This is a genomic window from Streptosporangium becharense, assembly GCF_014204985.1.
Lineage (GTDB): Bacteria > Actinomycetota > Actinomycetes > Streptosporangiales > Streptosporangiaceae > Streptosporangium > Streptosporangium becharense.
Genome location: NZ_JACHMP010000001.1, coordinates 6,711,144 through 6,941,829, shown reverse-complemented (window position 1 = coordinate 6,941,829; position 230,686 = coordinate 6,711,144). Strand labels below are relative to the sequence as shown.

189 protein-coding genes and 1 riboswitch (2 of these 190 only partly in view) are annotated in these 230,686 nt (G+C 71.9%); of the genes, 82 read left to right on the top strand and 107 right to left on the bottom strand.

Annotated features, from left to right (window positions below; genetic code table 11):
* Nucleotides 1–1,155: the 3' portion of a selenium-binding protein SBP56-related protein gene (locus tag F4562_RS30145; protein ID WP_184539900.1), read on the top strand. Its footprint begins 234 nt before the window's first position; the window shows 1,155 of its 1,389 coding nt (coding positions 235–1,389); its start codon lies off the left edge, out of view; it ends in the stop codon at nucleotides 1,153–1,155.
* Nucleotides 1,143–1,775: a hypothetical protein gene (locus F4562_RS30140; protein ID WP_221206656.1), complete on the top strand. Its 633-nt coding sequence runs from the start codon at nucleotides 1,143–1,145 to the stop codon at nucleotides 1,773–1,775. The genes F4562_RS30145 and F4562_RS30140 overlap by 13 nt, the downstream gene beginning before the upstream one ends.
* A 28-nt stretch (nucleotides 1,776–1,803) precedes the next feature.
* On the opposite strand, the gene F4562_RS30135 is transcribed toward F4562_RS30140, so the two are convergent.
* The 4 genes from F4562_RS30135 to F4562_RS30120 all read right to left on the bottom strand — a co-directional run bounded on the left by F4562_RS30135 (nucleotide 1,804) and on the right by F4562_RS30120 (nucleotide 9,373).
* Nucleotides 1,804–4,095: a glycoside hydrolase family 3 C-terminal domain-containing protein gene (locus tag F4562_RS30135; RefSeq protein WP_184539896.1), complete on the bottom strand. Its 2,292-nt coding sequence runs from the start codon at nucleotides 4,093–4,095 to the stop codon at nucleotides 1,804–1,806.
* 342 nt (nucleotides 4,096–4,437) lie between these two features.
* The gene (locus F4562_RS30130; RefSeq protein ID WP_184539894.1) at nucleotides 4,438–5,208 is read right to left on the bottom strand and encodes an SDR family NAD(P)-dependent oxidoreductase; all 771 of its coding nucleotides are present in this window, start codon (nucleotides 5,206–5,208) and stop codon (nucleotides 4,438–4,440) included.
* A 97-nt stretch (nucleotides 5,209–5,305) separates the two neighbouring features.
* The gene (locus F4562_RS30125; RefSeq protein ID WP_184539892.1) at nucleotides 5,306–8,053 is read right to left on the bottom strand and encodes a family 78 glycoside hydrolase catalytic domain; all 2,748 of its coding nucleotides are present in this window, start codon (nucleotides 8,051–8,053) and stop codon (nucleotides 5,306–5,308) included.
* A gap of 48 nt (nucleotides 8,054–8,101) precedes the next feature.
* Nucleotides 8,102–9,373 (bottom strand): MFS transporter, encoded by a 1,272-nt coding sequence (locus F4562_RS30120; RefSeq protein ID WP_184539890.1) that lies wholly within the window; start codon nucleotides 9,371–9,373, stop codon nucleotides 8,102–8,104.
* Between the two features lie 209 nt (nucleotides 9,374–9,582).
* On the opposite strand from F4562_RS30120, the gene F4562_RS36510 reads away from it, so the two are divergent.
* A complete protein-coding gene (locus tag F4562_RS36510; RefSeq protein ID WP_184539888.1) occupies nucleotides 9,583–10,617 on the top strand; it encodes a LacI family DNA-binding transcriptional regulator in 1,035 nt (344 codons plus the stop codon).
* A gap of 37 nt (nucleotides 10,618–10,654) precedes the next feature.
* Here the strand turns inward: F4562_RS36510 and F4562_RS30110 are convergent, their stop codons facing one another.
* The 4 genes from F4562_RS30110 to F4562_RS30095 all read right to left on the bottom strand — a co-directional run bounded on the left by F4562_RS30110 (nucleotide 10,655) and on the right by F4562_RS30095 (nucleotide 14,523).
* Nucleotides 10,655–11,545, bottom strand: coding sequence for a TauD/TfdA dioxygenase family protein (locus F4562_RS30110; RefSeq protein ID WP_184539886.1), 891 nt, complete (start codon nucleotides 11,543–11,545; stop codon nucleotides 10,655–10,657).
* A gap of 25 nt (nucleotides 11,546–11,570) precedes the next feature.
* Nucleotides 11,571–12,494 (bottom strand): ABC transporter ATP-binding protein, encoded by a 924-nt coding sequence (locus F4562_RS30105; protein WP_184539885.1) that lies wholly within the window; start codon nucleotides 12,492–12,494, stop codon nucleotides 11,571–11,573.
* Complete coding sequence (locus tag F4562_RS30100; RefSeq protein WP_184539883.1) at nucleotides 12,478–13,527, bottom strand: taurine ABC transporter substrate-binding protein; 1,050 nt, start codon at nucleotides 13,525–13,527, stop codon at nucleotides 12,478–12,480. The genes F4562_RS30105 and F4562_RS30100 overlap by 17 nt, the downstream gene beginning before the upstream one ends.
* A gap of 87 nt (nucleotides 13,528–13,614) precedes the next feature.
* Nucleotides 13,615–14,523 (bottom strand): ABC transporter permease, encoded by a 909-nt coding sequence (locus tag F4562_RS30095; RefSeq protein WP_311733888.1) that lies wholly within the window; start codon nucleotides 14,521–14,523, stop codon nucleotides 13,615–13,617.
* Nucleotides 14,524–14,984: 461 nt separating this feature from the next.
* Between F4562_RS30095 and F4562_RS30090 the strand changes: the two genes are divergently transcribed.
* Entirely contained in the window at nucleotides 14,985–16,496 is a 1,512-nt protein-coding gene (locus tag F4562_RS30090) for an alpha/beta hydrolase family protein (RefSeq protein ID WP_184539880.1), read from the top strand.
* A gap of 37 nt (nucleotides 16,497–16,533) precedes the next feature.
* Here the strand turns inward: F4562_RS30090 and F4562_RS30085 are convergent, their stop codons facing one another.
* The 4 genes from F4562_RS30085 to F4562_RS30070 form a co-directional block, all read right to left on the bottom strand.
* Entirely contained in the window at nucleotides 16,534–18,576 is a 2,043-nt protein-coding gene (locus F4562_RS30085; protein ID WP_311733887.1) for a beta-galactosidase, read from the bottom strand.
* A gap of 289 nt (nucleotides 18,577–18,865) precedes the next feature.
* Nucleotides 18,866–20,218: an ABC transporter substrate-binding protein gene (locus F4562_RS30080; protein WP_184539876.1), complete on the bottom strand. Its 1,353-nt coding sequence runs from the start codon at nucleotides 20,216–20,218 to the stop codon at nucleotides 18,866–18,868.
* Between the two features lie 64 nt (nucleotides 20,219–20,282).
* Nucleotides 20,283–21,224, bottom strand: a complete 942-nt coding sequence (locus F4562_RS30075) for a carbohydrate ABC transporter permease (protein WP_184539874.1) — start codon at nucleotides 21,222–21,224, stop codon at nucleotides 20,283–20,285.
* A 3-nt stretch (nucleotides 21,225–21,227) separates the two neighbouring features.
* Nucleotides 21,228–22,145: a carbohydrate ABC transporter permease gene (locus F4562_RS30070; protein WP_311733886.1), complete on the bottom strand. Its 918-nt coding sequence runs from the start codon at nucleotides 22,143–22,145 to the stop codon at nucleotides 21,228–21,230.
* 220 nt (nucleotides 22,146–22,365) lie between these two features.
* Between F4562_RS30070 and F4562_RS30065 the strand changes: the two genes are divergently transcribed.
* A complete protein-coding gene (locus F4562_RS30065; RefSeq protein ID WP_246473605.1) occupies nucleotides 22,366–23,490 on the top strand; it encodes a LacI family DNA-binding transcriptional regulator in 1,125 nt (374 codons plus the stop codon).
* Nucleotides 23,491–23,562: 72 nt separating this feature from the next.
* Here F4562_RS30065 and F4562_RS30060 read toward each other — a convergent pair whose 3' ends face one another.
* Complete coding sequence (locus F4562_RS30060) at nucleotides 23,563–24,513, bottom strand: glucosyl-3-phosphoglycerate synthase (RefSeq protein WP_184539872.1); 951 nt, start codon at nucleotides 24,511–24,513, stop codon at nucleotides 23,563–23,565.
* A 132-nt stretch (nucleotides 24,514–24,645) separates the two neighbouring features.
* On the opposite strand from F4562_RS30060, the gene F4562_RS30055 reads away from it, so the two are divergent.
* Nucleotides 24,646–26,619, top strand: coding sequence for a hypothetical protein (locus F4562_RS30055; RefSeq protein ID WP_184539871.1), 1,974 nt, complete (start codon nucleotides 24,646–24,648; stop codon nucleotides 26,617–26,619).
* Nucleotides 26,620–26,771: 152 nt separating this feature from the next.
* Here F4562_RS30055 and F4562_RS30050 read toward each other — a convergent pair whose 3' ends face one another.
* Complete coding sequence (locus F4562_RS30050) at nucleotides 26,772–28,241, bottom strand: helix-turn-helix transcriptional regulator (protein ID WP_246473604.1); 1,470 nt, start codon at nucleotides 28,239–28,241, stop codon at nucleotides 26,772–26,774.
* Between the two features lie 239 nt (nucleotides 28,242–28,480).
* Here F4562_RS30050 and aceA point away from each other — a divergent pair, with 239 nt between their 5' ends.
* Nucleotides 28,481–29,773 carry an isocitrate lyase gene (gene aceA / locus F4562_RS30045; RefSeq protein WP_184539869.1) on the top strand — a complete coding sequence of 431 codons (1,293 nt, stop codon included), beginning with the start codon at nucleotides 28,481–28,483 and terminating at the stop codon, nucleotides 29,771–29,773.
* A gap of 145 nt (nucleotides 29,774–29,918) precedes the next feature.
* On the opposite strand, the gene mihF is transcribed toward aceA, so the two are convergent.
* Complete coding sequence (gene mihF, locus F4562_RS30040) at nucleotides 29,919–30,227, bottom strand: integration host factor, actinobacterial type (protein WP_184539867.1); 309 nt, start codon at nucleotides 30,225–30,227, stop codon at nucleotides 29,919–29,921.
* Between the two features lie 178 nt (nucleotides 30,228–30,405).
* Between mihF and F4562_RS30035 the strand changes: the two genes are divergently transcribed.
* The 4 genes from F4562_RS30035 to F4562_RS30020 all read left to right on the top strand — a co-directional run bounded on the left by F4562_RS30035 (nucleotide 30,406) and on the right by F4562_RS30020 (nucleotide 33,232).
* Nucleotides 30,406–30,579, top strand: a complete 174-nt coding sequence (locus tag F4562_RS30035; RefSeq protein ID WP_184539865.1) for a hypothetical protein — start codon at nucleotides 30,406–30,408, stop codon at nucleotides 30,577–30,579.
* 556 nt (nucleotides 30,580–31,135) lie between these two features.
* Entirely contained in the window at nucleotides 31,136–31,468 is a 333-nt protein-coding gene (locus F4562_RS30030) for a PadR family transcriptional regulator (RefSeq protein WP_184539863.1), read from the top strand.
* Nucleotides 31,465–32,769: a tetratricopeptide repeat-containing protein gene (locus F4562_RS30025; RefSeq protein ID WP_184539861.1), complete on the top strand. Its 1,305-nt coding sequence runs from the start codon at nucleotides 31,465–31,467 to the stop codon at nucleotides 32,767–32,769. Before F4562_RS30030 ends, F4562_RS30025 begins: the two co-directional genes overlap by 4 nt.
* Before the next feature lie 175 nt (nucleotides 32,770–32,944).
* Nucleotides 32,945–33,232 (top strand): HU family DNA-binding protein, encoded by a 288-nt coding sequence (locus F4562_RS30020; RefSeq protein ID WP_184539859.1) that lies wholly within the window; start codon nucleotides 32,945–32,947, stop codon nucleotides 33,230–33,232.
* Nucleotides 33,233–33,475: 243 nt separating this feature from the next.
* On the opposite strand, the gene F4562_RS30015 is transcribed toward F4562_RS30020, so the two are convergent.
* Nucleotides 33,476–33,709, bottom strand: a complete 234-nt coding sequence (locus tag F4562_RS30015) for an ATP-binding cassette domain-containing protein (protein ID WP_246473603.1) — start codon at nucleotides 33,707–33,709, stop codon at nucleotides 33,476–33,478.
* 678 nt (nucleotides 33,710–34,387) lie between these two features.
* On the opposite strand from F4562_RS30015, the gene F4562_RS30010 reads away from it, so the two are divergent.
* Nucleotides 34,388–35,917, top strand: a complete 1,530-nt coding sequence (locus F4562_RS30010; RefSeq protein ID WP_184539857.1) for a hypothetical protein — start codon at nucleotides 34,388–34,390, stop codon at nucleotides 35,915–35,917.
* Between the two features lie 542 nt (nucleotides 35,918–36,459).
* Here F4562_RS30010 and F4562_RS30005 read toward each other — a convergent pair.
* The 3 genes from F4562_RS30005 to F4562_RS29995 all read right to left on the bottom strand — a co-directional run bounded on the left by F4562_RS30005 (nucleotide 36,460) and on the right by F4562_RS29995 (nucleotide 39,049).
* Nucleotides 36,460–36,618, bottom strand: coding sequence for a hypothetical protein (locus F4562_RS30005; protein WP_221206539.1), 159 nt, complete (start codon nucleotides 36,616–36,618; stop codon nucleotides 36,460–36,462).
* Nucleotides 36,619–36,749: 131 nt separating this feature from the next.
* Nucleotides 36,750–37,721 (bottom strand): serine/threonine-protein kinase, encoded by a 972-nt coding sequence (locus tag F4562_RS30000; protein WP_184539855.1) that lies wholly within the window; start codon nucleotides 37,719–37,721, stop codon nucleotides 36,750–36,752.
* Nucleotides 37,722–38,008: 287 nt separating this feature from the next.
* The gene (locus F4562_RS29995) at nucleotides 38,009–39,049 is read right to left on the bottom strand and encodes an alpha/beta hydrolase (protein ID WP_184539853.1); all 1,041 of its coding nucleotides are present in this window, start codon (nucleotides 39,047–39,049) and stop codon (nucleotides 38,009–38,011) included.
* Nucleotides 39,050–39,397: 348 nt separating this feature from the next.
* On the opposite strand from F4562_RS29995, the gene F4562_RS29990 reads away from it, so the two are divergent.
* The 5 genes from F4562_RS29990 (at nucleotide 39,398) to F4562_RS29970 (ending at nucleotide 45,073) form a co-directional block, all read left to right on the top strand.
* Nucleotides 39,398–40,168 carry an ABC transporter permease gene (locus F4562_RS29990; RefSeq protein WP_184540737.1) on the top strand — a complete coding sequence of 257 codons (771 nt, stop codon included), beginning with the start codon at nucleotides 39,398–39,400 and terminating at the stop codon, nucleotides 40,166–40,168.
* A 39-nt stretch (nucleotides 40,169–40,207) separates the two neighbouring features.
* Entirely contained in the window at nucleotides 40,208–40,996 is a 789-nt protein-coding gene (locus tag F4562_RS29985) for an ABC transporter permease (protein WP_184539851.1), read from the top strand.
* Nucleotides 40,997–40,999: 3 nt separating this feature from the next.
* A complete protein-coding gene (locus tag F4562_RS29980) occupies nucleotides 41,000–41,773 on the top strand; it encodes an ABC transporter ATP-binding protein (protein WP_184539849.1) in 774 nt (257 codons plus the stop codon).
* Between the two features lie 262 nt (nucleotides 41,774–42,035).
* Nucleotides 42,036–43,451, top strand: a complete 1,416-nt coding sequence (locus tag F4562_RS29975) for a leucine-rich repeat domain-containing protein (protein ID WP_184539847.1) — start codon at nucleotides 42,036–42,038, stop codon at nucleotides 43,449–43,451.
* Between the two features lie 374 nt (nucleotides 43,452–43,825).
* A complete protein-coding gene (locus F4562_RS29970; RefSeq protein ID WP_184539845.1) occupies nucleotides 43,826–45,073 on the top strand; it encodes a cytochrome P450 in 1,248 nt (415 codons plus the stop codon).
* A gap of 97 nt (nucleotides 45,074–45,170) precedes the next feature.
* On the opposite strand, the gene F4562_RS29965 is transcribed toward F4562_RS29970, so the two are convergent.
* The 4 genes from F4562_RS29965 to F4562_RS36030 are packed head-to-tail and all read right to left on the bottom strand — an operon-like array spanning nucleotide 45,171 to nucleotide 50,809.
* The gene (locus tag F4562_RS29965; RefSeq protein WP_184539843.1) at nucleotides 45,171–48,191 is read right to left on the bottom strand and encodes a thioester reductase domain-containing protein; all 3,021 of its coding nucleotides are present in this window, start codon (nucleotides 48,189–48,191) and stop codon (nucleotides 45,171–45,173) included.
* A gap of 4 nt (nucleotides 48,192–48,195) precedes the next feature.
* The gene (locus F4562_RS29960) at nucleotides 48,196–49,341 is read right to left on the bottom strand and encodes an 8-amino-7-oxononanoate synthase (protein ID WP_311733885.1); all 1,146 of its coding nucleotides are present in this window, start codon (nucleotides 49,339–49,341) and stop codon (nucleotides 48,196–48,198) included.
* Entirely contained in the window at nucleotides 49,338–50,492 is a 1,155-nt protein-coding gene (locus F4562_RS29955; RefSeq protein ID WP_221206538.1) for a beta-ketoacyl-[acyl-carrier-protein] synthase family protein, read from the bottom strand. The genes F4562_RS29960 and F4562_RS29955 overlap by 4 nt, the downstream gene beginning before the upstream one ends.
* Before the next feature lie 20 nt (nucleotides 50,493–50,512).
* Nucleotides 50,513–50,809 (bottom strand): acyl carrier protein, encoded by a 297-nt coding sequence (locus F4562_RS36030; protein WP_184539839.1) that lies wholly within the window; start codon nucleotides 50,807–50,809, stop codon nucleotides 50,513–50,515.
* A gap of 89 nt (nucleotides 50,810–50,898) precedes the next feature.
* Between F4562_RS36030 and F4562_RS29945 the strand changes: the two genes are divergently transcribed.
* The gene (locus tag F4562_RS29945) at nucleotides 50,899–52,191 is read left to right on the top strand and encodes an adenosylmethionine--8-amino-7-oxononanoate transaminase (RefSeq protein WP_184539837.1); all 1,293 of its coding nucleotides are present in this window, start codon (nucleotides 50,899–50,901) and stop codon (nucleotides 52,189–52,191) included.
* Nucleotides 52,192–52,219: 28 nt separating this feature from the next.
* Nucleotides 52,220–52,933: a dethiobiotin synthase gene (gene bioD, locus F4562_RS29940; RefSeq protein WP_184539835.1), complete on the top strand. Its 714-nt coding sequence runs from the start codon at nucleotides 52,220–52,222 to the stop codon at nucleotides 52,931–52,933.
* Between the two features lie 71 nt (nucleotides 52,934–53,004).
* Here bioD and F4562_RS29935 read toward each other — a convergent pair whose 3' ends face one another.
* Nucleotides 53,005–54,225 (bottom strand): MalY/PatB family protein, encoded by a 1,221-nt coding sequence (locus F4562_RS29935; protein ID WP_311733884.1) that lies wholly within the window; start codon nucleotides 54,223–54,225, stop codon nucleotides 53,005–53,007.
* Nucleotides 54,226–54,248: 23 nt separating this feature from the next.
* Here F4562_RS29935 and F4562_RS29930 point away from each other — a divergent pair, with 23 nt between their 5' ends.
* Entirely contained in the window at nucleotides 54,249–54,557 is a 309-nt protein-coding gene (locus F4562_RS29930) for a hypothetical protein (RefSeq protein WP_184539833.1), read from the top strand.
* A 167-nt stretch (nucleotides 54,558–54,724) separates the two neighbouring features.
* Nucleotides 54,725–55,636, top strand: a complete 912-nt coding sequence (locus F4562_RS29925; RefSeq protein ID WP_184539831.1) for a LysR family transcriptional regulator — start codon at nucleotides 54,725–54,727, stop codon at nucleotides 55,634–55,636.
* Nucleotides 55,637–55,664: 28 nt separating this feature from the next.
* On the opposite strand, the gene F4562_RS29920 is transcribed toward F4562_RS29925, so the two are convergent.
* From F4562_RS29920 to F4562_RS29900, 5 genes are all read right to left on the bottom strand, one after another.
* Nucleotides 55,665–56,510 carry a serine hydrolase gene (locus tag F4562_RS29920; RefSeq protein WP_184539829.1) on the bottom strand — a complete coding sequence of 282 codons (846 nt, stop codon included), beginning with the start codon at nucleotides 56,508–56,510 and terminating at the stop codon, nucleotides 55,665–55,667.
* Between the two features lie 206 nt (nucleotides 56,511–56,716).
* Nucleotides 56,717–58,321: an N-acyl-D-amino-acid deacylase family protein gene (locus F4562_RS29915; RefSeq protein WP_184539828.1), complete on the bottom strand. Its 1,605-nt coding sequence runs from the start codon at nucleotides 58,319–58,321 to the stop codon at nucleotides 56,717–56,719.
* Nucleotides 58,318–59,082, bottom strand: coding sequence for an amino acid ABC transporter ATP-binding protein (locus F4562_RS29910; protein WP_281402963.1), 765 nt, complete (start codon nucleotides 59,080–59,082; stop codon nucleotides 58,318–58,320). The genes F4562_RS29915 and F4562_RS29910 overlap by 4 nt, the downstream gene beginning before the upstream one ends.
* Nucleotides 59,079–60,002 carry an amino acid ABC transporter permease gene (locus F4562_RS29905; protein WP_311733883.1) on the bottom strand — a complete coding sequence of 308 codons (924 nt, stop codon included), beginning with the start codon at nucleotides 60,000–60,002 and terminating at the stop codon, nucleotides 59,079–59,081. The genes F4562_RS29910 and F4562_RS29905 overlap by 4 nt, the downstream gene beginning before the upstream one ends.
* A complete protein-coding gene (locus F4562_RS29900) occupies nucleotides 59,993–60,877 on the bottom strand; it encodes an ABC transporter substrate-binding protein (RefSeq protein ID WP_184539826.1) in 885 nt (294 codons plus the stop codon). Before F4562_RS29900 ends, F4562_RS29905 begins: the two co-directional genes overlap by 10 nt.
* Before the next feature lie 144 nt (nucleotides 60,878–61,021).
* On the opposite strand from F4562_RS29900, the gene lysA reads away from it, so the two are divergent.
* On the top strand, nucleotides 61,022–62,311 hold the full coding sequence (gene lysA / locus F4562_RS29895) for a diaminopimelate decarboxylase (RefSeq protein WP_184539824.1): 1,290 nt from the start codon (nucleotides 61,022–61,024) through the stop codon (nucleotides 62,309–62,311).
* Here lysA and F4562_RS29890 read toward each other — a convergent pair.
* On the bottom strand, nucleotides 62,302–62,457 hold the full coding sequence (locus F4562_RS29890; RefSeq protein ID WP_184539822.1) for a hypothetical protein: 156 nt from the start codon (nucleotides 62,455–62,457) through the stop codon (nucleotides 62,302–62,304). The two genes, lysA and F4562_RS29890, sit on opposite strands and share 10 nt — an antisense overlap.
* A gap of 28 nt (nucleotides 62,458–62,485) precedes the next feature.
* Here F4562_RS29890 and F4562_RS29885 point away from each other — a divergent pair, with 28 nt between their 5' ends.
* The 3 genes from F4562_RS29885 to F4562_RS29875 all read left to right on the top strand — a co-directional run bounded on the left by F4562_RS29885 (nucleotide 62,486) and on the right by F4562_RS29875 (nucleotide 64,416).
* A complete protein-coding gene (locus F4562_RS29885; RefSeq protein WP_184539820.1) occupies nucleotides 62,486–63,034 on the top strand; it encodes an MFS transporter in 549 nt (182 codons plus the stop codon).
* 201 nt (nucleotides 63,035–63,235) lie between these two features.
* Nucleotides 63,236–63,985: a YcnI family copper-binding membrane protein gene (locus F4562_RS29880; RefSeq protein ID WP_184539818.1), complete on the top strand. Its 750-nt coding sequence runs from the start codon at nucleotides 63,236–63,238 to the stop codon at nucleotides 63,983–63,985.
* A gap of 227 nt (nucleotides 63,986–64,212) precedes the next feature.
* The gene (locus F4562_RS29875; RefSeq protein WP_184539816.1) at nucleotides 64,213–64,416 is read left to right on the top strand and encodes a DUF3072 domain-containing protein; all 204 of its coding nucleotides are present in this window, start codon (nucleotides 64,213–64,215) and stop codon (nucleotides 64,414–64,416) included.
* Between the two features lie 69 nt (nucleotides 64,417–64,485).
* On the opposite strand, the gene F4562_RS29870 is transcribed toward F4562_RS29875, so the two are convergent.
* The 4 genes from F4562_RS29870 to F4562_RS29855 form a co-directional block, all read right to left on the bottom strand.
* Entirely contained in the window at nucleotides 64,486–64,752 is a 267-nt protein-coding gene (locus F4562_RS29870; RefSeq protein ID WP_184539814.1) for a hypothetical protein, read from the bottom strand.
* A 111-nt stretch (nucleotides 64,753–64,863) separates the two neighbouring features.
* Entirely contained in the window at nucleotides 64,864–65,805 is a 942-nt protein-coding gene (locus F4562_RS29865; protein WP_246473602.1) for a DUF2705 family protein, read from the bottom strand.
* Entirely contained in the window at nucleotides 65,792–66,832 is a 1,041-nt protein-coding gene (locus tag F4562_RS29860) for an ABC transporter ATP-binding protein (protein ID WP_311733882.1), read from the bottom strand. Before F4562_RS29860 ends, F4562_RS29865 begins: the two co-directional genes overlap by 14 nt.
* A 154-nt stretch (nucleotides 66,833–66,986) precedes the next feature.
* Entirely contained in the window at nucleotides 66,987–68,201 is a 1,215-nt protein-coding gene (locus tag F4562_RS29855; RefSeq protein ID WP_246473601.1) for a LolA family protein, read from the bottom strand.
* A gap of 195 nt (nucleotides 68,202–68,396) precedes the next feature.
* Here F4562_RS29855 and F4562_RS29850 point away from each other — a divergent pair, with 195 nt between their 5' ends.
* From F4562_RS29850 to F4562_RS29835, 4 genes are all read left to right on the top strand, one after another.
* Nucleotides 68,397–69,071, top strand: coding sequence for a response regulator transcription factor (locus tag F4562_RS29850; protein ID WP_184539810.1), 675 nt, complete (start codon nucleotides 68,397–68,399; stop codon nucleotides 69,069–69,071).
* Nucleotides 69,072–69,237: 166 nt separating this feature from the next.
* The gene (locus tag F4562_RS29845) at nucleotides 69,238–70,557 is read left to right on the top strand and encodes a sensor histidine kinase (protein ID WP_246473600.1); all 1,320 of its coding nucleotides are present in this window, start codon (nucleotides 69,238–69,240) and stop codon (nucleotides 70,555–70,557) included.
* 59 nt (nucleotides 70,558–70,616) lie between these two features.
* A complete protein-coding gene (locus tag F4562_RS29840) occupies nucleotides 70,617–71,258 on the top strand; it encodes a TetR/AcrR family transcriptional regulator (protein WP_184539807.1) in 642 nt (213 codons plus the stop codon).
* 116 nt (nucleotides 71,259–71,374) lie between these two features.
* Nucleotides 71,375–72,793 (top strand): pyridoxal phosphate-dependent decarboxylase family protein, encoded by a 1,419-nt coding sequence (locus F4562_RS29835; protein ID WP_184539805.1) that lies wholly within the window; start codon nucleotides 71,375–71,377, stop codon nucleotides 72,791–72,793.
* A gap of 275 nt (nucleotides 72,794–73,068) precedes the next feature.
* Here the strand turns inward: F4562_RS29835 and folP are convergent, their stop codons facing one another.
* Both folP and F4562_RS29825 read right to left on the bottom strand, forming a co-directional pair.
* Nucleotides 73,069–73,902, bottom strand: a complete 834-nt coding sequence (folP, locus tag F4562_RS29830; RefSeq protein ID WP_184539803.1) for a dihydropteroate synthase — start codon at nucleotides 73,900–73,902, stop codon at nucleotides 73,069–73,071.
* Nucleotides 73,903–73,998: 96 nt separating this feature from the next.
* On the bottom strand, nucleotides 73,999–74,868 hold the full coding sequence (locus F4562_RS29825; RefSeq protein WP_184539801.1) for a LysR family transcriptional regulator: 870 nt from the start codon (nucleotides 74,866–74,868) through the stop codon (nucleotides 73,999–74,001).
* A 1,615-nt stretch (nucleotides 74,869–76,483) separates the two neighbouring features.
* Between F4562_RS29825 and F4562_RS35420 the strand changes: the two genes are divergently transcribed.
* The gene (locus tag F4562_RS35420) at nucleotides 76,484–77,788 is read left to right on the top strand and encodes an LCP family protein (protein WP_311733881.1); all 1,305 of its coding nucleotides are present in this window, start codon (nucleotides 76,484–76,486) and stop codon (nucleotides 77,786–77,788) included.
* 178 nt (nucleotides 77,789–77,966) lie between these two features.
* On the opposite strand, the gene F4562_RS29815 is transcribed toward F4562_RS35420, so the two are convergent.
* Nucleotides 77,967–80,012 (bottom strand): spermine/spermidine synthase domain-containing protein, encoded by a 2,046-nt coding sequence (locus F4562_RS29815; protein WP_184539799.1) that lies wholly within the window; start codon nucleotides 80,010–80,012, stop codon nucleotides 77,967–77,969.
* A 171-nt stretch (nucleotides 80,013–80,183) separates the two neighbouring features.
* Here F4562_RS29815 and F4562_RS29810 point away from each other — a divergent pair, with 171 nt between their 5' ends.
* Nucleotides 80,184–81,542 (top strand): S8 family serine peptidase, encoded by a 1,359-nt coding sequence (locus tag F4562_RS29810; RefSeq protein ID WP_184539797.1) that lies wholly within the window; start codon nucleotides 80,184–80,186, stop codon nucleotides 81,540–81,542.
* A 268-nt stretch (nucleotides 81,543–81,810) separates the two neighbouring features.
* On the opposite strand, the gene F4562_RS29805 is transcribed toward F4562_RS29810, so the two are convergent.
* Nucleotides 81,811–82,554, bottom strand: coding sequence for an ABC transporter permease (locus F4562_RS29805; protein WP_311733880.1), 744 nt, complete (start codon nucleotides 82,552–82,554; stop codon nucleotides 81,811–81,813).
* On the bottom strand, nucleotides 82,551–83,300 hold the full coding sequence (locus tag F4562_RS29800; protein ID WP_184539795.1) for an ABC transporter ATP-binding protein: 750 nt from the start codon (nucleotides 83,298–83,300) through the stop codon (nucleotides 82,551–82,553). The genes F4562_RS29805 and F4562_RS29800 overlap by 4 nt, the downstream gene beginning before the upstream one ends.
* Before the next feature lie 74 nt (nucleotides 83,301–83,374).
* Between F4562_RS29800 and F4562_RS29795 the strand changes: the two genes are divergently transcribed.
* Nucleotides 83,375–84,025: a TetR/AcrR family transcriptional regulator gene (locus F4562_RS29795; RefSeq protein ID WP_184539793.1), complete on the top strand. Its 651-nt coding sequence runs from the start codon at nucleotides 83,375–83,377 to the stop codon at nucleotides 84,023–84,025.
* A 135-nt stretch (nucleotides 84,026–84,160) separates the two neighbouring features.
* Complete coding sequence (locus tag F4562_RS29790) at nucleotides 84,161–85,015, top strand: ion transporter (protein ID WP_184539791.1); 855 nt, start codon at nucleotides 84,161–84,163, stop codon at nucleotides 85,013–85,015.
* 6 nt (nucleotides 85,016–85,021) lie between these two features.
* Here F4562_RS29790 and rpsD read toward each other — a convergent pair whose 3' ends face one another.
* On the bottom strand, nucleotides 85,022–85,636 hold the full coding sequence (gene rpsD, locus F4562_RS29785) for a 30S ribosomal protein S4 (protein ID WP_184539789.1): 615 nt from the start codon (nucleotides 85,634–85,636) through the stop codon (nucleotides 85,022–85,024).
* An 87-nt stretch (nucleotides 85,637–85,723) separates the two neighbouring features.
* Here rpsD and F4562_RS29780 point away from each other — a divergent pair, with 87 nt between their 5' ends.
* The 4 genes from F4562_RS29780 to F4562_RS29765 all read left to right on the top strand — a co-directional run bounded on the left by F4562_RS29780 (nucleotide 85,724) and on the right by F4562_RS29765 (nucleotide 89,437).
* The gene (locus tag F4562_RS29780; protein ID WP_184539781.1) at nucleotides 85,724–86,449 is read left to right on the top strand and encodes a DUF2470 domain-containing protein; all 726 of its coding nucleotides are present in this window, start codon (nucleotides 85,724–85,726) and stop codon (nucleotides 86,447–86,449) included.
* A gap of 150 nt (nucleotides 86,450–86,599) precedes the next feature.
* Nucleotides 86,600–87,172, top strand: a complete 573-nt coding sequence (locus F4562_RS29775) for an MFS transporter (protein ID WP_184539779.1) — start codon at nucleotides 86,600–86,602, stop codon at nucleotides 87,170–87,172.
* 274 nt (nucleotides 87,173–87,446) lie between these two features.
* Nucleotides 87,447–88,049, top strand: coding sequence for a copper chaperone PCu(A)C (locus F4562_RS29770; protein ID WP_184539777.1), 603 nt, complete (start codon nucleotides 87,447–87,449; stop codon nucleotides 88,047–88,049).
* 17 nt (nucleotides 88,050–88,066) lie between these two features.
* On the top strand, nucleotides 88,067–89,437 hold the full coding sequence (locus F4562_RS29765) for a Dyp-type peroxidase (RefSeq protein WP_184539775.1): 1,371 nt from the start codon (nucleotides 88,067–88,069) through the stop codon (nucleotides 89,435–89,437).
* Nucleotides 89,438–89,534: 97 nt separating this feature from the next.
* On the opposite strand, the gene F4562_RS29760 is transcribed toward F4562_RS29765, so the two are convergent.
* Entirely contained in the window at nucleotides 89,535–90,488 is a 954-nt protein-coding gene (locus F4562_RS29760; protein ID WP_184539773.1) for a phosphotransferase family protein, read from the bottom strand.
* A 123-nt stretch (nucleotides 90,489–90,611) separates the two neighbouring features.
* Between F4562_RS29760 and F4562_RS29755 the strand changes: the two genes are divergently transcribed.
* On the top strand, nucleotides 90,612–90,806 hold the full coding sequence (locus F4562_RS29755) for a CsbD family protein (RefSeq protein WP_184539771.1): 195 nt from the start codon (nucleotides 90,612–90,614) through the stop codon (nucleotides 90,804–90,806).
* A 63-nt stretch (nucleotides 90,807–90,869) separates the two neighbouring features.
* Here F4562_RS29755 and F4562_RS29750 read toward each other — a convergent pair whose 3' ends face one another.
* Nucleotides 90,870–91,166 carry a hypothetical protein gene (locus F4562_RS29750; protein WP_184539769.1) on the bottom strand — a complete coding sequence of 99 codons (297 nt, stop codon included), beginning with the start codon at nucleotides 91,164–91,166 and terminating at the stop codon, nucleotides 90,870–90,872.
* A 95-nt stretch (nucleotides 91,167–91,261) separates the two neighbouring features.
* Between F4562_RS29750 and F4562_RS29745 the strand changes: the two genes are divergently transcribed.
* Together F4562_RS29745 and F4562_RS29740 are read left to right on the top strand one after the other, a co-directional pair.
* Nucleotides 91,262–91,627, top strand: a complete 366-nt coding sequence (locus F4562_RS29745) for a hypothetical protein (RefSeq protein WP_184539767.1) — start codon at nucleotides 91,262–91,264, stop codon at nucleotides 91,625–91,627.
* Between the two features lie 162 nt (nucleotides 91,628–91,789).
* Nucleotides 91,790–92,056: a hypothetical protein gene (locus F4562_RS29740; protein WP_184539765.1), complete on the top strand. Its 267-nt coding sequence runs from the start codon at nucleotides 91,790–91,792 to the stop codon at nucleotides 92,054–92,056.
* Nucleotides 92,057–92,171: 115 nt separating this feature from the next.
* On the opposite strand, the gene F4562_RS29735 is transcribed toward F4562_RS29740, so the two are convergent.
* Nucleotides 92,172–93,374, bottom strand: coding sequence for an ROK family transcriptional regulator (locus F4562_RS29735; protein ID WP_184539763.1), 1,203 nt, complete (start codon nucleotides 93,372–93,374; stop codon nucleotides 92,172–92,174).
* A 145-nt stretch (nucleotides 93,375–93,519) separates the two neighbouring features.
* Between F4562_RS29735 and zwf the strand changes: the two genes are divergently transcribed.
* The 4 genes from zwf (at nucleotide 93,520) to eda (ending at nucleotide 98,661) form a co-directional block, all read left to right on the top strand.
* The gene (gene zwf / locus F4562_RS29730) at nucleotides 93,520–94,995 is read left to right on the top strand and encodes a glucose-6-phosphate dehydrogenase (protein WP_184539760.1); all 1,476 of its coding nucleotides are present in this window, start codon (nucleotides 93,520–93,522) and stop codon (nucleotides 94,993–94,995) included.
* Nucleotides 94,996–95,177: 182 nt separating this feature from the next.
* On the top strand, nucleotides 95,178–97,100 hold the full coding sequence (gene edd / locus F4562_RS29725; RefSeq protein WP_311733879.1) for a phosphogluconate dehydratase: 1,923 nt from the start codon (nucleotides 95,178–95,180) through the stop codon (nucleotides 97,098–97,100).
* On the top strand, nucleotides 97,097–98,053 hold the full coding sequence (glk, locus tag F4562_RS29720) for a glucokinase (protein WP_184539758.1): 957 nt from the start codon (nucleotides 97,097–97,099) through the stop codon (nucleotides 98,051–98,053). Before edd ends, glk begins: the two co-directional genes overlap by 4 nt.
* Nucleotides 98,050–98,661 carry a bifunctional 4-hydroxy-2-oxoglutarate aldolase/2-dehydro-3-deoxy-phosphogluconate aldolase gene (gene eda, locus F4562_RS29715; RefSeq protein WP_184539756.1) on the top strand — a complete coding sequence of 204 codons (612 nt, stop codon included), beginning with the start codon at nucleotides 98,050–98,052 and terminating at the stop codon, nucleotides 98,659–98,661. Before glk ends, eda begins: the two co-directional genes overlap by 4 nt.
* 66 nt (nucleotides 98,662–98,727) lie before the next feature.
* Here the strand turns inward: eda and F4562_RS29710 are convergent, their stop codons facing one another.
* Nucleotides 98,728–100,002 carry a cytochrome P450 gene (locus tag F4562_RS29710; protein WP_184539754.1) on the bottom strand — a complete coding sequence of 425 codons (1,275 nt, stop codon included), beginning with the start codon at nucleotides 100,000–100,002 and terminating at the stop codon, nucleotides 98,728–98,730.
* Nucleotides 100,003–100,469: 467 nt separating this feature from the next.
* On the opposite strand from F4562_RS29710, the gene F4562_RS29705 reads away from it, so the two are divergent.
* Both F4562_RS29705 and F4562_RS29700 read left to right on the top strand, forming a co-directional pair.
* A complete protein-coding gene (locus F4562_RS29705) occupies nucleotides 100,470–101,135 on the top strand; it encodes an AAA family ATPase (RefSeq protein WP_246473599.1) in 666 nt (221 codons plus the stop codon).
* A 167-nt stretch (nucleotides 101,136–101,302) separates the two neighbouring features.
* Complete coding sequence (locus tag F4562_RS29700; protein ID WP_184539752.1) at nucleotides 101,303–101,629, top strand: cupin domain-containing protein; 327 nt, start codon at nucleotides 101,303–101,305, stop codon at nucleotides 101,627–101,629.
* A 90-nt stretch (nucleotides 101,630–101,719) separates the two neighbouring features.
* On the opposite strand, the gene F4562_RS29695 is transcribed toward F4562_RS29700, so the two are convergent.
* The 10 genes from F4562_RS29695 to F4562_RS29650 all read right to left on the bottom strand — a co-directional run bounded on the left by F4562_RS29695 (nucleotide 101,720) and on the right by F4562_RS29650 (nucleotide 111,120).
* On the bottom strand, nucleotides 101,720–102,568 hold the full coding sequence (locus F4562_RS29695) for an ABC transporter ATP-binding protein (RefSeq protein WP_221206536.1): 849 nt from the start codon (nucleotides 102,566–102,568) through the stop codon (nucleotides 101,720–101,722).
* 110 nt (nucleotides 102,569–102,678) lie between these two features.
* The gene (locus F4562_RS29690) at nucleotides 102,679–103,512 is read right to left on the bottom strand and encodes an ATP-binding cassette domain-containing protein (protein ID WP_184539748.1); all 834 of its coding nucleotides are present in this window, start codon (nucleotides 103,510–103,512) and stop codon (nucleotides 102,679–102,681) included.
* Nucleotides 103,509–104,423, bottom strand: coding sequence for an ABC transporter permease (locus F4562_RS29685; protein ID WP_221206534.1), 915 nt, complete (start codon nucleotides 104,421–104,423; stop codon nucleotides 103,509–103,511). The genes F4562_RS29690 and F4562_RS29685 overlap by 4 nt, the downstream gene beginning before the upstream one ends.
* Nucleotides 104,420–105,385, bottom strand: coding sequence for an ABC transporter permease (locus F4562_RS29680; protein ID WP_184539746.1), 966 nt, complete (start codon nucleotides 105,383–105,385; stop codon nucleotides 104,420–104,422). Before F4562_RS29680 ends, F4562_RS29685 begins: the two co-directional genes overlap by 4 nt.
* Before the next feature lie 94 nt (nucleotides 105,386–105,479).
* The gene (locus F4562_RS29675) at nucleotides 105,480–107,021 is read right to left on the bottom strand and encodes an ABC transporter substrate-binding protein (protein ID WP_184539744.1); all 1,542 of its coding nucleotides are present in this window, start codon (nucleotides 107,019–107,021) and stop codon (nucleotides 105,480–105,482) included.
* Between the two features lie 130 nt (nucleotides 107,022–107,151).
* Entirely contained in the window at nucleotides 107,152–107,889 is a 738-nt protein-coding gene (locus F4562_RS29670; protein ID WP_184539742.1) for a DUF1684 domain-containing protein, read from the bottom strand.
* Between the two features lie 308 nt (nucleotides 107,890–108,197).
* Nucleotides 108,198–108,863, bottom strand: a complete 666-nt coding sequence (locus F4562_RS29665) for a DUF6882 domain-containing protein (RefSeq protein ID WP_184539740.1) — start codon at nucleotides 108,861–108,863, stop codon at nucleotides 108,198–108,200.
* Between the two features lie 61 nt (nucleotides 108,864–108,924).
* The gene (locus tag F4562_RS29660; protein ID WP_184539738.1) at nucleotides 108,925–109,830 is read right to left on the bottom strand and encodes a LysR family transcriptional regulator; all 906 of its coding nucleotides are present in this window, start codon (nucleotides 109,828–109,830) and stop codon (nucleotides 108,925–108,927) included.
* Nucleotides 109,827–110,528, bottom strand: a complete 702-nt coding sequence (locus F4562_RS29655; RefSeq protein WP_184539736.1) for a CTP synthase C-terminal region-related (seleno)protein — start codon at nucleotides 110,526–110,528, stop codon at nucleotides 109,827–109,829. Before F4562_RS29655 ends, F4562_RS29660 begins: the two co-directional genes overlap by 4 nt.
* A gap of 139 nt (nucleotides 110,529–110,667) precedes the next feature.
* Complete coding sequence (locus F4562_RS29650) at nucleotides 110,668–111,120, bottom strand: Lrp/AsnC family transcriptional regulator (protein WP_184539734.1); 453 nt, start codon at nucleotides 111,118–111,120, stop codon at nucleotides 110,668–110,670.
* Between the two features lie 112 nt (nucleotides 111,121–111,232).
* On the opposite strand from F4562_RS29650, the gene F4562_RS29645 reads away from it, so the two are divergent.
* The gene (locus F4562_RS29645) at nucleotides 111,233–114,730 is read left to right on the top strand and encodes an indolepyruvate ferredoxin oxidoreductase family protein (RefSeq protein WP_184539732.1); all 3,498 of its coding nucleotides are present in this window, start codon (nucleotides 111,233–111,235) and stop codon (nucleotides 114,728–114,730) included.
* 114 nt (nucleotides 114,731–114,844) lie between these two features.
* Here F4562_RS29645 and F4562_RS29640 read toward each other — a convergent pair whose 3' ends face one another.
* A complete protein-coding gene (locus F4562_RS29640; RefSeq protein ID WP_184539730.1) occupies nucleotides 114,845–115,753 on the bottom strand; it encodes a carbohydrate kinase family protein in 909 nt (302 codons plus the stop codon).
* An 85-nt stretch (nucleotides 115,754–115,838) separates the two neighbouring features.
* Nucleotides 115,839–116,903: a LacI family DNA-binding transcriptional regulator gene (locus F4562_RS29635; protein WP_184539728.1), complete on the bottom strand. Its 1,065-nt coding sequence runs from the start codon at nucleotides 116,901–116,903 to the stop codon at nucleotides 115,839–115,841.
* Nucleotides 116,904–117,205: 302 nt separating this feature from the next.
* Here F4562_RS29635 and F4562_RS29630 point away from each other — a divergent pair, with 302 nt between their 5' ends.
* Nucleotides 117,206–118,495, top strand: coding sequence for an ABC transporter ATP-binding protein (locus tag F4562_RS29630; protein WP_184539726.1), 1,290 nt, complete (start codon nucleotides 117,206–117,208; stop codon nucleotides 118,493–118,495).
* Between the two features lie 136 nt (nucleotides 118,496–118,631).
* On the opposite strand, the gene F4562_RS29625 is transcribed toward F4562_RS29630, so the two are convergent.
* From F4562_RS29625 to F4562_RS29590, 8 genes are all read right to left on the bottom strand, one after another.
* A complete protein-coding gene (locus F4562_RS29625; protein ID WP_184539723.1) occupies nucleotides 118,632–119,411 on the bottom strand; it encodes a hypothetical protein in 780 nt (259 codons plus the stop codon).
* Between the two features lie 150 nt (nucleotides 119,412–119,561).
* Nucleotides 119,562–120,200, bottom strand: coding sequence for an ACT domain-containing protein (locus F4562_RS29620; protein WP_184539721.1), 639 nt, complete (start codon nucleotides 120,198–120,200; stop codon nucleotides 119,562–119,564).
* Between the two features lie 95 nt (nucleotides 120,201–120,295).
* The gene (locus tag F4562_RS29615) at nucleotides 120,296–121,663 is read right to left on the bottom strand and encodes a right-handed parallel beta-helix repeat-containing protein (protein ID WP_184539719.1); all 1,368 of its coding nucleotides are present in this window, start codon (nucleotides 121,661–121,663) and stop codon (nucleotides 120,296–120,298) included.
* A gap of 223 nt (nucleotides 121,664–121,886) precedes the next feature.
* Entirely contained in the window at nucleotides 121,887–122,939 is a 1,053-nt protein-coding gene (locus F4562_RS29610; RefSeq protein ID WP_184539717.1) for a LacI family DNA-binding transcriptional regulator, read from the bottom strand.
* Complete coding sequence (locus tag F4562_RS29605) at nucleotides 122,929–124,545, bottom strand: glycoside hydrolase family 13 protein (protein ID WP_184539715.1); 1,617 nt, start codon at nucleotides 124,543–124,545, stop codon at nucleotides 122,929–122,931. Before F4562_RS29605 ends, F4562_RS29610 begins: the two co-directional genes overlap by 11 nt.
* Nucleotides 124,546–124,595: 50 nt before the next feature.
* Nucleotides 124,596–125,492 carry a sugar ABC transporter permease gene (locus tag F4562_RS29600; protein ID WP_184539713.1) on the bottom strand — a complete coding sequence of 299 codons (897 nt, stop codon included), beginning with the start codon at nucleotides 125,490–125,492 and terminating at the stop codon, nucleotides 124,596–124,598.
* Nucleotides 125,489–126,499, bottom strand: a complete 1,011-nt coding sequence (locus tag F4562_RS29595) for a carbohydrate ABC transporter permease (protein ID WP_184539711.1) — start codon at nucleotides 126,497–126,499, stop codon at nucleotides 125,489–125,491. The genes F4562_RS29600 and F4562_RS29595 overlap by 4 nt, the downstream gene beginning before the upstream one ends.
* Before the next feature lie 3 nt (nucleotides 126,500–126,502).
* Entirely contained in the window at nucleotides 126,503–127,798 is a 1,296-nt protein-coding gene (locus F4562_RS29590) for an extracellular solute-binding protein (protein ID WP_184539709.1), read from the bottom strand.
* 431 nt (nucleotides 127,799–128,229) lie between these two features.
* Between F4562_RS29590 and pulA the strand changes: the two genes are divergently transcribed.
* Both pulA and F4562_RS29580 read left to right on the top strand, forming a co-directional pair.
* The gene (gene pulA, locus F4562_RS29585; RefSeq protein WP_311733878.1) at nucleotides 128,230–134,061 is read left to right on the top strand and encodes a pullulanase-type alpha-1,6-glucosidase; all 5,832 of its coding nucleotides are present in this window, start codon (nucleotides 128,230–128,232) and stop codon (nucleotides 134,059–134,061) included.
* 224 nt (nucleotides 134,062–134,285) lie between these two features.
* On the top strand, nucleotides 134,286–136,004 hold the full coding sequence (locus F4562_RS29580) for a carbohydrate-binding module family 20 domain-containing protein (protein WP_184539705.1): 1,719 nt from the start codon (nucleotides 134,286–134,288) through the stop codon (nucleotides 136,002–136,004).
* 196 nt (nucleotides 136,005–136,200) lie between these two features.
* On the opposite strand, the gene F4562_RS29575 is transcribed toward F4562_RS29580, so the two are convergent.
* Complete coding sequence (locus tag F4562_RS29575; protein ID WP_184539703.1) at nucleotides 136,201–138,711, bottom strand: serine/threonine-protein kinase; 2,511 nt, start codon at nucleotides 138,709–138,711, stop codon at nucleotides 136,201–136,203.
* A gap of 249 nt (nucleotides 138,712–138,960) precedes the next feature.
* A complete protein-coding gene (locus F4562_RS29570) occupies nucleotides 138,961–139,533 on the bottom strand; it encodes a putative glycolipid-binding domain-containing protein (RefSeq protein WP_184539701.1) in 573 nt (190 codons plus the stop codon).
* Between the two features lie 202 nt (nucleotides 139,534–139,735).
* On the opposite strand from F4562_RS29570, the gene F4562_RS29565 reads away from it, so the two are divergent.
* The 4 genes from F4562_RS29565 to F4562_RS29550 all read left to right on the top strand — a co-directional run bounded on the left by F4562_RS29565 (nucleotide 139,736) and on the right by F4562_RS29550 (nucleotide 145,312).
* Nucleotides 139,736–140,704: an alpha/beta hydrolase gene (locus F4562_RS29565; RefSeq protein WP_184539699.1), complete on the top strand. Its 969-nt coding sequence runs from the start codon at nucleotides 139,736–139,738 to the stop codon at nucleotides 140,702–140,704.
* Nucleotides 140,705–140,890: 186 nt separating this feature from the next.
* Nucleotides 140,891–142,948 carry an N-acetylneuraminate synthase family protein gene (locus F4562_RS29560; protein ID WP_184539696.1) on the top strand — a complete coding sequence of 686 codons (2,058 nt, stop codon included), beginning with the start codon at nucleotides 140,891–140,893 and terminating at the stop codon, nucleotides 142,946–142,948.
* A gap of 145 nt (nucleotides 142,949–143,093) precedes the next feature.
* The gene (locus F4562_RS29555) at nucleotides 143,094–144,023 is read left to right on the top strand and encodes a glycosyltransferase family 2 protein (RefSeq protein ID WP_184539694.1); all 930 of its coding nucleotides are present in this window, start codon (nucleotides 143,094–143,096) and stop codon (nucleotides 144,021–144,023) included.
* The gene (locus F4562_RS29550; protein ID WP_184539692.1) at nucleotides 144,020–145,312 is read left to right on the top strand and encodes an alpha-2,8-polysialyltransferase family protein; all 1,293 of its coding nucleotides are present in this window, start codon (nucleotides 144,020–144,022) and stop codon (nucleotides 145,310–145,312) included. Before F4562_RS29555 ends, F4562_RS29550 begins: the two co-directional genes overlap by 4 nt.
* A gap of 148 nt (nucleotides 145,313–145,460) precedes the next feature.
* Here the strand turns inward: F4562_RS29550 and F4562_RS29545 are convergent, their stop codons facing one another.
* Together F4562_RS29545 and F4562_RS29540 are read right to left on the bottom strand one after the other, a co-directional pair.
* Nucleotides 145,461–146,648, bottom strand: a complete 1,188-nt coding sequence (locus F4562_RS29545; RefSeq protein WP_311733877.1) for a DUF6716 putative glycosyltransferase — start codon at nucleotides 146,646–146,648, stop codon at nucleotides 145,461–145,463.
* Between the two features lie 11 nt (nucleotides 146,649–146,659).
* Nucleotides 146,660–147,676, bottom strand: coding sequence for a hypothetical protein (locus F4562_RS29540; protein WP_311733876.1), 1,017 nt, complete (start codon nucleotides 147,674–147,676; stop codon nucleotides 146,660–146,662).
* 155 nt (nucleotides 147,677–147,831) lie between these two features.
* Here F4562_RS29540 and F4562_RS29535 point away from each other — a divergent pair, with 155 nt between their 5' ends.
* The 3 genes from F4562_RS29535 (at nucleotide 147,832) to F4562_RS29525 (ending at nucleotide 150,776) form a co-directional block, all read left to right on the top strand.
* Complete coding sequence (locus tag F4562_RS29535) at nucleotides 147,832–148,716, top strand: oxidoreductase (protein WP_311733875.1); 885 nt, start codon at nucleotides 147,832–147,834, stop codon at nucleotides 148,714–148,716.
* A 15-nt stretch (nucleotides 148,717–148,731) separates the two neighbouring features.
* Nucleotides 148,732–149,310, top strand: a complete 579-nt coding sequence (locus F4562_RS29530; RefSeq protein WP_184539686.1) for a TetR/AcrR family transcriptional regulator — start codon at nucleotides 148,732–148,734, stop codon at nucleotides 149,308–149,310.
* Nucleotides 149,311–149,911: 601 nt separating this feature from the next.
* Nucleotides 149,912–150,053, top strand: a riboswitch (cyclic di-AMP (ydaO/yuaA leader).
* A gap of 18 nt (nucleotides 150,054–150,071) precedes the next feature.
* Nucleotides 150,072–150,776, top strand: coding sequence for a CHAP domain-containing protein (locus F4562_RS29525; protein ID WP_184539684.1), 705 nt, complete (start codon nucleotides 150,072–150,074; stop codon nucleotides 150,774–150,776).
* Between the two features lie 444 nt (nucleotides 150,777–151,220).
* Here F4562_RS29525 and panD read toward each other — a convergent pair whose 3' ends face one another.
* Nucleotides 151,221–151,664 (bottom strand): aspartate 1-decarboxylase, encoded by a 444-nt coding sequence (gene panD, locus F4562_RS29520; RefSeq protein WP_184539682.1) that lies wholly within the window; start codon nucleotides 151,662–151,664, stop codon nucleotides 151,221–151,223.
* An 802-nt stretch (nucleotides 151,665–152,466) separates the two neighbouring features.
* Here panD and F4562_RS29515 point away from each other — a divergent pair.
* From F4562_RS29515 to F4562_RS29485, 7 genes are all read left to right on the top strand, one after another.
* Entirely contained in the window at nucleotides 152,467–153,810 is a 1,344-nt protein-coding gene (locus tag F4562_RS29515) for an ABC transporter substrate-binding protein (RefSeq protein WP_184539680.1), read from the top strand.
* 83 nt (nucleotides 153,811–153,893) lie between these two features.
* A complete protein-coding gene (locus F4562_RS29510; protein ID WP_184539678.1) occupies nucleotides 153,894–154,871 on the top strand; it encodes a carbohydrate ABC transporter permease in 978 nt (325 codons plus the stop codon).
* A gap of 62 nt (nucleotides 154,872–154,933) precedes the next feature.
* Nucleotides 154,934–155,767, top strand: coding sequence for a carbohydrate ABC transporter permease (locus F4562_RS29505; RefSeq protein ID WP_311733874.1), 834 nt, complete (start codon nucleotides 154,934–154,936; stop codon nucleotides 155,765–155,767).
* Nucleotides 155,764–157,188, top strand: a complete 1,425-nt coding sequence (locus tag F4562_RS29500; RefSeq protein WP_184539676.1) for a GH1 family beta-glucosidase — start codon at nucleotides 155,764–155,766, stop codon at nucleotides 157,186–157,188. The genes F4562_RS29505 and F4562_RS29500 overlap by 4 nt, the downstream gene beginning before the upstream one ends.
* 35 nt (nucleotides 157,189–157,223) lie before the next feature.
* Nucleotides 157,224–158,231 carry a LacI family DNA-binding transcriptional regulator gene (locus F4562_RS29495; protein WP_184539674.1) on the top strand — a complete coding sequence of 336 codons (1,008 nt, stop codon included), beginning with the start codon at nucleotides 157,224–157,226 and terminating at the stop codon, nucleotides 158,229–158,231.
* An 84-nt stretch (nucleotides 158,232–158,315) separates the two neighbouring features.
* On the top strand, nucleotides 158,316–159,245 hold the full coding sequence (locus F4562_RS29490; protein WP_184539673.1) for an aldose 1-epimerase family protein: 930 nt from the start codon (nucleotides 158,316–158,318) through the stop codon (nucleotides 159,243–159,245).
* A gap of 30 nt (nucleotides 159,246–159,275) precedes the next feature.
* Entirely contained in the window at nucleotides 159,276–160,265 is a 990-nt protein-coding gene (locus F4562_RS29485) for a phosphotransferase family protein (RefSeq protein WP_184539670.1), read from the top strand.
* Between the two features lie 83 nt (nucleotides 160,266–160,348).
* Here F4562_RS29485 and F4562_RS36505 read toward each other — a convergent pair whose 3' ends face one another.
* The 7 genes from F4562_RS36505 to F4562_RS29450 form a co-directional block, all read right to left on the bottom strand.
* Nucleotides 160,349–161,884: an FGGY-family carbohydrate kinase gene (locus F4562_RS36505; RefSeq protein WP_184539668.1), complete on the bottom strand. Its 1,536-nt coding sequence runs from the start codon at nucleotides 161,882–161,884 to the stop codon at nucleotides 160,349–160,351.
* Entirely contained in the window at nucleotides 161,881–163,536 is a 1,656-nt protein-coding gene (locus F4562_RS29475) for a glycerol-3-phosphate dehydrogenase/oxidase (protein ID WP_184539666.1), read from the bottom strand. The genes F4562_RS36505 and F4562_RS29475 overlap by 4 nt, the downstream gene beginning before the upstream one ends.
* 84 nt (nucleotides 163,537–163,620) lie before the next feature.
* Nucleotides 163,621–164,499 carry a 3-hydroxy-5-phosphonooxypentane-2,4-dione thiolase gene (lsrF, locus tag F4562_RS29470; protein ID WP_184539664.1) on the bottom strand — a complete coding sequence of 293 codons (879 nt, stop codon included), beginning with the start codon at nucleotides 164,497–164,499 and terminating at the stop codon, nucleotides 163,621–163,623.
* On the bottom strand, nucleotides 164,492–165,508 hold the full coding sequence (locus tag F4562_RS29465) for an ABC transporter permease (protein WP_184539662.1): 1,017 nt from the start codon (nucleotides 165,506–165,508) through the stop codon (nucleotides 164,492–164,494). Before F4562_RS29465 ends, lsrF begins: the two co-directional genes overlap by 8 nt.
* 49 nt (nucleotides 165,509–165,557) lie before the next feature.
* Nucleotides 165,558–166,517 (bottom strand): ABC transporter permease, encoded by a 960-nt coding sequence (locus tag F4562_RS29460; RefSeq protein ID WP_184539660.1) that lies wholly within the window; start codon nucleotides 166,515–166,517, stop codon nucleotides 165,558–165,560.
* The gene (locus tag F4562_RS29455; RefSeq protein ID WP_246473598.1) at nucleotides 166,510–168,174 is read right to left on the bottom strand and encodes a sugar ABC transporter ATP-binding protein; all 1,665 of its coding nucleotides are present in this window, start codon (nucleotides 168,172–168,174) and stop codon (nucleotides 166,510–166,512) included. Before F4562_RS29455 ends, F4562_RS29460 begins: the two co-directional genes overlap by 8 nt.
* A gap of 25 nt (nucleotides 168,175–168,199) precedes the next feature.
* Nucleotides 168,200–169,378 (bottom strand): ABC transporter substrate-binding protein, encoded by a 1,179-nt coding sequence (locus tag F4562_RS29450; RefSeq protein ID WP_311733873.1) that lies wholly within the window; start codon nucleotides 169,376–169,378, stop codon nucleotides 168,200–168,202.
* Between the two features lie 229 nt (nucleotides 169,379–169,607).
* Between F4562_RS29450 and F4562_RS29445 the strand changes: the two genes are divergently transcribed.
* Nucleotides 169,608–170,345 (top strand): GntR family transcriptional regulator, encoded by a 738-nt coding sequence (locus F4562_RS29445; protein WP_184540722.1) that lies wholly within the window; start codon nucleotides 169,608–169,610, stop codon nucleotides 170,343–170,345.
* Nucleotides 170,346–170,430: 85 nt separating this feature from the next.
* Here the strand turns inward: F4562_RS29445 and F4562_RS29440 are convergent, their stop codons facing one another.
* The 4 genes from F4562_RS29440 to F4562_RS29425 all read right to left on the bottom strand — a co-directional run bounded on the left by F4562_RS29440 (nucleotide 170,431) and on the right by F4562_RS29425 (nucleotide 179,252).
* A complete protein-coding gene (locus F4562_RS29440) occupies nucleotides 170,431–170,853 on the bottom strand; it encodes a type II toxin-antitoxin system VapC family toxin (RefSeq protein WP_184539658.1) in 423 nt (140 codons plus the stop codon).
* Complete coding sequence (locus F4562_RS29435; RefSeq protein ID WP_184539656.1) at nucleotides 170,853–171,104, bottom strand: type II toxin-antitoxin system Phd/YefM family antitoxin; 252 nt, start codon at nucleotides 171,102–171,104, stop codon at nucleotides 170,853–170,855. The genes F4562_RS29440 and F4562_RS29435 overlap by 1 nt, the downstream gene beginning before the upstream one ends.
* Nucleotides 171,105–171,458: 354 nt before the next feature.
* Complete coding sequence (locus F4562_RS29430; protein ID WP_184854800.1) at nucleotides 171,459–177,893, bottom strand: PKD domain-containing protein; 6,435 nt, start codon at nucleotides 177,891–177,893, stop codon at nucleotides 171,459–171,461.
* 852 nt (nucleotides 177,894–178,745) lie between these two features.
* Nucleotides 178,746–179,252: a GNAT family N-acetyltransferase gene (locus F4562_RS29425; protein WP_184547916.1), complete on the bottom strand. Its 507-nt coding sequence runs from the start codon at nucleotides 179,250–179,252 to the stop codon at nucleotides 178,746–178,748.
* 222 nt (nucleotides 179,253–179,474) lie between these two features.
* Here F4562_RS29425 and F4562_RS29420 point away from each other — a divergent pair, with 222 nt between their 5' ends.
* Both F4562_RS29420 and F4562_RS29415 read left to right on the top strand, forming a co-directional pair.
* Nucleotides 179,475–180,692, top strand: a complete 1,218-nt coding sequence (locus F4562_RS29420; RefSeq protein ID WP_184547925.1) for an FAD-dependent oxidoreductase — start codon at nucleotides 179,475–179,477, stop codon at nucleotides 180,690–180,692.
* 65 nt (nucleotides 180,693–180,757) lie between these two features.
* Entirely contained in the window at nucleotides 180,758–182,089 is a 1,332-nt protein-coding gene (locus tag F4562_RS29415; protein ID WP_184547927.1) for a class II 3-deoxy-7-phosphoheptulonate synthase, read from the top strand.
* A 160-nt stretch (nucleotides 182,090–182,249) separates the two neighbouring features.
* Here the strand turns inward: F4562_RS29415 and F4562_RS29410 are convergent, their stop codons facing one another.
* From F4562_RS29410 to F4562_RS29395, 4 genes are all read right to left on the bottom strand, one after another.
* Complete coding sequence (locus tag F4562_RS29410) at nucleotides 182,250–183,536, bottom strand: MFS transporter (RefSeq protein WP_184547929.1); 1,287 nt, start codon at nucleotides 183,534–183,536, stop codon at nucleotides 182,250–182,252.
* Between the two features lie 115 nt (nucleotides 183,537–183,651).
* Entirely contained in the window at nucleotides 183,652–183,822 is a 171-nt protein-coding gene (locus F4562_RS29405) for a hypothetical protein (protein WP_184547931.1), read from the bottom strand.
* Nucleotides 183,823–183,919: 97 nt separating this feature from the next.
* The gene (gene trxA / locus F4562_RS29400; protein ID WP_184547933.1) at nucleotides 183,920–184,291 is read right to left on the bottom strand and encodes a thioredoxin; all 372 of its coding nucleotides are present in this window, start codon (nucleotides 184,289–184,291) and stop codon (nucleotides 183,920–183,922) included.
* Nucleotides 184,292–184,490: 199 nt separating this feature from the next.
* Nucleotides 184,491–186,881, bottom strand: coding sequence for an ExeM/NucH family extracellular endonuclease (locus tag F4562_RS29395; RefSeq protein ID WP_184547935.1), 2,391 nt, complete (start codon nucleotides 186,879–186,881; stop codon nucleotides 184,491–184,493).
* A 163-nt stretch (nucleotides 186,882–187,044) separates the two neighbouring features.
* On the opposite strand from F4562_RS29395, the gene F4562_RS29390 reads away from it, so the two are divergent.
* Together F4562_RS29390 and F4562_RS29385 are read left to right on the top strand one after the other, a co-directional pair.
* Nucleotides 187,045–188,103 carry a pentapeptide repeat-containing protein gene (locus F4562_RS29390; protein ID WP_184547937.1) on the top strand — a complete coding sequence of 353 codons (1,059 nt, stop codon included), beginning with the start codon at nucleotides 187,045–187,047 and terminating at the stop codon, nucleotides 188,101–188,103.
* Nucleotides 188,104–188,206: 103 nt separating this feature from the next.
* Nucleotides 188,207–188,896 carry a permease prefix domain 1-containing protein gene (locus F4562_RS29385; protein ID WP_184547939.1) on the top strand — a complete coding sequence of 230 codons (690 nt, stop codon included), beginning with the start codon at nucleotides 188,207–188,209 and terminating at the stop codon, nucleotides 188,894–188,896.
* On the opposite strand, the gene F4562_RS29380 is transcribed toward F4562_RS29385, so the two are convergent.
* Entirely contained in the window at nucleotides 188,886–189,248 is a 363-nt protein-coding gene (locus F4562_RS29380) for a PadR family transcriptional regulator (RefSeq protein ID WP_184547941.1), read from the bottom strand. The genes F4562_RS29385 and F4562_RS29380 overlap by 11 nt on opposite strands.
* A 292-nt stretch (nucleotides 189,249–189,540) precedes the next feature.
* On the opposite strand from F4562_RS29380, the gene F4562_RS29375 reads away from it, so the two are divergent.
* From F4562_RS29375 to cydC, 4 genes are read left to right on the top strand one after another with little or no spacing between them, the layout of a single operon-like run.
* Nucleotides 189,541–190,725: a cytochrome ubiquinol oxidase subunit I gene (locus tag F4562_RS29375; protein WP_184547943.1), complete on the top strand. Its 1,185-nt coding sequence runs from the start codon at nucleotides 189,541–189,543 to the stop codon at nucleotides 190,723–190,725.
* Nucleotides 190,726–190,736: 11 nt separating this feature from the next.
* Nucleotides 190,737–191,504: a cytochrome d ubiquinol oxidase subunit II gene (locus F4562_RS29370; RefSeq protein ID WP_184547945.1), complete on the top strand. Its 768-nt coding sequence runs from the start codon at nucleotides 190,737–190,739 to the stop codon at nucleotides 191,502–191,504.
* Nucleotides 191,505–191,523: 19 nt separating this feature from the next.
* The gene (gene cydD, locus F4562_RS29365) at nucleotides 191,524–193,326 is read left to right on the top strand and encodes a thiol reductant ABC exporter subunit CydD (RefSeq protein WP_184547947.1); all 1,803 of its coding nucleotides are present in this window, start codon (nucleotides 191,524–191,526) and stop codon (nucleotides 193,324–193,326) included.
* The gene (gene cydC, locus F4562_RS29360; RefSeq protein WP_246473597.1) at nucleotides 193,323–195,038 is read left to right on the top strand and encodes a thiol reductant ABC exporter subunit CydC; all 1,716 of its coding nucleotides are present in this window, start codon (nucleotides 193,323–193,325) and stop codon (nucleotides 195,036–195,038) included. Before cydD ends, cydC begins: the two co-directional genes overlap by 4 nt.
* Before the next feature lie 84 nt (nucleotides 195,039–195,122).
* Here the strand turns inward: cydC and F4562_RS29355 are convergent, their stop codons facing one another.
* Both F4562_RS29355 and F4562_RS29350 read right to left on the bottom strand, forming a co-directional pair.
* A complete protein-coding gene (locus tag F4562_RS29355; protein WP_446697322.1) occupies nucleotides 195,123–196,277 on the bottom strand; it encodes a S1C family serine protease in 1,155 nt (384 codons plus the stop codon).
* Between the two features lie 786 nt (nucleotides 196,278–197,063).
* Nucleotides 197,064–197,240: a YegP family protein gene (locus F4562_RS29350; protein WP_184547951.1), complete on the bottom strand. Its 177-nt coding sequence runs from the start codon at nucleotides 197,238–197,240 to the stop codon at nucleotides 197,064–197,066.
* 246 nt (nucleotides 197,241–197,486) lie between these two features.
* Here F4562_RS29350 and F4562_RS29345 point away from each other — a divergent pair, with 246 nt between their 5' ends.
* From F4562_RS29345 to F4562_RS29340, 3 genes are read left to right on the top strand one after another with little or no spacing between them, the layout of a single operon-like run.
* A complete protein-coding gene (locus F4562_RS29345) occupies nucleotides 197,487–197,636 on the top strand; it encodes a hypothetical protein (RefSeq protein ID WP_184547953.1) in 150 nt (49 codons plus the stop codon).
* A complete protein-coding gene (locus F4562_RS36025; protein WP_260316414.1) occupies nucleotides 197,633–197,764 on the top strand; it encodes a hypothetical protein in 132 nt (43 codons plus the stop codon). The genes F4562_RS29345 and F4562_RS36025 overlap by 4 nt, the downstream gene beginning before the upstream one ends.
* Nucleotides 197,761–197,940, top strand: a complete 180-nt coding sequence (locus tag F4562_RS29340) for a hypothetical protein (RefSeq protein WP_184547955.1) — start codon at nucleotides 197,761–197,763, stop codon at nucleotides 197,938–197,940. The genes F4562_RS36025 and F4562_RS29340 overlap by 4 nt, the downstream gene beginning before the upstream one ends.
* Before the next feature lie 150 nt (nucleotides 197,941–198,090).
* Here the strand turns inward: F4562_RS29340 and F4562_RS29335 are convergent, their stop codons facing one another.
* The 5 genes from F4562_RS29335 to F4562_RS29315 all read right to left on the bottom strand — a co-directional run bounded on the left by F4562_RS29335 (nucleotide 198,091) and on the right by F4562_RS29315 (nucleotide 203,425).
* Nucleotides 198,091–198,912 carry a DUF732 domain-containing protein gene (locus tag F4562_RS29335; RefSeq protein WP_184547957.1) on the bottom strand — a complete coding sequence of 274 codons (822 nt, stop codon included), beginning with the start codon at nucleotides 198,910–198,912 and terminating at the stop codon, nucleotides 198,091–198,093.
* A 205-nt stretch (nucleotides 198,913–199,117) separates the two neighbouring features.
* Entirely contained in the window at nucleotides 199,118–200,656 is a 1,539-nt protein-coding gene (locus F4562_RS29330; RefSeq protein ID WP_184547960.1) for an acyl-CoA synthetase, read from the bottom strand.
* Nucleotides 200,657–200,893: 237 nt separating this feature from the next.
* The gene (locus F4562_RS29325; protein WP_184547962.1) at nucleotides 200,894–201,733 is read right to left on the bottom strand and encodes a MetQ/NlpA family ABC transporter substrate-binding protein; all 840 of its coding nucleotides are present in this window, start codon (nucleotides 201,731–201,733) and stop codon (nucleotides 200,894–200,896) included.
* A gap of 73 nt (nucleotides 201,734–201,806) precedes the next feature.
* The gene (locus tag F4562_RS29320; protein WP_184547964.1) at nucleotides 201,807–202,463 is read right to left on the bottom strand and encodes a methionine ABC transporter permease; all 657 of its coding nucleotides are present in this window, start codon (nucleotides 202,461–202,463) and stop codon (nucleotides 201,807–201,809) included.
* Nucleotides 202,463–203,425, bottom strand: coding sequence for a methionine ABC transporter ATP-binding protein (locus F4562_RS29315; protein WP_184547966.1), 963 nt, complete (start codon nucleotides 203,423–203,425; stop codon nucleotides 202,463–202,465). The genes F4562_RS29320 and F4562_RS29315 overlap by 1 nt, the downstream gene beginning before the upstream one ends.
* 506 nt (nucleotides 203,426–203,931) lie before the next feature.
* On the opposite strand from F4562_RS29315, the gene F4562_RS29310 reads away from it, so the two are divergent.
* Nucleotides 203,932–205,428 carry a methyltransferase domain-containing protein gene (locus tag F4562_RS29310; RefSeq protein WP_184547968.1) on the top strand — a complete coding sequence of 499 codons (1,497 nt, stop codon included), beginning with the start codon at nucleotides 203,932–203,934 and terminating at the stop codon, nucleotides 205,426–205,428.
* Between the two features lie 161 nt (nucleotides 205,429–205,589).
* Here the strand turns inward: F4562_RS29310 and lon are convergent, their stop codons facing one another.
* Nucleotides 205,590–207,959 carry an endopeptidase La gene (lon, locus tag F4562_RS29305; protein ID WP_184547970.1) on the bottom strand — a complete coding sequence of 790 codons (2,370 nt, stop codon included), beginning with the start codon at nucleotides 207,957–207,959 and terminating at the stop codon, nucleotides 205,590–205,592.
* Between the two features lie 240 nt (nucleotides 207,960–208,199).
* Between lon and F4562_RS29300 the strand changes: the two genes are divergently transcribed.
* Both F4562_RS29300 and F4562_RS29295 read left to right on the top strand, forming a co-directional pair.
* Nucleotides 208,200–208,853: a biliverdin-producing heme oxygenase gene (locus F4562_RS29300; protein ID WP_184547971.1), complete on the top strand. Its 654-nt coding sequence runs from the start codon at nucleotides 208,200–208,202 to the stop codon at nucleotides 208,851–208,853.
* A 196-nt stretch (nucleotides 208,854–209,049) separates the two neighbouring features.
* Entirely contained in the window at nucleotides 209,050–209,652 is a 603-nt protein-coding gene (locus F4562_RS29295; protein WP_184547972.1) for a TetR/AcrR family transcriptional regulator, read from the top strand.
* Nucleotides 209,653–209,719: 67 nt separating this feature from the next.
* Here F4562_RS29295 and F4562_RS29290 read toward each other — a convergent pair whose 3' ends face one another.
* From F4562_RS29290 to F4562_RS35405, 7 genes are all read right to left on the bottom strand, one after another.
* Nucleotides 209,720–212,737, bottom strand: a complete 3,018-nt coding sequence (locus F4562_RS29290; RefSeq protein WP_184547973.1) for a poly(A) polymerase — start codon at nucleotides 212,735–212,737, stop codon at nucleotides 209,720–209,722.
* 2 nt (nucleotides 212,738–212,739) lie between these two features.
* Entirely contained in the window at nucleotides 212,740–214,635 is a 1,896-nt protein-coding gene (locus F4562_RS29285; protein ID WP_184547974.1) for an RNA ligase family protein, read from the bottom strand.
* Between the two features lie 140 nt (nucleotides 214,636–214,775).
* The gene (locus tag F4562_RS29280) at nucleotides 214,776–215,747 is read right to left on the bottom strand and encodes an STM4011 family radical SAM protein (RefSeq protein ID WP_246473594.1); all 972 of its coding nucleotides are present in this window, start codon (nucleotides 215,745–215,747) and stop codon (nucleotides 214,776–214,778) included.
* Nucleotides 215,744–217,093 carry an STM4012 family radical SAM protein gene (locus tag F4562_RS29275; protein ID WP_184548094.1) on the bottom strand — a complete coding sequence of 450 codons (1,350 nt, stop codon included), beginning with the start codon at nucleotides 217,091–217,093 and terminating at the stop codon, nucleotides 215,744–215,746. Before F4562_RS29275 ends, F4562_RS29280 begins: the two co-directional genes overlap by 4 nt.
* A gap of 233 nt (nucleotides 217,094–217,326) precedes the next feature.
* Nucleotides 217,327–218,133 (bottom strand): STM4013/SEN3800 family hydrolase, encoded by an 807-nt coding sequence (locus F4562_RS29270; RefSeq protein WP_184548096.1) that lies wholly within the window; start codon nucleotides 218,131–218,133, stop codon nucleotides 217,327–217,329.
* Nucleotide 218,134: 1 nt separating this feature from the next.
* Entirely contained in the window at nucleotides 218,135–219,379 is a 1,245-nt protein-coding gene (locus F4562_RS29265; protein ID WP_184547975.1) for an STM4014 family protein, read from the bottom strand.
* Entirely contained in the window at nucleotides 219,376–220,332 is a 957-nt protein-coding gene (locus F4562_RS35405) for an STM4015 family protein (protein WP_184547976.1), read from the bottom strand. Before F4562_RS35405 ends, F4562_RS29265 begins: the two co-directional genes overlap by 4 nt.
* A gap of 109 nt (nucleotides 220,333–220,441) precedes the next feature.
* Between F4562_RS35405 and F4562_RS29255 the strand changes: the two genes are divergently transcribed.
* The gene (locus tag F4562_RS29255) at nucleotides 220,442–221,914 is read left to right on the top strand and encodes an MFS transporter (protein ID WP_375782500.1); all 1,473 of its coding nucleotides are present in this window, start codon (nucleotides 220,442–220,444) and stop codon (nucleotides 221,912–221,914) included.
* A 77-nt stretch (nucleotides 221,915–221,991) separates the two neighbouring features.
* On the opposite strand, the gene F4562_RS29250 is transcribed toward F4562_RS29255, so the two are convergent.
* Nucleotides 221,992–223,221 (bottom strand): cytochrome P450, encoded by a 1,230-nt coding sequence (locus tag F4562_RS29250; RefSeq protein WP_184547978.1) that lies wholly within the window; start codon nucleotides 223,219–223,221, stop codon nucleotides 221,992–221,994.
* A gap of 95 nt (nucleotides 223,222–223,316) precedes the next feature.
* Between F4562_RS29250 and F4562_RS29245 the strand changes: the two genes are divergently transcribed.
* Entirely contained in the window at nucleotides 223,317–224,744 is a 1,428-nt protein-coding gene (locus tag F4562_RS29245; RefSeq protein ID WP_184547980.1) for an FG-GAP and VCBS repeat-containing protein, read from the top strand.
* Here F4562_RS29245 and F4562_RS29240 read toward each other — a convergent pair.
* From F4562_RS29240 to F4562_RS29230, 3 genes are all read right to left on the bottom strand, one after another.
* The gene (locus F4562_RS29240) at nucleotides 224,741–225,355 is read right to left on the bottom strand and encodes a hypothetical protein (RefSeq protein WP_184547982.1); all 615 of its coding nucleotides are present in this window, start codon (nucleotides 225,353–225,355) and stop codon (nucleotides 224,741–224,743) included. The genes F4562_RS29245 and F4562_RS29240 overlap by 4 nt on opposite strands.
* Nucleotides 225,356–225,397: 42 nt before the next feature.
* Nucleotides 225,398–226,939 (bottom strand): alkaline phosphatase D family protein, encoded by a 1,542-nt coding sequence (locus F4562_RS29235; protein WP_184547984.1) that lies wholly within the window; start codon nucleotides 226,937–226,939, stop codon nucleotides 225,398–225,400.
* 251 nt (nucleotides 226,940–227,190) lie between these two features.
* Nucleotides 227,191–228,030: a hypothetical protein gene (locus F4562_RS29230; RefSeq protein WP_184547986.1), complete on the bottom strand. Its 840-nt coding sequence runs from the start codon at nucleotides 228,028–228,030 to the stop codon at nucleotides 227,191–227,193.
* A 248-nt stretch (nucleotides 228,031–228,278) separates the two neighbouring features.
* On the opposite strand from F4562_RS29230, the gene arfB reads away from it, so the two are divergent.
* Complete coding sequence (gene arfB, locus F4562_RS29225; RefSeq protein ID WP_184547988.1) at nucleotides 228,279–228,701, top strand: alternative ribosome rescue aminoacyl-tRNA hydrolase ArfB; 423 nt, start codon at nucleotides 228,279–228,281, stop codon at nucleotides 228,699–228,701.
* A 283-nt stretch (nucleotides 228,702–228,984) separates the two neighbouring features.
* Here arfB and F4562_RS29220 read toward each other — a convergent pair whose 3' ends face one another.
* The 3 genes from F4562_RS29220 to F4562_RS29210 all read right to left on the bottom strand — a co-directional run.
* Nucleotides 228,985–229,776, bottom strand: coding sequence for an HAD-IIA family hydrolase (locus tag F4562_RS29220; RefSeq protein WP_184547990.1), 792 nt, complete (start codon nucleotides 229,774–229,776; stop codon nucleotides 228,985–228,987).
* A 157-nt stretch (nucleotides 229,777–229,933) separates the two neighbouring features.
* Complete coding sequence (locus tag F4562_RS29215; RefSeq protein WP_184547992.1) at nucleotides 229,934–230,365, bottom strand: nuclear transport factor 2 family protein; 432 nt, start codon at nucleotides 230,363–230,365, stop codon at nucleotides 229,934–229,936.
* A 24-nt stretch (nucleotides 230,366–230,389) separates the two neighbouring features.
* Nucleotides 230,390–230,686, bottom strand: partial view of a TIGR03619 family F420-dependent LLM class oxidoreductase gene (locus tag F4562_RS29210; protein WP_184547995.1) — the 3' portion only. Its footprint extends 603 nt past the window's final position; the window shows 297 of its 900 coding nt (coding positions 604–900); its start codon lies off the right edge, out of view; the stop codon is at nucleotides 230,390–230,392.

The following is a 230,686-nucleotide window of genomic DNA, read 5'->3' as shown; positions in this document are numbered from 1 at the left end:
AGCGCGCTGTGTCCCTCAGCCCCGCATCCCCACGTCGAGCGCCGCTACCTCGTCGTGCCGGGCCTGCGCTCCTCGCGCATCTACATCCTCGACACCAAGGACCGGGTCAGCCCCGAGATCGTGAAGGTGATCGAGCCGGAGGAGCTGGCCGCGCGGGCCGGGTACTCCCGGCCGCACACCGTGCACTGCGGGCCCGAGGGGATCTACGTCTCGGCGCTCGGCGGGGCGGACGGCCAGGAGGGGCCGGGCGGCATCGCGGTCCTCGACCACCGGTCGTTCGAGGTGCTCGGCCGCTGGGAGGCGGACCGGGGCCCGCAGTACCTCGCCTACGACTTCTGGTGGCACATCAACCACGACGTGCTGGTCAGCTCGGAGTGGGGGACCCCGTCCATGATCGAGGACGGGGTCGTGGGCGAACTGCTGCTCGGCCGCAAGTACGGTCACCGGCTGCACTTCTGGGACCTGCGCAAACGCCGCCACCTGCAGCAGGTCGACCTCGGCGACCAGTACCAGATGACACTGGAGCTGCGACCGGCCCACGACCCGACCCAGACCTACGGCTTCGCCGGCGTCGTCACCAGCGTCGAGGACCTGTCGGCCTCGGTGTGGACCTGGTTCCACGAGAACGGCCGCTGGCAGGCGCGCAAAGTGATCGACATCCCCGCCGAGCCCGCCGACGCGAAGGACCTGCCCGACGTGCTCAAGCCGTTCGGCGCGGTGCCGCCGCTGGTCACCGACATCGACCTGTCCGTGGACGACCAGCGCCTCTACGTCTCCTGCTGGGGGACGGGGGAGATCAAGCAGTACGACGTCAGCGACCCGTTCAAACCGGTCGAGCTGGCGTCGCTGCGGATCGGCGGGATCGTCCGCCGGGAATCGCACCCGGCCGCCGACGGCCCGCTGAGCGGCGGGCCCCAGATGGTCGAGGTGAGCCGGGACGGCGGACGCGTCTACGTCAGCAACTCCCTCTACGGGTCGTGGGACGACCAGTTCTACCCCGACGGGGTCGGCGCCTGGCTGGCCAAGATCGACACCGGCTCGTTCACCTTCGACGAGCGATTCCTGCCGAACGGCGACGACTTCCGGGGGCTGCGTCCCCACCAGGTCCGGTTGCAGGGTGGTGACGCCTCCTCCGACTCCTACTGCTACCCGTGACGATCGCGACGGTGCTCCTGCTCGGTGCCTTCCACGGCCTGAACCCGGCCATGGGCTGGCTCTTCGCGGTCGCCCGCGGCCTGCAGGAGCGCAGCAGGGACGTGCTGCTCGCGTCGCTGCCGGCGATCGCGGCCGGGCATCTGGCCTCGGTGGCGCTGGTGGCGCTGGTGGTCGGCGTCACCGGCTCCCTGACGACGGGCACGGTGGTGTCGGTCGCGGGGGGCGTGCTGCTGGTCGGGTTCGGCCTGTGGCGGCTGCTGTCGGACCGGCACTTCCGCTGGGTGGGCATGCGGCTGTCCCTGCCGCAGCTGGCCGCCTGGTCGTTCCTCATGTCCTCGGCGCACGGCGCGGGGTTGATGCTGATCCCGGTGTTCGCCGGCCTGCGCACGGCGGGCACCGGCCATGACGGGCACGCCGGGCACGTCGGGCACGCGCTCTCCGGAGGGCTGGGGGTCGCGGCGCTGCACACGCTGGCGATGTTCGCCGTCGCGGGCACGGTGGCGGTGATCGTCTACGAGGTGGCCGGGCTGACGGTGCTGCGCCGCGCCTGGTTCAACATGGACCGGATGTGGGCGGTCGCCCTCGTGGGAGCCGGCGTGTTCACGCTGTTCAACGCCTGAGCGGCCGGCACCGCCGGCCGCCCGCTCCTCACGAGGATCGCGTGGACCCGCTCAGTTCGATCATCTCCTCCAGGGTGTCGGCGCCGATGGCGACGCCGGGGAAGCCGAGGAACTGCCGCATCGGCATGGAGGCGACCATCTTGAGCATGTCGGCGTTCTCCTCGGCCTGCCGCCGCTCCTGTTCGTCCATCCCCTCGCGGAGGGACCGCGTGAGCGCGGGGCCGACCGCGGGGTGCGAGAACCAGTCGCCGACCGTGGAGTCGAGCGACAGGACCTTGGCGACGACCTCGCCGGTCAGGGTGACGGTCCGCTCGGCGACGACACGGGCGGCGTTCTCCCCGATCTGGACGGTGTACTCGCCGGGGGCGACCGTCCAGCGGCCCAGCTCGACGTCCCAGTAGGCGAAGGCGCGGCGGTCGAGGACGAGTTCGACGGTGCGGGCCTCACCGGGTTCGAGGAAGACCTTGGTGAAGGCGCGCAGCTCGCGCGCGGGCCGACGGACAGGGCCGGCGGTGGTGGCCACGTAGACCTGGACGACGTGCTTGCCCGCCCGGTCGCCGGTGTTGGTCACGGTGACCGACACGGCGGCGGTGTCGTCGCCGGTGGGGGTGACGGTGAGGTCGCCGGTGGCGAAGTCGGTGTAGGACAGGCCGTGGCCGAAGGGGTAACGGACCCGACGCCCGACGCTCTCGTAGTGGCGGTAGCCGACCATGACGCCCTCGCCGTAGCGCACGTGCCCCTGCTCTCCGGGGAAGGTGAGGTGGCAGGGGGTGTCCTGCAACCGCAGCGGGATCGTCTCGGCCAGGTGGCCGGAGGGGTTGACCACACCGAACAGCAGGTCGGCGATGGCGCCGCCGCCGGCCTGGCCGAGCAGCCAGCCCTCCAGGATCGCGTCCACGTCGTCGTGGAAGCCCTCCAGGGAGACCACGCCGCCGTTGGACAGCACCACGACGGTGCGCGGTGCGGCGGCGGCGACGGCGCGGATCACCTCGACCTGACCGGCGGGCAGGTCGAGGTGCTCGCGGTCGAACCCCTCGGAGTCCTCCTCCGATCCGGCGAAGACGATCGCGAGGTCGGCCCCGCGGGCGAGTTCCACGGCCTGCTCACGCAGGGCGTCCTCGCCGCCGGAACCGGCGCCGATGCCGATGCCGGAGCCGGAGCCGGAGCCGGAGCCGCCGATGGTGAAGCCGGGTGCGTAGGTGACGCTCTGCCCGCGGCTACCGGCGAGCACCCGGATCTCCTCCAGCGCGGTGTCCACGCGGGCGGGGTTGATGTGTGAGCTGCCGCCGCCCTGGAAACGCGGCTCGGCCGCGAACGCGCCGACGACCGCGATCCGCCGCACCCGCCCGGTGACGGGCAGGGTGTTCCGTTCGTTTCTCAACAGCACCGCGCAGTCGGCGGCCAGTTCCCGGGCCAGCGCGTGGTGGGCCTCGACGTCGAGTTCGCCGGTCTCCTCGACACGCCGTGCGGTCAGGGCCGCCACCCGGCGTACGGCCGCGTCCACGACCGCCTCGTCCAGGTCGCCGTCGCGTACCGCCCGTACGATCTCGGCGTCGGTGGCGCCGCCGCCGGGCATCTCCAGGTCCGTTCCGGCGGCCAGCGCGGCGACCCGGTCGTAGACCCCGCCCCAGTCGGAGACCACCGCCCCGTCGAATCCCCACTGTTCGCGCAGCACGTCGGTGAGCAGCCAGGAGTTCTGCGAGGCGGCGACACCGTTGATCTTGTTGTAGGAGGCCATCACCGTCGCCGGCCGCGCCTCGGTGACGACGCGCTCGAACGCCGGCAGGTAGATCTCGCGCAGGGTGCGCTCGTCGACGTCGGCGCTGACGCGCATCCGGTCGGTCTCCTGGTTGTTGGCCGCGAAGTGCTTCACCGACGCCCCGGGCCCCTCGGCCTGCATGGCCTTCACGTGCGCGGCGGCCAGCACGCCGCTGATCAGCGGATCCTCGGAGTAGTACTCGAAGTTGCGTCCGCACAGCGGGGAGCGCTTGATGTTCACCCCCGGCCCCAGCACCACGCTCACCCCGAACACGCGCGCCTCGCGGCCCACCGCGGCTCCCAGGCGGGCGGCCACCTCCACGTCCCAGCTGGAGCCCACCGCGACCGCGGGCGGGAAGCAGGTTGACGGCAGGCTCTCGTGGACGCCCAGGTGGTCCTCGCCCTCGCCCTCGCGCTGGCGGCGGATGCCGTGCGGGCCGTCGGTGAGGACGATCGACGGGATGCCGGCCTCCTCGACCGGCTTGGTGGTCCAGAAGTCCTGCCCGGACAGCAGGGACGCCTTCTGCTCCAGGCTCAGCTCGGTGGGGTCGGTCTGCGACATGTTCGGGTTCCTCACAGGGTCGGCGGACGGGTTCGGAGTGGTGGTGCGGCGGTGGAAGGGAGGGGAGGCGTGACGGCGGGCCTGCGGACACGCCTCCCCTCCGTGAATCCGGCGGCCCGGGTTACTAACACGTGTAACCGTCTGCGCGAGGACGGTAACACCGCAGTCGTACGGCGGCAACAGCGGGCCGGACGCGAGGCGGCACCCGGCGCGCTTCGCCCGCGCATCCGGTCATCGGACGCGCGGAGGACGGGCCGGGCACCTCGTTCCCCGGCGTTCCCCCGGCCGGCGACGACGGCGATCACCCGGTCGGCGACGACTACGGCGATCAGCCTGCCGTGTTCACTGGTGGGCGCCGCCGTCGACGCGGATCTCGGTGCCGGTGATGAACGAGCCGTCGTCGGAGACGAGCATGGCCACGACACCGGCGACCTTCTCCGGCCCCGGGATGCCGCCGGGCAGGGCGGGGGTGAGCTTGAGGAACAGGTCCCAGTCGGTGTCGGCGGGCACCAGGCCGCCGATGTTGTTGGTGATCCCGCTGCTGATCCCTCCCGGCACCACGTTCACCGCGCGCAGCCCCTGCTTGGCGTACTCCTGGGCGATGCTGTGGGTGAAGGAGAAGATGCCGCCCTTGCTGGCCGAGTAGGCGGCCATGAACGGGTGGGCGAAGAAGGCGGCGGTGGAGCTGAAGTTCACCACCACGCCCCTGCCGGTCTCCAGCAGGGCCGGCAGCGCGGCGCGGGTCATCAGGAAGGTGCCGGTCAGGTTGACGGCGATGACACGGTTCCACAGCTCCAGCGAGCAGTCGTGGGTGTGCGCGCCGCGCAGGATCGCCGCCGCGTTGACCAGCGCGTCCAGCCCGCCCAGCTCGGCGACCGCCGTGCTCACCACGGAGTTCACCGAACCCTCGTCGGCGATGTCCACGGCCGTGACGGTGAGCCGCTCGGCGACGCCCTGCTCCGTGGCCAGCACGAGGGTCTGCTCCAGCCCGTCCTCGGCGACGTCCGCGGCGACCACGCGGGCACCCTCGGCCAGCAGCCGCAGCGCGGTGGCCTGCCCGATGCCGGAGGCGGCTCCGGTGATCAGCACACGCCGGTCGGTCAGTCGCATCATGGGTGTCCTTCTTCCTTCTCTGGGGTCTTCACTTCTGGGTCTGGGACGTCCGGCATGGAGCGTCCGGTCCCGGGGCGTCCGCTTCGGGACATCCGGTTCAGGAGAGCCGGGCGAAGCCGGCCTCGATCTCGGCGGGCAGGTGGTCCCCGCCCGGGATCAGCGCGATCGCCTCACGGACGGTCATGTTCTGCTGGGCGGCCCCGAGCCCGCCCGCCACGTGTTCGGCGATCTCCGGCAGGTGCCGGACGATGACACCGGTGAGGACCCGCATGGCTCCCGGCCTGTCGGCGACCTCGGCCAGGCTGCTGTCCAGTGTGAGCGGCACGGCGACGGCCCGGTCCTCGGCGTACGGGACGCTCCAGCTGTGGGTGCCCGAGCCGACGGTGATGCGGTCACCGCCCGGCAGGGTCACCTGGGCGGTGGTGTTCGCCGGGACGACCGCCTCGACGGTGATCCGCCCGTCGTCGATCCGCCAGGAGGAGGCGGCGACGCCGTACGGGGTGCGCAGCCGGGCACTCGCGTGGGTCAGGCCGCCGCCGGGGCGGGGGGTGACGGTGAGGCTGCGGTAGCCGGGCTCGGCGGGTGCCAGCCCGGCGACGGTGCGGTGCAGCCAGTCGGCGATCGCGCCGAGCGCGTAGTGGTTGAAGGAGGTCATGCCGCTGGGATTGACGGTGCCGTCGGGCAGCAGGCTGTCCCAGCGCTCCCAGACCGTGGTGGCGCCCATGGTCACCGGGTACAGCCAGGACGGGCACTCACGCTGGAGCAGCAGGCGGTAGGCGGCCTCCAGGTGACCCGCCTCGGCCAGGGCGTCGCAGATCAGCGGGGTGCCGACGAACCCGGTGGCGACGGTGTAGCCGCTGCCGCGCACCAGCTCAACCAGGCGGGCCGCCGCGCGGCGGCGCCGGGCGGGGCCGGGCAGCAGGGCGAACTCCAGGGCCAGGGCGTAGGCGGTGGGCGAGTCGCTGAGCAACCGCCCCGACGCGGTGGTGTACTCCTCGGCGAACGCCCGGCGCACCTCGTCCGCCAGCGTCCGGTAGCGGGTCTCCTCCTCGGTGCGGCCCAGGACCGCCGCGGCCCGGGCGAGCAGGTCGGCCGAGCGGGCGAAGTAGGCGGTGGCCACGATCTCGGGGTAGGTGCGGGCCTGCTCGGGCCGGTTGGCGGGGGCGGTGGGGTCGAGCCAGTCGCCGAACTGGAAACCGCTGTTCCACAGGCGGTCCCGCCCGGCCAGGCCCGCCACGTGGTCGACCCAGCCGCGCATGCTCGCGAACTGCCGGTCCAGGATGCCTGCGTCGCCGTAACGGCGGTACAGCACCCACGGCACGATCACCGCGGCGTCGCCCCACGCCGCGGCGGCGCTGTCGCCGCCACTCGTCACGTTGGGCACGATGAACGGCACCACGCCGTCCTCGCCCTGCTCGGCCGCCAGATCGGCCAGCCAGGAGGTCAGGAATCCGGCGCTGTCGAACAGGAACGACGCGGTGGGTGCGAACACCTGCAGGTCACCGGTCCAGCCGAGGCGCTCGTCGCGTTGCGGACAGTCGGTGGGCACGTCCAGGAAGTTGCCGCGCATGCTCCACACGACGTTCTCGTGCAGGCGGTTCACCAGCGGGTCGGAGCAGTCGAACCAGCCGGTGCGCTCCAGGTCCGAATGGCACACCACGGCGACCACCTCCCGCACCGGCCCGCTGATCTCGGCGTAGCGGAACCCGTGGAAGGTGAAGCGCGGCTCCCAGGTCTCGTCGCCACCGCCGCGCAAGGTGTAGGTGTCGGTGGCCTTCGCCGTACGCAGCGGGGCCAGGCACAGCTCGCCGTCCTGGAGCACCTCGGCATGGCGCAGCACGACCTGCTCCCCGGCCTGCCCGCGCACGGTGACCCGCAACCGGCCGACCAGGTTCTGACCGAAGTCGACGATCATGGTGCCGAGCGGGGTCGTGCGCGTCTCGACGGGGGTCAGGACCTCGGTGCGGCGCACCGGCGGGCCGTCCGGGGCGACCAGGGTGGCCGGGTCGCGCTCCACGAGCTCGACCGGTGACCAGCCGGTGACGTCGTGGCCGGGCAGCGACCAGCCGGTGCGCTCCAGCCGCGCGTCGTGGGTCTCCCCGTCGTACAGGTCGGAGGAGACCAGCGGCCCGGACGCGGACCGCCAGGAGAGGTCGGTACCGGCCGTCTGCGTCGTCCCGTCGTCGTAGACGATCTCCAGCTGGGCCAGCCAGGCGAGCCGGTCGCCGTACAGGGCCCGCCTGCCCTCGAAACCGAGCCGGCCCCGGTACCAGCCGTCGCCCAGCGTGGCACCCAGGCAGTTGACGCCCTCACGCAGCAGGTGGGTCACGTCGAAGGTCTGGTAGCGCAGGCGGTGCCCGTAGGCGGTCCAGCCGGGGGCGAGCACCTGGTCGCCGACGACCTGCCCGTTCAGCTCCGCCTCGTAGACGCCGAGCGCGGTCGCGTACAGACGGGCCGCGCGTACCCCCGCGCGCACGTGGAACTCCCCGCGCACCAGGGAGCCCTCCCCGGGGCCGACGAACCGCGCCGACCAGTCGCCCACCTCCAGCAGGCCCGCCTCGGCACATGCCTCCTCACTCCACGGCGACCACCCGTCGGGCCCCTGCACCCGCACCCGCACCGCCACCCGCTCCCGGGAGGCCAGCGGCGCGAAGGGCCAGGCCACCAGCACCGACTCGGCGGAGTCGATGCGCACCCGCTCGCCGCGGGCCTCGACCTCGTACGCCGACTGCGTCCACCCGCCGCGGGCGGTCCGGGTGATCCATGACAGGCGGGGGCGTGCCGTCCCGGCACCCAGTGGTTCACGCAGGTGCTCGAAGCGAACATCGGTCACGTGTGTCGTCATCACGGTCTCCTCGAACAGGTTACTTACACGAGTTAGCAAGGATGGTGTTCACCGTATCCCCTTGATGGGGCGGACGCTCAGGCCGCCCGCGACCGCGACGCCGGCGGCGACCAGGAAGAGCAGGGGGTAGTTGGCGCCGCCGCCCACGGCCAGGACGAACGGGGCCACGACCGGCGCGGCCGACTGGGGCAGCGCTCCGGCGATGCCGAAGATGCTCATGTACTTGCCCGCCTCGGTCTCGCGGTTGGGCAGCACGTCGGCGACCACGGCCAGGTCCACCGCGCCGAACATCCCGGCGCCGAGCAGGATGAACTGCGAGCCGACCAGGACCGGGGCGAACGACGAGGCGAAGGCGATGATCACGAACCCGACGACGAAGAGGGCGACGGCCAGGTAGACGAACGGCTTGCGCCGCCGCAGCCGGTCCGACAGGTACCCGCTGGCGATCGCACCCACCGAGGTCATCAGCAGGCCGGCGCCGCCGGAGATCGCCAGCAGCCCGGTGACCTCGACCAGCTCGTAACCGAGGTGGTCGGTGAGGAAGTAGAGCTGGTAGGTCGACAGGAACATCAGGCTGAACTGGATGAGGAAACGCCCCAGCCAGGTCCAGGCGAAGTCGGGGTGGCGGCGGGGGTCGAACCCGAGGTCGCGCACCAGGCCGGCGAGATCGAGGGTGCCTCGCTCCGCCTCGGACAGGCGACGGTCCGGCATCACCACGACCAGCAGCAGCACCGTGGCGCAGGCCACCAGGGCGGGCACCAGGAACAGCGGCAGGGGCGAGCCGCCGGGCGCTCCCGCGAACTGGAACCCGGCGACACCGGCGATCTGCGCGGTGAACCCGAGCAGCCCGCCCACCACGCCGCGCTGCTCCTCGGGCACCTGGTCGGGCATGACCGCCATCAGCGGCGTCATGACGAAGCTCACGCCCACCTGTCCGACCACGTAGCCCAGCAGCACGCCGGGCACCGAGTCGAGGACGGCGGCGAGCACGGCCCCGATGACCAGCAGGGGCATGCCGGCCAGCATCCAGGGCCGGCGCCGCCCCAGCCGGGAGACGGTGTTGTCGCTGAGCAGGCCGACGATCGGGCCCGCGACGATGTTGACGAGCGTGCCGACCCCGATCACCAGGCCGAGGGCCACCTCCTTGCCGGTCGGGTCGATCTGCTGCAGGCGGATCGCGAGCGAGGCCAGCAGCGGGGTCATGACCGCCACGTACAGCCCGAGATAGGCCAGGACGTAGACGGCGATGAACCCGCCGCCGGCCCGTGGCGGCCGTTCGGGGGTGGCGACGGCCGGGGATCGGGGGGTGGTGTCGGACATCGCGATCTCCGTGATCAAATCGTTTTAACAAGGGTCCGGACCCGGCGGGGACGGATTTCGTCTACGGACTCGACAGCCGTGCGGCGACAGGGGACATCACGCGGGCACGGACGCACTAACACGTGTAACCTACTGGTGCGAGGACGTTAACATCGGTGTCGCATCACGGCAATAGGGTGCCGGGCGACGAAGACGAGCAAGGGGTGCGCGTGGCGGGGAAGAGACCTGCGCGGAGGGTCACCAGCACCGACGTGGCGCGGGAGACCGGCCTGTCGCGCGCCACCGTCAGCTTCGTGCTCAACGACACGCCCAACCAGTCCATCCCGCAGGCCACTCGCGAGCGCGTCCTGCAGGCCGCCGCCCGGCTCGGTTACACCCCCTACGCCCCCGCCCGCACGCTGCGCAGCGGCCGCAGCGACGTGGTCGTGCTCGTGCTGCCCGGCTGGCCCCAGGGCCCCGCCATGACCGAGTTCGTCGACCGCGCCGCCGGGGTGCTGACCGGCGCCGGACTCACCCTCGTCACCCACGTCCACTCCGGCGACCCGGGCATGCTGGCGAACCTGTGGGCGGCGCTCACCCCCGCCGCCGTGTTCGGCATGCGGCCGTTCACCTCCGAGGAGGCCGAGGGCATGCGCCGGGCGGGCGTCACCGCGGTCCTGCCCCCGCCGCAGTCACCGCCCGGGCACGACCTCGGCTCCAGCCTCTGGGTGCGGGGGATCGGCCGCGTCCAGGCCGAGCACCTGATCGCCAAAGGGCACACCCGCCTCGCCTACGCCCTCCCCGACGACCCCCGCCTGACCGACCTCGGCAGGGGACGTGCCGAGGGTGCCGCGCGGGCCTGCGCCGACGCCCGCCTGTCACCCCCCGTCGTCTCGGCGGTGCCCGCGGACACTTCGGCGGCGGCCGAGGTGCTGACGGCCTGGCGTGCCCTCCCCGCTCCCCCCACCGCCGTGTGCGCCTTCAACGACGAGGTCGCGCTGGCCCTGCTGTCCGGAATGCGCACCCTGGGGCTGGACGCCCCGGCCGACCTGGCCGTCGTCGGCGCCGACGACATCCTCGCCGCCCGCTTCGCCGTACCGTCCCTGACCACCGTCGCCATCGACAGCGGCGACCTGGGAGCCCGCATCGCCCACGCCCTGCTGCGCATCCTGGACGGTGATCCCGCGGACCCGGCCGCGTTCCCGGGCGTCGGCCCGATCCCCCTTCCGGAGAGCGTGCACGTGATCGAGCGGGACTCCGCCTGACACCGTTGCGGTCCGGCGGAGGCCGGGTCCGGCCGGTTCAGCCGTGCCGGTCGGAGCGGGGCGACGGCCGGGCGGGACCGACGGGACGGTCGCCGCGCAGCGTGATGCGGTGCATCACCCTGCGGGCCGTGCCGTAGTCGCGGTTGGCGTAGTGCGCGGTGCTGCGGTTGTCCCACATGGCGACGTCACCGACGCTCCAGCGGTGACGGATCGTGTGCTCGGGCTTGGTCAGGTGCGCGTAGAGGAGATCCAGGATCGCCCGGCTCTCCGCCTCCGACACCCCGGCGATGTGCGAGGTGAATCCGGGGTTGACGAAGATGCCCTTGCGGCCGGTCTCGGGGTGGACGCGGACGACGGGGTGCTCCACCGGGTCCAGCCGGGTGACGGCCTCGCCCTCCCAGAGGTTGCCCCGGCCGCCGCGGCGCTGGGCCAGGTAGTAGCCGAACTCCCGGGTGCCGTCGTGCACCGCGGTGAGCCGATCCACCAGGTCGCGTACCGGCGCGGACAGCGAGTCGTAGGCCAGCTGGCTGTCCGCCCAGCTCGTGTCGCCGCCGGTGGGGGGCAGGACGACGGCCCGCAGGATCGACCCGAGCGGCGGGCGGGGCATGAACGTGACGTCGGTGTGCCAGACGTCGGCGAAACCGTCGTCGGCGCCGTCGAGCGCGTAGATCTCGGGGTGCTCCTCGTCGAGGCCCTCGACGACGGGGTGGGACACGGTCAGCTCGCCGAGACGCCGGCCGAGCGCGACCTGGCTGTCCTCGTCGAGGTTCTGCCCGCCGAAGAACAGCACCTTCCGTTCGATCAGCGCCGCCCGCACCGCGGCCAGTTCGTCGTCGGTGGCCGTCGCCAGGTCCAGTCCTTCGACCTGGGCTCCGAAATGCGGGCCGAGCGGGTTCAGGGTCAGCCTGACAGCGGTCTGCGCGGTCATCTCGATCCTCCTCGTGGGTCGGGTCTCACTCCGCGGCGGCGCGTACGGCCTGGCCGACGGTGGTGCGGAAGGCGGCGTAGTCGGGAAGAGCGCGCAACTCGTCGGGTTCCGGCCCGGTGCGCGGCAGGGTGATGTCGAGGTCGAGGGCGATCCGGCCGGGCTGGCGGGTGAGCACGACGACGCGGGTGCCCAGGAACACGGCCTCCTCGACGCTGTGGGTGACGAACACGAAGGTGCGGCCGGTCTCGGCGCTCACCCGGCGCAGGTCCTCCTGGAGCCGTTCGCGGGTCAGCGCGTCCAGGGCGGCGAACGGCTCGTCGAGCAGCAGCAGCGGATCGTCACCCGCCATCGCCCGGGCGATGGCCACGCGCTGCTGCTGTCCTCCGGAGATCTGCCAGATCCGGCGGTCCGCCACGTCGTGCAGGCCCACCCGTTCCAGCAGGTGCGGCACCCGGCGGGCACGCTCCGTCCGGGGCACGCCCGCGTACCGCAGGGCCAGCTCGACGTTGCCGCCCACGGTCCTCCATGGGAAGAGCCGGGGCTGCTGGAAGACGATCCCGGCGCCCCTGCCGGGAACGGGTTCGGCGCCGCCGGTCCGCACGGTGCCGGAGGTGGGCCGTTCGAAACCCGCGATGAGGCGCAGCAGCGTGCTCTTGCCGCAGCCGGAGGCCCCGACGATCACGAGGAAGGATCCCCTCGGGACGGTCAGGGAGATCGGGCCCAGGACGGTCACGGCGTCGCCGCCCGCGCCGTAGACGTGTTCGACCTCCCGCACGTCGACGGCGGCCTCGCCCGCGGAGCCCCCACCGGGCCCGGCCGCGGTGGCCCCGACGCCCTCGCCGGGCCCGGCCGCGGCGATCCCGGCTTCTCTACCGGGCCCGGTCCCGATGGCCCCGACGCCCTCGCCGGGCCCGGTCGCGGTGGCCGCGAGGTCAGGAGGCGAGGACATCGGGCAGTCCCTTGTTGTAGACGGCCCGCTGGACCGTCGCGAGGTCGGGCACGGCGTCGATCTTCTGCTGGTCCTTGAGGAACTGCGCCGCGCTGACCAGGTTCTGCGCCAGGCCGCCGACCTTGCCCGGTGTGCCGAGCCACTCCGGTGAGGCCAGGTCCTCGGGCTTGAGGAAGACTCCCTGGCTGAGCTGCGCCTTGGCCTCGGCCTGGCCGAGGTTCAGCTCCGCACCCACCGCCTGCGCCGCCGCGTCGGGATCGTCGGCGATCAGGTCCAGTGCCCTGGCCTCGGCCTTACGCCAGGCGTCGACCGCCTCGGGGTGCGCCTCGACGAACGCGGTGGCCACCACGCCGAGGTCCAGGGTGGGCTTGCCGGCGGTCGCCAACTCGCGGCTGGTCAGGAGCACCTTGCCGGTCTTCTTGAGCTCGTCCAGGGTGGGCAGCCAGGTGTAGGCCGCGTCGATGTCGCCGCGCTGCCACGACGCCAGGATGTCCTGGGGCTCCAGGTCGACGAGCGTCACCTCGGACTCGGGAACGCCCGCGCGGTCCAGCGCGGCGAGCAGGCTGTAGTGCGCGGTGGAGGCGAAGGACGTGGCCACCTTCTTGCCCCGCAGGCCGGTCACCTCCGAGATGCCGGCGCCGTTCCTGACGACCAGGGCCTCGTTGTCACCGGCCACGTCCAGGACGAAGGCCACCTGGTACGGGATGTTCAGCGGCGCGGACAGGCCGCGCGCGACCGGGCTCGATCCGATGGTCGCGATGTCGACGCTTCCGGCGACGAAGGCGGTGTTGATGCTGGCGCCGGAGTCGAACTTGGTCCAGGTGATGGTGTAGTCGGCAAGCGCCTGCTCCAGCCAGCCCTTGTTCTTCACGACGAGGTCGCCGCTGGGGAACGCCTGGTAGGCGATGCGGATGGTCTTGCCGGCCGTGCTTTCGCCCCCCGCGGAGGCGGCGCCGTCGCCGCACCCGGTCAGGGCGAGGGCAACGGTGGCCAGGACGATCGGGAGCAGGTGTCTGAGGCGCGGTCGGGACATGGTGCGGTTTCCTTCTGAGCTGGGCGGTACGGGAGCCGGCGGGGACGGTGAGCGGGACATCGGATCGGGAGGGCGGATCGGGACGGCTCAGGCACGGCCCCGCCACGGGATGAGACGGCTCTCGGCGGCACGCAGCAGGCCGTCGATGAGCAGCCCGGAGACGCCAATGGCGAGCAGGCCGAGCACCACGACGTCCGTCTGCAGGTAGCGCTGCGCGTCGCGGACCATGCCGCCGATGCCCGGCACCCCGTTGACGGTCTCCGCGGCGACCACCGAGGAGTACGCGATCCCCACGGCCAGCCGGACGCCGGTGAAGATCTCCGGCAGCGCGCTGGGCAGCACCACGTCGGTGATCGTGCGCCATCGGGAGGCGCCCAGTGCCCGGACCGCCTCCACCAGTCCGGCCGGCGCGCCGTGCACCGCGGCGGCGGTGGCCACCGCGACCGGAGGCAGGGCGGCGATGGCGAGCAGCCACAGTTTGGGCGTCTCGTCGATGCCGAACCAGATGATGAGCAGGCTGAAGTACGCCAGCGGGGGAAGCGCCCGGACGAAGGTCACCACCGGTTCGGCCACCACGCGGATCCACGGCACGACGCCGAGCACGACACCCAGCACGAGCCCGGCGGCCACCCCCAGCGCCGAGCCGATGAGGATGCGGCGCAGGCTGATCCCCAGATGCTCGACGAGCAGATGGCCGCTGTAGCCGCGGACCCCGTCGTGGGTGGTGGACAGCAGCACCAACTGGTCCCAGACCGCGCGCGGCGCCGGTACGAACGACGGGTTGCCGGCCGCGACGGCGGCCAGTTGCCAGAGCCCGAGGAGCACGAGGACCGACAGCACCCGTACGGCGATCCGCCGGGACGCACGGGCGAGCCGGATCGTTCCGGGGACGGCGCGCGTCCCTCCGCCGGTCCGCGGGCCGGCGGACCCGGTGAGGGTGCCGGAGTCGCGCGGACCGGAATCCGGGAGGGCGGGGGCGGGGGTGGAAGAGGTCACGGCGGTCGCTCCGGGGGTAGCGCGATCGGTCCGGGCCGCCGGGACGCGGGCACGGATGACACGGGGAGGCGGGAGATCGGCCGCGGGCACCTCGCGGGTACGGGACCGACGTCAGGAGCGACAGGCCGAGCCGGTCATCCGGCACAGGTCGAGGTGGAGACGCCGGACCAGGCGCATGGTCATGGACACAGATAATTCCTACCAAAAAAGTAGGCAATAGGCAATCGGCGAACCGGCCGGTAACGGGAGACCCGACCCGCGCGGGAGACGGCGGCGGACCGGCGCGGGAGATGCGGCGAACCGGCCGGTCACAGGAGACGCGACCCGCGCGGGAGACGCGACGGACCGGCGCGGTACGACCCGGGTGGTACACGGCCTGCGGCGCGGTACGACCCCGGTCGCACCCGATTCCCTCCTCCCGGCGGATGGGTGGGCGCCGATCCTCCGGCGAGGATGGTCGAATGACTGAGACGATCGCGGGGCTCGGCGTTTCCCCCCTGGAGATCCCCGTCGTACTGGGTGCCGTGGTCCTGATACTGGCCCGCTGGTTCCCGGCCCGCGCTCGCGGGCCGATCACCCTCGCCGGGGTCGCGGCCGTCGTGCCGGCCGGGGCGGCGCTGCTCGTGCTCGGGGTGCGCTGGCAACTGGTGCCCGTCCTCGCGGGCGCCGCGATCGCGCTCCTATTCGCCGCTCCCCCGCTGCTGCGACGGCGTCCCGAAAGGCCCGCGCGGCGGGCTCCGTGGTGGGCGGCCCTGCCGGGATCGGCGGCATGCCTCGGCCTGGTCGCCGCGGGGGCGGCGGCGGCCTGGGCGTTCCCCCGGCCGGTGTTCCCCGAGCCGTCGGGCCCGTACGCGGTCGGCACCACGGTGACGCAGTGGACCGACCCGGACCGCCCCGAGACCGCCACTCCCGGCCCCGGCGACCGGCGCACGGTGGTGGTGCAGCTCTGGTACCCGGCGCGGAAGAGCCCCGCGAGCGTCGAGCGGGCCCGCTACCTCGGCCGCACCGAGCGGGAGGCGCGCGTCGTCTCCCGTGGCCTGGCCGACTACATGGGTGTGCCCGGGTTCCTGCTCGACGAGGTTCCGCGTGCCCGTACCCGTTCGGTGTCCGGCGCGGCCGTGGCCGACGGGGGCGGACGGTTCCCCCTGGTGTTGTTCTCCCCCGGCCTGGGAGGGGTGCGCACCCAGAGCACCGCCTGGGCGGAGGAACTGGCCAGCCGCGGCTACGTCGTCGCCGCCCTCGACCACCCCTACGACTCGGCCGCCGTCGTCCTCGCCGATGGCCGGACGGTCCGCACCCGGATCGCGGCCACCGGCGACCCGGCCGAGGACGCCAGGCGGGCGGCCAGCTGGACGGCGGTCCGGGCCGGCGACCTCAGCTTCGTCCTCACCCAGCTCGGCCGTCTCGACCGCGGCGAGATCCCGGGTTCACTGGCCGGACGCCTCGACATCCGCCGGGCCGCGGCGACCGGTCACTCCCTGGGCGGGGCCGCCGCCCTTCAGGCCGCCCGCCAGGATCCCCGGTTCGCGGCCGTCATCAACCTGGACGGCTTCCCCCGCGACCCCGCCCCGCAGCCGTTCCGCCAGCCGGCGCTCGCGCTCACCGCTCCCGTCGCCCCGGGCGAGAACCCCACCTACATCCCCCGCCTCACACAGGTTCTCAAGCTCAGCACCGCGGCGGGCTACCACCTCACCGTCCCCGGGTCGGCGCATCTCACCTTCACCGACGCGCCGCTCTACCTGCCGCCCGTCCCCGCCCTCGTCGGCTCGCCGGGCCGCACCGCTGGGCCGCGCCTCACCGCCGCGGCCACCGTCGCCTTCCTGGACGTCGCGCTCCGGGGCCGGCCCGGCGACCCGGCCGAGACCCTGCCGGCGTACGGGGACCTCACCGTCCACCGGCCGGCCGGCGGGCCGGTGCCCGGCACGACCGGCCGCCCGGACGCGGACACGGCGCGGTCCGGGACGCGTCCGTGATCGGAGCCCGGCGGGGTCTCACCTCGGCCGCCCGCCGCTACGGGCGGGGACGCCGGAGGATGCGGACCTGCCGGGGGGCCAGGGTCGCCTCCCGGGCCAGGGAAGGGCCGGCCAGGGGGTCCCCCGGCAGCGCGGAGAGGTTGACGTGCCCGTCGGTGCGGTTGATCAGGAACAGGTAGTCGTCCGTCCCGTCGGTGCGGACGGCCAGGTCGACCAGGCCCCGGGCCTCGAAGGGCAGCTCGGAGCGGACGCCGCTGACGTCCAGCAGGCGGGGAAGGACGACGGCCAGGCCGTCGGGACCGAGCCGGGTGGAGACGTAGGACGCCGACCCGGTCTCCGCGCGGCGCAGCGTGATGGCCGGGCGGCCCGCGTGGTCCCCGCTCTTGTAGGTGGCCAGAACCTCGGTCGCGGGGTCGGTCAGGTCGATCCGGTCGGTCCACAGGGTGCCGGTGACACCGAGGTCCAGGTCGACGGTGTCGCCGTCCAGCAGGGGGCCGAACTCCTGGATGCGGATGCCGAGCAGGTCGCGCAGGGCTCCCGGGTAGCCGCCGAGCAGCACGTGGTCGTTCTCGTCGACGACCCCCGAGAAGTAGGTGGTGACGAGGTGGCCCCCGGAGGCGACGTAGTCCTCCAGCCGCCGGGCGAGCGCGTCGGGCACGACGTGCAGGATCGGCGCCACGAGCAGGTCGTAGCCGGTGAAGTCATCGGTCTTGTCGATGACGTCGACGCGGACGCCCGCGGCCAGGAAGGCCGAGTACCAGTCGAGGGCCTCCTGCCGGTAGCGCAGGTGGGAGGTGGGCTGGGAGTCCAGTTCGCTGGCCCACCACGACTCCCAGTCGAACACGATCGCGGCGGAGGCGCGGAGCCGCCGGGTGCCCGCGATCGGCGCCAGCGCGGCCAGGGTGGCACCCAGGTCGGCCACCGACCGGAACACCTCGCTGTCCTCGCCCGCGTGCGGGACCATCGCCGAGTGGTACTTCTCGGCCCCGCCCGCGGACTGCCGCCACTGGAAGAAACAGACCGCGTCCGCGCCGTAGGCGACGTGGGTGAGGGAGTCGCGGACCATGCCGCCGGGCTTCTTGGCCAGGTTGATCGGCTGCCAGTTGACGGCGCTGGTGGAGTGCTCCATCAGGTACCAGGGCCGGCCTCCGGCCAGGGAACCGGTGAGGTTCGCCGAGAACGACAGCTCGTCCTGCGCCTGGGGACCGGTCAGCAGGTAGTGGTCGTTGGAGACGAAGTCGACCTCGGCGGCCCAGTCGGCGTAGTTCATGCCCTTGGTCTCGCCCATGACCATGAAGTTGGTGGTGACGGGGACGTCGGGCGTCAGCTCGCGAAGGATGTCCCGCTCGGCCCGCAGGTAGTCCTTGAGCGCGTCGGAGGAGAACCGCTTGAAGTCCAGTTGCTGGGTCGGGTTGGGGTAGGAGGCCGCCAGGCGCGGCGGCAGGATCTGAGCCCAGTCGCTGTAGTGCTGCGACCAGAACGTGGTCGCCCAGGCGCGGTTCAGCTGCTCCAGGGTGCCGTACCGGGACCGCAGCCACCGGCGGAAGGCGGCCGCGGCGTCGTCGGAGAAGTCGTAGACGTTGTGGCAGCCGAGTTCGTTGGAGACGTGCCAGGCGGTGAGGGCGGGGTGGTGGGCGTAGCGCTCGGCCAGTGCCCGGACAAGGCGCAGCGCGTGCTCACGGAACACCGGCGAGGTCGGCCGCCAGTGCTGCCGCGCGCCGGGCCACAGCGTGCGGCCGTGCTGGTCGACGGGGAGGATCTCCGGGTGCTTGGCCGTCAGCCACGGCGGTGGCGAGGCCGTCGCGGTGGCCAGGTCGACCGCGATGCCGTTGGCGTGCAGCAGGTCCATCGCGTCGTCGAGCCAGTCGAAATCCCAGACGTCCTCGCCGGGCTGGATCCGTGCCCACGAGAAGATCGCCAAAGAGACGATGTTCACTCCGGCCGCCCGCATCCCGCGCATGTCCTCATCCCAGACCTCGCGGGGCCACTGTTCGGGGTTGTAGTCGGCACCGAACGCCAGCCTCGCCCGTGCGGGGTCCGACGGCCAGCGCAGCCACCGGCGACCGTGATCAGCTTCCACAACGACTCCTGCCCTCAACATGGTGATGGTTACGTGAACACGCCGGGAGGCCGGCGTGCGGGTGATGGTCGGAACGACGTGCCGGACGCCTTCCGCGGGGGCCGGCCCCACGACGCCGGGACCGGACGCCCCTGGCCGCGGCGCGGGAAGGCGACGCCCACGCGGCGCGGAGGGGCGGTGCCCGCGCGCCGCGGCGGCGGCGGCCGTCCCGTCCGGGTGACGGGCCGCCGCCGGCCGGAGCGTCCCGCCGCCGCGCTCCCCGCGCGCGGCGGCGGCGCGTGCCGGGCCGCTACTGCTGGATGGTGAAGCCCTGCTCCTGGCCGTACTTGACGGAGGCGTCCTGCCAGGCCTTCAGCGCGTCCTGGAGGGGGGTCGCGGAGGTGTACGCCTTGCCGACGGTGTCGTTGAAGATGCTGTTGGCGTAGACCTGGAAGGGCAGGTAGGACCAGCCGCCGACGACCTGGCCGGCGGAGGCGGCGAGCACCTCGTTGGCCTTCTGGCCGTCGAAGTACGGGAACTCCTTGTTCAGGAACGCCGGGTCCTTCAGGTGGGCGGTGGTGGCGGGGAAGGCGCCGCCGTCGATGCGGGTCTGCACGCCCTGCTCGACGTTGGCGTACTTGATGAAGGCGTAGGCGAGGTTCTTGTTGGTGCCGGCCTCGGGGATCGCCAGGGAGCTGCCGCCGTTCTCGGCGGTGGCCTTGCCGCCGGCCTCCCACTGCGGCATGGGGGCGACCCGCCACTTGCCCGACGCGGCCTTGACCCCGGATTCGAGGTTGGCGGGCATCCACGCGCCGACGACCAGGGTCGCGATGGTGCCGTCGCCCAGGCCCTTGTACCAGGCGTCGGTCCAGCCGGTGACCGGCGACAGCAGCTTGCCGTCGATGAGCTTCTGCCAGGTCGCGGTGAACTTCTGCACGCCGGGGTCGGTGAAGTCGACGCCGACGGTGGTGCCGTTGACGGTGTAGGGCTTGCCGCCCGCCTGCCAGATCATGCTGGTGGTGAAGCCCGCGTCGCCGGTGTCGCTGGTGATGTAGGCCTTCGGGTCGGCCTTGTGGAGCTTCTCGGCGGCGGCGACGTACTCGTCCCAGGTGGTCGGGACCGCGATGTCGTGCTTGTCGAAGACCTCCTTGTTGTAGAACAGGGCCATCGGGCCGGAGTCCATGGGCAGGCCGTAGATGCCCTCGCCGGTGTGGACGGAGTTCCACGGGCCGGGCGTGAAGGTCGACGCCAGCTTGTCGGCGCCGAAGGCGTTCAGGTCGGCGAGCGACTTGCCGAGGGCGAACTGCGGCAGGGCGAAGTACTCCACCTGGGCGACGTCCGGCACCCCGGACCCGGCCTTGATGGCGTTCTGCAGGGCGGTGTACTGGTCGTTGCCGCTGCCGGCGTTGACGAGGTCGACCTTGACCTTCGGGTACTTGGCCTGGAAGTCGGCGACGACCTGCTTGAGGGTCGGCTCCCAGGCCCAGACCTTGATGGTGCCGCCGGTGTTCAGCGCGTTCTGGAGGTCGGCGTCGGACACGGTCGTCGCCGGCTTGGCGGCGCCGGAGTCGCCGGCGCCGCCGGAGGAGGAGCCGCACGCGGCGGTGAACGACATGGTCAGGGCCGCGCCCAGCACGAGGGCGTGACGACGGGTTATCGCCATGGGTGGTGCCTTTCTCGGTTCCTTGAGGGGGATGCGACGCGTCGCGTCGGGGCGCCGGTCACTGTCACTCCTTGACGCTTCCGGCGGCCAGGCCCGACTGCCAGTACCGCTGGAGCAGCAGGAACGCCGCGATCAGCGGGACGATGGTGAGCAGTGATCCGGTGATCACGAGGTTGAACACGGCCTCGCCTCCCGTGGTGGCGGCCTGCTGGTTCCAGGCCTTGAGGCCGATGGTGAGCGGGTACCAGTCGGGGTCCTTCAGCATGATCAGCGGCAGGAAGTAGTTGTTCCAGGTGCCGACCACGTTGAACAGCAGGACCGTGACGATGCCGGGTGCCAGCAACGGCAGGCTGATCCCGAAGAACGTCCGGAACTCACCCGCTCCGTCCACGCGCGCCGCCTCCAGGATCTCCCTGGGAACGGCGTCGGTGGCGAAGGTCCACATCAGGTAGAGGCCGAACGGGGAGACCAGCGTCGGGATGATGACCGCCCACGGGGTGTCGGTCAGGCCCAGGTTGGAGAACATCAGGAAGGTGGGGACGGCCAGCGCGGTGCCGGGCACCGCCACCGCGCCGATCACGACGGCGAACACCGCCTTCTTGCCGGGGAAGTCGAACTTCGCCAGCCCGTAACCGCCGAGCGTCGCCAGCATGGTCGCGCCGCCCGCGCCGGCGATCACGTACAGCAGGGTGTTCAGCAGCCAGCGGGCGAAGATCCCGTCGTTGTAGGCGAAGGTCGCGCCGATGTTGTCGAACAGGGCGAAGTCGTCGGCGAACCACAGGCCGAAGGAGTCCAGCAGCCCTTCCTGGGTCTTGGTCGCGTTGATCGCCAGCCACACCAGGGGAAGCAGTGTGTACACCAGCACGAGCCCGGTCAGGACGGTCAGCGTCGCGCTGCGCCGGCCGCGCGCCGACCGGCGGCGCCTGATCACCAGCGGGCCGTGTGAGGAGGCCGGCGCGCGCTTCGGGCCGGGCGTCCGGTCGGCGATGTGCGTTGTCGTGGCCATGGCTCAGACCGCCTTCCGCATGCCGCGCAGCTGGACCACGTAAGCGATGATCATTGTGATGACGCCCATGACGATGGCGACGGTCGCGGAGTAGTTGAACTGCTGCCCGGAGAAGGACAGCGAGTAGGCGTAGAGGTTCGGCGTGAAGTAGGTGGTCACCAGGTTCGGGTCCAGCGTCTTGAGGATGCTGGGCTCGTTGAACAGCTGGAAGCTGCCGATGATGGAGAAGATCGTCGCGATCACCAGTGCCCCGCGCAGCGCGGGGATCTTGACCGACCAGATGATCCGCAGCTGCCCGGCCCCGTCGATCTCGGCGGCCTCGTACAGCGAGGGGTTCACCACCCGCAGCGCCGAGTAGAGGATCAGCATGTTGTATCCCACGAACTCCCAGGTGACGATGTTGCCGATGGAGGCGAGGATCAGATCGGGTGACAGCGGGTCGGGCAGCGAGAGGCCGAACGCCTCGTTGATGTTCCCGACGAGGCCGAACTGGGTGCCGTACATGAAGCCCCACATCAGCGTCGCGACGACCGCGGGCACCGCGTAGGGCAGGAACACCGAGATCCGGAAGAACGCCGTCCCGTACAGCCGTCCGCTGTCGATCGCGAGCGCGAGCAGCAGCGCCAGGAACAGCATGACCGGCACCTGGACGACCAGGAAGATCGCCACCCGGCCGAACGACGACCAGAACTGGGGGTCCTGCAGGACCTTCAGGTAGTTGTCGGCGCCGACGAAGGCCGTCCCGCCGATCAGCTGGGTCCGGAACAGGCTCAGGTAGATCGAGTAGCCGATCGGGGCCAGGAAGATGAGCGCGAACACCGCCATGAACGGCCCGACGAACTGCCAGCCGATCCACGAGCGGCGCTTGGAGGTCGGTGGCCTTCCCAGGGCCTGAGCATGTGTATGACCTACCGAGACCACCGGCTCGCTCCTCTCAGCCGCATGCTAGCGACGACCCTTGTTTACGTAAACATCATCATCGGGCGGAATTCCTGGTCAGACGCCGGATGGGGTGGTGCCACGAAACACGAAGGAAATGTTTACGTAAACTTCCGTTGCGGTATGGTGGCACCCGTCACACCGGAGGTCAAGGGCCCCCCTCCTTGACCCCTCGGCGGATCCCACAGAGGATGCACCACGGATGGGGAAGCGATCAGGTGGGAGTGACACGGCGATGGACCTGGACGACCCGGCCCGGCAGATCCCGGTGCCGGTGGGCGGCGCGCAGCGCGGCGGCTCCGGCATCCCGGGCGGACGCCGCAAACAGCGGGTGTCCATGGCGGATGTGGCCAGGCTCGCGGGCGTCTCCTCCCAGACGGTCTCCAGGGTCGCCAACGGGTATCCCGGCGTGATCGGCACGACCCGTGAGCAGGTGCTCGCGGCCATGCGGGAGCTGGGCTACCGGCCCAACAGCGCGGCCCGGGCCCTGCGGTACGGGCAGTTCAACACGATCGGCGTGATCCTCTTCGGCCTGGCCTCGACCGGCAACAGCCGTACCGTGGAGGCGATCGCCACCTACGCCGCCGCCGAAGGGTACGCGATCACCCTGATCCCCATCGGCGTCCCGACCCAGGACAACATGCTGGGCGCCTTCACCCGGATGGGCGAGCTGGCCGTCGACGCCGTCATCGTCATCATGGAGGTCCACCTCCTCGACACCGGCACGGTGACGCTGCCCCCCGACGTCCACGTCGTCGTCGCCGACTCCGACGCCGGAGACCGCTACAGCGTCGTCGACACCGACCAGGCGGAGGGCACCCGCCTCGCCGTCACCCACCTCCTCGACCTCGGCCACCGGACCGTCTGGCATGTCACCGGCCCGCAGGGGTCCTTCGCCAGCCAGCGCCGTGCCCAGGCCTGGCACCGCGTCCTGCGGGAGGCCGGGCGGCCGGTCCCGCCGCCGCTGCACGGCGACTGGTCCGCCGAGTCGGGGCACGCCGCCGGGCTGGTCCTCGCCGACGAACCCGGCTGCACCGCGGTGTTCGCCGCCAACGACCAGATGGCCCTCGGTCTGCTCCGTGCCTTCTCCGAGCGGGGGCGAGCGGTCCCGGACGACATCAGCGTCGTCGGTTTCGACGACATCCCCGAGGCCGCCTGCTTCATCCCGCCGCTGACGACCGTCCACCAGGACTTCGCCGAGATCGGCCGACGCTGCGTCCAGGGCGTCCTGCGGCAGATCCGCGAAGGCGGCACCTCCCGTCCCGGCACCGAGTTCGTCCCCACACGTCTGGTGGTCCGCGACAGCACGGCGCCGCCGAACGGCTGAGCAGAGGCCGGCGACCGCTCCCCGGGGGCGGGCGGGGAGGCGCCGGCGTACGACCTCCGGATCCTGAGGCGGTCAGCTCCCGGGCCGGTAACCGGGGACGGTGACCATCGGGGGGCGTTCGGCGACGGCGACGTCGCGGACGGTCACCCGGTGGCCGGCGGCGTCGCGACGGAACTGCGCCAGGCTCGCGACAGGGGTGTGCAGGGCCACCATCTTGCCCTGGCGCTCCAGCCGGGACCAGGCCGCCTGCAGGATCTGGGCGGCCATCCCGCCGAGGGCCTCGGTCGACTGGTGGGAGTGCACGCGGCGGCCCAGATCGACCTGGGCGAGGGCGTCGAGCCCGACGAGGTCGAGCAGGTCGACCAGCATGGCGATCTCCACGCCGTACCCGGTGACGAACGGGATCCGCTCCAGCACGGACCTGCGTCCGGCGTACTCCCCGGCCAGGGGCTGGACGAAGCCCGCGAGCTGCGGCCAGTGCAGGTTGAGCAGGGGCCGGGCGACGAGCTCGGTGACCCGGCCGCCGCCGCCCTGCAGGTCCTGCAACGGCCGGTCGTAGCAGCCCTTGACGTAGGCCACGCCGGGGTCGGCGAGCAGCGGGCCGAGCAGCCCGGTCACGAAGGACGCGTCGAACTCACGCAGGTCGGCGTCGACGAAGACCAGCAGGTCGCCGGAGGTCGCGGCCAGGGACTTCCACAGCGCCTCCCCCTTGCCGTCCAGTGGTTTGAGATCGGGCAGGATCTCGTCCTGGGCGACCACCCGGGCACCGGCCCGCGCGGCACGCCCGGCGGTGTCGTCGACGGACCGGGAGTCGACGACCACGAGCTCGTCGACCAGGGGCACCGCCTCCACGAGCTCCCGGCGGATCGCGGTGACGATCTCACCGACCGTCTCCTGCTCGTCGCGGGCGGGGAGGACGACACTGACGGTCGTCTCCCCCTTGGCCGCCGCCAGTTCGGCCGCCGGCCAGTCGCCGGCGGATGAGGTGCGCCTGCGCAGCCATGCCTCGACCTCAGGCAGCACGGCTCACCTTTCCCATCACTTCGGCGCTTAGGGGTATCACCTTATGCGGCGCTGATTCTCCATGAGCACCGGCTCCCGTTCACCGCCGCACAAGTGGGAGGATCAGTCCAGACCGGAACGAGGGGAAACGATATGAACCCGGTAGCCGTGGTGCGGGCGGCACGCACGGTCCGTGACGAACTGGACGACCTGATGGGCCGTTCCGCGGGAGAGCTCCGCGGTCGCCTCGACCCGCTGCTGGCCGAGGCGGGCGACCGGCCGGCCGCGCAGCTGGCCGACTCGCTCGTCATGCTCATCGCCGAGTACGGCCCCGCGTGGGACCGGCTCGCCACCCTGCTCAGCCTGGAGCACGGGCTGACCGCCGAGCAGGTGATCCCCATGCTCGCCGAGCCGCGCAACGCCAAGGCTCCGGCGTCCCGGGACCACGGATTCGCCCGGGAGTCCGCTCCCGGCGGCACGGCTCCCGAATGGCCCGTCCCGGGAGAGTGGCCCGCCCCGGAAACCGGTACGGAGGCCGGCGCCGAGGCTGTGCCGGGAGGCGTGCCGGGAACCGGCCCCCAGGCCCACCCGGGGTCCGCGCTCTCCGAGTGGCCCGCCGCCGGAGCCACCGCGCCGCCGTCCGGGCCCGGCCACCTCCCGCCGCCCCAGGCCCCCGGCGCGTACGGGCCGCCGCCGGACGAGGCGGCCACCGCCATGTCCCGCGCGCCGGGCGCCGAACGCGGCCCCTCCATGCTGGACCGGCTCACCGGGGCCTTCCGCAAGCGCCGCAAGGAGAGCGCCGACGCCCCCACCGGGACCTTCCCCGCCGTGCGTTTGCCCGCCGACGGGCCGGAGTGGGAGGCGGCCCCGCTGATCGAGGCGCCCGGCGAGGTGGTCGGCGGCTGGGGGGTCGACATGGTCGTCGGCGTCGGCCCCGGGGAGGGCCTGGAGGAGGCGGTCCCGCGCGGGCCGGTCGAGCTGGACATCCAGCTCGTGGCCGAGGGCTTCGACGCGCCGGCGGGCTGGCGGGTCCGCCTGCTGGCCGACCAGGCGAACCCGTACCCGCGGGCCGCGGTCAGCCTGGTCGCCCTGCCGCACGAGGAGACCGAGACGGCCCGGCAGATCGAGGCGGTCTACACCGTACGCGGCCAGGTGGCCGGGTACGGGGTGCGCGCGATCACGGTGCTCGGCTCGCCCGGCAAGCTGAGCGGGGAGGAGGTCCCGGAACCGGTCTCCGGCACCCGGATCAACCCGGCCGCCCTGAGCGAACCGCCGGACGTCACGGCGGTCATCGTCCACGGTGACCGTCCGGGCCGGTTGTGGTGGACGTACCAGTCGCCGCACTTCGTCACCCCCGACCGGCCGGAGAGTTGCGACCTGGGCGAGCGGGCCTCGGAGTTCGGGCGGCGGCTGACCGCCGCGGGCGAGCTCTCCGAGGAGCTCGGACGGCGGGTCGCCATGCGGATCCCGCCGGGGTTCTGGGAGCTGCTGGACGCGGTGGCCGGCCGGGTCGCCCCGCGCCGGCCGAGCGTGCTGTTCCTCTCCCAGGAACCGCACGTCCCCTGGGAACTGGCCGTGCTGGAGCACTCCTACGACCCGGCGCTGCCCCGCTACCTGAACTGCCAGACGGTGACCGGCCGCTGGCCCGTCGGCGGCAGGCGTCCCGAGCTGCCGCCGCCCGCCTGGGCACGGGCCGACGGCATGGCGGTGGTGTACGGCGAGTCGCAGCCGCACCCGCTGGTGGGCGAGTACGGTGCGACGCAGGTCTCCCCCGCGCTCGGCGACGTGCTGGACATGCTGGCCGACGCGCCGGACGTGATCCACTTCACCGCCGGCGCGTCGGCGGCCGAGGCGCTCGGGCACGACCTGAAGGGGGCCCCGTTCGTCTTCCTGGAGGAGCCGGGCGACGCGCACGCGTTCCTGCTGGCGGGTGCCTGCGGGGTCGTGGCCCCGCTCTGGCCGAACGGCGGCGGCCTGGCGCAGGAGTTCTACCGGCGCTGCTTCGCCGGTGAGCCCCCGGCCGAGGTGCTGCGCTCGATGCGCGGGCAGGGGCACGGCGCCGCGGAGGCGTACCGCTTCTACGGCCATCCGTGGCTGACGCTGCGCCGGGCGGTGCCGCCGGTGTGACCTCCCGCCGCCGGACCCGGCCGTGCCACTGCGGGCCCGGCGGGTCCGCCGGCCCGGTGAGGCGGGCGGGCCCGCCGGTTCACCGGGCCGGTGAGGCGGGCGGGTCCGGCGGCGGGGTCCGGCGCAGTAGGGGGTCCGGTGAGGCGGGCGGGTCAGCTCCCGGAGTGGCGTTCCAGGAACGAGTAGACGTCGGCCTCGTCCACCCCGGGGAAGGACCCGGGCGGCAGCGCGGCGACGACGTGCGAGTTTCCCCAGGCCGACGGCCAGGCGTAGCCCTCCCAGCGCTGGGCCAGCTCGACGGGTGGGCGGCGACAGCAGTCACCGGTCGGGCAGGCCGATCTGGTGCGGTTCGTCGTCTCGCGTCCCCGGAACCAGCGCGACTCCCGGTACGGGACGCCGAGCGTGATGGCGAAGTCGCGTTCCCGCGACGGGTCGACGTGGGCGACGCAGAAGTAGGTGTCGGTGGGCGAGTCGGAGTACTGGTAGTAGACGGAGAACCGGTCGGGCGACAGGAAGACCTGACGCCCGGACCACTGCAGGCACATGCGCTGTCCCTCGATCGCCCCCTGCTCGTCGGCGGGGAAGACGATGCCGTCGTTCTCGTACGCCTTGTAGATGATGCCGCCGGCGTCGTTGCGGACGAAGTGGCAGGTCAGGTCAAGGAAGTGGGTCGCCAGGTTGGTGAAGCGGTGCGCGGCCATCTCGTAGGAGACGGCGAACACGTCGCGCAGGTCCTCCACGCTGAGCGCCCGGTCCTGTTTGGCCTCGCGCAGGTACGGCACCGCGGTGGTCTCGGGCACGAGGATGGCGGCGGCGAAGTAGTTGGCCTCGGTGCGCTGGCGCAGGAAGTCGGCGAAGTCACGGGGCTTGTGGTGACCGAGGGCGAGGTGGCCGAGCGTCTGCAGCAGGATCGTGCGCGGGGTGTGCATGCCGACCTGCTCGTGCTTGACGTAGATACGCCGGTTGCGTAGGTCGGTGATGGAGCGGACGGTGCGCGGCAGGTCCGGGACCGTCTGCACGGTGTAGCCGAAGTGGCTGACCAGCGCCTGGACGGTGCTCTGCGACAGCGCGCCGGCGCGGTAGCCGACCGCGGCGAGCGCCTTGGCCGCGGCCTGTTCGATCTCGGCGAAGTAGTTGCCCTGCTCGCGTTGCTTGCGGCGGAGTTCGGCGTTGGCGACGCGTGCCTCCTCGGGGGTGGCGGTCCCCTTGGCCTGGCGCGCGCGCAGCTCGCCGTAGAGACCCAGGATGTGCTCCAGCACGTCGTTGGGGACGCGCGCGGAGACCTTCAGCCTGGCCAGGCCGAGCCCGGCGTACAGCGGATCGCGCTGCGCCTCCTCCAGGGCCATCTCCAGCTGGGCCCGCCGGCTGGGGGCCTGGCGGCGCAGCAGTTCCTCGACCGGCACGTTGAGCGCGGCGGCCAGCGACTTCAGCAGCGACAGTTTCGGCTCGCGCTTGCCGTTCTCCAGCAGGGAGAGCTGGCTGGGCGCCCGGCCGACCCGCTCACCCAGGTCGGAGAGCGTCAGACCGCGTTGCTTGCGCAGATGCCTCAGTCGCTGGCCGAACGCGATGAGGTCGAGCTCCTGCGTCAAGGACAGCGGTTCTTCACCGACCAACGATGCCATACCACGATGCTAGACGAAATTTCTGCTGAAATTTCACCGTCCGCTCCCCTCCGCCAGGGACCGCCTCCGGATTGGTCTAGTCCATAGCGAAAACTCAGAAGTTCTTCTCAGTTGAATACCGGACAGTATTCGCCGATAGAGAAAAAACTTGATTCTTTCGTGAAAATTGGTCTTGTTTGCCGCTTTCGTCGGAGCGGACACTCGGAGCAAGGCACCCAGGGGACGAAAAGGAGTGAACAATGAATGATCGCCTCAAGGGAGCCGCAGACGAGCTGCGGCGCGAGTGGGACACCAACCCCCGCTGGAAGGACATCGAGCGGACCTACACGGCTGAGGACGTGGTTCGACTGCGAGGCTCCGTCCAGGAGGAGCACACTCTCGCCCGGCTCGGCGCCGAGCGGCTGTGGGGCCTGCTGAACACCGAGGACTACGTGCACGCCCTCGGCGCGCTGACCGGCAACCAGGCGGTGCAGCAGGTCAAGGCGGGGCTGAAGGCGATCTACCTGTCCGGCTGGCAGGTGGCCGCCGACGCCAACCTCGGCGGGCAGACCTACCCCGACCAGAGCCTCTACCCGGCCAACTCGGTCCCGGCCGTGGTGCGCCGCATCAACAACGCGTTGCTGCGCGCCGACCAGATCACCTGGTCGGAGGGGGACGAGGACGCACCCCACTGGCTCGCCCCCATCGTGGCCGACGCCGAGGCCGGCTTCGGCGGCGTGCTGAACGCCTTCGAGCTGATGAAGGGCATGATCGCCGCGGGTGCCGCCGGAGTGCACTGGGAGGACCAGCTCGCCTCAGAGAAGAAGTGCGGCCACCTGGGCGGCAAGGTGCTGATCCCGACCGGCCAGCACATCAAGACGCTGAACGCCGCCCGCCTGGCGGCGGACGTGCTGGACGTGCCGTCCCTGATCATCGCGCGGACCGACGCCCAGGCCGCGACGCTCCTGACCACCGACGTCGACCCCCGCGACCGGGCGTTCACCACCGGCGAGCGCACCGCCGAGGGCTTCTACCGGGTGCGCAACGGGGTGGACGCCTGCATCGCCCGCGGCCTCGCCTACGCCCCCTACTCCGACCTGCTGTGGATGGAGACCTCGACCCCGGACCTGGACGTGGCCCGCGAGTTCGCCGAGGCCGTCAAGGCCGAGCACCCCGACCAGATGCTGGCCTACAACTGCTCGCCCTCGTTCAACTGGAAGAAGCACCTGGACGACTCCACCATCGCCAAGTTCCAGCGCGAGCTCGGGCACATGGGGTACAAGTTCCAGTTCATCACCCTGGCGGGCTTCCACTCGCTGAACTACTCGATGTTCAACCTGGCCAAGGGGTACGCCGAGGACGGCATGACCTCCTACGTGGAACTGCAGGAGGCCGAGTTCGCCGCCGAGTCGCGCGGCTACACCGCCACCCGCCACCAGCGCGAGGTCGGCACCGGATACTTCGACCTGGTCAGCACGGCCGTCGCGCCGGACTCCTCCACCACGGCCCTGAAGGGGTCGACGGAGGAGGAGCAGTTCGCAGAGGCTCACTGACTCTCCGGACCGGGCTCGCCCGGAGGGCGTCCAGGGCATGGGACGGCTTCTCCGGACGGGCTCGACGGCCAGGTCGTCGCCAGAGGCCCCGCCACGTGGATCTCCCCCGGATCCATGAGGCGGGGCCTCGCCCGTCCGCCGGGCCTCAGCTGCCGACGGCCTCGATGAGCTTGCGACGCTGCTGCGCGCCGAGCCCGCCCAGACGGCGCGCCTCGTCCACGTCCGCCTGCGCCATCAGCTGGGCGGCCTTGACGGTGCCGATCCCGGGCAGGGCCCGCAGGGCCTGCGACACCTTGATGCGCTTGGCGACGTCGTCGTCACGGTCGAGCAGTTGCTCCAGGCTGAGCGCACCGGCCTTGACCTCGGAGAGGAGCTTGGCGCGGGCCGTACGGATCTCGGCGGCCTTCGCCAGAGCGGCCTGACGCTGTTCGGGGGTGAGCTTGGGCAATGCCATGTTCGTTTCTCCCTGGTGACTGGAATCCCTGCGTCCTGTTACCCGTGGCGACGTGGTTAATCATCCTGGGCCTGGTGGAAAGCCGGAAACCTGGGGTAAAGCAGGGGACACTCACCATGCATCACGATATGCCCGTTTAGTTACCCCGCTCTTACCCGGCTCTTCGTAGCCTCTGCTCATGGGTATCTGGAGAGGCCCTGAGGGCATCGAGGTCGAGGCGGTCGTGATGGCCGACCTGCTGTGCCTGCGGATCACCCGCCGCGTCGGCGGCCTGCGCTTCCTGGTCGCCTACTGCACGGACGTGCGCGAGGTGGGCGAACACGTCGACCTGGCCGAACTGGTCCCGGCCTGACGGCGCCCGCGCACCGGGCCGGGCCGAGGGCCGGCGGAAGAGCCAAGCCGAGAGCCGGCGGAAGAACCGGGTCGAGAGCCGGCGGAGGAACGGAGGACCCGGGCGGCCCCCCGCTCCGCGGAACAGCCCGGGGCGGCACCCCACCCTCTCCAGAGACGATCAAGGTTCGATCACGGATCCAGCTTGTTCGCGACCCCGTGTCAACGCGTGCGGCGGGTGGGGCGTCCGAGTACTCGGGAGGCCCGATGGAAGTTCTGTTCGGCCTCATCGACGACGATCTCCTCCTGGAGCTCATCCTCGTCGAGGCCCTTCACACCGAGGCGGAACGGCTGGCCGCCCAGCCCGACCGCTGAGGGGGGCGCCCGCCGGTCGAAGACCGCGGGCGCCCACCCGAGACCCCCACCCGAGACCCCCACCCGAGACCCCCACCCGAGACCCCCACCCGAGACCCCCACCCGAGACCCCCACCCGAGACCCTGGGCGGGCGGTGAGCATCGGGGAATCCGGGGCGGACGAGCCCTTGCACCCGTCTCCTCCCTATGTAAAAGTTTTACTCATGCCTCCACAGATCACCCTCGCGGTGGCGACGATCCTCGGGGCCTTCCTCGACGACCCCGGCAGGGACCGCTACGGCTACGACCTCATGAAGGAGACCGGCTTCCCCAGCGGGAAGATCTATCCGCTGCTGGCCCGGTTGCAGGGCGCCGGGTGGCTGACCGTGACGGAGGAGGACATCGACCCGGCGGTGGCGGGCCGCCCGGCCCGTCGCGGATACCGGCTGACCACCGAGGGTGTGCGCGTCGCCCGGCTGGAGCTCGCAAAGCTCAGTGAGCGGCTGCGACCGCCGCCCGGGCTGCGTACCCTGCGTCCCGAGAAGGGGCTGCGATGAGCCAGGTGCTGATGACGGGCGGCGTCGTCGTCGCCTTCCTCGGCCTGCTCGTCCTCGCCGCCCTGCAGGACCTGGTCAGCGAGGAGATCCGGGCGCGCCTGGAAAGGCTGCCCTTCGCGATCCTGCGGCTCGCCGCCCGCCGGCTGCCGGAGGAGTTGCACGCTGAGGTCTACGAGAAGCAGTGGCTGCCGGACCTGGAGTTCCAGCTCAGCGGGGAGACCGGAGCGGGGCCGATCACCCGGCTGGTCGCCGCCAACAGGTGGGCGTTGTCCATGCTCCTGCGGCGGGGCGGCGTACGGACCGCGCAGGAGCTGTACGCCTGCGATCCTGTCGGCATGCGGGGGTTCGAGGACATCCGCCAGCTGTCCCGGCGCCGCCGCAGACAGTTCGACGCGCTGACCGCGCGACTGGGCGAGCTGTGCCGTCTTCCGGCGGACGACTTCGACGACGACACCCTGGCGCGCCTCGCCTCCGCCGTCGCGATCGCCTGCGAGGCCCTCGTCAACGACCGGGCCGAGCGACTGGCCGTGACCCTCGCCGCCCCCCTCGCCGGCGGGCGACACCCGGTGGCCGGGCGGCTGGCCTCCGATCATCCGGCCATGCTGGGCGTACGCCGTTCACACGCCCACGCGCGGCTCCAGCTCGGCCATCCGCAGGCCGAGGGGCTGCTGCGTGAGCTGCACCGGGACGAGACCGCCCTCTTCGGCCGCGACGACCCGCGCACCTTCCCCACCCTGCAACTCCTGTGCTGGGCCGCGGCGCAGGCGGGACGGCACGAGGAGGCCGAAGCGGGACTGCGGGCCCTCGAAGCCCGCATCGCACGCCTGCCCGACCCCGACCTGTCCCTGCTCAGGCACATCCAGTGCAAACGCCACTGGGTGCAGAGCGAACTGGGCAGGAGGCACCGAGCGGCGGAGGGATATCGCGAGGTCATCGCGGACCGGTCGAGCGAGCTGGGCTTCAGCCACGGCGACACCCTGGACACCAGGCACAGCCTGGGCAAGATGCTCGTCCTGGACGGAGACGGGGCACAGGCCCTGGAAATTCTGCGTCCGGTGCTCACCGAACGGCGGCGGCTGCAGGGACGCCGACATCCCGACACCCTGGAGACGGCGAAATACCTCGCGCTGGCCCGCCTCACGGCCCACCCCGAGCCCGGCCCTGTCGCACGCCACCGCCTGCGGCGACGCCTTCACCGGATCCTCCGGACACAGATCCACGCGCAGGGCGCCGATCACCCCGCCGCCTGCGACACCCGGCGGTGGCTCACCCGGCTCACCGCCCCCGCGAAGAGATCATGAGACCCGCGCGCCCGGACAGACGGCCGGCGGAGCGGGCCACCGCACGGTCCTCCCCCGGTCGCGACGCCGTTGATCCTCCCCGTCAGGCAGTCGGTACCGTACCAGGGACGGTGCGTCGCCGTTACGCGTCTTCTCCCCGGGCCCGGGCCCGGGGTCTCCATCCTGGAGGAATTCGATGAACAAGCGCGAGCTGGTCGAGAAGGCCGCCGCCGAGGCTGGACTCACCCGGCGGCAGACCGCCGCGGCTCTCGACGCGATCCTGGGAACCATCCAGACGGCCGTGGCGGCCGAGGAGAAGGTCGCGATCCCCGGCTTCGGCTCCTTCGAGATCGTGCACAAGCCGGCCCGGACCGGACGGAACCCGCAGACCGGAGAGCCGCTGGAGATCGCCGAGACCTGGACCGCCAAGTTCAAGCCCAGCCCCGGGTTCATGGGGCTCATCCGCCAGCGCAAGAAGGACTGACCCCGGCGCGGGCACGGAAAGGACCGCGAACCTGTCCAACCGGGCCAGCCACCTGGATCGACACCGGCGCGGGCACGGAAAGGACCGGCCCCGGCCCACGAGGACGCTCTCCCCGCGGGCCGGTGCGCTCGGCGGCCCCCGCCGGACATCGCGGAGGCGTCAGGCCCACAGCGCCCGCGCGGACCAGCGGCCGTCGAGGCGTCAGACCCGCAGCGCCCGCGCGGACCAGCGGCCGTCGAGGCGTCAGACCCGCAGCGCCCGCGCGGACCAGCGGCCGTCGAGGTGGTCGACGCGCAGCGGGCGCCCGAAGCACTCCGACAGGTTCTCCGCGGTGAGGATCTCCGCCACCGGGCCGCCCGCCTGGATCCGCGCGTCGCGCATCAGCAGAGCGTGGGTCGTGATGGCCGGGACCTCCTCCAGGTGGTGGGTCACGGTGATCTTGGTCAGCGCCGGGCGGCTCTCCGCGAGACCCTCCACCGCGCTGATCAGATCCTCCCGGGCGGGCAGGTCGAGCCCGGCGAACGGCTCGTCTCAACAGGAGAGATCACCTTAACGGTGATCGACTTCGTGGCGGCTACGAGGGAAGGGTCACCGTCCATCACGGGGACCGCCCACATCAACTCGCCTGTCGCCTTGTCGCGAGCCGAAACCGGCTTTCCTTGATACTCGCCTCGAAATCGAGGACTTGGGATACTTCACCCACGACATAGCAGTCGTGGGGTAACACCAGATGATGAGAAACAGGGATCGGACCCTGCAAAATCAACAATGACCCCTTTCGCCGTTCCGGATAACTTGTACCCGACCAACGGCCGAAAGCTCCGCAAAGCCTCTCAAATTAAGCATTTACTAGGCACATCCTTAATCGGAAATAAGGACCGCCCACAAACCGGCCTATAGATATTCAAAGCGACTGAAACGCAATATAAGGGTATCCGTAAAGCCTCTGATCTGCACTGCTGCCACCACCTCCTTGAATGCTCTTGTCACGCTCCAAAACTGGCGTTTGGATCTAGGAGTGATCTTCTGCGGCGCATCCGCAGGCGGCGGGGCCCGGACGCGTCCCCCCATGTCGCCACCTGTCCTTCCCCGGCCCAGTCCTCTCGTACTGGCAGGCCAACAGCCTGCACCGTCCTCAAAGGAGGAGTCGCGACCGTGACCGCGCTGACCTACACCATCCTCACTGACCCAGCGCCCCTGGAGGCGTCAGCGGCCGGGAGGCAGTCCAAGTCCATAGGAACGGTGCACCTGGTCGTCACCAACACCGCAAGGAGGACAGACTGGTCCACGATCGAGGTGAAGGTACCCGTCGGCGACGGCGCCGGCGACCTCACCCCGAACATCCCGGAGATGAAGGGCACGTACACCGAGAACCAGTGGGGAGCCCAGGAGAGAACCCGGGAAGTGAATATCGAGCGGCAGCAGGGAACCAACGTCTTTAAAGTCACTCCCCAGACCGGTGGCACAGCCTCTTTCAGATTCGGCGACTACATGGTGCTGACGCTGGAGAACTTCACCGTCGCATCCACCGCCGGGCCGACCGTGCTGACGGTGAGGGAGAAGACCGAAGACGATGACGGGGAGCACACCCGCTACACATCAGTGGCGCTGGTGAAGACCGCTCCCAAGGAGATTCCCGCGCCGCGCGACTTCCGCCCGGACAAGGCGATGGTGGACGCCGGAGAAGACCTCACGCTGAGCTGGGAGGGCTCCGCCGACTTCACCTATGAGATCCGGTTCCCCGGCGGGCAGGCGGCCATCACCCCGGGCACGCGTACCTGGTCGCCGGCCGACGCCCCGAAGCGGGCCACCACCTACATCTTGGTCGCCACCGACCCCAGCACCCAGAAGCAGCACTTCCTCACCACGACCGTTCAGGTGCGCTATCCCGTCCTGGAAACACTCACCGCCACGACTGGCATCGACACCCCCTGGGTCCAGGGGACGGCGAACAAGGGGCGCGTCACCTTCACCGGCGCAGGGGTGGAGATCTCCAACGACTCCGGCGGGCAGGGGGCTGTGACGGCCGACAGGGCTGATCTCAATGGTGTGAACACCGAATGGGTGCAGGGCAGAAGCACCGACGACGGAAAGATCACCTTCCCCAAGGACGGGCTGAACATCCGCCAAGGAAGCGGAGCATGGGGAACCGTGCACGCCGACAAAGCCGACCTCAACGGCATCAACACCGAATGGGTACAAGGCAGAAGCACCGACGACGGAAAGATCACCTTCCCCAAGGACGGGCTGAACATCCGCCAAGGAAGCGGAGCATGGGGAACCGTGCACGCCGACAAAGCCGACCTCAACGGCATCAACACCGAATGGGTACAAGGCAGAAGCACCGACGACGGATGGATCAGCTTCCCCAAGGAAGGCCTGAACGTGCGCAAGGGGGCCGGACAGGACTGGGGAATCGTGTTTGCTGACAAGGCCGACGTGAACAGCGTGATCACCAACCAGGTCCAGGGGGCAGGCGAAGGTAAGGGGTACATCAAGTTCCTGGAAAAGGACAAGGGGGTGCGGATATTCGGTGGTGTGTCCGCCGGCTGGATACGGGGACTTAACGATGGCGAGGCATGGATCCGCTTCAATGAAAAGGGAATATGGGTGCTCAAGAACCAGAACGGCAAGCGTGAGAGCGCGAACGTGACTTGCTCCACGGTCAATGATCGGCCCGCATGATCACGGTGTAGTCAGCACTGTCGGCGAATACCAGGTCACACGCACTCATGCCGCAACCGGCGGCTTGCACTCGGCGATCGTCCAAGCATGCAAGCCCGAACGCTGACGCGCGGACGCAGCCAAGTGTCCGATCTCGTTTGATGCTTGACGCAATGGCGACCGCAGCGCATTGCCGAATTGTTCTTATAGAGATCGAGATGAACGCTACGCAAGAGTGACCATCCGTCTTGATCATTACTGCGGGAAGACTCGGTTAGAGAAGACGCCTCCGGCGGGGGCATTCCGGCTCCGGGGTAGGGCAAAGTGTGCAGCGCGCAGGTTTGATGGTGGCTGAGGTAGGGCCTGCTCATCCCGTCTGCCGTCGTCCCGGAACAAGCCGTAGCAGACCGGCACCAGGGCACCAAAGTCGGTCGTCCGGTAGGGCGCTCCACTTCGGCGCCCTGGCACCGACCCGCCACCCCTACGGGCGGGACGACGGCAGACGGGATGAGCAGGCCAGGGGAAAGATGTGCGGGTGCCCGCATGGCAGAGACCCAGAAGTGTCACAATCCAGCATCGGGCTTCCCGGCCCCGTTCGGGCCGAGCACCACCCAGTGCTCGCCGTACCCCACCCGCCAGTCGATATCGCCCAGCGGGGTCCGGCCCACCACCCGGACGCTGACGTCGCTCAGCTCCACCGCCCCGGGCACAGGCTCGCCCATCGATATCCCCCTCCGCGTCGATTCGCGGCGCTCACTCAACCGATGCGCCAAAAAATCCTGGCGAAACGGTTAAAAACGGCGTTCATTGCCGAAGGCTGGCCGTCCGTGCCCCCCGTGCCCCCTGCGTCCACCTACGCAGGCCCGCCGGGCACGAGCCGGTGCCGTCCGGGCCGCGGCGGATGCGGCACCGGCACCCAGATCCGCGCCAGCGCGCCGGCGACCGCCTCACGCCGGTCCCGCGGGGCACCCGCGCCGCCCACGGCCAGCAGCGCGCCGAGCAGGTCGGCGGCCCGGGGCCGGTCGGCCGGGTTCTTGGCCACGGACGCCTCGACCGCCGGACGCAGCGGCGCGGGCACCGAGGCCAGGCACGGCTGCTCCAGCAGGATCCTCCGGCTCAGCTCGTCATGCCCGCCACCGCCGAACGGATGGCGGCCGGTCGCCGCGTACGCGACCACGCAGCCCCAGGCGAAGACGTCCGAGGCGGGCAGTGCGAGCCCGCCGGTGAGGCGCTCCGGCGAGACCCAGCCGGGACTGCCCATCACCTGACCGGCCCGCGTGTGCGCGTCCACGCCGGTGACGTCCCTGGCGATACCGAGGTCGATCAGCCGGGGACCGGTGTCCGACAGCAGCACGTTGCCCGGCTTGAGGTCGCGGTGGACCAGCCCCGCCTCGTGCACCGCCACCAGTGCGGCGGCCATCCCGAGGGCGACCCCGTAGGTCAGGTCCGCGGGGAGCGGGCCCCAGGCGGCGACCACCCGCGACAACGCGGGCCCGGGAACATACTCCGAGACGAGATAGGGGCGGTCGCCGTCGACGCCGTCCTCCACCACCGCGGCCGTGCAGAACGGGACCACCCGCCGGGAGAACTCCACCTCCTCCGCGAAACGGGCACGAAGCACGGCGTCGTGGAGATGCTCCGGGTGGAGCGTCTTGAGCGCCGCCACCCCGCCCCGCGGATGCCCGGCCAGGTAGACCACACCCATGCCGCCGGCACCGAGGCGGCCGAGCAGCGGACGGCCTCCGATGGCGGCCGGGTCGCCCGCGGTCAGCGGTCGCACCCCGGGCGGCATGCCGTTCCCGGAACCGGTTCCCCCAGGCGCCATGTCGTCGGACCTCTCGTGTGCGAGCCGCGGCAAGCACACTGTGACCGGTTCGCGGGGATTTCACCCCTCACCTGCGCCAAGAGATATCGCGGGTAAGGCGAATGATGCCTCCAGGTAAGGCATGGGTGATGCGACACGGACCCGGTGAGGTCCCAGAGACGGCTGCGACCGGAGTGGAGGAAGCAGCCGGGCGGAGGGGACGGCCACAGGAGGGGGACGACGACCGGGGATGACGGAGAGGAAAAGAACAGCCGCGCAAGCGGAACCAGCCGGGAGGGCGGGGCGGCTCAGGCCGCCGCGGAGCCCGGCCGCGCGAGACCCGCTTCCTGCCCGGCCGCCGCGGCGGACGTCCCGTGGGCCGGCACCTCACGGACCGGCAGGTTCTGCGCCGCGGCCAGGAACCGGGCGATGTGCGGGTAGACCCGGCGGGCCTCGGGGACGACGTCCGCCAGGATCGCGAAGACGTGCGGCATCCGGGGCCACTCCTCATACGTGACCGGCACCCCGGCGGACCGTGCCTGCTCGGCGACCCGGCGGCCCTCGTCCCGGAGGACCTCGGTGGAGCCGGTGACGACCATCAGCGGCGGCAGGCCGGTGTAGTCGCCGAGCACCGGCGAGATCAGCGGGTCGTGGGGGTCGAGCCCGGCCGTCCAGCGGCGGGCGAGCCAGTCGACGCGACCGGCCGGGATCATCGGGTCCAGCAGGCGGTTGACCCGGCGAGGCGTGCCGGTGAGGTCGGCCCACGGCGACAGGCACACCGCGGCGGCGGGCAGCGGCACACCGCGGTCGCGGAGCGCCAGGAGAGTCGCCAGGGTGAGATGCCCGCCCGCGGAGTCGCCGGCGACGATGATGTCGGCCGGGTCGTAGCCGCATTCCAACAGGCCCTCGTAGGCGGCGATCGCGTCGTGCAGCGACTCGGCCAGCGTGTGCACCGGGCCCTGACGGTAGTCGACGGCCAGCACCGGCCGCCCGGCCGCGGCGGACAGCCGCCAGGTGATCGGCCGGTGGGTCGCCGGGGAGCAGGCGAAGTAGGCGCCGCCGTGGAAGTACAGCAGCACCTTGTCCTCGTCGAGGTCCTCCCCCGCGCGGACCCACTCACTGGGGCAGGGTCCGTCACCGTCCGGCGTCACGGTCACGTGGACGGGCAGGGGAAGCGGGACCCGCGCGGCCAGTGTGGCGATCCGGGAGGCCGCGGCGATCCCGGCACCGGTCCGGAGCAGCAGGCCGGAGATCGGTTTGAAGGTGCTGTGCATGATCATGCTGAGGGCCGCCGCCTGCCAGCTGAAGGGGTAGGCGGGACAGACGTCGATGTCGAGCTCGTCGTGCATGCGCACCTCCACCGGGGAGCATTCCCCGCAGAACATCCTTCTATCGGCGAGGGGATGTGTCGGGAGAATGACAGATACGTACCTCACCGCCCCATCCACTCCTTCGTCATGGCCGAACACTCCAGCCCCCGCTTCCCCGGAAACCAGGAGTCACGCCCGCCCCTTCCGCAGCCCGGACCGGACCAGAGCGATCCGGAGCGGATCCGACCACCCCGACCAGACCGGAGCGACCAGGCCGGACCGGCCGGGAACCGGTGACCGGAAAACTCGTTGCCCGGCCGGAGGACCACGAGGAATATAGGAGGGTTGTCCTGACCGGCTCTGGAGGCAGTCTTCTTCCCGCTCTACCTGCGTATCGCCCGGTACGGCTTCCGCCGGCATTCCTCCTACCGTGCCGCCGCCCTCGCCGGAGCGTTCACCAACACCGTCTTCGGGATCCTGCGCGCCTACATCCTGATCGCCCTCTGGCAGGCCCGCCCCGGCCTCGCCGGATACGACGTCGTCGACGCCGTGACCTTCTGCTTCCTCAGTCAGGCGTGCATCGGTCCCATGCAGGTCTTCGGCACCATGGAGCTGTCCGGCCGCGTCCGCAGCGGCGACGTCGCCGTCGACCTGGTCCGCCCGGCGTCCCTGCAGATGTGGAGCCTGGCCGACGACCTTGGCCGGGCCGCCTACCTCTTCCTGCTGCGCAGCCTGCCGCCGATGGCCCTCGGCGCCGCGCTGTTCGGCATCGTCACCCCGCCGACCCCCGCGGCCTGGCTGTTCTTCGCGGCCAGTTTCGTCCTCGCGGTGGTCGTCAGCTTCGGCTGGCGCTATCTGGTGGCGCTGTCGGCCTGCTGGGTGATCGACGACCGGGGCGTGCAGGCCCTCTCCCTGATCCTGACACTCTTCTTCAGCGGCATCACCCTGCCGCTGAACCTCTTCCCCGGCTGGTTCGGCGTCCTGGCCGACGCCCTGCCCTGGTCCGCGATGGTCCAGGTGCCCGCCGACGTCTACCTCGGCAAGCGCGACGGCCTCGAAGCGCTCGGCTTCCAAGCGGCCTGGGCGGCGGCGCTGCTGCTGCTGGGTGCGCTGGCCACCCGCGCCGCCCGCCGGAAGGTCGTGATCCAGGGTGGCTGACCACACGACCGCCGCGCGACGGACCGGAGGCGGTCGCCCGTGGTGAGGACCTACCTGCTGCTGGCCTGGACGTGGCTGCGGGCGTCCGCGCAGTACCGCGCGCAGTTCGCCATGATGATCCTGGGCTCCCTCGCGGTGAACGTCCTGGACGTGACGGCGATCCTGCTGATCTTCCAGCACACCGAGACGCTCGCCGGGTTCGGGCTGGCCGAGGTGATGTTCCTGTACGGCACCACGGAACTGGCCTTCGCCGTCTCCGACATGCTCTTCGGCAACGTCACGCGGCTCAGTGAGCAGATCAGGACCGGCGGGTTCGACACCATGCTGATCCGCCCGGCCGGCGCGTTCGTCCAGATGGCCGTCGACCGCTTCGGCGTGCAACGTCTGGGCCGCGTCACCCAGGCGATCGTGGTACTCGCCATCGCCCTGCCCCAGCTCGACGTCCCCTGGAGCAGGGCCTGGATGATCCCGTTGATGATCCTGTGCGGGATCGTCATCTTCACCTCGATCTTCACCCTCGGCGGTGCCCTGCAGTTCCTGCTCACCGACGCCCCCGAGGTGGCCAACGCCTTCACCTACGGTGGCAGCGCTCTGACGCAGTACCCGCTGAGCGTCTACGGTGCCGAACTCGTCCGAGGCGTGACCTTCGTGGTGCCGCTGGCGTTCGTGAACTGGCAGCCCGCGCTGTTCGTCCTGGATCGCGAGGACCCTTTCGGCCTGCCCCACTGGCTCAGGTTCGCCTCACCTCTGGCTGCGGTCGCCATCGCCGCCGTCGCCGCCCTCGCCTGGCGGACGGGTGTCCGCCGCTACCGCTCGACGGGGAGCTGAAAAATGATCGAACTCGACCGGGTCGGCCGCTCCTTCACCGTGGGCCGTCGCAGGACCGCGAAGACCGTGCACGCCGTACGGGACTTGTCGTTCACCGTGCACGCCGGGGAGTTCGTCGGCTACCTGGGCCCCAACGGCGCGGGCAAGTCGACCACCATCAAGATGATCACCGGCATCCTGGCGCCGACCTCGGGAAACCTGCGGGTGGCCGGGCTCGACCCGACACACCGCCGCGTGGAGTTGGCCCGCAGGATCGGGGTGGTCTTCGGCCAGCGCACCACCCTGTGGTGGGATCTCCCGCTGCGGGACAGTTTCGAACTGGTCCGACACCTGTACAAAGTAGATCAAAAGGATTTCCGGCGTCGGCTGGCCGAGCTGACAGACCTGCTCGGCCTCTCCGACTTCCTGACCACCCCGGTCCGCCAGCTCAGCCTCGGTCAGCGCATGCGGGGCGACGTCACCGCCGCCCTGCTGCACGACCCGGCCGTCCTGGTGCTGGACGAGCCGACCATCGGCCTGGACGTGGTCAGCAAGGCCGCCATGCGCGACTTCCTGCGCCGCCTCAACGCCGAGCACGGCACCACCGTCCTGCTGACCACCCACGACCTCGGCGACATCGAGAAACTCTGCCGCCGGGTCATGCTCATCGACCACGGCAGCCTCGCCTTCGACGGCACCCTCGACGAACTGCGCGCCACCGCCCCCGAGGAGGACTCCATCGAGGACGTCGTCGCCCGCCTGTACACCGGGGTCCAGCCACTGCCCGCAGAGGGGTGACCGGCCACCCCGGCAGGCCGGGACGGTGCCCGGCAACCGGCGGGCGACGAGCGACGAGCGGGGGCGGGTCCTCCGCCACGTGGCATGCCGATTTCTGGATCACAACGGAGTGTCCGCCCGTCCCAATGATCTACAACTCGTTTCCCAGCGCCGGTCAGTACCGTCCCCATCGGTCCCCCTGTGCGAGAAGACGCCGGAGACGCGTACCAGGACCGCACAGCGCAGAGGGCCCGGAACCGCAAGCGACGACGAGGGGAAGAACATGGCGGAGTCCGAGAGCGGTCAGGTGACCGCCGCCGCGCGGATCGACAGGTGCGTACGAGAGGGGGCGACCCGCCTCGACCTGTCCGGGCTCAGCCTGAAGACGCTGCCCGATCCGCTCGACGGCCTCATCCACCTGTCCGAGCTCGATCTGAGTGGCAACGAACTGGCCGCCCTGCCCGAGTCCCTCGGCGACCTCACCGGCCTCACGAAACTCGACCTGAGCGCCAACCGGCTGACCGAACTGCCCGGGTGGGTGGGGAACCTCACCGGCCTCACCACGCTCGATGTCAGCTACAACCGGCTGACCGCCCTCCCCCGGTCGTTGGGGAGCCTCACCGGACTCACCGGACTCGACGCGAGCTACAACCGGTTGACCACCCTGCCCGAATCGCTCGGCGACCTCGGCGACCTCACCGGACTCAACCTGGTCCAGAACCGGCTGACCACCCTGCCCGAGTCCCTCGGCGGCCTCCGCGACCTCACCGAGCTCCTTCTGTGGCACAACCAGCTGACCACCCTGCCCGAATCCCTGGGAGACCTCGGCGACCTCACCTACCTCCACCTGAGCCAGAACCGGCTGACCACCCTGCCCGAGTCCTTCGGCGGCCTCGGCAGCCTCGCCCGGCTCCAGCTGTCCCAGAACGAGCTGACCGCCCTGCCCGAGTCCTTCGGCGACCTCACCGATCTCACCTACCTCGACCTGGGGAGCAACGAACTGGCCACCCTGCCCGAGCGGTTGGGCGACCTCCACGGGCTGACCGAGCTCAACCTGTACGGCAACCGGCTGACCACCCTGCCCGAATGGCTGACGGAGCTCACCGGCCTCCGTCGTCTCGACCTGAGAGAGAACCGGCTGACCACCCTGCCCGAGCTCCTGGGAAACCTCGGCGACCTCACCTACCTCGGCCTGAGCCGGAACCGCTTGGTCACCGTGCCCGCGTCGCTGGGTGACCTCACGAACCTCGTCGAACTCGATCTGGACGCCAACCGGCTGACCGCCGTGCCCGGCTCCCTGGGCGGCCTCACCCACCTCCGCACCCTCCGCCTGGGGGAGAACCGGCTGACCGCCCTCCCCGGGTCCCTCGGCGACCTCACCGGCCTCCACACCCTCCAACTGGGCGGCAATGAGCTGGCCGCCCTGCCCGAATGGCTGGGCGACCTCCGCGATCTCACCTCCCTCGACCTGAGCTCCAGCCGGCTGACCGCCGTGCCCGGGTGGGTGAGAAACCTCGCCGAGCTCGCCTATCTCCATCTGAACCACAACCTGCTGACCACCCTGCCCGAGTGGCTGACGGAACTCACCGGCCTCCGCAGCCTCGACCTGCGGGAGAACCGGCTGACCGCCCTGCCGGAATCGATCGAGCTTCACCCCCTGCGCCGGAACCTCCGCCTGGACGGCAATCCACTGGATTAGTTATCCCGGGATCCGCCCGGCCCCGCGCCGCCACGGGGAAGTTCAGAGGGGAACGGCGGCCGACACCGATCGGAGCCGACCTTTCCGGTCGCCCCCCCAGAATGAAAAATCCTCACCGGAATTTCTCCACCCCGATGAACGGGTGCACGAATCCACTTTCCGGGTGAGCCTCTGATTCCGCATGGCCCGCAGAACGGATCAGGCCGATCCTCGTTTCCCTGCGGGAAGGAATACCGGATGAATCCTCCGGCGCCGGAGGCGTTTCTCCCCGGGGAGCGCGCACAAGCGCACCAGAGGCGACTTCCGTCGATCAGGGCCGACCAAGCGGCCCGTTCTTCGCCGCCGACGACATCTCACGTCGATAACATCGGAGAATGACTGCGTACCTCGAAGAGTTTGACGTCTTCGGTCATGACTTCGCCGTCGATCCCTACCCCACAATGGCGGCCCTCCGTGCGCACGCCCCGGTCCACCACGACCCGCGCACCGGCTTGTGGCTGCTCAGCGGCTACACCGACGTGAAGGCGGCGTTGCTGGATCCGGACACATTCCGGCCGGACAACGCGCTGGACGTTCTCGTCGACCTGGGGACGCCGGCCCTGCGCGTTCTCGCCCGCGCGGGTTTCAGACTTCCGCCGACGCTGGCCAACAACGGCACGGAAAGCCATTCCGGCCTACGAGGTCTGATCACCCGGATGTTCAGCACGTCGGCTGTGCGGGCGAACAGGCCGGTGATCGAACGCGTCGTCGCCCGGAATCTGGAGCGTGTCGAGACGGAACTCGCGGCCACCGGCGGCCATGAGCTGGTCGGCGGTTACGCGCGTGACGTGCCCTACCAGGTCATGTTCGAGATGCTCGATCTGGACGGCCTGGTGGACGTCGACACGGCCACCCTGGCGCGGTGGACGCAGGCATCGCTCGAACTGTTCTGGGGGCACCCGAGGCCCGAGCGGCAGGAGGGCCTCGCCCGGGAGGCGGCGGACTTCTACCGGTGGCTGACCGGGCTCGTCCGGCGCTCCGACCGGGAGGAGTCCGGCTTCTTCCGCGCTCTCAGCGCTCACCGCTGCCCCGGTGACAGGCCGCTCGACACGGCGGAGGAAGTGGCCCTGTGCTATTTCATGATCATCGCCGGGCAGGTGACCACCGGGCAGATGTTCGCCACCATGTTGTACCGGGCTCTGGCCGAAGAGGGACGGTGGGCGTCTTTCCGCCGGGAACCCCAGCTCATCGCGCCGTGGGTGGAGGAAGTGATCCGGCGGGACCCGCCGATCACCACCTGGCGCCGTGTCACCGGCCGCCCCGTCCGTGTCGGCGACGTCGAGCTGCCGTCGGGGGCGAAGGTGCTCCTCATGCTCTCCGGCACCGGATCGGACCCGGACGTCTTCCCGTCTCCCGAGGAGATCTGCCCACACCGCGTCAACCAGCGCCAGCATCTGGCCTTCGGGCTCGGCCGCCATCGATGCCCGGGTGCCGAACTGGCCCGGACGGAAGCCGAGATCATGCTCCGGATGACCTCGGCCCGGCTGCCCGGTCTCCGGCTGGCGGAGCCGGGCCCCCCGCCCATGCTCAGCGGTCTGCTGTCGTTCCGGTCCCCCGCCCGGGTCGTGGTGACCACGACGTGATCGGCTCTCCGTCCGATCCGGCGATCCGGAAACCCACCGCCGCGGGGCCCGGGACACCCCGCCTCACGGTGAGGCGGGGCACATCGGCGCGCCGCCGTCACCCCTGCCGGCCGGCGTCCTTTCCCGGGGGAGGAAGGAAACCGATGTCCACGAAGTAGGACAGGTAACGACCGAAGATCTTCGAGTCGATCCTCACCGGACGGATCCGCGTCCCACCGAGACCGGCGAGGGTGGCGTCCGCCGTGAACGTCACGCCGGGTCCTCCCGTGAGCGAACCCGCTCCCAGCTCACCGGTCTCCCCCGGGTGCAGGACGCTGAGCAGCGGGTAGGCGGCGTTGCCCGGATCCGCCCGGACGCCGTCGAGCCACTCCGCGGAGGTGACACCGGCCAGGTCGTAGCCGAAGTCACGGACGTACTCCAGCAGCCGGTTCATCTCCACGGGTTCCGCACCCACCAGATGGAAGGTCCGGCCGATCGCCCCCGGACGCGTCGTCAGGGCGACGATCGCCGCGCTCACGTAGTCCACGGGCACCAGGTCCACCGGTGACCGCAGATCCGCCGGGCAGCTGCCGAGCTGGACGCACGCCTTCATCACCCGCCACAGATAGTCGTCCGTCTGGCAGGCACCGGTCGCGGAGTGGCCGACGATCCGGCTGGGCCGATGGATCGTGACAGGGATCCCCGCCTCGGCCGCGTGGGCGACCAGGCGCTCGCCCACCCACTTGCTCTGGGCGTATCCCTGCCGGATGGCGGAGGGAGGGCCCGGCGGGTCCAGTTCCCCTATCGGCCGGCCCGGTCGCCCGGCCCCTTCGAACACCCCTATGGTGGACACGTAGTGCAGCGGAGCGCGTCCTGACATGTCCGCCAGCCGGATGATCTCTTTCGTCCCGTCGACGTTGGCCGCCCTGAGGCGTGAGTACGGATGGACGACGTTGACGACGGCGCCGCAGTGATAGATCGCGTCGACGCGGCGGGCCAGGTCGGCCCGGTCCTCCTCGGTCAGTCCCAGCCCGGCGTCGGCCAGATCTCCGCGTACCGGGACGATCCTGCGCTCGAACCCGTCCTGCCACAGGCCGTACCTGCGCAGCGCCTCCCGCAACCGCGTGAATGCCCCGGCGTCGTCCTCCGCCCGCACCAGACAGCGGACGTCGGCTCGGGTGGAGGTCAGCAGTTCCCCGAGCAGGAACGCACCGAGGAAACCCGTGCCGCCGGTCAGCAGCACCTCTCGCGGGTCACTGGGATCCTCCGGCGCGACGAAGCCGAGGAGCCCTTCCAGCGGAGCCGCGTCCGCCGCCGGATCGGCCGTCACCGGGTCGACCACGGCCGGTTCCGTGCCACCCCGCTGGAGGGAGCGCAGCAGCGCCGCCACGTCGGCCACCCGGGGTGACTCGAACAGCGCCTTCATCGGCACGTCGACCCCGAACGCGTGACGGAATCGCTGGACGAGCCGGGTCGCCGTGAGTGAGTTGCCGCCCAGCGTGAAGAAGTCGTCACCGGGATCGACCCGGTCGAGGCCGAGGACCTGAGCGCAGAGGTCGGCCACCGCGCCGTCACAAGCGCCGGACACGGTCTCCGGCACGGAGGCCACCCGGTCGGGGGACGCCTCCAGGATGGCCTCGAACCGCTCGCGGAGCGTGCGTTTGAGCACCTTCCCCATCGAGTTGAGCGGGATCTCCGGCACGAAGGCGTAGTGGGCCGGTGCTTTGAACTCGCCCAGCCCGTCCACGACCCACCGGTGGAGCTGCCTGCCGGTGACCATGCCCCGGGGGACCACCGCCGCCGCGATCCGCTCGCCGAACCGCGCGTCCGCGACCCCGAAGACGGCCACGTCGGCCACGCCCTCATGGGTTCTCAGCACGGACTCGATCTGCAACGCGGACACGTTGAGCCCGCCCACGTCGATGAGGTCGCTCGACCGCCCCGCCAGGTGCAGGGCCCCCGTGGTGTCGAGAAGACCCACGTCGCCCATGCGGACCCAGCCGTCGCGGAACACCGTCGCCGACGCGGCGCCGTCGGGGCCGTAGTAGTCGCGCAGCGGTCTGCGCGGGGTTCGCAGGTAGACGTCGCCGACGACGTTCGGCGGGCATCGTCCGCCCGTCTCGTCGCGGACCTCCACCTCGGTGTCCTCGTTTGGGTACCCGACGCAGATCATGCCGGGATGGTCCTCGGGCCGGTGAACCGGCCCGGCCGGAGGCGACCCCGCCGGCGGATAGTGCAGGTTGGTCGCCGCGATGCCCGCCTCGCTGGAGGAGTACGAGTTGATGACGACCGCGTTCCCGAACGTGGCGCGCACGGATTCCACCAGGGCCGCCTCGGTGGGGGCGGCGGTCATGACGACGCTCCTCACCGCCTTCGCGGCCTCCGTCCCGGCCAGCTCCGGCAGGTCGCGTATGAGCGCGCGCATCTGCGACGGCGCCAGCATCAGATCACGCGGGCGGTGGGCGTTCAGGGACCGCAGGAATCCCCCCGCGTCGAGCCTCGCGCTCCTGATGACCGGCCCCCTGGTCAGTGCGAAGATCGTGAAGAGCACGCCCGCCGCGGTGTCGAAGGGGAAGGAGTGGATGATGCCCTCGCTGCCGAACCCGGGCCGCCAGTCGAGGAAGTAGGCGAGGTTCTCGTGGTCGCACCGGACGGCGCGCGGCCAGCCCGTCGTGCCTGACGTGTAGACCAGGCATCCTCGTTGCGGGCCGGTGGACGGCCTCTCCCCCGACGTCTCCCCCGGCGGCCCCTCCAGCGCCTTCGCGAACTCCAGGATCCGCGCACCGGCGTCACGCCCGGGGAGGGAGAGCCCCGGACCCACGATGAGCCGCGCGACGGAGTACTTCTCGACGATGGCGGCGACCTCGTGCGGATGGAACCGGCTGGACAGGGGCAGGGCGAGACCGCCCGCGCGCATGATCCCCAGGAGCCCGACGGCCGCGTCGATCCAGTCGCGGTCGTCGAACCACATGGCCACCGGGCCGTCGGAGAGCACCCCCCTTGACAGGGCCCGCGCGATCCGCGAGGCCCGGTCGTCCCAGTCGGCGTACGTCAGCGACCGTCCGTCCTGATCCACGATCGCGACGGCGTCTCCTCTGTCCGCGGCCGAAGCGGCGAGCGTCTCGGGGATCGTCGGCATCACGTCATCCTCCGGCGGGTCGGGCGGCGAGGATCACCTCGACGGCGCGCTCGACGTCGGCGTCCGTCAGGTCCGCTCTGGCGGTCAGGCGGAGCCGGGAGAACCGGTCGGGCACGGAGGGCGGGCGGAAGCAGCTCACCGCCACCCCCTGCGACCGGCACGCGTCCGCCCAGGCCACCGCCGCCTCGGCGGACGGAGCCAGAACGGACACCACGGCGCCTTCCGGCGGTGAGACGGTGAGCCCGGCCTCCCGCAGCCGGGTGTGCAGTCCGGCGGCCACCCGGCGCGTGCGCGCGGGGAGATCCGGCCGGTCGCGTAGTACCCGCAGGGCGGTCAGCGCTCCCGCCACCGGGGCCGGCGCGAGACCGGTGTCGAAGAGGAAGCTCCGCGCGGTGTTCATGACATGGTCGATCACCCGGCGCGGGCCGAGGACGGCCCCGCCCTGCGACCCCAACGCCTTGGAGAGGGTGAGGGTCCACACGACGTCGGGAGCGCCCGCCAGCCCCGCCGCCGCCACGGCCCCTTCTCCCCTCTCCCCCACGACTCCGATGCCGTGCGCGTCGTCGACGAGGAGCGCGGCGTTGTGACGGCGGCACGCCTCCAGGGTCGCCGGCAGGTCCGCGAGGTCGCCGTCGACCGAGAAGACCGACTCGGTGACCGCGTGGACACGGGCCGACCGGGTGTCCGCCAGCGCCTTCTCCACCGCCTGGGGACTGTTGTGAGCGACGGTCTGGACCTGTGCCCCCGCCAGCTTGTACCCGTCGATGAGCGAGGCGTGGTTGCCCGCGTCGACGACGAGGAGCGTACCCGGACGGCTGAGCGCAGTGATCATTCCCAGGTTGGCGAGATATCCGGAGGAGAACACCAGAGCCGCTTCCGCCCCGCAGAAGTCCGCCAGTTCCTCCTCCAGTTCCCGGTGCAGCACGGTGGTGCCGCTGACCAGGCGGGCGGCCGTCGCGCCGCTGCCCCAGACCAGCGCGGCCTCGGCTGCGGCCCCGGTCACCTCCGGATGGCGGGCCAGGCCGAGATAGTCGTTGCCGGCCAGGTCGACGAGGGCCGAGCGGGCGGGCCGTACGAGCATGCGACGGGTCAGGCCCGCGCGGTCACGGCGGCGCGCGCTGACGTCGATCCAGTCGAACACACCGGTCACGGCTCTCCTCCGGGCCCCAGGACCAGGCAACCGTTGTGCCCGCCGAAACCGAAGGAGTTGGACAGGGCAGGCCCGGGGGCCCACGCGCGACCGCTCCCCGTGACCACGTCCAGGGACATCTCCGGGTCGACCTTCTCCAGGCCGATGGTGGGCGGGATGACGCGGTGGCGCATCGACAGGAGCACCGCAACCGCCTCGAGCGCGCCGCCGGCGCCGAAGGCGTGACCGGTCGCTCCCTTGGTGGAGGTCACCGGCGGGGTCTCCGGCCCGAAGACGGCGGACACGGCTCTGGCCTCCGCCGCGTCGTTGAGCAGCGTCCCCGTCCCGTGGGCGTTGATCTGGCGGACCGCCGCCGGCTCGACCCCGGCGTCCCGCAGCGCGAGCCGCATGCATTCCGCCGCTCCCGCCCCGTCGGACCGGGGAGCCGTGATGTCATGCGCGTCAGCCGTGCTGCCGAGCCCCATGACCTCGCCGTAGATACGCGCTCCCCTGGCTGTGGCGGCGTCCCGTTCCTCGAGCACCAGCAGTGCGGCACCCTCGGCGATGACAAAGCCGTCGCGTTCCCCGTCGAAGGGACGCAGCCGCCGGGTGGACGACAGCGCGCGCATGTTGGTGAAGCCGGCGACGACCAGCGGAGTGGCCGCGGCCTCCGTGCCTCCGGCGAGCATCAGATCGCACTCGCCGTTCGCGATCAGCTTCGCCGCCCGGCCGATCGCGTGGGTGGCGGCCGCGCAGGCGGTCTGTATCGTCTCGCAGGGACCGCGCCAGCCGTTGCGCATGGACACGGCCGCGGGTGCGGCGTTCGGCATGAACATCGGCACGAAGTGGGGGGAGACCCGCCGCTCCCCGCGTTCCCGCAGCGCGACGGCCTGCCGTTCGACCGTCGCCATTCCGGCCAGCGCGGTGGCCACCAGCACCCCGGAGCGCGTGGGATCGGACACCGGACGCCCGGCGTCGCGCAGCGCCAGATCCGCCGCCGCGACCGCGAACTGGGTGAACCGGTCGAGCACCCGCGTTTCGCGCGGGCCCAGCCACGGAGCCGGGTCCCAGTCCGCCATCGTCCGGTGACCGGGTGGCGGCGGGGTGAACAGGGAACGCCAGAAGACCTCATGTCCGTCGCCGTCGGCCGTCACCACGCCCAGACCGGTCACGGCGACCCTCCGCGCCGCGTTCACGACAGCTTGACGACGAGCCTGTGGACGTCTCCGATCGTGCGCACGTCCGCGACCTCCTCGTCGGGCACCTTGATGTCGAAAGCCTCCTCCAGCGCCATGAGGAGCTCGACCCGGATGAGGCTCGTGGCGTGCAGATCGTCGAAGAGGTCGGCCTCGGGCGTCACCTGTTCGGGTGCCACGAGCAACACTTCTGAGGCACATTTTTGGATTGTCCGAAATACGTCATTCACCGCGTCAGCCCTCCATGCCGCCGGAAACAGGAAGTCCTCCAGGGATCGAATATAGTTCCCCATTCCTTGACCGGCGGCGCGGACGGCTGTTTCCAGTTGAATTCGGATCGGGCGGATTTAAAATATCCGCGTCGTACCGTAGCCTCCTGACCATGTCCCCTGACGAGCTGACAGCCCTCGACCTGGCCCATGTCTGGCACCCGTACGCGCCGATGCCGGGCCGGCAGCGGCCGTTGGTCGTGGAATCCGCCTCGGGCGTACGACTCAGACTGGCCGAGGAGATCGAAGGCGTCAGTGAAGTGGTGGACGGGATGTCCTCGTGGTGGGCGGCCATTCACGGATATCGTCACCCCGTCCTCGACGAGGCGGTGCGCGACCAGCTCGGCCGGATGAGCCATGTCATGTTCGGCGGCCTGACGCACGAGCCCGCCGTACGACTCGCGACCACCCTGGTGGAGATGACACCCGCTCCCCTCCGGCACGTCTTCCTCTGCGACTCCGGCTCGGTGTCGGTGGAGGTCGCGGTCAAGATGTGCCTGCAGTACTGGCGGTCCCTGGGCCGTCCGGAGAAGCGGAAGCTGGCCACCTGGCGCGGGGGGTACCACGGCGACACCTTCATGCCGATGAGCGTCTGCGATCCCGAGGGGGGCATGCACAGTCTCTGGACGGGAGTCCTGACGCCCCAGGTGTTCGCCGACCGGCCGCCCGCGGGGTTCGACGCGGGCGTCGATCCCGTCTACGCCCGGCATCTGACCGAAGTGATCGAGAGGCACGCCGGCGAGCTGGCGGCGGTGATCGTGGAGCCGGTCGTGCAGGGTGCGGGTGGCATGCGTTTCCATGACCCGGGATACCTGCGGGTTCTCCGTGAGGTGAGCCGCGCCAACGACGTCCTGCTGGTCTTCGACGAGATCGCCACCGGATTCGGCAGAACGGGAGCGCTCTTCGCGGCCGACCACGCGGGGGTCGATCCCGACGTCATGTGCGTCGGCAAAGGACTGACGGGCGGGTACATGTCGATGGCGGCCGCCCTGTGCACCCACGAGATCGCCGACGGCATCGGCCGCGGGGAGTTCCCTGTCCTCGCCCACGGCCCGACCTTCATGGGCAACCCGCTCGCCTCGGCCGTCGCCTGCGCCTCCCTCGGCCTGCTCCTCCGCGGCGGATGGGAGCAGGACGTCAAGCGGATCGAGACCGGGTTGACCCTGGGGCTGTCACCCGCGCGAGACCTCCCCGGGGTCGCCGACGTCCGGGTCCTGGGAGCCATCGGCGTCGTGCAACTCGACCACCGGGTGGACATGGAAGCCGCCACCCGCGCGGCGCTGCGTGAGGGGGTCTGGATCCGGCCGTTCCGCGACATGATCTACACCATGCCCCCCTACGTCACCGACGACGAAGACCTGGCCAGGATCTGCTCGGCGATCCTGGCGGCTGCCCGCGCATCCTGATCGCACTCGAGAAGCAGGTGGGAACGGTATGGGAATCATGGTGGTGACCGGGACCGGCACCGATGTGGGGAAGACGGTGGCCACGGCGGCCATCGCCGCGCTGGAGGTCGCCGCCGGCCGCCGCGTGGCCGTGCTGAAGCCCGTGCAGACCGGGGTGGACGGCGACGCGCCGGGCGACGTCGCCGAGGTTCTGCGTCTCGTCGGCGACGTCGCCCACCGGGAGTTGCTCAGGCTTCCCGAGCCGCTGGCGCCCAACACCGCCGCGCGCCGGGCGGGTCGCCCGGCGCCGCGGCTGGACGACATGGTGAACGAGGTCAGGAGGCTCGAAGCCACCCATGACCTGGTCCTCGTCGAAGGCGCCGGCGGGGTTCTCGCCTGGTTCGACGATTTCGGCACCACTCTCGCCGACCTCATCGCGGCCCTCGGCGCGCCTGCGGTCGTGGTCACCGCCCCCGGCCTGGGAACGCTCAACGCCACCGCCCTCACGGCGGAGGCTCTCAGGCGTCGCGACCTCCCCTGCCTCGGGATGATCATCGGAAGCTGGCCGGTGGAGCCGGATCTGGCCATGCGGTGCAACCTGAGCGACCTCCCGGTGGTCTCGGGCCTGCCTCTGCTGGGCGTGCTGCCCGAGGGGATGGGGAGGCTGTCGAGGCCGGAGTTCCTCGCCTCCGCCCGGAGGGGACTGGCCCCCGAACTCCGGGGCGACTTCAGAGCTGACGATCTCATCGCGGCGGTCGGCTGATCCCGCCGGTGAGCGCTCGTCGCGGGCCTCCGGTCCCGGCGGGCGCTCCCGCGTGGCGGGCACGGCTCCGGTCATCCCGGGGGCGACGCCTCCGCTATGCGGGTCAGCACCTCCCGGAGGTTGGACGGGCTGGTCGCGAAGTTGAGCCGGGCGAACGCGGAGGTGTCGACGGCGGTCTCCTGGGAGAAGTCGGCCCCCTCGGTGAGCTTGACCCTCGCCAGGCGTTCGAGGTGTCCGGCGGGTGCGTCGGTCCCGTACGGGCTGCCGGTGAAGTCGAGCCAGCTCAGGTAGGTCCCCTGCGGGGAGTGGTAGCGCGGCTCCCACGGCAGGGCCCTCACCCACTCCTCGATCATGAGCCGGTTGCCCTCCAAGGTCCGCAAGAGGGCTTCCAGCCAGGCGTCGGACCGGCGCCAGGCGGCGACGGTGGCGACCCGGCCGAGGATGCCGGGGGTGCCGAAGTAGTCGAGCGGGGCCCGGGCCAGCGCGTCCCGGACCCGGTCCGGCCCGATGTGCGCGACGGCGCAGCGGAGCCCAGCGATGTTGAACGCCTTGGTCGCCGAGGTCGTGGTGATCGTCCGGGCGGCGGTGGCCGGCCCCAGCGAGGCGAAGGGGACGTGCCGATGCGGGGCGAACACCAGGTCGGCGTGGATCTCGTCGGCCAGCACCACCAGGTCCAGTTCCCCGGCGACCTCGGCGAGGGAGACGAGCTCGCCACGAGTGAGGACACGGCCGGTCGGGTTGTGCGGGTTGACGAGCACGAGCATGCGGCAGCCCTGCTCCCGCAGGCGCCCGGCGAGCCCGTCGGCCGAGAAGCCCCAGCCCGCCTCCTGCCGGACCATCGGCAGCGGCACGATCCGCCGGCCGGAACGGGCGATGCTCGCGAGGAACGGCGGGTAGGAGGGGACGTGGATCGCGACACCGTCACCCGGTTCGGTCGCGTACTCGACCATCACCTGGAGGATCTGCAGGACGTCGGCGAACACGCGCGTCCGGCCGGGGTCCGGCCGCCACCCGTGACGCCCGGCCATCCGTTCCTCGAACGCCTCGACCACGGGGTCCTCTCCGGGCCAGTACGGGTACCCGAAGTCCTCGCGTTCGGCCATCCGGATGACGCTCTCGCGCACCGCGGGCGGGATGCCGAAATCCATGTCGGCGACCCAGGCCCCGATGGTGCCGGGGGCGAGCGAGCCCCACTTGACGCCGTGTCCGGAGCGCAGACGCTCGACGTCGATGGTCGCGAACGGGTCGGCTGCCGCGGAGGCGGCGGACGGCTGGGAGGGCTCTCGGCTCACCGGCGCGCTCCGATCCGCTCGACGTGCTCGGCATCCTCAGCGCGCTCGGTGCGGACGGCGTGTTCGGCCTGCCCAGTACGTTCGGCGCGGACGGCGCATTTCGTGCGGACGGCGTGCCTGATGCGAGCGGCGCCGATGCCGGTCATCCCGGCCTGAGCCCGGTCGGTGTGGTGGAGGTGGTCGTCATCGGTGATCAATCCGGCTCCAGGGTCGTCGGATCCACGTCCCCCGACAAGCGGGTGACGCCACACTGCGCGCTCGGAACGTCGCCTGTCAAGATCGTGAAACGGGCTTCGTCTTCGTCAGCGGCAACCGCCGGCGATGCGGCATGAGGAGCGCGGAAACAGTGTCACGGCGGCGAGCCACCGCCCGGCGGCCGAACGCCGTCCCGGCAGCCCGTGCACCACCCCGGCCGCCCCCGCGACGCCCCGCCCCGGGGCCCGTCCCGCGGCCGTGACCGGCGGGGAGGCGGCCCCGGTCCGGACGGATACTGTTAACCGTGCTGAGCAGCCACCGCCTCCGGGTTCTCCTGGAGGTCTTCCGTACGGGGAGCATCGCGGGAGCCGCGCGAACTCTGCGGCTCTCGCCGTCCGCCGTGTCCCACCAGCTCTCCAAGCTGGAGGAGGAGGCCGGCGTGGGCCTGGTCGAGCGGGGTGCGCAGAGCCTGCGGCTGACCGGTGCCGGGCGGCGGCTGGCGACCCGCGCGCAGGAGGTGCTCGACATCATCGAGGCCGCGGAGAAGGACCTGCTGGCGCAGGCCAGGGCGGACGCCGGTCAGCTGCGGATCGGGTTCTTCGCCTCTGCGGGCTACCGGCTGCTGCCGCTGGCGCTGTCCACCTTCACCGCGCGGCACCCCGCCGTGGAACTCGACCTGGTGCTCGGCCAGCCCCACGAGCTGCTGCCCGACCTGGAGCGCGGCGCGCTCGACGTGCTGGTGGTCTTCGAGCACGCGCTCGACCCGTGGAAGCCGCCGGAGGGAGTGGAGATCACCCATCTCTTCGACGAACCACATCTGCTGGTCGTACCACCGGGCCACCCGGCGGGCCAGCGGCAGCGGGTACGCCTGGCCGACCTGGCCGACGAGCCGTGGATCACCACCTACGGCACCGGCACCCCGGTCTCGGTGCTGGAGCGGGCGAGCGCGCTGGAGGGGTTCAACCCGATGATCCGCTGCCGCAGCGACCACTACGAGGTGACGCTCGGCCTGGTACGCGCCGGACTGGGGGTGGCCCTGGTGCCCAGCCTCGGCGCGCAGGGGGCCTCGGGCATCCAGGTGTGCCGCCTGGACGGGCCCCGGCTCTACCGCAGGATCGGCGCGGCCGTCCGGCCCACCAACCCCAACCCGGCGCTGCGCTCCTTCATCGCCTACCTGCGCGACGCCTCGACCCAGATACGCAACGCCCTGCGCTGAACCGGGCGCCCGTCCATGCCCGGACGCCTCAGCGGGTGCCGGGGCCGCCCGCCGGGGGAAGGCCGGTCTGGGGAAGACCGGCCGAGGGGAGGCCCCCCGAGGGGAGGGCGGCCGGGGGCAGGCCGGTCAGGCGGCCGATCTCCAGGCCGGCCCGGCGGACGGCCGTCACCAGCGCGTGCTCGCTTCCGGCGGGCCCGTTGGCCAGCACGGCGTAGCCGATCCGCCGCTCCGGGCCGATCATCACGCCCACGTCGGCCCGCACTCCGGTGTCGGTGCCGGTCTTGTGCGCCACCCAGACCCTCCCCTCGGGGGCCGCCCTGGGCGCCTCACGTTCCTCGGGGTCGTGCGGCAACAGGGCGGGGACCAAGCCCCGGTCGGTGTTGCGGGCCATCCAGTCCAGCAGGATCCGGGTCCACTCCCGCCGCCCGTCGAGCCCGGCGGCGAACCGGGCGAGCTCGCCCGCCGTACCCACGGCGAAGGCGGGCGGGTGCGACGGCAGCCGCCGGTCACGGATCCGGTCGAGGATCCGCGTCCGGACGAGGCCCAGCCCGGCGGCGTCCTCGGCCACCCGGTCCAGGCCGATCCGGCGCAGCAGCGCGTTGGTGGCGGTGTTGTCGCTGACCGACGCGGTCAGCACGGCGAGGTCCCGGATCGTCCAACGGAGTCCGGACAGGGCGCCGAGGAGCCCGGAACCGCCGCAGCGGTCGTCGTCGCGGAGTTCGACGACCTCGGCGGGGTCCAGTTCCCCCGCGGCGATCCCCCTGGCGACCGAGGCCAGCAGGAGCAGCTTGCCGGTGCTGGCGAGGACCAGCTCGGCGTCCTCGTCCCGGGAGATCATCCCCGGCACCGAGACGGCCACCGTGATGGAACCCATGCGCTCTTCCCCCTCTCCCCGGCAGTCCGGACCTCCGTGACCGCCCCGGTTCCCGTGTTCGTCCCGGCCGCGCTCGTTCCGGGCCCGCTCGTCTTGGCCGTGCTCGTCCCCGGCGTGGGCTTCCCCGGTGTCATCCTCCCTGATGTGGTCTTCCCGGCCCCGGGAACCGCGACCGTCCCGGTGCCCGGTGGTCCCGTGCCGTCCGCTCATGCGCGCAGCACCGTCCCCGGCCGGGCGCCCGTCTCCGCACCGTCGCGGACCACGGTCTCGCCCGCGACGACGACCGAGTGGATCCCCGCCGGCGGGAGGAGCGGGGCGGCGAAGGTCGCGCCGTCGGCGACCGCGGCGGGGTCGAGGACGACCAGGTCGGCGTGGGCGCCGTCGCTGAGCACGCCGCGGCCCGTCAGCCCGAACCTGTCGGCGGCCATGCCGGTCATCTTGTGCACCGCCGTCGGCAGGTCGAGCAGGCCCAGCTCCCGGACGTAGTGGCCGAGCACGCGCGCGAACGTCCCCGCCCAGCGTGGGTGGGGGCGGCCTCCCGGTTTGGGCACCCCGTCGGAGGCGATCATCGAGTACGGCGCGGCCAGCACCCGCCGCACGTCGTCCTCGACCATGGAGTGGCTGATGATGGTGACCTCGCCCTGTTCGGCGAGGAGCATGTCGGCGGCCGTGTCGAGGGGGTCCTGCCCGCGCGCGGCGGCCAGCTCGGCGATCGTGCTCCCCTCCGTCTCGGGGTGGCGCGGCGCGCAGGCGACCGAGATGCGGTCCCAGCCGCCGTTGCCGACGGTGTTCTCCCAGCCGGGCACGCCCTCGGCGATGGCCCTGCGCATCCGGTCACGCTCGCCGGGGTCGGCCAGCCGCGCCGTCAGCGCGGCGATCCCGCCGTCGGCGGCCCACGGGGGGAACATCGCGGCCAGCACGGTGCTGCCCGCGGTGTAGGGGTAGACGTCGCAGGTGAGGTCCATTCCCTCCGCGCGCAGTGCGGCGATCCTGGGCAGGGTGCGCTCGGTGCGTCCCCAGGCGTGCCTGCCGGCGGTCTTGTGGTGGGAGACGTGCAGTGCGGCGCCGCTCCGCCGGGCGATCTCCACGGCCTCCTCCAGCGCCTCCTCCACGCGCGACATCTCGTCGCGCAGGTGGGTGACGTACGGTTTGCCGTGCCGGGCGGCGACGGCGGCGAGCGCGACCACCTCGTCCGTGCCCGCGTACGTGCCGGGGGTGTAGATCAGTCCGGTCGACAGCCCGGCGGCCCCCTCCGCGAGGGCCCGGTCCAGTAGCGCGCACATGGCGTCCAGCTCGGCGGGGGTGGCCGGCCGGTCGACCGGGCCCATCACCCCGCTGCGCAGCGTACCGTGCCCGACCAGCGAGGCCAGGTGGTTGGCCCGGGGCACGGCGGCGTGCGCGGCGGCGAACCCGGCGAAGCCCTCGTAGACTCCGACGTCGCCGCCGAAGTGGACGCGGGCCTCGGCGCGCATCGCGTCCAGCCGCTCCGGCCGCGCCGGGAAGAGGCTGGAGCCGCAGTTGCCGCAGATCTCGGTGGTGACGCCCTGCAGGACGGCGGCCCGGACCATGTCGCGGCCGAGTTCTCCGGCGATCAGGGCGACCCCGTCGGAGTGGGTGTGCACGTCGATGAAGCCGGGGGTGACGACGAGGCCGGTGACGTCCTCGGTCCGCGCGGAGTGCGCGGGCTCTCCCGGGGGCAGCAGGGCCAGGCGCCCGGCCAGGACTCCGACGTCGGCGTGCCGGGCGGCGTCCGGGGACGCCGTCCCGTCGATCACCAGGCCGCCGCGGAGCAGCAGGTCGAAGCGGGTCACAGCACCTGCCCCAGGAAGGCGCGGAAACGCTCGTGGCGGGGGGCGGCGAGCACCTCGCGGGGGTGGCCCTGCTCGACGATCACTCCTCCGTCGATGAAGACCAGGTTGTCGCCGACCTCGCGTGCGAAGCCCATCTCGTGGGTCACCACCATCATCGTCATGCCGCTGGCGGCCAGGTCCCGCATGACCGCGAGCACCTCCTGGACGAGTTCGGGGTCGAGAGCGCTGGTCGGTTCGTCGAACAGCATCAGCTTGGGATCCATGGCCAGGCTGCGGGCGATCGCCACGCGTTGCTGCTGGCCTCCGGAGAGCTGGGCGGGGTAGTGGCCGGCGCGGTCGGCGAGGCCCACCCGCTCCAGCAGTTCCAGTGCCCGTTTCCTGGCTCGGGCCGCCGGGACGCCCTTGACGACGACCGGGCCCTCCATGACGTTCTCCAGGGCGGTGCGGTGCGGGAACAGGTGGAAGCGCTGGAAGACCATGCCGATGTCCTGCCGCTGGCGGCAGAGCTGGGCCGGGCTGAGGTGGTGGAGCCGGTCGCCCTGCTCGGCGTAGCCGATGAGGTCCCCGTCGACCCAGATGCGGCCCGAGTCGATGGTCTCCAGCCGGTTGACGCAGCGCAGCAGCGTCGACTTGCCCGACCCGGAGGGGCCGACGACGCAGACCACGCCGCCTTCGGGCACGTCCAGGCTGATGCCCTTGAGCACCTCGACCGATCCGAAGCACTTGCGGACCGAGCGGATCCGCACCATGGGCTCGGTCATCGGACGCCCCTCCCACCGAACGGCCGCAGGTTGCGGCGGACCCTGGCCGGCAGCGCGTGGTGGCCGCGCTCGAACCGCTTCTCGATGAAGTGCTGGGCGACGCTCGCGATGGTGGTGAGCACGATGTACCAGACGGACGCGACGATCAGCAGCGCGATGACCTCGAAGTTGCCGAGATAGATGCGCTGCGCCACGGTCAGCAGCTCGGCCCCGGCGATGACCGAGACCATCGAGGTGGTCTTCAGCATGGAGATGAACTGGTTGCCGGTGGGCGGGATGATCACGCGCATGGCCTGGGGGAGCACCACCCTGCGGAGCACCTGCCGGTGCGACATGCCGAGCGACTCGGCCGCCTCGCGCTGGCCCGGGTCGACCGAACGGATGCCGGCCCGGACGATCTCCGCCATGTAGGCGCCCTCGTTGATGGCCAGGCCCAGCAGCGCGGCGGTGAACGGGGTGATCAGCTCGTTGGCCTGCCACTCCACGAGCTTGGGGCCGTCGAACGGGATGCCGATGCCGAAGCTGGGGAACACCAGCCCGATGTTGAACCAGAAGATGAGCTGGACCAGCAGCGGGGTGCCGCGGAAGAACCAGGTGTAGAGCGCGGCGGTCCCCCGCAGGACGGGACTGTCGGACAGCTGCATCACCGCGGTGACGATCCCCAGGGCCAGGCCGATGGCCATCGACAGCACGGTGAGCTGGATCGTCACCCACAGGCCGCCCATGATCCTGCCGTCGCCCAGGTACTCGACGATGACGTCCCAGTGCAGGTTCTCGTTGACGATGATCGTGTAGGCCAGCCAGACCAGGGCGAACCCGGCGAGCAGCGCGGCGGCCCACCGGCCCGGCCGGGGCGGCCGGACCGCGTCGATCGGCAGTTCCGGGGCCTCGACGGCCCCGGGGGTCTTGGTCACTTCCACGGCTTGGTGTTCACCGTGACCTCGGACACCGCGTTGGCGCTCACGCCGTACTTCTCCAGGATCGCCTTGTAGCCGCCGTCGGCCAGCAGCTCCTGCATGGCCTTGGCCACGGCGTCGCGGAGCCCGGTGTTGCGCCGGTCGATCGCGATGCCCCAGGGGCCGGCGTCGTACTGCTCGGGCAGCACGTCGTACTTGCCGGTCTCCTTGGCGTACATGGCGGCGACCGGGGAGTCGACGATGGTGGCGACGGCGCGGCCGGAGTCGATGCTCAGCAGGCCGGTGGGGGCGTCCTCGCTCTGGAGGATCTTCATCTTCTCGGTGCACTTCTCGTCCTGGCGCTGCCCGATCGCGAGGTTCGAGCTGCCCTTGGCCAGCACGACGGCGCGCCCGCACAGGTCCTCGAGGTTCTTGACGCCCTCGGGGTTGCCCTTCTTGACCATGACGGCGCCGCCGGCGTTGAAGTAGTCGACGAAGTCGACGGCGGCGCGGCGCTCCTCGGTGTCGCTCATCGAGGACATGACCACGTCCCAGCGGCCGGCCTGCAGGCCGGGGAGCAGGCCGTCGAAGGCGGCGTTGGTGACCTTGACCTTCAGGCCGAGTCGCTCGGCGATGGCGGCGGCGAGGTCGGGGTCCACGCCGGTGAGCTCCTGGGTGCCCGGCTTGTACATCTCCATCGGCGGGTAGCCCTCCGAGGTCGCCATCCGGAGCTCGCCCGTCTTGCGCACGGCTTCGGGCACCAGGTCCTTGGCGGTCTTCCCGGCCGCCGCCGCGGCTCCCGCGCTCGTGTCGTTCTCCGAGGAGGAGCGCCCGCAGCCGGCGGCGAAAGCGGAGACGACCAGCGCCGCAGCAATGACCGATTGAAGCCTCTTTGTCATGTTGTCTCCCGTTTTGCGAGGGGGTGAACTCATCGTGACGGCGGTAGGTAACGGCCCCAACACAGGTGAACGCTTGCGACTCTGAGCATCGAAAACCTCGATCCTCAGACCGGACAAAACCCTCAAAGCCCTACCTTCGTCCCCATGAGCCTGGTGATCGAGAACGGCTGGCCACGGAGCGCGGCATGGACGGGCGGGGAACGCGGGGAACTGCGTCTCGGCGGGATCGGCGTGCGGGAGCTCGCCGCGGAGTTCGGCACCCCCGTGTACGTGCTCGACGAGGAGGAGTTCCTCGCCCGTTGCGCACTGTGGCGGGAGGCGCTCCCCGACGGGGAGGTGCACTACGGCGGCAAGGCGTTCCTCTGCCCGGAGGTGGTGCGCTGGCTCGATTCGGCCGGGCTCTGCCTGGACGTGTGCACCGGCGGTGAGCTGGCGGTGGCCGTGGCCGGCGGGATGGACCCCGCGCGGGTGGTCTTCCACGGCAACAACAAGTCCGCGGCCGAACTGCGCCGTGCCGTCGCCCTGGGCGTCGGCTGCGTCGTCGTCGACTCCTTCACCGAGATCGAGCGGCTGACCACCCTGGCGGAAGAGGCCGGGATACGGCAGCGCGTGATGATCCGGGTGACCCCCGGGGTGTCGGCGCACACCCACGAGTTCATCGCCACCGGCGGCGACGACTCCAAGTTCGGGTTCTCCCTCAACGCCGGGCTGGCCGCCGAGGCGGTACGCCGGGTGCTGGCCGCCCCCGCCCTGGAACTGGCCGGCCTGCACTCCCACATCGGCTCGCAGATCACCGACCTCGGCGGCTTCGCGCTGGCCGCCCGCCGGATGTCGGCCTTCCTGCTCGACTCCGAGCGCGAGCACGGCGTGACGATCCCCAAGCTCGACCTCGGCGGCGGCCTGGGCATCGTCCACCGGCCCGGCGACCCGGTCCCGCCGAGCCCCGCCGAGGTGGTCGCGGCGCTGCGCGAGGCCGTGCCCGCCCGCGTACGCCTCGCCGTCGAGCCGGGCCGCTCGATCGCCGGGCCCACGACCGTCGCCCTCTACGAGGTGGGCACCGTCAAGGACATCCCCGGTGTCGGCCGCTACGTCAGCGTCGACGGCGGCATGAGCGACAACCCCCGTCCCGCGATGTACGGCGCCGCCTACACCGCGGTCGTCGCCTCGCGCGCCTCGCAGGCCCCGCCGCGCGAGGCCACCGTGGTGGGCAGGCACTGTGAGAGCGGCGACGTGCTCGTCCGCGACCTGCCGCTGCCCGCCGACGTACGCCCCGGCGACCTGCTGGCCGTCCCGGCCTCCGGCGCCTACCAGCGGTCGATGGCGAGCAACTACAACCACGTGACCAGACCGCCGGTGATCGCCGTCCGCGACGGCTCGGCCAGGGTGATCGTGCGCCGCGAGACCGAGGACGACCTGCTCCGGCTCTACACCTGACCCCTCCGGCGGCGCCCGTCCCACAGCGCGAGCCACCGCCCGCCCCACAGCGCGAACCGCCGCCCGTCCCACAGCGCGAACCGCCGCCCGTCCCACAGCGCGAGCCGCCGACCGCCCCGTGGTGTGAAGTGCACAGCGGCGGTCACCGCGCGGGCGTGAGAGCATGGGGCCACCATGCGTGCCCGCCTCCCGCTACGCCTCGTGCGGGCGGCCGTCTTCTCGGCCGTCTGCGTGGCGCTCGCCGTCCTCGGCCACACGGCCGCGGGAGGCTCCGGGCCGGTGCCGTGGGCGGTGGCCATCGGCGGGTCGGCGGTGGCCGCGGCGGCCGTGCTGCTCGCCGGACGCGAGCGCTCCACGGCGACGATCAGCACCGGCCTGTCAGCCCTGCAGTTGCTGCTGCACGAACTGTTCGCGCTCGGCGATCCGGCGGGCACGTCCCTGGCCCCGCACCCGCACGTCAAAGGGCTGGGCGAGAGCGTGGGCATGCTCGCCGCGCACCTCACCGCGACTCTGATCACCGGCTGGTGGCTGTCACGGGGCGAGGACGCGCTGTGGTCGCTGCTCCGTTCGGCGGGACGCCGGCTGCTGGCGGTGCTGTCGCCGCCGCGGCCCCCGTCCGCACCCGCCCCGTCCGTGCTCCGCCCGGCCTCGGCGCCGCTTCCGGCGGGCACGGTCCTGCGGCACTCCGTCAGCCGGCGCGGCCCTCCACTCCGCACCGCCTGACCTGTCCCGTTCCCGGCGTCCTGGGCCGTTTCTGACGTCCTGCCCCATTCCGGCACCCCAATCTGTCTCCGGCGTTCCGATCCGCCGGCCGAAGATCTCGGCGTCCGGCCTGTCGGCCCGATGACGTGCCGATATCCCGGCATTCTGGCCTCACGACGTCCCGACGTATCAACGTACCGACGTACCGAAGTGGAGAACCCCATGTCGTTTTCGCGTGCCTGCCGCGGTCTGGCGGTTGTCACCGCCGGTGCCGCAGCCCTCACCGTGGGTCTCGCGCTGCCCGCCCTCGCGCACGTGACCGTCAACCCCGCGAGCGCCGAGCAGGGAGGCTTCTCCAAGGTCGCCTTCCGCGTGCCGAACGAGCGGGACGACGCCTCGACCACCAAACTGGAGGTCGCCCTCCCCCTGGACCACCCGCTGGCCTTCGTCTCGGTCAAACCGGTGCCGGGCTGGAAGATCAAGGTGGTCGAGGGCAAGCTCCCCAAGCCGGTCAAGACCGAGTACGGGGAGATCACCGAGGCCGTCACGAAGATCACCTGGTCGGGAGGCAGGATCGAACCCGGCCAGTTCCAGGAGTTCGAGGTGTCACTGGGGATGCTGCCCACCGACACCGACCACCTCGTCTTCCCCGCCACCCAGACCTACAGCGGCGGCGAGGTCGTCAAGTGGGCCGACGAGCCCAGGGCCGACGGCTCGGAACCCGAGCGCCCGGCCCCGGTGCTCAGGCTCACCCCCGCCACGGCGTCGGGTGAGGGCCACGGCGCGGCCACCACCACGGCGCCCGCCACCACGGCCCCGTCGGTCTCCGCGGTTCCCGCCGCCGCGAACGCGGCGGACGCCTCGGACGGCACCGCCCGCCTGCTGGGCGGCGCCGGTCTGGCGGTGGGGCTCGTCGGGACCGCGCTCGGCGTGTTCGGCCTGCGCCGCGGCGGCCGGTCCTCCGCCTCCTGACCCGCTGGGCACCGCGAAGCGGGCGGGTGCCGCCGCGGAGCCGGAACCACGACGGTCACCCGCGACGGCGTCGCCGCCCGCCGGACCCGCTCCAAGAGCGCCACCGGCGGGCAGACCGGGAACCACCTCCGCAGGAAGCCCGGGTGGACGCCCGCCCGCTCGGGCAGCGGAGGAATACAGCGCGGATTCACCGGGTAGGGCGAACGGAAGTTCGAAAGGGGAGCATCATGGACCGAGGACCGGTGGAGAAGGATCCCGAGGAGTGGGCGACGGGGGACGAGCCGATGACCGCACCCCAGGAGTCGTACCTGCGCACACTCGCCAGGGAGGCCGGGCGTGACGTTCCGGAGGGGCTCAGCAAGGCCGAGGCGTCCAAGCTGATCGACGAGCTCCAGGGCAGGAGCGAGCGTCTCAACCAGGGAGACGGGTGAGCGCGACCGGGTGAGCCCGCGGCGCGGGCGGGACCCGTGGTGGCCGGAGACGGTCCGGGGCGGGTCCCGTCACTCGAAGTCGTCGGGGTTGAGCTCCTTGGTCCGTTCGTAGACCTCGTCGCTCACCTCGTCCGCCCCGGTGTCGTCGCCCCGGTCGTCACCGGCAACGGAACCGGGGGTGACGCCGGGAGCGGAGCTGGGAGTGGCGCCGGGCGTGACGCCTGCGGGGCGCAGTGAGTTCTTCTCCTCGGCGGGCGTCAGCGGTGTGCCGCTCGCCTCCTCGCCGCCCCCGCGCTCGACGGGCCGCTCCCCCTCGTCCCCGAGTCGCTCGCTCATGGCTCTCCCCCCGGGCCCGTGTCACGGTCGAGAGCACGCTTACCCGCCCTGACCTGCTATTACACCTGAAGAGGCGCTTGCGGGCCGCGGCGGCCCGAATGCGACGGCGGCTCAGGAGGTGATGTCCTTGCCGGTGAACCGGGCCCAGGCGACGGATCCGAAGACGACGACGTAGGCGCCGAAGACCAGCAGGCCGTCCGCCATCTCGTCGACGGCGACCGGGGCACGCAGAACCCCGTCGAAGTGGCTCCACCAGGTGGTGAGCAGGTAGGGCTGGATCGCGGCGAGCTGCGGGATGGCACCGAGGACCTGCGCCACGATGACGACGACCACGGTCGAGGCGATGGCGCCGATGGAGACCTCGGTGAACGTCGACAGGGCCAGTGCGACGGCCGCCAGAGCCGCCATCCCCGCGGTGACGTAGAGGACGACGACGCCGATGCGCAGCACGCCCTCGGCGAAGGGAACCGTGACGCCCGACAGCAGGGTGATCGGGCCCGCGGGGAAGAGCACCAGGCCGGTCAGGAGCCCGGAGAGCGCCACCGCGGTGACGGCGGCCAGGCAGAAGACGACCGCGTTGACATATTTGACGGCCAGCAGGCGGGTCCGGCCCGCGGGCACCGCGAGCAGGTAACGCAGGGTGCCCAGGCCCGCCTCTCCGGCGACGGAGTCACCCGCGACCACCGCGACGACGACCGGCAGCAGCAACTGCACGAGGATCGAGAGCGCGGCGAAGGTCAGGAACAGCCCGTTCCCGGTGACCTGCTGCAGGATCGCCGTCCCCCTGCCGGGCCCGCTCTCCTCGGGGCTGCCGAACACCCGCAGCGCGACGCCGACCAGCACCGGGATCACCACGAGGAGGCCCAGCATCGCGGCGTTCCTGGGCCGCCGGAAGGTCAGGCCCGCCTCCGAGCCGAGCAGCCGCAGCCATGCCCGGACGGCGGGCACGGTGTTCCCGACGGTGTTCCCAGCGGTGTTCCCGACGCTGTTCCCGGTGGACAGGGCTTCTCTCCCGCCGACCATCGGCGTCTGTCTTCCGCTAACCGTCGACATCGAAGCCCTCCCCGGTCAACCCGACGAACACGTCCTCGAGGCTCGGCCGCTGCACCGCCAGGCCGCGGACGGCGACGCCTCCGGTGACCAGGGCGGCGCAGATCCTTTCCGGGGCCTCGGTGGCCAGGCCCGCGCCGACCTCGCCGTCACCGACGCGGATCTCCGGCAGGCCGAGGCCGGCGAGCACCGCCACGGCCTCGGCGGTGTCGGGGGTCTCCACCCGGATCCTGACCGCCTCCGCGGCCCGGAGGTCGGCGATGGGCCCCTGGGCGACCAGCAGGCCGGCCCGCATGACGGCGACGTGTGAGCACATCTGCTCCACCTCGGCCAGCAGGTGGGAGGAGACGAACACGGTCGTCCCGTCGGCGGCGATCTCCTTGACCAGGGCCCGCACCTCGCGGGTGCCCTGCGGATCCAGGCCGTTGGTCGGCTCGTCGAGGATCAGCAGTTGCCTCGGGACGAGCAGCGCCGCGGCGATGGCCAGCCGCTGGCGCATGCCCAGTGAGTACGCCCGGTAGCGCTTGCGGGCCGCAGCGGACAGCCCCACCCGTTCCAGGGCGAGCCCGATCCTGGCCGAGGCGGTGCGCGGGTCAGCCGACCGGTCGGCCGCGTCATAGCGGCGCAGGTTCGCCTCACCCGACAGGTAGGGGTAGAAGGCGGGCCCCTCGACCAGGGCTCCCACCTTCGACAGCACGGTGCCGGCCCCGCCGGGCATCGGCGTGCCGAGCACCCGGCAGGTGCCCGAGGTGGGCGTGACCAGGCCGAGCAGCATGCGTATGGTCGTGGTCTTGCCTGAGCCGTTGGGGCCGAGGAAGCCGAAGACGGCTCCGGCGGGCACGGCCAGGTCGAGGGCGTCCACGGCCACCTGGCCGCCCGCGAATCGTTTGGTCAGGCCGTCGGTGACGATCGAGAGGTCCTCATCGGCGCCGGTCCTGCCTGTCATCGGTCTCTCGGCGGTCAGCACGGCTCCCCCTCCCGGTCCGTCGTCCGGGACCTCACCGGTCCTGGTGTTCTGGGCGATCGGCACGTCTCTCCCACTGCTCGTCGGCTCATCATGTTCATCGACGCCTCCGTCCCCGGGCGGGGTGTCCCGGCCCCGGGGGCGGGCCCGCGCGGGCGGGAAGGCGGGGCGGTCCGGGAGGGCCGGGAGGGCACCGTCGCGGGCCCTCCCGGCGTCCGGCTCACTTCTGACCGGCGGCCTCGGTCAGCTTCTCCGGGGTGACCGCGCCGACCAGCAGGCGGCCGTCGTCGGTCAGCAACGCCGACACCAGCTTGGTCTGGATGACCCTGCCGCTGCCCCAGGGGCCGCTGACCTGCCTGGCGGACTTCAGGACGCTCTCGACGAGCGCACCGGCGTCCTCGCCGGCCGGCCGGCCGTTCTCCGGGGCACCGCCCTTGAGGTCCTGTCCGGAGACGGGGAGCACCGCGACCGTGGTCCAGCCGTCGCCGACGGTCTTGACGCCGCCCTTGCGGGACCCGTCCCTGAGATCTCCGTCCTCGACCCCGTCCCCGGGCCGTCCCGCCCCGGCCGGCCCGGGGCCCGCGCCGTCACCGTGGCCGATCCCGCGCTCCTCGAAGAAACCGGCGAGCGGCTTCTCCTCCACCTTGGCGCCCGCGGGCGGGGTGAAGGCGAAGTTGCCGGCGGCGGGCGGGGAGAACGTGACGGAGGTGAAGCCGACCTCGAAGGCGGGCTCGGTCGCGCTCCTGGCGTAGACCTGGACCCGCAGCGGGACGAGGGTCTCGCCGTCGAGGGCCAGCCTGACCTCCTTGACCAGCGACGACGCGTCCTTGGGTGCGAGGGTGAGCTGGTATGCCGGGCGGTCGGCGACCCGCTCGGCGTTGGTCACGCCGACCACGGTGTCGGCCTCGGCCGCCTGGAGCACCTTCCGCGCCAGTTGCTGCGGCGTGGTCGCCGGCAGGGTCTCCTCGGGTCCGGGCCCGCCGCGGCTCCCGGGGTGGGCGTCGGCGTGGGCGCCCGCGTCGACCTTGACCCGGGTGGCCGTGTTGGCCCCGCTCTCCCACAGCCACACCTGGTCGCCGTTGACGATCAGGTCGGTCTCGCTCATCCGGCCGGGCAGCGCCAGGCGGATCCTGCCCTGCCCGCCGTACCAGACCTTGAGCTCGTGGGAGCCCGCCAGGAGCGTGGCGGGCGAGGCGCCGCCCGTGCCGCCCGGCAGCTCCGGAAGCCCCGGCAGGCCCAGGGATGCGGTCTGCATGACCGTGCCCGACATGGGCCTCACCCCGGACTGGGCGGCGCGGGCGGCGTCGGCCAGCAACTGCTCGGCGGTGCGCTCCGGCAGCGCGGGGTCCCCCTGGACGGCGGCGATGACCGGCCCCGCGCCGACCGCCCCGGCGACCACCGCGAACGCGGCGACCGGCACGGCCCACCTCACCATGCGGCCCCGTCTCTTCTCCTGTGACATCTCACTGCTCCACGGTATGTCGTCGATCACTGTCGACCGTCAGACTGCGTGACCGTTCCTGTGCCGAAGCTGAGACAGACTGAGAGGGCTCACAGGGTTCTCAGCCGGCTCTCAGGCCGGCCGGTCGAGAATGCCGGGAACGAGATCGCCGACGGGGAAGGGGTGGGGATGCGAGTTCTCGTCGTGGAGGACGAACGGCGGATGGCCGCGGCCCTCCAGCGCGGGTTGCAGGCCGAGGGGTTCGCCGTCGACCTCGCGCACGACGGGGAGGACGGCCTGCACCAGGCCCGCCACGGTGAGTACGACGTGGTGGTCCTGGACATCATGCTGCCCAGGATCTCCGGCTACAACGTGTGCAAGCAGTTGCGCGCCGAGGAGAACTGGGTGCCGATCCTGATGCTGTCGGCCAAGGACGGCGAGTACGACATGGCCGACGGGCTCGACCTGGGTGCGGACGACTACCTGACCAAACCGTTCTCCTACGTCGTGCTGGTGGCCAGACTGCGGGCGCTGCTGCGGCGCGGCGCGAACCGGCGACCGGCCGTGCTGCGGGCCGGAGACCTGGCGCTCGACCCGGCGCGGCGGCGGGTGAGCAGGGGCCAGACGCCGGTGGAGCTGACCCCGAGGGAGTTCTCCCTGCTGGAGTACCTGCTCCGCCACCCCGACGAGGTGGTCTCCAAGTCGGAGATCCTGGAGCACGTCTGGGACACCTTCGACACCGACCCCAACGTGGTCGAGGTGTACGTCGGCTACCTGCGCCGCAAGATCGACGTGCCGTTCTCCCGGAACGCGCTGCAGACGGTGCGGGGAGCGGGCTACCGGCTGGCCGGCGATGGCGGCTGACCCGGTGCGGGACCGGACGCCCCCGCGGCGGGAGCCGGCACCCGGCTCGTCCCCGGGCCGGAAACCGCCGGACCGGACACCCGGCTCGTCCCCGCCCCCGCCCCCGGCTCCGCAGGGAAGGCGGCGCACGATCGGCTGGTGGCGGCGCAAGAGCCTGCGTTTCCGGTTGACCGCGGCGGCCTCGGCGGTGCTCGCGGTGGCGCTGGCGGTCTCCTCGTACGCGATGATCGGCGTGCTCGGCAGGGCGTTGCTGACCACGATCGACGACTCGATCCGCCAGCGGGCCAGGAGCACGGTCTCCCTCGCCGACGCCGGCCGGCTGCCGGACGAGCTGAGCTCCCCCGACGGTGTCCTGCTGCAGGTGGTCGACGCCACGGGGCGGATCACCCACGCCACCGCCGGCACCGACAGGCTGGTGCCGCTGCTGGACGCGCGGCAGCGGGCCACCGCGATCCGCAGGGGCGAGGCGCGTTTCGTGGACGGCAGGCCGTACGGCATCCCGCACGTGCTGCGCGTCCGGGTGCTCAGCGCCGACGGGGGGCGGGCGGTGATCGCCGCGCGCTCCTTCAGCGAGGTGCAGACCAGCATCGCCACGGCCGGTCACGTGCTGCTCGTCGGCACACCGCTGCTGCTGGTGCTGCTCGCCGGGGCCAGCTGGCTGATCATCGGTAGGACCCTGCGGCCGATCGCCGCGCTGCGCCGGGGGGCCGACGAGATCACCGACACCGCCCGCTCCCGCCGCCTGCCGGTCCCCGAGGCGCGCGACGAGGTGCACAGCCTGGCCACCACGCTCAACGACATGCTGGCCCGCCTGGAGAAGGCCGACAACCGGCAGCGGGCCCTGGTCTCCGACGCGGCGCACGAGCTGCGCAGCCCGCTGGCGAGCATCCGGCTCCAACTGGAGGTGGCGCTGGGGCACCCCGAGGGGCAGGAATGGAGGGAGACCGCCGAAGGCGTGCTGGAGGACACCATGCGCCTGTCCCGCCTGGCGGAGGACCTGCTGGCGCTGGCCCGGCTGGACGAGCGAGGCGGCGCGCTGGCCCGGCGGGAGCCCGTGGAGCTGGACCGGCTCGTGCCGCAGAGCGTGGAACGGTACGGCGAGGCCGTCACCGTCGACCTCACCGCCGGTCCCGGCGGGGAGGCGATCACGGTCACCGGGGACGCGCTGGCTCTGGGGCGGGTGCTGGTCAACCTGGTCGACAACGCGCTGCGGTACGCCTCGGCGCCGGTGGCCGTCGAACTGCGGGCCGAGGGGGCCGACGCGGTGCTGACCGTCACCGACGACGGGCCCGGCATCCCGGAGCCCGACCGGGAGCGGGTGTTCGACCGCTTCACCCGGCTGGACAGCGCCCGCAGCCGCGACGAGGGCGGCGCCGGGCTGGGCCTGGCGATCGTGCGCGAGACGGTCCACGCCCACGGGGGTGCGGTGCACCTGGAGGACGCCTCCCCCGGCCTGCGGGCGGTCGTACGGCTTCCGCTATCTTGACCGCTCTTTGTCAATCAGGTGCTTGGCCGGGCACTCCGGCCCCCCCTAACGTCGCAGTCATGACTTCCGGCGACGGCGACCGGCGCGAGACGATACTCCGGGTCGCGACCCGGCTGTTCGCCGCGCTGGGGTACGACGCGACGACCACCAGTCAGATCGTCGAGGCGACCGGGCTGAGCGCCGACGCCCTGCGGGAGGAGTTCGGCAGCCGGCGGGAGCTGTACCTGGCGGTGATGGAACGCGCCTACCTGGCGGAGCGGGCGTCGCTGGAGGCGGCACTGCGGGGAGGGTCCGCGGCGACTCCGGAGCAGACGGCGCTGATGGTGCACCGGATCGTCGACCACTACATCGACTTCTGCCTCGCCTGGCCCGAGGTGCCCGCGCTCTGGCTGCACCGGTGGCTCTCCGACGCCAGCGACCTCACCTCCGTGGAACGCGACTACGTCCGGCCGCTGCTCGAAATGGGCGGCGACGCCGTCGGACCCGCGGTGTCCGCCGGGCACATCGCCCCAGACGCGGACCTGGACCTGCTGTTCGCGGCGATGATCTGGTGCGTGCACGGCTTCATGCTCGGCGGGGTGCTCGGCGCGGACGACAGGCGCCACGGCGCCGACGACCCCGAGATGCTGCGGCGGTTCCGCGGCTGGCTGCACCGGACGCTCCACCGCGCCGCGGGCCTGCCCGGTCCGCCTCCTTCCTGACCTCGCGCCGGCGCCGTCCCGCCGGGCCGGGGTGATCTGTGTGATCCTGGCAGCCCCGGTGGTCACCGGGACACGCCTTCCCGGCTCCCCACGAGCCGTACCCCCCGAGGAGACCGATGAGCCTGCCCGACAAGGGCCGCAGCGCCGAGGAACTGCTGGCCGAGATCGCCCGGTTGCGGCGGGACGACCTGCCGGTGCGCGGGGGCAAGGTGACCGCGTACGTCTACGACACCGGGCGGCCGGAGGTCCACGAGGCCGCCGCGGCGGCGTACTTCGAGATGCTGGAGGTCAACACCCTCGACCCGACGGCCTTCCCCAGTGTCGTGGAGATGGAGAAGCAGGTCGTCGGCGCGGTCGCCGAGCTGCTGGGCGGCGGCCACGGCATCTTCACCAGCGGCGGCACCGAGTCGATCATGCTGGCCGTGAAGGCGGCGCGGGACACCCGGCGGGTGCCGGGGCGGCCCCGGATGGCGGTCCCGGTCACCGCGCACCCGGCCTTCCACAAGGCCGCGCACTATCTCGGGGTCGAGGTGGACCCGGTCGCGGTGGACCCGGTGACGTTCCGGGCCTCACCGCAGGCGGTCGAGGCCGCGATCACCGGGGAGACCGTGCTGGTGGTCGCCTCGGCCCCGTCGTACCCCCAGGGCGTGGTCGATCCGGTCGCCGAGATCGCCGGGATCGCCGCCGCGCGCGGGGTGCCGTGCCACGTGGACGCGTGCGTGGGCGGGTGGCTCCTGCCGTGGCTGCGTGAGGCCGGAGCGGCGGTCCCGCCGTTCGACCTGTCGGTGCCCGGGGTGACCTCCCTCTCGTGCGACCTGCACAAGTTCGGCTACTCGCCCAAGGGTGCGTCGGTGGTGCTGTTCGCCGACCCGGCGCTGCGGCGCGGGGCCTACTTCGCGTCGGCGTCCTGGCCGGGCTACACGGTGATCAACGCCACCGTGCAGAGCTCGAAGTCCGCCGGGCCGCTGGGCGGCGCGTGGGCCACCCTTCAGGCCCTGGGCCGGGAGGGTTACCTGGAGCTCGGCCGCGCCACCCTGGCGGCCTCCCGCAGACTCCGGGAGGGGATCGGGGCGATCGAGGGCCTGCGGGTGCTCGGGGATCCCGAGTCGGCGCTGGTCGCCTTCGGCTCGGACGAGCTCGACGTCTTCGTGCTGTCGGACGAGGCCAGGAAGCGCGGCTGGTTCCTGCAGCCGCAGCTCTCCTACGCGGGCATCCCGGCCAACATCCACGTCACGGTGACGGGGGTCACCCTGCGGGGGGTCGAGGCGATGCTGGCGGTGATCGAGGAGTCGGCGCGGGCCGCGCGTGAGCGGGGGCCGGCGCGACTGCCCGAGGGGCTGGTGGAACTGGTGGCCGGCCTGGATCTGGACGCGCTGGACGACGCCGCCTTCGCCGAGCTGGCGGCCTCCGTCGGAGTGGACTTCGGCGGTTCGGGCCGGCCGGAGATGGCCGTGGTCAACGCGGTCCTGGACGCCCTTCCGGGGAGCAAGCGGGAGGAGATCCTGACCCGGTTCCTGTCGGTGATCTATTCGTGAACGCACCGCCCCCCCACTCTGTAACAGAAAAATTTACTCCAGTCAGGATCTTGCGGTAAGCATCGCGCTGACCGACGATGGTGACTCCGGCCACCGTCCGGGGCCCATCGGAGCGCCGGAGCGGTTCCAGCCGGAAGGTCCACGAGCATGGCCTGAATCTCCACCGGCCACGCGGCGGGCATCACGCCGCAGGACCTTGCGAAGAGCGAGGCGCGCCCCCGCCTCGCGACCCGGGCCACCCGTTTCCCCCGCGGGTGGCCCGGCCGGTCTCCGGGTCAGCGGCGCAGCGCACCGATGACCGCCAGCGCGGTGCGGGCGGAGGCGGCGTCGTGCACCCGGAAGACCCTCGCCCCCTGCCACGCGGAGATCGCGAGGGTCGCCATGGTCCCGGCGTGACGTTCGTCGACGGGCAGGCCACCGAGGGTCTCGCCGACGAAGTCCTTGTTGGAGACCGCGACGAGCACCGGCCAGCCGGTGTCCACCAGTTCGTCCAGGCGGCGGCCGATCTCCAGGGAGTGCCGGGTGTTCTTGCCGAAGTCGTGCGCGGGGTCGATGAGGATCGACTCCCTGGGCACGCCCGCCGCGGCGGCGCGCTCGGCCAGGGCCACGGTGTATCCGACCACGTCGGCGACCACGTCGGCGTAGGCGATGCGATGCGGGCGGGTGCGCGGGGCGACGCGGCCGGCATGCGCGCAGACCAGCCCGATGCCGTGTTTCGCGGCGACGCCGGCCAGCTCGGGGTCGACTCCGCCCCAGGTGTCGTTGAGCAGGTCCGCACCCGCCTGGGCGACGACCTCGCCGACCTCGGCACGCCAGGTGTCGACACTGATGACGAGCTCGGGGTGGCGCCGCCTGACCGCGGCCACCAGGTCGGCCACCCTGCGGATCTCCTCCGCCGGATCGACCTCGGCTCCGGGGCCCGCCTTGACACCGCCGATGTCGACGATGTCGGCTCCCGCGGCGACCGCCGCGTCCACCGCCTCCAGGGCCGCGGGGAAACCGTATGTCCTGCCCCGATCGAAGAAGGAGTCGGGGGTGCGGTTGACCACCGCCATGATCGCGAATTCGCCGGGCCGGAACTCACGGCCACGCAGGCGCAAGATAGTCATCGAAACCGAGCCTATCGCCCGGCTTCGGAGAGGACGGCGCTCCCACCTGCGCCGCCTCTGGGGGAATTGAGAGAACACGGACGACCCACGGCGTCCTTACGCGGCCGACCCACCTTCGGCCACGGACAGGAACTCCTGGGCCGAGGCGGGCAGCCGCCGCCGCGCGTGCACGAGGGCGATCACCCGGCGGACCGAGGGGTCGAGGGTGCGGACCACGAGCCCGGCCCGGACGGCCTGGTCGGCCGCCCCCCGGTACCAGAGCATCGAGGCCGTGCCCGAACGGACCGTTCCCAGCCAGTTGCCGCGCTCGTCGATGTGGCTCACCACCACGGGGGCCACCCCGTGCTTGGCGAAGAGCGCGTCGAACTCCCTGCGCCTGGCGCTGTCGGGACTCGGCAGTGTCAGGCGCATGCCGTTGAGTCTCCGCATCGGCACCGGGTCGGGCAGGTCCACTCCGGGCGGGGAGATCAGGACGATCTCCTGCCGCTCCAGCGGATGGCTGACCAGGTCGGCGGGGACGGGCAGGTCCGTCAGGCCGAGGTCGGCCCGATGGTCCCTGATGGCGCTGACCACACCGTCCCGGCCGTCGCAGCGGACGATGTGGACGCGCACCCCGGGATGCTCGGCGGCGTAGGCGGGAAGGAGGCGTCCGGCCAGCCCCGGTTCGAGACTGGGCGTCGAGGCGATGCGGAGCTCCGCCTCGGAGGTGTGGCCGTGCGTGGACAGGGCCTCGATCTCGCGAACCGCGTCGAGGGCCTCCCTGGCCAGCTTGACCACCCGGCGTCCCTGCGCGGTGACGACGACCCCGCGTCCGGAGCGGGCGAACAGCGTCATCCCGAGTTCCCGTTCCAGGTCCCTGATGGCACGGGAAAGCGCAGGCTGGGCGATGTAGAGCGACCTGGCCGCGTCGGTCATGGTGCGATGCTCCGCCGTCGCGACCACATAGCGGAGCTGCTGCAGATTCATGGTTTTGAAGCTAGGTCACGGCACCCGGTCCGGTCCCGGACATCGCGGAGATCACCTTGGATGATTTCGGAATGTAATCGAACGCGGCTACATCCGTGACGGCTGATAAATCAGTATGCTTACGCCCCAAATCCCACAATAGTCCGGACCCATCTGCCGCACTGGACACTCAGCCCGACAGGGGACGGTGTGCCACAAAAAGGACAACAGCACCTGTCGTCCCACCTGCCCCACCCACCACACCGCCGGCCGCCACGCCTCCGCCGGCACGACCACGCGGGGGAAAGCCGACGGCACGACCACGCGAGGGGAAGCCGACAGGACGACCACGTGGGAAAAGCCGCCGGCACGACCGCCCGAGGAAAGCCGCCGGGACGATCACCGGGACGGCCACACCGGTGTTCGGCGCACCGCGCCGCCCCCTCCCCCGGACCGGCGACCGGCCTCCCTCCCCGGCCGTCGCCTCGGGGCCCCCTCCACGGTCACGGCCGCACCCGGAGCTCTCCGCACACCCCGCATCCGTGACGCCGTAGCTTAAGTAGTCATTCACCCTGGATTGGTCATCTGTCCGCCATGTTCCTGTATGGGGACTAGAATCCTGCCAATTCCGTGGAATCGGGGAACCATGGCCATTTTGCCTGGTGGACCGGGATATACATAGTTAGGAAGCGGTGTAACGATGCGCCTTGGGCAAGACTCGGGGGATCTCGCCGGCGAAGGCGGGAAACGGCGCCCCCGGCGACGCAGCGGGGGCCGCGGCCCCAGTGGCGCGTCCGGCCCCGCGGGTCCGCCCGGCCCTGTGAACACCCCCGCCCCCACCCCCGGCGGCGACCCCGGCCAGGCAGGACCACCCGGCGCTCCCCCCGGCGCAGGCTCGAACGGCGCTCCGCACCCGGCGGCGGCCTCGAGCACCCCCGGTGCGGACGCCGTCCCACCCTCTGGAGCCCCCCGGGCTTCCGCAACCTCCCAAGCTTCCGGAGCTTCCGGAGCTTCCGGAGCTTCCGGAGCTCCCGGAACCGCCGGGTCCGCCGAGGCCCCGGGAGCTTCCGGGCCTTCCGCGGCCTCAGCGCCTTCCGCACCTTCCGCATCCTCCAGGGCCTCAGCGGCTTCCGGGCCCGCGGGGGGCCGAGCCGTCCAGGACCCCGGAACACCCGGCGGGCCCGCCACACCACGCCCGGGCGACACCGCTGCGGCAGGAGCATCGGGTGCGGCCCTCCCCCAGGAGGCGCACGGGAAGCGCGACACGGGTGAAAGGCAGACGACCGGCGAGAACCGGGAGGCGGTTCCGCCGGGAGCGCGCCCCGAACCGGCCGCGAACCCCTCCGCCTCCCCGGCCGGCCGCCCCGCCAAGCCCTCCGGCCGCCCTGCCGGCCGCCCCGCCAAGGGTGGCCCCCGGTTCGCCAAGCCGCTGACGCCCGCCGCACTCATCGGCTGGACCGCGCTGTCGGCGATCCTGCCCGGCTCGGCGCACCTGCGGGCGGGACAGCGCCGCGTCGGCTACATCCTGCTCGGCGTCTTCGGCCTGCTGCTGGCCTCGGCGGCGGTCGCCGGGTTCATCCTCAGCGACCCGGACAACACCGGTTTCGTCGCCCGGGACAGCACGCTCACGACCGCCGTGGCCCTCGCCGTCGTCGGCGGGGTCGCCTGGTTCCTGCTGATGCTCTTCTCCTACATCTCCCTGCGGCCGGAGCGGCTCAACGGCAGGGGCCAGATCGTCTCGGGCATCGTGGTGGGCGTGCTGTGCGTGTCGGTGCTGGCGCCGTTCGCGCTGACCGCGAGCACCGTGCTGACCCTCAAGGAGACGGCCAACAGCATCTTCGGGAGCACGGCGGACGATCCCACCGCGGCCCCGATCAAGCATGAGGACCCCTGGGGCGGACGCAAGCGGGTGAACTTCCTGCTCGTCGGCGGCGACGGCGCCGGGAACCGGGAAGGCGTCCGGACCGACAGCATGACCGTGGCCAGCGTGGACGTCATGACCGGCAACACAGCCATGTTCAGCATCCCCCGCAACCTCCAGCACGTCCACTTCCCGGCCGGCACCCAGCTCGCCAAGCGGTTCCCCAGCGGCTTCATGCGCGAGCTGCCCAACGGCGGCCTGCTCAACGAGGTGTGGCAGTACGCCGAGGACCACCCCGAGGTCGTACCGGGCAAGAAGGACGGGCAGCGCGGCCCCCGGGCGCTGATGGACGCCCTCGGCCACACACTCGGTTTCAAGATCGACTATTACGCCCTGGTCAACATGTACGGCTTCGCCCACCTGGTGGACGCCATCGGCGGCCTGAAGATCAAGGTGGAGCGCGACATCCCGTGGGGCGGTCTCTACGGCACCGCGGGCACCATCAAGGCCGGCTACCGGACCCTCAGCGGTGAGGAGGCGCTCTGGTACGGGCGATCGCGCGTCGGCAGCGACGACTTCTCCCGGATGGCCCGTCAGCGCTGCGTCATCGGCGCCTTCGCCCAGCAGGCCACCCCCGCGGTCGTGCTCACCAACTTCGCCAAGATCGCAAATGTGGCGAAGAAGACAGCCAAGACCGACATCCCGCGTGAGCTGCTGGAGCACATCGCCGAGCTGGGCCTGCGCGTCAAGGACGCCAGGATCGTCAGCCTCCAGTTCGTGCCGCCGGAGTTCTACACCGGCTCGCCCGACTGGCAGAAGATCCGCACCGCGGCCGCCAGGACGGTGCGCCAGTCGATGCAGTCCCCCCGTCGCGCGCAGGCCGCCCCGGCCTCCCCCGGCGCGAGCGGCACGAGCCCCGCCCCCTCCGCGAGCGGCACGGGGACCTCCCCCTCCGCGAGCGGCCCCGCGACCACCACTCCCACGCCCACCGCCACGAGGACGACGGCGGCCAAGCCGAGCCAGACCCCCACCCAGAACGGCAAGAACGCGCAGACGCTCGACGAGATCTGCGGTTTCTGACCCGGGACACATGTGGCCCGCCCTCCTTCCGCACATCGGAAGAAGGGCGGGCCACCGCTTTTCCACCCGGGCCATCCGGACCACCGGACCACCGGAGACGGCCGAGGGCGACCGGGGTATCGCAACCATCGCGACCACCAGGCGGGGTGTACCGGCACCGCCCGGCCGCCGGAGCCGCTCACCCGGCCCGCGCGGTCCTGGGCAGCAGCGCGAAGGCCCCGAGGTAGACCACCCCCGCGACGACCAGCAGCGCCTGGTAGCCGACGACCAGCGCCAGGTACTCCAGGCAGCCTCCCACCATCGCACCCAGCAGGTTGGCGCCGAAGGCGACCGTGCCGTCCGCGGAGCCGGCGAAGCGCTTGGCGAACACCACGTTGGCCGCGAAGATCGGCAGGAACGCCACGACCACGGCGACCACCGCGCGCACCGGCAGCGGCAGGCCCAGCAGCCAGGAGTTCGGCACCAGCCAGGCCAGCAGCAGCCCGGCCAGCAGCACGCCGTACATCACCGGCAGGGAAGGGACCCGGAAGCGGCGGGTCACCTCCACGGCGGCGAGCACCGCGACCAGGACCCCGGCGAACACGATCGCGTTGACCACCCAGGTGGTGCCGAACAGCAGCGCGAACCCGGTGACGCTCTTGGTCTCCAGCAGCAGGAACGCCACCCCGAGCAGGAATAGGTCGGCGTAGGGACGCATCCGGGCGTAGGGGCCGGCCACCGCGCGGACGGCGAGCATGCTCACGATGAGGATCAGGCCGAGGGTGAGGAGGTAGATCTGCGGGATCGTCCGGTCCTTCAGGTAGAGGAAGGGCCGGTCGTCACCGGCCGGCGGCGGGGTGTCGGCGGTCGCCCCGGCCCACTCGCCGCCGCACCGCTGCGCGTCCGGGGTCAGCCCCGCGGTGATGACCGCCTGCTGGCCGGTCTCGCTGACGATGTCGACGCACGGCCTGTGGCCGAAGGCGGACTGGACGGTGGAGGCGAGCCGGTCGACCAGCCAGCCCTCACGGTAGTAGTTGTACATCGAGAAGGAGCCGCCGGGTTTGAGGTGCTCGCGGGCCGCCTCCATCGCCTGCGACGTGAACAGGTAGCTCTCCAGTCGCAGCGAGCTCGCGCCGGAGACCAGGGTGAGCGAGTCGGGCAGCGCGAAGAGGATCAGGTCGTACCTGCCGGAGGTGCGCTCCAGGAAGGCGCGGCCGTCGGTGACGTGGGTGGTGACCCGGGGGTCGTCGTAGGGCCGGTCCGGGTGGTGCCTGCGGCCGAGTTCGAGCAGCTTGGGGTCGATCTCCACGGCGTCGACGTGCCTTGCTCCCTTGGACAGCGCGATCGACACGTCGGTGCCGCTGCCCGCACCCACGATCAGCACGTCGTCGAGCCTGCCCGTGGCGGAGCGCTCGTACGGCAGGGCGTACTGGCGTTCCCACTCCAGGCGGCTGCGCGCCGGGGTCGCCTGCTGGTGCGGGATGCCGTTGACGTCGATGTTCATCAGCGGCACGTCGTTCCAGTGACCGCGCACGTAGGTCACCTTGTAGTACGGCGACCACAACGCCCCGGCGGTCAGCGTCTCGACGGCGAGCGCCCCGACGACGACCAGCGAGGGCAACAGCAGCGCGACGCGGGCCCAGGGCCTGCGGGGCCACAGCAGCACCGCGTAGGCGAGCGCCGCGATCCCGCCCCACACCACCGGCGGCGCGCTGAGGAACGACAGGGCGGTGAACAGCGCGATCCCGGTCAGGCTGCCGATCAGGTCGTAGCGGTAGGCCTCCAGCCGGTCGAGTTCGGGGAAGCACCGCCCGACCAGTTCGGCCGGGCCCATCAGCACGACCGCCGCCGCGACGAAGATCACCGGCAGGATGAGCCAGGGGGGCGGCCCGCTGGCGCTCAGGCTCGTCCAGTACAGGACGCCCTCGGTCTGGCGGTCCACGGTGACCGGGAACAGCAGGACCACCAGCACCAACGCGGCCAGCACGATCGGCGAATAGTACGGCTGCCGGGTGGTGCGTCCGACCCGGAGGAACCCGAGTCCGATCCCGAGGAAGGAACCGAGCAGGACGAAATTCGTGAAATAACTCAGATGGACGATGTTCGATCCGGTCCACCGGATCAGCGCCAGCTCCAGGAAGAGCATGAAGCCACTGGCCACGACCAGCCGTGGCCGGGTGCTCAGCCAGTGCCCGTGCCGGGATGCGGAGTGCGGTGTCGGCGTCGTCTCGGCCGCTGTGGTCATGCCCTCCAACGCTAGTGACCGGCATTCCCCCAGGGAAGGAAATCCACGCCCGCGATTTGTGGATTCTGCGAGTTATGCGTCCCGATTGGAGATGGATTCGACCGGTGGCGTGATCAGCGGCAATGCAGGAATGTGGTGAGGTTGGCTCCCCCTCACCGCCGGTGGTGCACCATGCGAGTCCTGCTCCAGCTCCGCCCCTCACCCGACGTCGTCGCCGCCGTGGCCGACCCCGCGGTCACCACCGCGGCGGCCGACGTGGCCGACACGCTTCCCGGGGTCGTCCTCGACCCCTCGTTCGCTCCGGTCGTCGTGCCCAGGCCCGTGCCCGGCGGCGGGGGCGACCCCCTCTCCCTGCACCAGCCGCTGACGTTCTCCATGGCCGCGGGGGACGCCTCGGTGCTGGTCCGCGGGGAGATCTCCGACGACGAGATCTCCACCCGGGTCAGCCTGCTGCCGGCGTTCCGTCCCGACGTCGTGGGGGTCTTCGCCGACCCGGTGATCGGGCCGAACCTCACCTGCGGCGGCGACCCCCCGGTGGGCGACTGGCACGACGTGGAGCGGCTGCTGCGGGTCGCCGAGCTGGCCGAGGAGGGCCTGGACGGCTCGGGCGTCGCCGTCGCCGTGCTCGACACCGGCATCAACGCGCGGCACGTCACCCGGCGGCTCGACCGCGAGGTGAGCCTCGACGCGGGGCGGAGCTGGAGTCCGGCGGGGGTGAACGGCGGGCCGGGCGAGTTCACCGTCGACCACGGCACGATGTGCGCCTTCGACGCGCTGATCGCCGCCCCGCGCGCCTCGTTGATCGACGTCCCGGTGCTGCTCTCCCGGCGGCCGGGCGGTTCGGCCCTCGACGGCCTGCTGTCGGACGCCATCGCCGCCTTCGCCCACCTGCGCACCGTCCTGGAGGGGCAGCCCGCCGGATCACGCTCCCTGGTGATCAGCAACAGCTGGGGCTCCTTCTCCCCGCTCTGGGACTTCCCCGTCGGCCACCCGGGCAACTACTCCGACAACCCGGCCCACCCGTTCAACCTGATCATCTCCAGCCTCGACCGGGCCGGCGCCGACGTGCTGTTCGCCGCCGGCAACTGCGGTCGCGAGTGCCGCGACGGCCGGTGCGCCTACCCGGACCGGCCGATCGCGGGCGCCAACTCCCACCCGGACGCCCTCTCGGTCGGCGGCGTCGACGTCCGCGGCGACCGGGTCGGCTACTCCTCCCAGGGGCCGGGCCGCCTGACCGCCCGCAAGCCCGACCTCTGCTGCTACACCCACTTCGCGGGCTCCGGGGCCTTCGGTGACGGCGAGCCCGACTCGGGCACCTCGGCCGCCTGCCCGGTCGCCGCCGGCGTGGTGGCGGCGGTGCGCACCCTCTGGCCCTCCTCCCGGCTCTCGCCCGCCCAGCTGCGCACCCTGCTACGCCGTACCGCCGACGACCGCAGCGACGTCGGGTTCGACGACGACTACGGGTACGGCGTCCTCGACACGCGCGGCCTGATCGCCTCGTTGCGCCGCCGTGCCAGGCGCGTAGCGTGAGGTCATGCTTCTGGTCAGCGTACGACTCCCGGCCCGGGCGACACTCGCCGACGCGATGCGCCGCCTGGGCCTGGCCCAGGACGAGGTCGACACCGCCTACGGCCTGGTGTCCGTCGATCCCGACCTGGGCCTGTACGTCCTGCGGGTGAGCAACACCGCCGCCCGGCGCGTCGGCGCGGAGGCGGACGGGGACGGGAGCGTCCACTCCGACCCGGGGATCGAGCCCTACGGCCCGCCGCGGACGGACGCACCCCCGGAACGCGGCGTGTCAGGCGTTCGCGCGGTTGAAGACGCGGGTTCCCACGACGACGCAGGCCACCGCCAGGACCACGGACACCGCGGCGCCGGTCGCGACGGTCCCGGTGACGTAGTGTCCGGCGAAGAGCTCACGCAGGGCTTCGAGCACGTGGCGGAACGGGGTGGCCAGGGAGAGCGCGTCCAGCCAGCCCGGGGCCATGGACATCGGCAGGAAGGCCCCGGAGAGCAGGATCAGCGGGATGACCGCCGTGCTCATGACCGGGGCGAACGCGTCGGGGTTCATGGTGAGCGCGATCGCGTTGGACAGCGCCGCCAGGCCGACACCGAGCAGGATCATCAGGACGAGCCCGACCAGCACGCCGGGTACCGCCGCCCGCAGGCCGAAGGCGTACCCCACCGCGACCAGCACGAGTGACTGGAGCAGCAGGACGACGGAGCCGGCCAGCACCCTGCCGAGCAGCAGGGCCACCCGGCGCGCCGGGGTGACGCGCAGCCGTTCCAGCACCCCCGACCTGGCGTCGAAGACGATGCCGAACCCGGCCAGGCCCGCGCTGAGCAGTGCCACCTGGATCAGCAGTCCGGGGATCAGGGTCTCCCAGGTGCCGATGGTGGCGAACAGCGGGCCGAACAGCACCAGGTAGAGCATCGGCTGCAGGACGCCGAAGACGATCCCCGCCCTCTGCCGCAGGGAGATCCGGACGTCGTGCCGGAAGATCAACCAGGTGTCGCGGATGACGTTCATCCGGTCGTTCACCGTCCCTCGTTCTCGGCGTCGTCCCGCAGGGAGCGACCGGTGATGGAAAGGAAGGCGTCGTCGAGGGTGCCGGTGCCGCCCTTGAGCTCGGCCGGGGTGCCCTCGGCGACGATCACGCCGTGGTCGATGACGAGCAGGCGGTCGGCCAGCGCGTCCGCCTCGTCGAGATAGTGCGTGGTCAGGAAGACCGTCAGGCCGTCCTCGTCGCGCAGCCTCCGGATGTGCGTCCAGAGGTCGGCCCGACTCCGCGGGTCGAGACCGGTGGTGGGCTCGTCGAGGAAGAGCAGCGACGGGCCGTGGACCAGCCCGAAGGCCAGGTCGAAACGGCGGCGCTGACCTCCGGAGAGCGCACCGCCGGGCCGGTTCTCCAGGCCGGTCAGGGAGAGCGAGCCGAGGATCGCCGCGACCCGCTCACGCGCCTCGGCCTGACGCATGCCGTACAACATGGCGTGCAGTTCCAGCTCCTCCCCCACCGGATTGGCCGGGCCGATTCCACCGCCCTGTGAGACGTAGCCGATCCGTCGTCGTACGTTCCGCGGATCGGTGATCAGGTCGTGCCCGGCGACCGTGGCACTGCCCCCGCTGGGGGTCAGCAGGGTGGTCAGCATCCGCATGGTGGTCGTCTTCCCCGCCCCGTTGGGGCCGAGGAATCCCACGATCTCTCCCTTCTCCACCGTCATGTCGACACCCCTGACGGCCTCGACACCACCCGGGAAGGTCTTGCTCAGTGCCGATGCTTTGATCATTGTGCACCTCCATTTTTAGGTTAACACTATTTTTAGAGTCACATCAAAAATTGCTCGGCACCTAGAATGAGGCCATGAGCGAGGGCCTGCGCGAGCGTAAGAAGCGGGAGACCCGGCGACGCATCTCCGACGTCGCGACGGGGCTGTTCCTCGCCCGAGGGTTCGACAACGTGACGGTGGCGGAGGTCGCCAGGGTCGCCGACGTCTCGGTCAACACGGTCTTCAACTACTTCGCCACCAAGGAGGATCTGCTCCTCGACCGCGCACCCGAGGTCGAGGACACGCTGGCCCGGGTGGTGCGGGACCGCAAGCCGGGCGAGAGCGTGCTACAGGCGGTACGCCGCGACTTCCTGGACGCCCTGGACACCGGCCACCACCGCTACGGCTTCCACGAGGGCGGCGGAGACTTCATCCGGATGGTCGAGGCCAGCCCGACGCTGGTCGCCCGGACCCGGCAGATGGCCGAGGCCCGGGAGCGGAGACTCGCCCAGGCCATCGCCGAGGAACTGGACGCCGACCCCGACGATCTCACCCCCGCCCTCGTGGCGGCGCAGATCGACGCGACCCTGCGGACCCTGGTCGGCGAGGCCGTACGGCACATGCTCGCGGGCGAAATCGTCGGCGCCATCACCCCGCGTCTGCGACGGCAGGCCGAACACGCTTTCGACCTGCTGGAATCGGGGATCGGGGGATACCGCGTCCGGCGGGAGGACACACCTGGGTGAACCCGGGTGACCCGGGCGGGGTGAGCAGCGAGCGGTCCGGGCTTCCCGATCGATCACCGCAAGGCCCTGTTTTCCGGGCATCCGTTAAGATCGGGCGCTGTACTCGGCCGCCGACACCCAGGAGCCCCCGTGCCGGTGCGCGAACGTCTTCGCGCCGCCCTGGAGACCCCCCGTTTCCAGCACCTCATCATCGCCGTCATCGTGATCAACTCCGTGACGCTGGGGCTGGAGACCTCGGCGACGGCCGTCGCACGGTACGGAACGGCGCTCACGGTCGTCGACCACCTCGCGCTCGCCGTCTTCGTCGTCGAACTGTGCGCCAAGGTCTACGCCTACGGCTGGCGGTTCTTCCGCAACCCGTGGAACCTGTTCGACACCGCGATCGTCACGGTCTCGCTGCTGCCCACGGCGGGCGGCCTGTCGGTGCTGCGCACCCTGCGGATCCTGCGGACGCTGCGGCTGATCTCGGTGGTGCCGAGCCTGCGCAGGGTGGTCACCGCCCTGCTCGCCGCCGTACCGGGGATGACGTCGATCGTGCTGTTGCTGAGCCTGGTGCTCTACGTCGCGGCGGTGATGGGCACGAAGCTCTACCACGAGACGGCGCCGAAGTACTTCGGGGACCTGCCCACCTCGCTGTTCACACTGTTCCAGATGATGACCGGTGACGCCTGGTCCGACATCACCCGCGAGGTGATGACCCGGCACCCGTGGGCCTGGGTGTTCTTCGTGCTCTTCATGCTGGTGTGCACCTTCGTGGTGCTGAACCTGTTCATCGCGGTGGTCGTCAGCGCGATGGAGGAGGAGCACGCCGAGGAGTCCGTGCATGCCACCGAGGAGCTGGGGGCCGTGCTCCTGGCCGAGCTGGCCGAGCTGCGGGCCGAGGTGCGGGAGCTGCGCGACCGGGTCCCCGCGGCGCAGAACGGGCCCGCGGCACGGAACGGGCCCGCGACGCAGAACGGGCCCGCCGCCCGGCGGGCGGCGGGCCGGTAGGACGGCTCAGCGGGAGTAGAACTCCACCACGAGCTGCTCGTCCACGGGGACGACGACCTGCTCGCGCAGCGGGCGGTTGACCAGGGTGAACCGGAGCTCACCGTGGTTGACGTCGATGTAGGGGGCGACCCGGTCGTCGGCGTAGACGCCTTCGGAGGCCGCGACGAACGGCTGCATGCGGCGCGACTTCTCACGCACCGCGATGACCTGTCCGGGCTTGACCAGGTAGCTGGGGATGTCGACCTTCCGGCCGTCCACGGTGATGTGGCCGTGGGTGACGTACTGGCGGGCCGCGTAGATCGACGGGGCCAGGCCGGCGCGCAGGACGAGCGAGGCGAGCCTCGACTCCAGCAGCACCACCAGCTCGGCGCCGGAACGGCCGCTGCTGCGCACCGCCAGGTCCCAGTAGCGGCCCATCTGGCGCTCGGACACGTCGTAGTACCAGCGCAGCTTCTGCTTCTCCATCAACCGGAGCCCGTAGTCGCCGGTCTGGCGGCGGTTCGTCTTGCGCCCGTGCTCGCCCGGCGGGTAGGGCCGCTCCTCGAAGTAGCGGACGGCCTTGCGGGTCAGCGGGACGCCCGCCCGGCGAGAGAGCCGAACCTTGGGTCCGGTGTAGCGCATCATCACTCCTGTGTGATTAGGTCTACCTTAGTTAGGTAAGACTTACCTTAGCTGTAGAAGACGTCCGATCTCAAGGAGAGCCGGTTCATGCAGCCCGTCGTCGCCCCGCCCGTCCCGGAGCGGGTTCGTACGCTCGCCGCCGCGGCGGCCCCCACCCACGTCTCGCTCGCCGGTTCCGACCGGCCCGCGATGCCGGCGAGGGGCGGCGTGGACGGCGCAGGCCGCCCGGTGCTGCTCGTGCTGCCGGACGAGCCGCTGTACGACATGCGGGACGAGCCGGTGGTGACCGTCGACCTCACCTCGAACCGCCTGCTGGGGGAGCGCGAACTGTCGCGGGGCCTGCTCAAGGTGCAGGGATGGCTGCAGGCCGTGCCGGAGCGCGAGGCGCGGGAGACGGCGGTGGCCATCGCGGAGCGGTGCCCGGACGAGGCCCTGTTCACCGCGCTGGAGAGCACCGGCGGGGCCCGGCTCCTCCGCGTCGACATCGGCCAGGTGGTTCACATCACCGCCACCGAGTCGGGCATCCTGGACGCCGAGGAGTATCTCGACGCCGCCCCCGACCCGTTGCTGGGGGAGGCCGAGCGCATGCTGCACCACGTCAACAACGCCCACCGTGAGCAACTGAGGAGGGCGGTGGGCTTCCTGCTCTCCGCTCCCGCGCCTGACGCCTGGCTGTGGGAGCTCGACCGCTTCGGGGCGACGATCCGCTGCGACATCGACGACCCGACGCTCGTCCGCCTGCCCTGGCCCACCCCGGCCGGCGACGTCGCGACCCTGGAACACGCCCTGCACTGCCTGCTCTGCCACCGCTGACCCCGGCACGCCGCCGCCCCCGCCACGCCGCCGACCCCGCCATGGCGCCGGTTCGCCACGCAGACCGGGACGATCCGCCCCCCGCGCGGAGGAGCTTGATCACACTCCGGCGGGAGGGGCGACCACACGATGTGTGATGATTGCCGCATCATGTTCGTCACGTCGTCCTTCCGCCTTGCCCGCGCCTCGGCGTTCGCCGCGGTGTGCTCGGGGCTGGGAGTGGTCGCGCACGTGTTCGCCGGTGGCACGGTCACGGCGGCGAGCGCGGCGGGCGGGCTGGCACTGGCGTTCGGGATCGCCCTTCCGGTGACCGGCCGCGAGCGTGGCGTGCGGACGATCCTCTCGCTGCTCGGCGGCGGGCAGGCGGCCCTGCACATGCTGTTCGCCGTGACCTGCCCGGTGGTGGGCCACGCCGGCGCGGCACATCCGCACTCCGGCCTGCTGGCCGACGTCGCGATGCTGACCATGCACGGCTGGGCCGTGGTGTTGACCGCCCTGTGGCTCGCCCGGGGCGAAGCCCTGCTCTGGTCCCTGCTGCGGCGCCTCGGCGCGCGGCTCGGCCCGGTGCTCCTCGGCGAACCGTGCCCCGCCGGGGCACCCCTGCTGCCCCCTTCCCAGGGCGGGCCGGGCCTTCCCCGGCTGTCCGCGCTCCGCCATGTGCTGCACCGGCGCGGCCCTCCCCCGCGGCGTCCCGTCTTCCTCTCTCTGGTCCCCGGCCTCTGACGGCCGGCCACGACCGTCCGGCGTGACCGGGTCTGTCGTGTGCCCGCGCCCGTCTCCACCGGCGACCACGCCGGTCGTACGCTCCGCCGTCCGACGGCCGTCTGACGGCCGTTCGACGGCCGTCCGAGCGACCCGGCGCCCTGTGGCCCAGAGGCTCCCGCACCCGCGGACCGGTTCCGTCCGGTGGCGGGGTCCCGCATGACTTACCCGACGCTTCCGCGTGCCCGTCGAGCACCGCTCCCGGCCGCGGCACCGTACATCGAAAGGCTTTTTCATGATTGTTCGTCGTGTTCTCCGCACCGGTCTGCTGGCCGCGCTCACCAGCGTGTCCCTGGTGGCCTGCGGCGCCCAGGAGAGCGGGCAGTCCACCGCGCGACAGGAACCGCAGGTGACCGCCTCCGCCCCCGCGACCGCCCCCGTGTCCGGCCCGGCGGCCGCCGGCGCGGTCCTGTCGGTGGTGGACCCGTGGGTGAAGACCACCAAGAAGGGGATGACCGCGGCTTTCGGCACCCTGGTCAACAACACCGACGCCGAGGTGACGGTCGTCTCCGGCAGCACGCCGCTGTCACCGAAGGTCGAACTGCACGAGGTGGTCGAGTCCGGCGGAAAGATGGTCATGCAGCCGAAGCAGAGCGGCTTCGTGATCCCCGCCCGGGGCACGCACCGGCTCCAGCCGGGCGGCGACCACATCATGCTGATGGGCGTCACCGAGGAGGTGAAGCCCGGCGCGCAGGTCGCCTTCACCCTCACCCTCAAGGACGGCAAGACCCTGGAGTTCACCGCCGTCGGCAAGGACTTCGCCGGCGGCAAGGAGGACTACCAGCCCGGCCACGGCACGGGCGGTGAGAACGAGGGCGGCCACGAGGGCAACGGCTGAGCGGGGAGGAGAACCTGATGCAGGAATCCCCCACCGGGAGCCTCCCCGGCCGGGAGGCCCCCAGGCCGGAGGGCACCGGGCCGGAGGCCCCCAGGCCGGAGGGCACCGGGCCGGAGGGCACCGCCCGGCGACCCCGGCTCAGCAGACGCGGCCTGCTCACCGGAGGAGCCCTCACCGCCGTCGGTGCCCTGGCGGCGTGCGCTCCGGAGAAGGACGCCTCCAGGCTTCCCGCACCGGGTGCCGCCGCCGCACGGCAGGTCACCGGCGAAGGATCCCCGGGGCAGGGGACGGGCCGGGCGACCGCGGTGCCCGGCGGCGTCGCGACCGAGCCCTTCCACGGTGCCCACCAGGCGGGAATCGCCACGGCACCGCAGACCTACGGGATCTTCGTCGGCCTGGATCTGCTGCCGGACACCGATCGTGAGGCGATCACCCGGATGATGCGGCTGCTCACCGACGACGCCCTGCGGCTGACCGAGGGCAGGCCCGCCCTGGCCGACACCGAGCCCGAGCTGGCCGACCTGCCCTCCCGGCTGACGGTCACCTTCGGCTTCGGTCCCGGCCTCTTCACCGCGGCCGGGCTGGAGGACCACCGCCCGGAGTCGGTGGCCCCGCTGCCCTCCTTCAAGATTGACAAGCTCAGGAAGGAGTGGAGCGGCGGTGACCTGCTGTTGCAGATCTGCGCCGACGACGCCCTGACCCTCTCCCACGCCCTGCGGATGACGGTCAAGGACGCCCGCTCGTTCGCGAAGGTGCGCTGGACCCAGCGGGGGTTCCGGCGCAGCCCGCAGACCCAGGACCCGGGGCTGACCCAGCGCAACGTGATGGGTCAGCTCGACGGGACCGTCAACCCCAAGCCGGGCACACCCGACTTCGACCGGGCGGTGTGGGTGAGCGACGGGCCCGAGTGGCTGCGCGGCGGCACCACACTGGTGCTGCGGCGCATCCGGGCGGAGATGGAGACCTGGGACGCCGTCGACACCGTCGGCAAGGAGTTCACCGTGGGCCGCCGGCTGGACACCGGCGCTCCGCTCACCGGGCAGCGGGAGCACGACGAGGCCGACTTCGGCAAGCTCAACGCGACCGGTTTCCCGGTGATCTCCGAGCAGGCCCACATCCGCCGGGCCCACGTCACCGACCCGGGGATGCGGATCTTCCGCCGCCCCTACAACTACGACGAAGGGCTCACCGAGCAGGGACACTCCGACTCCGGGCTGCTGTTCGCCTCCTACCAGGCGGACATCGCCCGGCAGTTCATCCCCATCCAGAAGAGGCTGGCCGAGGCGGACCTGCTCAACGAGTGGACGACGCCGATCGGCTCGGCGGTCTTCGCCATCCCGCCGGGCTGTTCGGCCGGCGGGTGGATCGGGGAGACCCTGCTGTCCTGAGCTGTCCTGCCCCCTCTTCCTCGACCCGCCCGCCGCCAGGACCGTCCCCGGACACCCGGGCACCGGCGGCGGGCGGGCTGAGACCCGGCCGGTACGCCTACCTCGTTTCCGCCGCCTGAGCTTCCGCCCTCGCTTCCTCCCCCGCCTCCGCCGCGAGCCTGGCGCGGAGCGTGCCGAGCGCGTCGTCCACCAGTTCCGGTTCCCCCTCCCGAAGGCCGAACAGCACGTCCAGCGCCGGATCGGCCAGGCTCCAGAAACCGAGCTTGCGCGCCAGCAGGCCGGTGAACGGCAGACCCCGCCGGGCCTGCACCCGCCGAACGAACCCGGACCCGGCCTCGGCCCACAGGTAGGACAGGTCGTAGTCGGGATCGCCGATCTCGGCGTCGCCGAAGTCGATGAGCCCGGTGATCTCGTCCCCGGTGACCAGCAGATGGTCCAGGCTCACGTCGCCGTGTGTCAGCGTGGGACGGTAGGCGAAGTTGGCGTCGTCCTCCAGATAGCCCTCCCAGGCGTCGAGCAACGCCCGTCCCTCCCCCGGCGTCAGCTTCGGGAGCACCTCCTCGCGGATCGACGACAGGTCGGCGGCGAAGTCGTCCCGCAGGTCCCACGTCGGCATCCCGAGCTTCCCGGCCTTCTCCACCGGGAAGGCGTGGACGGCGTCGAGCGTCCGGGCGACCTGCTCGACCGGCCCCGGCAGGTCGAGCAGCCCCCGCGCGTGCCACTGCCCGGGGGAGAGCACCTTGCCGGGGACCAGGGCGTAGCCGCAGAACGAACCGGGCCCGAGCGGGTTGGGTGCGGTGAACAGGAACCGGGGGATGGGGAGGTCGAGGACGAGCTCGGGCAGCAGCCGGGCCTCCCGCTCGATGCTCTCGGCACCGTCGTCGTTCTTCGGCAGCCGCAGCACGATCGACCCGTCCAGGAGCACGGTCACGTTGTCCAGACCGGCTCCCAGCGGCCGGAGCGGGGCGTCCCGCAGTCCGGGCAGCACGCCGCCGAGCGCGCTGCGCACCCTCGGCTCCCAGTCTTCCGGCAGTGAGACTCTCCTGATCATCGCTCCACGCTATCGGCCACGGCGCCGCACCGCTCCCGGCCTGGAGGGCACACGTTTACGCCCCACCCTGAGGGCAGGGACATCCCTGGATGGCAAAACTTCACAAAAGGGAGGAAGCCTACGATGGGTGCCGAGGACAAGATTGCCAACAAGGCCGAGGAACTCGGCGGCAAGGTCAAGGAAGGCGCCGGTCGCGCCACCGACGACGAGCGCCTCGAGGCGGAGGGCCGCAACGACCAGGCCAAGAGCCACCTCAAGCAGGCCGGCGAGAAGCTCAAGGACAGCGCCGAGAAGGTCAAGGACGCCTTCAAGAGCTGACGCGGGCCGTCACGCGGCGGGGTCCCGGCACGCCGGAACCCCGCCCCGGGCCCACCGGAACCCTCACGAGGCGGGGCCGACCTCCGGTTGGGCGGTACCGGACTCCTCACCCTCGGTGGCCTGGTCGGCGGTGCCGGCGGCGCCGGCGCGTTCCTCGTCCGGGGTGCGGCGGGCGTCCTCCGGGTCGGCCGGGAGCGGCCGTTCCGGGAAGGAGGTGTCGGCCCCCGAGCGCTCGGCCACCACGCGGGTCTCACCGTCGACGCCGCGCGGTCCGGCGGGCGGCTGATCCGTCTCCGGGGTGTCCTGCTCCGGGGTGTCCTGCCGGGTCGTCTCTTCGTTCGCATCACGCTTGTCGGTCATGCCGCTCCCCTCCCCCGGCGACCTCCGAATATGTCGCCCGGCAGGAATGGAGCCGGACGACCGGGTAGGGGACGGTCGACGAAGGGAGTGAGATCATGACGGTGACCCGATTCCAGGACCTGCCACTCGCCGACGCCGACAGGACCTGGGACAGCGGCGAGGCCGACAAACGCGTCCGCTCGTGGGCCGGTGCCGAGGAGGAGCCCAACGCCCGCTACCGCGAGGCCCACGTCTGGTACGACGGTGACGCCCCGGGCGACTTCGGGTCGTACAAGCTCCCGATCGCCGATGTGATCGGGGGCGAGCTCAAGGTCGTGCCGCACGCCGTGCGGGCCGCCGGCGGGGTCATGCAGGGAGCCCGGGGCGGGGTCGACGTGCCGGCCGAGGAGGTCGCCCGCATCAAGTCCCACCTGGCCAAGTACTACGCCAAGATGGGCGAGACCGCTCCCTGGGACCGTTGAGCGCCGCGTTTCGCGTTCCACGTCGACCCGGTGCGGCGCATCCCGATGCGACCGTGACGGCCTCCGGCATCGAAGGACTGGTGGACGCACTCGGCGAGCCCGAGGGCACATGACAGCGAGGCATCCGGGTACGGGATGCGTCTTGATCGAGGAGAGGGGAACATGACTACTCCTGAGGGACAGCAACCAGAGGAAACCTCCGCCGACGGCAGGGCCATGGTGCCTGCGACGCCGCGCGACGTGGTTCACATCCGTCTCGGCTCGTTCGTGCTGGTCGCGCTGATCGGCATCAGCGTGATCGGCTTCGTGTCGGGCCTCACCTGGCTGCTCGCCGTGACCGCCGTCCTGGCGGTGGTGGTGGTCGTCGACATGGTTCTGGCGATGCGCCGGCAGAGCCGTGCCCGCGGCGGGATGCCGGAGGCCGGCTGACCACCCGCCCGGGAGGGGATGCGGCCGGTGCGCTTCGGGTGCCCGGCCCGCCCTTCGGACGTGGGAGCGGGCGGTCGTCCACCGCCCGTGGGAGGGAGAAAGCCCGGTCCGCCTTTCAGAGGTGAGTGCGGGCGGTCCGGGGCGGGTGGGTGCCGGGGGAGTCGATCGCCTCGGGTGACAGGATGTGGTCCAGGACCATGTGCGCGCAGCCGGTGATCCCGGCGCCGGGGCCGAGGCGGCTGCGCTCGATGCGCAGGTTGCGGGTCGACAGCGCGGTCGAGCGGCGGTGGACGACCTCGCGGACCCCCGAGACGAGCGGCTGGAAGGTCTCGGCGACGTCGCCGCCGAGGACCACCACCGAGGGATTGAGCAGGTTGACCGAGGTGGCCACGACCTCGCCGAGCATCCGGGCCGCGTTGCGCACCACGGTCATGGTCTCGGCGTCGCCGGCCCGGACCAGGCTCACCACGTCGGCCAGGGTTTTGACCTCGTGGCCCCGGGCTCGCAGGTCGCGCAGGATCGCGGTGCCGCTGGCGACGGAGTCGACGCAGTCGACGTTGCCGCAGCGGCACAGCACTCCCCCGCCGTCGCGCACCGGGATGTGGCCGATCTCCCCCGCGGCCCCCAGCGCGCCGCGCAGGATCTCGCCGCCCGCGATGATGCCGGAGCCGATCCGGGTGGAGACCTTGATGAACAGCAGGTCGTCGGCTTCGCCCGCGTAGACCGCGCGGTGCTCGCCGATCGCGATGACGTTCACGTCGTTGTCGAGGAAGACCGGCCCGGGGAAACGGCCGGCGATGATCGGCGGGATGGCCACGCCGGTCCAGTTGGCCATGATGCGGGCACTCTCGGTGCGGCCGGCGGCGAACTCCACCGTCGCGGGGACGCCCATGCCGACCCCGCGCACCAGGGAGACGGGCCGCTCGCCCAGCAGGTCGTCCCAGGTGTCCATCACCAGGGGGAGGACGATGTCGGGCCCCTCCTCCACGTCGATGTCCAGGGCCGCGCGGGCCAGCGGCTCCCCGGCGAGGTCGCAGACCGCGATCTGTGCCCGGCTGGCGCCGAGGGAGGCGACCAGCACCACGCCCCCGGCCGCGTTGAAGCGCAGCCGGGTCGGCGGGCGCCCGCCGGTGGAGGGGCCGTCGCTGTCTTCCACGACGAGCTCGCGGTCGAGCAGCTCGGTGACGCGGAGGGAGACGGCGGGACGGGACAGGCCGGTCACCCGCCCGATGTCCGCGCGCGTGACGGCCTCACCGGTGCGGATGAGGCGGAGCACCTCACCGCTGGTGGCGAGCGCGGCAGCGGGACGTCGAGGCATCGGTCAAGTGAATCACATCTGCTTAGGGAATGAAAAGTTCGAACTTTCTCAGTACGAATTACAAAACTCCGCTTGTGTAGAGCGCAACATCTGGCTAGTGTCCGATCTATCCCCAATTCCGGTCGACCCCATGGAGAGTTCCCCCATGTCCGAGACCCCGCAGCCCGCCGACCTGATCGTCTTCGGCGGCACAGGCGACCTCTCCATGCGGAAACTCCTCCCCGCGCTCTACCACGCGGACCGGGACGGGCTCCTGGCCCCCGAGACCCGGATCATCGCGATGTCCCGCGGCGGGCTCGACGACGACGACTTCCGCGGCAAGGTGGACGCGGAGGTGCGCGGCTTCGTCCCGGTCGACGACCCCGGAGTGTGGCGGCGCTTCGTCGGCCGCCTGCACCACGTGACCATCGACATCGGCGGCCAGGACCCGACGGGCTGGAGGCGGCTGGCCGGCCTGCTCGCCGGGCACGAGCAGCGGGACCGGGTGTTCTACCTCGCCAGCCCGCCCATGACGTTCGGCCCGTTCTGCCGCGAGGTGAACCGCGCGGGCCTGGTCACCCCCGCCTCACGGGTGGTGCTGGAGAAGCCCCTCGGCCGCGACCTGGCCAGTGCCCAGGGCATCAACGACGAGGTCGGCGCGATCTTCCACGAACGGCAGATCTACCGCATCGACCACTACCTGGGTAAGGAGACGGTCCAGAACCTGCTCGTGCTCCGGTTCGCCAACGCGTTCCTGGAGCCGATCTGGAACTCCCTGTGGATCGACCACGTCCAGATCACCGTCGCCGAGACCGTCGGCACGCCCGGCCGCCGCGGCTACTACGACCACGCGGGCGCGCTGCGCGACATGGTGCAGAACCACCTGCTCCAGCTGCTGTGCCTGGTGGCCATGGAGCCGCCGTCCCGCAACGACCGCGAGTCCATCCGCGACGAGAAGGTCAAGATCCTGGAGGCGCTGCGGCCCATCACCGGCACCGAGGTCGACCGCTTCACCGTCCGCGGCCAGTACACGGCCGGCGAGTCCGGCGGCGTGCCGGTCCCCGGCTACCTCGACGAACCCGACAGCACCGCACCCACCGAGGAGTCGCACCGGGTGGAGACCTTCGCCGCGATCCGGGCCGAGGTGAAGAACTGGCGCTGGGCCGGCGTGCCGTTCTACCTGCGCACCGGCAAGCGCATGCCCGACCGGCGCTCGGAGATCGTGGTGCAGTTCAAGGACGTGCCCCACTCGATCTTCCCGGGAAGCGCACCCAACCGCCTGGTGCTCCGGCTCCAGCCGAGCGAGGGCATCCAGCTGCACATCATGGCCAAGGAGCCGGGGGCGGGCGAGGTGGCGCTCAAGCCGGTCCCGCTCGGCCTGAGCTTCGCCGAGACCTTCACCGGCCGGGTGCCCGACGCCTACGAGCGGCTGCTCCTCGACGTCCTGGCCGGCAACCCGACCCTGTTCATGCGCCGGGACGAGGTCGAGGCCGCGTGGCGGTGGATCGACCCGATCCGCAGCGAGTGGGACGCGCAGACCATGCCGCCCGAGCCGTACCCCGCGGGGACCTCGGGGCCGGCCGGCGCGCTGGACCTCGTCACCCGCAGCGGCCGCTGCTGGCACGAGGAGGGCACGGCGTGAGCGGCCGGACCGGCGGCGGCCCTGTTCCCGCGTCCGGCGGGGGACGCGGAAGCGACCGCGCGGACCGCGGCGAGCACACCGGCGGCACCTGCGACGCGGCCCGGACCGGCCGGGCAGACCATACCGACGGCGCCGCCCGAGACGGGCACGCCGACCGAACCGACGAGTACCGAGGAGGCCGGGTGCACCCCGTGATCCAAGAGGTGACCGACCGCCTGATCGAGCGCAGCCGCCCCAGCCGCGCCGCCTACCTGGCCCGGCTGCGCGCCGAGGCGGAGGCGGCCCGGCTGCGCGGCCCGGCCAGGTCCAGCCTGGGCTGCGCCAACCTCGCCCACGGCTTCGCCGCCGCGAGCGAGACCGACAAGATCGACCTGCGCGGCACGGTCAAGCCGGGCGTGGCGATCGTGTCGAGCTACAACGACATGCTGTCGGCGCACCAGCCGTACGAGACCTACCCGGCGATCCTGAAGGCGGCGGTCCGCAAGGCCGGCGGCGTCGCCCAGTTCGCCGGCGGCGTGCCCGCGATGTGCGACGGCATCACCCAGGGCCGGGCCGGCATGGAGCTGTCGCTCTACAGCCGGGAGGTCATCGCGATGGCCACCGCGATCGCGCTCTCGCACGACATGTTCGACGCGTCCCTGATGCTCGGCGTCTGCGACAAGATCGTCCCGGGTCTGCTGATCGGCGCGCTGCACTTCGGCCACCTGCCCGCAGTGTTCGTCCCGGCCGGGCCGATGGGCTCGGGCCTGCCCAACAAGGTCAAGGCCCGCACGCGGCAGCTGTTCGCCGAGGGCAAGGTCGGCAAGGACGAGCTGCTGGACGCCGAGGCCAAGTCCTACCACTCCCCCGGCACCTGCACCTTCTACGGCACCGCCAACTCCAACCAGGTCATGATCGAGGTCATGGGCCTGCACCTGCCCGGCGCGACGTTCGTCAACCCGCGGACCGAGCTGCGCGAGGCACTGACGCGGGCCGCGGGCCGGCGGGCGGTCGAGCTGACCGTGCACGGCGAGGAGTACACCCCCGTGGGCGAGGTCGTCGACGAGAAGGCGATCGTCAACGCGTGCGTGGCGCTGCTGGCCACCGGTGGTTCGACCAACCACACCATGCACATCGTCGCCATCGCGGCGGCGGCCGGCATCGAGCTGCTCTGGGACGACCTGGCCGCGCTGTCGGACGCGGTCCCGCTGCTGACCCGCATGTACCCCAACGGCCAGGCCGACGTGAACCACTTCCAGGCCGCGGGCGGCATGCAGGTGCTCATCGGGGAACTGCTCGACGCCGGGCTGCTCCACGGTGACGTGCTGACGGTCGCCGGACGCGGGCTCGACCACTACCGTTCGGCCGCCACCCTCAAGGACGGCGAGCTGATCTGGGAGGAGCGCACCGAGGGCAGCGGTGACCCGGACGTGCTTCGCCCGGTCTCCGACCCGTTCTCCGCCGACGGCGGCATCCACATGCTCGACGGCAACCTGGGCCGCGCGGTCAGCAAGGTCTCCGCGGTCAAGCAGGAGCACCTGGTCATCGAGGCGCCGGCGAAGGTCTTCGACGACCAGCTGGAGCTGCTGCGCGCCTTCGAGACGGGCGAGCTGGACGGGCAGGACTTCGTGGCGGTCATCCGCTACCAGGGCCCCAGCGCCAACGGCATGCCCGAGCTGCACAAGCTCACCCCGCCGATGGCGGTGCTCCTGGACCGCGGGCAGCGGGTGGCGATCGTCACCGACGGCCGCATGTCCGGCGCCTCCGGCAAGGTTCCCGCCGCCATCCACCTGTCGCCCGAGGCCGCCGACGGCGGCCCGATCGCGCTGGTCCGGGACGGCGATCCGATCCGTCTCGACGCCGCCGCCGGCACGCTGGAGCTGCTGGTCCCGGCCGAGGAGCTGGCCGCCCGCACCCCGCAAGGCGCGCCGCTCACCGACGCGCAGTGGGTGGGCACCGGCCGCGAGCTGTTCGGCGCCTTCCGCCGCGCGGCGGGCCCGGCCGAGCGCGGCGCGAGCGTCTTCGCCCTCAACGGCCGCGCCGAGAGCCTCGCGGCCGCCGCGGGGCAGGGCCGCACGGCCGCTCCGGGACACAGCCCCGCGGGTTCCGCCGGGGGCAGCCGGTGAGCCTTCCCTGGCTCGTCGCCGACGTCGGCGGCACCAACGCCCGGTTCGGTCTGGTCACCGAGCCGGGCGGACACCCGGAGTCGGTGGCCGTGCTCGCCGGCGCCGACCACGGCGGCCTGCCCGAGGCCGTGGCCGCCTACCTGGCGGACCACGCGGGCGGAGTGCTGCCCGGGGCGGCGTGCATCGCGATCGCGGGGCCCGTCGAGGGCGACCGCTACCACCTGACGAACGCCGGCTGGACCGGGTCGGCGCGCGAGCTGGGCATCCCGAACGTGTGGCTGCTCAACGACTTCGAGGCCCTGGCCGCCTCCCTGCCCCACCTGGGCGGCGGTGACCTGGTCGCGCTGGGCGGTCCCGAGCCCTCGCGCGGCGTCAAGGCCGTGCTCGGCCCGGGGACCGGCCTCGGCGTGGGCGGCCTGGTACCGGCCGGGGACGACTGGGTGCCGCTGCCCTGCGAGGGCGGGCACGTGACGATGCCCGTCCGCGACGAACTGGACCGGGAGATCCTCCGGGCCCTGCGCGCCGACGGGCTGGAGTACCCGGTGGCCGAGCACCTGCTGTCCGGGCCCGGGCTGTCGCGTCTGCACCGTGCGCTGGCGCTGGTACGCGGCGTGGACGCGCCGCGGTTGCCGGCCGCGGACGTCGTGGCCAGGATGGACGACTCGCTGTGCGCGGAGACCGTCGAGGTCTTCTGCGGCATGCTCGGCACCTTCGCCGGGAACGTCGCGCTGACCCTGGGGGCCCGCGGCGGGGTCTACGTGGGCGGCGGGGTGCTGCCGCGTATCGTGGACCGGGTCGCCGCCAGTGGTTTCCGCCGCCGGTTCGAGGCGTCCCCCACCCTGCACGACTACCTCGCCGACATCCCCACACTGCTGATCGTGGCCGCCCAGCCCGCCCTGACCGGCGCCGCGGCGTGGCTGGACCGGCGTCTCGCCACCATGGAGTACACATGAGCCTGCTCGACATCGCCCCGGTCGTCCCGGTCGTCGTCATCGACGACCTGGAGACCGCCGTCCCCCTGGCGCGTGCCCTGGTCACGGGCGGCCTGCCCGTCATCGAGGTGACCCTGCGCACCCCCGTCGGCCTGGAGGCCATCCGGCGCATCGCCGCCGAGGTCCCCGACGCGGTCATCGGGGCGGGCACCGTGCGCACCCCGCAGGACGTGGCCGCCTCCGTGGAAGCCGGGTCGAAGTTCCTGGTCAGCCCGGGGAGCACCCCGGCCCTGGTCGACGCCTTCGAGGCGAGCGGCGTGCCGTTCCTGGCCGGTGTGGCGACCGCGTCGGAGGTCATGGCGCTGGCCGAGCGCGGAGTGACCGAGATGAAGTTCTTCCCGGCCGAGCCCGCCGGCGGCCTGGCCTACCTCAAGGCGCTGGGCGGCCCGCTCCCGCAGGTCCGGTTCTGCCCGACGGGCGGCATCAGGCTCGCGACGGCCCCCGACTACCTGGCGCTGCCGAACGTCGGCTGCGTGGGCGGGACCTGGCTCACCCCGGCCGACGCGCTGGCCTCCGGCGACTACGCCCGCATCGAGAAGCTCGCCGCCGAGGCGGCCGCGCTGCGCTGACCCGCCGCCGCGTCGCGTCACGCCCGTGCGACACGGCGGCCGGGACCGCCCCGCACGGCCCCGCGGTCAGGACCGTGCGGCGCCGGGCTCAAGCCGGGCGGCGGGGCGTCCGGTCGTGGCGGGACGCGCGGCGCTCAGCACGAAGCCGCTGGCGGGGCGGGCCGGAACGCGCCGCAGCGAGATGGACAGGTCCTGCTCGGGGACGTCGTAGTCCAGCCCGGCCAGCTTCGGGATCAAGGTCCGCAGCAGGCTGACGGTGATGGCCTCGCCGGGGCACCGGTGACCGGTGCCCGGATCGCCGCCGCCCTGCGGGATCAGGTCGAACACGCCGATGTCCCGGCCGACGAACCGCTCCGGGTCGAAGGTGTAGGGGTTCTCCCAGAGTCCGGGGTCGTGGTTCTGGCCGTAGACGTCGAGCAGGACGAGCGCGCCGGCGGGGATCGGCTCGCCGCGCCAGGAGAGGTCCCGGACCGCCCTGCCTCCGACGAACGGCGCGAACGGGTAGAAACGCCGCACCTCATGGGTGAACGCCTCGGCGAACGCGGTGTCGCCGTCCCGCAGCGTCGCGCGATGGCGGGGCCAGCGGTGCAGGGCGTGCGCGGCGAACGTGACGAACCAGGTCACGGCCACGGTCGGGCGGATGACGTTGAGCAGTTCCACCGCCGCCACCCGGGGGTCGAGGAGTTCGCCGTCGGCGTCCCGGTGGCGGGCGGCCACGCGGAGGGGGGAGCCGGGCGGCGCAGCGACGGTGCCCTCCCGCACGTCCTCCACCAGGCGGCCCAGCCACGCCTCGCGGCGCGCGCGGGCCCGCCGCGCCCGCCAGTGCCGCGGCCCGAGAGTGGCGAACCCGTCCACCATGGCCACCAGGTCGGCGGCGAGGTCCGGCACGTCGTCCTCGTCCAGCGGGATCCCCGCCCACGGGCAGACCGCCCGGGTCAGGATCCTGGCGGTCTCGTCGAAGAGCACGACCCGGTGCCCGCCGCTCCACGACGCCGCGGCTTTGTCCCAGGCCGCGGCGGTGGCGTCCACGAGGGCGGCGATGCCCGCGTCGGTCATGAGGGAGGTGAACATGGCCTTGCGCACGCGGTGGGCGGTTCCGTCCAGGGTGTGCACCGCCCCGTCGCCGAACAGGGTGCTCTTCACCGGGCCTGGCAGCGCCGTACTCCGCTCGACGTGGTCCTCGTCGTAGAAGAAGCGCGCCGCGTCCGGCCCGCACAGGGCCACGGCGCGCTGCCCCATCACCCGGGTGCGCACCACCTCCTTCGGGGTGCGCCGCCGCCGGGCGGGCAGCCAGCCGTAACCTTCGAGCAGCAGGAGAAAAGTGTTGTCGAGATCGGGCATGTCGCCCCTCTCCCCCCGTGCCTGCGGGTGAAACCGTGTCCCCGGTGAAACCGGGGGCTCACGCCCCGGCGGGCACGCCCTCACGCACGGCGTCCCGGCGGATCGGCGCCTCCGTGTCCCGTCCCGGCCGGGCGGTGCCGAGCGGCGGGGACGAGACGTCGCGCGCCGCTCGGCGACCGGGGACGTCCTCCAGGTCTCGTCGCTGCTACCCCCGGCCGGATCGCCAAGGGCGAGTTGAAGACCGCGCATCCGCCCTCCCATCGCGCGCCGTGGTCCTTTAGCCTGGGACAGGACGAGGGGAGTACTTCCCAAGAACCGCTCCGGTCAGTACGGGCGCCCCATGGCGTCCCCGGACGGTCGCCCGCAGCACACGGGTGAAGGAGACCTCGAATGGCCGAGCGCATTCGAGGAGTCCCATGCCCGCCAGCCGAAGCGGATCCCCTGCCAGCCGGAAGGCCTCGCACCTCATGACGAGACAGTCCCCCCGTCCCGCCGAGGCGCGTGAGGCGACCGCGCCGACCCCGCCTCCCTCCCGCGCTCATGCCCTCGCCGCCGAGGACCTGCGTTACCCGGCCGGGTCGCTGGTGCTCCTCGCCGGCCTGCCTGGCGCGGGCAAGAGCACCCTGCTCGACCGGCTGTACGGGCTGCGCGGCGACGAGAAGGAGCCGGTGCGCGCGGACGGGGCATGGGTGATCGACTCCCGGCAGGCCCGTAACTGGTGGGCGCCTCACCTGCGGGTCCTGCCGCCCCGCATCCGCATCCCGTTCGTGTACGCCACCCACGTGTGGCGGATCTCGCGCGTCCTGCTGGGCGGCGGGCACGGCACCGTCGCGCACACCAGGGGCACCTGGCCGCACATCCTGTACGGCTTCGCCTGGCTGGCCAGGCGGGCGGGCGGCGAGGTCCACCTGATCCTGCTCGACGTGGATCCGGAGGTGGCCCGGGAGGGGCAGGTCGCCCGCGGCCGGGTCGTCACCGACGCCACCTTCGCCCGGCACTGCCGCCGCTGGCGGTCGATCGTCGGCCGCGCTCGCGACGGTGCCCTCCCCCCGGCCGCGGGTGTGACGGTCCTGGACCGCCCGGGAGCCGACCGGTTGCGCGCCATCCGTTTCGACGAGCGGCGGGCCGCCTGAACCGGCGCGGGCAGCCGGCCATCGTGGGGGAGGCGAGAAAGAAGATCACTCTAGGAGCGGTAGCCACGGGCCGGGCGGGGTAGGCGCGGGGCGGGCGGCTTTACCCGCGCCTGGCACTGTCCCCCGCACACCCGGGGCAGGTCTCACAGGAAGCAGGAGGAGCACCGATGACCGACGTACTGGCCCTCGCCGAGGAACATCTGGCTCTGGCCAAGGGGAACCCGCACGGCCGCAGCACCCACACCTACGTCAACGAGGGGCTGCTGCGCCAGGCGCTCATCGCCCTCACCGCGGGGACGGCCCTCGGCGACCACGACGCCCCGCCGGCCGCGAGCCTGCACGTGCTCTCCGGGCGGGTACGGCTCATCGACGACGAAAAAAGCCTGGAACTGCGCACGGGGCACGCCGCCCCCATCCCGCAGCGGCGCCACTCGCTGGAGGCCGACGAGGACTCCGTGGTCATCCTCACCAGCGTCGTCAACGTCCCCGACTGATCCCGGCCCGTCAGGTGGCGCGCTCGCCGGACCCCCGGGGCTTGGAGGAGACCGGGGAGGAGCACAGGCGGGCACGGCGGCGGGCCGATGTCAGGGGCGGGTGGGCAGCCTCGGGACGCTGTCGATCAGGCGGCGGGTGTAGGGGTGGCGTGGGGAGCCGAGCACGGCCGCGGTCTCACCCTGCTCCACGACCCGCCCGCGTTCCAGGACCGCCGTGTACTGGCAGAGCAGCGCGACCACGGCCAGGTCGTGGGAGACCATCACGACGGTGAGGCCGTGGCTGTCGCGCAGCTCGGCCAGCAGGTCGATGACCCGGACGCGGGTGGAGACGTCCAGCGCGCTGACGGGTTCGTCGGCGAGCAGCACCCGGGGCTCGCACACGATGGCCCGCGCGATGGCGATGCGCTGGCGCTGGCCGCCGGAGAACTCGTGCGGATAGCGGTGCGCGGCGTCGGGCGGCAGCCCGACGGACTCCAGCGCGGTGGCGACGCGGAGTTCGGCGAGCGCCGCGCCGCTCCGGCCCCGGGGCACCACGCCCAGCGAGCGCAGCGGTTCGGCGACGATCCTGCCGACCCGCTGCCGGGGGTCGAGCGAGGAGTACGGGTCCTGGAACACCATCTGCACGCTGCGCCGGAACGCCCGCATCCGGACGCGGTCACGCGGGGAGAGCGGCGCCCCGTCGAAGAGGACGCGACCCGACGTGGGCGTGGCCAGGCCGAGCAGGAGCCGGAGCAGCGTCGTCTTGCCCGCGCCGGACTCGCCGACCAGCGCCGTGCTGCGTCCGGCGAGCACCTGGACCGAGATGTCGGAGAGCACGGGGGTGCCGCCCCGGTAGGCGAAGCCCGCTTCGCGCGCCTCCAGGATCGGTGGAACCGCGGCGTCCGGGATGGGCGAAGCCGCCGCGTCCCGGGCCGGCGGGGCCGCGCCGTCTTTCGTCACACGGTCCGTCGTGCCGGACGCCGACTGTGCCTCCGTGCCGGCTCCAGACGCCGACTGTGCCTCCGTGCCGGGTTCGGGCGGGGGCACCGCCCCGCCGGGGGTGGGCCGGGTCATCGGGTCGTCCAATCCAGTGCGTCGTCGAGCTCGCGGGCGCCGGCCACCAGCGAGCGGGTGTACGGGTGCTCCGGCGCGTTCACGACCTCCAGGACGGTTCCCGACTCGACGGCCCGGCCGTCCTTGAGGACGAGCACCCGGTCGGTGATGCCGGAGACGACCGCGAGGTCGTGGCTGATGAACAGCAGGGCCATGCCGCGGGCCGAGACCAGGCCGTCCAGCAGCGCGAGCACCTCGGCCTGGACGGTCACGTCCAGGGCCGTGGTCGGCTCGTCGGCGATGAGCAGCGCGGGTTCGCAGGCCAGGGCCATGGCGATGGCGACGCGCTGACGCTGGCCGCCGGAGATCTCGTGCGGGTACGCCCGCGCGATGCGCTCGGGTTCGGGCAGCCTGACCTCCGTCAGGGCGGCGGTGACGGCGGCGCGCAGGGCCGCGCCGCGCAGGCCACGCCGGCGCCTGATGGGCTCGGCGAGCTGGCGGCCGACCCTCATGAGCGGGTCGAGTGCCGTCAGCGGCTCCTGGAAGACCACCGACGCGACCCGGCCGCGGATCTTCCGCAGGTGCCGCTCGGCCGCGCCGACGACCTCCGTCCGGCCCGTCCCGGGCGTGTCCAGTGTGATGCTTCCGGAGGCGGTCATCCCGGGCGGGAGCAGTCCCATGATCGCCAGAGCGGTCAGCGACTTGCCCGATCCGGACTCGCCGATGAGGCCGAGCCTGGAGGAGGACGGGATGCCGAAGGTGAGGCCGGAGACGAGGTCGCGGCCGTCCGCGGAGCGGATGCCGAGTCCCGTGACGTCGAGCAGGGTCTCCGTGGCGCCGGGTGGGGTCATCGCGTCCTCCGCCGGGTGGGGTCGGCCACGTCGCGCAGGCCGTCGGCGATCAGGTTCACGCCGACGACGAGCATGACCAGCAGCACGCCGGGCGCGACGGCGCCGACCGGCGCGGTGAGCACGGTCGTCTGGGCCTCCTGGAGCATCCTGCCCCACGAGGCGTTCGGCGGGGGCGGCCCCAGCCCCAGGTAGGACAGGGACGCCTCCGCCAGCACCGCGAGGCCGAGCTGCAACGCCAGGTTGACCAGCAGGGTCGGCCAGATGTTGGGCAGGACGTGCTCGGTCACCACCCGCGGCCAGGAGGTCCCCGAGGTGCGGGCGGCCGTGATGTAGTCCTGCGCCAGCACCCGTTTGACGAGCACGCGGGTCAGCCTGGCCACGACGGCGGACATGCCGAGGCCGATCGCGACGACCGCCGACCACAGCGACGCCGACTGCACCGCGACGACCAGCATCGCCAGCAGCAGGGTCGGGAAGGCGATGAGGATGTCGAGCAGCGCCGCGACGGTGTCGTCGAGCCACCTGGTGGCGAAGCCCGCCGCCAGGCCGCCGAGCACGCCGAGCACCCCGCCGAGCAGGACCGAGCCGATCCCCACCGTCAGCGCGATCCTCGCACCGATCATGAGCTGGGTGAGCAGGTCCCGGCCGAGCTTGTCGGTGCCCAGCGGGTGGGCCGCACCCGGCGGCATGAGCCGGTCGCCGGAGGTGTCGTCGGGGGCGTACGGGAGCCAGACGAGCGAGACGACGGCGATGGCGACGACCAGGCCGGCGAGCACGCAGCCGGCCACCAGGGTGACGGACCGGCGTGACCGGGCGACACGCCGCGCGGATGCCCCGGCCGGTGCTTTGGGCGACGTCTCCACCGACGCCTCGGCCGGGGTTGCGACCGGCTGCCCGGATGGGGTCTTCACCGCCTGCCTCCCGTCGCGGAGCCGCGCAGCCGCGGGTCGATGAGCCGCTGGACGAGGTCGGCGGCGAAGCCGATCAGCAGCACCGCGAACGTGCTGACGAACAGGATGCCCTGGATGACCGGGTAGTCGTGCTGGGCGATCCCCTTGACCAGCATCCCGCCGAGGCCGGGCAGGACGAAGACGCTCTCGACCACGACGGCGCCGAGGAAGGTGGTGGCCAGCTCGATGCCGAGGATCGACACGACGGGCACGGCCGCGTTGCGCAGGCCGTGCCGCCACATCGCCCCGGTGAAGGAGGAGCCGAGCGCCCGGAACGTCCGCAGGTAGTCGCTGCCCAGCACGTCGACGGTGGCGGAGCGGACGTAGCGGATGAGCGAGGCGGACATGACGAGGGCCACGGTGACGACGGGCAGGGCCAGCGAGGTCAGGGCCGCGACCGGGTCGGCCCAGTCGTCCCGGGGGAACCCTCCGGCGGGCAGCACGCGCAACTGGAGCGCGAAGACGGTGATCAGCAGCATGCCCACCCAGAAGACCGGCACCGCGATGCCCAGCTGAGAGAACCCGCTGAGCAGGGACCCGTACCAGGTGTGCGCGCGGTGCGCGGCGACGAAACCGACCGGGACGGCGACGACGACCGCCAGCGTGAAGGACAGCAGCGTGAGCGGGACGGTCACGACCAGGCGGGCGGCGATCTCCGGGCCGACCGGGAGGGTGCTGACGAAGGACTCGCCGAGGTCGAGGCTCGCCATCTGGCCGACCCAGGTGGCGAACTGCTCCGGCAGCGGGCGGTCCGAGCCGATCCGGTGCCGGGCGGCCTCGATCTGCTCGGGGGTGGCGCCCACCGAGAGCAGCGCGTTGGCAGGGTCGCCGGGCAGCAGCCGCAGCAGCAGGAACAGCACGACGCAGGCGAGGAGGAGCGAGACGACGAGGAACGCCGCCCGCCGCAACAGGTAAGTGATCATAGGAGACCAGACGGGTCGCCGGCGGCCGGACGCCCCGGCCCGGCCCGTCGCGTGAGGCGGCGGGCCGGGCCGGGGCGTGCGGCCGATCCGGGGGTCAGCCCTTCTTGATGGCGTAGGCGGGGAACTGCGAGTTGAGGCCGTTGACCGGGTAGCCGGACAGCTTCGAGGAGGCCACTACGATCTGCGGGTAGAGGTAGAGCCAGTCGCTGGCGGCGTCCTCGGCGATCTGCCGGTTGGCCTTCTTGAGCAGCTCGGTCTGCTGCTCGGCGGTGTCCGAGCGCTCGGCCTCGGCCACGAGCTTGGTCACCTCGGGGTTGTCGTAGCCCCAGTAGAAGTCGGGGTTGCCGTACCAGACCACGTCGCGGTCGTTGACGTGCTCCTGGAGCGTCGCGCTGAAGTCGCGGTTCTTGAACACCTTGGTGTACCACTCGTCGGCGGTGATGACGTTGATCGTGACGTTGACGCCGATCTTGGCCAGCTCGCCCTTGATGAACGTGGCGACGGTGGGGTGCGGGTCGTAGTTGGGGGTGTCGAGGGTGAACTCGAACCCGCCGGCGAGGCCCGCCTCGGCGAGCTGCTTCTTGGCCAGCTCCACGTCGTAGGGGTCGACCGCGGTCAGGTCCTCGTACCACGGGTCGGTCGGCGGGACCATGGAGCCGATGAGCGTGCCGTAGTCGCCCCAGATGGAGTTGAGCAGCTTGCGGTCGTCGATGGCGGAGCTGACGGCCTTGCGGACGAGCTTGTTGTCGAACGGCTTGACCCGGTCGTTGAAGGCCAGCAGGAGCTTGGTCGTGGACTGGCCGTCGTTGACCTTGTAGGCCGGGTTGTTCGCGAACTGCTCCAGCGCGTCCGGGCTCTGCTCGCTGGTGACGACGTCCACCGCGTCGGTGAGCAGCGCGTTGTTGAGCGCGGTCGCCGAGGTGAAGTAGTGGAACACCACGCCCTTGTTGGTCGGGGCGGTGCCCCAGTAGCCGTCGAAGGGCACCAGGCTCAGCGTGGAGCCGCGCTTCCACTCGCCGAGCTTGTAGGGGCCGGTTCCGTCCTCGGACTTCGCGAGGTCCTTCGCGGCGTCGTTGACGACCCAGATGTAGCTGAGGTTGTAGACGAACGAGATCGACTTGTCGGACAGCTTCACGGCGACCGTGCGGTCGTCCGGGGTCTCGACGCTCTTGATCACGGACAGGCTGCTCTTGCGGGCCGACTGCGAGTCCTTCGCGGTGACCTTCTCGATGCTGTACTTCACGTCGGCGGCGGTGAGGGGGTCGCCCGAGTGGAACTTCACGCCGTCACGCAGCGTGAAGGTGTAGGTCAGGCCGTCGGAGCTGACCTCGTGTTTCTCGGCGAGCAGGTTCTCGACCTTGCCGTCGTCGGTCAGCCGGAACAGGCCCTCGTAGACGTTGCCGTTGAACGCCTCGGTCACGCCCTGTCCGCCGCCGCCGGTGTTGTCGAGGTTCTGCGGCTCGTAGAGCGAGCCGATCTCGATCGTCGCGTTCGGGTCGAACGCGCCCGCCGGCGCGGCGCTCGCCGAGCCGCCCCCGGAGGCGCTCCCCCCGGAACCGGAGCCGGAGCCGCAGCCCGCCAGGGCCAGCGCGGCCGCGAGGGCGGCTCCGATGAGCGAGGTCGTCGTCCTTTTCACTGTCTCTCCTGAGGTGTGGCCGTACGGCCGGGTGGAACGGGCGGGCCGGGGCTCGCCGGGGGTGGGACCGCTCGGTGCGCCGGTGCGTACCGGGTGCGTCGCGGTGTGGCGCGGTGTGGCGCGGTGCGTCTCAGTGCACCTGGTAGCCGTCGCGGAAGACGGGCAGCTTCTCGCCCGCCTCGACCGGCACGTGCAGGCGGTTCTGCGGCGGTGGCAGCGGACAGTTGTAGTGCACGGAGAACCCGCAGGGCGGGACGAAGGCGCGGTTGAAGTCGAGCACGACCCGCTCCTCGCCGGCCGGGCGCCGCACCAGCAGGAACCGGCCGGCGCCGTAGGTGGTCACGCCGTTGGTCGGGTCGGCGAAGACCAGCAGGAGCGACCCGCCGTCGTCGAACGCGCTCAGCGTGTACGAGACGCCGCCCAGGGAGACGGCGAGGTCGCCGGGAACGACGAGGTCGCGGGTGGCGCCGCCGTCGCGGATGTGCTCGAACGGGAAGACCCGCGACTCGGAGACCGGGGTGAAGACGGCCTCGGTCACCCAGCGGGGGTCGAAGGGGAAGGCGTCGACGGTGGTGAAGTGCCGGATCGCCGGGGAGGCGGCGTCCCATTGGCGGATGCCGTGCTGCACCTGGCCGGTGACGAGGTCACGCCGCTCCAGCCTGGTGACCGTCACCCCGTCCGGCCGCCCGGTCGGCGTGTCCTCGGCCGTGTCCTCAGCGGGGGCCTCCTCGCCCGGGGCCGACCAGCGGGTCTCGACGAGCGCGAGGTTTCCCGTGGGTGCGGTGAGGGAGGTGAGGCGGGACGCACGCCAGGCGTCCCAGCCTGCGCGGGCGGACTCGACGACGTGCGCGGGGGCCGTTGCGGACATGGTTTCGGACAGCTCACTTCGTTCGGGCGGGCCTGGGGCTCACCGGGGTGTTCGACGCATACGTCACCGTCTGTGGGAGTTCCTCCACTTGGGCGACTTATCTGGTAATCCTACAAAAATAGTAGGATTTTTCCAATTTCGGACACCACGGGCTGTCATACGGCCCACCCGTGACGACCGGATCCCGGCGGACGGCGCGCGGACGGCCACGCGCCGCAGCGACCGCGCAGGGCCGGGCAGGACCGGGCAGAGGCAGGCGGGGCCGGGCAGGGGCGGGCGGGGCCGGGAGGGAACGCCTCCCCCCGGTCTCAGCCGGCCTGGATCGTGGCGCGGATGTCGCCGATCCGCCCCTGGCCGTCGAACTCCACCCGCAGCTCCGACCCGCCGGGGTGCCGCCCCGCGATGGCCGCCGCCGCCGTCTCGACCTGCCAGCCCTGCTGGGTCAGGAAGCTGCCGACCAGTGTTCGATGATCGAGCTCGCACATCCCGATGGCGTGGGACAGGACGGCGACGGCGCGTTCCGGCGGCACGGGCGCCAGCACCGAGTCCGGCACGGCCTCCACGAGCAGGAACACCGCCCCGCCCTGGTGGGACCCGCGGTAGTAACAACGCCCGGTCAGCCCCGCCGACAGCAGGGCGAGAAGGTGCCCGTCGGCCGAGTCGAGCGGCACCTGCGCCTCGGTCAGCTCCGGGATGCGGTGCTGCAGCCCGTACTCCCGCAGCCAGGTGGCGGCGCGCAGCAGAGCAGGCGGGAGGTTGCTCCGCGTGTTCGCCCAGGCCCAGAGCCAGGTCTGCTCAGCGTCGCTTTCCGTGCCCAGGAGCTGGATCGGAAACCTGAGGTCGTCGCCGAACGTGATCGTCCCGGTGTTCACGTCCACGGCCCAGCCCAGGTGGCCGGTCAGCTCGCCGAAGGCGATCTGACGCGCCAGGGAGGAGGCGATGCACCGTGACAGGTGTTGCTGCAGGTTGTTCAACGAACACGCCTTTTCTGCGGTGGGAAGGTGTCGCGATGCGGTTCGCACTCGCGCGCCGATCCTAGGAACGGCCACCGACAGAACCGGCGACGCAGCGGTACGCCGGGGGCACCTCGCGCAGAGCCAGCTCGGTGAAAGCGGCGGCCATGGGCAGCGCCGCACCGTCCCCCGGGAGACCGAGCATGATGGTGCGCGTCTCCTCCGGCTCAAGCGGTATCGCGCAGATCCCCGTGGTCTGCGCCGGAAGGGCCAGCTCAGGGATGATCGACACGCCGAGCTCCTCGGCGACCATGGCGAGGATGCTGCCGGTCTCGCGGACGCGGTAGTGACAGCGCAGGGTCGCCCCCGCTCGTCGTACAACCTCCATGATCAGCGGCTCACAGCCGCCCGCGGACATGATGAAGGGGTGACGGGCCACGTCGGCCACGGTGACGGCGGGTCGGGAGCTCAGCCGGTGGGCGGCCGGGAAGACGGCGAGCATGCGGTCACGGGAGAACGGGGTGACGGTCAGGTGGGGGGCGGTGGTGGTGATGGTGGCGACGTCGACCGCGCCGGTCTGGAGCCAGTCCAGGACCTCGGGGTCGGATCCCTCCAGCACGGTGAGGGTAACGCGGGGATGCGCGGCGGTGAAGGCGCGCAGGACGGACGGGAGCAGGTGCGCGTTGGCGCTGGGGATGACGCCGATGCGCAGGCGGCCGCCCGACTGGCTGCGGGCGACCGCCACCTCCTGGTCGAGAGCCTCCAGCTGGGTCAGGATGAGCGCGGCCCGCCGGCTCACGGTACGGCCGGCGGGGGTCAGGGTCACCCCCTGGTTGCCCCGGATGAACAGGGGCAGACCGAGCTCGCGTTCCAGCAGGCGCAGGGCGTGGCTCACCGCTGACTGGGTGGTGGCGAGTTCCTCGGCCGCCCGGGTCATGTTGCCGGTGCGCGCCACCGCCTGCAGGATCCGGAGCTGGGTGAACGTCATGCCTTCAGCGCCGCCCTCAGGAAGCCGGTGATCAGCGGGTGCGGCCCGGCGCTCGACGAGCGGGCCTGCGGGAGGAAGAGCGTGGCCAGGTAGAAGGGGTGGCCGGGCACTTGCAGGATGCGGGCCTCGCCGTCGGCGTCGGTGCCGATCACCCGCAGGCCGCCGTCGTGGAGGGTCCGCTGGTGGTCGGGGTTGAGCCCGAAGTTGCAGTAGTACTCCTCCTCGACCTTCTCCTCACCGTACAGGGCGGCGGCCGTCGAGCCTGGTACGAGCATGACCGGCATGGTCTTCCCCACCAGGGAGCACGCGAGCCTGGAGACGAACAACCGCGAGGCGTAGGGGTCGTACTCAGCGTGCTGCGCGTCGGTGAAACCCAGCACGTTGCGGGCGTACTCGATGACGATGTGCTGGTAGCCGCCGCACGTGCCCAGGGTCGGGATCCCGTGCTCACGGCCGTGGCGCATCGCACGCAACGCCCCTGACAGGCTGCGGTAGGGGCTGCCGGGGGCGCACCACAGTGCGTCGGCCGACCGGACGGCCGACAGGTCGGTCTCCAGGGGAGGGGTCGGCAGCCAGCGGATGTCCACCTCCACCCCCAGGTGCCCGGCGGAGTGGCGCAGGGCGTCGTTCGTGGTCAGGTAGGAGGCGGACGTCTCATCGGAATCGCCGATGACGGCGACGGTCAGGGGTCGGTGCATGGGGTCAACTATCGATGACCACGGTCAGGAGTGCCAATGCTGGACGGCGCGTACGGCATGAGTGAATCCTCATACCTGGAAGCGGGCGCCATCGGGCGGCAACCGGCCGACCATGCGGAAACCGGGCGGTGCCTGCGGCTCAGAGCGGGAGGACGCCCCCGGGCTTGAGGGCCTTCATCGCGATCTGCGAGGTCAGCTTGTCGAGACCGGGCAGGCGACCCAGCTTCTCCAGGCAGAGCTGGCTGTAGGCGTCCATGTCGGGGACCGCCACCCGCAGCACGTAGTCGGGACGGCCGAACATGCGCAGGCACTCCACCACGTCGTCGATCTCCATGACGGCGGCCTCGAAAGCGGTGACCGTCTCGGCGTCCTGGCCCTCCAGCTCGACGTAGGCGACCACCTGGAAGCCCCGCCCGACGGCGACCGGGTCGATCACCGCACGGTAGCCGGTGATCACCCCGGACTCCTCAAGGTTGCGGACCCGGCGCAGACAGGGCGACGGCGTGAGCCGGACCCGCTCGGCCAGCTCCAGGTTGCTCAGCCTGCCCTCGGCCTGCAGAAAGCTCAGAATTGCGCGATCCGTCACATCCATGGCATCTGATGCTAACCCCCGGCACATCCCTACGAAAGATTGACATCGAATTCCGTTCTCTGTGACATAACCTTTCGGCAATCGCAGGAGTCCGACAGACGGGACCACGCTAATGACGATCTCCGCCGATGCCGGTGAGGTCTCCCCCGACGACCGCTACCTGCTGGAACAAGGCCGGGTGTTCATGAACGGCACCCAGGTGCTCGTCCGCGTGATCCTCGACCAGATGCGCGCCGACCGCGCCGCCGGGTTCGACACCGGCGCGATGGTCTCGGGCTACCCCGGCTCCCCCCTCGGCGGCTTCGACCAGGAGCTGGCCCGCTCCCGCGCGTTCGCCGAGCCGCTCGACGTCGTGCACCGCCCCGGCCAGAACGAGGAGCTCGGCGCCACCGCGGTGTGGGGCAGCCAGCTCGTGCCCACCCTGCCCGACCCGCGCAAGGCGGGCGTGCTGGGCGTCTGGTACGGCAAGGCGCCCGGCGTGGACCGCGCGGCCGACGCGTTCCGGCACGGCAACTTCGTCGGCGCCCATCCCCTGGGGGGCCTGATCGCCTTCTGCGGTGACGATCCGACCTGCAAGTCCTCCACACTCCCCTCGGCGACCGAGAGCTCGCTCGCCGCCCTGGGCATGCCGGTGATCCACCCCGGCAGCGTCCAGGAGCTGCTCGACCTGGGCCGCCACGCGATAGCGGCGTCCCGGGCCAGCGGCCTGTGGGTCGCGGTGAAGGCCGTCTCCAACGTCGTGGACGCCACCGGCACCGTGGACGTCGGGCATGGCCGGATCACTCCGGTCATGCCCGTCGTCGAGCACCAGGGCAGGCCCTACCGGCACGTGCCCGACGGCACGCTGCTCACCCCCTGGTCGCTGGAGATGGAGCGCACGCTCACCGGCCCCCGCCTGGAGCTGGCCCGCGCGTACGCCCGGGAGAACGAGCTCAACCGGATCACCGCCGACCCCCGCGACGCCTGGCTGGGCATCGTCGCCTCCGGCACCGCGTACTACGACGTCCGGGAGGGCCTGCGCAGGCTCGGCGTGACCCCGGAGGAGCTGGGCATCCGGCTGCTGAAGATCGGCATGCTCTGGCCGCTGGACCCGGAGATCGTACGGACCTTCGCCCGGGGGCTGACGGAGATCCTCGTGGTCGAGGAGAAGGGCCCGCTGCTGGAGACCCTGGTCAAGGACGTGCTGTACGGCACGGCCGACGCACCCCGCGTCCTGGGCAAGCTCGACGAGAACGACGCGCCGCTGATCCCGCGGCACGGAGCGGTCGACGCCGACCTGGCCGCCAAGGCCGTCGCCTTCCGGCTGCGCCGCCGGGGAATCGGCGAGCGCGTGGAGAAAGGGCTGGCCACCGTCTCTCGCCCGGCGCCGCTGAAACTGATCACGGCCAGCCGCACCCCGTTCTTCTGCTCGGGCTGCCCGCACAACCGCTCCACCGCCGTCCCGGACGGTGCGGTGGTGGGGGCCGGGATCGGCTGTCACACGATGGTGGTGCTCAACCGCGAGGGCAAGGGCACGCTGGCCGGCCTGACCCAGATGGGCGGCGAGGGTGCGCAGTGGATCGGCCAGGCGCCGTTCACCGGCACCCCGCACATCTTCCAGAACCTGGGCGACGGCACCTTCCACCACAGCGGCTCGCTCGCGGTCAGGGCCGCGGTCGGCGCGGGCGTCAACATCACCTACAAGATCCTCTACAACAGCGCGGTCGCGATGACCGGCGGCCAGACGATCACCCCGGCCCTGTCGGTGGCCGACCTGACCCGCTGGCTGGAGACCGAGGGGGTCCGCCGGGTCATCGTCACCACCGACGAGCCCGAGCGCTACCGGGGGGTCGCGCTGGCGCCGATCGCCGAGGTCCGCGACCGGTCGGCGCTGCAGGACGCCCAGCGTGAGCTGGCGGCGACCCCGGGCGTGACCGTGCTGGTCCACGACCAGCAGTGCGCTGCCGAGAAGCGGCGGCTGCGCAAGAAGGGCACGCTGCCCGACCCGGTCAGACGGGTGGCGATCAATCAGCGGGTCTGCGAGGGCTGCGGCGACTGCGCGCGCAAGTCCGAGTGCCTGTCGGTGCTGCCGGTGGAGACCGAGTTCGGCCGCAAGACCGAGATCCACCAGTCGTCGTGCAACAAGGACTACTCCTGCGTCGACGGCGACTGCCCGTCCTTCGTCACCGTCGTGCCCGCCGGGAAGGGGACCGCCGGGAAACGTCCCCCGGTGCCGGCCCCGCCGCGGATGCCCGTACCCGGTCTGCCCACCGGGGAGACCTCGATCCGGCTGGTCGGCATCGGCGGCACGGGCGTGGTGTCGGTGGCGCAGATCCTGGGCACCGCCGCGATGCTCGACGGCAAGCGGTCCCGCGGCCTCGACCAGACCGGGCTGGCGCAGAAGGGCGGCACGGTCGTCTCCGACATCCTGATCTTCGAGGGCGACGGCGACCGCACCACGCCGAGCGGCGCCGCCGGCGTGGACGCCTACCTCGCACTCGACCTGATCGGCGCCACCGACCCCAAGCACCTGGCCGCCGCCGACCGCGACCGGACCGTCGCCGTGGTCTCCACCAGCCTGGTGCCGACCGGTTCGATGGTGCTCGACCCGGCCACGCACCTGACCGACCCCGCCTCCCCGGTCGGCGCGCTGGAGGCGCGGACCCGGCGCGAGCTGAACGTCTACCTCGACGCCGAGCGGGTGGCCCAGGCGTTGTTCGGCGACCACATGCCGGCCAACACGATCGTCGTCGGGGCCGCCTGGCAGCGGGGGCTCATCCCGATCCGCCTGGAGTCGATCGAGCGGGCGATCCGCGCGGGCGGCGGCCGGGCGGCGGAGCGGACCATCGCCGCCTTCCACTGGGGCCGCGCCGTCGTCTCCGACCCGGAGGCCGTGGCGCGCGCGACCCGGCCCGCGGTCCCGGTCCCGCCGCCGGTGGCCCGGGAGGCGGCACGCCTGGTCGACGCGCTCGCCGAGCCCGGCACCGAACTGCACCGCATCCTGTCGGCCCGGGTGCCCGACCTGGCCGCGTACCAGAACCCGCGCTACGCGGTCCGCTACGCCCACGCGGTCCGCGCGGTGCTCGACCGGGAGCGGGAGGCGCTCGGCGCGGAGGGCTGGGAACCGGCCGGGAGCTTCCCGGTCACCGAGGCCTACGCCCGGCAGCTGCACCGCCTGATGGCCTACAAGGACGAGTACGAGGTGGCGCGGCTCCACCTCGACCCGGCCGAGCGGGCGAGGATCGCAGCCGAGTTCGGCCCCGGCGCCCGTATCTCCTACAACCTGCACCCGCCGGCGCTGCGTGCCCTCGGCATGAAGCGCAAGCTCCGCCTGGGGCCCTGGTTCGACCCCGCCTTCCACCTGCTGTACGGCATGCGCGGGCTGCGCGGCACCCGGCTGGACCCGTTCGGCCTGGGCCGGGTGCGCAGGACCGAGCGGGAGCTGGCCGAGGAGTACACCCGTGATCTCCATCGTGCCCTCGCGTTCCTGGATCGGGGCACCGCGGAGCGGGTCCGGGAGCTGGCCGAGCTGCCCGACGTCGTCCGCGGCTACGAGGACGTGAAGCTGCGCGGCGTGGCCGCCTACCGCGAGCGGGCCGCCGAACTGCTCGGCGACCTGCGGCGCGGGTAGGGGCCCGGGTCCCGCCGCGGAGGCGGGGGACGGCGTCCCCGCGGGGACGCCCCTCCCGCCCCGGCCGCGGACTGCCGGACGCGGGCGGCCCCTCCCCCGCGGGTTCCCGGCCCGCTACCGGGTGGGTTCCCGGGGCTCACCCGCCCGGTCGAGCAGGGTCGCCTCGTCGATCGGGTTCTCGTGGGTGCCGGCCGACGTGCAGGCGTGGGCCCCCGCCACCGTCCCCAGCCGGACCGACTCGTCGAGGATGCGTCCGGAGAGCAGGCCGTACAGGACGCCGGAGACGAACGCGTCTCCGGCACCGTTGCTGTCGACCACCGGGCCGGGCAGAGGCGCGGCGGGGAAGGACCTCGGCCCGGCCGCGTCGAGCACGTGGCAGCCCGCCGCGCCGTCCGTGCAGACCACGGCACCGGCCCGGCCGCGGGACAGGATGTCGCGCATGACCTCCTCGCGGCGCGCGCCGAGGGCGGATGCCGAGAGGAAGACCAGGTCGGAGGAGTAGGCGTAGTCGTGGTGGAAGTCGTCCTCACCGTCCCAGTCGTGCAGGTCGGTGGAGACGAACCGGCCGTCGAGGTCGGGGTAGACGTGCCGGGAGAAACCGGTGAGGGACACGTGGACGTGCCGGGCGTCGCGCACCGCCTCCAGGTACAGCTCCCGGGGCAGCCGTTCCCCCTCGGCGGCGCGCGGGTCGAACAGGGAGGTGCGGCGCCCGTCGGGGCCGACGAGCAGGACGCTGCGCCGGGTGCCCTGCGGGGCGAGCGCCCAGCCGGTGTCGATGCCGCCGCCCTCGAAGCGGGCCCGGATGAACCGGCCCTGCGGGTCGTCGCCGATCAGGTCGACCAGCTTGACCCTCAGTCCCAGCGCGTGGCACCCCAGGGCCACTCCGCTGCCGGTGTTGCCGATCCGGTCGATCACCGGAGGAACGGCGTAGGTGTCGGCGTAGGGCAGGGGCAGCGAGGGGACGTAGACGGTGGTGTCGACCCCGGTACCGCCGATGACGACGACGTCATGGCCAGGTTTCATCGGATTTCCTTGAACGTGGGCCCCGGGCTCCGGCCGCGGGGGGAGGTCGGGCGGCCGTGACCGTGTCGCCGGCGGCCCCGGCGGGTCAGCGGTTCACGAGGGGGCCGGAGCCGGTCGAGCGGCGCACCACCAGTTCGGGCTGGAACATCAGCTCCACGTGCTTGTTCCGGACGCCGTTGATCTCCTCCAGGAGGGTGGCCACGGCGGCCGAGGCCATCGCGCCGATGGGCTTGCGCACGGTGGTCAGCGGCGGATCGGTGAACGCGATCAACGGCGAGTCGTCGAACCCCACCACCGACACATCCCCCGGCACCGACAACCCCCGATCCCGGCACGCCCGGATCGCCCCCAACGCCATCAGATCCGACGCGCACACGATCCCCGTACACCCCCGCTCCAGCAACTGCGCCGCCGCCGCCTGACCACCCTCCACCGAGAACAGCGAATGCGAGACCAACCCCTCCACCTCCACCGCCCCCAGCAACTGCGCCATCGCCTGCCGATACCCCTCGATCTTCCGGATCACCGGCACGAACCGCCGCGGCCCCACCGCCAGCCCGATCCGCTCATGCCCCAGATCCACCAGATGCTGCACCGCCAACCGCGCCGCCGCCCGATCGTCCGGCGAGACGAACGGTGCGTCGACGTGGGGGGTGTAGCCGTCGAGCAGGACGATCGGCAGCCCGCGCTCGGTCAGGCGTATGTAACGGTCCATCTTCGCCGTGGTGTCGGCGTGCAGGCCGGAGACGAAGATGATGCCGTTCACCCCGCGCTCCATCAGCAGTTCGGTGAACTCGTCCTCGGGGGCTCCGCCTGGCAGCTGGGTGCAGAGCACCGGGGTGTAGCCGTGCTGGGTGAGCGCCTTCTCGATGGCCTGGGCGAACGCCGGGAAGATCGGGTTGTCCAGCTCCGGGGTGACCAGGCCGATCAGCCCGTTGCTGCGCTGACGCAGCCGCTGCGGGCGTTCGTACCCCATCAGGTCGAGTGCCGCCAGCACCGCCTGCCTGGTCGACGGCGAGACGCTGGGCTTGCCGTTGAGCACCCGGCTGACCGTGGCCTCACTGACCCCCGCCTGCGCGGCGACGTCGGCCAGCCTGATCCCGGTTCCGTCGGGTCGGGAGCGTGCGGTCTCCGTGAGTTCACCGTCCATCAGAAGCCACCCCACCACGCGACCGGATCACACGCAAGTCGATCGGCACGCACAGCCGACGCCCTCGCGTGAATTCATTTTCAAAAGCTTTCGCAAACTGTAACATCTCGCGCTCAGCGCGATCCCGCGCGGGAAAGGCCCTCCGGCCGCGGGCCGTACCCGGCCGACCTGACCGAAAAGTAACCGGCGGATGTGCATTTTCTAACGGCATCTATGGACACGCAGGCAAAGGTCGCGATGTACTACCTCATCAATCACACGGCTGGATCCGGGCGCCGGAGCCCGGGGGGAACGAGCGCGCCATGAGTACCGTCGTCCTCGACAACGTGAGCAAGGTTTACCCGGGCGGGTACCTCGCGGTTGACCGCATGAACCTGCGCACCGGAAACGGTGAGCTTCTCGTCCTGCTGGGCCCCTCCGGGTGCGGCAAGTCCACCCTGCTCCGGATGATCGCGGGGCTGGAGGAGGTCACCGACGGCGACCTGTGGCTGGGCGGGACACTCGCCAACGACCTGGCTCCCCGCGACCGCGACGTCGCCATGGTCTTCCAGAACGGCGCGCTCTACCCGCACCGGACGGTACGCGGCAACATCGCCTTCCCACTGGAGATCGCCAAGGCCGACCCGGCGATGGTGCGGCAACGGGTGACCGAGCTGTCGAAGGCCCTGCACATCGACGAGATGCTCGAACGCCGTCCCGGAACGCTCTCCGGCGGCCAGCGCCAGCGGGTCGCGATGGGCCGCGCGATCGTCCGCCAGCCCTCGCTCTTCCTGATGGACGAGCCGCTGTCCAACCTGGACGCGGGCATGCGCACCGAGCTGCGCATGGAGATCTCCGCGCTGGTCCGCTCCCTCGGGGTGACCACGATCTACGTGACGCACGATCAGGTGGAAGCCCTGACCATGGCCGACCGGATCGCCATCATGAACCGCGGGGTCCTGCAGGACCTCGGCACCCCGGGCCAGGTGTACAACGACCCGGCGACCGCCTTCACCGCGGCCTTCCTCAGCTCCCAGCAGCTCAACCTGCTCGCGGCCACCGTGCGCGCTCCGCAGAACCAGTTCATCCTGCTCGACTTCGGCCCGCACCAGATCATGATCCCCTGGACCGATCCCAGGGCGTACGCCATCTCCAAGCACGTCGGCCAGCAGATCATCGTCGGCCTCCGCCCCGACTGCCTGGCCCCGGTCCCCGACACCTTCGAGGGGCCGACCTTCCTCGGCCGTGTCCGGGCCCTGGAGTATCACGGCCACGAGTGGCTCGCCTACGTCGAGAGCGGGCTGACCGCCGTGGCGGTGCCCGAGCCGCCCGACCCCCGGCGCGCCGCCCGCGCGGGCTCCTCCACTCTCAACGGCGGCCGGGCCCGTTCCGTGCTGCGCCGCCTGATCCCCGGCTACGGGGCCGGCGACACCGGTGACCCGCACCAGGAGCAGGAGCAGGTCGGCGGCAGCCACCGCCGGGCCGACCTCATCGTCCGCCTCGGCGCCCGTCCCGTCTGGCGGGCCGGCGATCCGGCGCGGGTCGGCGTCGACGCCGGCCGCCTGATGCTCTTCACCATGGACGGCTCCCGGGTCGACCCGCCGCAGCGCTGACCCCGTCTCCTGCGTACTCCATGTGACGCACCGAGCCCGAGCGGCACCAGGCGGATCTCGGGCGGCGCTGACCCCGTCTGCGGCGTACCCGATGCGGCCCAGGGTTCTTCCGGTGCCTCCCCGGCCGTCCGGCCGGTCAGGACAGGCGCATGGTCCGGCCGATCCGGTCGAAGAGCCGCTGCCGGTCCTCGCTGTCGGTACTGAGCGTGATGATGCAGGTCCTGCCCGAGGAAGGGAGGTAGTACTGCGTGCCGCGGATGTCGACACCGCCGGCCGGGAAGGTGTAGACGATCCGCGCCGCCTCCGCCGAGCCGAGCCTGACCGTGTCGGCTTCGGTGACCTTGGCGTTGAGCTGCTCCAGTTGTTCCTTGGTCTCCCTGATCAGCTGGTCCATCGCCGGCGCCTGGACTGGCTGGCAGAAGCCGTTGAGGTTGGTCGCGAAGCCGTTGGGCGACGTCTTGACCGACTCGGAGTCGGTCGCCCAGATGCCCTTGTTGTCGATGAGGGTCTGCAGGCTCCGCCTCGCCTGTTCCGCCGCGTCACCGGTCAGGCCGCTGCGCTTCAGGCCCTCCTCCAGGTTCTCCTTGCTCAGGTCGAGCGCGACCCACTTCTGCGGGACGGCGACGGTGAGGCCGTTCTCCACGCCGCCGATCCGCTTGAACCCTTCGGGCACCGGGGCCGGCTCGGGGGTGGGCGAGACCGTTCCGCCGGGGGTGGGCGAGGCCGTTCCCCCGGGAGGGGGTGGCGTCCCCTCGGGCTCACCGGTGGCGGGCGGCTGGGTCGGGTCCACCGCGGCCGGTCGGGGGCCGGCGGCCTCCGTCGCGGTGGCCGCCCGCCCACCGCTTCCCGAGAAGGCGGTGAGCGCCAGGCACAGGCCCAGTAGCCCCGTGGCCGCGACATGGTGGCGGTCAGGCATCGAGCTGCCCCCCTCACGGGCCGGTGAAAGCCCGATACCGATATGACCTGTGGTGCCCGTCGGGGGGACGATCTCTAATACGGAGACATGCGCTGCCACCGTATCAACGCGTTCAATACCCAATTTCGGTTATACCGGAAACGCCATACTTCAAGAGATACGGCCGATAATCGAGATGATTTCCAGGACCCGCCCGGCACGGTCCAGTTCGGCGCGGTGGAAGGGCGGCCCCTGATTCCTGGCCAGGATCAGGTGCAGACCCGTCCCGGGCACGGGCAGGCTCATCAGTTGCTGCCCGCCCGAGCTGAGAGCGGCGGGACGCAGGGGCGTGAGATCGGCCGCCTTCACCCCGGCCAGGCCGCCCGTCTCGTCGAGGACCTGCGGGGCCTGCCAGCTGTGGTGCGTCAGCTCACCGCGCTCGGCGCACATGACCACCGCCCACTCGGCGCTCACCAGGTCCGGCATCGCGTCCACGAGGGTGGCGAGGGCCCTGCCGGGCTCTCCCGCGACATGCCGCAACAGGTCGTAGTCCGGCGCGGCACCGGGGATCTCACGGGTGGGCCAGACCCCCTCGACGCGCATCCCGGGAATCACCGAGAGACGGTCCCTGACCGTCTCGGCGTCGGTCGTCCCCGGCCAGGAGACGGTGAAGTCGTCCACCGCACGCCCCGCCTCACGTTCCAGGACCGTCACCTGGAGGATGTCCGCCCCCAGCGTGCCGAGCACCCGGGCCGCCTGGCCCAGGGCACCGGGCCGGTCGGGGAAGGAGACCCGTAGCCGCAACATCATCGCCGATCACCTCACTCTGGGCATCACAGTGCCGTAGCCAGGTTTCAGCGAGGTTCCGGGGCGATGTCCAGGATAAATCCCGCGACGGGAAAAAGTCAGTGCTGGTAGGCACCCGCGGTGGGAGCCTCGGGCAGCGCCGTCCCCGCTGCGTCGCGGGCCAGCGCGGCACCGCCGTACCAGTCCGGGCCCAGCCTGAAGCCGCGGCCGATGGCCGGGGAGCCCGGACGCAGGCGCAGGTCGTCCCGGCCGCGGAACCGGGGGTCGGCCATGACCGACCGGGGCCCCAGCGTGAACTTGCGGGAGCGGCCCCGGTAGACGCTGCCGCCCTCGTCCGCGCCTTTGCCGTCCTCGAAGCCGACCTGTCCGCCGACCACGATGACGTTGTTGCGCAGCTTGAGGATGCCGGGTGCGCAGCCGTCGTGGCAGACCCAGCCGCTGGTGTCGCGTCCGGGCAGGTGGACCGAGTTGTGCACCGCGACGGTGCCCTTGACCGGTCCGACGGCGTGACGGGCGCCGCGGGTGACGAGGAAGGAGCCGCGCTCGCGCGAGGAGGTCACCACGTTGTGCGCGAAGACGTTGCCCGTGGCGGTCTTGCCCTTGCGTGCTCCCAGCTCGACGAAGGTCAGGTTGTCCTTGGAGACGTTGTGCGTGACCCGGTTGCGGTCGCCGTTGAAGACCTCGACGGCGGCGCCGTCGAAACCGTAGTCCTTGCTCGGCGCGTAACTACCGGTGATCACGTTTCCGGTGATCAGGTTGTCGTCGCCGTTGAGCAGCACGCCGAAGGCGCCCGAGTCGTCGTCGCCGCCCTCGTCGTTGACGCTCATCCGGTTGTTGCCGGCCAGGACGCTGTTCCTGACGACGTTGTGGGCGCCGATGATGTGGACCCCGGTGACGTTGCGGTCGGCGCGGACCCGGTCGAGCTCGTTGCGGTTGCCGCCCACCTCGAAACCGGCCCACAGGCAGTCGCGGGCGTGCACGCCCGTCACCCGTACGTAGGATCCGGAGATGACGACGCAGGCGGTCTCCCTGCCGCTGATCTTCGGAGCGGCACCCTTGCCGTACGGCTCGACGGTGATGGGAGCCGCGGCGGTGCCCTTGCCGGACAGGGTCAGCGTGCCGGGCCAGCTTCCGCCGCGCTTGAGCCGCACCGTGTCGCCGGGACGCAGTTCGGTGGCGTTGACCTGGTCCAGGCTGCGCCAGGGGGCCGTCTCCGAGGTGCCCGCCGCGGCGTCGTCACCCGCGCGGGAGTCGACGTAGTAGACGGTGCCGGCCGTGCCGGCCCTGCCCGCCCCGGTGCCGGCCGTGCTCACCGGGCCCACCGCAGTGGCCGCCACTGTGCCCGCCACTGTGCCCGCAGCGGTGCCCGCCGCAGTGGCGGCGATCGGTGCCGGAACGGCGACGAGCCCGCAGCCCGCCACGAAGGCACCGAGCACCGGCCCGGCCCAACGCCTCGTCGAATCCATCGTGTCGCGCTCCATCACACCGTGACCGCCGATTACTCAGCGCAGATCCTCGCACAACGGTCACGGCAACGGCGATTCCGTGGACGGAGACACAGCAAGCCGTTACGTTCCCTCTACCCGCGCCTCCGCCGGCGGGTGCCGGCCACCGGAAAACGCGCCGTCCGGCCCCCGGGGTGACCGGAGAACGGGATGACGGAGGGAGCGGGCAGGGGGAGGACCCGGGTCAGCGGAGGACCTTGGGGCCGGAGCCCGTCGAACCCCGCACGATGAACTCGGGCTGGAAGATCAGTTCGGAGTGCCGGCCGGGGGTGCCCGCGACGGCCTCCAGGAGGGTGTGCACCGCGGCGGTCACCATCGACTGGACCGGCTGACGCACGGTGGTCAGCGGCGGATCGGTGAACGCGATCAACGGCGAGTCGTCGAACCCCACCACCGACACATCCCCCGGCACCGACAACCCCCGATCCCGGCACGCCCGGATCGCCCCCAACGCCATCAGATCCGACGCGCACACGATCCCCGTACACCCCCGCTCCAGCAACTGCGCCGCCGCCGCCTGACCACCCTCCACCGAGAACAGCGAATGCGAGACCAACCCCTCCACCTCCACCGCCCCCAGCAACTGCGCCATCGCCTGCCGATACCCCTCGATCTTCCGGATCACCGGCACGAACCGCCGCGGCCCCACCGCCAGCCCGATCCGCTCATGCCCCAGATCCACCAGATGCTGCACCGCCAACCGCGCCGCCGCCCGATCGTCCGGCGAGATGAAGGTCGCCGGCACGTCGGCCGCGTGCCCGTTGAGCAGGACGATCGGCACTCCCTGCCCGATGAGCTGGGTGTAGCGGTCCGAGCGGGCCGTGGTGTCGGCGTGCAGGCCGGAGACGAAGATGATGCCGCTCACTCCGCGCTCCACGAGGATCTCGATGAACTCGTCCTCGACCGCGCCGCCGGGCAGCTGGGTGCAGAGCACCGGGGTGTAGCCGTGCTGGGTGAGGGTCTTCTCGAACGCCTGGGCGAACGCCGGGAAGATCGGGTTGTCCAGCTCCGGGGTGACCAGGCCGATCAGCCCGTTGCTGCGCTGACGCAGCCGCTGCGGACGCTCGTACCCCATCAGGTCGAGTGCCGCCAGCACGGACCGGCGGGTGACGGCGGAGACGCCCGGCTTGCCGTTGAGCACCCGGCTGACCGTGGCCTCGCTGACCCCCGCCTGCGCGGCGATGTCGGTCAGCCGGGCGGTGCCGTTGCCGAACGTGCCGGCACCGCTATGCGTCATCGCGCCGCCACCAGACCGCCGAGTCGGGGGCGAGGCGCGCGAGGCCGCCCTCGACGACCGGCGGGACGCTGGCGAGCAGGACCCGGCCCTGGGCGGGCAGCTCGACCGGCTCGCCGGTGAGGTTGACCGTGCAGGCGAAACCGCCGTCGCGGGCGAAGGCGAGCGTTCCCTCGGGGGAGTCGAGCCAGACCGGCGGGGCGTCGCCGAAGGAACGCAGCTCCCGCCGGATCCGCAGCGCGTCACGGTAGAGGTTCAGCGTCGAGCGGGGGTCGCCGAGCTGGGCCTCGACGCTCAGCGGGCCCCAGGACTCGGGCATGGGCAGCCACGTTCCCTCGACACCCGGCAGGCTGAAGCCGAAGTGCGGCTCGCCGTCGGCCCACGGGATGGGCACCCGGCAGCCGTCGCGGCCGTCGTCGGGGTTGCGCAGCCGCTGCGGGTCGAGCAGGAACTCCTCGGGCAGGTCGAGGACCTCGGGGAGGCCGAGCTCCTCGCCCTGGTAGATGTACGCCGAGCCGGGCAGGCCCAGCGTCAGCAGCATGGCGGCGCGGGCACGGCGCAGGCCGGCCTCGCCGTGCCCGTAGCGGGTGACGTGCCGCTTGACGTCGTGGTTGGACAGCACCCAGGTGGTGGGGGCACCGACCAGCCCGGCCGTGGCGAGCGACTCGTCGATCACCGCGCGGAACCGGGCGGCGTCCCACGGGGCGGTGAGGAAGTGGAAGTTGAACGCCTGGTGCAGCTCGTCCGGCCGGATGTAGTTGGCCAGTCGCAGCGCGGACGGCGCCCATGCCTCGGCGACGCCGATCCGCTCGCCCGGGTAGGAGTCGAGCAGCCTGCGCCAGGCACGGTGGATCTCGTGCACGCCGTCCTGGTCGAAGAACGGCACCACCTCGGCGCCGATCATCCGGACCTGGTCGGGATGGCCGACGTCGGGCAACCCCGGCGCCTTGACCATGCCGTGGGCCACGTCGATGCGGAAGCCGTCCACGCCCAGGTCGAGCCAGAACCGCAGGATCGACTCGAACTCCGCATGGATCTCGGGGTTGTCCCAGTTCAGGTCGGGCTGTTCGGCGGCGAACAGGTGCAGGTACCACTCGCCGTCCGGCAGGCGCGTCCAGGCGGAGCCGCCGAAGACCGACTCCCAGTCGTTGGGCGGCAGTTCCCCGCCGGGGCCCTTGCCCGGCCGGAAGATGTAGCGCTCCCGCGCGGGGTCGCCGGGCGCCGCGGCGAGCGCCTCCTGGAACCAGGCGTGCCGGTCGGAGGTGTGGTTGGGCACCACGTCCACGATGATCCGCAGGCCGTGCCGGTGGGCCTCGTCGATCAGGGCCCTGGCGTCGGCGAGCGACCCGAAGATCGGATCGACGTCCCGGTAGTCCGCCACGTCGTAGCCGAAGTCGGCCATCGGCGAGGTGAAGAACGGGGTGAGCCAGAGCGCGTCCACCCCGAGGTCCGCCAGGTACGGCAGCCGGCTGCGCACGCCGAGCAGGTCGCCGATCCCGTCACCGTTGCCGTCGGCGAAGCTGCGCACGTAGACCTGGTAGATCACCGCGTCGCGCCACCATCGGGTGGCGGTCGCGGCCTCGTGGACTGGGTGGGCAAGCTCGGTCATATTAAATCCCCCGTCAGGTGACATATCAGGACGTGGATGGCACGGTGGTGTTACGACTTCGTGGCACCGGCGGTGAGGCCGGTCACCAGATGACGCTGTACGAGCAGGAAGACGATCGCCGCGGGCACCGCGATCAGCACCGCCGACGCGGTGAGCAGACCCCAGTCCGACCAGTGCTGCCCCACGAACTGCTGCAGCCCGACGCCGAGGGTGCGCTTCTCCTCCTGCGACATGAAGACCGTGGCGTAGGCCACCTCTCCCCAGGCCGTCATGAAGGAGTAGAAGGCGGTGACCGCCAGGCTCGGCCGGGCCAGCGGCAGGATGAGCCGCCAGAATGTGCCGAACGGGGTGAGGCCGTCGACCAGCCCCGCCTGGTCGATCTCCCGCGGGATGGAGTCGAAGTAGCTCTTCATCATCCACGCGCAGAACGGCACGGCCACGGTCATGTAGGCGATGACCAGGCCGGGGACCTGGTTGAGCAGCCCGAGGCCCGCCATCAGGTTGTACAGCGGGACGATCAGGATGGCCACCGGGAACATCTGGGTGATCAGCAGCATCCACATCACCCCGCGGTACCCGGGGAAGCGGAAACGGCTGATGGCGTAGCCGGTCGTGGACGCCAGGAACACGCCGAGGACCGTGGTCAGCCCGGCGACGATCACCGAGTTGAGCAGCCAGGTCGGGAACTGCGTCCCGGTGAGCACCCGGACGTAGTTGTCGAGCGAGGGCTGGTTGAACAGCTCCAGCTCGCTGGAGAGCCAGCCGTCGCGCGGCTTGAGCGAGGTCAGGACCAGCCAGATGATCGGGAACACCGAGATGCCGACCGCGAGCAGCAGGGTGCCGTGCAGCAGGATCGAGGCGCTGACGCCGCGCTCCCCGCGGCGGCGGGCACGCCGGCCGGTCGGGGCGGGGACGGCCGGACGGGTGCCTGCGGTGACGGAGCTCACCAGACCTCCCCTTGCTTGCGCAGCGAACGGCGGTAGACCACGGCCAGCACCACGAGGAGCAGCAGGATGATCACTCCCCAGGCCGCGGAGTTGGAGTAGTTGCGGACGCTGGTGAACGCCTCACGGAACGCGTAGGTGACCAGGATCTCGGTGGAGCTGCCCGGCCCGCCGCCGGTGATGAGGTAGATGACGGGGAACATGTTGAAGGTCCAGATCGTGCCCAGCAGCACGACGGTGCTCGACACGGTGCGCAGCCCGGGGAGCGTGATGAAGCGGAAGCGCTGCCACGGCGTCGCGCCGTCGACCTCGGCCGCCTCGTAGAGCTCACCGGGGATCGACTGGAGCCCGCCGAGCACGGCGACCATCATGAACGGCACGCCCATCCAGACGTTCACCGCGATGACCGCGACCTTCGCCAGCGTCGGGTCGTCGAGCCAGCCGACCGGGCCCAGGCCGGCGGCCCTGAGCATCGCGTTGATCACGCCGAAGTCGCTGTTGTACAGGTAACGCCAGATGAACGCCGAGACGAACCCGGGGATCGCCCACGGCAGGATCAGCAGCAGCCGGTAAGCCGAGCGGAAGGCGACCCTGCGGTTGAGCATCAGGGCCAGTCCCAGCCCGAGGCCGTAGTGGAGCGCGACGCAGGCGACGGTCCACACGACCGTCCAGGTCAGCTTCTCCCAGAACAGGCCGCTGGTGAGGATCCCGACATAGTTCTCAAGCCCCACGAACTCATACGTCGAGGGGATGACGTTGACGCCGATCGTGCGGCCGATGTTGGCCTCGGTGGCGTCGGTCAGGGAGAGGTAGACGCCCCGGGCGAGCGGCCAGCCGATCAGCAGGGCGGTCACCAGGACCACCGGGGCGACCATGGCCCAGGCGTACCAGTGCCGGCTCGCCGCCCGCCGGAACGGGCCGGGCTCCCGGCCGCCCCGACCGCGGGCGCTCTCGGCGCCCGCGGTCAGGTCCCTGGTCGTGCCGCTCGCACGTCCAGTCGAGAGCGCCACAGGTCAGCTCCAGTCCTTGAAGATGCCGCGGTACTTCTCGTCGACCGTCTTGAGCATCTCCTCGGGGGTCGTCTTGCCGCCGACCAGGGCCTGGTAGCCCTCCAGCAGCGGCTGGAAGAGCTGGCCGCCCTCGGGGATCCACGGCCGCGCGGTGGCGGTGTCCATGATCGGCTTGAAGACGGCGACGTCCTTGTTGCCCTGCACGTCCGGGTTGTCATAGGCGGAGGCGCGGGTCGGCAGGAGGCTGATCTCCTTGGCGACCTTGGCCTGCGACTCGGGGGTGCTCATGAAGCGGACGAACTCGGTGGCGGCCGGGATGTTCTTGGAACCGGCGTAGATGGCGAGGTTCCAGCCGCCGGTGGGGGCGCCGGCCTTGACCGAGCCCGCGGGGACGGGAGCGATGCCCAGGTTCTCCTTGTCCTTGAACTCCTTGCCCTGGTAGACCTCCGCCAGCGCCCACGGGCCGTTGTAGATCATCGCGGCCTTGCCGTCCTTGAGGGCGGTCATCGCGTTGGCGTAGCTGTCCTGGATGGCGGGCTTGGGGGCGGCGCCGGAGGTGACCAGGTCGGCGACCGTGGCCATGGCCTTCACGTTGGCCGGGGAGTTCACGGTGATCTTCTTGTTCTGCACGTCGAGGAGATCGCCACCCTCGCCGTACATGAACGGCAGCAGGAAGTAGGAGTCGACGTTCAGCGCGAGCCCGTTGACGCCGGTCTTCTTCTTGACGTCCAGCGCGACCTGCTTGAGCTCCTCGACCGTGGTCGGGGCCTTCTCGTGCCCGGCCTCCTTCAGGAGCCTCTTGTTGTACAGCAGCGCGAGGGTGTCGGTGACCTGCGGGACGGCGTAGGCCTTGCCGTTGTACTTGGTGCTGCTCAGCGGGCCGGGCAGGAAGTCGGACTCGTTCTCCACCGCGCGGGAGCCGTCCAGCGGCTGCAGATATCCCAGGGAGGCGAACTGGGAGGTCCAGGCGACCTCGGAACGGATCACGTCCGGGGCCCCCGTACCCGCCTGCGCCGCCGTCTGGAACTGGTTCTGCGCCTGGTCGGAGGGGACGTTGACGTACTTGACCTTGATGTTCGGGTACTTCGCCTCGAAGTCCTTGATGAGCGCCTGGAACGTCGGGCCCTCACTGTCGGGACGGACGGTGTCCCACCAGGTGATCTCACCACTGATCTTCGACGGGTCCGCGGGGGCGGCCTGGGAGGGTGCAGCCGCCGTTCCGCCGTCGCCGCCACCGCAGGCGGAGACCGCCAGGGCGAGGGCCGCGACGATCGTCACGGCTGAGAAGGCTCGCCGCATGTTCTCTCCTCAATGTTCAAGGGAACCGGCCCGGACGGCGGGGGCCGTCCGGGCCGGTGTGGAGTACGCCGGACGTTACGCCCACGTGAACGCGGTTGGAAGAAGTTTCTGCAAGAGTCTGCAAAGTTGTTACATAGCTACCCCAAAACGGCCAGCAGGGCAATCGCGACGTGCAGCACACCCTCCGAAGTCATCGCAGGCCACGCGATATACGGCCACCTCCGCCCACGTTCGGTCGCACGCCGACACCCTTTGCGGACGTACCGGAACAGCAGTGATTCAGAAAGTTGCGGCAAGGCATTGCATAGAGGATGTCCAGTGAGTAACTTCCGGGCAACGCCCCCGAAACAACCCTCCGTGGAGGCCCCCCAGTGGTCTGGCCACTCCCCCCACGGCGTGCGAGATCGTCCCTCCTGCCGGGCGTCGCCCTCGTGACGACCCTGTCCGCGACCATCCTCGCCGCCACCCCCCTCCCCACCGCCGCCCTCGCCTCCGGATCCCCCGCCGCCCCGTTACCCGTGTCACAGAACGACGGCCCACTGTTACCGGTGGCCGGACCCGTCGTCTCCCCGCCGAACCGCTCGGCCGGACCCGTCGTCTCCCCGCTGAGCCGTTCGGCTGAGCCGTCCGATCGCGACCTGGCCCGCGACGCGCTCCGCACCGCCCTGAGCCGCGAGCGCTTCTACTTCGCCATGACCGACCGGTTCGCCAACGGCGACCCCGGCAACGACCGGGGCGGCCTGTCCGGCGACCGGCTCACCACCGGCTTCGACCCCACCCACAAGGGCTTCTACCAGGGCGGTGACCTGGCCGGCCTGATCGGGAAGCTCGACTACGTCAAGAACCTGGGCAGCACCGCGATCTGGATCACGCCCGCGTTCGAGAACCGTCCGGTGCAGGGCACCGGCGCGAACGCCTCGGCCGGATACCACGGCTACTGGATCACCGACTTCACCAGGATCGACCCGCACCTCGGCACGAACGCCGAGATGAGGAAGCTCGTGCGCGAGGCGCACCGGCGGGGGATGAAGGTCTTCTTCGACGTCATCACCAACCACACCGCCGACGTCATCGGCTACCGGGAGCAGGGCCGCTCCTACCGGTCCAAGGGCGCCTACCCGTACGTGGACGTCCGCGGCGTGCCGTTCGACGACCGCGACCACGCGGGCGGGGAGACCTTTCCGAAGGTCGGCACCGGTTCCTTCCCCTACACGCCGGTGACGTCCGGGAACGTCAAGACCCCCTCCTGGCTGAACGACCCCACGATGTACCACAACCGGGGCGACTCCACCTTCAGCGGGGAGAACGACCAGTACGGTGACTTCTTCGGCCTCGACGACCTGTGGACCGAACGGCCCGAGGTCGTCAAGGGCATGATCGACATCTACCGGACGTGGGTCCGCGACACGGGGATCGACGGTTTCCGGATCGACACCGCCAAGCACGTCAACATGGAGTTCTGGGAGAGGTTCTCCCCCGCCCTGCGCGGATACGCGGCCGGACTCGGCAACAAGCGGTTCTTCATGTTCGGTGAGGTCTACTCCGGCGACCCCGCGTTCACCAGCCGCTACTCCACCCGCGGCGGGATGGACGCCACCCTCGACTTCCCCTTCCAGGAGGCCGCCCGCTCCTTCAGCGGCGGCACGGCGGCCGCGGACCGGCTGGCCCGGCTGTTCGCCGGGGACGACCACCACACCGACGCCGACGGCAACGCCTCGTCACTGCCGACCTTCCTCGGCAACCACGACATGGGCCGGATCGGCCGCTTCATCGCCCAGGACAACCCCGGCGCCCCCGACGCCGAACTGCTGCGCAGGGACCTGCTCGCGCACGAGCTCATGTTCCTCAGCCGCGGCCAGCCCGTCGTCTACTACGGAGACGAGCAGGGCTACACCGGGAAGGGCGGCGACCAGGACGCCCGCGCGCCGATGTTCGCCTCCAGGACCGACAGCTACCTGAGCGACGATCTGATCGGCACCACCGCCACCCATGCCCAGGACAACTTCGTCCCCGGCCACCCGATCTACCAGGGCATCGCGGCACTGGCGAGACTCCGCGACGCCCACCCGGCCCTGGCCGACGGCGCGCAGATCGAACGGCTGGCGCGGGGCGGCGTCTACGCCTTCTCCAGGATCGGCGCCGCCGAGCAGGTCGAGTACGTCGTGGCGGTCAACAACGCCGAGCGGGCGGAGACCGTGAGCGTGCCGACGTTCTCGGCGGGCACCGCCTTCACGAGGGTGTACGGCGAGGCCGCCGCGTCCGCGACGACCGGAGCCGACGCGAAACTGGCCGTGACCGTCCCCGCCCTGTCGGCGGTGGTCTACCGGGCGTCGGCGAAGCTCGCCGCCCCGGCGGCGGCCCCGGCCGTCTCGGTCGCGCTGCCCGGAGCCGAGATCAGGGGCACCGAGGAGGACCGCCGGATCCCGGTCACTGCGACCGTGCCCGGCACCGGTTTCGACCAGGTGACCTTCGCCGCCCGGACCGGTGACGGGCGGTGGAAGGTGCTCGGCACCGACGACGCACCCACCGTCGCCGGCCAGGACGGCGACTCCCCGGGCTCCCGGGTGTTCCGGGTCTTCCACGACCTACGGGGCGTCCCCGCCGGCACGAAGATCACCTACAAGGCGGTGGTGAAGGACTCCGCCGGACGCCTCGCCTCGGCGACCGCCACCGCGACCGTCGGAGCCGACCCCGCCCCCGAGGAGCCCGGTGCCGTCAAACGCGACTGGCTGGTCGTGCACTACCAGCGTGACGACTACGCCGGCTGGGGACTGCACGTCTGGGGCGACGTGGAGAACCCCACCGAATGGGACAAGCCCCTCCCCCTCACCGGGGAGGACGCCTACGGCCGGTTCGCGTGGATCAAGCTCAAGCCCGGCGCGGCCGACGTCAGGATCATCGCCCACAAGGGCGACGAGAAGGACGGCGGCGAGCGGATCGTCAACCCCACCAGGACCGGCGAGGTCTGGCTGGCCGAGGGCGGCGCGACGACCCACGCCTCCCGGGCCGCCGCCCAGGGCTACGCGACCGTCCGCTACAGCCGCCCGGACAAGGCGTACGACGGCTGGGGGCTGCACCTGTGGGGCGACGGGCTCGCCGACGGGGTGCCCACCGAGTGGGCCACGCCGCGACCGCCGGACGGCGTCGACGCCGCCGGCGCGTTCTGGAAGGTCCCGCTGAAGAACGCCTCGGTGCCGGTGAACCTCATCGTCCACAAGGGCGACACCAAGGACCCGGGCCCTGACCAGTCCTTCACCCCCGCCTTCCAGCCGGAGGCGCACGTCGTCTCGGGCGCGGCGAAGGTCCACCCGACCCGGGCCGCGGCCGAGAACGTGGCGATCGTGCGTTACCACCGCCCGGACGGGAACTACGACGGCTGGGGACTGCACCTGTGGGGCGACGTGGCCCAGCCGACGGAATGGGCCACCCCGCTCCGGCCCGCGGGCGAGGACGCCTTCGGGGCGTACTTCCGCGTCCCCCTGAAGGAGGACGCCAAGACCGTGAGCTACATCATCCACCGGGGCGACGAGAAGGACCTGCCCGACGACCAGGCGCTCGACCTGACGACCGCGGGTCACGAGATCTGGCGGATCGCGGCCACCGCGGGCCACCTGCTGCCCCAGCCCGCGGCACGCGGCGCGGACGCCGACCTGTCGAAGTCCGCCGCGCACTGGATCGACCGCGCCACGGTCGCCTGGAAGGTCGAGACGTCCCCCTCGCGGGCGTACTCGCTGGCCTTCTCCGCCAAGGGTGACATCGCCTACGCCCGCGGCGACCTGACCGGCACCTTCAAGGTCATCCGCCTGCTGCCCGGCGAGCTCACCGCGGCGCAGAAGGCGAAGTGGCCGCACCTGGCCGGGCACGCCGCGTTCACCGTCGACCCGCGCGACACCCGCCTCGTCCGCGAGGCGCTGCGCGGCCAGATCGTGGCCGTCGAGCGCGACGCCTCCGGGACGCTGCTCACCGCGACCGGCGTGCAGTCGCCCGGCGTGCTCGACGACGTCCACGCCGGGGCGGTGACCGCCGAGCTCGGCCCGTCCTGGCACGGCGGCCCCCGGCTGTCGCTCTGGGCGCCGACCGCGCGCACGGTGGAGCTGGCGCTCTACCGCGACCCGTCCGGCGGGAACCGCACCGTCCACGCGATGCGGCGCGACGACGAGACCGGCGTCTGGTCGGTACGCGGCCGGCCGGACTGGAAGGGGCGTTACTACACCTACCTGGTGACGGTCTACTCCCCCGCCGCGGGCGAGATCGTCACCAACGAGGTGACCGACCCCTACAGCCTGTCGCTGGCCGCCGGCTCGGGCCGCAGCCACCTGGTCGACCTGTCCGACCGGGAACTGCGGCCGGACGGCTGGTCGTCGCAGGCCAAGCCCCGGGCGGTCCCCCAGGAGAAGGCGTCGGTCTACGAACTGCACGTGCGCGACTTCTCCGCCTCCGACGCGACCGTCCCGGCCGGACGGCGCGGCACGTACGCGGCGTTCACCGGCGACTCCGCGGGGATGAAGGAGCTGCGCGCGCTCGCCCGGGACGGGCTGACCCACGTGCACCTGCTGCCCGTCTTCGACATCGCGACCGTCCCCGAGCGCAGGGAGGACCGCGCCGAACCCGGCTGCGACCTGGCCTCGATGCCCGCCGACTCCGAGCGGCAGCAGGAGTGCGTGGCGCGGACCGCCGCCCGCGACTCCTTCAACTGGGGCTACGACCCGCTGCACTACACCGTGCCCGAGGGCTCCTACGCCTCCGACCCGGAGGGCTCCGCCCGGATCAGGGAGTTCCGCGGCATGGTCGGCGCGCTGAACGGGGCCGGGCTGCGGGTGGTGATGGACGTGGTCTACAACCACACCCACGCCGCCGGGCAGGACCCGACCTCGGTGCTCGACCGGATCGTGCCCGGCTACTATCACCGGCTGCTCGACGACGGCGCCGTGGCCACCTCCACCTGCTGCGCCAACACCGCGCCCGAGCACGCGATGATGGGCCGGCTCGTCGTCGACTCCGTCGTCACCTGGGCGAAGCAGTACAGGATCGACGGCTTCCGGTTCGACCTGATGGGCCACCACCCCAAGGCCAACATGCTCGCGGTCCGCCAGGCCCTCGACGCCCTCACCCCCGCCCGGGACGGCGTCGACGGAAAGTCGATCATCCTGTACGGGGAGGGCTGGAACTTCGGCGAGGTCGCCGACGGCGCCCGCTTCGAGCAGGCCACCCAGGCCAACATGGCCGGCACCGGGATCGGCACCTTCAGCGACCGGCTGCGCGACGCGGTGCGCGGCGGCAGCCCGTTCGACGCCGACCCCCGCATCCAGGGCTTCGGCTCCGGGCTGGCCGGGGCGCCCAACGGGTCGCCGGCCAACGGCACGGCCGAGGAGCAGCGGGCCCGCCTGCTCGGCTACCAGGACCTGATCAAGCTGGGGCTCGCCGGCAACCTCCGCGACTACACCTTCACCGCCTCCGACGGCAGACGGGTCAAGGGCTCGGAGGTGAGCTACAACGGCTCGCCCGCCGGGTACGCCGCCGCACCCGGCGAGGTCGTCACCTACGTCGACGCCCACGACAACGAGACACTGTTCGACGCGCTGGCCTACAAGCTGCCGCAGGCCACGACCATGGCCGACCGGGTACGCATGCAGTCGCTCTCGCTGGCCACGGCCGTGCTGGCGCAGGGCACCTCGTTCGTGCACGCCGGCAGCGAGCGGCTGCGCTCCAAGTCGCTCGACCGCAACTCCTACGACTCCGGGGACTGGTTCAACCGGCTGTTGTGGGACTGCTCGGCGGGCAACGGCTTCGGCGCCGGGCTTCCCCCCAAGGCCGACAACGAGGACAAGTGGCCGTACGCCAGGCCGCTGCTCGCCGACCCGGCGCTGCGGCCGGACTGCGCGGCGATCGGCGCCGCGCGGGCCCGCTTCGGCGAACTGCTCGCGATCCGCTCCTCCTCACCGGTCTTCGGCCTCGGCTCCCTCACCGAGGTGCAGAAGCGCCTGACCTTCCCGGCCGCCGGCGCCGCGGAGACCCCCGGTGTCGTCACCATGCACCTGGACTCCTCGGGCATCGACCCCCGCTGGAAGTCGGTCACCGTCGTCCTCAACGCGACCCCCGAGGCTCAGCGGCAGACCGTCGCCGCGCTGAAGGGAACCCGGGCGGCACTCCATCCCGTCCAGGCGACCGGCGACGACGCGGTCGTGAAACAGTCGACCTTCGACCCCGCGACCGGCACCCTGACGGTCCCCGCCCGCACGGTCGCCGTGTTCGTCCAGCCCTAGACACGGGCCCGTCCGGCGGCACCCTCCAGCGGCGCCGTCCGGTCGGCCCATCTGAAGGTCCGCCCGGTCGGCCCGTCCGGTCGGCCCGTCGCGTGCGGTCCACGGGGCCCGCGCGGGAGGCCGCGAGCGGTCCCGGGCAAGACCTTTCGCATGCCGTCGGGCCGGGTGTTGCAGCACCCGGCCCGACCAGGGAACCCGTCCATCGATCCTGGAGGCCCCCACCCATGAGACCCTACAAACTCATCGTCGCGACGGTGTTGAGCACCCTGGCGGGTGCCGCCGTCGCCGTACCCGCCGTGCTGGGCACCCCCGCCCAGGCCGCGCCGCCCCACCCCGGCCCGATCGTCAAGCTGTGGAACTGGAACTGGAACTCCGTCGCCAGGGAGTGCACCGACGTGCTCGGCCCGGCCGGGTACGGCGCGGTCCAGGTCTCCCCGCCGACCGACTCGATGTCCAAGGGCGGCTCGGTCTGGTGGGACGTCTACCAGCCCGCCCGCTACACCCTCACCAGCAAGTTCGGCGACGAGAACGCCTTCAGGAACATGGTGAAGGCCTGCCACGACGCGGGCGTCAAGGTGCACGTCGACGCGGTCATCAACCACATGACCGGGCAGGGCAGCACCAGCTACGGCGGCTACACCTTCGGCAAGTACGACTACCCCGGGCTCTACTCCTCCGGCGACTTCCACTCCCCCACCTGCACGATCAACGACTCCGACTACGTCAACGACGGCTGGCGGGTGCAGAACTGCGAACTGCTCGGCCTGTCCGACCTCAACACCGGCTCCGAGTACGTCCGCGACCAGATCGCCGGATACCTCAACAGGCTGACCGACCTCGGCGTGGACGGCTTCCGCGTCGACGCCGCCAAGCACATCCACCCCGGTGACCTGGCGGCGATCAGGTCGAAGCTGAAGGGCTCGCCGTACATCCACCAGGAGGTCATCCAGGGCAAGGACGAGGCGGTCCAGCCCGGCCAGTACACCGGCGTCGGCGACGTGCACGAGTTCGTGTACGGACGCAAGCTGAAGGAGCAGTTCACCGGCCAGATCAAGTGGCTTTCGAGCTTCGGCCAGAGCTGGGGCCTGTCGGTGCCCAGTGACAAGGCCGTCGTCTTCGTCGACAACCACGACACCGAGCGCAACGGCTCCACGCTCAACTACAAGTACGGCGACGCCTACAGACTGGCCAACGTCTTCATGCTCGCCTGGCCGTACGGCACCCCGCGGGTCTACTCCGGGTTCACCTGGAACGACAAGGAGGCCGGCCCGCCGTCCGCAGGGGGCGGCTTCGTCACCGACGCCGACTGCGGCAACGGCCGGTGGACCTGCTTCCACCGGCAGATGACCGGCATGGTCGGCTTCAACCGCGCCGTCGCGGGCACCCCGGTCGGCAACTGGTACGACAACGGCAACAACCTGATCGCCTTCAGTCGCGGCGGCAAGGGCTGGGTCGCGATCAACAATGAGGGCGGCAGCGTCACCCGCACCTTCGCCACCGGCCTGCCCGCCGGAACCTACGCCAACGTCGCCGGCGGCGGTTCGGTGACCGTCGGCGCGAACGGCTCGGCGTCGGTGACCGTCCCCGCCAGAGGCGCGATCGCCATCCACACCGGGGCCGGGCCCGGCCCCACCCCGACGGTGAACCCGGGCAAGGTCGCCACCTCCTTCAACGCCACTGTGACGACCTACTACGGCCAGAACGTCTTCGTCGTGGGCAACGTCGCCGAACTGGGCGGCTGGGACCCGGCCAAGGCGGTGGCGCTGTCGTCGACCGGCTACCCGGTCTGGAAGGCCACGGCCGCTCTCCCGGCGAACACCAGGATCGAGTACAAGTACATCAAGAAGAACCCGGACGGTTCGGTGACCTGGGAGAGCGACCCCAACCGCTCCTTCACCACCCCCTCCGGCGGCACCACCACCCGTGACGACACCTGGCGCTGATCCCGCCGACCCCGCCGACCGGCGCGGTCACCCGACCGCGCCGGTCCGGCGCACCGATCACCGTGCCGATCACCATGCCGGTCCCCGTACCGGCCCTTGAGCCGGTCGCACCGGTCCTGCCGGTCGGCGGGCCGGTCACCGTGCCCGTGGGCCGGCCACCGTGCCCCGTGCTCCCGCCCTACGGGCCGGCCCCGGATCAGCCCAGGCGCCAGATCCGGACGGTGTCGTCGCCACCACCGGTGATCGCGACGGGACGCCCCCCGCGCTCGGCCACCGCGGTCGCGAAGACGTTGTGGTCGTGCCCCTTGAACGGCTTCCCCGTCGGCTTGCCGGTGTCGAGGTCGTACACCCGGGCGTCGGAGTCGTTGCTGCCCGAGACGACGACCGTCAGCGACCCCACCCGGCCCACGGCCAGGGAGTAGATCCAGCTGCTGTGGTCGCGGATCGGCGGGCGGGCCTCGTTGCCCCCCTTGGCCTCGTCGATGTAGATCTCCTGCTCGCCTCCGGCGGACAGCACCACGAGCCTGCCGTCCAGCTCGGCCGTGGTCACGGCGGAGATGTAGCCGGTCTGGTTGCGGATCATCTCGCCCTCGGCGCCCACGCGCAGCGGCTGACGGTACACGATGCCGTCCTGCCCGCCGGTGAAGGCGACCGGCTCGCCGTCGTGGACGGCGGTGGCCAGCCCGAACACCGCTCCGGCGGAGACCTTGCGGGCCTTGCCGACGGCTTTACCGGTCCTCAGGTTCCACACGCGCACGTACCCGTCGTCCCCGCCGGTCGCCACGACGGGCTCGCCGTCGAGGACGGCCACGTCGAGCGAGAAGACCCCGGCGCCGGTACGGATGGGATCGCCCACGGCCTTGCGGGCGGCGAGGTCCCACACGCGTATGGTCCCGTCGTCGCCGCCGGAGATCGCGATCGCGACGCCGTTCAGCTCGGTGACCGCGATCGAGCGGACCCAGTTGGTGTGACCGGTGAGCGTGGCCAGCGGCTTCCCGCTCTCCAGGTCCCACAGCCGGACGGTGCGGTCGTAGGCGCCCGAGACGATGACGGACCGCCCGTCGACCTGGGCGACCTTCACCGCCGCCACCTCGTCGCGGTGTCCGCGCAGTGGATCGCCGACCGGCGCGCTCTTCCAGTCTCCGGTGACGGCTGTGGGCGTGGCGGCCGGGGTGGGTGGGGTGGTGTTTCCCGGGGTCGGCGACTCGTCCGGGGACGGGGAGTCGCCGGACGCCGGGGAGTCGCCGGACGCCTGTGAGGCACCGGTCCCCGGGGGGTCGCCGGCGTCCGGGGTGCCGGTCAGCGCGGCGGGCGGGGGCCCTTCCGTACCGGCCAGCAACGGCGAGAACGCGAAGGCGCCGGCGGCGACCGTGACGGCGGAGACCGCCGCGGCGGCCCCGATCCACCACGCACGCGTCCTGCCCCCGCCCCGCGCGGTCACAGCCGTGTCATGGGGCCGTCGCCCGGCCGGGAAGGTGGAGTCGTCCGGCCCCGGTGAGAAGCCCGGCATGCCGCTCCCCCTCGGATCCGTCCCTCCCGGGTCGGCGCCCCTGGGGAAGGTGGAGGTCCCCGGGACGGGCGGGAAGGTGGAGGCCGCCGGACCTGTGGGGAAGGCCGGGGATCCGTGACCCGCCGGACCGGACGGGAGGCCCGGGACGTGGTGACCCGCCGGACCGGATGGGAGGCCCGGGGCGGCGGCGTGGCTGCGCTGCCCGTACCAGGTCGCGGTGTCCGGCGCGGACGGAGGCGCCGGGGACGACGGGGTCCCGGCGGACGCCGCGGCGTGCGGGAGGGCGGGATACGCGGGCCCGGAGTCGCGGGGCCGCCCGGCGTCGGGTGCCCATACCCTCTCGGGTGCCCGCCCGGTCCCGGGCTGGTGGAAGGGGCTGGGAACGGAGGGGGCGGACTGACCGATCAGCCGGAACATCAGTTCGGACGCCGTCGGCCGGGCGGCGGCGTCCTTGGCGAGGCAGTCGCGCAACAGCGGCACGAGGCTCGCCGGCACCCCCGACAGGTCGGGCTCGGCGGTGAGGACGCGGTTCAGCACCGCCGGGATGGTGTCGTCGCCGAACGCGGGCCTGCCGGTGGCGGCGAACACCATCGTCACGGCCCAGCTGAAGATGTCGGAGGGGGCGGCGGCGGGCTCGCCGTGGATCTGCTCGGGCGACATGTAGGTCGGTGTCCCGACGATGGCGCTGGTGTTGGCGGTCGCGGCGTCCAGGTCCTTGGAGATGCCGAAGTCGATCACGCGCGGCCCGCCGGAGCCGAGCAGCACGTTGGCCGGCTTGAAATCGCGGTGCACGATGCCGGCCTGGTGGATCGCGACGAGCGCGGTGACCGTGCTGATCGCGATGCGTTGCAGGGTGGTCCCGTCGCGCGGCCCCTCGGTCTCGACGGCCTGCTGCAACGACGGCCCGTCGATGAACTCGCTGACCACGTAGAGGTGGCCGCCGCTCTCCCCCGCGTCGAGCACCCGGGCGGTGCAGAACTCGGCGATCTGCCGGGCGACGGCGATCTCCCGTTCGAAGCGCTGCCGCGCGGCCGGGTCGGCGGCGAACCTCGGGTGCAGGATCTTGACGGCGACGCGCTCGCCCTCCGGGGCACGGCCGAGGTAGACCGTGCCCTGCCCGCCCTCACCGAGCCTGGCGTCAAGCGTGTACGGGCCGAGGCGAGCCGGGTCGCTCGGCCGCAGGGCCGTACCGGGCATGGTGTTCCTCCCGAGTCGTGGTCGCGTGGGCCGGCGGGCGGCGCACGCGACCACCGTATGCCGGAAGGGAAGCCGACCGGATCCCCCTGGCGGGTGACCCAGGGTCCCCCGGAGATCCCCTGCCCTCCTGCCCTCCGGGACCCCAGGCAGGAGACTGCCATCATCCCGGGATTGCGACAAATCGGGCGAACGCTCCGACTTGGGTGTGTGTCCCCCCTGAACGCCCCGCCACCGGCGGCCGGCCGCCGGTCACATGCGAACCAGCTTCGCCAGGCCCGGGTAGTCGACCACGATCCCGTCGTCGTCCAGGGTGAGGTCGGCCGCGGAGCCCTCGCTCTCGAAGCGGACCGCGTTGGGGCCGAGGTGGGCGTACCGCCGGGGATGGCGGACCACGTGCAGGTGGGGCACCTGGACGAACGCCATGACGAAGTCCATCCGCCCCTCGCGGGCGGCGAGGTCGTGGCGGAGCACCGGCATGGTGTCCGTCAGCGGCGAGAACTCCAGGTCGCAGTCGAGGGCGTCGTTCAGGACGCCCATGTCCCCGCCGGGGAAGGGCCCCTCCAGGTGCCCGTCGGCCTTGGTCTCGCACGACCAGGCGCCGTGGGCGGACCGGCGCAGGTCGATCGCCCGCTGCCAGCCCGCGCCGTGGACCCGTACGGAGAGCAGCTCGGTCATGTATCCGGGGAAGGTCCGCAGGGTGTACTCCAGCCGGTAGGGCACCGGGTCCGTCCCGATCGCCACGCCGACCGCGGCGAGATCGGCGGAGAGCTCCACCTCCGCGTACTCGGCTCCCCCGTCCTTCATCCATACGAGCCCACGCATCGCCGTTCCCCCCGTCGTCCTGCCCGGCCGCGAGACGGCCGGACGCCCGCCCACGAGGCAGCCGATGGCACCGGCGTACCCCGGTATGCCCGGACGGCACCTCCCCGCACGGGTAATCGGTTTCCCATCTCTTGCGGTCCGCCTCGGCCCCCTCCCGGCATGTGAGCTTCCAGTGATCACTGTGACGGGAGAGAATCGTCCTGTGAAACGCACCCTCGTACGCCTGGGAGTCCTGCTGCTGTCCGCTCTCGCGGTGACAGCGGTACTGCTGGCGTTGCTGACGCCGTTCACCGCCGACGACACCGGCGGGTACGGGGCGACGGCGACGGAGATCCCCGACTTCCGGGTGAACAGGCTGGGTGAGCGCGACCACGAGCTCACCGTCGACTCCGCCGCTCTCGGCCGCGACGGCATGGTCCGGGTCCTGCTGCCCGCGGGCTGGAAGCCGGGCTCGGGCCCGTGGCCGGTGCTCTACCTGCTCAACGGCTGCTGCCAGGCCGAGTACGACAGCTGGATCACCGACGGCGAGGCCGCGCGGCTCACCGCCGGGTACCGTGCGCTGGTGGTCGTCCCCGAGGGCGGCGCCGTCGGCTTCTACTCCGACTGGCGTGACGGGCCGGGCTGGGAGACCTTCCACCTGATCGAGATCCGGCAGATCCTGGAGAGCGAGTACGGCGCGGGCGAACGCCGGGCGGTGGCCGGACTGTCCATGGGCGGGTTCGGCGCGATGTCGTACGCCGCCCGTCACCCGGGCATGTTCCAGGCCGCGGCCTCCTTCTCCGGAGTGCTGGACACCCGCGACGGCGAGACCGTCAGCCGGCTCCTCGAACGCCACGGTGAGAGTCCCGCCAAGCTCTGGGGCGCCCCCCGGGATCCCGCCTGGGCGGCGCACAACCCCGCCGACCTGACCGGCAGCCTGCGCGGGGTGCGGCTCTTCGTCTCCAGCGGCGACGGCTCCCCCGGCCCGCTGGACGTCCCGGCCGCCGCGCGGGACGACGGTGAGGCCACCCTGTTCCGCCAGACCCGCACCTTCACCGAGCGTGCCCTGGCGAACGGTGTCGAGGTGACGGCCGACCTCTACGGCCCCGGCACCCACACCTGGCCCTACTGGCGTCGCGGCCTCGAACGCGCGCTGCCCATGCTCATGGGTTCCATCGGCGCCGCCCCCTGAAAGGCTCGCCGGGGAACCATTTGAAAGGGACCTGAAGGATCATTAGTGGGCGATCCGTAAGGACGGAAAGTTCAGACGGGCGACTCTGCACGTTCAGCTCAGGCACCCCTGGTCGGTCACCCCCGTGGCTAGGTTCCAGAGACACCCCAGCTCAGGGGCGTACATCAGATGTCTTGAGGAGCCACCTTGCGAGTCCTGGCCGTTGTCCCCGCCCGCGGAGGTTCGGTGGGCGTCCCGCTGAAGAACCTGGCCGCGGTGGGCGGCAGTCCCCTGGTCGCCCGTGCGGTGAGGGCCTGCGTACGAGCCGAGCTGATCGACGAGGTCGTGGTCAGCACCGACCACGCGGAGATCGCCGAGGTGGCCCGCGCCGCGGGTGCGACCGTGATCGACCGGCCGGCGGAGCTGAGCGGTGCGACCGCGTCCAGCGAATCAGCCGTGCTGCACGTGCTCGACCACCTGAACGACACGCCGGACATCGTGGTCCTCGTCCAGTGCACCAGCGCGTTCATCGACCCGGCCGACCTCGACGGCGCGATCGTCAAGGTCATGGACGGCGGCGCCGACGTGGTGTTCTCCGGCCTGGAGACGCACGAGTTCCTGTGGAGCGCCGACGGCGCCGGCGTCAACCACGACCCGTCCCACCGTCCGCGCCGCCAGGACCGCGAGCCGCACTTCCGCGAGACCGGCGCGTTCTACGTCATGCGGGCCGCGGGGCTGCGCGAGCACGGCCACCGCTTCTTCGGCGCGGTCGCCGTGCAGCCGGTGTCGCCGCGCCACGCCATCGAGGTCGACACCCCCGAGGACCTGCAGATCGTCCGGGCCCTGGCACCGTTCGTGGACGAGCCCGAGCCCATCGACGTCGACGCGGTGATCACCGACTTCGACGGGGTGCACACCGACGACCGGGCCTACGTCGACCAGGACGGCCGCGAGATGGTCGCGGTCAGCCGCGCCGACGGCATGGGCATCGCGCTGCTGCGCCGGTCGGGCGTCAAGCTGATGATCATGTCTACCGAGCACAACCCGGTGGTCGCCGCCCGTGCCCGCAAGCTCGGTGTGCCCGTCCTGCAGGGCCTGACCGACAAGCGGACCGTGCTGCGCGACTGGCTGGCCATCGAGGGGCTCGACCCGGCCCGCGTCGCCTACGTCGGCAACGACGTCAACGACCTGGGCCCGATGAGCGACGTCGGCTGGCCCGTCACCGTCCCCGACGCCCACCCCAGGGTCCGCGCCGCCGCCAGGACCGTGCTCAGCCGGCCCGGCGGGGCGGGTGCCGTGCGGGAGCTGTGCGACCGCGTCCTCGCGGCCCGCCCCGTGAACGAGGCCGCTCCCGTGCCCGCCCCCCGCGCCGAGCTGCGGATCACCCCGGTCGCCAAGCCCGTCCAGATCGGCGACACGCTGGTCGGCGCCGGGCAGCCGGTGTACGTGATCGGCGAGATCGGCATCAACCACAACGGCGACCTGGACATCGCGCGCAGGCTGATCGACGTGGCCGCCGACGCGGGCTGCCAGGCCGTCAAGTTCCAGAAGCGCACCCCGGAGATCTGCGTGCCGCTGGAGCAGCGCGACCAGATCCGGCAGACGCCGTGGGGCGAGATGACCTACATGGAGTACAAGATCAGGACCGAGTTCGGCCTGGACGAGTACACCCAGATCGCCAAGTACTGCGCGGAGCGGGGACTGCACTGGTTCGCCTCGCCCTGGGACGTGCCCTCGGTGGAGTTCCTCGAGGCCATGGACGTGGTGACCCACAAGGTCGCCTCCGCCAGCGTGACCGACCTGGAGCTGCTCCGCGCGCTCGCCGAGACCGGCAAGCCGATCATCCTGTCCACCGGCATGTCGACCCTGGAGGAGATCGACCGGGCAGTGGAGATCCTCGGCACCTCCAAGCTCGTGCTGATGCACGCCACCTCCACCTACCCGCTCCCCCCGGAGGAGGCCAACCTCCGCACGATCATCACCCTCCAGGAGCGGTACGGGGTGCCGGTCGGCTACTCGGGCCACGAGCGCGGCCTGCAGATCTCACTGGCCGCGGTGACCCTCGGCGCGGTGACCGTGGAGCGGCACATCACGCTCGACCGCACCATGTGGGGCTCCGACCACGCCGCCTCCCTGGAACCGTCCGGCCTGGAACACCTGGTCCGCGACATCCGCATCATCGAGACGGCCCTCGGCGACGGGGTCAAGCGGGTCTTCCCCGGCGAGGAGGCCCCCAAGTCCCGCCTGCGCCGAGTGACTGTGTGAATGGCTGTGCTCGATGGCGACGCTGCGCGTCGCGGTTCGGACGCTGTGACCCGGCTCCTTCGCTCCTCAGTCCAGTCGCCGGCGCGTCCTCACGGGCGCTTCGCGGTGACGCTGGCCGGTCTTTCCGTATTGTCGTGAGGAAAATTTGATCAAGTTGTCCGTCGTCGTTCCGGTGCGGGACGCCGAGCTCTACATCTCCGACGCGCTGACGTCACTGGTCAGGAACGCGCGCAGGGACTTCGAGTTCATCGTGGTGGACGACGGATCGGTGGACGCCACCGGGCAGATCATCGAGGACTTCCGCGATGACCTGCCCGGTCTCGTCGTGCTGCGCAACGAGACGCCGGTCGGGCTCGCCGACGCCCGCAACCTCGGGCTCTCGCTGGCCTCCGGCCGTTATCTGACGTTCATGGACGGTGACGACTGGCTCGCGCCCGGATACCTCGCCGATCTGCTCGGGGCGATCGAACGGCTCAGCTGCGACTTCGTCCGGGTGGACCACGTGCAGGCGGAGGGCCGCCGGCGGGTGATCCACCGGGCACCGCTCGCCATCCGCGACACGGTGCTGAAACCGCGCGACCACATCCTTCCCGCCCGGTCGAAGACCATGGTCGACTACCCGTACGCCTGGGCCGGGGTCTACCACCGCGACCTCGGCGACCTGCTGACCTTCCCCGGACACCTGCACACCGCCGAGGACCGGCCGTGGATCTGGCGGCTGCACCGTCAGGCGGCGTCGTTCGCGGTCGTCTCGCTCGCCGGGCTGTTCTACCGGCGGATGGTGGCGGGCTCGCTGACCCAGATCGGCGACGCCCGGCAACTGCACTTCTTCGACGCCTTCGACCTGGTCTTCGCCGATCTGGAGGAGGAGTTCACCCCCAAGGCGGTGCGCATGTTCTGCGCGCTGCTGGCCCACCACCTGGAGCTGCGCGACCGGTTCTCCCCCGAGCTGCGCACCAGGTTCGAGGAACGCGGCGCCGCGGCCCTGCGGCGGCTCCCCGCGGACGTGCTCGCCGAGACCCGGCTGGACCCGGAACGCGACGAGATCCTGCGGAGACTTCTGGAGGCCCGATGACGCAGCTGTTCTACGCCTCGACCCTGTTCGGCGCGATGACCCTGGCGGCGGCGATCGACGAGGGCCGTTTCGGGCCGCGCGACGGACGCCGCATCCTGATCGTCTCCAACAACGCGGCCATCCCGGAGATCACCCCGTCGCTGGACGAGACCCCCGGTTTCGCCGCGCTGCGTCCGCGTTTCGACGAGGTCCGCTCCTGGAACGAGATCGTGGCGCCGCTGCACCCGTCGGACTGGAAGGCGCGGGTCATCGAGGTGCCGATGCTCGGCCGGCTGCTGCGCGCGTACCTGTCCCTCGACGAGAGGCCGAGCGAGCTGGTCGTCGAGTCCATCGCGGTGCCCCCGGCCAGGACCCTCGCCGGGCTGGTCAAGGACTGTCCGATCTCGGTGTACTCCGACGGTCTGATGAGCTACGGGCCCACCCGCGACCCGCTCCCGGCGGAGATCTCCGGCAGGATCGGCCGGCTCCTCCATCTGGACCTGGTGCCCGGCCTGACGCCGCTGCTGCTGTCGGAGTACGGCGTGCCCGCCGAGACCGTCCCGGACCGGGCGTTCCTGGACGTGCTCGGCACGGTCGGGGTGGACGCCGGGGGGCTGCCGGCCGGGCAGCCGATGATCCTCGGCCAGTACCTGTCGGCGCTCGACATCGTCACCCCCGAGGAGGAGGCCGAGCTCCACGCCGGCATGCTGCGCGGCCTGGCCGCCCGGGGGTTCGGCGCCGCGCTGTTCAAGCCGCACCCGGCCGCGGGGCGCCGCCACGCCCAGCAGCTCCGTGAGACGGCGCACGAGCTGGGGGTGGAGCTGACCGTGGTGGCCGAGACGGTGCCCGCCGAGTCGTGCTTCGCGGCGCTGCGGCCCGCGCTGGTGGTCGGCTGCTTCTCCACCGCCCTGGTGACCGCCCGGCGGTACTTCGACCTGCCGGTGGCGACCGTGGGCGGCGAACTGGTGCTGGACCGGCTGACCCCGTACGAGAACAGCAACCGGATCCCGGCCACGATCACCGACGCGACGCTGCCGCGCCTTTCGGCGGACGGGTCGCTGGAGGATCCCCCGCCGGTGGACCTCGCGGCCCTGGTCGGCGCGGTCGGCTACTGCATGCAGAGCCAGGTGTATCCGCGGCTGCGCGAGACCGCCGCCGCGTACGTGGACGGGCACGGCCCGGCCCGTTACTTCAAACGCCAGCGCCTGGCCGCCCTGGAACTGCCGGGCACGCCGGCCGGTGCCGCGTCCGCCCGGGAGGTGAGCCCGCTGGGCAGGCTGCGCCGCCGCCTGTCGCGGGCGTTGTCCTGACGGACGCGGCAGGCGGGGCCCGCCCCGGCATCTTCGACCCGCTGCTGCGCGTTGTCCGACGGACGCGGCAGGCAGCCCACGCCCTGTCCTCCCGGACCGCCGGACGGTGCGGGTCAGCCGGGGGACCGGCGGGGCCGCACCGTCCGGGTCAGCCGAGAACCTTCAGGTAGCGGCGCATCCGGCGCTTGGCCCGGTATCCGACGCGTAGCACCTTCGGCGGCACCTCCACGCGTAGGCGGGCCCGGCGGCGGGCGGCGGCGAACTCGGGGCCGTCGAGCAGGGAGCGGGCCGGGACGAGCCGTCCCGAACGGGCCTGCCCGACGAGGGAGACCAGCCGCGAGATCCAGTCGCTCTCGTCGTCGGGGTGGAAGTAGTTCGCCTTGCACCACGCCTCGTCGGGGGTGAGGAACCGTCCCCGGGCGAGGTCGTCCAGCGTGCCGAGCAGGCCGCTGCCCTCGAAGACCAGGTTGATCATCTCGGCGCCGACCCCGAAGTCCGACAGCACCAGCAGCGGCACCCGCTGGGCGATGGCCTCCAGGGCGGCGGTCGAGCTGACGGTGACGAACCCCGCCGCGTGCGCCAGATGCTCGTGCATCGGCCCCACCGCGAAGCGCACGGCGCCGGGATCGACCCGGCCGTCCGCCGCGAGCCGCTGCCACAGGCGCTGGTAGTGGTAGCGCTCGTTGTGCGTCTGGCGCTCGGTGTCGAGCGCGCGGAGCTTGACCACCACGTCGAGGTCGGGCCGCTCGCCGGCCAGTTCGGCCAGGGTGAGCAGGATCCGCTCCCGCTCCTCCCTGCGGCGGGGCACCTTGGCCTGGGTGGCGAAGACCACCCGGTTCCGCGGCCCGGTGACGGGGACCTCGTCGCGGGTGTGCAGGAACGGCAGCCGGGCCAGCCCGACCTCTCCGCCGCCGCCCAGCCGCCGGCCCGCCGCGGAGAACTCCTCGACCTCCCGCCCGCTGTGCAGCACGAACAGTTCGCATCCGCTGCGGAACAGCCACGCCTTCTCGGTGGCGGGGACGGAGATGCCGGGCAGCCCGGAGACGAACACCGGCCTGGGCCGCAGCCCGGAGAGCACCTCGCCGACCAGCACGTCCACCACGGGCCCGGTGCACGCGACCAGCACCGCGTCGGGCCGGAACCGTTCGGCGACCCGGCGCAGCCCGCGGGCCGAGAGCACCGGCGGGTCGGCCGCGGAGCCGGCGACGGCGGCGTGGATCTGGGCCTCCGACGGGACGATGGGCGTGCGGATCACCGCCAGTTCCGTGTCGCAACCGGAAGGCAGGTCCCGCAGCAGGCAGGCCGCCCACTTCAGGTACGAATCAGAGTCGGCCACGGCCAGGACCTTCAACCGGTAACTCCAGTGTCGTGATGGGCGAACATCGAAAGGTGGGAGCGGAGCGAAGGCGCCGCCTCGGTGGTCCACCACTCGTCCGGCACGTCCACCGTCTCCACGGCGACGCCGCGGGCCGACAGCAGCACCCGCAGGGAGGTGACCGCGGTGGACGGCAGGCTCAGCACCCGCTGTTCGGCGGCCAGCCCGCGCAGGGTCATCTCGGCCGGCATCCCGCCGTCGTAGACGGTGATCCCGGGTTGTTCCCCGACCCGGACGAGGTCGTCGGGGTCCTCCCGGCGGTGCGGGAAGTAGGCCACCGGCCCGGCGGACCCCAGCCCGGCGAGCCAGGTGAAGTAGTGGTCCCGATGGATCAGACCGTTGCGGACCAGCGAGGTGCCGAGCACGACGGTGCGCTCCGCCGGGCGTGGCCCGCGCAGGGGTTGTGAGCGCAGCCACGCGAAGTCGTGGGTGACCAGCTCGGCCCCCCTGTCCCGGACGGCGCGGGCGAGTTCCTCGGGGACGGGCAGCGCCGTGAAGATCGACAGTCGTCCGGCGCGGGCCGCGGCACGCAGCCTGAACCCGGCGGCCACGCCGAGGAGCGTCCTGAGCCGGCCGGATCGCCCCCGGGCCCGCAGCAGAGGCGTGCCCGCCGGGGCGGTGAGCAACTCCAGGAGCCTGATGGTGGCCAGCCCGTCGTCGACGATCACGGTCCGCCCGGGGAAGGCCGTCAGCCAGCGCGCCTGGACCTTGCCGGAGAAGGCGTCGCCCACCGCCCAGGTGGCGCCCCGGCGGGGGCGGGGCACGTCCGGCTCGGGGGCGGTGAGCTCCAGGCCGGGCGGCAGGTCGAGGTGGTCGAGTTCGCGGCCCGTCACGGCCAGCGGGCGCAGCCTGGCCCGGGGCACGAGACGGGTGCGAGGGCCGAGCAACCCCGCGTGGTGTGCCTCCACCGCGCAGAGCATCTGCAGCGGGGACTCCACCCATGCGACGGCCGAACCCTGCTCCCGCGCGTGGTCTCGACCGTCTTCCACGCCGGGCGATGACCCGTTCACGACCGCCTCAACGTAACCCGGCGGGCTTACGCCCCCGGGAACTGCGGGTGAACAGCCGACCACGCCCGCTTGCGTCCTCTTGGGACGCCCTTTACCGTAGTGTACGGAACCGTTTCGTACACCACAGGGAGCACATGATGTGGACCCCCGGCGACATCCCCGACCTGACCGGCTCCACCGCGGTCGTCACCGGCGCCACCAGTGGCATCGGCCTGCCGACGACGCTGGAGCTGGCCCGCCACGGCGCCAGGGTCATCCTGACCGCGCGAGACCCGCAGCGGGGCCGGGCGGCGCTCCAGGCGATCCGGTCGGCGGTCCCGGAGGCGACGGTCGAGGTCGGTGAGCTCGACCTGGCCGATCTGCGGTCGGTGCGCGCGTTCGCGGCGACCGTCGAGGAGCCACTGGACCTGCTGGTCAACAACGCCGGAATAGGCATGACCCCCCGGCGGACCACCGCCGACGGGTTCGAGGCCCAGTTCGGCACCAACCACCTGGGCCACTTCGCGCTGACCGGGCTGCTCCTGCCCCGCCTGCTCGCCCGCCCGGGAGCGCGGGTGGTCACGGTCTCCAGCGACGCGCACGCCCTGGGCACGATCGACTTCGACGACCTGGGGCTGAAGCGCCGGTACAACCGGTTCTCCGCCTACGGACGTTCCAAGCTGGCCAACCTGCTGTTCGCCACGGAGCTGCAGCGCCGCGCCACCGCCGCCGGGGTGGACCTGCTCAGCCTGGCGAGCCATCCGGGTGCGACGGCCACCGGGATCGCGAAGCTGGGCGTCCTCACCCGCCCCGCCGGTGTCCTGATGCGCCTGGTGATGCGGTCACCCGCCGAGGGTGCCGTGCCCTCCCTCTACGCCGCGACCTCTCCCGAGGTGAAGGGCGGCGAATTCGTCGGCCCCGGCCTGAAGGAGATGCGCCGCTCGCCGAAGGCGCTGGACGCGGCCCTGGCCGCGCGGCTGTGGGAGACGTCGGAGGAGCTGACCGGCGTACGATTCGAGGTGGCCCGACAGCACTCGTGATCCACCGGAGGCACCTTGCGTCTCGACCCCCTGCGGGAGCGGGCGATCCTCGACGCGACCTCGGAGCTGCTGTCCGAGGTCGGATACGACCGGATGTCCGTCGACCAGATCGCCAGGCGCGCCAGCGCCAGCAAGGCGACGATCTACCGTCGCTGGCCGGGCAAGGAGGCCCTGGTCGTCGACCTGGTCTGCAACCACCTGCAGGTCGACGCCCCGGCCCCGCCCGACACCGGGACGATGCGCGGTGACCTGATCGAGGCCGTGACCGGTTTCTGCCGGACCCTGGAACAGAAGCACTCCCTGATCTTCGGCCTCTTCCCGGCCCTGCTCAACTCTCCCGAGCTGGCCGCCGCCCTGCGCGACCACGTGCCCAGGGCCGACATCACCGGGACCACGCCGCTGCTCGACCGCGCCAGGGAGCGCGGCGAGCTGTCCGGCCGCGTCGATCCGGCGGAGATCAAGAAGATCACCGAAGCGACGGTGTGGTATCGCCTGTTCTTCACCGGCGACCCGCTCGACCGGACGTTCGTCGAGGAGACGGTCGACCGGATCCTACTTCCGCTCATCCGCGCCTGGTCGGCCGCCGGGACCTGAGGCGCACCAGGCGGCGCGAGCGCACCGCCGGGTGCCCTCGGCCGAGAGCGGAGCATCCCGTCCGGAGGTACCCGGACCGAGAGCGGAGCATCCCCGGTGCCCCCGGACCGAGAGCGGCCCTCCGGTGAGGGCGGATCGCCATGACCGTCCCATGGGTTTCATGGTGCGGCACGTACCATCGCCATACTTTTTACCATCGAAATGGTGTTCGAACAATCAGCGATCATGGAAGGGGTGTCCGGAAACGGCCCGGCAGGGTCGCCCACACCCTTCCACGAAGATCGTCCGGCGGGCACGGAACACCTGGATCCCCGTCGCCGCAGGGGTTTCCGGCCACGACGCCCTGACCACCCGGGCCGCCGGACACGACGACTCCGACGCCGGATCGCCCCTTCGGGACCCCTCCTCCGTACCCGGCGACGCCCCGTTCTACCCCCCGTTTTCGGACGTACTACCAAGCGACGGCAATGTGTCGTGTTTGTAATCCTCTGTCCGAATCACGTACCTTCGTCCTGTTCATGACGAACGCCTAGGTCTTCCGAGGCCTGAGCATTGCCGTCACATTGCCCGACCGCGTTCCGCCCGGACGATCCCGTCCCGGTGAGCGCGGCCGCCGAATCCGCGACACCCGTCGCGGAACCGGGGAACCACGTTCCAGGGGTGAATCAGCGCTCGTACGCGCTGTAGGGCACTTCCCAGCCCGAACCCGTCAGCTAACCCGGTAGGCGGAATGGAAGCGAAGCAAGGAGCTGAACCCCCGCATGGCCAAGCAGTACCCCACCCCCAACGCCCCCCGCCTCACCAAGCTGGTCCTCGGCGTGTCCGTCGCCGTCGTGAGCGGCATCACCGCCCCCGCGGCGCTCGCCGACAGCCACTCCCCCGTCGCCGCCCCTCCGGCGGAGTCCGTCAGCACCGCCAAGAACGCGCCCGTCGCGAAGACCCCCCTGGAGATCCAGGCGGAGAAGCTGCCCAAGGTGTCGGCCGGCCAGGTCCTGGAGCTGGCCTCCAAGCAGATCGGCGTCCGCGAGAACGCGCAGGGCGGCGGGACCAAGTTCCACAGCTGGTACATGGCCTCCCAGCGCGCCCGTGAGACCGTCGCCCGCGACGGCGGCAACGTCCGCGCCTACGCCAACGCCCCCTGGTGCGCGATGTTCGTCTCCTGGGTCGGCGAGCAGGCCGGCATCCGGCCCACCATGGGCTGGGACGCCTACACCGTCACCCACGCCAAGTGGTTCAAGGCCAACAAGCACTGGGGCCAGGCCGCCAAGCCCGGCGCCGTGGTCTACTTCGACTGGAACGGCAGCAAGGACATCAGCGCGATCGACCACGTCGGCTTCGTGAAGAAGGACAACGGCGACGGCACGATCACCACGATCGAGGGCAACACCGGCGAGGGCCGCGTCGAGCAGCGCGTCCGTCCCAAGTCCCAGGTCGTCGGCTACGGCTACCCGGTCTACGCCGGATGACCCGTCCGCTCCACCCGGCGCGACACGGGCCGTGCACACACCGCCGGCCCCCGGCATGACACGAACCGCCGGCCCGCCCGCATGACACGGGCCACGCGTTCGCCATCGCCCCACCCGGCGCATCCGGTGCCGCGCGGACCGCTCGCAGCCGGTCCGCCCGTCGCATCCGGTGAACCGCAGGCCACCCGCGTGTTCCGCCCGGCGTAGCCGGTGCCGCACGGGCCGGCCCACCGTGCTCCACCTGATATGAACCGGGTACGGCATGATCCGTTCCCCTCCGCACCCGGTGAACCCCCACGGCCTGCCCCGCTCCCGCGGCGGCGACGCCGGCCTCGCCCGGCACGGCGCGCGACCCGCGCCGTCCGGCGCACCGCCGGATCACAGCGCCCGGGGGCGCCGCTCGACCGAGCGGCGCCCCCGGGCGCTGTCGCGCGTGGGCCGTGGTCACAGCCGTCGGGCGGGTTCCTCCACGGGCTCGTCCCCGCGGGCCAGCCCGGACGCCTCGGGCACGTCGGGCACGCGGGCCGGGTCGGAGCCGACGTCGACGGGACGGTTGTCCCGGTCGACGAACACGATCTTCGGCTTGAGGTCGCGGGCCTCGTCGTCGGTGACGAGCCGGTAGGCGATGATGATCACCAGGTCGCCGGGCGAGATGAGCCTGGCCGCCGCGCCGTTGATCCCCACGATCCCACTGCCCCGTTCCCCCTCGATGACGTAGGTGCTGAGGCGGTTGCCGTTGTCGATGTCGACGACGTCCACCTTCTCGCCCGGCAGGAGGTCCGCCGCGTCGATCAGGTCTCGGTCCAGGGTGAGTGAGCCGACGTAGTGCAGGTCCGCCTGGGTCACCGTGGCACGGTGGATCTTGCTCTGCAGCATGGTGCGGTACACGTGGTGTCCTTCGCGATCGGGGAAACGGATCGGGCGGTGGTCGGAGTGAGCCGCGGGTGACGGTCGCGCTCGGCCGGGACGTTCCGCGTGCGCGACGGACGGACGTCTCCGTCGGCGGATCGCCGGTGAACGATGTCCGTCGAAGCCGCCCCGGGATGGGACGCCGATCGGAGAGTGCGCCACACCCCTCCGGAAAGGCATTCAACCGAGCCACGTCATGACGCTGCCCGGACGGTCGGCGGCGAATCGGAGACCGAAGGCATGACGACCGATGTGATCATATTCCACGGCCGTCACGACGGGCCGCCGGACGTGACCGGCCATACCCTTCTGCGGTCCTCCAGCGGCCCGAGGGCCGTCCGACGGCCACCCGCCATCGGCGGAGAGCGGCACCCCCGGTTCACCGGCGCTCAGATCGGACCACGCGGTTCACCGAGGCCGAGCCGGACGCCGACGACCGGACCGGACCACGTGGTTCCCCCACGCCTCAGGGGTGATCCGCGCGGCTCACCCGCACCCGTGAACCCCGAAATGCCCTGACTGTGCGTGCATGTGATGGGAGCGCTCCCAAGTCACCATATGGGGCGTATATCCCCTAATTCGCCGACCATCCCTTCAAACCGAGCCAGATGTAACGGTTGAGTTTCGGCATATTGACGCCTTGGTTGCCGATCGTCCACGCTTCGTGGGAGCGCTCCCAAAGCACATTGAGTACACCGCACCGTGGACGACACGTCATTCGGGGACCGGTCCGCGGTGTCACCTCCCACTGATTCGGGCGACCACCTGAGAGGGGTCCGGAATGTTGAACAGCAAGCGGCAGGGCAGGCTCGCCGCGGTCGCGGTCATGGCGGTGACCGCCCTGGCCATCACCTCGTGCGGCTCCGGCGAGCCCGCCGGTTCCACCGCGAGCGGCGGCGCCGCGGCCGAGCCGGTGACCATCACCGTGCACACCTTCGGCGGTGGTGAGAACTTCGGCTACGACAAGGCCGTGGAGAAGTGGAACGCCGAGCACCCCAACATCCAGGTCAAGTACCAGAACCTGACCGACCGTTTCGAGGACGTCTACCTGCCCCAGCTGCTGCAGAAGCTGCAGGCGGGCAGCGGCGCCGCGGACATCGTCGGCATCGACGAGGGTGCCATGGGCCTGATGAAGGCGCGGTCCCAGTTCTTCGCCGACCTGTCGCAGTACGGCCTGGAGAGCCGCAAGGCGGACTTCCCCGCGGCCAAGTGGGAGAACGGCCTCAACAAGGACGGCAAGCTCTTCGCGCTCGGCACCGACATCGGCGGCATGACCATGTGCTACCGCACGGACCTGTTCGAGAAGGCCGGTCTGCCGACCGACCGCGAGGAGGTCGGCAAGCTCTGGCCCGACTGGAACGCCTTCATGGAGACCGGCAAGAAGTTCCAGGCCGCCAACAAGGGCAAGGACGACCCCAAGTTCATCGACGGGCCGAACACCCTCTACAACGTGCTCCTGTCGCAGGAGGCGCCGAAGAACGGCAACATCTCCTACTTCGACAAGTCGAACCAGCTCGTCATCGGCACCAACCCGGCGATCAAGACGGCCTTCGACACGGTGAAGTCCTTCAGCGAGGCGGGCCTGACCGCCAAGCTCGCCTCCTTCACCCCGGAGTGGAACGCGGCGATCAAGAAGGGCGGCTTCGCCACCATGGGCTGTCCGGCGTGGATGCTCGGCGTGGTCTCCGGCGCGGCGGGTGACGAGAACAAGGGCAAGTGGGACGTGGCCGCGGTGCCCGGCGGCGCCGGCAACTGGGGCGGCTCCTACCTGGCCGTTCCCAAGCAGAGCAAGCACCCCAAGGAGGCCGCCGAGGTCCTGAACTACCTCACCGGCAAGGAGGGCCACGTGCTGGCCTTCCAGGAGGCCGCGGCCTTCCCCAGCTCCATCCCCGCCCAGCAGGACCCCGCGGTCGCGGAGCTGAAGAACGAGTTCTTCAACGACGCCCCGACCGGCCAGATCTTCGGCGCCTCGGTCAAGGACCTGCTCCCCGTCTTCCTGGGTGAGAAGCACGCCCAGGTGAAGACCGCAGCGGAGAAGGTTCTCGAGGGCATGGACAAGGGCTCCATCCCCTACGGCGAGGCCTGGACGAAGTTCGTCGAGGCCGGCACCAAGGCGGCGGGCTGATCCCCGTCCCGATCCGCACGGGCCCGGCGACGGCTGTTCCGCCGCCGGGCCCGTCGCCTGCCCCCTCGCTGAAAGGCTGACCGATGTCCCTGAAAGTCGACGCACCCGCCCCCGCGCGGCGGCCCGGTCCCCACCCGCCCGGACCCGCGAAGCCCGCGCGGAGCGGCGGTGGGCTCGCCAGGTTCGACCTGCGGGCGACCCCCTACTTCCTCGTCTCGCCGTACTTCCTGCTCTTCACGCTCTTCGGGGTCTTCCCGCTGGGCTACACCCTGTGGGTCTCCCTGCACGACTGGGAGCTGGGCGGGGACAAGACCTTCCTCGGGCTCGACAACTACATCGAGCTGATCGCCGACGAGGCCTTCTGGAACTCGGTGATCAACACAGTCGGGATCTTCGTCATGTCGACGATCCCGCAGCTCGTCCTGGCGCTCATGCTCGCCAACGCCCTCAACAAGCGCATCCGGGGACGGCTGTTCTTCCGCCTGGGCATCCTGCTTCCCCTGGTGACCTCGGTCGTCGCGGTCGCCGTGGTCTTCACCCAGCTCTACGCGCGCGACTACGGCATGGCCAACTGGTTCCTGGGCCTGTTCGGCGTCGACCGGATCGAATGGCAGAACCAGAGCTGGACCGCCTGGATCGCCATCTCCACGATGATCGACTGGCGCTGGACCGGCTACAACGCGATCATCCTGCTGGCCGCCATGCAGACGATCCCCAAGGACCTCTACGAGGCCGCCTCCCTCGACGGCGCCTCGGCCCGGCGGCAGTTCTGGCAGATCACCGTCCCGATGCTGCGTCCCACGCTGATCTTCGTGGTGTTCATCTCCACCATCGGCGGCCTGACCCTGTACGCCGAACCCGTCATGTTCGAGGGCAACCCGACACTCGCCGGAGGTGCCACCGGCCAGTACCAGACGGTCGCGATGTTCATCGTCAAGGAGGGGTTCCGGGACTTCGACATGGGTTACGCCTCGGCGGCGGCCTGGCTGCTGTTCGCGCTTATCCTCATCGGCACCCTGATCAACTACTCCTTCACCCGCCGGATCGGGGGCAACAAGTGACGGCGATCAAGACGGGCCCGCGCCCGGTGGCCCGGCGCCGCCCGGCCGGGCGGTCCGCGTCCGTGAACCGCATCTGGGACGCCGGCCCGCTGACGAAGGCGGTCCTCGCCTTCGCGCTCGTGCTGTCGGCCTTCCCGATCTACTACATGTTCATCATGGCCACGCGGACCAACAGCGAGGCCATCGAGACCCCGCCGCCGCTGCTGCCCGGCGGCCACCTCGGTGAGAACGTCCAGCGGCTGCTGGCCGCCGAGGACGCCCACTTCGCCACCGGCCTGATCAACTCGATCATCGTGTCGACCACGGTGACGGTCTCGGTGGTGCTCGTCTCCACCCTGGCGGGCTTCGCCTTCGCCAAGCTGAGGTTCCGCGGCAGCAAGATCCTGCTGGGCCTGATCCTGGTGACCATGATGGTCCCGCTCCAGCAGATGGGCATCGTCCCGCTCTACGAGATGATGGTGACCCTCGGCTGGACCGGCCAGATCCAGGCGGTGATCCTGCCCTTCCTGGTCAACGGGTTCGGGGTCTTCATGATGACCCAGTACACCACCCAGGCGGTGCCGGACGAGCTCATCGAGGCGGGCCGCGTCGACGGCGCCTCGACCATGCGCATCTACGCCAGCGTCGTGCTGCCCGCGGTGCGTCCCGGCATGGCGGTGCTCGCCCTGCTGACCTTCATGCAGAACTGGAACGAGTTCATGTGGCCGTCGATCGTGCTGGACCCGGCCAATCCGGTGGTCCAGACGTCGATCGCCGCGCTCAACCAGGCCCACGGAACCGACTACGTCATGCTCTTCACCGGCACGGCCGCCTCGGTCCTCCCCCTGTTCATCGTTTTCATCGTGTTCGGCCGTCAGATCGTCGGCGGACTCATGGAAGGTGCGGTCAAGGCGTGACGACGCAGGATACGCAGATTCAGACCCCGGACCTGGTCTTCCCGACGAACTTCGTCTGGGGTGCGGCCACCTCCGCCTACCAGATCGAGGGGGCCGTCGCCGAGGACGGCCGCGGCGTGTCCATCTGGGACACGTTCGTCCGGCAGCCCGGCCGGGTGGTCAACGGCGAGAACGCCGACGTGGCCATCGACCACTACCACCGCTACCGCGACGACGTGCGGCTGATGGGCGAGCTGGGCCTGGGCGCCTACCGCTTCTCCGTCTCCTGGCCCCGCATCCAGCCCGACGGCGGCGGCGCGGTCAACACCAGGGGGCTGGACTTCTACGACCGCCTGGTCGACGAGCTGCTCGCGCACGGCGTCGACCCGTGGGTGACCCTCTACCACTGGGACCTGCCGCAGGCGCTCCAGGACGCGGGCGGCTGGCCGTCACGCGAGACGTCGAAGCGCTTCGCCGACTACGCGGCGATCGTGCACGCGGCGCTGGGCGACCGGGTCCGCAACGTCAGCACGGTCAACGAGCCCTGGTGCGCGGCCTTCCTCGGCTACGCGTCGGGTGAGCACGCCCCGGGCCTGCGCGACCCCGCCCAGGCCGTGCAGGCGGCGCACAACCTCCTGCTGGCGCACGGCCTGGCCACGCAGGCGATCCGGGCCCAGCGCGCCGACACCAGGATCGGCGGCTGCGTCAACCTCTACGCGATCTCGGCCCAGAGCGGTTCCGAGGCCGACCTGGACGCCGCGCGCCGCATCGACGGCCTGCAGAACCGGTTCTTCCTGGACGCCCTGCTGAAGGGCGCCTACCCGGCCGACGTCCTGGTGGACCTCGGGCGGTTCGCCGGGTTCGTTCAGGACGGCGACATGGAGATCATCTCGACGCCGCTGGACATGCTGCTGATCAACTACTACAGCCGCTTCACCGTCTCGGGCACCCCCGGCGGGGCCGCCTCGGCCGCGGCGGCGCCGACCGACAGCGGGTCGCCCTGGGTCGGCAGCGAGCACGTGTCGTTCGTCGAGGGCGGCCGGCCCGTGACGGCGATGGGCTGGGAGATCGACGACGCGGGGCTGCTGGAGATCCTGCACCGGCTGGCCGCCGACTACCCGCGGATCCCGCTGGTCATCTCCGAGAACGGCGCGGCCTTCGACGACGTCGTGGGCGCCGACGGCGTCGTGCACGACCGTGACCGCCTGGACTACATCGAGGCCCACCTGCGCACCTGCCACGCGGCGATCGAGGCCGGCGTGCCGCTGGAGGGCTACTTCGCCTGGTCGCTGATGGACAACTTCGAGTGGGCGTGGGGGTACGGCAAGCGGTTCGGCCTGGTCCACGTCGACTACGAGACCCAGACCAGAGTTCCCAAGGAGAGCGCTCTCTGGTATGCCGGGACCATCAGGCGTGGCGGCCTGAGCGGTCCGGCAGAATAAGGACCGGCGTAATCCATCGATGGGGGCTAACGCACATGAACGGCGACCGTCGTCCGACGCTTGAGGCGGTCGCGGCCCTGGCCGGTGTCGGCCGCGGCACGGTGTCGCGGGTCATCAACGGCTCGCCCAAGGTGAGCGAGAAGGCCCGCGACGCCGTGATGAACGCGATCGATGAGCTGGGGTACGTCCCCAACAGGGCGGCACGCGCGCTGGTCACCCGGCGCACCGACACCGTCGCCCTGGTCGTCTCCGAGTCCGAGCTGCGCGTCTTCGACGAGCCCTACTTCGCCGGGACCATCCGCGGCATCGGCTCCGCCCTGTCCGAGACCGGCCTGCAGCTCATCCTCGCGATGGCCCAGTCCCCGCAGGAGCACGAGCGGCTGGAGCACTACCTGACCGGGCAGCACGTCGACGGCGTGCTGCTCATCTCCCTGCACGGCGCCGACCCGCTGCCGGGGCGGCTGGAGGCGATGGGCGTGCCGACCGTCATCGGCGGACGCCCCGTCGGCCCGGCCCCCTACAGCTACGTCGACGTGGACAACCGCGCCGGGGCCCGGCAGGCGGTCAAATACCTGCTGGGCCGGGGCCGGCGGCGGATCGCCACCATCGCCGGGCCGCAGGACATGGGGGTGGGCGTCGACCGGCTCGCGGGCTACCGCGACGCGCTGCTCGCGACGGGGCTCACCGAGATCGTCGCCTACGGCGACTTCAGCGAGGAGAGCGGCATGGTCGCCATGCGCGAACTCCTGGCGCGCACCCCCGGCCTGGACGCCGTCTTCACCGCCTCCGACCCCATGGCCCTGGGGGCGATGCGGATCCTCCGGGAGGAGGGCAGGACCGTGCCCGGCGACGTCGCGGTGATCGGCTTCGACGACTCGCCGGCGGGCGCCCACTCCTCCCCCGCGCTCACCACCGTGCACCAGCCCACCGAGGCGATGGGCCGCCAGATGGCCCACCTCCTCGTCGCCCGCATCAACGGCGAGCACCTGGAGCAGCCCGTGGTGATACTGGACACCCACCTGGTCGAGCGGGAGTCCGCCTGACCGGTTCCCCGGCGGCCGGAGCCTTCCGCCCCGGCCGGGGGCGGCCCCCCGCCCTCCCCCCGTCCCCTCACCGAAAGGACACCCGTGTCCCGGCAGTTCACCCTCCGCAACGGCACCATGCACGCCGAGATCACCACGCGGGCCGCGGCCCTGCGCGTGCTCCGGCACGGTGAGCGCGACCTGGTGACCAGCTGGCCCGCGGACGAGCCGATCCCCTACTACAGCGGGACCCTGCTCGCCCCGTGGCCCAACCGGATCGCCGGCGCCGCCTACACCTTCGGCGGACGGACCCACCGGTTGCCGGTGAACGAGCCGGATCGTGGCAACGCCCTGCACGGGCTGGTCGCCGACGTCGAGTGGCGGGCGGTGGACCGGTCACCGGCCGAGGACGGGGACGGGGACGCGGACGGACACCGGGACGGGCGGGGACACGACTCCGTGCGGCTGACGCACACCGTCGAGCCCTCCCCCGGCTACCCCTTCACCCTCGACCTGACCGTCCTGTACTCCCTGGCCCCCGACGGGCTGACCACCACACTGACCGCCGAGAACACCGGGGACCTGCCCGCCCCCTACGGCTGCGGGCCGCACCCGTGGCTGCTCCCGGGCGACGTCGAGGGCTATGAGCTGCACGTACCGGCGGAGAAGGTGCTGCTCGTCGACGACAGGCTGCTGCCCGCCTCGCTGGAGGACGTCGCCGGCACCCCGTACGACTTCACCGGCCCGCGCGCGGTCGGCGCCACCGCGGTCGACCACGCCTTCACCGGGTTGCGGCCCGACGCCGACGGGCTGGTCCGGGTGCGGGTGACCGGCCCCGGCGGCGGAGTCGAGGTGCGCTGGGACCCCGCCGCGCTGCCCTGGGTGCAGGTGTGCACCGGCTCGGCCCTGGCCCACTCCGGCCTGGCGGTGGAGCCGATGACCTGCCCGCCGGACGCCTTCAACTCCGGCACCGACCTGATCGTGCTCCAGCCGGGCGACAAGGTCGAGTCGTCCTGGACGATCGCCGCCGTCTGACCCGGCCCACCGACGATCACCAGGAGGAGCATGGACAGCAGGACCAAGCGCGCGCTCGAACCCGGCGAGCTCGACGCGCTGACGCGGCGTGCCCTGGGCACCGGGGTCGCGGCGTCCACGGAACTGACCGACGGGTTCGCCAACGCCGTCTGGCGGCTGCGGCTGCTCGACGGGCGGGAGGTGGTGCTGAAGCTGTCACCGCCGCCGGAGCTCGAACAGCTGCGGTACGAGCGCGACCTGCTGCGCACCGAGGCCATGGTCTACGGGCTGGCGGGCCCCGCCGGGGTGCCGGTGCCCGAGCTGCTGTGGGCCGGGTTCGACGATCCGGTGCTGGGCGGCGACTACCTGGTGCTGTCGGCGCTCGACGGGGTGCCGTGGAACCAGGCCCGGGTGGACGAGGCGGACGGGCACGCCCTCCGCCGGGAGCTCGGCGGCCACCTGGCCCGGTTGAACGCGGTCACCGGCGACGTGTACGGCTACCCGCACGCGGGTCTGACCGGCGCCACCTGGCGGGCCGCCTTCCTGACGATGGTCGGGGCGGTCCTGGCCGACGCGGACCGGTACGCCCTGACGCTGCCCCGGCCGCCGGCGGAGATCTCCGCGGTGGTCGAGGCGAGCGCGGGCGTCCTGGACGAGGTCACGGTGCCGCGCCTGGTCCACTTCGACGCCTGGCCGGGCAATGTCTTCCTGACCCGCGGCGCGAGCCCGCGCGTCCAGGCGATCATCGACCACGAGCGGGCGTTCTGGGGCGACCCGCTGGCCGACTTCGTCACCCCGACGATCTTCGGCGAGCTGAACGAGGACGATGAGATCGTCGCCGGGTACCGCGAGGCGGGCGGCATCGTGGAGTTCACCCCGTCGGCCCGCGCCAGGATCGCCCTGTACCGCCTCTACCTCTCCCTGATCATGCTGGTGGAGCACGGGCCCCGCCAGTACCCGCAGGAGCACTACGCCTTCATCCGCGACCTCTGCGCCGCCGACCTGGCGAAGGCTCTCGACCTGCTCTCCGCCGCGTCCTGACCGCCCCGCCCGGTGTCCGCCCGTCATCGGGCGGACCCCGGGCGGGGCCGGCGCGACGGTCGTGCGTCCCGACGGCTCCGGTGTCACCCGTCCGTGCCGGGACCGCTGGTGCGGTACCGCTCGATCTCCGACCACGCCGACGCCATGCCGGCCAGGCACCGGTCGAAGGTCTCGGAGTGCCGGAGGTAGGCGGCCCGGTCCGGGCCGGGCCGCACGCACAGGTCGTCCTCGTCGCTCACCGACCAGGGCCGGACGTCGTGGCCGAGCGCGGCGGGCAGCAGTGAGGCGACCCCGCGCGCACCCAGCTCGGTGGTGAGCTGGCGGCGGACCGGGCGGCCCAGCACGTCGGCGAAGATCTGTGCCCAGACCTCCGAGCGGGCGCCGCCGCCGGCCAGCCGCCAGGGGCGGTCCCCGATGTCGGCCCCGCTGGCCAGGACCCGGTCGAGCTGGACCCGGTGGTACTGGGCGACGCCCTCGATGACCGCGCGGGTGAGGTGCCCGCGCCGGTGCATGCCGCAGATGCCGAGGAAGGTCCCCGACGCGGCGGGGTGTTCGGGGGCTCCGTTGACGAAGGGCAGGAACATCAGGCCGTCCGCACCCGGGGGCACGCCGGCCGCCTCCCGCAGCAGGTCCGCCGCGGGAACACCGCCGGCCTGGGCGTGCGGCACCGCCGTGGACGCCAGCCATTCGAGGTTGGCGGCCGACGTCGGCGCGACCTCCATGGCCAGCATCGTGGCGGCGTCGGGCATCAGCGCGCTCAGCGTGACCTCCGGCGCCGGGGTGCGGGCGGGCACCACGACCCCGTTGATGGCCCACGTCCCGACGATGATCGTCACGTCTCCGGGGTCCCGTCCCCCGGCGCCGAGCGTCGCCGCCACGCAGTCCATGCACCCCGCGATCACCGGCAGCCCCTCGGGAAGGCCGGTGATCGCCGCGACCCGGGCGGTCAGCCCGCCGACCACGTCGCCGGACCGCCGCAGCGGGGGGAACCGGTCGAGGTCCGCGGCCGGCAGTCCCACCAGTTCCAGCGCCGTCGCGCTGTAGGAACGGGTGTCCAGCGCCACCAGGCCGAAGGCGCTGGCGTCGCTGAGATCGGCGCTCGCGACGCCGGTGAGCTGCGAGGTGACCCAGTCCTTGCAGGACAGGGCCCACCGGGTGGCCCGGTAGGCCTCCGGCTCGGTGTCGTGCAGCCAGCGCAGGAGCACCGCGGGCTGGGCCGCCCACGGGATGGAGCCGGTCTCCTCGGCCAGCCGCCGGGCCTGCTCCGCCGGGATGGCGTCCACGATGTGCTGGGCCCGGCTGTCCGACGACGCGATGGCGGGCCCGACCGGCCGCAGCGAGGCGTCGACCGGGTACAGGCCGTTGCCGTGGGCCGCCACGCCGATGCCGGCCGGCGTGTAGCCGTCGGCGGCCAGCTTCCCGGCGAGCTCGCCGAGCAGCGAGACGACCGTGTCGGCCAGGGCGGGCATGTCGACGTCGTGCCGGTGCGCGGTCACGCTGGTCCGGGGTGTGCGCGCGTGGACGACGCCGAGCTCCCGTCCCTCGCTGTCGAAGGCCGCGGCCTTGGAGGCCGTGAGGCCGATGTCGACGCCGATGTAACACGTGCTCGGGGCTGTCACGAGGCCCTCCTGTCACTGCCGGGGGGTGTCGCCGAGGCGGCGAGGATCCGGGGCCGGAAGCGCCGCAGCTCGGCTTCGTAGCCGGCGAGCTCGGCACGGGCCCGCCCGGCGTCCCAGCCGGCGTGGCGCACCGCGACGTCCGCGCAGGCCGCCGCCGCGTCCAGGCCCATGTCGGCGCCGAGACCGACAAGCATACGTCGCAGCAGTATGTCACCCAATGTGACGGCCCCCTCCTCGCGTACCGCCACGACCACTTCGGCGGCGATCGCGCCGGTCTCCTCGTGCACGACCTCGGCGAGCTCGGGGTCGGCGACGGCGAGGTCGAGAACCCTGCGTGCCCGTACACCGTAGACGTCGAGGAGCCGGCGCGACTGCGCGGCGGTGAGCGGCGAGGAGCGCATGAAGTCCTCGGCGAAGGCCGGCCAGTCGGCGGTGTCGGCGCCCGGGAACGCCCGGGAACGGGTGAGGCACCGCCGCGGCCCGCGTCCGAGCAGCCGCAGCACCTCGTCGGTGACGTCCTCGGCGAGCGCGCGGTGGGTCGTCAGCTTGCCGCCGACCACCGTGAGCAGCCCCGCGTGGGCGGGGGCGTGGCTGTGCACCGTGTGCCCGCGACTGATCTTGGCGTTGTCCGACACCCCCTCGGTGTAGGGCAGGGGGCGGATGCCGGCCACGCTGTACAGCACGTCGCCGGGGGTGAGGCCGGCGCCGGGGAAGATCCGGTTGGTCTCGGTGAGCAGGTAGTCGATCTCGGCGTCGCTGGCGACGACCTCGTCGAGGTCGCCCTCGTAGGTCAGGTCGGTGCTTCCCAGCACGTACCGGCCGGCCCAGGGGAAGACGAAGATCGGCCGGTGGTCGGCCGCGGCCTCGAAGAAGATGCAGGTGTCGGGTGCTCCGGGGAACGGGTCGACGACGACGTGGCTGCCCTTGGTGCCGCCGTTGAGGCGCCGGCTGGCCACCTGCCCGTCGAGGATCCTGTCGATCCACGGGCCGGCCGCGTTCACCGTCATGGCGGCCCGGATCTCCGCCGGCTCGCCGGACCGGTTGTCCTCGATCCGTATCCCGGCGACGCGGCCGCCCTCGGTCAGCAACCCGGTGACCGTCGTGTGGGTGAGCACCCGCGCGCCGAGCCGCCGGGCGTCGAGGAACAGCTCCACGCAGAGCCGTTCGGCCCACGGCACCTGCGCGTCGCGGAACAGCACCGCCCCGCGGAGCCCGCGGGTCGACAGGGCGGGCCACCGCCGGGCCACCGCGCGGGCGGGCAGGCCGCGGCTGCGTCCCCGCTGCCGGCCCGCGGCCAGCACGTCGAACGCCACCAGGCCGAGGCGGATCAGCGGGCCGGGCCTGCTGTCGCCCGCGTAGAAGGGGATGAGCATCGGGTAGTCGTGGACGAGGTGCGGGGCGTTGCGGAAGAGAAGGTGCCGCTCGCGGATGGATTCCCGCACGAGCTTGAAGTCGTAGCGTTCGAGATACTTCAGGCCGCCGTGGATCAGGCGGCTCGACGTGCTCGACGTGCCCGAGCCGAGGTCGGCTCGGTCGACGACGACGACGCGCAGCCCGCGGGCGGCGGCGTCCCGGGCGATGGCGAGCCCGTTGACGCCGGCTCCGATGACGGCGAGGTCGACGTCCTCGGGGCCGGCTTGGTGGTGCGGCATGGGAGCTCCCGGAGGTGGCGGGGGCGGGCCCGGCGGTCTCGCGCCGGAACCCGCCCCCTTCGGAGGAGGGGTCAGGACGCTGCGTTACCGGCCGAGGCTCTCCCGGAAGAGCTCGTGGGCCTCCTCGGGCTTGGCGCCGTCGTGCACGACGGCGCGGACCGCCGCGAGCATGCCGGCCGGGCTCTCGCTCTGGAAGATGTTGCGGCCCATGTCGACGCCGGCGGCCCCCTCCTGGATGGAGCGGTAGGCCATCGTCAGGGCGTCCAGCTCGGGCAGTTTCTTCCCGCCCGCGACGATGATCGGCACCGGGCAGCTCGCGGTGACGGTCTCGAAGCCCTCCTCGACGTAGTACGTCTTGACGATGTGCGCACCCATCTCCGCGCTGATCCGGGTGGCCAGGCGGAAGTACCGGGCGTCGCGGACCATGTCCTTGCCGACCGCGGTGACGCCGAGCACGGCGACGCCGTGCCGCTGACCCGCGTCGACGAGGGCGGCCAGGTTCGCCACCGACCGCGACTCGTGCTCTCCGCCGATGAACACCTGGATGGCCAGGGCCGCGGCGTTGAGCCGCAGGGCGTCCTCGATGTCGAGGGCGATGTGCTCGTCCGACAGCTCGCGCAGGATGCTCGGGCCGCCGCTGGCGCGCAGGACGATCCCGGCGCCGCTGTGCGGGGGGATGCTCGTGCGCAGCGCACCCCGGGTCATCATGATCGCGTCTGCGGCGGGCACCAGCGGGGCGATGTTGACGTCCAGGCGTTCGAGCCCGGCCATCGGCCCGACGAAGTATCCGTGGTCGAACGCCAGCATGACGGTCCGGCCGGTGTCCGGCCTGAAGATGCGCGAGAGGCGGTTCTGCAGGCCCCAGTCCTGCGCGTGGGCGCCCTTGACGTGGAAGCCTCCGGCCGTCACGGCCGGGGCCGCCCCGAAGTCGCGGGCGTCGAGCAGACCGTCGGTGTCAGCCATGGGTGTCGTCTCCTGAGGTTGTGATGGTCGCGGCCGCCGGACGCGGCCGTCGTCTGAAGAGGGGGGGCGTGTCGGCGGCGCGACCACCCCCACCGGCGAGGAAGAGGACCAGGAGCACCAGACCGCCCTTGAGGAGGTTCTGCGCCGCGGTGCTCCAGCCCACGAGGTTGACCAGGCCGTCGAGCAGGATGAAGAAGAGCGCCGCACCCCAGACGCCGACGGGCACGGCCCGCCCGCCGGAGATGAGCGTCCCGCCGATGACGACCACGGCCACCGAGTCGAGCAGGTAGCGGGTGCCCAGGTCCGCGGAGGGTGCGATGTAGGCGGCCAGCAGCGAGCCGGTCAGGCCGGCCAGCGCGCCGCTCGCCAGGTACGTCGTCGCGATGATCCTGGCGACGGGGACGCCGGCGCGCTCGGCGGCCCGGCGGTTCTGCCCGACCGCGATCAGCGACCGACCGTAGACCGTGCGCCGCAGCACCGCGATGACCAGCGCGGTCACGGCCGCGACGGCCACCGCGAGGAGCGGCACGCCCGCCGGTCGCACGTTGAGCAGCTGCCGCAGCCCCGGATCCGGCACGGCGGCGAAGCCGTCGGCCAGCGAGAGCGTGGCCGAGGAGGCGACGAGCCCGGCAGCCAGCGTGGCGATGATCGGCGGGACGGACAGGCCGAGGATCGCCACGGTGCTGACCGCGGCGACGGCGAGGCCCACGCCGACGCCCGCGGCGACTCCCGCGACCGCCGAGCCGGTGGACGCGGCCGCCGCGACCGAGACGAACCCGGCGAGGGAGATCACCGGCGCGACGGAGACGTCGATGTTGCCGGGCCCCGCGGTGATGACGAGCATCTGGCCGAGCCCGACGACGACCAGGTAGGGCGCCAGCGAGAGGGCGAGGGAGACCGTCTGGCCGCCGCCCTGACCGGAGATGGCCAGGATGGTCAGCCAGACGAGCACCGCCGCGACGAAGCTCCAGAGCCACGGACGCGTGCCGAGCGCACGGATGTTGTTCATCGAATCTCCTTGAGCGTGGAGAACGTCGCCTTCGGGCGTGCCGGGGAGGTCACCGCAGCACCTTCCCGACCACCACGCGGCCGGCGAGCACGGCCAGGACGATCACGCCCTGGACGGCCGACTGCATGTTGGTGGGCACGTCGAGCAGGCTGAGGACCACGCTGACCAGGCCGAGGGTCACGCCGCCGATCGCCACCCCCCAGGGCACGGCGCCGCCGCCCTGGAAGGACCCGCCGCCGAGGATCACCGCCGCCACCGTCATGAGGGTGTAACCGGAGGCCGACGACACGTCCCCGCCGCCGGTCTGGGAGGCCAGGACGAGACCGGACAGCACGCCGAGCGCGCCGGCGGTGGCGTAGGCGGCGGCGCGGGCCGCCAGCGGACGCAGCCCGGCGCGCTCCAGCGCCACCGGGTTGCTGCCCAGGCCGCGCATCCGGACGCCGGCGGTGCTGCGCACGGTCAGGAGGTAGACCAGCGCGGCGACGAGGAGGATCGGCAGCAGCGGTGCCGGGAACCCCTCCGGCTGCCACGCGCCGAAGGACGCCAGCCACTGCGGGGTCGTCCCGCCGGGGGTCGGCAGGATGAACATGCCCAGGCCGAGCCAGACGAATGACGCGCCGAGCGTGGCGATGAGCGACGGCACCCGGCGCAGGTGGACGAGGGTGCCGAGGACGGCGTATGCGGCGACGAGCCCGAGGAGGATCAGGCCGCCGACGAGCGGGGACGACACCAGGCTGGTCGCCGAGACCACGGTGACCAGGCCGACGAAGTTGCCGATTCCCAGGTCGATGTCGCCGACCGACATCAGCGTCATCTGGGCCTGGGCCGCGATGACCAGGGGAACGGTCGCCGACAGGACCAGCGAGAGGCCGGCCACGGTCAGGACGTCCGACTGCAGCGACGCGCAGACGATGATCATGGCGACCATGGCGGCGGCGCTGACCACGGCCGGGGCGGTCCGGCGCATCCGTGCCCGGCTCGGCAGGGCGGGGGCGAGAAGTTCAGCCACGGCTCGGCACCCCGTCCCGCCGACCCGGCGTCCCGCCGTCACGACCGGCTGTCCCGTCGTCACGACCGGACGCCCCGCCGTCACGACCGGCTGTCCCGCCCTCATGACCGGACGCCTCGTCGGCCTCGGCGAACGAGACGGCGATGATCCGTTCCTCGGAGATCTCCTCGCCGGTGAGCTCGGCCACCACCCGCCCGGCGCGCAGGACGTAGACCCGGTCGCAGTGGACCATCTCCGCGTTCTCGCTGGAATACCAGACGACGCTCCGGCCCCGCGCCGCCTCCTGGCGGATGAGCTGGTAGAGGTCGGTCTTGGTGTGCACGTCGACGCCCCGGAAGGGGTCGTCGAGCAGGACGAGGTCGGCGGCGGAGGCGAACGCGCGGGCGACGATGACCTTCTGCTGGTTGCCGCCGCTGAGCTCGGTCATCGCCGCGTCCGGGCCGCCCCGGATCGCCAGGCGCTCGACCCAGTCCCGCACCGCCGCGCGCTCCTGCGCGGGGCGGCGCACACCCCGGCGGGCGATCCCCCGCATCGCGGTCACGATGAGGTTCTCCGCGACGCTCCACAGCGGCAGGACCCCGGAGCGCTGCCGGTCGCCCGGCACGTACGCGCGGGTGCCGTGCACGCTGGTGTCGCGCCGCGCGGGCCGCCACAGGCGTTCGAGCACCTCCTGCTGGCCCTGACCCGCCAGCCCGGCCAGGCCGACGACCTCACCGGCGCCGACCCGTACGGAGACCTCGCGCAGCCCGGGACCGGTGGCCCCGCGCAGCTCCGCCATCACCGGGCGGTCGCCGGAGGCGCCCGCGGCGGCCACGGCCCGCTCGTCCCCGGTCCGCTCGGCGACCTGGGCGCCCATCAGGGTGAGCACGTCGTGCTCGCCCAGCCCGGCCGCGGGACGTTCGGCGATGACGGCCCCGTCCCGCAGGACGGCGACGCGGTCGGCCACCGAGAGGACCTCGCGGATGCGGTGCGAGATGAGCAGGACGGCGACCCCGCGGGCGGTGAGGTCGCGGACGTAGGCGTACAGCGAGCGCGCCGCGTCCGGCCCGAGGGACTCGGTGGGCTCGTCGAGGATCAGCAGGTCGAGCCGGTCGCACAGGCTGGCCCGGACGATCTCCACCATCTGGCGCTGGGCGAGGGAGAGGTCCTCGATCCTGTCGCGGGCCGTCACGCCGTGCCCGGGGAACATCTCGTCGAGCCGGCGCCGCGCGGCGTCACCGGCCGCCCGCCGCCACCTCAGCCGCGGCAGGCTACGGCGCGAGGACACCCAGATGTTCTCCGCGACCGTGAGGTCGGGGCAGAGCGACGTCTCCTGGTAGGCCATCCGCACCCCGCGGAACGCCTCGGCCCGCGGCCCGGTCCCGTCGGGCACCTCCTGACCGCGGACCGCGACCGTGCCCTCGTCGCAGGCTTCGAGTCCGGCGAGGACACGCATCAGGGTGCTCTTGCCGGCGCCGTTGTGGCCGACGAGGCCGAGCACCTCGCCGGCGCCGACCTCCAGGTCCACCCCGGTGAGCGCGCGGGTGCGCCCGTACGTCTTGGTCACGCCCCTCGCGGTGACGACGGGCCGCCGCTCCGGGGCTCCCCGGCCCGTCCCCCGCGGGGCGGCGGAGGGGCCGGGGGTGAAGTTGTCGACGTGCATCACGAGATCTCCCATGTGCTTCTCCCGGTGCTTCTCCCGGTCAGCCGGCGGCCGTCGGGATCGGCGGACGGACCGGCTCGCCACCGGTCTGCACGGCCTTCACCTGCTGACGGAACAGCTCACGCGTCCAGGGCCAGGCGGCGTACTCGTCGGGCTTGAGCGCTCCGGCCCACGCGTCGCGGTCCTTCTGCTCGATGAGGACGATCGGGAAGGTCATGCGCTTGGGGATGTCGCGCTTCTCCAGCAGGTCGAGCGCCTCCCACAGCGCGGCGACCGACTGCCCGGGGTCGGACATGACGGCCACCGAGCCGTTGTCGATCTTGTTGTCCTTCCAGTAGTTCAGCGCGCGGCCGTTGGTCTCGAACGTCACGGCGGGCACGGGCTTGCCCGCCGTGGCGAACGCCTGGGCGACGCCGTATCCGTCTCCGCAGCCGATGACCCCGTCGATCTTCGACACGCTGGAGAGCACGCCGAGCACGGCCTTCTGGGCAGTGGCGCCGTCGCACATCCCCGTCACCGTGGCGGCGGTCTTCACGCCGGGGTACTCGCCGAGGATCTTCTTGGTGGTGTCGAACATCTCGGCCTCGGGCTGCGAGCCGACGACGCCCCGGCTGACGATGACATCGCCCTTGCCGCCGATGCCCTCCAGCAGCGGCTTGGCGGCGTGCGTGGCCCAGTCGACGAAACTGTTCTGCAGCACGTAGGCGCACTCGGAGTCGATCGCGGAGTCGAAGACCACGACGGTGACTCCGGCGGAGCACGCCTGCTGGATGACCGGCTTGAGCGCGGTGGGCGAGGCCGGGTCGATGAGCAGGGCGTCCGGCTTCTGGAGCAGGAGGCTCTTGATCTGGGCGACCTGTTCCGTCGCCGAGTTCTCCCCCGGCGCGTTGACGACCTTGTACTTGCTGATCAGGCCGTCGGCCTGGGCCTGCTTGGCGGCCGCCTCGAACTTGGCGATCATCGTCTGGCGCCAGCCGTTGCCGATGAAGCCGTTGCTCAGGGCGATGAACGGCTTGTCTCCGCTCGACTCCTTGGCGCTGGTGTCGGCTCCGGAGCCGCCGGAGCCGCAGCCCGCGGCCAGGACCGCGAGGGCGGTCAGCGACGCCGCGGAGGCCGCACGCCAGGGCCGGGATGTGGGACGGGTACGCATCATGGTCTCCAGGAAGAGAGAGCAGGTCCGCCGGAGCGGTGGGAGCAGGGCCGCGAACTCATCGCTCACAGGCGGCGGGGCGGCGTAGTCATTACAGGCCTGTAGTGACAGGTACGCTAAGTCGGCGTTACCTGAGTGTCAAGGGTCACTGTCTTTGGGTAACAAACCAGTTATATGGCGGGTGATCTCCACGACGGGTCTGGCAACCTGTCACTACAAGGTTGCTATCCTGTAGTGACAGGTCTGCTCGCATGGCATGCTTTTCTCGACGCTGCCGTCCAAGGAGGTTCCCGTGACGATGACGTATCCGCGCCTCAACCGCGACGGGGCCGAACCGTTGTGGATGCAGATGATGCGGGCGTTACGCACGCAGATCGAAAGTGGCGAGCTGGGCCCGGACCAGCCGCTGCCGTCCGAGGCCGACCTCAGCGACATGTTCGGCGTCTCCCGCACCGTCGTCAGGGAGGCCCTGCGCGAGCTCGTGCAGCAGAAGCTGATCTATAAGGTCAAGGGACGCGGCGCCTTCGTCTCACCGCGCAAGACCGAGGTACGGTTCATCGGCTCGATGTCCGGCTCCGCCGACGACCTGCGGGAGTCGGGCCGCCGGGTGACGACCCAGACCATCGGTCAGTCGCTCGGCGAGGCCGACGAACGCGAGGCCGCCCTGCTGCGGATCCCCCAGGGGGAACAGGTCGTCAGGCTGCGCAGGCTCCGCCGCGTCGACGGGCGGCCGTGGCTGCTCGTCGACACCGCCCTGCCCGCGCGCCTGGTGCCGGGCCTGGAGCGCGCCGTGCTGGAGAACCAGTCGCTGTACGACGTGCTGCGACGGCGGTACGGGATCGAACCGGCCGCCGCCGACCGGTGGATCGAGGCCGTCTTCCCCGACCCCGAGGACGCCGAACTGCTCGAGGTATCCGCCTCGACGCCGCTGCTCGGCATCGAGTCGGTCGCGTGGACAGGCGACAACACCCGCTTCGAGGCTTACTACGCGCTCCACCGCAGCGACCAGACCCGGTTCTACGTCGGCATCCGCTGACCGAGCCCGTCCCACGGCCGGGTTCCGGGCCCCTTCACCGCACGGGACCCGTCCGGCATCCGGGCTCGGTGGCCTGCGGTTCCCGTCAACGCGGCGGCTCGAAGGGGTTGACCACTGACACGCCCGTCCCTTCGAAGTCCTTGACGTTCCTGCTCACCAGGGTCCACCCGTTCACCCTCGCCGTCGCGGCGATCAGAGCGTCCATCGTCGGGAGCGGGCGGATGGCGTTCAATCGTCCCCATTCCTCCGCCACCTCGGGGGTGACGGGAATGATGCGATCTCTGAACTGTCGGTGAAGCGCGTGTAACCAGCGTTCCAGAACCGTCGCCTGCACGGGATCGCTGCGCCTGCGGAGCTCCACCCCGCAGCGGATCTCACCCACCGTCAGACTGCTGAGATAAAGCGTGGGCCCGTGAGCCCCGCTGACCCAGCCCCTGACATTCGGGCTTCCGTTCCGTTTGCGCACCTCAGAGACTACGTTCGTGTCAAGCAGGTAGCCGACGCCCATCAGTCGAACTCCACCTCTCGGGGAAGGTCCCGGTTCCGGGGGAAGTCAACGTCGTCCTCCCAGTCAGGGTTGGAGAGAAGGAACCGCCGGAAATCCGGGGCCGCCTCCTTGAGACGGCGATACTCGGCGATGTCGATGACCACGGCCACCTCCTCCCCATGTCGGGTGACCACCTGCGGGCCTTCGCTCACCGCCCGCCGCACGACCTCACTGAAGCGCTGCTTCGCCTCCTGAACCTGCCACCCGGCCATGACGACCTCCTATCTAGTCTGTCTAGATCGAGAGTAGGCCAATGTAAGATCACACACAGCGATAAAGGCCATACTCCATGCGACGGCGACTCCTTCTCCAGGGGCGTCTGGCGGCCGGAGGACACCGGCCGGGGCGACCGCTCTTCCGACGGCGGTCGACGCGAAGCCCCCTCCGGGCGGCATGCGACACGCCCACCGTCGGACCCGGAACCCGGCCGTGGCACACGGCCCCTTCCGGAAGCGGCGGACCACGCCGGTCCCGGACAACAGGCCGTCAGGAGGCGGGCCGAATGCCCGCGGGCTCGCACCTGGATGGTGCGAGCCCGCGGAGTTCTCACTTGCGGCTGACTGCGGTTAGTCGCGGCCGCTGACGCGGACGGTGCCGGTCACGGACGGTGCCGGGCCGGTGCGCTGGTTGTCGTAGACCAGCCCGCCGTCCTTGCCCCACGCCCTCAACCGGAACCGGTCGGTGTGCGGATCCGACGCCGTGATCTCGAAGGTGACCTCGGTGGTGTCGTTGACCCGGCCGGTGCCGCGCAGGGTCGCCGTGCCGTCCGCCGCGGCGAGCACCGTGTAGGCGGTGTGCCGCAGCGTGAACCCGGGGGCGTCGTAGCGCAGCTCACCGGTGGGCGCGCCGCCCTGCGACGGGTAGCCGGCGGTGACGGCGAAGGCCGCCTTGCCCGCCGCCTCGCACGCCGCGCTCAGCCGGCACGAACCCGCCGGTGACGCCACCTGGCCCTCACCGCTCAGCGACCCGGCCCTGGCCAGGACGAGCACGTGGGCCTTCTTGGCGGTGGTGGAGGCGCCGTCGTCGTCGGTCACCGTCACCGTGACCGGGTAACGCCCGGGCTTGGTGAAGGTGTGCGTGCCGATGGTGCTCCCCTTGCCCTCGTGCCCGGCCAGGGCACCGGCGACCTTGTGGCCGTCGACGGTCCAGGTGCCCGTGTGGGTGTCGGCGGTGCCCGGATCGGTGAAGGACGCCTTCAGCGTGACCGGGACGCCCACCGCGGCGACGGTGTCGGCGGCCGGCTCCTCCAGCTTCACCTCGGGGGCGGCACCGGCGGCCTTGACCTTCAGCCGAGCGGTGCCGGTGGCGCCCCTGTCGTCGGTGACCGTCACCGTGACCGTGCGCTCACCGTCGTCGGTGAACACGTGCTCCAGCTTCAGCCGCGTGCCGTCCACGGGCAGCACCCGGGGGCCGGTGCCGTCGCCGTAATCGACGGTCGCCGTCCACGCCTTCGACCCGGGGTCGCTCAGCGACCCGGACGCCTTCCAGGCGGTGCCCTCGGTGACCTTCCCGGGTCCCGACAGCGTCACCTCGGGCGCCTGGTTCGGCGTCTGCCCGGTGACGACGGTGGCGGTGAAGACCACCGAGGTCTGCAGGCCGCCGTTGTCGCGTACCGTCACCACGACCGGATACCTGCCCGCGCTCGCCCACCGGTGCTCCAGAGTGATCTGCGCACCCTGGGCAGTGACCGCCACCGGGCCGGTGCCGTCGCCGTAGTCCACGCTCGCCGTCCAGGACGCGGAGCCGGGGTCGGACACCGGCACCACCCGCTGGAGCTTCTCGTTCACCGTCAGCTCCACGTCGGTGCCCGCGGCCGCCACCGGGGCGGTGTTGGCGGCCGGGGCGGCCGCGATGACGTAGCGGATGCCGTCGCTGTAGCCGGTGTCGCCCTTGCTGTCGGTGACCATCACCGCGGCGACCCCCTCGGAGGGGGCCCTGAACGTCCCGGTCACGGTGACGGTGCCGCCGCCGCCTTCGGCCTTCGGCGTCACCTCGACCTTGCTGGTGGGCTCGAAGTCACCCAATTCCACCCCCCACCAGACCTCGGCGGTGTGGGTGTCGGCCGGGTCGCCGTCGCTGAACGGCACGGTCAGCGTGAACGGCTGTCCCACCACGCCCGTCAACGGGCCCGCGGGAGTGTCGACCTGCGGGACGGCGTTGGATTCCTTCCCCTGGCCGGTCAGGGTCGTCACATACGACGGCTGGTCCCCGCCGGTGGTGACGGTGAGCTTCCCGCTGGCCGCTCCCACCTGGGTCGGGGCGAAGCTCACCCACATCAGGCACGTCTTGCCCGCCTCGAGCGTCGCGCCGGCGGCGGGGCAGTCGTTGGTCTGCGTGAAGGGGCCCTCGGTCTTGATGGCGGTGATCTTCATGGGGTCGCTGCTCCGGTTGGTCAGCTTCACCTCCGTCGGGTAGGCGCTGCTCGTGCCCACCCGGACGGGATCGAAGGTGATCGCGGTGCGGTTCAGCGCGTGCCGGACGGTGGCGGTGGCCTCGGCCCTGTTGTTGCCTCTGGCGGGGTCGGTCACGTCCAGGGTGTGCGCCGTCGCCGAGGTCTTGACCTCGACACCGTCGCCGGCGCCGGCGGGGATGGTGGCGGTCACCGTGACGGTGGCGCTCCCGCCCGGCTCCAGGACCTTGACCGTGTTGCGGAACCCGCCGCCGCTCTTGAACGGGGTGCACAGACCCCGCGAGGTCTCACACACTCCCCCCGAGAACGCGGGAACGACCATGTCCAGCTGGACGCCGGTCGCGGTGTCGGGACCCTTGTTGGTCACGGTGCTGGTCCACGTGACGCTCGCGCCCGGGCCGAACTCGGCCGAGGAGACCTTGTGCGTGACCTCCAGATCCGCCCGCGGGGCGGACGGGGTCAGCAGGTAAGCCCGCTCCCCCTGTGAGCCGGTCCCGTCCTTGATGAAACCGCGCGCCAGGATCTGGCCCGAGGAGTTGACGTCCGCCACCGAGATCAGGCGCATGCAGGGCACCGCCCCCTCGGCGCACGCGGGCAGGGGAAGCAGGTCCTGCAGGTTGTAGCGCCGCTCCTGCAGCCACACGACCGGCGTGTCGTTCTGCTGACCGGTGAAACCGGCCACCAGGCCGTGGTCGTTGACGGCGTACGCCCTGCCCTCACCCAGGTCGGTGCGCCGGCCGTCCTGCCAGGTGTAGGCATGCGTGGTGAGCTTCCCGTCGGTGTCGCACATCGCCTCGCCGACCGCCAGGCCGCCGGCGTTGACGTCATGGGCGACGCCGCCCTCGCGCGTGCACTCGGGGATCTCCAGCGGCGTGGTCACCCCGTCGTGGTGAACGGCCGGGCCCCACCCGGTGGCTTTACCGGAAGGGTCCTGCTCCTTGACATAGGCACCGGCGGCCATCCCCCGGTCGTTGATCCGGCCGCCCCCGACGCTGCTGGTGTATAGCGGGGTGTCGGGCAGCCGCCGGAACTCCCTGCCGTTCCATATCCAGTGGTAGCCGTCGCTGCCGTCCCACTTGCCGATACGGCCGAGCACCTGACCGGTGTCGTTCAGGCCCACCGCGGCACTGGACGTCGACGCGTCGTCGCTGGAATGCAGGTCCGTGACCGACCCGCCGCGGTAGACCACCGCGTGCTCGCGCAGCACGTCGTTCTGCCACTTCTCGGCCCAGCCGGCCACGTCGCCGGCCTCGTTGATGTCCGTGGCGCCCGACGGGCAGCGGGCCTTGCCCGACCCCTCGCACGACAGGCCGCCCAGGTCGGTGAACACACCGTCCTGCCAGCGCACGGCCCGCCGGTCATCGCCCCTTCCCACCGTGGCGGCGACCTGACCGTGGTCGTTCAGCGCGACCGGCTCGGTCTGATCGGCGGTGTAGCCGGGCAACGCGCCAAGCTCGGTCACCGTGTAGGAGCCGAACCTGGCCTGCACCGTGTGCGGGCCGTCCATGACGACGGTCAGCGCACCCGGACCCCGCTCCTGGCCGTCGATCACCCATCCGATCAGGATGCGTCCGGCCTCGGGGGTCGCGGTCAGCGTCACCTCGGTCCCGGCCCGGTACTTCTCCTGCGCCGGCGACGCCGACACCGACCCGCCCGGCCCGGCCGACAGCGTCAGCTCGAACTCACGGGTGTCCGGCTTGGCCACCTTCACCGCCGCGAGCGTGGTCCGCACACCCTTGGCCGTCTCGGCCAGGACCGTGACGGGATACGCGCCATCGGCCAACTCGTCGGTCACCACACCGTACGTGCCGTCGTCGGTGGCACCGTCCCCGCTGTTGCCGTCGTCCTTCAGCGTCAGCTCCTTGCGGGTGCCGTCCCCCAGGGTCAGCGTGGCCCGCACCGGAACCCCGGTGACCGGCTGCTCACCGTCGACGACGGCAGCCGTCACCGTGGCCTTGCCGTCCTCCGCCACCGCGGTCGTGGCCGTCACCGTCACCGGGTTACCGGCGACCCAGGCGGCCAGAGCGGCCTGGACCGGCTCGGCGCCGGTGTTGGTGATCTCCAGCTTCCACGCCCCCGCCTGCGGGGCGGCCACGTTCAGCCCTTGGACGACCTCCTTGGCCTCCTCGCTGCCCGCCGCGTACTGCGCGGCCGGCTGCCCGGCCGGGTCGCGCAGCAGCAGCCCCACCGTCTCCGGCAGCGCTGCGATGACGCCGAACGCCGTGCCCTGCGGCACGTCCAGCGGCACGATCGCCGTCTTGCCCGCCTCCACCGTGACCTCGGGGAAGGCGAACATCGAATCCGCATCACCGGCACCGGCGGCCGCGGCCGTGGCCTTGGTCTTGGCCTTCTTGTCCCCGGTCGTGGGAGCCGTCCCCCGCAGCCCAGGCACGTCCTCCGAGCCACCGGCCAGCAGCGACGCGAGCCGCGGCTTGACGTAGTCGTTGAACGCCTCCTGCGAGCCGGTCATGCTCGTGTGGCGGATCTTCATGGTGGGGGTGTCCGTGAGGTCACCCCGAGCGCTCCAAGTCGGCACGAACAGATCACTGTCGACAGGGGTACCCGGAGGCTCGGGAACCGGCTTCCCCTTGACATTGGTCCCGCAGAGCAACGGGTAGCCGTTGCCCACGAGGTTGGAGACCCGCACGCCCTTCAGGTTCTTGGTCTTCGGGTTGAACTCCTCCTGCATGAACTCCGTGGTGTTCTCCCACGTGGCCGGATACCAGGGAACCCCCACGTTCGCCCCGTTCGCCCACTGCACGATCATGTCGGCGCAAGGGCTTCCCTGGTTCGGGGTGCCCATCTCGATCAGCTGGTTCACCACCGGCTTGTCCTCGACCTGCCCCATCCCACGGGCGATGTACTCCCGGCTGATCGTCCCGCCCATGGAGTGGGCGACGATGTTCACCCGCCAGGCGTTCTCGAACTGCCGCATATATTCGACCGCCTCGCCCAGCATGGAGGCGTTCAACGGCAGAGGGTAGGTCATCGTCTGCGGAGCCTCGTTGAAGCCGGTGACGAAGGTGCTGATCGCGCTTCCTCTCAGCAGCGGATGCGCGGCCTTCAGGAAGGTCTCGTACTTGCCCCAGGTGTGCGCGCCACTCCTCCAGCCGTGCACCAGCGCCACGGGCATCGGCCGGATGACGATCGGCTTGGTGTCCTTGCTCTCATCCTGGACACCGTTGAGGACCCGGGCGGTCACCGAGCGGTTCGAATACGGTTCACCGTTGCGCCAGGCGAGGCCTTCGGTGTCCCAGGCCACCTGCTTGGTGACGGTCTCCCCCGCGGGGATGGTCAGCCCGAACCTGCCGTTGCGCACGACCTTCCCGGTCCCGTCCTCGACCACCTCCAGCGTCCGGTACACCGGAATGACGTTGGGGTTGTGAAGCGTGACGGTGGCGCGGACCTTGTTGCCCTCGACCGTCCCCTTCTCCGGTACCGGAACCCAGTTCGTGGAGGGGTAGAGTCGCGTCTCCAGGTCGAACGACTCGATCCGGGGCTTGCCGAGCTTCAGGTCGAGCAGGAAGGCGTGGTCCCCCGTGGTGTTGCCGTACCGGCCGACGACGGCGATCTGGCCCAGGTCGTTGATACCGGTGGCGCCCCTGAGGGTCACGTCATGGCCCGCGGCCCGCACCATGTCGGTCAGGTCGATGCCCTTACCGCCCACGTAAAGAGCGGCTCGCCGCGCGCCGTCGGCGGCGAACATCACCCCCGCGCCGACATCGGCGTCATTGATCGCATACACGATGCCGCCGTGGGGGGTGTTCTGCAGATGAAGTTCGTCATTATCCTCCCAGATGGCAGGGATCTCACCACCGTCCGCTTTTTTCACGTAGCCGGCGACCTGATTGCGGTTGTTGACGTCGAAGGCTTGAGTCTCCTGGTATGTGGCGTCGCCGCTCAGGAAGTCTCGCGAGAGGTTTATGGTTTCGTTGGGCTCGGTACGGAAGGCACGAAGCTTCTTGGTTGCCGGATCGGGGTCCATGTCGGCTATGCCAACGACCGAACCGGACTCGTTCAGCGCGTAGGCGTCTATGAACTGATCGGGGAACGCCTCGAGCCTCAGGATGGAACCGTCGGGATCACGGATCCATCCGAAGCCCGCGACCTGCCCCCGATTGTTGATCGAGGTACCGTAAAGCAGGCCCAAACGGGTCGCCTTGCCGTCCTTGTAGATGAAGGTATCGGCATAGGGCTCTCCTCCCTGGGCGGCGACGCGACCGACCACCGTGCCGTCATCGCTGACATCCTCGGCGATGCTTCCCCTGCCCGGGTTGCCGAGGGCCGCGTGAATGTCCACAGAGGACCCGCCGGAGAACAGCACGGCGTTGTTCACACCGGTGCCCGCGTTCCAAACGTAGCCGGCGACCTGGCCCTTGCTGTTGATCTTTCCGAGGTTGCCGTCGGGGGTGTTGAGGGCGCCGAGATGAGTGAGCTGGAGCTCGGGGGGTTCCTCCGCGCTCTTCTGGGACGGCGCCGGCGCGGACGCGGCGATCGCGGACGTGGGAGGTGCGAGGGAGCCGACCACCACGGCGGACAGCACGGGAAGTGCTATCCGCCGCGCGAAAGTGCGGCTGAATAACCAGGACAAGAAAGGATCTCCGAAGGTGAAGCCGTGCACCGGGCACGGCGTGAAGATGTCGAGCGGGACTTCGTCGTGGGGCCGGAGGGCTCTCGATCGCGTACATGGCCGTGGCCGGCACCGGCGTGTCCGTCATTCGAGGCGGGACGTCTCGGATCGCGGCCATGGACTTGCGTGCGGATCGGGCGCCGGGCCTGTCGGTCCTGGTTCGCGCGTTCGCCGGGCGAGGATCGCCTGACCGGCCGACATGCGCGAAGAGGGCGGGAGCACCGCCCTCGCAGAACCACGGATTTCGGTGACGCGTTCGCGTCTTCCCCCGGGGTGCGGATCCCGGCGGGGGCGAAGCGGATCCCCTTCGACAGAGAGGAAGCTTTATACCTTGCAGACGTTAACCGGAATGCCTCACCTGAGCTTGATACAGACCCCCTTTCGGAGGTCTCCGTGCGGGACCGTTGATCGATGAGATCGGCTTAGGGTGACAAACCATCCTTGTGGATCGTTTGAGCCGCTTGTGATGAACTGTTGCGCCTTGACGTCGCAGGCCGTTACCTCATCAGGAATCACCGGACGTCCGCGTACGACCTCGCGGGATCGCCCTCGTGGCCGCCGGCGAGCGCGACCCGATGGATTCACGTCTCGCCGACCGGTGATCGTCTCCGTAGGTGGAAGCCCGAGAATTCAGAACCCCCCGAACAGGGGTGAAGAATGTCCGCGCGGATTCGGACGCGGCGGGATGTGCGGTCGTCACGCGTCGACCGGCCGGGCGACGCGTGACGACCGATGGCGCACATCGGGGCCGCGGGCGACGGCCGGATCGGATCGGGTGTCCAGTGACCGCCGGACGACGGCCGGATCGGGTGTCTAGCGGGGTGCGGTGAGGCGGAACATCTCCGCCTCCAGGCCGAAGAAGCGGTCGGTCCGGCCGAGCGGGGTCATCCCCAGCCTGCGGCAGACGGCCAGGGACGCCTCGTTGTCCGGCTTGACGAGCGCGAGCACCTCCGCCAGGCCGGCGGCGAAACCGCGCTCCACCGCACCCCGGGCCGCCTCGGTGGCGTAGCCGTTGCCCCAGGAGTCGGGGTGCAGGTGCCAGCCGACCTCGACCTCGCCGTCTCCCCCGGGGATCGGGCGGAACAGCACGGTCCCGGCGGCGACGCCGGTCTCCCGCACCTGCACGGCCCAGGAGCCGAAGCGCCCGTCGGCCTCGTGCATGGCCCGCCAGCGCTCCACCGCCGGGGCCGCCTCGAACGTGAAGGGTGGCAGCCAGCGCAGGATCTCGTCGCGGGTGTAGATGTCGGTCAGCCGGTCGAGGTCGGCCTGGTCGGCGGTCCAGCGGCGGACGACCAGCCGCTCGGTCTCGTAGACGGTCATGGCCCCACCGTCTCCCATCCGGTCCGGACGCGCGTCCCCCTCGGGGCGGATTCCCCCGGGTACGGCATCCGCGGCTCCGCCCGGGACGCGACGTCCACGCCTCCCGCCGGAACGCGGCACCCGCGCCTCCGGCCGCGACACGGCATCCGCCGATTCCGCCGACCCGGGTCGCCCCTTTCCATCGCGGGCGTCTCGTGCAATAATTTCAACAGGTGATGAATTATGACTCAAAGCACATGCGTGATCGCCGGGGGCGGCCCGGCGGGGGCCATGCTGGCACTGCTGCTGGCCAGGGCCGGCGTCCAGGTGACGCTGCTGGAGAAGCACGCCGACTTCCTGCGCGACTTCAGGGGCGACACCATCCACCCCTCCACCCTCCAGATCCTCGACGAGCTGGGGCTGGCGGAGGAGTTCCACCGGATGCCGCACCGCAAGGTCGACAAACTGACACTGAAGACCGACGACTCCACGACCCGGATCGCCGACCTGTCGCGGCTGCCGGGCAAGTACCGGTACATAGCCTTCGTCCCGCAGTGGGATTTCCTCAACCTGCTGACGGAGGCCGCCGGGCGCCACCCGAACTTCCGTCTCGTCATGGAGGCCGAGGTGCACGGGGTGATCCGCGAGGGCGACGCGGTGCGCGGGGTCCGCTACCGCGACCCGTCGGGCGAGCACGAGTTGCGCGCCGATCTCACCGTGGCCGCCGACGGCCGCCACTCCGACGTGCGCCGGGCCGCCGGGCTCGTCCCGGTGGAGCACGGGGCCCCGATGGACGTGGTCTGGTTCCGCCTGCCGCGCCGTTCCGACGACCCGGACGGGACGTTCCTGCGGGTCTCCGCGGGGCACCTGATGGTGTCGATCAACCGCGAGAGCTACTGGCAGCTCGCGTACGTCATCCCCAAGGGCGGGTTCGACGACCTGCGCTCCCGGGGTATCGAGGCGCTGCGCGAACCGGTCGCGCGGCTGCTGCCGCACCTGGCGGACCGGGTGGATCTGATCGTCGGGTTCGAGGACGTCAGCGTGCTGTCGGTCGCGCTCAACCGGCTGCGCCGCTGGCACCGGCCGGGGCTGCTGGTCATCGGCGACGCCGCGCACGCCATGTCGCCGGTCTTCGGCGTCGGCATCAACCTGGCCGTCCAGGACGCGGTCGCCGCCGCCAACCTGCTGGGCGGTCCGCTCGCGGCCGGGGCGGAGATCCCCGAGTCGCTGCTGGCGCGGGTCCAGCGCCGGCGCGTCCCGCCCACGGTGGTCACCCAGTTCGCCCAGCGCGCGGTGCAGAACCTGCTGATCCGCCCGGCCCTGTCGGCGCGCTCCCGGCCGGTGCGGATGCCGCACGACCTGACCCGGGTGCCGGTGCTCGCCCCGCTGGCCCGGCGTTTCGTCGGTCTGGGGGTCCTGCCGGAGCACGTCGAGAGCCCGGTTTTCTCCCACCCGGTATGAAGACCTTCTCACTCCGTGGACATCGAGGTCGGATAGCGGACCAGGTTGCAATAGCCTGGTATGTCGTGAGCATCAACCTCGATTCCTGGCGGGAGCTGCCTGCGGCGCAGCAGCCCGAGTGGCCCGACCGCGGCGAGCTGGACAAGGTCGTCACCGAGCTGAAGGGGTTGCCGCCCCTGGTGTTCGCCGGAGAGTGTGACAACCTCAAGGCGGACCTGGCGGCGGTGACCCGCGGCGAGGCGTTCGTCCTTCAGGGTGGCGACTGCGCGGAGACCTTCGCCGGCGCCACCGCGGCCGACGTGCGCAACAAGCTCAAGACGCTGCTGCAGATGGCGATCGTGCTCACCTACGCGGCCAAGGTCCCCGTGGTGAAGATCGGCCGGATGGCCGGGCAGTTCGCCAAGCCGCGTTCGAAGAACACCGAGATCCGCGAGGGTGTCGAGCTCCCCGCCTATCGGGGTGACATGGTCAACGGCTTCGAGTTCACCCCCGGGGCCCGGGTGCCCGACCCCGGCCGGCTGCTGCGCGCGTACCATTCCTCGGCGGTGACGCTGAACCTGGTCCGCGCGTTCACCAAGGGCGGCTACGCCGACCTGCGCCAGGTGCACGCCTGGAACCAGGACTTCGTGCTGGAGTCGCCGGCCGGCAAGCGCTACGAGCAGCTGGCCCGCGAGATCGACCAGGCGCTGGCGTTCATGCGTGCCTGCGGGGCCGATCCCGAGGAGTTCCACACCGTGGAGTTCTACTCCTCGCACGAGGCTCTGATCCTCGACTACGACCACGCGCTCACCCGCATCGACTCGCGCACCGGCCGGCCGTACGACGTCTCGGCGCACATGGTCTGGATCGGTGAGCGCACCCGCCAGCTCGACGGCGCGCACGTGGAGTTCTTCTCCCGCATCCAGAACCCGATCGGCGTCAAGCTGGGCCCGACGACCTCCGCGGAGGACGCCCTCGCGCTGTTCCACAAGCTCAACCCCGAGAACGAGGCCGGGCGCCTGACGTTCATCACCCGGATGGGCGCCGGGAAGATCCGCGACCACCTGCCCGAGCTGGTGGAGAAGGTGACCGCGAGCGGGGCCCAGGTGGCCTGGATCTGCGACCCGATGCACGGCAACACCTTCGAGGCGCCCAGCGGGCACAAGACCCGCCGCCTGGACGACGTCCTGAACGAGGTGGCGGGCTTCTTCGAGGTGCACCGCGCGCTCGGCACCCACCCGGGCGGCGTGCACATCGAGTTCACCGGCGACGACGTCACCGAGTGCGTGGGCGGCGGGGCCGAGATCGTCGAGGACGACCTCGCGCTGCGCTACGAGACCGCCTGCGACCCGCGCCTGAACCGCGGCCAGTCGCTGGACCTGGCCTTCCGGGTCGCCGAGCTGTACCGCTCGGTCTGACCGGCCGTCCGGCCCCTCCCCCGTTCCCGCCTCCGTTCACCGGGCGGGAACGGGACAGGGAGGAGCCTCCCGCCTCGTTCTCCAGGACGACCTGACGGTCACGAGGGTCCCGGGTGTCGGCCGCAGGTGAGCGTTCATCCGGACGGCGGTCCGCCTGCGGTCAGGCCTGGCGCCGGTCGGCCAGGACCCGGGCGAGGATGACGGTGACGAGGCCGGCGAGCACGACGCTGAGCAGGCCCACGCGCAGGCTGACGAGGTCGGCGACGAACCCGACGAGGGGTGGGGACAGCAGGAATCCTCCCCGCAGCAGCCAGCTGACGATGGTCAGGCCGGTGCCGTCGGGAAGCCCGGGGAGTTCGTCCGCGGCGTGCATGGCTGCGGGGACGAGGGTGGCGACACCGAGGCCGGCGAGGGCGAAGCCGGCCAGCGCGGTGCCCACGGTGGGGACGGCAAGGGCGGCGCCCATGCCGACGGTGGCGAGGGCTCCTCCGGCGCGGACGACGGTGCGCTGGCCGAAGCGGTCAACGGCGCGGTCGCCGGTGAGACGGCCGACGGTCATGGCGACCTGCAGCGCCACGAAGGCCAGGCCGGCGGTGGCGGCATCGGTACGCAGGTCACCGCTGAGGTAGATGGCACCCCAGGACGCGCCGGCGTCCTCGACGAGTGCGCCACAGGCGGCGAGCACACCGAGCGCGGCGAGCATCCGCGCGGTCGAGCCGGCGAAGGCGCGCCGGCCCGCGTCATGGGCGGCCGGAGCGGCCGGGTGGCCGTCGGCGGCGGGGTCACGGGTCGCGGCGGGGTCGTGGTCCGCACCCGGGACGCGGGTCACGGCGGGACGTTCGGCGTCTTCCGGCCCGGGGAGCAGGAACCGGTAGGCGACGAGGGCGACGACGCCGAACAGCGCCGTGGAGACGCTCAGGTGTATCGCGAGGGGGACGCGGAGGCCGGCGGCGGCCGAGCCCATCAGGCCGCCCAGGACGGCGCCGATGCTCCACACGCCGTGGAAGGAGTTGACGATGGACCGGCCGTAGAGGCGCTGCACCCGCAGGCCGTGCGCGTTCTGCGCGACGTCCACGACGGCGTCCAGTGCGCCGATGACGAACAGCACGGCGCCGAACGCGATCCCGTTCGACGCGAACGGGATGACGAACGTCGCGACGGCGAGCAGCACGACCCCGAGCGCCGCCACCCGTGAGGAGCGGAACCGGCGGATCGCGGCGGCCGCGAGGAGCCCGGCCAGCAGCGCGCCGAGCGGAAGCGCGGCCAGCGCGGCGCCGAGGACGGCGTTGCTCAGGCCGAGGTCGGCCTTGATCTGCGGGTATCGCGGTACGACGTTGGCGAACAGGGCGCCGTTGGTGAGGAACAACGCGGCGACGGCGACGCGGGCCAGACGCGTCTGCCGCGTGGACTCGACGGACGCGGTGGGGGACGCGGTGGCAGCGGACATCGGTGATTCCGATCGCGTGGTGACAGGGGGAGGTGTAAGCACAGGCGGTGGCTTCGGCGCAGGTGGCGGCTTCGGCGCAGGTGGCGGAGGACGGCGTGGCGGATCTGCTCGGGCGTCATCGGGTCGGCCGGCGGAGCGCTGTGCAGCACGGGCCCACCTCCTCGGCCGCCGCGGCGGGGGCCTGGGCGGCACCCGGCCACTCGTCGAAGACGCGGGTCGCCGATTCGGCGTGCCGGGTGAACGCCTCGGCGAGCACCTGGTCCGGAGACGCGAAGTGGCAGGTCATCGCCCCCGTCCGGGCGGCGGACCGCTCCTGCGGCCTTCCCCGCGCGCCGTCGTACGGCGGGCGGGGGCCGCGTGCCGGGGCCTCGGGATCCGGGGCCTCAGCCCTTCTGCACACCCAGCTCGTTGGCCAGCTCGGCGCGGATGGCCTCCATGTCGAGCGCGCGAACCTGGCCGATCAGGTCTTCCAGGGCCGGGGCGGGCAACGCGCCGGGCTGGGCGAAGACCACGATGCCGTCACGGATGGCCATGACCGTCGGGATCGAGGTGATCTCGAAGCCCTGGGCCAGCGCCTGCTCGGCCTCGGTGTCGATCTTGCCGAACTTGATGTCGGCGTGCTTCTCCGACGCCTTCTCGAAGATCGGTCCGAAGGTGCGGCACGGCCCGCACCAGGCCGCCCAGAAGTCCAGCAGGACGATCCCCTCGTCGGCGATCTCGTTGAAGTTCTTCTCGGTTACCTCGATGGTCGCCACCGGTGGCTCCTCTTGTCTCTCACTCCTGTACGCGTGGCATAACCAGTTCCCCGCCCTGGGCATTCCATCCCGTGCCCGGCCTACCGGACGCGGCCGGATTCCCGTCGGCCCCGGAGAGCCTTCCGGGGCCGACGGGAGCGGGATCGCCGTCGCGTGATGGGGACCGGCCCGGCGCGCAGGCCGGGCCGGCCCGCCACGGCTAGCGTCCGCCGGGAATGGTGAGGCCGACGATCACGGGGTCGTGGTCGGAGGAGCGGAACGCGTCGGGCCGGTAGAGGCCCGGCGGGTTGTACTCGGTGTTGTAGTCGGTGATCCGGCTCTCGTCGGAGTTGATGTGCCAGATCGTCGCACCGGTGACGCGCTTGAGCAGCTGCTTGCCGACCATGGCGTGGTCGAGCTCACCGCTCAGGCCGTCGAACAGGTAGCTGTAGCGCAGCGGCGCGGGGACGAACTTCTTCGTCACGCTGGACAGGCCGCCGGCCTCCAGGGTGTCGATCGGGTCCTCCTCGCCGTAGGCGTTGAGGTCGCCGAGCACCATCGGGTTGGGCAGCTCAAGGCTGTCGATCAGGCCGAGTGTCGCCTTCGACTGGAGGATGCGCCGGGCGTTGTAGCAGCTCTGGCCGTCGCCCTGGTCGGTGTCCGGGCCGGTGGCGTCGTCGCAGCGCTTGGACTTGAAGTGGTTGACCATCACGGTGAAGGGCTGGCCGCCCTTGACGCGGCGGAAGGTCTGGATCAGCGGGGGGCGGCTGAAGACCGGGTCGGTCGACGACTGGGTGGCGCCCACCAGCCGGAGCTTGGCCGGCTTGTAGATCATCGATACCTGGACCACGTCGGTGCCGGGGTGCGGGTGGGCGAGCGCCGCGTAGGTGCCCGCGCCGACCTCGGCGTTGAGCGCGTCGACGAGGGCCTGGACCGCGGTCTGCCCGTTGTTCTCCACCTCCATGAGGCCGACCACGTCGGCGTTGATGCCCTTCAGGGCGGCGACCAGCTTGGCGAGCTGGCGCTGCTGCTCCTCGGGGGTGGTGGCGCCGCGTGAGCCGACGGTGGTGAACCAGTTGAGGGTGTTGAAGCTGGCCACCTTGACGTTCCCGACGACCGGGAGCGGCACGGGCAGCCGCGGGTTGAGCGGCAGGAACCTGATCTGCTTGGTGGGCTGGAGGCGGTACTTGCCGAACCCGTAGCCCACCACCCCGGTGACGCCCACCGCGGTGTCGCCCAGGCGGACGACGCGCGGGTCGGTGTAGGGGATCGTCTGCGGGTTCTCCGCGGAGGAGCCGTCGTCGACGAGCAGGCTGCGCCGGGCGTTCAGCTCGGCGCTGACGCCGGGCCGGTCGGTCGGCTGGTACAGGCGCCCCTCGGAGGAGACCGTGACCTCGCCGTAGCGGCCGAGGTTGTAGTGGTCGGTGACGGTCAGCGGCTCGGGGAAGGTGACGAGCATGCTCTCGACGGGTTCGAAGGTCGCACCCTCGGCGCGCGGCAGGCTCTGCCGGGTGGGCGTGACGGTGCCCGTGCCGCAGACGTCCACCGCGGTCACCGGGGACAGCTCGGTCCAGCCGTTGAACTCCACGACCTTGCCGGTGACCAGCACCCGGTCGCCGACCTTGACGTCCTTGAAGGAGCTGCGGGCGAAGGCGAACAGGCCGTCGGAGGTCGCCGGGTCGGCGTCCGGGGTCGGGTCCTGGAGGAAGAAGCCGCTGAGCTGGTTCGTCGCCTGGAAGTCGCCGGTCACCACGCCCTCGACACGGACGGTCTTGCCGACCAGCGGGCTGGCGTCCCCGTTCCCCTGGACCTCGGCGATCTGGTGGGTGGCCGGGATCTGGCACGGCTCGCCCGTGGGCGTCGGCGTGGGCTCCACCGTCGGGGTGACCGTCGGCGTGGGCGTGGGCTCCACGGTCGGGGTGACCGTCGGCGTCGGCGAGGGCTCGCCGCCGCAGGGAGCGGGGGCGGTGGCCCGGTTGCGCGGCGCGGGAGCCCCGGTCTCCACGTCCGCGCCGTTGACGTCGGTGTCGGCGCAGCCGTGGTCCTTGCGCAGCCCCGCCGTGGTGGGCGACAGGCCCGGGGCGGCGGTGCCCTCGTAGTAGTTCGCGGTGCCGTACCCGACGAGGTCGGCGATCAGCGCCGTCTGCTCCGGTGTGCAGGCGGTGGAGCCGCCGTTGCACGCCAGGCCGTCGGCGGAGCGGACGAGGACCGCCTTGCCGGCGCTGCCGCTCATGTTGATCGTTCCAACGGTGTCCGGTGCGGGCAGCGCGGCGCCGTTGGCCCCGCCCGCCAGCTGCACCAGGTGGTACTGGCCGGGGGCGAGGGTGCCGGACAGCGGCACGACCGGGTTCGCGGCGAAGTTCCCGGTGCCGGTGGCACTGGTGTACTGGACGGACCAGCCGTCCAGGGCGACGGGCGCGGAGCTGCGGTTGAACAGTTCGACGAAGTCATGGGTGAACGGCGCACCGTTACCGCCGCCTCCGCCGTAGACCTGACTGATGACGACGGTGCCCGGCTCGGCCAGGGCCGGGGCTGAGATGAGGGCCGTGACGCCGGTGGCGGTGACGCCAACGGCGGCGAGGGCGGCGAACGCCCGCGATAAAGCACGCATGACCGGGAGCGTAGAGCCCAATTGATCTAACCACACTTACCTATGGGTGGATAGGAAGTGAAATCGGCGAATCTTGACAGTTCATGTCTATCCAGGGCCGCCAGATATGGCTTTCCTTGACCTGGAAGTCAGTGCGATCGTGCCGTGCGGGTATCACCAAGGTATGAGAAGTCTGGATGTGGGCTGGGTCACCTGTACCGCCTCTCCGGAGTGCATCGGGGCGGCGCAGCGGCCGTACGGGCGCTGCCTGGCCCATCTGGACGCCGCCGAGCTCGACGAGGTCCTCGGCCGCCTCTCCCCCGGTTCCCCGGTCGACCTGCGGGCCACCGTCGTCGACAGGCCCCTGCTGGAGCGTGTCCTCACCGCCGCACGCGGCAGACTGGGCCGTGCCCGCTTCGACTGGGCGAGCTTCCCGGAGAGCCTGCGCTTCGGCGACGTCCGGTTCGACGGGGACGTCTCCTTCGACCACGCCCGCTTCCAGCACCTCGCCTCGTTCTGCGACGCCCGCTTCGCGCGCAACGTCTCGTTCCGGGAGGCGCGCTTCGACCGCGAGCTGTCACTGCACGGCGTCGTCATCACCGGGCACGCGGCCCTGGACGGGGTGCGCGTCGGCGGCGACGCCCTGTTCGGCGCGGCGGCGTTCGGGCGGACCGCGTCCTTCGAGGGCGCCGACTTCCGTGGCTTCGTCGCCTTCGACGGCACCCGTTTCGCGGGTGACGTGACCTTCAGGGGCTGCCGGTTCCGCCGCACGGTCTCCTTCCGCAGGGCGGGTTTCGGCGGGGCCGCCGGGTTCGAGGCGGCGCGCTTCTCGGGAGGCGGCTACCTGACCCCGGTGTCCGTCGGCCGCCACCTGACGCTCGCCGGGGCCTGGGCGGGCAAGAACCTCGACCTGACCGCCGGCCGCTGCTCGGTGGACCTGCGGCGTCTGCGGGTGGCCGGACGACTGACCGTACGCCTCGACGACGCCGTGGCCGACCTGGAGGGGGCGACCCTGAGCGGTCCGGCCACCGTCCGCGGCCGGGGCGGCGCCCGGGTCATCTCGCTGCACGGGGTGGACGCCGAGGAACTGGCGCTCGACTCGCTGGACCTCAGCGCCTGCCGCTTCACCGGCCTGCGCCACCCCGAGCGGATCCGGCTGACCGGTTGCGCGCTGGCTCCCGCCCCGCGCGGGGTGCGGCTGGCGCTGCGCTGGTGGCACCGGCACCGCCCGGCGGGCGCCTGACGGGCCAGGGTCGTCTCAGGGAGGTTCCGGATGCGCCGCCCGCCGGCCGCTGCCAGGATGGGGGCCGACCGCCCCTGGCGGGGACCGGCCGACTGGAGAGCACATGGCGAACACCGGGGTCATCGACGACTACGTGGCCGGGCTCGGCCGTGCCCTGAGGGGGCCCCGGCGCCTGCGGCTCGACCTGGTCGCCGAGGCCCGCGACAGCCTGCTCGACACCGCCGAGGCGCTGGAGGGCGACGGCCTGGACCGGGCCGAGGCCGAGCGGGTCGCCGTGGAGGAGTTCGGCCCGGTCGGCGTGATCGCCCCGGCCTACCAGGAGGAGCTGTCCATCGCGGCGGGCCGCAGGCTGGCCGCGGTGCTGTTCGTCACCGTGCCGCTCACCACGCTCATGTGGAGCGTGATCTGGCGGCTCTACCCGGCCTCCCTGACGGAGTACGGGGCCCGGCCGGACTGGTTCCTGCCGGTCGCCCGCGGTCTGGACATCCTGCAGCTGCTCGTCGGCCTGGTCGGTGGCGCCGCGCTGTTCGCGCTGGGCCGGGGACTGCGCAGGATCAGGCGTCCACTGCTGGTCACCCGCCGGCTGGCCCTGCTCGTCTGGCTGATGCTGCCGGTCACGCTCGCGCTGTCCGTGGCCCTGACGACGGGGTCGCGACATCCCGTGGTCCTCGGCGACTACCCGCCCGGGGTGGGCATGTCGCTGGTGAGCTACCTGTTCTGGACGGTCCAGCTGTATGCGGCCACCCGCTGCCTGAGCCTCACCCGGCGGGCTCCCGCTCCGGTCACCGCGTAGCCCCCCCGAACTCTTCCCGGACCCGGCGCACGACGCGCGGTTCCAGGACGCTGCCGATGACCCCGGCGAACTCGCGCCAGGCCGAGCGCTCGCTCGCGAGCGCCGCGCGGCCGGAGGACGTCAGGCGGTAGGTGCGGCGCCGGCGCCCGCCCACCGTGACCCACTCGCCGGCCAGGTATCCCGCCTGCTCCAGCCGGCGCAGCGCCGGGTAGACGGTGCCGGTCGGCACGTTCAGCGCGCCGCCGCTGCGCTCCTGCAGCGCATCGATGATCGCGTAGCCGTGCAGGGGCTCGTGTTCCAGCACGGAGAGCAGCAGGGCGTCCATGTGCCCGCGCAGCGCGTCGGCGTTCACGCGGCCCCCTCCGTCCGTCCGGCGCCTTCCACCGGCGCGGTTCCCGTCACCCGCGTGGCCTGCCGCACGGCCGCCGCTCCACCCGTCGGCGCGGCCCTCCCGGCGGGTGCGTCCCCCTTCGACGGCGCGCCTCCCCACGCCCGCCGGCCGGACATCGCCCGGCCGCGTCCGGCGGCCCGTTCGCTTCGTTCCGTCACGGGGTCAGCCTATCTCCGCGCAGGCACGCTACATGTAGTCTGTCTATATATAGATTGCCTACCTGTAGACAGACATGACAACGGAGGTGAAAACCTTGGACGTGCTCGACCTGGCCCGGACGCAGTTCGCGGTGACGGGCGGTCTCCACTTCCTGTTCGTGATGCTGACCCTGGGCCTGGCCCCCCTGGTCGCGATCATGCACACCCGTCACGTCATGACCGGCGCTCCCGTCCACGAGCGGATGACCCGCTTCTGGGGGCAGGTCTACGTGATCAACTACGCGCTCGGGATCGCCACCGGGCTCGTGATGGAGTTCCAGTTCGGCATGGGATGGAGCGGGCTGTCGCACTACGCCGGAGACGTATTCGGCGCGCCGCTCGCGATCGAGACGCTCGGCGCCTTCTTCCTGGAGTCCACGTTCCTCGGCCTGTGGATCTTCGGCTGGCACCGGCTGCCCCGGTGGCTCCACCTGGCGTGCATCTGGATGGTGACGCTGACCGCCTACCTCTCCGCGTTCTGGATCATGGCGGCCAACGCGTTCCTGCAGAACCCGGCGGGTGCGGTGGAGCGCGGCGGCCGGCTGGTCCTGACCGACGTGGGCGCCCTGCTCACCAACCCGATGCTGACCGCGGCGCTCCCCCATGTGATCGGTGCGGGCCTGTGGGCCGGCGGCTTCGTGATGATGGGGGCCGGCGCCTACCGGCTGTTCACCGGGACCGACGATCGGGAGTTCTTCTCCCGATCGCTGCGGACCGGCGTGGTGACCGCCCTGGTCGGCTCCCTGGTCACGGTCGGCTTCGGCTACGCCCAGCTCGCCCCGGTGCTGGAGTTCCAGCCGGGCAAGTTCCAGGGGTCCCCGCTGGCCGGGATCGGGCTCGGTTTCATGGTCTTGATCGGCCAGATCCTCCAGCTGGCCCTCATGTTCGTCCTGGCACCCACCGTGTACTGGCTGCCGCGCTGGCGGTGGGCACACCCGATCCTGATGCTGATCACCCCGCTGCCGTTCCTGGCCGCGATCCTCGGCTGGCTGGCCCGCGAGGTCGGCCGGCAACCCTGGCTGATCCACGGCAGGCTCACCGTCGCCGACGCCATGTCACCCGGCCTCACCTCCGGGATGGTCACCGCGTCCCTGGTCGCCTTCACCGGCGTGCTCGGCCTGCTGGCGGTAGTCGACTACGCGCTGATCGTCCGGACCGTCCGGCGCGGCCCGGACGCCGTCGCCCTCGGCGCGTTCGGGCCCGTCGAATCCGCCGGGCACGTGCCCGTATCGGCCCACTAGGGAGACAGACCGTGGACATCCTCTGGCTGGGCATGCTCGCCCTCCTGCTGACCGGTTACTTCGCCCTGGAGGGCTTCGACATCGGCCTGGGCATGCTGCTGCCCGTGCTCGGCCGGTCCCAGCGGGACCGGGACCGGATCGTCGCCGCCATGGCCCCGTTCGTCCTGGCGAACGAGGTGTGGCTGGTGGCCGCGGCCGGCGTGCTGTTCGGCGCCTTCCCCGAGGCCGAAGGGAAGGTGCTGTTCGGTCTCTACCCCCTGGTGGTCGCGCTGCTGGTCTCGTGGATCCTGCGGGACGCCGGGCTCTGGTTCCGCCGCCGCGCGGACGGCCGCGTGTGGCGGGCCGCCTGGGACTGGACGATCTGCGGCGCCTCCTGCGGTCTCGCCCTGAGCTGGGGCACGGCGCTGGTCGCGATGGCCGGTGGCCTGACCGGGCCGATGCCCGTCCTGCCCGGCCTGGCGGGCGGGACGGCGGTCGCGGGCCTGTTCGCCCTGCACGGCCGGACGTTCGTCTCCTGGCTGCTGCCCGGCCAGGTGACGGCCGGGCGCCGCAACGGGTGGGCCCTGCTGCTCTCCGCGTGCGCCGCCGCCGCACCCGCCGCGGCGTTGCTCGCCGCGGCGGCCCCGTGGCTGCTGAGGCATGCCGCCCCGGCCGGGACACTGAATGTGCTCAGTGTCATGATTCTGCCGTTAACACCGCTGATGGTGGGTGCGCAAGTATGGGTATGGCGCACGTTCGGTCCCCGGCGTGCCGCCGACCCCGTCCCATCGTTCTTCTGACGAGCCCTCCGAGGATGGCATGCACAAGGATCTCGTGAGGCTGGCACGGAGCGAGCGGGCCGTCCGCGGCCACCTGGCCCTGTGTCTGGCCGCCGCCGTCCTCGCCGGCCTGCTCGTCCTGGTCCAGGCGGAGCTGCTGGCCGGAGTGCTCTCCGGGCGGTTCGCCGCCTCCGCGCTGCTGCTGCTGGCACTGGTCGTCGGCGTGCGGGCGCTGCTCGCCCTCCTCCAGGGCGTCGCCGCGGGCCGCGCGGCCACCGGGGTGAAGTCCGTGCTCCGACACCGCCTGCTGTCACGGTTGCAGGAGCTGGGCCCGGTACGGCCGGCGGCGCAGCGCTCGGGCGAGCTGGTCACGCTGACCGGCCGCGGGCTGGACGCCCTCGACCCCTACCTGACGGGCTACCTGCCCTCGGTGGCGGTCGCCGGCGTCGTCCCGGTCGCGGTGCTCGTCCGCCTGTTCGCCGCCGACCTGACCAGCGCGGTGATCGTGCTGGTCACCCTGCCGCTCATCCCGGTCTTCGGTGCGCTGGTCGGCATGCACACCAAGGCCGTCACCGAACGCCAGTGGCAAGCCCTGTCCCGCCTCGGCGGCCACTTCCTGGACGTGGTCCGGGGCCTGCCCACCCTGCGCGCCTTCGGCCGGGCCCGCCACCAGGCGGAGGTGATCCGGCAGGTCGCCGACGCCCACCGGAACGCCACGATGCGCACGCTCCGGGTGGCGTTCCTGTCATCGCTGGTGTTGGAGCTCGCCGCCTCCCTGTCGCTGGCGCTGGTCGCCGTCCCGGTGGGCCTGCGGCTGCTGTCCGGCTCGCTGGACCTGCCGACCGCGCTGCTGGTGCTGCTCCTGGCCCCGGAGGCGTACCTGCCGCTGCGCGCCATGGGCAACAAGTTCCACGCGGCGATGGAGGGGGTCGCCGCCGCCGACGAGGCCTTCGCCGTGCTGGACGGCACGGCTCGGCCGACCGGCACCGCCGACACCCCCGTCATGGCCGCCGCTGTGGGAACGGGCGCCTCCGGGAAGGACGGCCGGGCGCCGGAGATCCGGCTGGAGAACGTCACCGTGCGCTACCCGGACCGCGAGGAGGCGGCGCTTGAGGACGTCTCGCTGGTGATCGCGCCCGGTGAGCGGGTGGCGCTGGTCGGCGAGAGCGGAGCGGGCAAGAGCACCCTGCTCCACCTGCTGCTGGGCTTCGTCGGCCCCGCTTCGGGCCGGGTGCTGGTCGACGGCGTCGAACTGACCGACCACGGCCCCTGGCGGGACAGGCTGGCGTTCGTGCCCCAGCGTCCGCACCTGTTCGCCGCCTCGGTGGCCGACAACATCAGGCTGGGTGCGCCGGAGGCGACGGCGGACCAGGTCAGAGCCGCGGCGCGGGCCGCGTACGCCGACGAGTTCGTCGCGGCGCTGCCCGACGGGTACGACACCGTGCTGGGCGAGCGGGGGGCGAACCTGTCGGCCGGACAGCGGCAGCGGGTCGCGCTGGCCCGCGCGTTCTGCCGGCCGGAGGCCGGGCTGCTCCTGCTGGACGAGCCGACCGCCCGCCTCGACGGCCGCAGTGAGAGCGCCGTCGTCACCGCGACCCGTGACCTCGCCGAGGGCCGCACCGCCGTGATCGTCGCGCACCGGCCGGCGATGATCGACCTGGCCGACCGGGTGATCCGGATCGCCGACGGCCGCGTGGTGGACGACACCCGGGCCGGCACACCGGACGGCGGGGGCGATAGGCGGGCCGGCACACCGGACGGCACGCGGAACGGCGCCGGGGCCGGCACCCGGGACGACGGGAAGAACCCGGCCCGCACGCGCAAGGAGGTCCCGTCCCGATGACAGGAATCAGGGATCTCGATCCCGGCATCCGCACCGACCGGATGGGCCGGCGGCTGGGCCTCGCCGCGGCGGCGGGCGCCGCCGCCGAGCTGGCCGGGCTCGGGCTGATCGGGTCCGCCGCGTGGCTGATCGCCCGGGCCGCCGAACAGCCTCCACTGGCGGCGCTGAGCGTGGCGATCGTCGGGGTCAGGGCGTTCGCGACGAGCAAGGGCGTCTTCCGGTACGCCGAACGCCTGGCCGGGCACGACGTCGCACTGCGTGCCCAGGCCACGACCAGGGAAGGGCTCTACCGGGCGCTCATTCCCGCCGGGCCGCTGAACCAGCGCGGAGCCGACCTGCTGAGCCGGATGGTCGACGACACCGACGCCGTCCAGGACCTGTGGGTGCGCTGCCTGCTGCCGGCCGCCGCGGCGCTGGTGACCGGGGTGACGGCGGTCGTGATCGGGTTGTTCGTGCTGCCGGCCGCGGCGCTGGTGCTGCTGGCCGGGCTGGTGGTGGGCGGGGTCCTGATCCCGGCCGGCACGGCCGCCGCCGCACGGCGCTGGGCGGCACGCATCGCCCCGGCCCGCGCCGACCTGGCCGCCAGGGTCGCCGATCTGGTGCACGGCGCGGCCGACCTGGCCGCGTACGGGGCCAACGGGCGGGCGCTGGCCGCGGCGGACGAGGCGGACGCCCGCCTGGCGCGGCTGGAGGGCCGCCGGGCACGGGCGAACGCGCTGGCGGCGACCTTGGGCGTGCTCGTCCAGGGTCTGACGGTGGTGGCGGTCGTCCTGGTCGCGCAGGGCGCCGGGGTGGGCACCGTCGCCACCACGGTGCTGGCGCTGACGTCGCTGGTGTCGTTCGAGCCCGTGCTGCCGATGGCCGCGGCCGGGGAGCGGCTGACCGGCGTGCTCGCCGCCCTGCGGCGGCTGCGGGAGATCCGTTCGACGCCGCCCGCGGTGACCGACCCGGCCACGCCCGCGGCGCCTCCCACGGGGCCGCTGACGGTCGAGGTCGAGAACCTGGTGGTCCGCCACGGCGCCGATCGCGCTCCCGCGCTGGACGGCGTCAGCCTGACCCTCACCCCCGGCAGGCGTGTCGCCCTGGTCGGGCCCAGCGGCGCAGGGAAGAGCACGCTGCTGTCCGCCCTGATGCGCCTGGTCGAGCCCGAGTCGGGGACGATCCGGGTGAACGGCGTCGAGCTGGGGGAACTGTCCGCCGACGACGCCCGGCGGCTGATGACGGGGCTCACCCAGGACCCGTACGTGTTCCAGACGTCCCTGCGCGACAACCTGCGGCTGGCCGGTCCCGACGTGGGCCAGGGGGAACTGGACGAGGCCGTGCGGCGGGCGCGGCTGGAGCGGTGGGTGGAGCGCACCGGCTGGGACGCCGTGCTCGGCGAGGACGGCCGGACGGTCTCCGGCGGCCAGCTCCAGCGCCTGGCGCTGGCGCGGGCCCTGCTGCACGACCCTCCGGTCCTGTTGCTGGACGAGCCCGCCGAGGCCCTGGACGAGACGACCGCGGACGCCCTCATGGCCGATCTGCTGGACGCCACGCACGGACGCACCACGCTGCTCGTCACACACCGCCTGCGCGGGCTGGAACGGGTGGACGAGATCGTCGTGCTGGAGAACGGCTCGGTGATCCAGCGGGGCACCCACGAACAGCTGGTCTCCTCCCCCGGTTACTACCGCGACCTGTGGCGTTCGGAGGCTCTGACCGCCGGGCGCTGATCCCGGGAGGGAGAGAGACACGAATGCGCCGCCGGACCGTCACGGTCAGGCGGCGCATCCCCCAAGGGGGCAACCAAGGGTCCTTTACTCGCCGGTCTTCTCGACGAGGGTCACGGTGACGGTCTGGGAGCGCCCGTCGCGAACGTAGGTGATGGTCACCTGCTGGCCGGGCTTGAAGCCGCGGACCGCGCCGACCACGGTGGCGGCCTCCTCGACGGCCGTGTTGTTGATCTTGGTGATCAGGTCGCCCTGCTTGAGACCCGCCTGGGCCGCCGGGCTGCCCTCGGTGATCTGGCCGATCAGGGCGCCGCCGGCGTCGCCCAGCGCGTCGGTGACGCTGACGCCCAGGAAGGCGTGGGAGACCTTGCCGGTCGTGATGAGCTGCTGGGCGACCTGGCTCGCGGTGTTGATCGGGATGGCGAAGCCGACGCCGATGTTGCCCTCGCCGCCGTTGGTGAAGATGGCGGTGTTGATCCCGACCACCTCACCCTTCGCGTTGACCAGTGCGCCGCCGGAGTTGCCGGGGTTGATCGCCGCGTCGGTCTGGATGGCCCCTCCGATGGTGGTGGGCGCGCTTCCCCGGGACTCCCCCCCGCCCCAGCCCGGCGGCAGCTGCTGACGGCCCTGGTCGCCGCCCACGGTCAGCGTGCGGTTCAGCGCGCTGACGATCCCGGCGGTGACCGAACCCGACAGGCCGAGCGGACTGCCGATGGCCAGGACGGAGTCGCCCACCTTGAGCCGGTCGCTGTCGCCGATGGCCGCCTTGGTGAGCCCGGAGACGCCGTCCGCCTTGATGACCGCGAGGTCGGTGGCCGGGTCGGTGCCGACGATCTTGGCGTTGGCGGTCTTGCCGTCGCTGAACCTGACGATCACCTGACCCCCCTGGCCGACGCCGTCCACGACGTGGTTGTTGGTGAGGATCAGGCCATCGGCCGAGAGCACCACGCCGGACCCTCCTCCCGCACTGTTGGAGGTCCTGACCTCGATGGAGACCACCGCGGGCTGGACGGCCTGGGCGATGTCGGCGACCGTGGCCGTGCCGCTCACCGCGGTGCCGGCGATCGGGCTGGACGCGGCGACCGTGGTGGACTGCCCGAAGCTCGTGGCGGTGAAGGCCCCCACCGCCCCACCCCCGACGGCCATGGCGGCCAGCGCGAGGCCGGCGCCGAGCCTCTGCCCCACGGTGAGCCTGGCCCGGGGTGCGGGCACCACGGCGGGTGCTCCCGGCATCCCCGGCATCCCCGGCGCTCCGAGCGCTCCGGCCACTGCGGGTGTCCCCGTCGCCCACGGCGCTCCCGGGGCCCCCGAAGCCCCCCGGACCCCGGAGCCCGGAGTCTCCCACGCCTCAGGCGTCCCGGCGGCGGGCTGTACGGGCACCGGGGGGACCAACGTCGGCTGCGGTGCGGTGTCACCAACGGAACCATGGGCGGCACCACCGGGACGGTAGGCCCCGGCACGCGGCGGGACCTTCCCGAACTGGGTCCAGCCATCGTTCCCGGGGGCGGCCTCGGCCGGCGCGTTCTCCTGATCGTCTCTGTTCGCTTCCATGTCTTCCCCCATGTCCTACGCCCCGGATCCCCAGGGCCAAGACCGGTGCTCACCGGCTATGAGAAACAATGCCTCACCGCGCGTAAGACCCGGCTAAGGGGATGATCGACTTGATCGCCTTCCACTGACAGTGGTCTTATCTTCCCTGGTCAGAGGTGGTGTCGGAGATCCGGAACGGGTTTCCGCCGCCCCCTGCGGATCTGGATGTGGGAGAAGGGGCCGACGACCGGAGAGGAGGAAGGAGTCGACAGGCGAAGAGAAGCGGGAACCCCCTCCCGGCCCCCGAGGCCGACCGGCCGCACGTTCCGGAGGAGGCCCGCCGGCGCCTCATCGACGAAGAGCCGGCCGCGTCGGCCGGGGGCGGGGACACGCCGGTCAAGGCCGGCAACCAGGACACGGACGCGTCCGGGGGCGGGATCCGGGCATACGGAACCCGGGACGTCGGTCGTCCGCTCCCCACTGGAAAGCGGCACAGAGTCAGCCGGTCTGGTCGTCGACCGGCGCGTCGGCGTTGGCGCGGACCGACTCGATGCCCGCCAGGGCGTTCGCCTTCGTCGTGTAGGACTCGCTGGTGGCGATGATCTGCCCGTTGGGGGCGACGAGGTTGAAGCGGTAACCGTTGGATGCCTTCTTGAGCACGTAGCGCGCAGCCATGATCATCCCTTCTGTATGTCCGTCTTGGTAAGACTCTCCCCTTCCCGAGTAGATACATGGCATGCGTCTGCTTTGCTGGCTCATTACTTGTGCGCACCGTTCCACGGCCGACGGTGCACGGGAAGCGGGAGCACACCTCTCACCAGGTGCCCGATCATCAGGACCTGTTTCGCCGGGCAGCCGGTCGTGGAGAAACCTGAAGCAACTTCGTTGAGGATGACACCCGGCGGTTCATAACGTCGTGCCATGAGCTTCGACGCACTCCCCGACGGCGTCTCATCGGCCGTTCTCCACCGCCGGCCGGGCCGGATCGAGGTCACCCGGGAGACGGAGGGCGTACCCGACCGCGTCATCGCGGCCGTCAGGCAGGGCCGGCCCGGACGGCGCGCCGCATGACCCCGCAGAGGCCGGCCATCACGCTCGCCCGCCGTCGGCACCTGTCCCGCGGGGACCTGGACTCCACGGTCGGCGCGCTCGGCGTGAGGCGCGTCACCGGCGACGAACGGGCCCAGGTCGAGGCATGAGAAGCCATCGGCCGACCCGGGAGGAGTTCCACGAGATGTGGAAGCGCGGCGAACAGGTCTGCGCCGCCTGCCGTCGCCCGATCGTCCCCGTCGACAGCGGGTTCGGAACCCTCTACGTCGACTCCCGGTGGATGGGCAGTTGCCACGGCGAGCGGCGCGGCGTCCACTGGCCCTGAAGACCTACGGCCGGGTGTGTGCCGGGGCGTTGCGCCGGGACCGGCCGGCTCCGGCGCCCCGGCCGACGGAGAAAGACGGTCCCGCCTGCCCGGCCGCGGCCGAGAACGGCCGGTCACCGGCTTCGGACCGTCCGATCAGGACCGCATGGCCTAGTTGGGGATCTTGTCCCGGTGACGGGGGCACAGGGTGACGATCGCCGCACCCGCCACGTAGGCGGCCGACTCCAACTCCAGACCGCCGGCACCGCTGGTCGCCACGTCCGTCAAGCTGCTACCGCCGTCGAGGGACGCGCACATCTGCTTGCCGATCTGGATCAACTTGACGCTGGGGATGTTCCGCAGCGCGTTGTTCTGCCGCAACGCGGCTATGAACAGGGCCTCCTGCCCCTTCTGGTTCCCCGAGCCGGCCGTCTCGCTGGGCTGCGTGGTGGGCTGAGTGGTGGGTGGCGTGCTGGGCTGGAGGCTCTGCTCCGGCACGGACCCGGCGGTCGGCTCCCCGGTAGGCTCCGCCGTCGGTTCCGTCGGTTCCGTCGGTTCCGCGGTCCTCTCGTCCTGCCCGGCTCCGGCCGACGTGCTCGGCTTCGCCACCGTCGGCCGGGACGCGCCTGCGTCCTCCCCGTTCAGCAGGACCACGCCACCACCGACCAGGGCGAGCACGAGCAGCACGCCACCGGCCACCGCGAGCCCGAACCCGCGCTTCTTGGGCGGCTGGGGCGGGCCCTGGGGCCACCCGGGCGGCGGACCCAGCGGGGGCTGCTGCCAGCCCTGGGGCGGCCCCCCCTGCTGGTAGTGCGGGCCGGCCTGCGGGTACGCCTGGGTCGGCTGCCCGTACGGCTGATGGGGCTGACCGCCCTGCGGAAACTGGTGGGTCGGCTGCCCGTACGGCTGATGGGGTTGGCCGGCCTGCGGAAACTGCCGGGTCGGCTGGTCCTGTCGACCCGGCCACTGCTGGGGTTCCTGCGGAGGATGCACTCGCGCACTATACGCCTTCCGCATGACAATCCACCCCAAAACCCCGGAACAGCCACCCATGCCAACCACTCGCAACGGACACGACATCTCGCTCGGCTACCGGGCCCCGGGAGAATCCACGGACCCGCCCTCGCCGCACCGGAGCCGGAGCCGACGCAGGGACGGCCCGGATCAGCGGGCCGTGCGGGGACACCGGCTCCGCGGGTCAGGACGACTTCGCGGGCCAGTACTCGTCGCGGAGCAGGCGCTTGTAGAGCTTTCCCGTCGGATGGCGGGGGAGCTCCTGCCTGAAGTCGACCGACCGGGGACACTTGTACGCCGCGAGCCGGGCCCGGCAGTATTCGATCAGCTCGGCCTCCAGCTCCGGACCGGCCAGGTCCATGGAGACCGGCTCGACGACTGCTTTGACCTGCTCTCCCATCTCCTCGTCGGGGACGCCGAAGACGGCCACGTCCGCCACCTTCGGATGGACGGCCAGGACGTTCTCGGCCTCCTGCGGGTAGACGTTGACCCCGCCAGAGATGATCATGTACGAGCGGCGGTCGGTGAGGTAGAGGAAGCCCTCCTCGTCGAGGTAGCCGATGTCGCCGAGGGTGGTCCAGCCTCGTCCCCGCGGGTCGCGGGAGGCTCTCGTCCTGTCCTCGTCACCGTGGTAGACGAAGTCGGGGCCGTCGGAGAAGTAGACGGTGCCGTGCTCGCCCGGCGGCAGTTCGTTGCCGTCCTCGTCGCAGATGTGCGTCACCCCGAGCAGGGGGCGGCCGACGGTGCCCTTGTGCTTGAGCCAGTCTTCGGAGCCGACATAGAGGAAGCCGTTGCCCTCGGTTCCCGCGTAGTACTCGTGGATTATCGGCCCCCACCAGTCGATCATCTGTTCCTTGACCGGGACCGGGCAGGGGGCTGCGGCGTGGACGGCGCACGTCAGGGCGGAGAGGTCGTAGCGGGCGCGGGTCTCCTCGGGCAGCTTGAGCATCTTGATGAACATGGTCGGCACCCACTGCGAGTGCGTGACCCGGTGTCTTTCGATGAGCGCGAGCGCCTGTTCGGGGTCGAACCGCTCCATGACGACGATCGTGGCACCCAGACGCTGGAAGCTCAGGCAGTAGCGCAGCGGGGCCGCGTGGTAGAGCGGCGCCGGGGAGAGGTAGACGCTGTCGGCCGAGGGGGCGAAGAGGAACTGGATGAGCTGGAGCAGCGGACCGGGCACGTCCAGCGGCGCCTTCGACAGCGTCGGCTTGACCCCCTTGGGCCGCCCGGTGGTGCCGGAGGAGTAGAGCATGTCCACGCCCTGGCACTCGTCGTCGACGGGTGTGGCGGGGTGGGCCGCGACGGCTTCCTCGTAAGAGTCGAAGCCGGGGGCGACGCCGTCCAGCATGAGCCTGCGCTCGACCCCCGGCGTGGCGTCCGTGATGGAGACGGCCACCTCGGCGAGGGCGGCGGAGGAGATGAAGACCCGGGCCCCGCAGTTGTCGACGATGTAGGCGAGTTCGTCGGCCTTCAGCCGGGAGCTGATGGCGGTGTAGTACAGGCCGGAGCGGTGCGCCGCCCAGGCGACCGCAAGGAACAGCGGGTGGTTCTCCAGCATGAAGGCGATGTGGTCGCCCGGCCGGAGCCCGGCGGCGCGGAGGAGGTGGGCAAGGCGGTTGGACTCCTCGTCCAGCTCACGATAGGTCACGACCCGCCCGGAGCCCGCCATGATCACAGCGGGCTTGTCCGGCGAGACTGCGGCGATGGCTCCCGGGTGCATGAAACCGAACATTACTCGGCCCACTCTTCGCTGAGAAGTGTTCACTTATCCGCCGTCGGTCGTCCCGCGCCGGGAGGCCGGCGACGGACACCGGATCCCCCGGCGCCGAGCGCCGGGCACCCGACATCCGATGCCGGACGCCCGGCGCCGGACGACGGCCCCTCGCTCCCGGACGGCGGCGGGCGGCGTGATCGTCGTCGCCCACGCCTCCGCATCGTGCCCCGCCCCCGGGCGGCGTCAGCTCGTGGCGGGGATGACCGCCCCCTTGTAGGTCTGCTCGATGAACTGCTTCACCTCGGGCCCGGAGAGCAGCGCGGCGAGCTTGGTCACACGCGGGTCCTTCTCCTTGCCCACGGCCACCACCAGGCCGTTGGCGTACGGGTTGCCCTCGGCCTTCTCCACCAGCAGAGCGTCGGAGGCCGGGTTCAGGCCGCCCTCCAGGGCGTAGTTGCCGTTGATCACCGCGGCGTCCACGTCCTGGAGGGAACGGGGCAGCTGCGCGGCCTCCAGCGGCTGGAACTTCAGCCCCTTGGGGTTGCCGGTCACGTCGCGCTCGGTGGCGGCGGTGCCGACGCCGTCCTTCAGCGTGATCAGCGAGTTGTCGGCCAGCAGCTTCAGGGCCCGGCCGAGGTTGGTGGCGTCGTTCGGCACGGCCACGGTGGCCCCCTGGCCCAGGGCGGCGGCCTCGGTCACCTTCTTGGAGTACAGCCCCAGCGGCTCCAGGTGCACCGGCTGGACGAAGCTCAGCTTGGTGCCCTTGGAGGCGTTGAAATCGTCCAGGTACGGCTTGTGCTGGAAGTAGTTGGCGCCGAGCTGGCCCTCGTCGAGCTGCACGTTCGGCTGGACGTAGTCGGTGAACTCGACGATCTCCAGATTCAGGCCCTCCTTGGCGGCGAGCTTGTCCTTGACGAACGTGAGGATCGCCGCGTGCGGGACCGGGCTCGCGCCGACCCTGAGCACCTCACCGGCCGGGGCGGCTCCCCCGCCGGCGGTGGAGGTGGACTCGTCCGATCCGCAGGCGGCGAGTGTCAGGACGAGTGCTGTTACAACAGCCGTAAAAGCCGACAATCTACGCATTATGCGCTCCTTGTGGGTATGAGAAGCCACGGGATCCCGCTCGTGGCCGGATCCCGGGAGGAAAGGGAGAGATTCAGTTACGGGCGAGGCGGCGGGCCACCATGTCGCCCAGGGTCTGCACGAGCTGGACCACGACGACCAGCACCACGACCGTGACGATCATGAGCGTGGTCTCGAAACGGTGGTAGCCGTAGCGGATGGCCAGGTCTCCCAGTCCGCCCCCGCCGATCGCCCCGGCCATCGCCGAGTACGAGATCAGCGCCACCACGGTGACCGTGAGCCCGGCGATCAGACCGGGCATCGCCTCCGGCAGCAGGACCTTGGCCACAACGGTCGAGCGGCTGGCCCCCATCGCCTGGGCCGCCTGAACCTTGTCCCTGCCCACCTCACGTAGCGCGGTCTCCACCAGGCGGGCGAAGAACGGCGCGGCGCCGAGGGTCAGCGGGACCACCGAGGCGCTGCTGCCGATGGTGGTCCCGACGATCAGCCTGGTCAGCGGGATCACCGCGATCATCAGGATGATGAACGGCAGCGAGCGGCCGACGTTGACCACGAATCCGAGCACCCGGTTGAGCACGGGCGAGGGGAACAGCCCGCCGCGGTCGGTGACGACCAGCGCCACCCCGAGCGGAAGCCCCAGGACCACGGTGAACAGGGTCGACCACAGGACCATCTCGACGGTCTGCCCGGTCGACTCCAGCAGCAGCGGAAGCATGTCGTCCCAGGTCATCACGCCTCCTGAACCAGCAGGCCGCGCTCGGCCAGGTAGGTGAGCGCCGCGGCGCGCTCGTCACCGGTGAGACGCAGGAGCAGGCGCCCGGTCGCGACACCGGCCACCTCCTCCAGTGCCCCGCCGAGGATGTTGACGTCGACGTCGAACTTGCGGACCACCCGGGAGACCACCGGCTCGTCGGCCTGCCCGGTGAAAGTGACCGTGACGGTGCCGGGCTCCGGCTCGGGCAGCGGGAACAGCTCGGCGGCGAGCCGGGAGCCGGGCCGGGCGATCAGCTCGGGGATGGTGCCGGACTCCTCGATGAGACCGTCGCGCATGATGGCGACCGAGTCGCAGATCGCCTTGACGACGGACATCTCGTGGGTGATCAGCAGGATCGTCAGGCCGAGCTCGCGGTTGAGGCGCTTGAGCAGGGCGAGGATCGACTGCGTGGTGCCCGGGTCCAGCGCCGAGGTGGCCTCGTCCGACAGCAGGACCGAGGGGTTGCCCGCCAGCGCGCGGGCGATGCCCACCCGTTGCTTCTGCCCGCCGGACAGCTGCCCGGGATGCGCCTTCGCCTTGTCGGCCAGCCCGACCAGCTCCAGCAGCTCGGCGACACGCCTGGCGCGCTCGGCCTTGCCGACCTTCATGACCTCCAGCGGAAACGCCACGTTCCCCGCGACCGTCCGGGAGGACAGCAGGGCGAAGTGCTGGTGGATCATGCCGATCCGCTGGCGCGCCTCGCGCAGTTCCCGCTCCCCCAGCGTGGTCAGCTCCCGTCCGGCCACCGAGACGGTGCCCTCGGTGGGCCGCTCGAGGAGGTTCACGCAGCGCAACAACGTGCTCTTGCCGGCACCGCTCTGCCCGAGCACACCGTAGATCTCCCCCTCGCGGACGCGCAGGTCGACGCCGCCGAGGGCGACCACCGCCTTGCGGCCCTTGACCTCATAGACCTTGCGCAGGCCCGACACTTCGATCACTGCTGTCTTCCCAACATCGACGACATCGACGAAATTCACGGCACGGCTTCCGGCGGGCGGGTGCCTACCGGGTGCCGGGGGGAAACGGCAGGTGGCTCAGGCGGCGCAGAACGAGGTCGTCCGCGGGGCAGGTCATGGTCTCGGGCCTTCGTGACTTCTGGGCGGGAACGGGCGGGGCGGCGCTCAGCACATGCGACACGCGCGCGCCATGGCGCGCGTGCCGGCCGTCTCCGAGCTCCGGCACACACGCATGCGACGACAGATGACCCGGCCCTGCGGGGTCATGCCGACATCGGGTGCCACGTTCACGCCTCCCTCAACATAACCCTTTCTTCCCCTTATTCCCGACATCTAATGTGACAGTGATCACTCCTCCGGTGTTTTTCCCGCCCGGCCCCGGTACCCGGTGCCGCCGGCTGCGACCGACGGGAATCCGTCGCGGCACGGCCGGTCGGTCTCAACCACAAGCAGTTACAAGTTTCTCCAAACGCCACCAAGGAGATGCCATGCGCCGTCGGCGAGTCTCGCAGGACCAGCATTCCGGTCCGTGGGAGTTGTCAACGATGCAGGACGAGGCCGAGATCCAGGCGCGATGGGTTGAGGGGCATGAGGCCCGGGAGCAGATCATCGAGCTCCGACGGCGCGTGTTCACCGGCGAGCAGGGCTTCGGCGAGGACATGGTGCATCACGAGAGGGATGCGGACGCCCTTCACCTGTGCGCCATGTCCGGCGAGACGATGGTGGGGGCGATAGCCGCCTACCTCTACGAGCCGGGGGCACCCGAACTGGCCGACCTGCGCCTGCCCAAGGTGGACGGGCTGAGCGTCCAGATCGGCAAGCGGGTGGAGCTCGCCGAGTACCGGGGCCGCCTCGTCACCGAGCAGCTCGGCACCGCGATGATGCGGCAGATCTGCGAATCCCTGCGACCGGCCCGTTTCTTCCTCATCATCCGGGGATCCCATCGTCGGCTCGCCGACCGGTACGTCCGCCGCGGTTTCGTCCGGCACGCCGACATCGGCTCCGGTGACGACGCCATGACGGTGATGGTGGTGGAGGGCCGCGAGGCCATGGAGGAGTTCTACGCCGAGCACCGGGCGCTGAGCAAGAGAGCAGCGAGTGACGGCCGCCGGCTGACGGTCCCCTCGCTCGTCCGGTTCCTCGCCGACAGCGGGCGTGACGACCTGCTGGCCTGGAACACCCTCATGACCGAGAACAACTACCTGGAGCCGCTGTCGCTGACGGACGAACTGCCCCGGCTGGCCGCGCAGGGGCAGATGATGATCGCCGAACAGCGTCCCCGTCTGGCGGCGACGCCCTTCCCCCCGGCGCCCGCGTCGCTGCTCGACATCGGTACCGGGCCCGGGGACTACCTGGCGGCGGTCGCGAAGGAGAAGGTCCTCTCCGGATATCGCGTCCAGGGTGTCGAACCCTCCTCCCAGCTGCTCGCCAGGGCACGGTCCGCCTTTCCGGAGCTGACCTTCCGGCGGGGCAGCGCGTACGCCACCGGTGAGCCGGACTCGTCACACGATGTGATCACGGCGAACTTCCTCTTCGTCCACCTCAGCAGTCCTGACCTGGCTCTGATGGAGATGGCGCGGGTGCTGCGGCCCGGCGGGCTGCTGTACGTGGTCGACGTCAACGACGACAGCTTCCGCGGACCCGACGAGATCCGCTCCCTGGTGGAGGCGCACGACCGCCACTACACCGGGGACCGCACCGTCCTGACCGACCTGCCGCGGCGGGCCGGGGAGTTCGGTCTCGTGCTGGAGAGACGTTTCGCGACGACGCTGCGCAACACCGGCGGCCCCGAACCGGTCCTCGGCCAGGACGAGATCCTCCTGGGGCGGCGGGAGGGGTGGAGCCTGCTGTCCTTCGTGCGTTCGCAGAAGGTCGCCGAGGACATGTTCCAGGAGGCGGAGGAGTACTACTTCCGCACGGGATGCGAGATCAGCCTCGACATCGAGACCCAGGTCTACCGCAAGCAGGCGGCCGGGGAGGAGTAGGCCGGGCGGTGTCCCGTCACCGGCGTCCCGGCCCGCGGGACCGGCTATCCGGTACCCCGGCCCGCCGGACCGGGCGTCCGGCGGCCCGGCTCGGTGGGCCGGTCATGACGGGCGGCCCGCCCCCGAGAACCGGGGACGGGCCGCCCGGCGGGTGGGCCGGGTCAGGCGGCGGCGCGCTCGGCGACCTTGGCCGGGGTGAGCGCGATCTCCAGCACCTCGCGCACGTCGCTCACCGTGTGGATGGTGAGCTCGTCGCGGACGGCCTGCGGGACGTCGTCCAGGTCGGGCTCGTTGCGCGCCGGGATCAGCACGGTCGTGATGCCCGCCCGGTGGGCGGCCAGCAGCTTCTGCTTGACCCCGCCGATCGGCAGCACCCGGCCGGTGAGGGAGACCTCGCCGGTCATGGCCACGTCGGCGCGGACCTGGCGGCCGGAGAGCAGCGAGGCCAGGGCCGTGATCAGCGTCACGCCCGCCGACGGGCCGTCCTTGGGGACGGCGCCGGCCGGGAAGTGGACGTGCACCGAGCGGTCCTTGAGGGAGCCGACGGGCAGCTCCAGCTCAGCACCCCGCGAACGCAGGTAGGAGAGCGCGATCCTGGCCGACTCCTTCATCACGTCGCCGAGCTGGCCGGTGAGGGTCAGTCCGGTGTCGCCGGTCTCCGGGTCGGCCAGGGACGCCTCCACGTACAGGACGTCGCCGCCCGCCCCGGTGACCGCCAGGCCGGTCGCCACGCCGGGCACCGCGGTGCGCTGGCGCGACTCCGGGAGCGACGACTCCGGGACATGCCGGGGACGGCCCAGGTAGGGGACGAGGTCGTCCACCGTCACCGGCAGCTCGGCCTCGCCGAGCGCGACGTTCGCGGTGACCTTGCGCAGCACCCTGGCGATCGAGCGCTCCAGGGACCGGACGCCGGCCTCGCGGGTGTACTCGCCGGCGAGCCTGCGCAGCGCGTCCTCACCGAGGACGACGTCGGCGGCGGTGAGGCCGGCTTTGTCGAGCTGGCGCGGGAGCAGGTGGTCGCGGGCGATGGCGACCTTCTCGTCCTCGGTGTAGCCGTCGAGCGTCACCACCTCCATGCGGTCGAGCAGGGGGCCGGGGATGGCCTCCAGCACGTTCGCGGTCGCCAGGAAGAGCACGTCGCTCAGGTCGAGCTCGACCTCCAGGTAGTGGTCGCGGAAGGTGTGGTTCTGCGCCGGGTCGAGCACCTCCAGCAGGGCGGCCGTCGGGTCGCCGCGGTAGTCGGAGCCGACCTTGTCGACCTCGTCGAGCAGCACGACCGGGTTCATCGACCCGGCCTCGCGGATGGCGCGGACGATGCGGCCGGGCAGCGCGCCGACGTAGGTGCGCCGGTGGCCGCGGATCTCGGCCTCGTCGCGGACGCCGCCGAGCGCGACGCGGACGAACGTGCGGCCCATGGCGCGGGCCACCGACTCGCCGAGCGAGGTCTTGCCGACCCCGGGAGGGCCGGCCAGCGCGAGGACCGCGCCGCTGCGGCGCCCGCCGACCACGCCGAGGCCCTTCTCGGCCCTGCGTCCGCGGACGGCGAGATATTCGATGATGCGGTCCTTGACGTCGTCGAGGCCGGTGTGGTCGGCGTCGAGGACGGCGCGGGCCGCGATGATGTCGTAGGAGTCCTCGGTCCGCTCGTTCCACGGGATGTCGAGGACGGTGTCGAGCCAGGTGCGGATCCAGCCGGTCTCGGGCGACTGGTCGGAGGTCCGCTCCAGCTTGTCGACCTCCTTGAGCGCGGCCTCGCGCACCTTGGGCGGCAGATCGGCGGCCTCGACGCGCGAGCGGTAGTCCTCCTCCTCGGAGGCGGACGTGTCGCCGTTCAGCTCGGCGAGCTCCTTGCGGACCGCGGCGAGCTGCTGGCGGAGCAGGAACTCGCGCTGCTGCTTCTCCATGCCCTCCTGGACGTCCTTGCGGATCGTCTCGGCCACGTCGAGCTCGGCGAGGTGCTCGCGCGACCACTCGACCAGCTTCTCCAGCCGGTCGGCCGGGTCGGGGGTCTGGAGGATCTCGGCCTTGCGCCGCGTGGTCAGCCAGGGGGCGTAACCGGAGTTGTCGGCGAGGGTCGACGGGTCGTTCATCTGGTTGACCGCGTCGACGACCTGCCACGCACCCCGCTTCTGCAGGATCGTGGTGGCCAGCGCCTTGTACTCCTTGGCGAGCTCGTGGGCACGCTCGCCGGCCGGGACGGGCGCGATGCGGGTGGCCTGCACCCACAGGGCCGCGCCGGGGCCGGTCGTGCCCGCGCCGACCCGGACCCGGTCGACGCCGCGCACCACCGCGGCGGGCTCGCCTCCGGGCAGCCTGCCGACCTGCTCGACCACCGCCCGGACGCCCACCGATCCGTACTGGCCGTCGATGCGGGGAACGAGGAGCACCGCGGGCTTGTTGTCGGCGAGAGCCTGGGCCGCGTCGATCGCGGCCCGGACCTCGGTCTCGGACAGGTCAAGCGGCACCACCATGCCCGGCAGCACGACCTCGTCGTCGAGCGGCAGGACCGGGAGGACCAAGCTCTCACTCATGTGCACTCCAAAGGTTGAGTTGTACACACTCAATTAATGGGAGTCCGTGATTGTTCCCGAGCTTGAGCGTGTTCGCCGTGAGCGATCGTAATTCTGTAATCGAAGACGCGAAAGCCCAGGCAACTGCGGACATTCCCGCACGTGAGAGCGGTTGATGACAGGGTGTCGTCATCGACTTGACGGACATCTCAGCCTTTGTGACACTTTGTCATGAAAATTCCCCCTCGCCGCGGAGTGATCATGAGCGATGCGCCGTTCTCCGAAGTCCTCAGGAACGCCACCTGGGGAGACCACGAGTCCGCCGAGGACGGCAGCTACCTCAAAGCGCTGATGGCGGGCCGGCTCAGCCCGGAGGCGTACGGCGAACTGGTCGCCCAGCACTACTTCGCCTACGTCGCCCTGGAGAGCGCCTCCCGCGCGCTCGCCGCCGACCCCGTCGCCGGATCGTTCGTCTTCCCCGAGCTCTACCGGGAGGAGGCGCTGGTCCGCGACCTGGAGACGGTCTACGGGTCCGGCTGGCGATCCAGGATCGAGCCGTCCAAGCCGACGCTCACCCTGGTCGCCCGCATCAACCAGGTCGCCGACTGGCCCGCCGGCTACATCGCCCACCACTACACCCGCTACATGGGGGACCTGTCCGGCGGGCAGTTCATCCGGATGGAACTGCAGAAGATTTACGGCTACCGGCCGGGCGGCGGCGTCGACTTCTACCTCTTCGACGGGATCGGCAGCCTGCCCCGATTCAAGAACGAGTACCGGGCCCGGCTGGACGCGCTGCCCCTCGACGAGGCGGAGAAGCGCCGGCTGGTCCGCGAGACGAAGCTCGCCTACCTGCTCAACACCGAGGTCCTGGCCGAACTGGGCCGGGTGGCGCGCGCCGAACTCGTCGCCTGAGCCCTCCTCCCGGTGTCCGCCCCCGAGGTCCCGCCCGGCCGCCCCTTCCCGGGACCCGCCAGGACGCCCGGACGCCACCGACGTCTACGCGGCAACGTACGTGCCCCTCCCCGGGCCCGCCGGGACGCCCGGTCGCGGTGCCGAGGTGCGCCGGGATGCCCGCCCACGGTTCCGGACACTGTGCGACCATGGGACGATGCCCCGCATTTCGGCCGCGACCATCGGCGAGCACCGCACTCAGACGCGTGAACGCATCCTGCGGGCGGTCTCGCGTCTCATCCGCGAGCAGGGCATCGACACCATCTCGATGACGGACGTGGCCGGCGAGGCCGGCATCACCCGCACCGTCCTGTACAACTACTTCCCCGACAAGGCCGCGCTGCTGCTGGCCTTCACCGAGCGGGTGACGCACTACTTCATCGACAGCTACGAGCGGGAGCTGCCCGAGCGGGCGACCCCCGCCGAGCGGCTGCGGGTGTTCGTCAGGCTCCAGCTGGCCGGGCTGCTCGCCCACCCGCACCCCGGCCCCGCCGACCTGTCGGCCGCGCTGGGCCCCGACGCGTACCAGCGCCTGGCCGACCACGTCGAGCCGATGCAACGCATCCTGACCGGAATCATCGACAGCGGGGTGGCGTCCGGCGACTTCCGGGCCGCCGACGTGACCGCCACCGCGCGCATGATCCTCGCCGTCATCGGCGCCGAGCGGGTCCCCCTGCTCAGCGGCGCGGTGACGGCGGACGAGGCCGAGGAGCTCGTCTCCGGGTTCGTCCTGCGCGGCCTGGGCTGCCCGCCCGCCTGAGGTGCCGTGGGCCCCACGCGGACAGACCGGTCGGCGTCCAAGCCCCCGGGGCGGGTGAGGGCCGTGCTCAGCGGAGCGTCGGCACCTCGCCGCACTCCGCCCACTCGACGGTGACCCCGCGCAGGCCCTCCGCCCACGGGCCGGCGATCTCGGCGAGCCCCGCAGCGTCCGGCGGCGTGCGGCCGAGCCCGATCGCGAACCGCACCAGCTCCGGCCCGGTCTCGGACGGCCGGGGCCAGGCGTGCGCGTCGCGGACCCCGGCACGCTCCAGCGAGGTGAGCAGGGCACGCACCCGCCCCCGGACGCGGCCCAGCATCACGCCGAGATCCTCGCCGGGTGCCCCTCGTACGGTCACGACCGCCCACGCCGCGTGCCGCCGGTGCGGCGGAGGCGCCGGCAGTTCGGGCCTGGGGTCGCGGCGGCTCTCCGCCGCCGCCTCGGTGATCTCCCAGGCGTCGTAGAGCTCCCGCGTCAGCAGGTCCCTCCAGCCGGCGCCGACCTGCTCGGTGCAGGAGCGGACCGGGGCCGTGGGAGTCATGATCGTGACGGCCGCGCCGACGACCTCCTCCGGGCCGGCCGGCGACTCCCCCTTCGTGTGTCCGGTCTGCGGCTCCCCCGGCTCCGGCGGGAGGGCCGCCGGAAGGAGCGCGACCGGGTGCCGCCAGTCCCACGCGGCCCACGTGCCGAAGAAGTGACGGAGCAGGTCGCCGGGCGGGAGATCGCCGGCCTCGCGCACCGTCCGCGCCGCCAGGACCGCCCAGGCCACGCCCGGCAGCCCGCCGAACGGGGCCGAGTCCAGCCCTCGCGCCTTCGCCCACGCCTTCACCTCCACGGCCAGGGAGACGAAGGCGGCCCGGTGCTCACCGGCCGCGGCGAGCACCGCGTCGGCGTCGGCGACCGCGCTGAGCGCGATCGCGGCGGCCTCTCCCAGCTCGGCGCGGCGCGCGACCGCCTCCGCGGGGGCGACGTCCCCGGTCGAGACGACGATCAGGTCGACGTCCAGGTCGCCGGCCCGCAGCCGCAGCCCTGGAACCCGGGCACCGGTCACGTACCGCATCCCCGCCGCCTCCGGCAGCGCCGCCTCCACCCGGGCCCGGACGTCGCCGAGGTCGGCCTCCCCGGGCAGCGCCGCCACCAGGTCCAGGTCGGCGCCGGGCAAGGCGCAGTCCAGGCGCCGCGACCCGGTGACGTGGACGACGCCCTCCGGCAGCGCGGCCCGCACCCGTTCCGCGACGCGGAGCGCCCGTGTCTCCCCGCGGCCGTCCTCCGCCCGCGGGCCGGACCCCGGAGTACGCGGTCCGGGCTCCGTGGTGCGCGGTCCGGGCTCCGTGGTGCGCGGTCCGGGCTCCGTGGTGCGCGGTCCGGGCTCCGTGGTGCGCGGTTCGTGGTCGAGCCAGCGCACCTCTCCCGTTCCCAGGGCCACGCTCGCCCGGGGAAGCATGGGTTCCGCACCCCGGCGTGACAGCAGGACCAGTTCCTCCACCCGCGTGGAGACTCCGCCGAGTCGTGCCGCGCATTCGGCGGCGACCCGCTCCGGCTCCCGCGTCCTGCCGAGGGTCAGGTGCGGGGTGTAGCCCTCGGCGCGGCCCCGGCAACGGGGGAACCCCCGCTCCAGCGCGTGGCGCAGCGCGGCCCATTCCTCCGGCCCGGCCGCGGCCGGGTCGAGCCAGACCGTGGAGTCGTCCCCGTGCGAGAAGGCGCGCACGCCTTCGAGCCGGGCGGTGAACGGGGCGGTCGCGGCCGCTGCGGCGGCCACGATCGGGGCCGCCTCCTCGAAGGCGGACTCCGGGACGAAGCCGAACATCACCGTGACGTGCGGCGGCCATCTGCCGGCCTGCGGATCGTGCCTGCGCCGGATCTCCTGGATCGCCGGCCAGAGGTCCTCCGGCGGGATCCACGCCAGTGCCGTCCGCGCCGTCGGCCACATGTCGAGGACGGCGGGCTTCCCGGGCTCCTCCGGCTCGTCGGCGCCGTCGCCGACGGCGATGTCCGCGGCGACACCGTAGTGGTCCGACACGAACAGGCCGTCCGCGGTCGCGGGTGAATCGCCTTTCAGCGTCGCGGCGACGGCCCGCAGGCCGGGGCCGCGCAGCAGGACACGGTCGAGCCGGACCGCCCGGCCGGAGATCGTCGAGATCGCCGCCAGCGGGTTGACCAGCGGGTCGAAGGTCGCGGTCGCGTCGCCGGGCCCGCGGACCTCCGTCCAGGCGTCCCGCAGGCCCAGCGCCGTCTCAGGCCCGCTCCCGCCGTCGTTGAAGTCGCCCAGCAGGATCACGTCCCCGTCCACACCGGCCAGCGCGTCGGCGAGCCGGGCGAGTTCGGCCTCGCGCCTGGCGGGGCCGTCCTGGGTGTGGTCACTGGTCAGGTGCGTGGCCGCCACCACGACCGGCCCGGCGGCGGACTCCACGGTGACGGCCGCCACGGCCTTGAACGGTCCGAGGACGCATCCGCCCGCCTCCCGCACGGGCAGGCGGCTGAGGATGAGCAGCCCGCTGTCGTCGACGTCCCGGCGCCTGGGGTCGGTGCCCAGCGTGTAGCCGGAGCGGACCCACGAGGCCCGCAGCAGCATGTCGAGCAGTCCGGTCTCGACCTCCTGCAACGCGATGACGTCGGCGTCGGCCCGCTCCAACGCCTCCAGCAGCAGCGGCCTGCGCCGGGCGGTGTCGATCCGGTCGCCGTCGTAGCGGTCCCACAGGGTGTTCCAGGTGAGCACGCGCAACCGCGCCGCCGTCGCCGTCGCCCTGCCGGGCGGCACGGCTTCCGCGGGACGCCACCCGGCGACCGGATCCCAGGCGAACGGTGTCCCGGCCGTGAAGAACGGCGCCCGGAGCCTGCGCGGCTCCCGCACCCGGCCGGCACCCGAGGAGTCGACGCGGTCGACACCCGACGCCCGGTCCCAGACCACCTCGCCGTCCGCCTCGACGAACAGGATCCGGTGCCAGGGGATGTCCCCTCCGGGGACGAACGCGGGCAACGGCACACGCTTGGGAGCGGCGCCACGCACGTTGACTCCCAGCACGAACCGCGCCGGATCGAAGCGCGCGTCCCAGCGGATCCGGTGGTAGATCTCCTCGCTCGTCCGCATGCTCACCCCTCCCCGCCGTCGAGGGCTCCGGCGACGTCGCGTACGTCCCCCTCCGGTCCGATGTACCACGTGCGGTGCGCCTCCCCGGGGTAGGGCGGGGAGAAACGGCGGAGCTGGGCGGAGAGCACCTCCGGCGGCACCCGGTCCGCGCGGCCGGCGTTGCGCCGGGTCAGCGTCTCCTCGGGGACCAGCATGACCGCGTGCGTCGTGAGCGCGTCGCGGCGGCGGGCCACGGCGTGCACCAGGGAACGCTGGGCCGCGTTCAGGGCGGTGGCGTCCCAGACGACGGTCCCGCCACCCGACAGGAGCGTGTCGAGGCGGTGCAGGCCCTCACGGAGGACCTCCGGGTTGGCCCGCTGGTCCGACCGGGACCCGCGGGCCTGGCGCAGGTCGTCGAGCGAGACGACGCCGGTGCTCGGGATGTTCCGGGCGAAGGTGCTCTTCCCACTGCCCGACGGCCCCACCATGACGACGAGCCGGGGGAATCCGCCGGATCTCCACCGCCAGGTCAGCGCCGACGCCTCCGCCGCCGTGGCGATGCGGCCCAGCGCGTACGCCTCGCGGGTCTCGGCCCAGCACCGGTCCGCCACGTCGGGGGCGTCCCCTCCGGAACCGTCCCCTCCGGAACCGTCCCCGCCGGGTGCCGGCCCGTCACCGGCCGCCCCGGAGCCCTGCCCGCCGAGTGCCAGGCGCAGGCCCGCGCGCAACGGCTCCAGCGGCGCCTCGCCGAGCAGCCCGGCCTCCTCCGCGTGCAGTTCGGACCAGTCGACCTGCTCGCGGGCGGCGACGGCGTCACCGTCGCCGCACCCGGCCAGGACCGCGGCGGCGACCGCGTGCAGGACCCCCAGGTCTGCCGCGGCTGCCAGCCGCACCAGGCCGCCCCGGCGCTCCTCGTCGGGGAAGGGCCGGTGCAGGATCGCGTGCAGCCCGGCCAGGTCGGCGACGCGCCGCGCCAGGGGCATGCCGAGGGGGGCCACCAGCCGGGGCGCCAGGCGGGCCCTGCCCACGTCGTGCAGCAGGGCCGCCAGTACGCCCGCCAGCCTGGCGTCCCCCGTCCTGCCCAGCAGGCCGAGCCGGGCGGAGACGTCGGCCACGGCCGCCTCGGCGCGCTCGGCATCGGCCCCGCCGGGCCCGGCGACGTCGAGCCCGGCTGTGACGTTCCCGGCGGCGAACGGTTCCGCCCCGCCGGGCTCACCGGGGTCGTCGGCCGTCATCCCCAGCGCCGCCAGCAGCGACGGAACGCCGGGAACCGCCCCCGAACGCACCTCCCACAGCGCGGCGGCCGGGCTCAGGCCGTTCTCGACGACGGGTGCGAACATCCAGTGCCCGTCCGTCGCCACATGCCCGGCGCGTACCCATTTGGCCACGCGGTACGCGAACTCCTCCCGGCGGAACCCCTCGACGGTCCGGACGACGTATCCCTCCTGCCGCGCCGTGTCCAGGCGCAGTGCCCGCAGCGCCCGTTCGTCGAAGACGCCACGCCACAGCACCCGCGGGACCGGCAGACCCAGTCCCCGCACGAAGCGGACGGTCGGATCCCAGTCGAGGCAGTGGTCGCCGTCCCAGACCGAGAAGGCGTAGAACCAGCTCTCCAGGTCCTCGTACCCGACCGAGTGCCGGGCGTACAGGTTCTCCCCGCACACCCGCCGGCCCGGCGGGATGAAACGGGCGATTCTGCCGTGCAGGGCCTTGACCCACGCGCGGGACGGATGGTGCGCCGAGTCGAGCGACCGGGCGTGCAGCCCGTCCGGATACAGGGTGGTGTTCTCCCCGTCGAGCTTCTCGGTGACGACGACCTCCCGGCCCACCAGTCCCGACAGGCCGCCGGCGCGCACGTCGTCCGAGGACGCTCCCGGCGACCAGGGCAGGTGGGGAGTGCGGGGGTAGTGCACTCGCATGGTCTGCTCCCGGTGACGACGTGATGCTCCGGTGAGGGTAGAAGGGAGAAGGGGGGTTGAGCCACCGAATAATCCCCGATACCGGCCGAGCGGACGAAGCAGGCCGAGCGAAGCGGACCGGACGGAACAGGCCGGCGTGGCTACCGGGAGAGCCGGGCCGGGATCCGCTCCAGGACGCCGCCGGCGAAGACGTCGTACAGGCCGGTCGGCTCCAGGTGCACATAGCCGATGTGACAGTCGCACACCGCCGCCGGGCACGGCGCGGCGCGGGGCCGGAAGGTGCCGTCGTACAGGTTACCGAGCGTCTCCGGGACGAAGTGGCAGCGCCGCACAGTGCCGTCGCCGTCGACGGAGACGACGCTCTCCCCGGTGCGGCAGGGCATACCGGCGCTGCGGTGCGGGAACCGGCTGTGGCGGAACAACGGGTCGATCGCCGTCCAGGCGGCCGCCTCCTCGTCGGTGTAGATCAGCCCCTCGGCGGCGTTCACCCACAGGTAGACCCCCTCCGGCAGGTCCGCCCGCAGGCGGCGGGCCGGCTCCAGGTGCTCGGGCAGGCCGACGACGCCGACGCTGAAACGCACCCCGCGCGCCGACAGGTCACGGCAGCGGTCGAGGAAGCGCCCGTAGGAGACCTGGCCGGGGTGATAGGTGGCCCACAGGGCGAGCGTGTCCAGGTCGGCGCCGTCCAGCCAGCCGGGGCGGCGGCTGAGGTTGGTCTGGATGGCGACGCGCCGCACGTGCGGGAGGCGGCTGAGCTCGACCATCGCCCGGCGGTACCAGGAGCGGACGAGCCCTTCGCCCCAGGGGGTGAACAGCACCGAGACGGGGTGATCCCGCCCGGTCACCCAGGCGGCGAACCGTTCCAGCGCCGCCCGGTCGCGCCGCAGCTTCTCCGGGTCGTCGCGGCGCTTGGCGAACGGGCAGTAGGGGCAGTCGTAGTCGCAGCTCGCCAGCGGCCCCCGGTAGAGGACCGTCAGGTGACCCGGCTCCCCCGGGCCGCGCGGTGTCGGGGCGGTCGAGACGCCGCGCGCAGCGGAAACGGTGAACCCGGGAGATACGCCGGGCGTACCGGGCACGTCAGGAGGGCCGGGAACGGCGGTCATCGTCCTCATCGCTCCTCGTAGGAGGCCATCAGCGTGCGGACCCGGCCGGAGAACAGGGCCGGGCCGACCGCGTCGGAGTGGGCGAGGCCCTCGGCGGTGAGCCGGAGCCATCCGGGGCGGGGGTCCCCGCCGCCGGGCGGCGGGGCGTCGCGTTCCAGCCAGCCCCGGTCGGCCAGGCGTTCCAGATCGTCCCCGAAATGCTCCTCCGGGCCGGCGCCGAAACGGTCGCGGTAGAGGACCGGGTCGAGTCCCCCTGCCTGGAGCAGCGACTGGATCAGGTGACGGCGGCGCCGCTCCTCCTCGTCCAGCCGGAAGCCCACGTTGGCGACGGCGAACTCCCCGGCGGCCAGGCGCACGTACTCGTCGACGATGGCGCGCACCCGGCCGGCGGCGACGGCGTACTCGTAGGAGTAGTGCAGCCCGGAGGTGTAGGAGCGGGCGCCGCAGCCGAGGCCGACCATGCCGTCGCTCTGGCAGGTGTACTCGGCCGGGGACTGTCTGCCGGGCAGCCGGAACATCCGCATGGAGACCTGCTCGTACCCGGCGGCCAGCAGGTGGTCGCGGCCCTGGCGGTAGAGGGTGAGCCGGTGGTCGTCCCAGTCGCGGGCACGCTTGGCGAGGCCGGTGAGCGGGCGGACGTACAGCGGGTAGAGGTAGAGCTCCTCGGGCTTCCAGACGAGCGCCGCGTCCAGCGAGTGCCGCCAGGTTTCCCCGGTCTGCCCGTCGATCCCGTAGATCAGGTCGATGTTGAGCGTGTCGAACCCGGCCGCCCGGATCCGGTCGAGCGCCGCCTCGACCTCCTGCCGCCGCTGCGGCCGGACCGCCGCACGGGCCTCGGCGTCGACGAAGCTCTGCACGCCGATCGAGATCCGGGTGGTGCCCCGCTCGGCCAGGACGGCGAGCCGATCGGCCGTCGCGGTCGCCGGGGAGGTCTCCACCGACATGGGGACGGCCCGTAGGTCGGTTCCCATGACACGCTCGGTGAGGTCGAACATCCGGGTGAGCTCGGCGGCGCTCAGGTAGGTGGGCGTGCCGCCGCCGACCGCCGCGGCGGCGAAGCGCGGGCCGTCCAGGGCGTCGCGCACGGCCGTGGCCTGGCGTTCCAGCGCGTCGAGGTAGGCGGCCACGAGTTCCTCGGGCGCGCCGGTCCGGGTGAACAGGTTGCAGAACCCGCAGCGCATCTCGCAGAACGGGATGTGCAGGTAGAGGAAGAGACTGTGCAGCGGCTCGTCCGCCCACACCTCGGCCAGCGGGGGACGCGGCTCCAGGGGACGGTAGGCCGTCTTGTGCGGGTACGCGTAGACGTATCCCTGGTACGGGCCCGTGTCCGCCTCCCCTTCCCGGGGCGGTCTCACGTCCGCCGCGGCGCCGCCCGCCACGACCGCCCGTCCCGGTCCTTCCACCGACCGCACCGTCACCGCCCGTCCCGGTGCCGCCCCTTCCACCGGTCGCACCGTCACCGCCCGTCCCGGTTCGAGCCCTTCCACTGCCCGTCCCGGTTCGAGCCCCTCCACCGGCCCTGACGCCACCGTCCGATCCGGTTCCCGCGCCGCCTGCGCCGCCTTCGCCTCCTGGCCCGGTCCCGGCGTCACCGCCACCGCCCCCGCTCGATCGTGAACTCCCCGTAGGGCACGGTCCAGACGACCTCGTGTCCGATCCGGTGCCCGACATATCCGTCTTCACCGTAGGCGGTGCCGTGATCGGAGCAGACGATCGCGTACCCCGGGCGTCGCTCGCTCACCAGCGCGAACAGCCTGCCGATGTGCCGGTCGACGTACTCCAGCGCGGCGGCGTGGCTGGCCCGGCTGTCACCGTCGTCGCGGGTGGCCCCCGGCAGGTGGAACCAGTTGGGCTGGTGCAGCGCCGAGACGTTGACGAACAGGAACACCGGGCCGTCCGCCCCCGCCACGGCCCGCTCGGCGCGGGCGATCTGCGCCTCGAACGACGTGGGCGAGGTGACCCCGAACTCCGGTTCCCAGTGACTCTCGGCGAACAGCCCCGGCAGGACGGACCCGAGCGGGGTGAGCCCGTTGAAGAACCCCACTCCCCCGACGCAGATCGTGCGGTAGCCCACGCGGGCCAGCCCGCCGGGCAGGTCGGCCGCGTCGAACACCCACGTGCCCGCGGCCGTGGTCTCGCTGCCGGGGAAGGCCGCGGCGAACGGCCGCGGATGCGGGCCGGGTGCGGCCGGGGTCGGTAGGAAACCGGCGAGGATCGCCGCGTGGGCGGCGTAGGTGAAGTTGCCGGGGCTGTGCCGGCGCTCCCACCGCCCACCGGGCAGCACCCGCGCCAGGGTGGGCAGCCGCCCCGCGGCCATGAGCTCCTCGGCCACGTCGTAGCGGAGCGTGTCGAGGGTCACCAGCAGCAGGTCGTGGCTGCCCACGACCTCGTTCATGTCACGCACCGGCCTCTCCTTCCGGTTTCCGGGCCGCCCGTCGCACCGGCCCTCCCCCGGGCGTTCCCCGGACGCCGGGCTCCGGCCGCGCGGGCCGGATCACCGGCCCCACCGCGTGCCGCCCGAGGTGCACACGCCCCACCGTGTGCCGGCCGAGGTGCACACGCCCCGCCGCGTACCCGCCGAGGATCGCGCGGACCTGGGCGTCGTAGGTGTCGAGCCCCTCCGCTCCGCCGCCCGGCAGACCCTCCAGCCGGGGCAGCAGGTCGCCGAAGGCGTTCACCTCCGCCACCGCGAGGCCCCGCCAGTCGGCCCCGATCATCAGGTCGACCCCGACCGCGAGACTGCGGGGGAAGCACGCCGCCGCCCCCGCGCACACCTCCAGCGCGCGTGCCCACCCCGCCGGGCCCAGCCCGGCCGTGACCGCGTCGAGGTCGCCCCGGACGCCGCCGAGGTGCAGGTTGGTCATCGGGGCACGGCCGGCGCGGACGACCGCGTGGGTGGGCGTGCCGTCCACGACGACCACCCGCAGGTCGATCACCCGCCCGCCGATGCTCGCCTTGGGGAACCAGCGCTCGACGTGGAGCCCGTCGGCGGCCAGCCGGTCGACGATGACCGCCAGGTCGCGCTCGTCCTCGTAGGACCTGACCCGCAGCGAGTTGTACAGCTCCCCGCCGGACAGGTCGGCCGAGGTCACCGCTTTGACCCGGTGGCCGGAGGCGTGCAGGGCGACGACCCCGGACGCCGACGAGCCGTGGGCCGGTTTGACGAACACCCGGCCCCAGCGTGCCTCGCCCATCCGCCGTCGCAGCTCGGCGTAGTCGCGGACCGGCCCGGGGAGCGCGGGCGGGACCGGCACCCCCGCCGCCGCGAGCCTGGCGTGACAGAGCCGCTTGTCGAACATCACCGCGATCTCATCGGGGTCGGCGAGCAGCACCGCGCCGGGCGTGCGGCCGGCCGCCTCCCGCACGCGCGCCATCCCCGCGGTGAACGCCGCGTGCCAGCGGGCCCCACCGCCGACCCGGGACGGCTCGCCGGGCCCGCGCAGCAGTTCGTCGGCTCCGGGGTCCTCCCCGGGTGAGTCGATCCGCACGAGCGCGCCGGGCTCCAGCCGGATCTCCTCGCCGCGCAGCACGCGGACCCACGGCACGACCGCCGGCGCGGCCAGGCCGTGCCGGGTGCACGCCGCGGCGAACAGGTCCACCCGCCGGTCACCGGGGGTCCCGACGACGGCGAGGGCGGTCACTCGGAGACCGCGACGTAACGCCGGGTGCCGTCGGGCCGCTCCCGGCCGGAGAGGTCGAGCTCGACGCCGGTGCCCGCGAACGCCTCCCGCAGGCGCCGCTGCATGGCGTCGGACAGGAAGTGGTGGTGCAGGTCGAGGCGCTTGAGGTGGGCCAGCGACCGGCCGGACAGCAGCGCCTCGGCGCCGGTGTCGGTCAGCGTGCCCATGGACAGGGCGAGCGACTCCAGCCGGTCCACGACCGGCGCCGCCGCCACCGCCGCGGCCACCTGGTCCTGGATCTCGCTGTCCTGCAGCCCCAGGTGCCTGAGCGCGGGCAGCCGGGCGCCGGACAGGACGGCCTCCATGTCGGTCACGGCGACGTCGCCGCCGTACTCGCTCACGCCGAGCCAGAGTTCCAGGTATTCGAGCGCGGGCAGCTCGCTGTCGCCGACCGCCCTGACCACCTCGGCGGGCAGCCCGCCCGACTCCAGCCGCAGCATCCGCAGGCGGTCGTGGCCGACCGGCCGGAGCGCCAGCCCGGAGCCGCCGCGCACCTCCAGCCGTTCCAGCAGCGGGAACGCCTCCAGCAGGGGCGTGACGTCGCTCTGCTGGATCCAGGAGATCTCGCACTCCTCGGCGGGCATCGCGCCGAGGAAGAGCGAACGCAGCGCGGGGAAGCGCGGCGCGTTCTCCACCAGGAGCCGGACGGGCACCGACGAGTCGTTCTCGTAGGCGTCCTCCCAGCCGCCGACGATGAGCGCCCTGACCTCGGTGGTGTCGACGGTCTCGGCGAAACGCGCGAAGTGCTCCTCGAACGTCTCCTCGGCGTCGTAGGTCTCGACCGAGACGCGCCAGGCCGCCTCGCCCGCGGCGGGCATGGGGGCACCCGGCGGGCGAAGGCCGACGATCGGCAGGCCGGCGTAGTCTCCGCGGTGGAGACCGTCGACGTCGTCGTTGAACTCGGAGTGGTCCATCGGGGCTCCCGTCGGGGTTAACGTGACAGGACCCGTCCTACCAGAGACCGCCGACGCTTCCCGAATCGGCGTGGGCCCGACGGGCGAGAGGTCGGTGATGATGAGCGGCGTGGACAGCGCCCCGGAGAACGGTCACATCCGTCTCGGCTCCCCGGCGGGCCGGCGGGTGCTGCTCGCCACCGTGCTCGGGTCGGGCATCGCCCTGCTGGACGGCACCGTCGTCAACGTGGCCCTGCCCGCGCTCGGCGCCGACCTGGACGCCGACATGGCCGGCCTGCAGTGGACCGTCAACGCCTACACCCTCACGCTGGCGGGCCTGATCCTGCTGGGCGGTTCACTGGGCGACCGGTACGGCAGGCGCGGGGTCTTCCTGGCCGGCGTGATCTGGTTCGCGGTCGCCTCGGCCCTGTGCGGGCTGGCACCCAGCGTGGAGACGCTCGTGGCGGCCCGCGCGCTCCAGGGGATCGGCGGCGCGCTGCTCACCCCGGGCTCCCTCGCCATCATCCAGGCGTCCTTCGACCGCGACGACCGGCCCAGGGCGATCGGGGCCTGGTCGGGGCTGGGCGGGGTGGCCGCGGCCGTCGGCCCGCTGCTCGGCGGGTGGCTGGTGGAGACGGCCGGCTGGCGCTGGGTGTTCCTGATCAATCTGCCGGTGGCCGCGCTGGTGGTCGCGGTGACCGTGCGGCACGTCCCGGAGAGCCGCAACCCCGAGGCCACCGGCCGGTTCGACGTGCTCGGCACGGCGCTGGCCGCGCTGGCGCTGGCCGGGATCACCTACGGCCTGGTCGACCTGCGGCCGGTCCCGCTGGCGGCCGGCGCGCTGCTGGGCGCCGCGTTCGTCCGGCTGGAGATCAGACGCTCCCCCGCCGCGCTCGTCCCGGTCGAGGTCTTCGCCTCCCGGGTGTTCACCGCGGTCAACGCCGTCACGTTCGTCATGTACGCGGCGATGGGCGTGGTGTTCTTCCTGCTGGTCGTCCAGCTCCAGGTCTCGGCGGGGTTCCTCCCGCTCGCGGCGGGCTCGGCGATCATCCCGGTCACGGTCCTGATGCTGCTGCTGTCGTCGCGCGCGGGTGAGGTGGCCAGGCGGATCGGGCCGCGGGCGCCGATGACCGCGGGCATCCTGATGTGCGCCGCGGCGCTGCTGCTGATGGCGCGGATCGGCCCCGGATCGTCGTACGTGGTCGACGTGCTGCTCCCGGTGAGCCTGTTCGGCCTCGGTCTGTCGGCGGCGGTCGCGCCGCTCACCGCGACCGTCCTGGCCACCGCGGACGATCGGCACGCGGGGGTGGCCAGCGGCGTCAACAACGCCGTCGCCCGGACCGGCGGGCTGCTCGCGGTGGCTGCGATCCCCCCGCTGGCGGGCCTGACCGGTGACGCCTTCACCTCCCCCGCGACGTTCACCGCGGGGTTCCGTACGACGATGCTGATCGGCGCGGCGATGATGGGCGTCTCCGCACTGATCGCCTTCGCGGCCATCCGGGAGAACGTCCTGGTCCGGCCGGAGCCGACCGGTCCGGCCGGAGCCGACGACGAACCGTCCGGTGACGACGCTCCGACCGGACCGGGCCGGACACGTGGGTGACCGGCCCGGACGGGTGAGCGGGCGGGCGGACCGGTCATCCGCCCACCCGAGCCGTGTCCGGCGGGCGGACGCCGGGATCAGAAGGCGAACGCCTGGCTGCGGACGCTGTTGTCGAAGTTGGAGAGCAGCAGCTCGGGCTCGCCGACCGAGCAGATCTCCGGCAGCCGGGTGAACAGCTCCCGGAACATGGTCCTGATCTCCTGGCGGGCGAGGTTGGCACCCAGGCAGAAGTGGGGCCCGGGACCGCCGAAACCGACGTGCGGCTTGGTGTCGCGGGTGATGTCGAACCGGTCGGGATCGGGGAAGACGTCCTCGTCGCGGTTGGCCGAGCCGTAGAAGAGCACCACCTTGTCCCCGGCCTTCAGGTGCAGGCCGCGCAGGTCGTAGTCCTGGGTGACGGTCCGGCGGAACTGGATGATCGGCGAGACGTGGCGGACGATCTCCTCGATCGCGCCGCCGATGTGCGCGTCGAAGTCCTCGACCAGCAGGCGCCGCTGCTCCGGGTTGTCGGTGAGCAGCTTGATGCCGTGCGCCATGGTGTTGCGGGCCGTCTCGTTGCCCGCCACGAGCAGGAGTGTGAAGAACGAGCCCAGTTCCCGGTCGGTCAGCCTCTCACCGTCGACGTTGGCGGTGACCAGCGCGGAGACGAGGTCGCCGCCGGGGTTCGCGGCACGCTCCCTGCCGAGGTTGATCACCAGGCGTTGCAGGGCGAGCAGCGCGAGCGTGTTCTGCCCGGCCATTCTGACCGTGTGCGCCAGGCTGGGCCGGACGCCGGAGTAGGCGGTGGAGATGTCGACGTGCCGGTGAACCCGTTCCCTGATCTCGCCGGGGATGTTCATCATGTCGCAGATGACGTTGATGGGCAGTCGGGCGGCCACCTGGCGGACGAAGTCGCGCGGTCCGGAGGCCACCACGTCGTCGACGATCCGCGTGCACGCGGCCTCGATGTCGCCCTGCAGGTTGCTCAGCATCTTCGGGCTGAACGCGCGGGAGACGATGCGGCGCAGACGGGCGTGCCGGGGGTCGTCCATGTTGACCATGGACTCGCCGAACACGTGCTTGACCCAGCCCGGCGGCTCGGGGCTGGTCACCGCGGGTTCACTGGAGAACACCTTGGCGTTCCGGCTGGCCTCGACCACATCCGCGTGGCGGACGAGCGCGTAGAATCCTCCGCCTGAGCGGAGCAGCGGGATCCGTTTCTCCTGGAAGAACACCGGCCGGTCCAGCTCGCGCAGCCGCGCGAACGCCTCATGCCGCTCCTTGAGCGGCCGCCGCCAGAAATCCAGATCCGCCAGATCGATTTCCATGCCCCCAATCCTGGCATGTTCTTTACCCGCACCGGCCACGTGGATTTCATGTTCCGGTGGGCCGCGTGTCCGAATGCCCGGAAACCATCGTCGGTATGAGAGCAGCGTTTCTCGCCCCCGCCGTTCTGGCCTCCCTGCTCGTCCCGGCCTCGCCCGCCTCGGCGGTCCCGGTGACCGCGGACCCCGCGGCACGTGCCTGCTCCGGCCGCGCCGCCGACTTCGACGGCGACGGACGGGCCGACCTCGTGGTCGCCGCCCCGTACGCCGAGGTGGGCGGGCACGCCCGCGCGGGTTCCGTCACCGTGCTGTACGGCATGCGCGCCGAGAGGCGGCTGACCCAGGACGGCCCCGGTGTGCCCGGGGAGGCCGAGACCGCGGACTCCTTCGGCTCCGCCCTGGCGACCGGCGACTTCGACGGCGACGGCTGCGCGGACCTGGCCGTGGGCGTCTCCGAGGAGGACCGCGCCAGGGTCGGCGCCGACGGGGACGGGGCCGTGCAACTGTTCCACGGCTCTTCCGGCGGCCTACGTCCCGGCAGGACGATCGACATCGGGGATCTGGGCGGCAAGCGGGGATCGGCCCGGTTCGGCGCGGCCCTGGCCGCCGGGGACCTGGACGGGGACGGCGACGACGAGCTGGTGATCGGCGCTCCCGGGCTGCGCGGCGGCGCGGTCGGCGTGTACGGGTTCAAGGGCCGCCGCCCGTACCTGGTCACGCAGGAGACCGGGTGGATCGGCCAGAACGAGCGGACCACCGACCAGTTCGGCGCGGTGCTCGCCACCGGCGACTTCGACGGCGACGGCCGTGACGAGATCGCCGCGGGCGCCCCCGCGGACACGATCCTGAAGAACGGTCAGGGTTCGGTCACCGTGCTCGACGTCCGCCGCAGGAAGGCCGTCCTGCTCACCCAGGACAGCCCGTGGATCACCGGCCTCGCCGAGGCGTGGGACTCCTTCGGCGCGGCCCTGGCGACCGGCGACTTCGACGCCGACGGCCGCGACGACCTGGCGATCGGGGTGCCGGGGGAGGGCCTGACCGACAACCAGCGGGCGATGGAGTACGGCGACGGCACCGTCAACGTCGTGTACGGCTCCCGTGGCGGGCTGCGGACGGCGCGCTCGGAGGCGTGGTCGCAGCGGGCCCTCAAGGGCACCCCGCGTTACTTCGACCGGTTCGGCGCCGCCCTGGCCGCCGGGGACCTCAACGGCGACGGGGACGACGAACTGGTGATCGGGGTGCCGGGTGAGAACGCCGTGCAGGTGCTCGCCGGGACCCGGTCCGGCGGCCTGACGAAGAACCACAATCTGTTGTTCACCGGCAAGGGGGGACACTTCGGCGGCGCGCTCGCGGTCGCCGGCCGCGGGCTGGTCGTCGCCGCCCCCGGCGACGGCAGGCTCACCCTGCTGCGGACGTCCGCCAGGCAGGGCTCCTACCCGGGCGTCCGCCCGTCGACGGCCAAGACCCTGGCCACCGTCGACGGCGCCTCCCTGTTCGGCTACGCCATGGCGGGACCGGCCTCCTAACGGATCCGTATGCCGGCCTTGATGGTGCGGCGGATCTTCTTGGTGAGCTTGCGGAGATCGGCCTTCGCGTCCTCGGTGACCAGAGCCCCGAACCGGACCGTGGCCGTGCCGCGGCGGGTTCCGGCCCAGGCGCGGATCCGCACGGTCGTCGAGTCGCCCCTGTCGAGGGAGGTGATCCAGCACGACAGGTCGAGGCGCTTGACCCCGCACTTCACGCTGCGCGGCTTGGAGATCACCTTGATCCTGCGGAAGCGTCCGGGGAAGTCGCCGACGAGCGCCACGTAGTGCTGGCCGCGGGCCTTGCGGTTGCGGACCTTGACCGTGAAGACGAGCGACTGGCCGCGCCGGACGTGCTTGGGGAAGGAGATCTCGTAACGGAAGTCGGCGGCGGCGGGCCCGGCCGCGGCCGGCGACACGGCCTCGGCGGAGAGCACGGCCTCCGCCGAGGACACGGCCGCCACCGAAGGCACAGCCTCCGCTGAGGACGCGACGTCGGCGGGGGAGGCCGCGGCGGAGACCGTGACGGCCGCGGCGGGGTTCTGGACGAGGAGGGAGCCGCCCAGCGCGGCGGCGACGGCCGCGGCGGTGAGCCTCGTAGCGATGGACCTCATAGGCGGCATCATCCATCAAATACCGCGAAATTCCGCTGCGGTTCAGGTCAGGGCAGACTCCCCCGCGGGGATGGTGAACGTGGCGCCCGTCTTCGCCGGGGCTCCGCGGCGGCTGATGTAGTCCAGCGTGCGGAAGTCGGCCCGCAGTTCCTCCGCCTCCAGGCGGCAGACCAGGTAGCCGCGGCGCTGGTCCAGGTAGGAGATGTGCGGGTTCTCCGCGATCGTCTCGGCGACGCGCGCCTCGTCCCGGTAGCCGTCACCGTCGCTGGCGATCGACGAGGTGACCAGTTCCACCGCTACCCGGGGGGAGTCGGGGTCGTCGAAGTCGAGCTTGAGGTCTGCGGCGTGGTGCATGTGCGCGTCACCGGTCAGCACCACCGGGTTGGCCGCGCCGGAGTCGCGGAACCCGGTCAGCAGCCGGGTGCGCTCGGCGGCGTAACCGTCCCAGGAGTCCATGTTGACCTCGGTGCCCGGACCGGCCTTGACGTCGCGCTGGGCCATCAGGATCTGCTGGCCCACCAGGTTCCAGCGGGTGCCGGACTCGGCGAGGCCGTCCAGCAGCCAGCGCCGCTGGTCCTCCCCCAGCAAGGTACGCCCGGTGTCGAGCCGGTCGTCGCAGCCCGCCCTGATCCCGTCCTCGCACGCCTGGTCGTCGCGGAACTGCCGGGTGTCGAGCAGGTGGAAGCGGGCCAGCGGCCCCCAGTCCACCCGCCGGTGGACCCGCATCGACGTCCCCCCGGGCACGCTGGAGCGGCGCAGCGGCATGTTCTCGTAGTAGGCCTGGAAGGCGTTGGCCCTGCGCCGGGCGAAGGACGGCGCGCCGGTGCTGGAGACGTCGGCGGCCCAGTTGTTCTCGATCTCGTGGTCGTCGAAGGCGACCAGCCATGGCGCGACCGCGTGCGCCGCCTGCAGGTCCGGGTCGCTCTTGTACTGCGCGTGCCGGATCCGGTAGTCGGCCAGCGTGGCGCACTTGCCCGAGGTGTGCCGGCGGACGCTGCCGCCCAGCGCGGTGTACCCCTTGGGTGCGTACTCGTAGATGTAGTCGCCCAGGTGCACGACCAGATCGGGGTCCTGCTCGGCCAGTCGGCGGTACGCCGTGTAGAAACCGTGCTCGTAGTGGGCACAGGCGGCGACGGCGAAGGTCAGCGGCGACAGTGCGGCCGGGGCGGTGCGGGTGCGGCCGACCGGTGACAGGTGGCCTTCGGCCCGGAAACGGTAGAAGTACTCCCGGCCGGGCTCCAGCCCCTCCAGCTCGACGTGGACGCTGTGCGCCCGCTTCCAGCGCGCGGTCTCGGTGCCCCTGCGGACCACCTTGGCGAACCGCTCGTCGGTGGCGAGCTGCCACTGCACGTCCACGTCCCGGACCGGCATCCCGCCCCGGCCGTTCGTCCCGAGCGGGTCGAGGGCGAGGCGGGTCCACAGCACGACCCCGTCCCCGGACGGGTCACCGGAGGCGACGCCCAGGGTGAACGGGTCAGTGGCGAGGGTCCGGCTCGGGCCGAGCCCGGCCCCGGTCAGCAACAGGCCGCCCGCACTGGCTGCGGCGGCGGAAAGGAACACTCTGCGTGACGGCGTCTGCTCCACACCGCCAGTGCAGCCGCCCGAGCTTTCCCCGCTGTGGCCCGTGCGTCAAGGCAGGGTGAACAGCCGCTGCACAGGCGGGCGCGTTACCCACCGTGATCGAACCCCGCCCGGCCGGCGGGCGAAGGACGCGCGAAGGGGCCGTGAAGGGACCGCGAAGGACCCGGGGACCGCGCAACCGTCAGTCCGGGGGATGCTCCTATGGTCAGTCAGGCCAAGAGCCGAGCTCTACCGGGAGGCGTTCACCTACATCCTCACTGTCGGTCCAGGTACGGCGTGAGGTGGGGGATGAGCGCCTCGCAGCCCAGATACTTCTCGGCCGTGTGGAAGTCGATCCAGTCGAGGTCGACGAGGACCTCCTGGTCGACGCCGGTGAAGCAGCCGCGCAGGTTCGGCGGGATGGCCGCGATGTCGTCCTTGTCGGCGATGTTGACCCAGCGCCGCACTCCCGGGGGCCGCCCGCCCCTGCCGCCGACCGGGGCCGGCACCAGACGTTCGAAGATCACATCACGCATGCCGAGCGGGCTGCCGAGCGTGACCAGCAGCTCCACCTCCAGGTCCGGATGGGCCCACAGCGTCTCGTACGTCACCACGCTGCCCAGCGAGTGGGCGATCACCACCTTCGGCCGGTTGCGCCGGATCACCTCGGCCACCGCGGACCGGCACCCCGCGCGCGTCTCACCCCCGGCCGCCATGTAAGCGGCGACCTCCGGGCAGAAGAACCCGGCGAAGTCGGCGGCGCCCGCGTCCAGACGGTCGAGGAGCCAGCCGGTCACCCGGTGCAGGGCCCCGGTCAGCCCCTCCCCCACCGCGTCGAGCTGGGCGGCCCAGGCGGCGAACACCTCCTGGGTTCCGGCGTCCATGGCCTGCACGGCGCGCGGCGAGTCGTCCTTGCGCTCGCCGAGCAGGTGGGCGTAGTAGGCGACCTCGGCGATGTAACGCTCCCCGGCGTGCGGCCTGCCGCCTCCCAGGCCCCGGTGCAGGTAGCGGTCCCACTTGCCGCGCATCGCGGCGGCGGCGCCGGTGACGGAGTTGCCGGCGCCGCGGTAGTAGCGGTACTTCCCGATCCCGTGCACGCCGACGATCACACTCATGCTCCCCGCCTCCCGATTGCCGGATCCGCCCGGTCCGCGGGCACCCTCGGCCCGCCCCCGAGCCACTGTGGCGGACGGATCCCGGCGTCACAAGAGCGCGGTGGAACCGGCCGGAGCATCTGCGGTACAGAACTCATCAACACTCATGAAACGGGCATAAATTCATTTGATCGGCACCCGTGACCCCCGGCTAACCTGAGACCACACCCCGCCACCAGCACTCCTCCCACCCGAAGGACGTCACCGCCATGCCCGGCCCGCTCCACATCAGCGGCTCGATCTCCATCCCCGAGACCGAGCTCGGCTGGCGCTTCTCCCGCTCCTCGGGCCCCGGCGGGCAGGGGGTCAACACCACCGACAGCCGGGTGGAGCTGAGCTTCGACCTGGCCGCCAGTGAGGCACTGGGCCCGGCTCTCAAGGCCCGCGCGCTGGAGCGCCTCGGCCCGCGCCTGGTGAACGGGGTGATCACCATCGCCGCCTCGGAGTTCCGCTCCCAGCTGCGCAACCGCGAGGCCGCCGGGATGCGCCTGGCCCAGCTCCTGCGGGAGGCCATCGCCCCGCCGCCCAAGAGGCGCCGCCCGACCAAGCCCGGCAGAGGCGCCGTCGAGCGGCGCATCGCCGCCAAAAAACACCGCTCCGAGCTCAAGCGCCTACGCGGGACCCACGACTAGGTTCCCCCGCCGGGAGGGCACCGGCCCCTCGGAGCCCACGTCCGCAACGGCGATCAGGCGCGGCGATCCTCTGCCGGACTCCGAGCTTGCGGGCGTACGTCCGCTCGGCCACCACTCGGTGGCGTGGCGTGTAGGCCGCCAGGTTCTCCAGCGCCTCCTGCGACCTGCCGATCCGGCACCATCCCGGCCACTCGGTGGAGCAGGCGAAGACCTTCTTCGGGCCGACCTAGGGATGAACGCGTGTCATACCCGGCAGCACGGCAGCCCCACCTGCCAGGTTCCGTCAGGTATCGGCGTCGATCAGCGGGATGAGGTCGGCGATCGAGTCGACCACCTGCGAGGGACGGAACGGGTAGCGGTCGACCTGGCCCTCGCTCACCACCCCGCTCAGCACCAGGATCGTGTGCAGCCCCGCCTCCATTCCGGAGACGATGTCGGTGTCCATCCGGTCGCCGATCATGGCGGTGCTCTCGCTGTGCCCGTCGATGGCGCGCAGCGCGCTGCGCATCATCATCGGGTTGGGCTTGCCCACGAAGTAGGGCTCCACCCCGGTCGCCTTGGTGATCATCGCCGCGACCGCGCCGCACGCGGGCAGTGAGCCCTCATTCGACGGCCCGACCGGGTCGGGGTTGGTCGCGATGAACCGGGCGCCGCCCTCGATCAGCCGGATGGCCCGGGTGATCTGCGTGAAGCTGTAGGTGCGGGTCTCCCCGAGGACCACGTAGTCGGGGTCGATGTCGGTCAGGACGTAGCCCACCTCGTGCAGCGCGGTGGTCAGCCCCGCCTCGCCGATCGCGTACGCCGAGCCGCCGGGACGCTGGCCGTCGAGGAACCTGGCCGTGGCCAGCGCCGAGGTCCAGATCGACTCCGGCGGGATCTCCAGGCCGGCCGCGCGCAGCCGGACGGCCAGGTCACGCGGGGTGTAGATCGAGTTGTTGGTGAGCACCAGGAACCGTTTTCCGGACTCGCGCAGCCGGCGGATGAACTCGTCGGCACCGGGGACCGGGTGTCCTTCGTGGACGAGCACGCCGTCCATGTCCGACAGCCAGCACTCGATCGGCTTGCGCACGTTCACCGTTCCCCCGTCACGGAGCCCACTAGGTACGGGACAAGGATGGCAGGTACCAGTCGTACACTGCGTCACCAGCCCCGCACCTTACCGGATTATCGACCGAAAGCCCCATAGGCCCCAAGTCGCATTAATCGGCAACAGGACGCCCGACACCACTCGGTCACTGCACGGTCCGCCAAGCCTGCTCCGCGACCATCCCCCTGCTTCGCCAGCCGTACATGGTGCGGACCAGCCGGTGGTGGTACCACCCGCCGCCCCGGACGAGCCCGGCGACGTCGGCGGCGACCATGTCCCTCGACGGCGAGAGCGTGTCGGCGAACGGGGCCGTGACCGCCGCCTCGTCCCCGTCGAACCTGACGCTCACCGCCCCGATCAGGTGCTGGCGTCCCGGCCAGGCCGACAGCGTCTCGGCCAGCCATCGCCGGGCCTCGTCCCGGCCGCCCCGGATGCCGCCGGCCGAGGTGTAGTCGATCACCGCGTCGGGGGTGAAGACGAGGTCGAGCCGCTCCCAGTCTCCGGTGTCCACCGCGTAGGCGTACCGGGCGAGTAACTCGCCGATCTCCAGGCGGTCCGCCATCTCCCGTTCTCTCATGCACCTATCGAACCAAACGCTTGGTCATGGCGCGAGGGCCTCCAGGGCCGCCTCCGCCCGGCGCATCGACTCCCCGGGATCGGCGTCGGGCGAGCCGATCTCCGGATCGAAGTTGAGGTCGTGGAAGACGTCGGTGACGCCCCTGGCCGCGAGCGCGTCCACGTCCCGCCGGATCTCCTCGAACGAGCCGGTCAGCGGGGACCGGTCGGCCGCTCCCGAGGGGCGGATCCGGGTCACCCCCCGGGTGACGAAGCGCAGGGCCTCCGGGTCACGGCCCGCTTCCCGGGCCGCTTCCTTTACGATGTAGATTTTTTCATCGAT

Coding starts and splice junctions, on each gene's coding strand:
- F4562_RS30025 (WP_184539861.1), top strand. CDS start 31,465: ATGAGCCAGGTGCTGATGACGGGCGGCGTCGTCGTCGCCTTCCTCGGC.
- F4562_RS29740 (WP_184539765.1), top strand. CDS start 91,790: ATGACTACTCCTGAGGGACAGCAACCAGAGGAAACCTCCGCCGACGGC.
- F4562_RS29475 (WP_184539666.1), bottom strand. CDS start 163,536: ATGCCGCACCACCAAGCCGGCCCCGAGGACGTCGACCTCGCCGTCATC.
- F4562_RS30125 (WP_184539892.1), bottom strand. CDS start 8,053: ATGACGACACACGTGACCGATGTTCGCTTCGAGCACCTGCGTGAACCA.
- F4562_RS29755 (WP_184539771.1), top strand. CDS start 90,612: ATGGGTGCCGAGGACAAGATTGCCAACAAGGCCGAGGAACTCGGCGGC.
- F4562_RS29655 (WP_184539736.1), bottom strand. CDS start 110,528: ATGCACCGACCCCTGACCGTCGCCGTCATCGGCGATTCCGATGAGACG.
- mihF (WP_184539867.1), bottom strand. CDS start 30,227: ATGGCATTGCCCAAGCTCACCCCCGAACAGCGTCAGGCCGCTCTGGCG.
- lon (WP_184547970.1), bottom strand. CDS start 207,959: ATGAGTGAGAGCTTGGTCCTCCCGGTCCTGCCGCTCGACGACGAGGTC.
- F4562_RS29620 (WP_184539721.1), bottom strand. CDS start 120,200: ATGATGTTGCGGCTACGGGTCTCCTTCCCCGACCGGCCCGGTGCCCTG.
- F4562_RS29270 (WP_184548096.1), bottom strand. CDS start 218,133: ATGAACGAGGTCGTGGGCAGCCACGACCTGCTGCTGGTGACCCTCGAC.
- F4562_RS29760 (WP_184539773.1), bottom strand. CDS start 90,488: ATGATCAGGAGAGTCTCACTGCCGGAAGACTGGGAGCCGAGGGTGCGC.
- F4562_RS29745 (WP_184539767.1), top strand. CDS start 91,262: ATGACGGTGACCCGATTCCAGGACCTGCCACTCGCCGACGCCGACAGG.
- F4562_RS29650 (WP_184539734.1), bottom strand. CDS start 111,120: ATGGATGTGACGGATCGCGCAATTCTGAGCTTTCTGCAGGCCGAGGGC.
- F4562_RS29440 (WP_184539658.1), bottom strand. CDS start 170,853: ATGGGCGTCGGCTACCTGCTTGACACGAACGTAGTCTCTGAGGTGCGC.
- F4562_RS29775 (WP_184539779.1), top strand. CDS start 86,600: ATGTTCGTCACGTCGTCCTTCCGCCTTGCCCGCGCCTCGGCGTTCGCC.
- F4562_RS29515 (WP_184539680.1), top strand. CDS start 152,467: ATGTTGAACAGCAAGCGGCAGGGCAGGCTCGCCGCGGTCGCGGTCATG.
- F4562_RS29330 (WP_184547960.1), bottom strand. CDS start 200,656: ATGCACCCGGGAGCCATCGCCGCAGTCTCGCCGGACAAGCCCGCTGTG.
- F4562_RS29670 (WP_184539742.1), bottom strand. CDS start 107,889: ATGTCCGCAACGGCCCCCGCGCACGTCGTCGAGTCCGCCCGCGCAGGC.
- F4562_RS29965 (WP_184539843.1), bottom strand. CDS start 48,191: ATGCCGACGATCCCCGAGACGCTCGCCGCTTCGGCCGCGGACAGAGGA.
- F4562_RS29425 (WP_184547916.1), bottom strand. CDS start 179,252: ATGACCGTCTACGAGACCGAGCGGCTGGTCGTCCGCCGCTGGACCGCC.
- F4562_RS29875 (WP_184539816.1), top strand. CDS start 64,213: ATGGACCGAGGACCGGTGGAGAAGGATCCCGAGGAGTGGGCGACGGGG.
- F4562_RS29630 (WP_184539726.1), top strand. CDS start 117,206: ATGAGTACCGTCGTCCTCGACAACGTGAGCAAGGTTTACCCGGGCGGG.
- F4562_RS35405 (WP_184547976.1), bottom strand. CDS start 220,332: ATGGACCACTCCGAGTTCAACGACGACGTCGACGGTCTCCACCGCGGA.
- F4562_RS29850 (WP_184539810.1), top strand. CDS start 68,397: ATGCGAGTTCTCGTCGTGGAGGACGAACGGCGGATGGCCGCGGCCCTC.
- F4562_RS29680 (WP_184539746.1), bottom strand. CDS start 105,385: ATGATCACTTACCTGTTGCGGCGGGCGGCGTTCCTCGTCGTCTCGCTC.
- F4562_RS29705 (WP_246473599.1), top strand. CDS start 100,470: ATGACGAGACAGTCCCCCCGTCCCGCCGAGGCGCGTGAGGCGACCGCG.
- F4562_RS29610 (WP_184539717.1), bottom strand. CDS start 122,939: ATGACGCATAGCGGTGCCGGCACGTTCGGCAACGGCACCGCCCGGCTG.
- F4562_RS29945 (WP_184539837.1), top strand. CDS start 50,899: ATGTCCCCTGACGAGCTGACAGCCCTCGACCTGGCCCATGTCTGGCAC.
- cydD (WP_184547947.1), top strand. CDS start 191,524: ATGCACAAGGATCTCGTGAGGCTGGCACGGAGCGAGCGGGCCGTCCGC.
- F4562_RS30090 (WP_184539880.1), top strand. CDS start 14,985: ATGACTGAGACGATCGCGGGGCTCGGCGTTTCCCCCCTGGAGATCCCC.
- F4562_RS29570 (WP_184539701.1), bottom strand. CDS start 139,533: ATGCGTGGGCTCGTATGGATGAAGGACGGGGGAGCCGAGTACGCGGAG.
- F4562_RS29525 (WP_184539684.1), top strand. CDS start 150,072: ATGGCCAAGCAGTACCCCACCCCCAACGCCCCCCGCCTCACCAAGCTG.
- F4562_RS29410 (WP_184547929.1), bottom strand. CDS start 183,536: ATGTCCGCTGCCACCGCGTCCCCCACCGCGTCCGTCGAGTCCACGCGG.
- F4562_RS30130 (WP_184539894.1), bottom strand. CDS start 5,208: ATGATGCGACTGACCGACCGGCGTGTGCTGATCACCGGAGCCGCCTCC.
- F4562_RS29455 (WP_246473598.1), bottom strand. CDS start 168,174: ATGGGAGATCTCGTGATGCACGTCGACAACTTCACCCCCGGCCCCTCC.
- F4562_RS30110 (WP_184539886.1), bottom strand. CDS start 11,545: ATGACCGCGCAGACCGCTGTCAGGCTGACCCTGAACCCGCTCGGCCCG.
- F4562_RS29855 (WP_246473601.1), bottom strand. CDS start 68,201: ATGGTGAGGTGGGCCGTGCCGGTCGCCGCGTTCGCGGTGGTCGCCGGG.
- F4562_RS30065 (WP_246473605.1), top strand. CDS start 22,366: ATGGGGAAGCGATCAGGTGGGAGTGACACGGCGATGGACCTGGACGAC.
- F4562_RS29840 (WP_184539807.1), top strand. CDS start 70,617: ATGACTTCCGGCGACGGCGACCGGCGCGAGACGATACTCCGGGTCGCG.
- F4562_RS30080 (WP_184539876.1), bottom strand. CDS start 20,218: ATGGCGATAACCCGTCGTCACGCCCTCGTGCTGGGCGCGGCCCTGACC.
- F4562_RS30100 (WP_184539883.1), bottom strand. CDS start 13,527: ATGTCCCGACCGCGCCTCAGACACCTGCTCCCGATCGTCCTGGCCACC.
- F4562_RS29910 (WP_281402963.1), bottom strand. CDS start 59,082: ATGACCGAGCCCATGGTGCGGATCCGCTCGGTCCGCAAGTGCTTCGGA.
- F4562_RS29300 (WP_184547971.1), top strand. CDS start 208,200: ATGAGCGATGCGCCGTTCTCCGAAGTCCTCAGGAACGCCACCTGGGGA.
- aceA (WP_184539869.1), top strand. CDS start 28,481: ATGAATGATCGCCTCAAGGGAGCCGCAGACGAGCTGCGGCGCGAGTGG.
- F4562_RS30135 (WP_184539896.1), bottom strand. CDS start 4,095: ATGTCGCAGACCGACCCCACCGAGCTGAGCCTGGAGCAGAAGGCGTCC.
- F4562_RS29510 (WP_184539678.1), top strand. CDS start 153,894: ATGTCCCTGAAAGTCGACGCACCCGCCCCCGCGCGGCGGCCCGGTCCC.
- zwf (WP_184539760.1), top strand. CDS start 93,520: ATGTCCGAGACCCCGCAGCCCGCCGACCTGATCGTCTTCGGCGGCACA.
- folP (WP_184539803.1), bottom strand. CDS start 73,902: ATGACTATCTTGCGCCTGCGTGGCCGTGAGTTCCGGCCCGGCGAATTC.
- F4562_RS29285 (WP_184547974.1), bottom strand. CDS start 214,635: ATGCGAGTGCACTACCCCCGCACTCCCCACCTGCCCTGGTCGCCGGGA.
- F4562_RS29710 (WP_184539754.1), bottom strand. CDS start 100,002: ATGCCCGATCTCGACAACACTTTTCTCCTGCTGCTCGAAGGTTACGGC.
- F4562_RS29295 (WP_184547972.1), top strand. CDS start 209,050: ATGCCCCGCATTTCGGCCGCGACCATCGGCGAGCACCGCACTCAGACG.
- F4562_RS29445 (WP_184540722.1), top strand. CDS start 169,608: ATGACGTATCCGCGCCTCAACCGCGACGGGGCCGAACCGTTGTGGATG.
- F4562_RS29885 (WP_184539820.1), top strand. CDS start 62,486: ATGCGTGCCCGCCTCCCGCTACGCCTCGTGCGGGCGGCCGTCTTCTCG.
- F4562_RS29405 (WP_184547931.1), bottom strand. CDS start 183,822: ATGACCTGCCACTTCGCGTCTCCGGACCAGGTGCTCGCCGAGGCGTTC.
- F4562_RS29645 (WP_184539732.1), top strand. CDS start 111,233: ATGACGATCTCCGCCGATGCCGGTGAGGTCTCCCCCGACGACCGCTAC.
- F4562_RS30005 (WP_221206539.1), bottom strand. CDS start 36,618: ATGGGCGAGCCTGTGCCCGGGGCGGTGGAGCTGAGCGACGTCAGCGTC.
- F4562_RS29810 (WP_184539797.1), top strand. CDS start 80,184: ATGCGAGTCCTGCTCCAGCTCCGCCCCTCACCCGACGTCGTCGCCGCC.
- F4562_RS29340 (WP_184547955.1), top strand. CDS start 197,761: ATGAGAAGCCATCGGCCGACCCGGGAGGAGTTCCACGAGATGTGGAAG.
- F4562_RS29280 (WP_246473594.1), bottom strand. CDS start 215,747: ATGAGGACGATGACCGCCGTTCCCGGCCCTCCTGACGTGCCCGGTACG.
- F4562_RS29250 (WP_184547978.1), bottom strand. CDS start 223,221: ATGGAAATCGATCTGGCGGATCTGGATTTCTGGCGGCGGCCGCTCAAG.
- F4562_RS29575 (WP_184539703.1), bottom strand. CDS start 138,711: ATGCCCGGTACGGCCCTGCGGCCGAGCGACCCGGCTCGCCTCGGCCCG.
- F4562_RS29550 (WP_184539692.1), top strand. CDS start 144,020: ATGACGCAGCTGTTCTACGCCTCGACCCTGTTCGGCGCGATGACCCTG.
- F4562_RS29345 (WP_184547953.1), top strand. CDS start 197,487: ATGAGCTTCGACGCACTCCCCGACGGCGTCTCATCGGCCGTTCTCCAC.
- F4562_RS29385 (WP_184547939.1), top strand. CDS start 188,207: ATGGCGAACACCGGGGTCATCGACGACTACGTGGCCGGGCTCGGCCGT.
- F4562_RS29230 (WP_184547986.1), bottom strand. CDS start 228,030: ATGAGTGTGATCGTCGGCGTGCACGGGATCGGGAAGTACCGCTACTAC.
- F4562_RS29390 (WP_184547937.1), top strand. CDS start 187,045: ATGAGAAGTCTGGATGTGGGCTGGGTCACCTGTACCGCCTCTCCGGAG.
- F4562_RS29395 (WP_184547935.1), bottom strand. CDS start 186,881: ATGCGTGCTTTATCGCGGGCGTTCGCCGCCCTCGCCGCCGTTGGCGTC.
- F4562_RS29815 (WP_184539799.1), bottom strand. CDS start 80,012: ATGACCACAGCGGCCGAGACGACGCCGACACCGCACTCCGCATCCCGG.
- F4562_RS29590 (WP_184539709.1), bottom strand. CDS start 127,798: ATGCGGCGAGCCTTCTCAGCCGTGACGATCGTCGCGGCCCTCGCCCTG.
- F4562_RS30020 (WP_184539859.1), top strand. CDS start 32,945: ATGAACAAGCGCGAGCTGGTCGAGAAGGCCGCCGCCGAGGCTGGACTC.
- F4562_RS30120 (WP_184539890.1), bottom strand. CDS start 9,373: ATGTCCGACACCACCCCCCGATCCCCGGCCGTCGCCACCCCCGAACGG.
- F4562_RS29800 (WP_184539795.1), bottom strand. CDS start 83,300: ATGATCAAAGCATCGGCACTGAGCAAGACCTTCCCGGGTGGTGTCGAG.
- F4562_RS29750 (WP_184539769.1), bottom strand. CDS start 91,166: ATGACCGACAAGCGTGATGCGAACGAAGAGACGACCCGGCAGGACACC.
- F4562_RS30000 (WP_184539855.1), bottom strand. CDS start 37,721: ATGGCGCCTGGGGGAACCGGTTCCGGGAACGGCATGCCGCCCGGGGTG.
- F4562_RS29900 (WP_184539826.1), bottom strand. CDS start 60,877: ATGACAAAGAGGCTTCAATCGGTCATTGCTGCGGCGCTGGTCGTCTCC.
- eda (WP_184539756.1), top strand. CDS start 98,050: ATGAGCCTGCTCGACATCGCCCCGGTCGTCCCGGTCGTCGTCATCGAC.
- F4562_RS29290 (WP_184547973.1), bottom strand. CDS start 212,737: ATGCGGACGAGCGAGGAGATCTACCACCGGATCCGCTGGGACGCGCGC.
- F4562_RS29350 (WP_184547951.1), bottom strand. CDS start 197,240: ATGGCTGCGCGCTACGTGCTCAAGAAGGCATCCAACGGTTACCGCTTC.
- F4562_RS29865 (WP_246473602.1), bottom strand. CDS start 65,805: ATGTCGACGGTTAGCGGAAGACAGACGCCGATGGTCGGCGGGAGAGAA.
- lysA (WP_184539824.1), top strand. CDS start 61,022: ATGAGCCTGGTGATCGAGAACGGCTGGCCACGGAGCGCGGCATGGACG.
- F4562_RS29240 (WP_184547982.1), bottom strand. CDS start 225,355: ATGAGGTCCATCGCTACGAGGCTCACCGCCGCGGCCGTCGCCGCCGCG.
- F4562_RS29920 (WP_184539829.1), bottom strand. CDS start 56,510: ATGGGTTCCATCACGGTGGCCGTCTCGGTGCCGGGGATGATCTCCCGG.
- F4562_RS29980 (WP_184539849.1), top strand. CDS start 41,000: ATGATCGAACTCGACCGGGTCGGCCGCTCCTTCACCGTGGGCCGTCGC.
- F4562_RS30030 (WP_184539863.1), top strand. CDS start 31,136: ATGCCTCCACAGATCACCCTCGCGGTGGCGACGATCCTCGGGGCCTTC.
- F4562_RS29770 (WP_184539777.1), top strand. CDS start 87,447: ATGATTGTTCGTCGTGTTCTCCGCACCGGTCTGCTGGCCGCGCTCACC.
- F4562_RS29435 (WP_184539656.1), bottom strand. CDS start 171,104: ATGGCCGGGTGGCAGGTTCAGGAGGCGAAGCAGCGCTTCAGTGAGGTC.
- F4562_RS30050 (WP_246473604.1), bottom strand. CDS start 28,241: ATGGCATCGTTGGTCGGTGAAGAACCGCTGTCCTTGACGCAGGAGCTC.
- F4562_RS29495 (WP_184539674.1), top strand. CDS start 157,224: ATGAACGGCGACCGTCGTCCGACGCTTGAGGCGGTCGCGGCCCTGGCC.
- F4562_RS29615 (WP_184539719.1), bottom strand. CDS start 121,663: ATGGATTCGACGAGGCGTTGGGCCGGGCCGGTGCTCGGTGCCTTCGTG.
- F4562_RS29605 (WP_184539715.1), bottom strand. CDS start 124,545: ATGACCGAGCTTGCCCACCCAGTCCACGAGGCCGCGACCGCCACCCGA.
- F4562_RS29215 (WP_184547992.1), bottom strand. CDS start 230,365: ATGAGAGAACGGGAGATGGCGGACCGCCTGGAGATCGGCGAGTTACTC.
- F4562_RS30075 (WP_184539874.1), bottom strand. CDS start 21,224: ATGGCCACGACAACGCACATCGCCGACCGGACGCCCGGCCCGAAGCGC.
- arfB (WP_184547988.1), top strand. CDS start 228,279: ATGCCCGGCCCGCTCCACATCAGCGGCTCGATCTCCATCCCCGAGACC.
- F4562_RS29765 (WP_184539775.1), top strand. CDS start 88,067: ATGCAGGAATCCCCCACCGGGAGCCTCCCCGGCCGGGAGGCCCCCAGG.
- F4562_RS29245 (WP_184547980.1), top strand. CDS start 223,317: ATGAGAGCAGCGTTTCTCGCCCCCGCCGTTCTGGCCTCCCTGCTCGTC.
- F4562_RS29795 (WP_184539793.1), top strand. CDS start 83,375: ATGAGCGAGGGCCTGCGCGAGCGTAAGAAGCGGGAGACCCGGCGACGC.
- F4562_RS29975 (WP_184539847.1), top strand. CDS start 42,036: ATGGCGGAGTCCGAGAGCGGTCAGGTGACCGCCGCCGCGCGGATCGAC.
- F4562_RS29485 (WP_184539670.1), top strand. CDS start 159,276: ATGGACAGCAGGACCAAGCGCGCGCTCGAACCCGGCGAGCTCGACGCG.
- F4562_RS29660 (WP_184539738.1), bottom strand. CDS start 109,830: ATGACGTTCACCCAGCTCCGGATCCTGCAGGCGGTGGCGCGCACCGGC.
- rpsD (WP_184539789.1), bottom strand. CDS start 85,636: ATGCGCTACACCGGACCCAAGGTTCGGCTCTCTCGCCGGGCGGGCGTC.
- F4562_RS29535 (WP_311733875.1), top strand. CDS start 147,832: ATGATGTGGACCCCCGGCGACATCCCCGACCTGACCGGCTCCACCGCG.
- F4562_RS29690 (WP_184539748.1), bottom strand. CDS start 103,512: ATGACCCCACCCGGCGCCACGGAGACCCTGCTCGACGTCACGGGACTC.
- F4562_RS30105 (WP_184539885.1), bottom strand. CDS start 12,494: ATGTCCTCGCCTCCTGACCTCGCGGCCACCGCGACCGGGCCCGGCGAG.
- F4562_RS29355 (WP_446697322.1), bottom strand. CDS start 196,277: ATGCCGGGGATGCCGGGAGCACCCGCCGTGGTGCCCGCACCCCGGGCC.
- F4562_RS29325 (WP_184547962.1), bottom strand. CDS start 201,733: ATGCGTAGATTGTCGGCTTTTACGGCTGTTGTAACAGCACTCGTCCTG.
- F4562_RS29780 (WP_184539781.1), top strand. CDS start 85,724: ATGCAGCCCGTCGTCGCCCCGCCCGTCCCGGAGCGGGTTCGTACGCTC.
- F4562_RS29465 (WP_184539662.1), bottom strand. CDS start 165,508: ATGAACAACATCCGTGCGCTCGGCACGCGTCCGTGGCTCTGGAGCTTC.
- F4562_RS36030 (WP_184539839.1), bottom strand. CDS start 50,809: ATGGGGAACTATATTCGATCCCTGGAGGACTTCCTGTTTCCGGCGGCA.
- F4562_RS36025 (WP_260316414.1), top strand. CDS start 197,633: ATGACCCCGCAGAGGCCGGCCATCACGCTCGCCCGCCGTCGGCACCTG.
- F4562_RS29835 (WP_184539805.1), top strand. CDS start 71,375: ATGAGCCTGCCCGACAAGGGCCGCAGCGCCGAGGAACTGCTGGCCGAG.
- F4562_RS29735 (WP_184539763.1), bottom strand. CDS start 93,374: ATGCCTCGACGTCCCGCTGCCGCGCTCGCCACCAGCGGTGAGGTGCTC.
- F4562_RS29880 (WP_184539818.1), top strand. CDS start 63,236: ATGTCGTTTTCGCGTGCCTGCCGCGGTCTGGCGGTTGTCACCGCCGGT.
- F4562_RS29870 (WP_184539814.1), bottom strand. CDS start 64,752: ATGAGCGAGCGACTCGGGGACGAGGGGGAGCGGCCCGTCGAGCGCGGG.
- F4562_RS30055 (WP_184539871.1), top strand. CDS start 24,646: ATGAACCCGGTAGCCGTGGTGCGGGCGGCACGCACGGTCCGTGACGAA.
- cydC (WP_246473597.1), top strand. CDS start 193,323: ATGACAGGAATCAGGGATCTCGATCCCGGCATCCGCACCGACCGGATG.
- F4562_RS29625 (WP_184539723.1), bottom strand. CDS start 119,411: ATGCCTGACCGCCACCATGTCGCGGCCACGGGGCTACTGGGCCTGTGC.
- F4562_RS29640 (WP_184539730.1), bottom strand. CDS start 115,753: ATGAAACCTGGCCATGACGTCGTCGTCATCGGCGGTACCGGGGTCGAC.
- F4562_RS29420 (WP_184547925.1), top strand. CDS start 179,475: ATGACTCAAAGCACATGCGTGATCGCCGGGGGCGGCCCGGCGGGGGCC.
- F4562_RS29700 (WP_184539752.1), top strand. CDS start 101,303: ATGACCGACGTACTGGCCCTCGCCGAGGAACATCTGGCTCTGGCCAAG.
- F4562_RS29580 (WP_184539705.1), top strand. CDS start 134,286: ATGAGACCCTACAAACTCATCGTCGCGACGGTGTTGAGCACCCTGGCG.
- F4562_RS29825 (WP_184539801.1), bottom strand. CDS start 74,868: ATGAATCTGCAGCAGCTCCGCTATGTGGTCGCGACGGCGGAGCATCGC.
- F4562_RS29310 (WP_184547968.1), top strand. CDS start 203,932: ATGCGCCGTCGGCGAGTCTCGCAGGACCAGCATTCCGGTCCGTGGGAG.
- F4562_RS29995 (WP_184539853.1), bottom strand. CDS start 39,049: ATGCACGACGAGCTCGACATCGACGTCTGTCCCGCCTACCCCTTCAGC.
- bioD (WP_184539835.1), top strand. CDS start 52,220: ATGGGAATCATGGTGGTGACCGGGACCGGCACCGATGTGGGGAAGACG.
- F4562_RS30035 (WP_184539865.1), top strand. CDS start 30,406: ATGGGTATCTGGAGAGGCCCTGAGGGCATCGAGGTCGAGGCGGTCGTG.
- lsrF (WP_184539664.1), bottom strand. CDS start 164,499: ATGGCTGACACCGACGGTCTGCTCGACGCCCGCGACTTCGGGGCGGCC.
- F4562_RS29320 (WP_184547964.1), bottom strand. CDS start 202,463: ATGACCTGGGACGACATGCTTCCGCTGCTGCTGGAGTCGACCGGGCAG.
- F4562_RS29970 (WP_184539845.1), top strand. CDS start 43,826: ATGACTGCGTACCTCGAAGAGTTTGACGTCTTCGGTCATGACTTCGCC.
- F4562_RS29635 (WP_184539728.1), bottom strand. CDS start 116,903: ATGGACGGTGAACTCACGGAGACCGCACGCTCCCGACCCGACGGAACC.